This window comes from Enterococcus sp. DIV1279b (assembly GCF_050531515.1).
Lineage (GTDB): Bacteria > Bacillota > Bacilli > Lactobacillales > Enterococcaceae > Enterococcus_D > Enterococcus_D casseliflavus.
On record NZ_CP172891.1, the window covers coordinates 57,672 to 288,357 of the forward strand.

Genomic DNA, 230,686 nt, shown 5'->3' on the forward strand with positions numbered 1-230,686 from the left:
ATTGCCGTTTAGTGTGGCAGTATTGCTGATCAGTGCTAAGGAATTATAAAAGAAATGCGGATTGATCTGGGCTTGCAGAGCCCGCAATTCGTATTCTTTTTGTTTCAATTCGGCTTCATATACTTCATTGATCAGCTCAGCGATTTTATCTAGCATTTTTTGAAAATTGGTGTATAACTGTCCGACTTCATCTTTTGAAGAATATGTGTGCTGGATTTTGAATTGATCCATTGATAAAGAAGCCATTTGCTGGGCCAAAGAATTGATCGGCTGTACCACGGTTTTTGCTAGCCACCAGCTGGATAAAACCAATATCACTAATACAAAACCAAAGATAATGAGTGCCGCACCAACTAGATACAGTAGACTGCTGAAAAATGACTGTGCGGTTTTAACAAAAACGATTTGCCAATGATTATCCAGCAGTACAGGGGCTTCTTCAATAACTGCGCTTCCAACCAACCACTGTTTTTGAGTACGCTGCTGCTTCGTCAAATAATCAATGCGGTAAAGCGTCTGCCCGGTCTCTGACTGGATCGTCAAATCGTAAGGTTCCTCAGTGACTGCATCAAGATTCGTGAACAATGCTGCTCGATCGATGGTTAAAACGATGTAGTTTAAGGAATCTGCGGTATGGCCTTTTAAAAAAAGGTTGGTATAAAAAGAAAGTTCCTCCCGTTCTTTGTCAAAATACGTTCGAATCTCGGTCGAAGGTTTTTCTTTTAGAAAAGGCAGTGCTGTATCAGCCGTGATTTTTTTGACGTATTGCCCATGATCATAAAGATCGATCGTGGTGTATAGCGTGATGCCTTTAATATCTGCTTGCGGAAAACGAACACTGTGAAACAAAGGCACGATCGTATTTTGAAAGAGATTGTATTGATCAAAGTTTGAGAAGCGTTGACTAGAAAGCTCTTGCGTCAAGGCGGTATTGTTGGCTAAAAAGAGCAGGCTGTCCCGATAGGTGTGGATCTTGCTTTCTAACTGATAGCTGATACTTTTGAGATTATCGGAGTAAGCACTTTTTTCCTGCTGTTGGATAAAGGCTCGGATGATAGATACCCCGACAAAGGTCAAAACGATCAGAGGAACAATGCTTGAAAGAATTGAAATAAGGACGATCTTTTTTTGAAAACGAAAATTTTTAAAACAATCGTGGACTTTTCTTAACAAGAGGGACCTCTCTTTCTATACGCATCCGGCGTCATTCCGACAATTTCTCGGAACGTTTTGCAAAAATAGGAATAATGATTAAAGCCAACTTGTTTGGAGATAGTTCGAATGCTGCAGTTCGAGTTCTTTAAACGCTTCTGAGCCTGTTTGATACGGTAAGACTTGATGTATTTGGTGATACCCATGCCTTCAGAAGTACTGAATAATTCGCTTAGGTAGTTAGGATTGATATTGACTTCCTTTGCTAAGCGCTCCAAGCTCAACTCTTGGTGAAAATGAGCGAATATATAGGATTTTACTTGGCGCACATAGTCATTTGACTGACTCCCGTTGATTTGAAGCAGTGCATCATGGATATAACGGAAGAGGGCATCAAAAATATCCGCAATTAATTGTAGACTTGACGCTTCCAGTATTTTTCCGATCTGATTAGCGCCATGCTCCGCATCAAAGGCGATCGTGCACTGATCGATGATGGTTTGATAAAAGGTCGCAAAATAAAATTTGGTATTGGTTGGTTCCTCACGTCCATTTGTTTCAAAGCAGTCGAAAACTGTTTTCACAAGCGCGTGTGCTTTTTTACTTTCGTATTGATTCACATACGAAACGGTTTTTTCAAAAAGAGCTTTCTTGACGATGTAGTGATCTCCCGGAAGCAGCTGGCAGATTTTCCCTTTGTTTTGCTGATAAAAAGACCGCTGACTGGTCTTCAGTAAGTCATGATAGGTGCCGTACACCCCGGAATGATGGGGAACTGGTCCGCTGTCAAAAAGTGTTATTTTTTGCTGAAACTGCTCGGAAAAATAGGTAGTCAAGTTGTTTTTTCGCTCCTCGATTTCCCTTTTTGGCAAAGGTTCGTTAAAAAAGAGCAGTTGTGCTGGAGCTAAAAACAAACTGAACATTTCAGGAAATGCAGCAGACAGTGAAGGGACGAAATCCGGCGCATTCCAAGAATCCAGCGGCCAAGTAACGAGAAAAAAAGAGGGATGAGTCTTAAAAAAATCTTGTGCAACCGATTGCTCTTCCTTCGGCAGTGAATGCCAAGGATAGCCATAAAAAAGTTTACTCAAAATCTCTTTCAAATAATGGGTTTGTGCGATTGTTTTTGTGTAAGAGCGCTGCTTTTGTTGATCGATAAAAAGAATGATTTTATTTATTTGTTCATAAAAATCATCAGGGTCGATTGGTTTTAAGAGGTAGTCAACCGCTTGTAACTGTATGGCTTTTTTTACATAATGAAAATCTTCAAAGCCGCTGATAAACATCACAGGAATTTCAGGAGCTGCTTCTTTGATTCTCGCTACGAGGGCATGTCCATCCATAAAGGGCATCTTTACGTCGGTAATTATCAAGTCAAAGGGCTGTTTCTGAAAAAGTTGCCAGGCTTCGCGGCCATTTTTGGCTTCTTCGATCAGCCATTCTTTTTCATGCTGACTCAAGAAGTATTTGATCACTTCTCTTTGATCGTAGCTGTCATCAGCAATCAGCAGTCGGTACATGGTTTTCGCCGTCCTTTCGTATAGAGAAAATTACACAGTCGCTTCTTCTTTCTATAGTAAGCGATAAACAAAAAAAGCAACAGAACAAATTTGTAAACGTTTTATTTTCTGGAAATCGTGCTATAAATCTGAAAAAAGTGCTATATTTTCTATGGAAGCGATTGCGTATAATAAGGATATCAAAAAAGTTTGAGGAGGAAAACAATGAAATTCAGGCGGGGAACAGCAATTTTAACAGCCATGGCTTCAGCACTTATTATGACAGGATGCAGTTCAGAAGAAGCAAAGACCAATGAAAATGGGGATACCGTGATTACGATCGGACGCCAAACCGCACCGAACTCAAAACTGCCGGAGGGGGACTCTTACAGCAACAACGCGTATACTCGATTGATTCAAGAACGTTTGGGCATCGAACTGGAGAGTGCCTTTGAAGCCCACGGGGAAGATTACGATCGGCAAGTATCGCTAGCGATCGCTTCAGGGGAACTACCGGATACAATGATCGTCGGATCAAGAGATGAATTGGAAGAATTAGTTAACAATGATTTAGTGGAAGACTTGACCGAAGTATTTGAGGAGCATGCCGACGATTTTCTAAAAGACATCTATGATTCGTTTGATGGGATTCAGTTAGAAGCAGCTACGTTTGATGATCGCTTGATGGCGATCCCATCTACTAGCGATGACTTCGGGCCCAATCTTGTCTGGTTGCGCCAGGACTGGCTAGATGAGCTAGGTATTGAACTGGATAAAGATGGCAACCGCTCAATTACATTGGATGAGTTGAAGGAAACAGCGATTGCTTTTCAAGAAAATGATTTAGCCAATACCGGCAAAGCAGTTGGTTTGCCATTGGCCTTCTGGTTGTCTTCGCCAAATCATGGCGGCACGGCATATACCGGAACAGCCATCATGAATGCGTTTGGAGCCTACCCAAAATCGTATCTCCAAGATGAGAATGGGCAGATGTTTTATGGATCCAATACGCCAGAAATGAAAGAAGCACTAACGCTACTGAAGGACTGGCAAGATGAAGGGTTCATGGATCCGCAATTTGGTACCCGCACGTATGACGATATCCATGCCATGATGGTTAATGGAGAAACGGGCATCGCTTTTGGTCCTTGGCACATGCCTGACTGGGGCTTAGTACAAGCCAAACAAAATGATCCAAATGCTGAATTTGTTCCTTATGCCCTTGAAAATGCTAACGGCGATGGAGGGGTCAATGCCGTGGCTAACCGTGGCACTGGGCAATACATCGTGGTGCGCAAAGGTTTTTCTGAGCCGGAAAAAATCATGGAGATGATCAATCTGATTTATGGTGAAGTTGCCAACTCGGAAGATATTGAAGCCGAGTTTCCGGAAATTTATGACTATGCGAAAGTGGATGTCGATGGGACGGTTCGTCCATGGAATGTTGTTTTCTTAAAAGCCTATAGTGAGATTGATGATGCAGTAGAAGCTTCCAAGGCGGCGGTTGGCGAAACATCTATCGAGGATATCTCCAACTTCTTCATCAAAGAAAACGCCGAAAAAATCAAGCAATATCTGGATAGCCCTGAAGAAACTGATCCGGTGGACTGGACCCGCTATGCCTCCCGCTATTTAGCCGTCAATAATGTGATGGGCGGTATCAGAGAGCAAGGACGCTTGAATGAAGTGAAACCACCGCGTTTTGATTCGATCAAAGCCAATGAACGAAACGGCGCACAAGTAGGGAAACTGGAGGAAGAGACCTTCATTAAGTTTATCACTGGAGAAGAACCCCTGGAAAACTTCGACAACTATGTTGAAACCTGGAATAGCCAAGGTGGGACAGCCATACTTGAAGAAATGCAAGAAGTAGTAGATCAGCGAGCAGATAATTAAGCGGCCACTCCAGCGGTTCTGACACTCGTCTTTCGAACAAAGAAAAGCAAGGTTGTATGCAGGAAAACCGACTGCAGGTGCCTTTTCTTTGTTCGAATTTTTTCATCAAGCGGCTGGTGAGGCAAAAAATTTATGGAGGAGTAAGTAAATGGAACTTTCTGTTGAAAAAGAAAGCAAAAAAGAAAAGAAAAAGTGGTTTTCTCGAGATCAGCTTTTCTTTCTAGGGATGATTTTACCAGGCATCATTTTTATTTTGATTTTTTCTTATGGTCCTATGTTTGGGTTGTTGATGGCATTTCAAGATTATGTGCCAGCGAAAGGTGTATTTGGTTCTGAATTCGTGGGATTCGAGCACTTTCGCTACCTGTTCAGTTTACCGGATATTTTCTTAGTAACTAAAAACACGATTTTCATCGCTTTCTGGAAAATTGTCTTTAATACGATCGTACCGATTCTTTTTGCGATTCTATTAAATGAAGTACGTGTAAAGTGGATGAAACGCTCCATTCAGACCATCGTATATTTGCCCCATTTTCTTTCATGGGTCATATTGGCTTCAGTAGTGGTCAATTTATTCAGTCTTGATGGAACGGTGAATCAGATTTTACAAAACTTTGGTGTAGAACCATTAAACTTTTTGGGTAGTAATCAGCTGTTTCCTCGTTTGCTGATCGGGACCGATGTTTGGAAAAGTTTCGGTTACAGTTCAATCGTGTACCTTGCTGCCATTACCTCGATTGATCCGGGATTATATGAAGCAGCAACGATGGATGGTGCTTCTTGGTCAAAAAAAGTCTGGCACGTAACCCTGCCGGGGATGCTGCCTTTTATTTTGCTGATGACGATTTTGTCGCTGCCTAATATCTTGAATGCCGGCTTCGACCAAATTTATAACCTGTATTCTCCGGTTGTGTATCAAAGCGGCGATATTATCGATACCTATGTCTACCGAATCGGTCTGATCGGTAGAGACTATAGCTTAGGAACCGCCGTTGGTCTGGTCAAATCGGTGATCGGTCTATTCTTGATTTGGTCTTCCAACAAAATTGCGGAGAAGAAGACTGACAGAGTGATGTTTTAAGGAAAGGAAAAAAGAGATGAAAGAAAAATTTAGTATACGGCATGCAGTAATTTATTTGATCGTCATTGTTTTGGCTCTTTCTTGTTTAGTACCGATGTTGAATGTCGTGGCACTTTCTTTAAGCAGCAGCAGTGCGGTCGCTGCAAATGCTGTGGGGCTATGGCCAGTGGATCTGACCTTAGCGGCTTATGAGCGCATCATGAGCGATCAGCAGTTTTGGCGTTCTTTTGGGATCTCGGTCATTCGTGTGATCGTTTCGCTGCTGTTGAACCTCTTGATGATCGTAACGATGGCTTACCCGCTGTCTAAATCAAAAAAAGTATTTCGAACGAGAAAATTATTCATGGGCGTGATGGTTTTTGCTATGCTCTTCAGCGGCGGCATGATCCCAACGTATTTAGTCGTTCGCAATCTAGGGTTATTGAATACGATTTGGTCCCTGATTTTACCTAGTGCAGTCCCTATCGGCAGTGTGATCTTGGTGATGAATTTCTTTCGGGGAATCCCCAAATCATTGGAAGAATCTGCTCGGATCGATGGTGCCAACCCACTGCAGATTTTGGGACGAATCTATATCCCAATGTCATTGCCTTGTTTGGCAACAGTTTCTCTATTCAGTATTGTCGGCAGTTGGAATGATTTTTTCAGTGGACTGATCTATATGACCAAGACTGAAAACTATCCTTTAATGACCTATATCCAAACACTATCAGTCAACATTGCTGAAACAATGCAACAAGCTGGGAATTTGACTTCCGAGCAGCTACAAAGTCTGCTAGCGGTCTCTGATCGAAACTTGAATGCAGCGAAGATCGTGGTGGCAGTGGTGCCGTTATTGATTATTTATCCGCTTCTACAAAAATATTTCGTTCAAGGAATCGTTGTCGGATCAGTAAAGGAGTAAACCCACATGATACACTTTTTTCATTCAGAAAACTTCTTCGCACGAATCGCTTGGAAATTCAGCCAGTTGCTCTTATTGAATGTACTACTCTTGTTTTTTAGTTTGCCGATCTTTACGATCGGCGCAGCCATCACTGCGGGCTCAAAAGTGGCGACTGACCTGATAGAAGGAAAAGCACCGGCTGTTGTTCAGCAGTTTTGGTCGACCTTTTGTCAAAGCTTTCGAAAGAGCACTCTCATCTGGCTTAGTCTACTTTTTTCTTTGTGGCTTTTGACTGCTGATTGGTTGTATTATTTCCAACTAAAAGGGACGCCTGATCTTTTTACCGTAGGCTTAGTAATTTGTACGTTCATGTGGCTTCAGTTTTTCCAAGTTTCGTTTTTCTTACTCGCCCGTTACGATAGCGGAATCAAAACGATCCTTTTGAACAGCATCAAAGTCGCCGCAAAGCACCCTTTTAAAATACTTTATCTTCATATTCTGACTGCAGCCCCTATTTTCATCATGCTTCTTTCACCCTATGCGCTGGTTTTCAGCATGTACATTGCCTGCTTTTTTGGTCTTAGCAGTTTTTTGTATGCACGTTGTCAGTTATTGTTGGCAATTTTCAAGAAATATGAGAAGGTAGAAATAGCAGAAAAGTAACTGGCTTTTATAGTTAGAAACGTTGAATGGAGGAATTTTGATGGGACAAAACACGCAGTATGGAGAAAAAAAGATTGCGATCGATCGCAGGATCGGTTTTTTAGAAGAACATACGTATCACGGGAATGATCTTGGTGTGACTTTTCAAGGACAGCAAACCACGTTCAAATGCTGGTCACCAGAAGCAGAGGCCGTTTCAGTATTGATTTATCAAAGCGGTGTCGCTGGGGCTGATGATCGCCTGCTGACACTGCCAATGGTCCAAGAAGACAACTGTTGGCAAGTCACGACGGAAGAAACCGTCAAAGAGCTGTTTTATACGTTTGAATTTCAACGAGACGGTCAAAAAGTCGAAGCGGTGGATCTTTATGCCAAGGCAGTAGGGATCAACGGAAACCGTGGGACCATCATTGATTTAAAGGAAACAGATCCTGAAGGTTGGCAGGAGACTCACGGCGTCGGTCAACAATCGATCACCGATGCCTATATTTGGGAATTACATGTCGAAGATTTCAGCGGCGCCGAAAACAGCGGGATTTCACCAGAAAATCGCGGGAAATATTTAGCCTTTACTGAAAAAAAGACCCATCTGGTGGGAGATGAAAGTCAACCAACTGGCATAGCCTATTTAAAAGAGCTGGGGATCAATTATGTTCATCTGCTGCCGATCTTCGATTTTGACAATGATGAAACTTCGTCTGCCTACAACTGGGGCTATGATCCGAAAAATTACAATGTCCCTGAAGGACGATACGCTTCTGATCCTAGTGATCCCAAGGCGCGGATTCGTGAATGCAAGCAAATGATCCAATCGCTGCATGAAGAAGCCATCGGCGTTGTAATGGATGTGGTCTTCAATCACACTGCGATCACAGAAGAATCGTGGTTTAATTTGACGGTGCCTGATTATTACTACCGCCAAGATGATGTGGGGAATTTTGCGGACGGTTCTGCTTGCGGCAATGAAGTGGCTTCTGAACGGAAAATGATGCGTAAATTTATCATTGATTCAGTTTTATATTGGGCGCAAGAATACAAAATCGACGGCTTTCGTTTTGATTTGATGGGCTTGATCGATGTGGAAACCATGAACCAGTTGCGGCAACGCCTAGATGCTGCCGGCTTCAGCCATGTGATTTTATACGGTGAGCCATGGGATGCCGGTAGCAATCAAATCATTCAGCCGAATATCCCAGCCAATAAAAGCAATGTTTGGGCACTGTCAGAAGGCGTTGCGGTTTTTAGCAATGATTTAAGAGACAGTATCAAAGGCGATGTCTTTGAAGAAACAGACGGCGCGTTTATTCAAGGAATGAATGGTCAACCGCAAGTCAAGCAAACCTTTTATGCGGCAAATTTGGCAACGGCGATTCAAGGAAATACGAAAGTTGCTGGGCAAGAAGGCGCCGAGCGCTGGGCAAAATCGCCCCGTCAAGTGATCGCCTATGCGTCAGTCCATGATAATTTGACCTTATGGGACAAACTGGTGGCAACCATGCAGGCTTCAGCGAAGGAAAGAAATTATGATTTTGATCCTGAGCTTTTAGCTCGTAACAAACTAGCAGCAGCCATTTTGTTTACTAGCCAAGGAGCCGTGCTGACCCAAGCTGGGGAAGAATTTGGACGTACCAAAGAAGGCGATGAAAATTCCTTCCGTTCGCCACTGGCAGTCAATCAGCTGGATTGGGCACGTGCCAAAACCTTCAAAGAATTGCGCGAGCTGTATCGGGGCTTGTGGGCATTGCGGCAGTCCTATGCACCATTGAGAGATGCCACGACCCAAACGGCTGAAAGCATGGTCTTTTATGAGACAAAGGATGAAAATCGCTTGGCGTATCAAGTACCCAATCGTGACGAACAGCATCCATGGCGTTCCTTGTTCGTTTTACTCAACAGCACGGAAGAAAGCTGGTCCTTTGACTTACCGACGGCAACAGAAAATACTTCTTGGCACCTCGTTGCTGACCCCAAAGGAGCTGGGATCGCTTCTCGCGGCGTAGCAGCGTCAAGGATAACCATCGCCCCATTGTCCTTCTGCATTTTGGCGGAACAAAGTAACTAATTAAAGTAGAAGCTAAAACAAACTAAAAATTTTAGTTTGTTTTAGCTTTTTTGGTAGTAAAAAAACAATTCTTTTGCTATACTTTTAACAGAATGAGAAGCAGAAAGCGGTGAGCAAATGAAAGTTGTGATCTCTGATATTGCCCGAAAAGCTGGCGTTTCCAGCGGAACAGTCTCTAATGCGATCAACAATCGTAAGGGGATCAGTGAACAAAAACGGCAAGCGATCTTGAAGATCGCTCGTGAGATGGGGTATTTTGATCAGCGAGAAATTAAAAAAACGGAAAGCCAAAAAATCAAATTTGTCGTAATGAACAAACAAGGAAATGTCGTAGGGGATACGCCTTTCTTTTCTGAATTGATCCGAGGAATCGAAATGGAGTGCAGTGCGTTAGGCTATGAACTGGTCATTTCCCATATCACACTGGCACCAGAAGAAGACCCGATTGAAAAGATCCGTCCAGAATTAGCAGATGGTTTGCTATTGTTAGGAACGGAATTGGAAAAACAAGATTTAGCAGTCTTTCGCCATTTGGAAGTACCGTTAGTGATTTTAGATACGGTGTTTAATTCGCAGGACTTTGATTTTGTCGCCATCAATAATCGTGACAGTGCCTATGAGATCGTTGAAAAGATGATCGAAAAAGGCCACCGTGACATCGGCATTATCAATTCTACCTTTCAAATCAACAACTTCCGTGAACGCAAGCAAGGGTTCATCCAAGCGATCCAAGAGCATGATCTGATCCATTATGAAGAGACGGAAGCCTTAGTAGAACCCACCTTGGAAGGCTCCTATCAAGATATGAAGGTCTATTTGGAATCCTTGCGTGCCGATCAGCGACCGTTGCCAAGCGCTTTTTTTGCGGTCAATGACAATATCGCCATCGGTGCAATGAAAGCCATTCGCGAAGTGTTTCCCGATCATCCGTTGACCATCGTTGGGTTCGATGATATTCCTTTGGCGGAATTTTGCAACCCACCGCTGACCACCGTCAAAGTAGATAAAGTGTATCTTGGTCGCCAAGCCGTGCGACGCTTGATCGAGAAAATCACGAGTGAAGATGAAAACCATCTGAAAATGCTGGTCGCCACGACGATCGTCGAACGCGAAAGCATCAATTAAGAAGAAAAATATGAAAAAGGACAAAACGTTTAGCAAGCGTTTTGTCTTTTTTTTAGTTATTAAACAAAAATATTTATCTAAAACTATTGCAAAATATTTAGCTTGTGCTATATTTAAGGTGTAAAAAGTAAGGGATTACATTTTGAGGAAGTGAATAGATGACACAGATCGGTCTCTTTTGTGCAACTGGGCTCTCCAGCGCACTGCTCGTCAAAGCGCTCAAAGAGCAACTAGCGGATGATCAGCATTACCAAGTGAATTCCGCGCCTTTTTCAGAAATATTTATGGTGGGAAATGACTATGATTTTTTGATTTTAGCTCCTCAAACCCGCTTCAATCAAGCGAAAGTCGCCGCAGCCTTTCCTGATAAAAAAATCGTTTTACTGACGGATGAGGAATTTCTGAGCAGAAATGTAGTACGAATCGCCGAAGAAATAAAAATTTAGCTAAATATACTAAAACGCAAAGGGTGGTTTTATGGATAAAGTAACCATCGGGTTCGCCCCGACTAGAAGAAATTTATTTAGTGCAGAAGCAGCCATTGAGTACGCCAATCTGACACGACAAAAAATGGACGAACTGGCCATTGATTATGTAGATATTTTAGATATCAACGAAGACGGCTTGCTATACGATGATGAAGGGGTTGAAAAAATCGCCGAAAAATTCAAAGCAGCGAAGATCGACGGTCTTTTTCTAGCCAATGAAAACTTTGGTACGGAATATGCCTGTGCTCGTCTAGCCAAAAAACTAGATGTTCCCGTCTTACTATGGGGACCCAAAGACGAGACACCAGCCGCCGATGGTTCACGTTTGCGGGATACGCAATGCGGTCTTTTCGCTATTGGGAAAGTCTTGCGCCGTTTCAAGGTACCTTTCACCTATGTCAAAAATTCTGATATTGATTCACCAGAATTTGCCCGCGGCTTGCAAGACTTTATCAAAGTCTGCAATGTCGTCAAGACCTTCAAACAAACACGAATCTTGCAAGTAGGTCCACGTCCCTTTGATTTTTGGACCGTGATCTGCAACGAAGGCGAACTATTGGAGCGTTTCAATATTTCGCTATCACCAGTACCGATCCAAGAAGTGGTGCAAGAAATCAAGAAAGTCAAAGAACAGCAGCCAGATAAATTGCAAGCAGTCATTGATTATTTCGAAACCAATACGGAAGTCCAAATTTCGGCGAGAGATTTGGAGATGGTGGCAGCCCTTAAAGTGGCTTTGCAAAACTTATGTGAAAGCTACGGCTGCAATGCAGGAGTCATCCAGTGTTGGACGGCCTTACAAGACGAAATCGGTATTTTACCGTATGCCTCCCTGTCGCTGTTACAAGAAGAAGGCTTGCCTTTTGTCTGTGAGACGGATGTCCATGGGGCGATCTCGGAACTGTTAGTCGAAGCCGCTTCGTTGGGGGAACACCGAGCAATCTTTGCGGATGTCAACTGCCGCCATCCAGAAAATGAGAATGGCGAATTGCTGCAGCACTTAGGAGTTTTTGCTTATTCCACCGCAGAGACCAAACCGATCTTGCCGCAACGACATTTTGTTTTTGACTATCCAGGATCAGTCGCTTTTCGGGCAATCAAAGACGAGTATACGCTGTGTCGCTTTGATGGGGACAACGGCGAGTACTCACTGCTGATGGGTACTGGTAAAGGGATCGATGGACCATACAATCAAGGAACCTATCTCTATCTGGAATTTGCGAATTTGAATCGCTTGGAATTCAAACTCGTTGAGGGCCCTTATATTCATCACGTTGCGGCGGTCAGAAAAAATGTGGTGCCGATCTTGTACGAAGCGTGCAAATACATCGGCGTGCAGCCAGATTTTTATGATCCAATCGAAGAAGACGTCAAAGCATACTTGAGAGGGGATCAATCATGGAAATAAACGAGCTGGAGATGAAGGCTTTAACGATTCGAAAATCCGTGTTAGAGCTGATCTATCAAGCAAAAACGGGACATACTGGTTCGGATCTTTCTTGTACCGATATTTTAGTGGCTCTGTATTATCGGATAATGAATGTCGATGCGAAAGATCCCCAAAAGCAAGATCGTGACCAGTATATCCAAAGTAAAGGACATGCTGCAGAAGTATTATGGGCCGTTTTAGCGGACAAAGGTTTTTTGCCGAAAGAAGAATTAGCCACCTTTTCGCAATTTGGTTCAAGACTGATCGGTCATCCAAACAATAAAGTAGCTGGTGTTGAGATGAATACTGGTTCGCTAGGTCACGGCTTACCCGTCGCAGTAGGGATCGCCTTGGCAGGCAAACTGGATCACCGCACGTATCAAACCTATACGTTGTTGGGAGATGGCGAATTAGCAGAAGGCTCGGTATGGGAAGGAGCCATGGCGGCTGCCAACTATCAGCTGGACAATTTGACCGCCATCATTGATCGCAACGGCTTGCAGATCACTGGCGCCTCGGAAGATGTGATGGCAGTGGAGCCGCTAGATGAAAAATGGCGTGCCTTTGGTTGGGATGTGCATATCGTTGATGGCAATGATATGGCTGCCTTGGTGGCTGCATTAGAAAAACCGCATCAGCCCAATCAGCCGAAGCTGATCATTGCTAAAACCATCAAAGGCAAAGGCTATTCTGTAGCCGAAAATCAAGCGCAATGGCATCATAAAGTGCCAACTGCAGAAGAGCTTGCACAAGCCATTGCCGAACTTGATCAGCAAATGGAGGTTTTGACTCATGGGAAAAAATAATATTGCCAATCGCCAAGCGATGTGCGACGTATTGATTGAAGAAGGAAAAAAGAATCCTGCGATCACGGTGTTGACCAGTGATTCTCGTGGTTCCGCTTCGTTAGCAGCTTTTGCCAAGGAATTACCGACACAATTGGTGGAAGTAGGGATCGCAGAGCAAAACATCGTCAGTATTGCGGCCGGCTTAGCCCATATGGGCAAACGCCCTTTCGTTGCCTCTCCTGCTTGTTTTCTCAGCATGCGCAGTATCGAGCAGATCAAAGTCGATGTCGCGTATTCGAATAAAAATGTCAAACTCGTAGGCATCAGCGGCGGTGTCAGCTATGGGGCATTAGGCATGAGTCATCATTCCTTGCAAGACATCGCAGTGGCACGAGCGATCCCTAATTTGCAAGTGCTGTTGCCAGCAGATCGCTTTGAAACGATCCAAATGTTTAAAGCCTTAGCGGCATCAAATGAACCAGCCTATATCCGTCTCGGTCGTAATCCTGTTGAAGATTGTTATGATTCTGCAGATTATCCTTTTGAGATCGGCAAAGCCATTGAGCTGAGAAGCGGTCAAGATGTCGCATTGCTCGCCACTGGCGAAACCGTGCGCCAAGCGTTGGATGCTGCTGAGCTATTGGAAAAACAAGGTATCACTGCTACCGTTTTAAATGTTCATTCCTTGAAGCCCTTTGATTCAGAAACGGTCAAACGAGTGGCGAAAGAAACAGGCACCGTGATCACTGTGGAAGAACACAGCCGATACAACGGCTTAGGAGCTGCCGTGGCGGAAACGCTGGCAGAAGAAACGGACATTCGACAAAAAATCATTGCTTTTCCGGATGAAGCCTTGATTACTGGTTCTTCGTCAGAACTGTTTGCCCATTATGGATTAGACGGTGCCTCCATAGCGAAAACAGCGGTTGCGTTTCTAGGAGCTTAAGATGGACAAGACCTATCAGCTGGTTTTAGATCAGAGTACATCCGGTACCAAGCTCTTACTGTTTCAAGAAGGGAAAATCCTGCAGCGTTACGATAAAAAACACCGCCAAATTTATCCAAAAGTCGGGTGGGTCGAACATGATCCCCTCGAGATTTGGCAAAATGTCCAAGAATTGCTGGCACAAGTGTTTCAAGAACAAGCGATCACTGCAGATCAAATCATTTCCTTGTCATTGACCAATCAGCGAGAAACGATCGTTGCTTGGGACCGATTGACTGGCAATCCCCTGTACAATGCGATCGTGTGGCAATGCAACCGCAGCGCCGCGATTTGTGAAGAATTGACGGCACAAGGCTGGGAAAGGACGATCAATCAAAAGACCGGTTTACGCTTAGACCCGTATTTTTCTGGCACCAAAGTGAAATGGCTGGCACAAGAATTATCGGCTATCAAGGAAAAGTCGGGAACTGGCGAGTTGGCGATCGGTACGATGGACAGCTGGCTGTTGTGGAATTTAACGCAAGGGACAGTATTTGCGACAGAAGCCAGCAACGCGTGCCGAACATTGTTTTACAATATTGAAGAGGGCTGTTGGGATGCAGAGCTCGTCAAACTTTTTGGCATCCATTTAGCAGACTTACCAGCGATCAAACCTGCTGATACGGTTTTCGGTAACTATCACGGAATCCCTATCAAAGGAATCTTAGCCGATTCACAAGCGGCATTATTCGGGGAAGGTTGTCAAAGCCTTGGGGATGTAAAAATCACGATGGGTACCGGTTGTTCGATCATGATGCAAGTGCAGCAGGAGCAGACGTTGCGGGATCGCCGCATTTTGACGACGGTCGGCTGGCAAACTAGCCAGGAAACAGCGTTTGCGCTAGAAGGCATCATCCGTTCCTGTGGTGACGCCATCAACTGGTTCAGTGAGCAAGTGGCTCCGCTGCCAGATGTAGCTGAGATTTGTCAAGAAGTGCTGACCAATGACAGTCAAGAAGACATCTATTTTATCCCAGCATTGCAAGGAATGGGTGCCCCTTTTTGGGATAATACGATGACTGCCAGCTTTGTCGGCATGAAACGCACGACGACGACTCATGAGCTGTTGAAAGCCGTTTTAGAAAGCATCATTTTTCAAATCAAAGCAGTGATCGATGTGATGGAAGAAGTCGCTGAACGACTGATCAATCAGGTAATGATCGATGGCGGTGTTTCGAAAAACCGCGCCTTGATGAGCTTATTGGCGACTTTGATCAATAAACCCGTCATCGTCAGCGAAGTCGAAGAATTTTCAGCCATCGGCACGATGCTTGTTGCCAATCCAACCATGAATGAACCAGCTATTCAGCAAACCACGATCGTTCCGCAAGCCGAACAGGCCGTGATCCGTTTGAAATATGAAAAATGGAAACGGTTCATTGAGAAATCAGCTGCTTTTAGTGAAGGATAAAGGAGGAACTATATGGAGACCCAACGAATCCAATTGAATCAAACGGCTTACGTGGATACCTATTTATTGCACCAATCCAAAGAGTACAATGTCGGTAAGAAACGACCGCTAGTGATCGTCTGTCCAGGCGGCGGCTACGCATTTACCAGTGATCGAGAGGCGGAAGTCATTGCCTTGAAATTCAATAGTATCGGGCTAAATAGTGTTGTTTTATGGTACACCACCGGTGACCAAGTGAAAAACGTTCCCCACAATGCCTTGATGGAAGCCGCCCAAACCGTCAAAACCATTCGTGCGCATGCTCAAGAATGGTTGGTGGATGAGGAGCAAATCATCGTTTGCGGTTTTTCAGCAGGCGGACATCTAGCGTTGCAGTTAGCGACGCGCTGGCACGATGCTGAGCTGGCAGAAGCGTTGGGCGTTAGCAGTGACTTACTGAAAGTGAATTTGGCGATCGCCGGCTACCCATTGGTTTATCAAGAGCATGCCTTCCCAATCGATGAGCTAGGCTTTGCTGCTAGTCTGATCGAAACACCTTTAACTGCCAACGAACGCTTTTTTGGGAGTAAACAACCGACGGAAGAAGCCATTCAATCCATGAACATTTTGCATCATGTCGATCAGTGGACACCTCCGATGTTTCTCTGGCATACGACGGAAGACGTCTTAGTCGATGTGGCGCACTCGTTGAAGCTGGCGGTCAAATTAAGAGAAGCCGAGATTCCATTCGAACTGCATATTTTTGAAAAAGGCGAACACGGACTGGCATTAGCGGATCGAACAACGGCACGCAAGCCAAGTCACCACAATGCCCATGTCGCCAAATGGTTTGAGCTGTGCGAAGGCTGGCTCAGTAGTTATATTGATTAAAAAACCGTCGGTGCACAACTTGTGCCGATGAAAGGAGAGCACCACTGTGAAAATCACCGTAAGCCAAAACAAACGCACCTTATTGCGAGACGGACAGCATTTCTTTTATTTAGCCGATACTTGCTGGAGTGCCTTTACTAGTATTCAAGAAAATGACTGGATCACTTACTTAGACAAACGCAAAGAGCAGGGCTTCAATACCCTTCAAATCAATGTGTTACCGCAATGGGATCGCAGCCGTGGTCAATTTGACTGCTTGCCGTTTCCTCTTGATGCGGGCGTCTTTGATTTTACTGTTTGGGAGGATGCCTATTTCGAACGGGCTCAGCGTCTTTGTAAAATTGCCGACGAGAAAGGCTTTACTTTAGCGTTGGTCGTCTTGTGGTCAAACTATGTCGCAGGCACGTGGGCTAGCCAGTTGGACAAAGAACGCAACGTGTTGCCGGAGGATTGCCGCCAGGCCTACTATCAAAAAGTGATTGCGACTTTTGATGCCTTCCATCCGATCTACTTTATTGGTGGCGATACGGATTTCCCAACACAGCCAACCATCGATACGTATCTAGAAGCCTTTGCTTTCTTTGAAAAGCATTCGCCCAATACTCTGAAAACGATTCATATCAAGGGACGTTTTGAAGAGATTTCCGCAACGATCGTCGAACATTTGGACTTATTTTTATACCAATCAGGTCATAACAGCGCCTTTTTGAATATGCCTTATTATTTGGCAGAGCGTTTTTATCAAAGACAACCGCAGCTGCCGATCATCAACTCAGAACCTTGCTATGAACAAATGGGCTATGCCCGTCACGTATACGGCCGATTTGGTCAAAAGGATGTCCGCAAAGCGGCATGGCAATCACTGTTAGCCGGCGGCGCGGCTGGGATCACGTACGGTGCCCACGGCATCTGGAGTTGGCAAACCCCGACGGCGACTTTTGCGGAAGAAATCGGGGAAGCGTTTGATCGTCCGATGGTTTGGCCAGAAGCTTTATCTTTTCCTGGGGCAGATGACTATGGCTTTATCAAGCAATTATTCGAATTATTAAATATTCAGGAGCTTGTGCCTTGCCAAGAGCGCTTGATCGATGCAGATGAACAGATTCGTATGGCAGCCATCGCAGGAACGAAGGATGCGTTGCTTTACTTGCCAAGCAATACAACAGTTCGTCTGCAAGGAGATCTTTCTACAGCGACCGTCACATTGATCGATTTGAATACCAATCGTTTCTTGAAACCAAAACTGACAGTTACCGATGGTATCACTGTTTTCCATCCCCACAATTGTCATGAAGATGTATTGTTTGTCATCCAAATAAAGGAGTGAAAAGAAAATGGATAAGTATATGGATAAGGTGTTAGTATTTGCAGATAAAATCTCCAACAATCGGTATTTAAAGGCAATTTCAAACGGGTTGATGGCGACGCTGCCAATCAACATTATTGGTTCGATCGCCTTATTGTTAGCAGTTTTGCCGATTCAAGGATGGACAGACTTTATCAATTCGATCAATATTGGCGGCTATTTTTCCGTCGGTTACAGTATGACCGTCGGGGTTATCTCCGTGTACGCTTCCTTTCTGGTCGGTCACCGTTTAGCGACAGAATTTAAGCAATCGGCGGTTCCTGCCGGCATCGTTTCACTGTTTGCCTTTTTGATGATGACGCCAATGGTTACCTTAGAGGAAACAACGACCCTCGACATGAGCAAACTCGGCGCTCAAGGCTTGTTTACCGCTATGATCTGTGGCTTAGTCTTTGCTCGTTTGTACTGCTTTATTTTAGAAAAAAATATCGCCATCAAAATGCCAGCAGGCGTGCCGCAATTTGTGACGGATACCTTCGCCGGTTTGATTCCAGCAATTATTTCTGGGTTTACCGCGATCGTCATTAGCTGGGCATTCAGTTTTACTTCTTATGGCTCATTCTCAGATTTCATCTATCAAATCTTGGCAATGCCGCTGCAAAGCTTGTCTTCTAGTGTAGGTTCGTTGTTATTTATTGTACTGATCCAAATGGTGCTATGGTTCTTCGGTATCCATGGTTCGTTGGTGGTGGGTAGCTTTGTCACCGCTTTGTACTTACCAATGGATGTGGAAAATATGGATGCTTTGGCTAGCGGCGTTGCTCGTTCCGAGTTGCCGAATATTTTGAGTAAGTCGTTTTATGATTTGTTTGCTGGTATTGGTGGGGCTGGGGGAACATTGTCATTGATTATCGTTATTTTGCTGTTGGCGAAATCAAAACAATCACGGACAGTCGCTAACCTGAGTGCCGTTCCTGGATTGTTCACCATTAATGAGCCGGTGATTTTTGGCTTACCGCTGATTTTGAATCCAATCATGGCGATTCCGTTCATATTAACACCATTGGTTCAAGTGCTTGTGGCGTACCTAGCGATCTGGAGTGGGATCGTCCCACGACTTAGTGGCGTACAAGTTCCCTTTGGCACACCGATTTTTCTAAATGGGTTTCTAGCTGGAGGCTGGCAGGTCGCAGTTCTACAAGTCGTTTGCGTTTTGGCAGGCTGCTTGCTGTACATTCCTTTTGTCAAAATATTAGATAAAGGAAAATTAAAAACAGAAGCAGAAGCAGCGCAAGCGGAGGGTCAAACTGAAAGTATCGATGCAACGGGGGAAACGGTTTAAAAGAAACCGATTTTATGATGACAAGCCAACGAGTTAGTGCTATAGTTAAAGAAAGAAAACCCACGTGGATTGTTACTGACTTGATCAGGCAAGACCTAAATAAGAAAGCGCTCTTCTCGTTTTAGCAGCGGCTCTTATTTAGGTTTTTTGTTTTTTATCGGGGATTTTTCAGTAATCAGCTAGGTAGGTTTATCAAAAGAAAACAAAAGGAGAACGAGCAAATGGCAAAATTTCCAGAAAATTTCTTATGGGGCGGCGCGACCGCAGCGAATCAATTAGAAGGGGCGTTCGATCGCGATGGCAAAGGATTGTCAGTGGCGGATGCAATGCCTGGCGGCAAACAGCGTTTAGCGATTTTAGGCAGTGATACGTTTGATTGGACGATCGATGAGGACAAATACACCTACCCAAATCATCGCGGGATCGACCATTATGACCGTTTCAAAGAAGACATTGCGTTGTTTGCAGAAATGGGCTTCAAGAGCTATCGTTTTTCTATCGCATGGACACGTATTTTTCCAAAAGGCGATGAAACGACACCAAACGAAGCTGGGCTAGCATTTTACGATGCGCTGATCGATGAATGTTTGAAATACGGGATCGAGCCAGTGGTTACGATCTCTCACTATGAAATGCCCTTGCATTTAGCCAAAGAATACGGTGGCTGGAAAAATCGAGCATTGATCGATTTCTATGAACGTTTTGCAAAAGTTGTCTTGGAACGGTTCCACAGCAAAGTCAAATACTGGATGACCTTCAATGAGATCAACTCTGCTTTCCATTTCTCCGCATTGAGTCAAGGAATGGTCAACAGCACGGGTGCCAGCGACTTTACAAACGTGATCCAAGCGTGGCACAACCAATTTGTTGCCAGCAGTAAAGTAGTCAAAATCGGCCATGAATTAAACCCAGAGTTACAGATCGGTTGTATGATCATTTATGCAACGACTTACAGCATTGATGCGAACCCAGTCAACCAAGTGGCGACGATGATCCATAATCAAGCCTTCAACTACTACTGTGCCGACGTGCAAGTACGTGGAAAATACCCATCCTTTACGGATCGTTTGTACAAAGAACATGGCGTCAATAAAGAGGATCTTGAGATTACCGAAGAAGACTTAGCCTTGATCGCTGAACATACTGTTGACTATGTTGGCTTCAGCTACTACATGTCTTCTGCCGTGGATATCACCACAGAAGAAGCCGATGAAGTGCAAGGAAACTTGTTGGGCGGCGTCCGCAATCCATTCTTAGAAGCAAGTGAATGGGGCTGGCAAATCGACCCAGAAGGGCTTCGCATCGCGTTGAATGAACTGTATGATCGTTACCAAAAACCGTTGTTTATCGTGGAAAACGGCTTAGGAGCCATTGATACCTTTAACGAAGAAGGAAAGATCGAAGATGATTATCGTATCGATTACTTGCGCCGCCACATTGAAGCAATGGGCGAAGCGATCGCTGATGGCGTAGACTTGATCGGTTACACCCCATGGGGCTGTATCGACCTTGTCAGTGCTTCAACAGGCGAAATGAGCAAACGCTATGGCTTTATCTATGTTGACTTTGATGACGAAGGCAACGGCACGATGGATCGTTCCAAGAAAAAATCCTTCGATTGGTACAAACAAGTCATTGCAACAAACGGAGAAGAGTTGGCCTAAGTGTTTCGTTAGACTCACGGATGACACAGGATCCGTTATAAAAGAAAACCGATCAACGGTGCTCCTATACAGGCGCATCGTTGATCGTTTTTTTTTGATATTTGGTTTTAACGGGTACGTTCATAGCTGTCTCGTAACAAAGATTGGAGTTGTTTTTCTGATACAGAGCCATCTAGTAATGCGGTGAGCCAATGGTTTTTATTCATGTGATAAGCGGGTAAATAGCCGCGGCTTTGATTGATGATCGAAACCATTTCGGGCGCTGCTTTGACATCTAAAATTCCGATCATTTCCGTTCCTTCCAAGCCTAATTTTTGCTTTTCTACAGTCATCAGCAAGCCAAACCATTTGCCGCTTTTACGGTGCCGCAAGACTTGGTACTCGGGAAACTTTGCAAATGGATGGTCGACCTGAACATCATTGAAGGTCTGAGCGAAGGCGATCAGACGGTTTTTAAGATCCATGGGTATCCCTGCCTTTTTATAATAGAAAACTACTTATATTATACCACTGATTCCTTTTACCTAGCGTAACCGTTTCTGATAAAGCATTCGTGCCAAGAACCAGCTCACCACTACGATACCGCCGCACCAGCTAAAGGCACTGATCAAGGTGGTATCTTTTAAGTTTAACAAAAGCCCTCGCAAAGAATGGATGATCGGCGACATTGGTTGGTATTCAGCAAAAATGGCTAATGGGCGCGGCATGGTTTCCGTAGGGACGAAACCAGAGCTTAAGTAGGGCAACAGGGTGATCAAGACAGTAAACAAGGTCGCTGTCTCGGGGCTTTTGGCGATGAGACCAACCAGAACGGAGACCCAAGTAAAGGCGAAGGTGAAGCAAAAGATCAATAGGAAGGCGAGTCCCCAGCCAGTAACTGTGGCTTGGGGGCGAAAACCGATGATCATGGCGACGATCAACACGACCAAGGTGCTGATCAAGCTCCGAAGGGTCGCGGCGAAGACATGCCCGTTTAAAAAGGCTGAGTTAGAGATGTTCAAGGTCATCAGCCGTTCCACCATGCCGGATTTCAAATCTTCCGTCACCGTTACCCCAACGGAGGAGGCGCTTTGGGCGATACATTGGACGAGAACACCAGGAACGACAAAATCGACATAAGAGGTATCGCCGACGTTCATGGCTCCCCCAAAAACATAGACGAAGAGGATCATTAAAATCGCTGGGGTCAAAATCCCACTTAGCAAAGTCTCCATACTGCGAATCGATAGCAAGAGATTGCGGTTGAATAAGGTGTTGGTTTCTATAATTGCTTTCATTGGTTTCCTCCTTGGACAAGTGTTAGAAAAATATCTTCTAACGAAGCATTCTTTTGATTAAAACTGGTTATAGTGATCGGTAGTTGATTGAGTTCCTGCAACAGCGTGAAGGAATGCTGGAAGTCTTGACTGACGGGAAATGCCAGAGAGAGACTGGACTCATTGACTTGCAGCGGAAAGTCAGACAGATGCTGTCGCACGGTCTGCAAGTGTTCTTTCGTCAATACGCTGATTTCCATCGTTTGTGAAGGATGCAGTGCTTTGACTTCCGTTGGTGTTCCTTGCAAGATGATTTTCCCTTCATGCAAGATGGCGACTTGGTCTGCTAAAAATTCAGCTTCTTCGAGGTATTGAGTCGTCAGGAAAATCGTTCGTCCTTGAGCGGCGATCTCTTTGATCATGTGCCATGTGGCTAAGCGGTTTTGCGGGTCTAACCCGGTCGTTGGTTCATCCAAAAAGAGCAGGTCAGGTTCGCCGATAAAACTCATGGCGATGTCTAAGCGTCGTCGCATGCCACCAGAATAATTTTTGACTAGTCGGTTGCTGGCATCCACCAAATCAAAACGCTCTAACAAATGTTGGACGATAAACTGTTTGTTTTTGACATGGCGCAAGGCAGCAATCATCAGCAAGTTTTCTCGTCCGGTCAGTTCTTGATCGACGGCGGAAAATTGCCCTGTCAGACTGATTTTTTCGCGAATCGCTGCTGGATCTTTGGTCAAGTCGATCCCATCGATCAGCGCGGTTCCTTGGTCAAAAGGTAGGATAGTGGACAAAATTTTGACTAAAGTGGTTTTTCCAGCGCCGTTTGATCCTAGTAAGACAAATACTTCGCCAGGAGTGACGTCAAAAGTGACCTCTTTCAAAACAGTTTTGTCTTTGAAGCTTTTTTGTAAATGTTTCACGTGAAGCATTTTCTTTTTTATATGGGTATCCATAGCTTTTCCCTCGTTTCTATAAGATAATTCAACTATAAAGGCTCTTTGCGAAAAGCAACTGCTTATTTCAATATATTGAAAAAGAAGGTGAAAAAATGAACAATTATGGTGCGACAGTGAAAGAGCTTCGCAAAAGCAAAGGCTTGCTGTTGAAGGAATTGGTGGATGAACAATTGTCGATGTCTTTGTTATCGCAATTTGAAAATGGCAAAACGACGATTTCCTGCGAACGATTTCATCGTTTGCTAGATAAACTAGAAGTTAGTTTTGCCGAATTTCAGCTGCTACATACGGGGGAGCATCATTCGGAGGCTCAAAAGCTAATGGTTGACTATGTCCGTTCGATGGGGATCGAATCCATTGATGAAGTACCTAAATTAAAAAAGAAATATCAAAAGCTGACCACGTACTTTCAACAGCATTACTCCTTGGAGCTGGACCACTTCTTACAACTGATCCGTTTTGACTACTTGATGAAAGAGGAGCTTTTTAAAGGGGTGCCCATCGAGGAGGCTTACTTGAAACACAATTACTGTTTGGACTCTGCCAAGCATTACTTGCTGAATACCGATACATGGGGTGTTTATGAGCTGCGGCTGTTTGCCCGCGTAGCAATTTCGATGGAGCCGGCTTTGCTTTGGCGCTGCTTGACGATCGCCATCAAAAAGAGTCAGCGCTTTGCAAAAATTCCTGGCAATGAAGATATTTTGTACAACACGTTTGAGACGGTATTTTCTGTCTTTGCTGTTTTCGACGAGGCGAATTATGCGGAAAAGACCTTTCATTTATGGCGAGATCATGTTTATGAAAAAGAGCACATTGAACAAGCGATCTTTATGCCGTTTTTTGAAGGCTGGACATGTCTATTAAAACAAAATAAGGCACAAGCAGCGGACTTGATGCAGCAAACGTTAGATCAGCTGGAAAGATTAGGGATGAAGAACACGTTTGCTATGTATCAATTATTAAGCACATCTGTATTGAAAGAAGAGTTCCCAGGGATTTTATTGAGTGATCCATTGCTTTCTGAAGGAACCCGCTTTGGCTGGGAGTAGCTAGAAAAAGCTGTTTCCCGCCGATGAAAGCGCCTTATGTTTAAGAATCGGAGAGGAAGTGATTAAAAATCAGTAAATGCAAGCAATTTGCTTCTTTTTTACTGATTAGAGGAGTATATTCGAAGTTGGAATTTTTCTTTATTTAGAATTATTTTAATGTACTTTTTATGAAATAGGAGGATGTAGGATGGATATTGTGACACTAGCGCGAATCCAGTTTGCGATGACGACGATTTTTCACTTTTTCTTTGTACCGTTTTCGATCGGAACTGGTGTCGTCGTTGCAATTATGGAGACACTTTATGTGATCAAAAAAGATGAAAAATATCGCCGGATGACGAAGTTTTGGGGAAATATTTTTCTATTGAGTTTTGCTGTCGGGGTCGTGACAGGGATCATTCAAGAATTTCAATTTGGGATGAACTGGTCAGACTATTCTCGTTTTGTCGGGGATATTTTTGGTGCGCCCTTGGCTTTAGAAGCTTTGTTGGCGTTCTTCTTAGAATCGACGTTCTTAGGACTGTGGATCTTTACATGGGATCGGGTCAGTCCCAAGCTGCACGCCACCTTTTTCTGGTTGGTGACGCTGGGTTCGATGCTATCGGCGTTTTGGATCTTAGCTGCCAATAGTTTTATGCAGCATCCAGTGGGGTATACCTTGAACAATGGCCGGGCAGAAATGACTGACTTCGGTGCATTATTGGCAAATCCACAGGTGTGGTATGAGTTTTTACACGTGATCACAGCAGCCATCACGATGGGTGGAATCATTGTTGCTGGTTTATCAGCCTTTCGTCTATTGAAGAAAGACAAAGACATTGAACGTGATTTCTTCAAAAAATCAATGCGGATCGGTTTTGCGGTGGCATTGTTCGGTTCATTCACCGTCTTGCTAGCTGGGGATGAACAAATGAAATACTTGGTTGAAGAACAACCAATGAAATTTGCCGCAATGGAAGGGGCCTATGAAGATACTGGGAGTCCTGCGGCTTGGACCGTCGTTGCTTGGGCGAATGAAGCAGAACATCACCAAGTCTTCGGTGTTTCGATTCCATATATGTTGAGTATCTTAGCCTTCAATGAACCCTTCGGCTCCATCGACGGGATGGATACGGTCAATCAGCAATTGATTGAAACCTACGGCGACCGTAATTACTACCCGCCGGTCAACACACTCTTTTGGAGCTTCCGGATCATGGCTGGTTTTGGTGCCTTGATGCTGTTGGTTTCTGGTCTGGGGTTGTACTTTACGCGTAAGAAGAAACCGTGGCTCTTTGAAAAACGCTGGCTGCTTTGGGTAGTGGCGATCACTTTGTTCACCCCATTTATTGCCAATACAGCTGGTTGGCTGATCACGGAGTTAGGACGTTACCCATGGACGGTTTACGGCTTGTTTACGATCGAAGATAGTGTGTCACCAAACGTTTCCGTGACCTCACTCTTGATCTCAAACATCGTTTACTTCCTCTTGTTCTCTGGCTTGGGCGGAACGATGGTCTATCTGGTGAAACGGGAAATGGATCATGGACCTGAAAAAGAAGCCTTCGGCGAAATCAGCCAAGGAGACAAGCAAGAAGGGTACGAAGACCCATTTGATAAGGAGGCGTTTGAAGGATGACCGGTCTGCAATTACTATGGTTCACGTTGATTGGGCTTTTATTTTCTGGCTTCTTCTTCTTAGAAGGGTTTGACTTTGGTGTGGGGATGTCTGTGCAGACATTGGCCCACAATGAAGAGGAAAAAGACCAGATCGTTAAAACGATCGGGCCTGTCTGGGATGGCAATGAAGTGTGGCTATTGACCGCTGGCGGAGCGATGTTCGCCTCGTTTCCATACTGGTATGCTTCTTTGTTCAGCGGTTTTTATTTGATTTTGTTATTGATCTTAGTCGGGTTGATCATTCGCGGTGTTTCCTTTGAGTTTCGAGCAAACTTCCCGAAAGAACACAAAAACATTTGGAACTGGACGTTGACGATCGGCAGTACGATCGTACCGTTTTTCTTCGGTCTGATGTTTGTCAGCATGATCCAAGGAATGCCTTTGGGTGAAGATGGCAACATGACGGCAACCTTTACGGATTACGTCAATCCCTTTTCAATCGTTGGCGGGATCGCGTTGACCTTGTTGTGCTACTTGCACGGATTAAACTATATCGCTTTGAAAACGGAAGGTCCGATTCGGGCACGGGCACGCAACTATGCAAGTATTTTTTATGGCATCTTATATGCAGGCTTAGTCGTCTTTGCTGTGATGCTTTACTTCCAAACGGATTTCTTCGAGAATCATTTTGCGACAACGCTTGGTTTGTTGCTCGTGATCGTTGTCCTGACACTGATTGCAAATATCGGCGTCTTTAAAGGCAAAGAAATGATGGCTTTCATTGCGAGCGGCTTGACGTTGATCGCTTTGGTGGCATTGATCTTCACAGGGTTATTCCCAAGAGTCTTGATCAGTTCGATCGATTCAAGCTATGACCTGTTGATCGCTGATGCGTCTTCAAGCCGCTACACATTGAAGATCATGAGTTATCTTTCACTGACGATCTTGCCTTTCGTCTTGGCCTATACGGCTTGGAGTTACTATATCTTCCGTAAACGGATCAGTCATACGGAGGCGTTGGAGGGGTATAAATGATTGATAAACAAATCATGAAGCTCCCAGGAATGAAACAACTTTTAGGGCTGCTTGCGGGACTTTCGTTCCTGCAGGCGCTCTTCATTATTGGGCAGGCGTATGGATTGGCACGTGCCATCACTGGCTTATGGGAAGGACGACCATTAGAGGAACAGTGGGGCTGGATTCTGCTGTTCTTTTGTTCGTTTATCGCCCGACAAGCCGTTATCTATTTCCGTTCCAAAAGACTTGATGATTACAGTTACCAGCAAGCCGCCGATCTGCGGGATCAATTGTTGGAGAAATTGTTTCGGGTCGGTCCTCAGATCGCACAACAGCAAGGGACGGGGAATGTAACAACGATGGTCTTGGAAGGGATCAACCAAGTCGAAAACTACTTGAAATTGATTCTTGCCAAAATCATGAATATGTCGATCATTCCTTGGATCATTTTGGCACTCGTTTTTTATCTGGATTGGGAGTCGGGCTTGGTCTTGCTGTTGGTGTTCCCCTTGATCATCATTTTTATGATCATCTTGGGCTATGCCGCGCAAAGCAAAGCGGAAAAACAATACCGAACGTTTCAATTACTGTCCAATCATTTCATCGACTCCCTGCGAGGGATCGACACGCTGAAATTGTTTGGGGTCAGTAAAAAATACGGTAAAAGTATCTTTGCTTCCAGCGAACGGTTTCGCAAAGCGACGATGGCTTCATTAAAAGTCGGTATTTTATCGACCTTCGCCTTAGACTTTTTCACGACCTTATCGATTGCCGTCGTGGCAGTCTTGCTAGGCTTGCGGCTGATCAATGAAGGAATCTTGCTGTTTCCAGCGTTAACCATCTTGATTTTAGCACCAGAATACTTCTTGCCGATCCGCGACTTTTCCAGTGATTACCATGCAACCTTAGACGGAAAAAATGCGATGACTGCGGTGACGGAGATCTTGCATCAGCCCGAAGCCCAAGTACCGGCAGTAACGGTGCCTCGTTGGCAGGAAGACGCCCAGTTAACGATCGATCAGCTGGCGTTTTCCTACGAGGAAAAAGCGGCTTTGACGGATATCAACTTGAACGTGACTGGCTTCAAAAAGATCGGGATCATCGGTTTGAGCGGTTCTGGCAAGTCTACCTTGATCAATACCTTGAGTGGCTTTCTCGTGCCAGACAGTGGCGAGATCACTCTCGGAGGGGCGAAGACCACGGCCTTTCGCCAAGCAAGCTGGCAAGAACAGCTGATCTATATTCCGCAAAATCCTTATATCTATCGGTTGACCTTGCAGGAAAATGTCGCGTTTTATCAGCCGACAGCTACCAAAGAAGCCGTACTGAAGGCCATTGAAGTGGCAGGCTTGACTGAGCTTTTGGCGGAGCTGCCGCAAGGGTTGGACACGATGTTAGGAGAAGGGGAACGGCATCTAAGTGGCGGACAAGCCCAACGGATCGCTCTAGCCCGTGCCTTTTTAGACCAGCAACGAAAGATTCTTTTGTTTGATGAACCAACGGCTCATTTGGATATTGAAACCGAAGTTGCCTTAAAGGAACGGATGCTGCCGCTGATGGAAAACCGTTTAGTCTTTTTTGCAACCCATCGCTTGCACTGGATGGAAGAAATGGATGAAATCATCGTGATGGATCAAGGAAGAATCGTGGAACAAGGAACCTTGGCACAACTGCAGCAAAAGCAAGGTGCTTTTACAGAACTAGTCAATGGAATGAGGAGGGAACAGCTTGAATAAAATCGGCTTATTGCGCTCATTGAAAACTGATACGTGGGTCAAGCCTTTCTTGTCAAAATACAAAAACGTTTTGGCGCTGGCCTTATTCCTAGGCTTCTTGACCTTTTTCTGTGGTGGGGCACTGATGTTTAATTCTGGGTACCTGATCAGCCGCTCGGCATCGATCCCAGAAAACATTCTATTGGTTTACATCCCCATCGTACTGACCCGAGCGTTTGGGATCGGCCGTCCAGTCTTTCGCTATTTGGAACGGTTGACCAGTCATAGCTGGGTCTTGCGCATGACCTCTAATTTACGATTGAAATTGTACAACGTAGTAGAAAAAGATGCGATCTTCTTTAAGCAAGCGCATCGCACGGGGGATATCTTGGGCTTATTGGCAGAAGATATCAACCATATTCAAAACCTGTATTTGCGGACGATCTTTCCTACCGTGATCGCTTGGATCTTGTATGCGTTCTTGATCATTGGACTCGGCTATTTTTCTTGGTGGTTTGCTTTGGTGATGCTGCTGCTATTAGGAACCATCGTCTTTGTCTTGCCACTTTGGTCGGTGATCATCAACGGCGCGCGGCAAGAAAAGCAAAAACATATGAAAAACAACTTGTATACGACACTGACGGATAATGTATTAGGGGTTTCTGATTGGGTCTTCTCTCAAAGAGGGAGCGAGTACGTGGCTGCCCATAAGGAACTGGAAACGCAGTTGCGGGCGGTGGATGAACAGATGCTGTCCTTTGATCGCCGGCGTGATTTTCTTTTACAAAGCATCTTTGGGGTGATCGCTGTCGCATTGCTGCTTTGGACCAGCATTCGCTTTCCAGGTAACCACGGAGGAGCAGCCAACTGGATCGCTGCCTTTGTCCTGTGTGTCTTTCCTTTAGTTGATGCATTTGCGCCATTACCGTCAGCTGCTCAAGAAACCAATCGGTACAAAGACTCCATCGATCGCTTCAATGCATTGCCAGAAGAAAATCGCCAAGAGGTCTCCATGGAGCAACCGTTAGTACCTGAAGTGACGGGCCTCGTGTCGATCACAGTCAAGGACTTGCATTTTCAGTATCCTGAAGGCAAAGAAGTGCTTCATGGGCTGGATCTAACGATTCCTGCACATCAAAAACTAGCGATCCTTGGCCGCAGCGGTTCTGGGAAAAGTACATTTGCCTCCTTGTTGCGAGGCGATCTGCAACCGACGCAAGGGGCGATCACCTTAAATGACGTGCCAGTGACGGCATTGAGTGAGTCAATCAGTGACTTGATCGGTGTCATCAATCAAAGTCCCTATCTTTTCCATACGACCGTCTTGAATAATATTCGGCTAGGCAATGAGTCGGCTTCGGAAGAAGAAGTCTGGCGCGTACTGGAGCAAGTCGGGTTGAAAGAAATGGTGGCAGCTTTGCCTAATGGTTTGGCGACGATGGTGGATGAAGCCGGCTTGCGTTTTTCTGGTGGAGAACGGCATCGTTTGGCATTGGCGCGAATCTTGCTAAAAGACACCCCAATCATCTTATTGGATGAGCCAACCGTCGGCTTAGACCCAATCACGGAGCAAGGCGTACTTGAAACCTTTTTCCAAGTGCTGGAGAACAAAACGATCATTTGGATCACCCACCACTTGCAAGGAATTTCGATGATGGATCGTGTGCTTTTTATTGAAGATGGTCAGTTGACCATGAGCGGAACACCTGCCGAATTGGCCGCAGAAAATAAACATTTTCAACACTTATTGGCCATTGACCAAGGACGACGATAAAAAAGAGCGTCCATCAATCAGTGATGGACGCTTTTCTTCTCATTGCTCTATGGCTCAGTAATTGCGCTGCAAGAGCAGTTCAGTTAATGAACGAATTTTGGCCTTGCTAGGTGCTTCTGGCAGCAGATCGATGTCGTCTAAGGCTTTTTGCGTGTAGGTGACCGCGAAAGCGCGCGCTTTTTCGACACCGCCGTAACGGACGACAAGATCCGCAACTTCTTGGGCTTCTGCCAAGGAGAGTGCTGCTTTTTTATTCAAATAAGGAGCGAATGCTGCAGGTGCCTGTTCTTTGGCAAATAGCAGCGGCAAGGTATAGACCCCTTGCGCCAAATCTTCTAGAATCGGTTTTTTCAAGGTGCCGCTATCAGAGGTGTAGTCGAGAATATCGTCGAATACTTGAAAGGCGATCCCGATGTTGCGACCGATCTCACCAGCTCGTTCTTGGTTTTCTGTGTCGAGGCCGCCAAAATGAGCGCCTTCGAGACAAGCGAGCCAAAACAGTTCAGCGGTTTTGCCGTTGATGCTTTGCAGATAGTCGTCAATCGATTCATGGATGTTGTAGCGAGTGTGCATTTGATCAAGTTCACCTAAAAGGAGTCGTTTCATGGCTTGTGCGTTGGTTTTTAAAAACGGGGAGCCATTCATACTTTCGATCAAAAGCTCAAAAAATTGGGTGAACAAAAGATCACCCGTGTAGACCGCGATATCCTTGCCGTATTTGGCTTGAACAGTGATTTGACTGCGCCGCAGCGGCGAATCGTCAATAATGTCGTCATGGATCAAAGTGGCCATGTGTAAAATTTCTAGAGAAGCAGCAATTTTTGTTAATTGGTCGGTTTTTTTATAATGGGGATCGCCTAAGTCAGCAAATAAAAAAAAGAGCGCTGGCCGCAGCATTTTTCCACCTGAATAAGTAAAGTCGATCAAAACATCTTGTATCTCTTTGTTACGAACAGTAACGTGTTCTTCAATGATGGAACATACGGTTTTCAATCGTTGTTCGATCGTCGGATAATCGATCCAAAAGTCAAACATAGTATAACCCTTTCTAACAGTCATTCAGCCCTTATTCTAGCGTAAAGGGGCGTGATTGACTAGTTTAATGCACTCACTAAAGGAGGTGAAGTTGTGACGCTACCTGTATTTTTAGAACTTGTCGAATTTAAAGCAAAAACCGCCAGTATTTTGCCATTTTTTATTGGTGTCTGCTACAGCTGGTACAATTATCAAACGATTCATCTTGGCTATGTCTTGTTGTATTTCATTGCCATGCTGATCTTCAATATGGCGGTGGATATTTTAGATAACTACAACGATTACCATCATGCCACAGAAGGGCATGATTACAAAGAAAAAACCAATATCATTGGTCGGGAACAATTGTCTGTCAAATTGGTTTTTTGGTTGATGGTCTCCATGATCATCCTTTCCGCTGCCATGGGGATCGCCTTGGCAATGGTGGTTGGCTGGCCGCTCTTTTGGATGGGGCTGTATTGTTACCTAGTCGGGATCTTTTATTCCTCTGGTCCACGGCCGCTTTCTAGTTTGCCTTTAGGCGAGTTCTTTTCCGGCTTTACGATGGGCTTTATGATCTCATTGATCTGTGTCTATCTTAATGCCTATCAAACCTTTGAATGGAACATTGCCACGATTGGCAGTATTTTCTTGATCTCATTACCCAACACATTATGGATCGCCAACTTGATGCTGGCAAACAACATTTGTGATCTGGAAGAGGATGAAAAAAATGAGCGCTATACGCTGGTGCATTACCTTGGTAAAGCCCGTGCGTTGAAATTATTTATCGCGATGAACGTCTTGGCATTTGTTGCGATCATTGCCTCAGTTGCTCTCAACATTGCGCCTTGGTCACTGGTTCTGACCTTTTTCGCGGCGCCCTTTGTCTGGCAACAGACAAAACGATTTATGCAAAAACAAATCAAAAGAGAGACCTTCATTTGTGCCGTTCGGATCCTTGCGGTCGGAGCATGCGTACAAGTGCTGAGTTTTGCGATTGGTTTGATTTTATAATTTTTACAGCAAAGAAAGGAAGTAAGGAAACATGAAGGAAGTTGTCATTTTAGGAGCAGGGTATGCTGGATTGCGAGCATTGCACGTACTGCAAGGAGCAAAAGAAGCGTTTCACATCACATTGATCGACAAAAACGATTATCATTATGAGGCAACCGATCTTCATGAAGTTGCGGCTGGTACGCAACCAAGAGACCGCATTTGCTATCCCATCAATGATGTCGTTCGTCCCCAAAAGACGAGCTTTGTTCAAAAGGAAGTTGCGTCGATCGATCGTAACCAGCAAGTGATCGTTTTTAAAGATCAATCCACGTGCACGTATGATTATTTGATCGTGGCGTTAGGCTTTGAATCAGAATCATTTGGGATCCCTGGTGTCGAGGAGCATGCGTTGGAAATGGTGGATGTCGACTCCGCAGAAAACATCTATCATCATTTGTTGAAACAAATGAAGGCATACAAAGAAACACAAAATCCTGACTACCTAAAAATCGTTGTCTGCGGTGCTGGTTTTACCGGAATCGAATTGCTAGGTTCATTGGTGGAAAACCGTAAAACCTTTGCGAAAGCAGCAGGCGTCAAGCCAGAAGATATCAAACTGTATTGTGTCGAAGCAGTGACTCGTTTATTACCGATGTTTGATGAAAAACTATCGGATTATGGGATCAAAAATCTCGTTAAATGGGGCGTGAACTTCCTGACTGGTAAACCCATCAAATCAATCAAACCGGGTGTCGTTGTCTATCAAGATGATGCCGATACAGGAGCAACAGCTGAATTATCAGCCAAAACCATCGTTTGGACCACAGGCGTCAGCGGCAGCCATGTGATGGCTGAATCAGACTTTTCTGCTCGTCGGGGTCGCGTGATGGTCAATCAAGACCTAACAGACCCTGATCATAGTAACGTCTATGTTGTCGGTGATGTTTCAGCAGTCATGGACCCAGCGACCAATCGCCCGTATCCAACAACGGCTCAAATCGCTTTGAAGATGGGGCAGCATGCGGGTAAAAATATCTTACGTCAAATGAACGGGGAAAAACCAACAGATTTCTACTTTGAATCATTAGGTTCAGTGGCGTCTATCGGCAATACCCATGCCTTTGGCTTAGTAGGGAAAATGGGCATCAAAGGCTATCCCGCTTCCGTGGTGAAAAAAGCCATTATGGACCGTTCCTTGTACCAAACCGGTGGGGTCAAAGAAGTATTGGCGAAAGGCCGCTTCGACTTTTATCATTGAGTAATAGAGACAGCAGACTGCGAGGGTGACCTCGCAGTTTTTTTTTCAAAAAAAGCAGTGGCGGCATCCCGCAGACTACTTTTTTCTCCCAGAAACTGCTATGATAGCCAAAAGAAGAGGACAAAGGAGCAAGGACAATGGCAGAAGGTCAACGAGTGTTACAGGGAATGGGAACGGTGATCACGATTTGGGTGCAGCATGAAACCCCAGAAGTGATCTTAGAGGAAGCAGCGAAAAGAGCCGTGGCCTTTGAACAGCGTTTTAGTGCCAATGACCCTACGTCGGAGTTGATGCAGATCAATCAGCAGGCAGGACAAGGAGCGATCGCCGCCACACCGGAATTGGTTGAATTGATCGCACTAGGGAAAACCCATAGCTTGCCAAAAGATAGCTACTTAAATATTGCCATCGGTCCTTTAGTGCAGGAATGGCGAATCGGGTTTCAAGATGCCCATCTACCAACGCCTGAGAAAATCGCTGAACTGCTGCCAAAGACTGATCCCGCCAAGATCGTTTTGGATGAAACGCTGCAGACCGTTGGGTTAGCTGCCGGCATGAAGCTTGATCTAGGGGCCGTTGCGAAAGGGTATTTTGCTGATTTGTTGATGGCGTATTTCAAGCAGGTCGGTGTCACAGCCGCTTTGATCGATCTTGGGGGCAATGTGGTGACTTACGGCGATGCCCCGAGCCATGCTGATGGCTATTGGCGGATCGGGATCCAAAATCCTTTCTTGCCAAGAGGGAATTTTGTCGCCGCGTTGAAGGTACACAATCAGTCAGTCGTTACATCAGGGATCTATGAACGAACCTATCAGGTAGCGGGCAAGACCTATCATCATATCTTTGATCGAGAAACGGGCTATCCGTTAGAGTCAGCCATTGCCAGTGTCACGATTCTATCCGACAAATCGGTTGATGGAGAGATTTGGACGACCCGCTTATTCGGCAAAGAGCCACCAGCCATCTTGCAGGAGCTGGCGCCGTTAGAAGGGATCACTGGATTAGTCATTACCAAACAAGGTGAATTGATCTATCCGCAAGAATTAGCACGTTTGATCGAAACGCCAACAGCAGAATGAAAGCAAGCAGCGATCACCTAGGAATATAGGTGATCGCTGCTTGTTTTTTTTGTAAAAAAGGAAAGCTAGACGTGGTGCAAAAAGGCCTCGATCAAGGCGGCTTCGCTGTTTGACAATGCCCGTTCGGCTTGGTGGGCAATAAAATAGGTGAGGGACAAGAGTTCCTCTGGCATTGGATAAAGATTAAAAGGGGTCGCGGTCGCTGCTTGTAGCACGCTTTCTGGTACGATCGCAATCCCAAGGTTGTTTTCTGCCAATGCCGCTGCTGTATAAATATTGCTGCTTTCTATGAGAACCGTCGCCTCTACTTTGTATTTTTGCAGCAATTGATCGATTTGGCGCCGAATCGCCGAGCCGCTGGCGGTCAAAATCAATGGACTTTGCAGCAAGTCTTTGACGGCCAATGAATCAGGCGCTAAATACCGCCTCCCTGGTTGATACAGGGAAGAACAAGGCGGAATGATCGCTAGATACCGTTCTTGATTGGTACTGTGGACCGTTAGATTCGGTGCGATCGTCTCAGGATTTTGTCCGATAAAAAAGTCCAGCTGCCCATTCAGCAGGCGTTTTTCATTGTGCTTCGGCAGGTCTTCCCGCAAGAAAAAGTGCACGTTGGGATAGTGTTCATAATACGCAGGCAAAAAGAGCGGCAGCAGGTAAGAACCAAGGCTTGGCAAGATGCCTAAGCGCAAAGAACGCTTCTCGGTCGCGGTATACCAAGACAGCCGACTTTTCAATTTGGCAGACTCTGTTTCCAAGGTTTCCAGATATTGATAATAGATTTTACCAGCTTCCGTCAGTTGAAAATGACCCGGCTGCCGATTGATGATGGGGGTCCCTAGCTCTTGTTCGGCACGTTTCACGGTTTGTGTCAAGTAAGGCTGTGAGATGTAGAGGTCTTTGGCGGCTTTGGTATAGTTGCTATGTTTTAGCAAGGTATCGAGGTATTGCAGCATCAGATGGGAATCTTTAAGTGCCATTGCGTGGTCCTCCTAGTCATTTTTCTTATTATAACAAATTTGTTATCGATGAATAATTAAATAAATATTTCACAAATAAAGAATTCAGCCGTACACTTAATGGGTACTTGGGGAAGATTTTTTTGTTTAGGAAGAAGCCTTTCATCTCAGTAGGTCGTAAAAATCAACTTGAGAAACGATTGAAAAAAGAAATCAAAGCCAATGGTCAAAAACTTTTTATTTTTTGTTAAATGTTAAATTATTCACAATTAGGAGAGATGATAATGAAATTGATTGGAATCGTAGGAACCAACTCGACGCGTTCGACCAACCGTCGCTTACTGCAATTTATTCAAAGCCATTTTAGTGACCAAGCGGAGATCGAACTTTGCGAAATCAGTGATCTGCCGGCATTTAATGAACCAGAAGATCGGACGGCACCAGCGGCAGTCCAAGCCTTGTCAGAGAAGATCGAAGCAGCAGATGGGGTAATCATCAGTACACCAGAATACGACCACTCGATCCCAGCGGTGTTAAAAAGCATGATCGAATGGCTTTCTTATACGACGCGGCCTTTGATCGATAAACCAGTGATGATCACGGGTGCTTCTCTTGGTGCATTAGGTTCATCGAGAGCCCAAGCCCACTTGCGTCAGATCTTAGATGCGCCTGAAGTAAAAGCCCGAATCATGCCGAGTGCGGAATTTTTGTTAGGGCATTCCATGCAAGCCTTCGATGAACAAGGAAACTTGATCGATAACGAAAAAGTTGCCGAACTAGAAGACTGTTTCAATGAATTTGTCTTGTTCGTCGAAATCACGAACCGTCTGGTCAGTGAATATTCAACGGCTAAAGAACGAGCAAAGAAATTTTCGTGGGAACAAGCATAAGAAAGAGAGGAACTAGTCATGAAATTTGTCGGCCTAATCGGAACGAACGCCAAAAAATCGACCAATCGCCAATTAGTAGCGTTTATGCAGCGAGAATTTGCTGCCCTAGCAGAAATTGAACTGCTGGAAATCAAGGATGTTCCAATGTTCAATGAAACACAAGATCAAACCAATAGCGAAGTGATCCAACGGTTAAATAGCAAGATTTTAGCAGCCGATGGAGTGATTATCGCAACACCAGAGCATAACCATTCGATTCCTTCCGCATTGAAAAGCGTCTTGGAATGGCTCTCCTTCAATCTCCATCCCTTTGATGGCAAACCAGTGATGATCGTCGGCGCATCCTACGATGTGCAAGGCTCCTCCCGAGCACAGCTTCATTTGCGCCAAATCCTTGACGCTCCAGGTGTCAATGCGACAGTCATGCCAGGAAATGAGTTCTTGTTGGGACGTGCGCATCAAGCCTTTGATGAACAAGGCAATTTAAAAGATCAACGAACGATCGACTTTTTGGAAAGCTGTTTCCGCAAGTTCGTTCGGTTTACGGAAGTCGCTAATTTGTTGAACGTACCAGAAGAAGTCGTTTATGAGCCTGGCGAATACACCGTCACAGCACCAGGACATAACGGGGATCTACCAATGGTCGTCAAATTGAGCGAAGAACGGATCGAAGCCATCGATATCGATACGTCTGGTGAATCAGAAGGGATCGCTGATGTCGTTTTCGTACGGATCCCTCAAGAGATCATTGAAGGGCAAACCTTAAATGTCGATGCGATCTCTGGTGCTTCGGTTACTAGTAACGGTGTCGTCGATGGGGTAGCAAAAGCCGTGAAAATGGCTGGTGCGAACCCAGATGTCTTGCGCAAACGTCCAAAAGCCGCCAGTGCTTTACAAACAGAAGATGAAACGTATACTACCGATGTCGTTGTCGTAGGTGGCGGCGGCGCAGGTCTGAGTGCAGCTGCCAGTGTGCTGCAAGCCAATAAAGACGTGATCTTAGTAGAAAAATTCCCAGCGATCGGCGGCAATACCGTACGTACTGGCGGACCGATGAATGCTGCGGATCCAAAATGGCAAAACGGCTTCTCCGCATTGCCTGGCGAACGCAGTGCTTTAGAAGAAGTGCTGACGATCGATGAACAAGACATCGATGCAGAATACTTGCCAGACTTCAAAGCTTTGAAGGCACAAATCACTGCGTATCTTTCAGAAACGACGCCAGAAAAAGAATACTTGTTTGATTCTGCTTTGTGGCATCGAATCCAAACTTATCTAGGCGGAAAACGAAAAGATTTGAATGGGCAACCGATCTATGGGAAGTACGAGCTAGTGAAAATCTTGACGGATCAAGCATTGGCCTCAGTGAAATGGTTAGAAGAAATCGGCGTAGAATTTGATATGAACAATGTCGATATGCCAGTAGGAGCGAAATGGCGCCGTGGGCATAAACCAGTCAAAAACGAAGGGTATGCCTTTGTATCGGCTTTGCATCAATTCGTGAAAGAACATGGCGGAACGATCTTAACCGATACGCCTGTCAAAGAATTATTGATCGAAGATGGTAAGGTTACTGGAATCATCGGGGAAGGCCGTAACGGTCAAAAAATCACAATCCATGCCAAAGCAGTGATTTTGGCTTCCGGCGGGTTCGGAGCGAACACCAAAATGTTGAAACAATACAATACCTATTGGACAGAGATCGAAGACGATATCAAAACGTCAAATTCACCAGCGATCACTGGTGACGGGATCAAACTAGGGGAAAGTGCTGGCGCGGACCTTGTTGGCATGGGCTTTTCACAAATGATGCCCGTATCTGATCCGAACACAGGGGCTTTATTCAGTGGGCTGCAAGTGCCGCCAGCTAACTTTGTGATGGTCAATCAAAAGGGTGAGCGCTTTGTCAATGAGTACGAAAGCCGCGATGTATTGACCCAAGCGGCGATCGATAATGGCGGATTGTTCTATTTGATCGCGGATGAAGAGATCAAGAAAACCGCTTATAACACGAGCCAAGAAAAAATCGATAAGCAAGTAGCTGCTGGTACGCTGTTCCGTAGTGAGACCTTGGCTGGCCTGGCAGAGCAGATCAATGTCGATCCAACCGTCTTAGAAGCGACCGTTGCGAAATACAACAGCTATGTGGATGCTGGGAAAGACCCAGAGTTTGGCAAAGATGTTTTCGACTTGAAAGTGGAAAAAGCGCCTTTCTATGCCACACCAAGAAAACCAGCGGTTCACCACACGATGGGAGGATTGAAGATCGATCCGCAAACCCATGTGTTGACGAAGGAAGATCAAATCATTGAAGGACTGTATGCAGCAGGAGAAGTTGCTGGGGGGATCCATGCCGGCAATCGCTTAGGCGGCAATTCGTTGACAGACATCTTCACTTTTGGCCGGATTGCTGGAAAGACAGCAGTCGCAGAACATCTCGAATAAAAAGCCTTGCGCGTTGTGACTCGTCACGCGCGCTAGCTTTTGAAAAAACATGTGAATAAAGTAACATGCTTAAAACAAAGGAGAAAAAAATGGAAACAAAAATCAATCGCTGGCTGATTCTGATCGCTTCGACCGCAGTGTTACTGTGTACGGGCGCTGTTTACGCCTTTAGTGTCTTTGCAGGACCTCTTAGTCAATTAAAAGGTTGGTCCATGGAAGAGATCATGCTAGCCTTTACCATCAATGCCGCAGTTGGCCCGATTACCATGATTTTGGGTGGTTTGCTGACAGACCGAGGAGCCGCTAGATGGGTCATCGCTGGTGGAGGCGTGTTGTTCGGAGCGGGTTTCTTCCTGACGGGTTTGGTCAACTCACCCGCTATGCTGTACCTGACTTATGGAGTCTTTGCTGGTTTAGGGCAAGGCTTTGCCTATTCGGCTTGTTTAAGCAATACGATTCGGTTATTCCCGGATAAACGGGGACTGGCTTCGGGCTTGATCACAGCAGGTATGGGTGGGGCAGCGATTATTGCCGCACCGATTGCGAATCGTTTGATCGAATCACAAGATGTCTTAGCGGCGTTTCGGATTTTAGGAATTGCCTATATCGTGATCGTCTTGGTGGCTAGTCTATTTATTCGTAAAGCACCAGAAAATTACCGTCCAGCAGGTTGGCAACCGGCAGATCAAGGAAAAAATGGTCCTCAAATCAATCTAAATTGGTTGGACATGCTGAAGACACCAACTTTTTACTTGATTATTGTTATGTTAGGGGTAGGGGCTTTCTCAGGTTTGATGATTGCTTCCAACGCCTCAGTGATCGGGCAAAGTATGTTTGGTTTGACGGCAGCGGCCGCTGCCTTTTATGTCAGCTTGTACTCATTGAGCAACTGTTTTGGTCGTGTCCTTTGGGGCACCGTTTCTGATAAAATTGGTCGGACGAATACGTTGATGATCATCTATGGCGTGGTGGCATTGTCCTTATTCTTATTGACGCTTGGTCAAACAACTGTGATCTTCACTGTCGGGATCATCGGTTTAGGACTGTGCTTCGGGGGCGTGATGGGGGTATTCCCATCGATCGTTATGGAAAATTACGGACCGATCAATCAAGGGGTCAACTATGGAATCGTCTTTATTGGTTATTCTACGGCGGCATTCTTTGGCCCCAGAGTGGCAGCAGCAATCGCAGAAAGTAACCAAGGAGATTATACAAAAGCCTTCTATACGGCAATTTTCTTGGCCGTTTTTGGGCTTGTTCTCAACATAGGCTATGCGATGCTAAAAAAAGCCAAAAAGCCCGCACCTGTTATTAAATAACAATTCACCAAAAGTAGTCTTTTTGATAAAGGCTGCTTTTTTGGTGCTAAAACAACTCTTTTTTCTTTTTTTAGAACAGAGTATTGGCTGATGAAGCAAAAGAGAAAACTGTTTCATAGCAAGAATTTATCTCGTTGATTTCACTGTTTTTTCATCTTAACCCCCCATTTTTTAATAAATCGTGTTACAATAAAAAAAGGCTAATACGACGGAGGGATTAAATGACAATTCGTAAAGAACGACGCCGCTTAGAAAAGCGCTTGAAGCGCACGCAATATACCCAAAAAAGTATTACGATGGCTACTACTTTAATAGCGGGATCAACGTTTATCCCGACCTTAGGGCATGCGGCTGAAACGGCAACGACAGAAACCAGCAATGACCTTAAGGTCGTTGAACAAACAACAAACACTACACCAGAAACCGACAGCACGCCGGTTGAGGAAACGACAGAATCGACGACAGCACCTGTTGTGACCGAAGAAACTTCGGAAATAACGGAGGAGTCAGGAGCTGAAGCAGTTACTGAGGGATCAGAAACAGCGACGACAGAAAGCACAACAGTCGCTAGTGATGAAGTCTTAGAAGCAGATGAAGTACCATCAGCCCTTTCTGATTTGACTAGTCGGGCATTATTTTCACGGGCAACGATCGATCCGGCTGCCTTTATCAGTCAGATTTGCGGCTATGCAACGGAAGTGGCGGCAGCAAACGATCTGTATGCCTCTGTTATGATGGCACAAGCGATTTTGGAATCAGGTTGGGGCGCCTCGACTTTGACGACCACAGCCAACAATATGTTTGGGATCAAAGGCAGCTACAACGGCCAATACGTGACGATGGATACCTATGAAGATGATGGTTCTGGCAATTATTATTTGATCAGCGCTAAGTTTCGGAAATACCCATCATTAAAAGAGTCTTTTGAAGACAATGCATATGTGTTGCGCAACACGAGTTTTTCTAGCGGCAACTACTATTACAGCGGTGCATGGAAAAGCAATACGACCTCTTACACGCAAGCAACCGCTTGGCTACAAGGGCGGTATGCAACCGATACTTCTTATGCCAGCAAATTAAACAATTTGATCAGTACGTATAATTTAACGCAATATGATACTGGCAGCTCAAACACAGGTGGCGGCAATAGCAATGAAACGATCGTCAGTGATGAAACAGCGATCAATCAGCAGATGAAAACCACGTCATCTATGAATATTCGTTCCGATGCTTCCACCAGTGCCTCTATTACTGGTTCGTTAGCAGCTAATACGACGTTTACGGCAACGGCGACCAAAACCGGCACCAGCGTCAATGGCAACACCACGTGGTATAAGATTTCTGGCAAAGGTTGGGTCAGCGGCGCGTATTTGACGAAGGTTTCGACCGACTCTTCAAACAACAATAGCGGATCAGGCAACACCGGTTCTGACAATGGCAATTCCGGTACGACGATCAACAAGCAAATGAAGACGACGGAAGCGATGAATATTCGTTCTAGCGCGTCCACTAGCGGATCAGTGGTAGGGTCACTTAGCAAAGGCACGACCTTTACTGCCACTTCCATGAAAACCGGCACATCAGTCAATGGCAACAAAAATTGGTATTATGTCTCTGGCAAAGGTTGGGTCAGCGGTGCCTACCTTACTGAAGTGACCAACAATAATGCTTCTGAAGCGGAAAAAGAAGACAATGGTTCAAGTATCAATCAACAAATGAAAACGACGGCCGCATTGAATGTCCGCTCCGATGCTTCTACCAGCAGCCGTGTCGTGACAACGCTTGGTCAAGGGGTGACCGTTACCGTGACAGCGAAAAAGAACGGCACTTCAGTGGAAGGCAATAAAACGTGGTACTACGTTTCTGGCAAAGGTTGGGTCAGTGGTGCCTACTTGACAACAACCAGCAGCTCTTCCAATAATAACGGTTCAACAACCACAAATCAGCAAATGAAAACCACCGAGATTTTAAATGTTCGTTCCGATGCTTCTACCAGCAGTAGTATTACTGGTTCTTTAAGTAAAGGAGCAACCGTCACGGTTACCGCAACAAAAACCGGGACGACCGTCAATGGCACGAACAAATGGTATTATGTTTCTGGCAAAGGCTGGGTCAGTGGTGCCTACTTGATGTCTGCTAGCAGTGGGTCTTCTAATACGAATACCAGCAGCAGTTCAACGAAGACGCACACGGTGAAATCAGGGGACAGCTTATGGTCACTGGCACAAAAATATAACACCAGCATCAGCCAACTCGCATCATGGAACAACATCAACAGCAGCTATACGATCTTTGTCGGTCAAAAACTGATCGTTTCCAAGTAACAAGCAAAAAAACCGCGTGCAAGCCATTGGCTCACGCGGTTTTTTTATGATGGATCCGCTTCTTCCGGAGCAGCTAGTTTTTTTTTCAAGAAACCGCTTGTTTTCCGTAAGCGCAATCAAACTATTTGGTCAATCATAGAACCCTGCGTTAGAATGAAAGAAGCAATAGAAATTGCTAGTTTTAAAGGAATTGCTTCAGAACCAGAACGATCGAAGCGTACACAAAATAAGGAGGATTTCACATGCACAACAGAAACCTAACGATTATTGGCAGTTACGACACTCGAACAGAAGTATTACCGGTTATTGAGCAATTGACAAACGAAGGCTATGGCAAAGAGGATATCATGCTGTTTGCGAATCAAACAGTCATCGATCAATTTGGGTTAGAATCCATCGACGATGTGGAAGTGGAGCAGGCAGCTAGTGAGGATGAAGATCGTTCGCTTTGGGAAAAAATCAAAGATGCTTTTTCTTTCGGCGATTCCGATCATAGGCATGATGAGCATGATCCGTTATATGGTTATCGTGATGACCTTGAACGAGACAAACTCGTTGTCGGCGTCTACGATTATCAGCCGATGGACAAAATAACGGATCGTGCTGCAGATACTGGGCCAATCATCGATCAACCGTTACCAGGTGAAACAGCGATGCCCGATGAGTCCGTTCATCCAACACCGCGCATGGGAGACAGTGATATTGAAGCACCGATCCATGACCCGAATCATCTGCGAAACTTATAAGTAAAAGAATTTCTTAAGTAAAGGAACCATTAAAGCCAGAGGAACGAGCATCCGTCGCACCTGCCAACCCTTAGTGAAGGGATGGGCCCGCAGGTGATCGACCGTCGCCCTCGGGCTTTTTTTGTTGCGCAACGGGCATTCATGTCTTTGTCATCTTTGAAAATAAAACTTAATTTGTTGACGATTGCTTTTTTTTGTATAATATAAGAATGAGATAGATCATTGACGGAAGGTCCAACCATATTTTTGGGAAAGGATGGGGAGTGCGATGAAATTCAAGTTCAATATGCAGTCGGCATTAGTCAGTTGTTTTGTTGCGGTTTTTTTGAGTGTGGCGATCAATCAAGATGCCAATGCCTTTGTTGCCGCGCCCTTTGTTCGAGATTCTTCCAGTAGTTCCTCCGAGCCACCTTACCAGACCGCAAGCAGCAGTATCGAAGAAACCTCTGATTCCAGTCAGATTTTTTATGAAGCCAGTGTTAGTTCGTATACACCGTCTTCAACGACTAGTCGCTCGATCGAAGCGTCGACAAATGAAGGCACGTCTGTTTCTGTAAGCGAAGTAGAGACAGAGCCTAGCGTCAGTACTTCTGCAAGTAGCGAAAGCAGTTCGAGTACCGCGCCGAGTGGCGGCTCAACGACCACCAGCGATACCTCCAGCAGTAGCGCTAGCAGCAGTTCTTCAAGCTCTTCGTCTACGAGTTCGACCAGTACTACAACAAGCAGCTCCAGCAGTGAAACGACTGAACCGTCTTCGGAAACCTCCAATAGCGATGACGAAGCTGCGGAAGATACGAGTGAAAACGTTGATCTAACAGTCGAAGGGGTCAACTGATCCCAGTTTATAAGGAAAACCAGTCCAATCCAAAGGCACCATTTCAGCTAGGCTTTATGCCTAGCTTTTTTATTTGCTTGTGTGAAGGAGTCACGCCCGGCCATTGCCATAAACAGGCTTTTTCGTGGCTGCGTCCCCATAAAGCAGCTATCCCTTTTGACTAGTGAAAAAAGCGACTACCCTCAGTCCTGCGTGTTTATTCCTTCCTTCCTAAAAAAAGCTGCACTTGCAAGCATATCGTAAAGTGATTTTGAACAGTTTCGCTATAATAAGTGCGAGGAGGGGTGTTATGGGAAAGTATTTTAAGCACTTCGAAAAAATGATTAGTGTGATTGTTGATATTATGTTAGGACTGTTGGTTCTGTTGGTTTTGGTGGTGATGGCGGAAGCGATCTACAAAATCGTTGTCCATGTGATCCCGCTGCATGAAGTCAGTGATCTTTCCTTATTGATCGAAGAGATCGCGACATTGTTTATTTTACTGGAAATTATTTTGATGTTATTGCGTTACGTAAAAGAAGGTCACCATATTCCGGTGCGTTACTTGATTTTGATCAGTATTACAGCAATTTTAAGAGAGCTGCTTTTGGCACAAGGAAAAGGGTTAGAAACGCTCTTTTTGGCCTTAGCGATCTTGGTCTTGATCATTGTGCTGCAGGCGTTGGAAAAACTCAAAGCCTTTCATAGTTCTAAAGGACTGTAAAAAAAATCATCCGATTGGTTGACGAATGACTCGTCAAGGGATCGGATGATTTTTTAATTCTTCAAAAAGCACTCGGCTTTCTTGCTGCAGCCGCTTGCCGATATCTGTTTGCCCTACCGTTGTTCTTTCCGTTTGCCGCACGACGATTTTTTTCTGAGTGACGATGTCACGTCGCTGCTGGATGGCTTGCTGGCGATCTGTAAAGGGTTGATGGGCTGCTAAGGTCATGCCGAAGGAATTTGACAACAGCGTGTAACCAGCAATGCCTGTGACGGATTGATAGGAGCGAGAGAGTCCCCCATCGATTACCAATAAACGACCATTTGCCTTGATGGGCGTCTCACCTTTACGCACTTTCACAGGGGTGTGGCCATTGATGATGTGGCCTGTCGGCGGCAGACCGAAGGCAGCTAGGACACGGCAGCAGAAGTCTTCGTTTTCCCTTAAAGAATAATAGGCATTTTTTTGTTCCGTATGGGTGTTGCGATCTGCTATAAAGTAGCGCTCAAAGGTTTTCATGGCTTTTTTGCCGAAGAGGGAAGAGCCTTCGCCGCACCAAAGATACCAGATCATATCGGTGGCAAGGTCTGTTTGCTTTTCTGGTTGGGCAAAGCTTTCCTGCAAACATTGCTGAAAAAAGTCCATCAACGCTTTGCCTGCTAAGGGCTGCTGCTGGAAAGTAAAGGCCAGGAAATCGCCGTTTTCCTGACAAGGCAGGCAGCCGTGATACAGCAGGTTGTCGTTGAAGCGCTGGTACAATGTACCATGCTCAACTAAAAAGCGCATATGCGCAGCTAAACGGAGCGAGCGTTGAAATTGGCTCAGCAAATCTTGCAGTACCTCATGTTCTTCTGCTGTCAAACGGTAAGGATCATCGGGATCTACTAGTTGAAAACAGCCGTTGATCAAAGGATAGGTCTGGTCTAGCTGGATTTGTTGCCGATCTTGAGACAAGCGATGCAACAAGCAGCGCTCTGCCATCGCAAATGCTGGACGCCGCTGGATCACGGCTGCTTCGACTTTGAATTGGATGATGGCAAACGCCTGTTGCAAAAGCATGGCTGCTTTTTTTTGCTGGCTTGATAAAGGGTCCACTGTTTTTTGCGGATAAAAGCCTTCATTTTCTGTGTAATATTTTTGACTAAAAGCCAGTGCTTTTGATAGATCGATCCCATAACCATCTTGTAATAATGCCAGATTGCCGTAGCGAGCAGCGATGCGGATCGTATTGGCCAAACAGGGCAGCGAGCCGCAAAAGCTGCCGATCCACAAAATATCATGGTTGCCTAGCTGAATATCCAGTGAGGGCAAAGTCATCAAGCGATCGACGATTTTGTCTGGCGCTGGTCCGCGATCATAAATATCGCCTAAGACGTGGAGATGATCCACTACGAAGCGCTGAATCAAGTACGCCAGTTCTTGGCAAAAAAGCGGGGCTGCCTCTAATTCAATGATCTTATCAAAAATCGCCCGATAGTAAGCTTCTTTATTGAAGTCAGCATCATATTGGTACAACAGTTCTTCTAAGATATAAGCAAAAGAAGACGGCAGTGCTTTGCGTACCTTGGAGCGTGTGTATTTACTGGAAGTAAAGCGGGCAACTTTTACTAGCTGTGCCATCTTTAAGCGCCAATCGGCAGGGGTCCATGCCTGTTCTTGTAATAGCTCCTCTGGATAATAAATGACAAAACAAAGTTCGGTCTGTTCTTCTTTCGTCAAGACGCCAGTAAACAAAATCTCGACTTTTTCTCGGATACTGCCAGAACCATTCCGCAAAATATGGTCAAAGGCATCGTATTCGCCATGCAGATCGCTGACAAAGTGCTCGGTGGCTTTCGGCAGCTGCTGGATGGCTTCCAAGTTGATGATCTCGGTCAGGTTTGCCAAGGTGTCTTTATTGAACATGGGCCTGTTCTTTGGCTTGTTCTTCAATCAGCATCGCGCTTTCTTCAATGGAGCGTTTGCTGACATCGATCACCGGAATGTTCAGCTTTTTGAACCATTCATTCGCGTAAGCTAATTCTGCTTCGATTCGTTCACAATTGGTGTAATGGGTCTCTTCTTTTAAGCCCAATGAATGCATTCGGGATCGCCGAATCTCGGTCAGAGATTCTGGATTCGTGGTCAAACCGACCATTTTTCGCGGGTCGACTTGGTGCACTTCGGCTGGCAAAGCAACTTCAGGAATCAAAGGCAGATTTGCCACTTTGTAGCCGCGGTTTGCCATGTATAAACTCAATGGTGTCTTCGAGGTTCGCGAAACCCCTAAGAGGACAAAGTCAGCATCGAGAAATCCCCGTGGGTCTTTGCCGTCGTCGTATTTCACCGCAAATTCCATCGCTGCCACCCGGCTGAAATATGCTTGGTTCAAGCGATGCAAGGCACCAGGCTCTTGGACGGCTTCTACACCGAATGTTTTTTCCAGCATCGTGGTCAAGGGCGACATAAAGTCGACATACTGCAAACCAGTCCGCTTGGCAAAGGCATCAACAAAGGCGACTAACTCTTTATTGACTAAGGTGGTAACGACGATCGATTTGTCTAGCAAGGCATCTTTGAGGATCTCGCCTAAGCTCTCTTCATCATTAGTAAAGGGAAAGAGCTGGATGTCTGAAAGGTCGATCGTGGGAAACTGCGCGGAAACGGCTGCGATCAGCTTTTGTGCCGTTTCGCCTACGGAATCTGAAATCAAATATATTCGAACGTTCTTCATTGTTTTTGCCCCCTAAAAGTGTGTGTTGTCACTGTCATTGCCTGCTTGAATAAAGTAATTCATCAGCCGTGTCTTCGTGATTTTGCCGATGACTTTTTTTGGTTCCTGCGGATCGACCACAGGCAAGGTATCAACTTCATGTCGTCCTAACAACGTACCAGCCGTCAAGATCGTTTCTTCCGGTGTGATGGTCACGATGTTTGGCATGCGAGTCATGATCATCGCTACGGGTGTTTTTTCCAGTGCGGCATTGCTGATCGCAAAGCGCAGCAGATCTTTGCGGGAGAGTACCCCAATCAGTTCGTCTTGGTCATTTTTGACATAGAGGGAACCGACATCGTACATAAACAAAGTCGTGACTGCTTCATAAACGGAGACCGTTTGTGAGATCAGCAACGGTGGGATCATGACTTCTGCAACTTTGGTATGGTAGAGTTTTTCGAAAAGCAAAGGCTCAACGGTTTGTCCTGTGTAGAAATAGCCGACTTTCGGTCGGGCGTCTAATAAACCGGTCATGGTCAAAATCGATAAGTCATTCCGCAAGGTTGCGCGGCTCAAACCCAACTGCTTCGCAATGGTCTCCCCACTGATCGGCTGATGTTCTTTGACGATCTCAATGATTTTCATTTGTCTTTGGCTTAATTCCAATGTGTCACCTTCTTTCTTTTATGTGCTATGCTATTGATTATATGATTTTCCGAATGAAAAGGCAATCCTTCTCTTTTAAAAAGGATAAATCCCTTAAAAGTTTTCTTTTTTTGGCTTGACGATTAAATGTGTCATACTATATACTGCTAATTAATCGAAATAGTATACAACATTTAAAAGGAGGAACATGATGGAAAAAGCAGTCGTATGGTTTTCAGAAGGCACGAAAGAGCAAAAAGCATTATTAGGCGGGAAAGGGGCAAATCTTGCGGAGATGACCAATTTGGGTTTGCCTGTTCCTCAAGGATTTATCGTCCCGGCCACCATTTGCCTGACCTATTTAGAAGAACAGGTTCTTCCTGAGGCGATCATCAAGCAAGTCAAAGCTGCCATCGAAGAATTGGCAGTCCGCAGGAACAAAACATTTGGCGGACTGCAGTCGCCGTTATTGGTTTCTGTCCGCAGTGGTGCCAAGTTTTCCATGCCAGGGATGATGGATACGATCTTAAACCTTGGGTTGAATGATGAAACCGTCCAAGGGTTGGCTCAGCAGACGGGGGACCCCGTCTTTGCTTATGATTGTTACCGCCGTTTGATCCAGATGTATGGGGATGTGGTGAAAGGTGTAGCAAAAGAACACTTTGAAGCCTATTTGACAGATTATAAGAAACGGCAGAATTATGTGTCAGACCAAATGATGACCGGCAATGACTGGCAAACGATCTGCCGCGTGTTTCAAAGTATTTATATGGAACATACCCAAGAAGCGTTTCCCCAAGACCCGTTTCAGCAATTATTGGCAGCCATCACGGCAGTTTTTCGCTCATGGAACAACCCACGGGCTAAGACCTACCGTTCCCTCCATCGGATCCCTGACGATCTAGGGACTGCCGTAACGATTCAAGAAATGGTTTTTGGCAACAGCGGGATAAATAGTGGGACGGGTGTCGCCTTCACCCGCAATCCAGCAACCGGGGAACCGGGACTTTTCGGCGAATTTCTAGTGTGTGCTCAAGGGGAAGATGTGGTTGCTGGCATTCGTACACCACAACCGATCCAAGCGTTGGCGCAACAACATCCTGTGATTTATCAGGAACTAAAGCAACTGGCTGAGGGTTTGGAGGATCACTATCAAGACATGCAAGACATTGAATTTACCATCGATGACGGCCAGTTGTTTGTCTTGCAAACAAGAAACGGCAAACGAACCGCCGCTGCGGCAGCGCAAATTGCAACGGATATGGTCGCAGAAGGTCGGATCACCATCAGGCAAGCCTTAGACCGAATCACACCAGAAATGATCGATCAATTGTTGCACCCGTTATTTGCCCCCGAAGCCTTGCAGCAAGCCGAAGCCTTTGCGCAGGGCTTGCCGGCTAGTCCAGGGGCAGCTTCAGGACATGTCTATTTCACTGCAGAGGCGGCGGAAAAAGCCAGCCGCACAGGAGAAAAAGTCCTGCTGCTGCGGCAGGAAACCTCACCTGAAGATATTGAAGGCATGGTGGTGAGTGAAGCGATCATTACCGCTCGTGGGGGGATGACTTCTCATGCGGCGGTGGTCGCCCGTGGTCTGGGGGTCTGCTGTGTGGTAGGGTGCGAGGCACTAAATGTCGATGCATTTTTGAAACAGGCCCGCTGCGGCGAGCTGCTGATTGAAGAAGGTGACGTACTTTCCGTAGACGGCAGCACTGGCAAACTGTATCAAGGGCAGCTGCCTATGACCAGTGTACAGGAGCGGGTTTTGCTGGATCAGCTTTTGACGTGGGCACAAGCCCAGGCAGATCTAAAGGTTTACGCAAATGCGGAAACGAAAAATGACATTGAGGCTGCGCTGGCCTTTGGGGCAGCGGGCATCGGTCTGGCACGGACGGAGCATATGTTTTTTGGGGAAGCGCGTTTGTGGAAAATGCGGGAAGTCATTTTGGCAGAAACGAAGGCGGAACGATTGAAGGCGTTGGCTGAGATCAAGGCTTATCAAAAAGCCGATTTCCAAGAAATGCTGCAGGCCGCGCAAGGAAAGAAGTGCACGATTCGGTTATTAGATCCACCACTCCATGAATTCTTGCCCCATGAGCATGAACGCCTTGAGATGGCCCGCCGCAGTAAAAAATCATTGGCAGTGATCGAGCGGCGAATTGACGAACTGCAAGAGGTCAATCCTATGATGGGGCATCGCGGCAGCCGTTTAGGACTGAGCTATCCAGAAATTTATGAAATGCAAACAGCGGCGATTTGTGAAGCGGCTGTGGAATTGCGGCAGCAAGGAGTCGAGGTAGAGGCGGCGATCTTATTGCCCCTGATCAGTTTGCCCGCAGAGCTGCAGGTGTTGAAAGCGACGTTGACACAGGTGATCGCTCAAGCAGAAGCAACCCTGCAGCAACCATTGCACATCGAGATCGGCATGATGATCGAGACACCTAGAGCGTGCTTGATCGCTGGGGAGTGTGCTGAAGATGCTGCGTTCTTTAGTTTTGGTACCAATGACTTGACCCAAATGACGTTTGGCTTTTCGCGGGATGATGCAGGCAGCTTTATTCAAGCCTATTTGCAGTCGGGGATCTTACAAGAAGATCCTTACCAGCACTTAGATCAGGCGGGTGTTGGCACGTTGATGCGCCAAGCGATCACTGGCGTAAGAGATCGTCGGCCAGAGCACTCGATCGGTATTTGTGGCGAAGTCGGCAGCGATCCCTATTCAATTGCTTTTTTGCGAGAGATCGGCATCGACTATGTTTCTTGCTCCCCATACCGAATCCCTGCTGCCTGGTTAGCGATCGCCCAATCAGCCCCCATCATCGAAGAGGCGTCAGTGGGCTCCCGTTAAAATAGGAGAAAAAATACACCGCAGTCCACCAGCAAGGCTCGCCTGCTTGGTGGATTACGGTGTGTTCGTGCAGCGTCGTTCTTACAGGGGCTGATCCGTTTTTTGAATCGCGGGTTTGCGTCCTTTTAAATACCAAGTGATCCCAATGACATGGGCGAGGTAGATGGCAGCGAGGACGAAACGTACCAGCAGATTAGGGATCAATAGTGCAGGAATTGCAAAGACTACCAGCATCATGGCAAACATCCGAACCATTCCCTTGGTGCTCAGCTGTTTTTGTACGAGTGGTTTTTCAATGTATTTTTGATAATTTTCTGATTGAATCAAGCGTTGATAATAGGTATCGGAACTCCGCAGCCAGAAATAAGCCGTCAGCAAGTAAAAGACCGTTGTGGGTAAGAAAGGCAAGAAGATTCCTAAAGTACCTAGACCGAATGTCAGTGATCCACAAAGAAAAAATAGTGTTTTTTTCAAAAGTAACCCTCCTTATTTGGGTGTTTCGTGTCTTACCCTCAGTATAACGGAGGAGGGGCAGCTTGAACATGCGTTTTGTGTTTTTCCCCGTTTTTTAGCGGCAATAAGAGTTTTTCTTCCCCATACTCCTGCTTTTTTGATAGACTAGAAACAACACAAAGGGGGAAGCAGCATGGAAACGATTGAATTGAATACCGGCATTCAGATTCCAGTGATCGGCAGTGGGACGAATACATTTGGGAAAGAAAACCGAGAATACCAAGGTGCGATCAATGATGATACGACAGAGCTGTTGACTGCCATCAAGCTTGGGTATCGGCATTTTGATACGGCGATTTCTTACCGCAACGAAGCCGTGGTAGGCAAAGCCATCAAGGAAAGCGGGATCGACCGCAGCGAATTTTTCCTGACTTCTAAGATTCCTGGCAAACCAGAGCATACGCAAGATGCAGCTGCCGTGAAAGCGTCTGTCGAAGCGAGTTTAGCAGCCTTGCAGACGGAATCGATCGATCTTTATTTGATCCATCATCCGTGGGACAACTTGGCAGAGATCGCCGCTGTCTGGGCGGTTCTTGAGGCTTATGTCGATAAAGGAGTCTTAAAAGCGATCGGGGTGTCCAATTTCCAAGAAGAAGAACTTAGCTATTTATTGGCAAACAGTCGGATCAAACCAGCGGTCAATCAAATCGAATCGCATCCAGGCAAGTGGAACGATGCGATCATCGCCTATTCCTTAGCCAATCAGGTAGTTCCAGAAGCCTGGGGGCCACTTTCACGGATTTCAGAAGCGGCTCGGGAAACCTTGACCCAAATCGGTGAAGCGTATCAAAAAACCTGGAGCCAAGTGGTCTTGCGTTACCAAATCGAGCGTGGGGTGATCGTGATTCCGAAATCCCATTCAGAAAAACATCAAGCCGAAAATTTAGCGCTCTTTGATTTCGCTTTGACGACGGAAGAAAAAGCCGTCATCAAAGAATTATAGGCAATAAAAAGCAGTCCATTAAAGGGGCCCCTACAGCCAGTGCGGAAACTTCCGTGCTGGCTATTTTTATGCAGTCGCAACGCTCCTTCATGACTGAGGAGCTTTTCTATTCGTTAGATCAGCAACCGTAAGCCTTAGCAAAAAAGAAAATGCGCTTGCAGCCGTTTCTGCCAATGAACCCTCTTAATCATTCAAAGAAATAACCGATTATCCTTACTAAGGGTCGTCTACGGACGAGTCTTCATTGGATCGTGTGAAATTGGAAATGAAGGAGTGGCACAGTTGTGAAAAAAAGAAAAAAGACGATAGGAATTTATGTGATGATCACCTTGATGCTGGTTGCGGGGATCCCGATCATTGTCATGCTGACAAGTTCCTATTTAACCACCAAGAACTTATTGATTGAACGAAATGATTTGAACAAAGAAAGTGCCGTCAATTTGATCTTGGCGGAAGAAAAGAGTTTGCGCCGATCGACGGAAAGCAAATTGAAGTCAATGGCTGAACTGCCAGCGATGAAAACAGAATTCAGCATGGGGCGCATCCGTTCAGATCTTTCTTTAGCGATTGCTGGGAGCAACAGCTTCTTAGCGGTGACTTTTGGGACAGAAGATGATGAGTATGTGACCTTCAATCCCTTACCAGATGATTATAAGCCTACGATTCGGCCATGGTACAAAGGAGCCGTAAAAGCCGAAGGAGAAGTGTATTGGACAGCACCTTATTTAGATACAGTGTCGAATCAATTTGTGACGTCGGCTTCGATCAGGGTCAAAAACTCCCATAATCAAGTGGGGGTTTTAAGCGTCGATGTTTCCTATGAAAGCATTCAAAACATCTTGTCTTCCTTTACCGTAGGGCGGACTGGGAATGTCACCTTAGTTTCAGAATCTGGGGTCATCGTGACCTCAAAAAACACCAAACAAATCGGTAAGAATATCAAAGAAGAAGAAGTATTCCAAAAAATCAAAGAAGCTAAAAACCCGACAGGCATGGTTGGTTTAGGCGACTCGAATAAAGTCAACGATGTGTTGTATGACAAGTCTGCTGATTCCAATGTTTGGGCGTACTCCGAAGTCAAAGCTAGTGATCTAGACAAAGAGCTAGGAGCGTTAGTCCGCACCACCATTATCGTTACGATCTTGATGCTGCTCTTTGTAGGACTGGTTTCTTATGCCGCGATCAAAGTAGTCGCAGCGATCATCGATTGCTTCAATCGTTACTTTAGAAAAGTCGGTGAAGGCAAACTAGAGAAGATGAGCAAAACCAAAAGAGCCAAAGGCGAAAAATGGACATGGGATCAATTGGCACGCCGAGTTGTATATCCAGACAAAGCAGGCAATGAGATCCAGCAAATGGCGGACAATTACAATGTGATGATCGAAGGCACGGGTGCATTGATCCAAAAAGTACAAAAAGAAAGCAACAGTGTCGCAGGAATGTCGGATTCTTTATTAGAATTGTCAAAACAAACCAATATTGCGACAGAAGAAGTCTCTCAAACCATTACGGGGATTGCTGAAGTGACCGGTGCTCAAGCCCAAGAAACAGAATACAGCGTGTCACAAATGCAAAACCTCTCGCAGGTCGTGAAAGAATTACGAGAAAATGTTGGCGGCATGAGCAGCAAGTCGCAAGAATCTACGAAGATCAATCAAGAAAACTTAACGATCATGGATCAAGTCGATGACAGCTGGCGACAAGAGTTGGCACAGATGGAGCGCTTGATGTCGAACATGACGGGAATGAATGATAGTATCCAAAATATCAACTCGATCATTGGGGTCATCAACGATATTTCTTACCAAACCAACTTGCTAGCCTTGAATGCATCGATCGAAGCCGCAAGTGCAGGTGAGTCGGGCAAAGGCTTTGCCGTCGTGGCTGCTGAGATCCGTAAATTGGCGGAACAAAGCAAAGCTTCTACCAAAGAAATCGAAGCGATCATTGAAGAAATTCGTGAGCAGTCTAGTCAAATGGTCAAACAAACGTCGGCGTCTGTCAAAGGCGGCGTTCGCCAAACCAACTTGATCAAAGAAGCGATCTCATCTTCAAAAGAAGTTTTCCAACGCAGCAGCTATATGATCGAAGGCATCCATCATATTGAAGCAGCCAGTGCCCGTATCGAAAATATTCAAAACAGTGTACTGGAAAACTTAGAAAACATTTCCGCATCAACGGAAGAAAATGCCGCTGGCACACAAGAAGTTTCCGCAAATGCAGAAGAAGTCTTGGCAACCATGGATGAATTTACCAACCATGTGGCAGACCTCAGAGACATTGCAGAAGAGTTGAAGCGATTGACCAATCGTTTTGAAGTGGAAAAATAAATGATTGTCTAGCGAAAGCTGATTATACCCCCCATTACCAATAAATTCGTTGGTAATGGGGGGTTTTTGATGTGTATGGTTAAATCAGAAATGTCCAACTGCAAAAAAAGAAGGTCAGTTAGGAAACCGTGGGGTGAGGCATGCAGCATCTGTTATAATGAGAAGAAGCAACCAATGGCTGTCGACTTTTGCCAAGCAGCAACATCAGACAGGTCAACTGTGATTGCTCATTAACAAAGCGTACACTTTAAGTTGAGAAAAGGAGGGGGACGGTTGCTGAAGATTTTTGGAAAAGAATACCAATTGATTCGTCTCGCCTCTTGGCTGATGCTAGTTATGGGTATCATCATTTTAGGCTTAAAAGGGTTGCTTTTTATGGTTTTTGAGATTCCTTTTATTGACCGTTCCACATTGGTGGGCATTGTCATCATTTGTTACGGCTACTACAATTTATTTATAGATAAAAAAAACGATCGCCTTTGAAAGGGGATCGTTTTTTTAATTGGAAAAGGTTATTTATTGAGCAACTGCCGTTTCAGTCCGCTGAATGATCATCTCCACGCGGCGGTTTTCCGAGCGGCCTTGGGGGGTGTTATTATCGGCTTTCGGTTCGGTATCGGCAAAGGCTTGGATGGCAGCATTTTTTTCTAAAACGGCGCCTTTGCTGATGAAGTACTCCATAACGGTAATGGCCCGAGCGGAACTAAGATCCCAGTTAGATTGGTAGCGGCCATTGCCTTTTTCAGGTACGTTATCGGTATGCCCAGCGATCACGATTTTGTTGGCTTTTAGTTTTTTCAGTGAGTCCGATAGTAGATCCAGTGACTGACGAGTGGTGTCCGTGATTTCAGCGCTGCCAGAGGCAAACAAGATACTGCTGGCAAGCGTGATATGCAAGCCATCGGATTCCAAGCGGACTTCTGTCTGCTCTTTTAAGCCAGAAGCTGCCAGCTCTTGTGACAGCTGGTCGCTGATTTTTTCTAGTTGCTGATTTTCTAGTTGGGTCCGAACCGCTGCTTCTTGCGCTTGTGCTTCGGCAGAAGTGGCGGCTTTTTTTCGCGGCGTGGTCTCGCCCATATCGATCACTGACCCAATCACAGATGAATTGCTGTGGTGGCTGGAAAGGATGGTGCCGAATTCGCTTCGGATTTCTTGGAACTTCTCATCATCGACTTTCGCCATGGCAAACATGACGATGAACAAAGCCAGCAGCAAGGTCAACATATCCGAGTAAGGCAAAAGCCACGCTTCGTCTACATGTTCTTCATGTTTCTTTTTTCGCTTCATGTCGCTTCACCCTTTATAGTTGTTCTTGCCGTTTTTTCGGATCGATCAAGCTGTATAATTTTTTCTCAATGCTTTTCGGCGATTGTCCGGCTTGGATCGCTAAGACCCCTTCCACGATGATCGACATCATTTGGACCTCTTGCTCCGATTTCAAGGTCAGGCGTGAGCTAAAGGGAATGAACAGGACATAGCCGAAGAAAATACCATAAAGGGTCGCCACGAAGGCCGCCGAGATCATGTGCCCCAGTGCCTCTACATCCTCTAAATTACCTAGCGCCCCAATCAGCCCGATCACGGCTCCTAACACCCCTAAGGTCGGGGAACTCGTGCCGGCGGTTTTAAAAATAGCCGAGCCGATGCGATGCCGTTCTTCGATCCCATAGATTTCATTCTCCATGATTTCTTGGATCTGTTCGGCAGCGATGCCATCAACCACCATTTCCAAGCCCTTTTTTAAAAAAGGATCTTCTAAGTTTTGGATGGCACCTTCAAGAGATAACAAACCGTCGCGCCGGGCTTGGTTGGCTAATTCAACGATGGTATTGATGGTTGTTTTTAAGTCGTATTCTTTATTTTTCAGCAGAACGCCGAAGATCTTCGGGATTTTTTTGATATCACTGCTGGGAAATGAATTGATAACGGCTGCGATCACACCAACGAAAATGATGATCGCGGCTGCCGGATTGATCAAAACGGCCACATTGGCACCTTTTACAATCATCCCAACCACCACAGATATCAATCCTAAAATAATACCGATCAGCAAGAAAAAATCCATTTGTTGCGTCCTCCTAAATTCTATTTCCAGGTTTTAAACCCTCATTTATTTTATCGGTGAATTAAAATCATTCTTAATAGCAAAAAAAAATAATCCTAAAAATAACTAAAATAAATTTTCAGCTTCTTCTTTTTTTGTTGTTTTTTGGGCAAGTTGCGGCAAATTTTTGAAATGGTACAGCTTGCAATTTTTGTGAATATTTATAGATGGTACCGTTTTTTTTCGTGAAGCGTTTCTCAGGGTTTGTCATGTCATTCAGCACAAATGAAAATGTTTTAATCAATTTTTCGAATAATGCTTGTTTTTTTATCAAAAAACTGATTTTGATCAAAAGGCATAGATATGCTTGTAAAACGCTTTATATCGATCGTTTGCTTTTTATAACTGGGGACGAAATTGCGATGAAACAGTGTTTAACAAATAACATAACATGCTTGTAACTTAAATGTCATATCCGTAAAGTTGCAAAAATCAAATTGTAAAATAAAAATAATTCTACTATAATGACATCACGTCTTCTTGTTTTTTTAATCTATAACAAAAAAATAAATAAATATATTTGTTTCTGTTCCATCGCTGAAAAAAACGTTTGGTACAGAAGGTGGAAGGAGCAATTATTGTTGGATACCTATGATTTATTAAAAACAGCCATGAACGTTTCTGCCCAACGCGCAGAATTGATCTCGTCTAATATCGCTAATGTCAACACGGATGGGTACAAAGCAAAACGCATTGTGTTTGAAAGCGAATTAAAGCAGGCACTCGCTTCATCAGGGACGGACGCTGCAACCGAAGCGTCAGTTTCTCAAGTAAAACCGAAAATCACTGAAAATGCAACTACCAGCATCAAAGACAACGGCAATAACGTGGATCTTGAAGTGGAGATGTTGGATCAAGCAGCCAATGGGTTATATTACAGTGCATTGACCGCACAAGTCAACGGTCGCTTGCAAATGATGAACCTTGTATTGAGTAATTGATAGAAAGCGCAGGAAAAACAAATGGGTATGTTTAATGGACTAACGATCAACGCGAGCGGTCTAGCATTGGAACGGTTAAAACTAGATACGATCTCCAGCAATATCGCAAATGTAAATACGAATCAAACACAAACAACCGCTGCTTATCAAAAAAAGAGTATTCTTTTTTCAGAAAATTTAAAAAATAGTCGCGAAGGAACACCGGCTACATATGGTGTCAAAGTGACGGGGATCGCTGCCGATGAGACGGAAAAACTGACCTATGATCCTACGAATCCCGCTGCCAACGATGAGGGATATGTCGGTCAATCAAATGTGGATATTGCCGATGAAATGGTGGCAATGTTGCAAGCGGTTCGAACGTACGAAGCCAATGTTTCTGCTTCAGAAATGAATAAAACGATCTTGAAAAAAGCATTAGAAATATCAAAGGGGTAACGAGAAAATGGATGGACTTTTAACGACAGGATTAACGGACTACCAAAACGTTTTGCGGACACTAGGCACGGGGGCTGCTTCAAACGAGACCAGTGCTGCAGGCGCCGAGGAAAATCAGTTTTCTTCTTACTTGACCAATGCGGTCGATCAGTTGAATCAAAAAACGGCGGTCATGGATCAAGATACTGTAAATTTGATCACCGGCGATGAAAGCGATCTAGGGAATGTGATGATTCGCATGACGGAGGCGCAACTGGCGCTACAAACAGCCGTTCAAGTACGAAACAAGTGTTTAGAAGCTTACAATGACGTGAAAAATATGCAGTTTTAGCAGTGGGTGAGGGAATAAGGATAAATGATGGATAAAGTGAAAGAATGGACAGAACAACTCAAAGACCGTTGGCAAATGCAAAGCTCTTTAAAGAAAATGATCGTTGTTCTTTCCGTTATCAGCGTTCTCGGAATCACAGCAGCTGTTTATTATTTAAATACGCGAATTGAATACGGTATCTTGTTTACGGATCTAAGCGATGCCGATGCGGGAACGATCAGCAAGGATTTGGAGGAACAGCAGATCGCCTACAAATTAGCCGACAATGGGACGACGATTTTGATCGATAAAGACCAAGTCGATGAATACCGCATCAATCTTGCCGTGGACAATAAATTACCAAATACCAGTACGGGCTTTGAATTATTTGATGATGCCAACATGATGACAACCGACGAAGACCGCAAGATCATGTATCAGCGGGCAGTAACGGGCGAACTGCAACGAGCGATCGAGTCGATCGATGCGGTCAAATCCGCCAAAGTTTTACTCGTAATGCCAGAAGAAAGTGTCTTTTCTTCTGAGGAAAGTGCGCCAACTGCTTCTATCGTGTTGACCTTGAAAAATCAGCAGATTGCAGACGAGTCCGTGCAAGGGATCGTTACCTTGACTTCAGGGGCAGTGGAAAAGCTGAAGCCAGAAAATGTAAAAGTCGTTGATAGCGCGGGCAATACCTTGACGAGAACCGAAGATGAAGCTAGTCAATTAAGTGGCCTGAACATTAAATACATTGCCATCAAAGATTCCTATGAAAAAACACTAGAAGAAAAAGTAGCGAAGTTGCTGACACCGATCTATGGTGCAGACAAATTCCAAGTGTCGATCAATTTAGACTTGAATTTTGACTCGATCGAGCGGAAGAAAGTTACTTATGATGACCCAGAGATCAAGAGTGAGACAGTGCAGGCTGCTGGTTCGCAAGGGACCGTCCAAGAAGCCCAAACAGGGACGGTGGATGACAATGTCTCCAATGTGACGGGCACGGATGGAGAGGGAAACAATTCCTACAGCCGTTCGGTGGAAAACGAATTGGATACCGAGACCACCACGACCATTACGGCCCCTGGCATGATCGAACGAATGACCAGCTCGATCGTGATCAATGCGAACCTTTCGCAAGCGGATCAAGCAGAATTGCAGCAGTTGATTGCTAGTGCCGTCGGCTATGACAATGACCGTGGTGATCAAATCGCGATCCAAGGATTTGACTTTGCCCAAGCAGAGGTTGATCCAGCCGTTGATCCGCAAGGGAATGAACCGATTGCAGCTGCCAAAGGTTATCTCAAGTATGCCATCATCGGCGGCATCGTGTTGACCTTGTTCTTAGTGATTTTAATGATCGTTGGCGTGATCCGACGTCGTCGTAAAGAAGACGAGCTGGAAGTCGATGTGACGGAGGAAATGGTCACTTTTGCACAACCGTCAGCAGTTAGCACTGGAGCAAGTCCGTCAGTTGCACAAGAAGTCGTTTTTGGCGGTGTCGGCAATCGGTCTGCTGAAACGAAACCAGCGGTGCCAGAAGCATCCACACAAGAAGCCGCAGCAGAACATTCAGGAGAACCAACATTGGATCAAACGGCTAGAAATTATGCCGAAAGCAATCCTGAAGTAGCGGCGGAATTGATCAAAGCTTGGATGAAAGAAAAATAAGGGGGCAGCCATGGATACAATAGACGGGGTAAAAAAAGCAGCGATTCTTCTGATCTCTCTAGGATCAGATACCTCTGCAAAGATCATGAAGCTGCTGCCAGAATCATTTATACAAAAGGTGAGCTATGAGATCGCCAATATCGACTTTGTCAGTCCCGAAGAGCGGGATCAAGTGTTGGAGGAATTTTCTCATACCGCAACGGCCCGCAAATATGTCTTAGACGGCGGGATCGATTATGCCAAAAATTTGCTGAACCAAGCATTAGGCCCTCAAAAAGCCAAAGAAGTCATTGACGTATTGACTCAGATTCAGCTGCGGGAACGGCCCTTTAATATCGCTCGCAAAGCCGATGTTCAACAGTTGACCAATCTGTTGATCGGTGAACATCCGCAAACGGTAGCGTTGATTTTGTGCTACATGCAGCCGGACAAAGCGGCCAGCGTCTTGTCGCAGTTTCCCGATCATTTGCAAGTGGAGATCGCTGAACGGATCGGGACGATCTCCAGTACGTCGCCTTTGGTGATCGAACGGATCGAAAAAGTGATCGAGAACAAATTCTCGAATTACATTGAGAACGATACGGAAAATGTCGGTGGTGTGCATACTCTGGTTGAGATCTTGAACTCAGTCAGCCGCAGCACCGAAAAGAACATTTTGAACGACTTAGAAAAGCGGCAACCAGAACTCTCCAACGAAGTGAAATCCAGCTTGTTTACTTTCGAGGATATCGTGACCCTCGATCGCTTGGATGTTCAAAAAGTCTTACGAGATGTTCAAAACGATGTGTTAGTCTTAGCGCTTAAAGGCACGACCGATGACATCAAGAACTTTATTTTCTCCAACCTCTCATCACGGGCGGTGGAAAATCTGCAAGAAGAAATTCAATTTATGGGTCCTACCCGCTTGTCTGCTGTAGAAGAAGCCCAACAAAGTGTGGTGGCTGTGATTCGACGGCTAGATGAAACCGGTGAGATCTACATCGGAAGGGGCGACCAAGATGCAGTGGTCAAATAGCAGTTTATTGAAGCAGCAGGCGGTCAAAACGACCGAAGCTGCGCGCAGTATTTTGACGGATACGACCATCAAAGCGCCGATTGAGAAACCAAGCTTAGACCCAGAACTGCAAGCGGCTAGACGTGCACGCCAGTTGGAGCAGGAACGGCATCTGCAGCAAATGGAAGCCTTGAAGCAGCAGATTTTGACCGATGCACAAGAACAAGCAACGCAAATTCTAGCAGAAGCGAGAACGGAAGGCTTTCAAGCAGGACAAGCAGACGGCTTTCAACAAGGCTATCAAGAAGGACTCAATGCCAGCAAAGAAGCCGCGCAAGCATTGATGGCACAAGCCCAAGCCAATGTCGCTGAAGCCGTTTCTGAGATCAATACCTTTCGCTCAGAGAAAAAGCAAGAAATGATCGCTTATGGCACGACAATCGCTGAAGCCTTGATCAATCAACGTTTTACAGATGAGCAAGCAGGCTTCTTGCCTTTTGTGGAGTCTGTGCTATGGCAATTTGAACAACCCGATCAATTTGTGACTGTTCGCAGCCAAGAGCAGCATCTTGCAGGATTGCGAGAATTGTTGGAAACCAAAAAGCAGACGATCAGCGGGTTTCGCTATTTACTCATGGCAGATGACAGCTTGGCGGAACACGATTTTTGTATCGAATCTGAAAATGCCTTGGTGGTTTTTGAACTGAGGAAAGAAATCGCTCGCTTTTTGAGCCAATTTCTAGAAAGCAGTGTGAAGGAATGACGTTTGAATTACCGATCACAGCGCTGCGCAAAACGGCGCAAGCACAGCCGTTTTTTACCACCTACGGCAAAGTCAGCGAAGTCGTAGGTCTGCTGATCAAAGTCGAAGGGCTGGCGGTTTTCATAGGGGAAATCTGTGAAGTCGCATTGCAAAACAAGACACATACAGCCTTAGCTGAAGTCGTAGGCTTTGTGAAAAAAACCGTGCTCCTGATGCCCCTTGATCAGCTAGAAGGCATCGGACCGGGCTGTTTGGTGCGGCCAACTGGCAAATCATTGACGGTAAAAATCGATGATACGCTGCTAGGGCACACCTTAGATGGACTAGGGCGACCGTTAGATATGGCGCTGGAGCTGGAAAGTGCGCCAGAATATCCAGTTAGTCAAGATTCTCCTGACCCCTTTCGCCGTCAAAAAATCGCTGAGATCATGCCGACAGGTGTCCGGGCGATCGATGGTCTTTTGACCGTCGGCCTTGGCCAACGGATCGGCATTTTTGCCGGCAGCGGGGTCGGTAAGAGTACTTTATTGGGGATGTTGGCTCGTTATTGCGAAGCCGATGTCATCGTGATCGGCTTGATCGGCGAGCGGGGACGAGAAGTCAAAGAATTTATTGAAAATGATCTAGGCCCAGAAGGTTACCGCAAGTCGGTCGTTGTCTGTGCTACCTCCGATATGCCGCCCCTCGTACGATTAAAAGGGGCTCATGTGGCAACAGCGATCGCTGAGTATTACCGCGATCAAGGGAAGAAAGTCGTATTGATGATGGATTCGGTGACCCGTTTTGCGATGGCGCAGCGGGAGATCGGTCTATCGACAGGCGAGCCGCCGACGACCAAAGGTTATACCCCTTCTGTGTTTACAGCTTTACCGAAGTTGTTAGAGCGCAGTGGGATGTCGGACAAAGGCTCGATCACGGCCTTTTATACCGTCTTGGTAGAAGGTGATGACATGAATGAACCGATCGCTGATGCGGTGCGTGGGATTCTTGACGGTCATATTCTGTTGTCACGGAAAATCGCCGCTCAAAACCATTATCCTGCCATCGATATTCAAAACAGCCTCAGCCGTTTGATGAAGACCCTCGTTTCTGAGGAACAGCATGAACATGCGGGGGAACTAAAAGAAAACATGGCCGTTTATGCAGAGGCCAAGGATTTGATCGATATCGGTGCTTACAAAAGCGGCAGTAATGCGTTGACCGACCAAGCGATCGCGCTGCATCACCCCATCCTGCGGTTTTTACAGCAAAAAGTGGATGAGCGGATCCCATTTGAACAAACGATTTTTGAACTGGCGCATTTGTTCAGTGAAGAAGCGCTGATCGAGCGCCAGCGTTCGACCATGTAAAACAGATCATAAAGGAGCAGCTATGCAAGCATTTCACTTTTCCTTAGAAAAAGTATTGGATCACCGAAAAACCATTGAGCAAGAAGCCAAACGCGCTTACGCCCAAAAACAACAATTGTTGATTCAGCAAGAACAGCACCTGAATACGCTGACACAGGAAAAAGCCCAGCTTTTTGATGTCAATGAGATGACCATTGGGCGGATGCAAGTGCAACAACGCTATTTGCTTGCGTTGAATGCCACCATCGATGAGGTTCAGAACAAAATGTTTCACGTGAAGCAAGAATTGGCAGAGTCTTTATCGGTGGTGGTAGAAGCGCAGCAGGAACGCAAGATCGTGGAAAAGCTGCGAGAAAAACAATTTGCTGAATACACCTATGAACAGCAATTGGAAGAGCAAAAACAATTGGATGAGTTCGGCAATCGCGCCTTATTTTCTTAAAGCACTAATGGTTTTAGTGATGAGACGACCTTGGTTTCAAAGCATCAGCTGAGAGGAGGTGAACAATGAAAGAGATCACAACAAGTGCCGCAACCGCTGTACCTATCGGTAGCAAATCAAAAAAGACGGAGGCGTCACCAGAAGTCTTCAGTTTGCTGATGCAACAGCTGACAGAACAGACAGCAAGCAATCTGCCAGCATCCTTCGAACCATCAGGTATGACGGAGCAAACCGCCACCGCACCAGAAATGGGGATTGCCAGCAGTATGGAACATCTGCCGCAGGAGCCAGAAATCACTCCAGCAGTCGAACAACCTGCAACGACACAAGCGCCAGGAATGAGCCAGATCAGCCAGGCACCTTTTGCAGGCTTGGTTCAAGAAGCGCCACAGGCATCAATGGCAACGACGGAGCAGAACCAAACGAGCGCCACAGCAGCTTTAGCACCAATAGACGTAGCCACCACAGTCATCGACCCCTCCGAGTCTACGCTTGAAGGTCTGGATTTGATGACAAATGACAGAAGTGAAGCCGCAGCACCAACGCTTGAAACGCCTTTGCCAGAAGACTTAGTAGGCGAAGAGCAGTCCAGGGCAAAAGGGATCGCGACTTTCAAGGAAATCGATTCAGTAACAAAAGCCGCGATTGCGCAGACGACAGAAGCACAGCTGAAACAGTCCACCGAAGGGACCGCGCAATTGGGCCAAACGGGACCATTGGATCAAGTGTCGCCAGTGACCAACCAAGCGACGGATACGACTAGCACCTTGCAACGCACGAAGGAAACAGTCGCCAAAAATACGGAAGCTGTTTCTGCACAAGCCATTGCTTTTTCGGCAGTAACCGACAATGAAATGGCGACACCAGCACTGCAACTGCTTGATGTTTCTCCCCTTTTGAGCAAGCAAGGACCAACGCCAACAAAAGTGAGTATGGAGCAAGCGGCTCTGCCCTTAGCAAAAGCGACTGCCCAACTCGTCCAAACGAGCAGCACGGCAAGCGAGAAAAAAATCACGCTGCAATTCGTTCCCGAAAAATTAGGCACGATCCAGCTTTCCCTAGAAACGAATGCCCAAGGCAGCCGCTTAGAACTGACCGTTCAGCAGCCGCAAGCCAAAGAATTATTGCTGTCCATCAAGCATGAGCTAGAGCAAGTTTTGCAAAAGCAAGAGCAGCCGATCCTAGCAATCAAAGAACCTACGTTAGCTTCTGTCCAGCAGGCTGGTCCGCTGTCAAATCAATCCTTTGCCGGCAGTATGATGGCAAGTGACAGTCAGTTAAACCAACAGCGGTTTTTACAGGCTCAAAAAGGACAAAGCAAAAAGCCATTTCATCAAAGCAATACGGTTGAAGAAGAGCAGCAATTAGCACCGATCGATCATGCGATCAGTATTTTAGTGTAAAGGAGGAGACCTATGGCAGATGAAATTACAGCAGCTGCGGCCGGTATTGCCAATACATCGGCATTAACGCAAACAAAAAAATCTTCAGATATCTCCATGGATGATTTTTTGAAGATCTTAGCCGCATCTATGAGCAACCCATCGATGGGAGGCAGCGATTCTTCTGGTGGTGGTAGCACCGACTATATCTCGCAACTGGTTCAATTTACGACCTTAGAGAGCTTGAATGAATTGAGCGAAACGTTGACGACCTCGGTGATTTTACAGCAACAGCAGCAAGCCTTTAGCTTGATCAATAAACAAGTCACTCTGATGGACGGCACAGAAATATTGTCAGGAACCATCGAAAAAGTCCGCTTTGCCAATGGCTACGCCACGATCGTCGTAAATGGCAAAGAATACAGTATGAGTGCGATCCAAGAGATTGGCGGCGAAGCAAAATGAGTTTGAGGATTCAACAGGGGCTGCAAAAAGTTGCCGGGGAGCCTTATCAACATCCCCGCAAAGGCGTGGACAAACAAGCCTTTTCTGCAATGCTTGAACAAAAACAAAGCGACATTAAAGTCTCGCATCATGCGCAAAAGCGTTTGACCGCAAGGGAATTGACCTTACAAGACGATGATTATCAATCCCTTTCAACGGCGCTTAGTGAGCTCGCGGAAAAAGGCAGCAAAGAATCACTGCTCGTGTACAAAGATATGGGCTTGATCGCCGATGTCCATTCACGAACCATCATTACGGCGATGGGGATGAATGAGCTTCACACCGTCACCAATATTGACAGCGCCACATTTATCAAATAGCAGCTGGACTGAAAAGGGGCTGCAAGTATTTTCTGAATGACAGAGGAAAATACGCCAACCATAAGGAGGAAAATAAGCATGTTACGATCATTATATTCAGGTGTCAGTGGAATGAAAAATCTTCAAACGAAAATGGACGTGGTTTCAAATAATATCGCCAACGTCAATACGGTTGGGTTCAAATCAAGTCGAGTCCTTTTCCAAGACATGATGAGCCAAACGATGTCTAACGCAACTGCACCAGGCAACGGCTTAGGCGGGATCAATGCAACGCAGATCGGTTTAGGGGTTCAGACGGGCTCCATCGATACCATCAATACAGTCGGTGCCCCGCAATCGACTGGCCGCAGCATGGATTTTTATATCAGCGGACAGGGCTACTTTATGGTACAAGGACCAGGAGCAAATGGCGAAACCTATTACACACGAGATGGCGCATTCGTGCGCGACAGCAACGGAACCTTGACCAATAGTGATGGGATGCAAGTCCTAGGTCGTTCAGTCAATGGCGGTCAACCAGTTGTCTATGATGACAACTTTGATGAAAACACGGCATTGAGCGGACAAGATGCGGTATCTCCCTTGTCGATCCCAAGCACACTGACCGTCAATGGGGAAACCTTGACCTATAACTCCATGGCGATCGATGCCAATGGCTTAGTGTTGGCAAAATACGGCAATCAAACCTTTGTGATGGGAAAAGTCGGTGTCGCAACCTTCAATAACCCAGAAGGCTTAGAAAAAATCGGCGGCAACAACTATATCCAAACCAGCAACTCAGGGAATCCGATCGTTGCAGGACCTGGCAACAATGGCGCAGGAACGCTGCAAGCAGGTGCCTTGGAAATGTCCAATGTCGATCTTTCGACAGAATTTACCGAAATGATCATTGCGAGCCGTGCCTATCAAGCAAATTCAAGAAGTATTACGACTTCTGATGAAATGCTGCAAGAATTATTGAATCTAAAACGTTAAGAACGTGACGCTTCATCATTGAGAGGAGTTTGACCATGATTCTAGTGACAGCATTGAATGGCAAGCCATTCTATTTAAATCCAACATTGATTTATCGGATCGAAGAAATGCCGGATACATTGATCACACTGACAGACGGCAAAACATTAGTGGTGACGGAAGCTGCGCAAGAAGTTGCGCAGCGGGTGATCGAGTATCATACGGTGATCCATTCGAACCAAGTGAAAACGTAAGGGTGGGAAAGATGGCAAAAGAAGAAAAAGCACCAAAAGCAGAAAAAGAGAAAAAAGGCTTGAGTATGGTTGTTTTACTGCCGATCCTCTTGATCGTGGTAGTCGGCGGCAGTATCGGCGGGACCTTAGTGACGAATCACTTTTTGACGGGGGAAAAAACAGCAGCTGCTGAAACAGCAAAAGACAGCAGCAAAATCTCCTCAGACGAAGCGATCGTGGCATTGGATGAATTTTTAGTCAATCTGGCCAAAGAAGACAACCAAGAGCAGCAATACATGAAGGTCAATTTATCGATTTTAGTGGCAGATGAGGAAAAAAGCGCGGAAGCCACGAAAAATGTGGCCGTCATTCGTGACAGCGTTGTAAATTTATTGCGCCAACAAAAGGCCAGCGGTATTTTGAGCTCCGCCGAAAGTGTACCGAATTTAAAAAAAGCATTGAAAGAAACAATTAATCAGGAATACGGATCAGAAATCGCCAAGGATGTTTATGTGACGGATTTAGTGATCCAATAGAAAGAGGCATGTTGATGGAAACATTTTTATCGCTGGTCAAAATGATTGGGTTTTTGCTGCTTATTCTTTATTTGATCAACATCAGTTTGAAATATTTGAATCGTTACACGAACCAGCACAATCACCAGCTGCGTATTTTGCAAAAAATCGCCGTCAGCAAGTCGTCTTCGATCGGGATCGTCCAAATCATGGACAAATGTTATGTCATGAGCTTTTCTGAACAGCAAAACCAAATCATCAAAGAGTTGACGCCAGAAGAAACGGCCGCTTTTTTACAGCAAAGCCTAGAAAGCACCCAAGTGCAAGCTGGCAAAGACTTTTCTGAATGGCTCAACAAAGCCAAGGCGGAAATTGCTGGAAAACGAGGCAAGCAAAAATGAAGATCAAAGGCAGAGATATCAAGATCATGGCTGCGGTCCTTTTCAGCAGTCTGATGCTTCCGCAGACGGCATTTGCGCTAGACACGGAAGACGTCAGTTCCACCATCAACAATTTATTGTCGAATGGGAATGGCTCAAGTGATACGATCAATACCTTCTTGTTGCTGACGCTGCTTTCCCTTTTACCAGTCTTGCTGATCATGATGACTTCTTTTACTCGTATCATCATGGTCTTGTCCTTTGTGCGCAGTTCGTTAGGTACACAGCAAAACCCGCCCAATCAAGTGTTGATCGGGTTGGCCTTATTCTTGACATTTTTTATTATGAAACCTGTGTATACCGACGTCTATCAGCAAGCGATCGAACCGTTTGATCGACAAGAGATCAGCCAAGCCGAAGCCTTTGACCGCTCAGAAAAACGGATCAAGGCCTTTATGATGGTACAGACACGGGAAAAAGACATTGCCTTGTTTGCGGAAGCTGATGGGGAGACCGAAAAGTATCATTCTTCTGACGATGTTCCTCTGACCGTTATGGTACCGGCGTTTATTATCAGTGAGTTACGAACGGCTTTCAGTATCGGCTTTTTGATTTTTATCCCCTTTTTGATCATTGATCTGGTCGTCTCCAGTATCTTGATGTCGATGGGGATGATGATGCTGTCGCCGATCATGATCTCACTGCCCTTCAAGATCTTACTATTTGTTTTAGTGGATGGCTGGTATCTGATCGTGGAGTCGCTGATCAAGAGCTTTCAATAGCCGCTAAGAAAGGAGCCAAGAGGAAATGACAGTAGAAATGGTACTTGATGTGCTAAGGGAAGCCTTTCTTCGAATTTTAGCGATATCTGGCCCTGCCTTATTGGTTGGCATGCTCGTTGGATTGGTGATCAGTATTTTTCAAGCCACTACCCAAATCCAAGAACAAACGTTGAGCTTTGTGCCGAAACTATTAGCGATTTTTTTGACCTTGATCTTGGCGGGGAATTTTATGCTGAATCTCTTGTTGAATTTTACCAAAATGATTTTCAAGATGATTGCGGCAATGTAAGGAGGAAACCTGATGGCGCCGATTCAAGCGACGGTGTTGATTTTTTGTCGAATATTGGCGTTTGTCGTCCTTTGTCCGATCTTCTCACAGCAAAATTTTCCGTCACTGGCAAAAATCGTGATCGGCATGGCCTTGACGGTCCTATGCCTGCCGACGGCACCTGCGATTCCCGAGCTTTCCCTCTTTATGCTGACGGTTTTCGTCATCAAGGAAGTACTGTTTGGGATGGCGATGGGCTATTTGAGTCAGCTGGTCTTTACTGGTGTGGAAATTGCGGGTCAACTGATCGACTTTCAAGTAGGCTTTTCGATGGCGCAAGCCTATGATCCGACGTTGCAAATTGCCTCTTCCCAGTATGGCAAAACGTACTATTGGCTGACGATCGCTGTGTTTTTTGGACTTGATCTGCATCATCGACTGATCACAGCATTGCTGTTGTCATTTCGGATCGTGCCCTTAGGCTCTGTGGTGATCCAAGGCACGACGGTTGAAGGAATCGTCAAACTTTTCAGCCAAATGATGGTGATGGCAGTCAATCTTGCGGCACCAATGATCATTGCGCTGCTATTGGTGGACCTGGTGCTAGGTGTGATTTCTCGGTCGATTCCCCAGATCAATATTTTGATGATGAGTCTTTCGATGAAAACCGCCATCAGTTTTGTGGTGTTTCTCTTGCTACTACCCAACGTCCTTTCGTACTTAGGCAAACACTTGCCAGATACGGTCCGCTACTTGCAGGAGTTTATCGAGTCCTTTCAATAAAGTAACAGGTAGCCAGCAGGAGGTGAGAAGATGGCAGAAAAAGATGGCAAAACCGAACTACCTAGTGCCAAGCGTTTGCGGGATGCCCGCAAACGCGGGGAGGTCCCTAAGACCCAGGAATTAGCAGCAGCTGTTTCGCTATTGGTCTTCTCGTTTTTGATCCTGTCTTTATGGCAGTTTTTCGCCGCTTCTTTTTTGCCTTATTTTTCCCAAAGTTTGGCGCAGCTGGCTGATTATCAAACCAGTTTGGCGGATCTGCCGAAACTGGGGGTGCAGAGTATCTTGCTGCTGCTTTTGTTGTGTGCGCCCGTCTTTCTGGTCGCGCTCGGAGTCGGGCTTATCACGAATTATGCCCAAGTTGGTCTGTTGTTTTCTGGCAAGGCCGTCAAACCAGACTTTAAAAAGCTGAACCCCATCAGCGGGATCAAGCAGCAATTCAGTTTGCGCTCGTTGATGAATTTAGGCAAAACATTGGCGAAATTCGGCGTGATCGTCTACTTGTGCTACCAACAATTTTTAGCCGCCGTCCCTGTTTTACTGGGTTTGAGTGAAGTGGGGTTGGAAAAAACGATCCTGTTCATGCTGCTGCGGGCCAAAGAATTGTTTTTACAGATCTCGATTTTCTTGATCATTTTGGCCGTAGTCGACTACGGCTACCAACGCTATAGCCATCGTAAGAACTTGATGATGAGCAAGCAGGAAGTCAAAGAAGAGTTCAAGCAAATGGAAGGTGATCCGCAAGTCAAAGCACAGCGCAAAGCGAAGTACCGTGCGATGACCCAAAATGCCATCGCCAACGTCAAAGAAGCGACGGTTTTGATCACCAATCCGACCCATTTCGCCATTGCGATTCGTTACGATGCCAGTAGTGAAGGGGTGCCGCGGGTCCTGGCCAAAGGGGCAGATCAGCTGGCGCAGCGGATGAAAGCAGAAGCACTGAAAGAAAATATTCCACAGATCGAAAACCGTGAAGTGGCACGAGCCCTTTATCGCCAAGTAGAACCCGGGGATCTGATCCCGGTTGAGATGTATGAAGCCATTGCCGAAATCATCGCTTTGGTCTATCAGTTAGAAGAAAGCCAACGCGGCAAGATTTAAGGAAACAGGAGGAACAAAAATGAATGAGGCTGCCTCAAAACCGAAAAAAGGCATTGGTCTGGCGGATATCTTAATCTCGGTGATCGTCCTAGCTATTATTGGTTTGATTATTATTCCATTACCGAGTGCACTATTAGATATTCTGATCATTATCAATTTGACGATCGCGATCAACATTTTACTGATCACCCTGTTTACCAAATCAGTGTTGGAATTCACTACGTTTCCAACCTTGCTGCTGATCACAACGATGTTTCGTTTAGGTTTGAACCTATCTTCCACACGGTTGATCTTGACCCAAGGAAATGGTGGACACGTGATCGATGCCTTCGCCAATGTCGTTGCCGGCAGCAATTACATCGTGGGGATCATTTTGTTCGTGATCATCATGGTGGTTCAGCTAGTCGTCGTGACCAATGGTGCAGGGCGTGTCTCAGAAGTGACTGCTCGCTTCACATTGGATGCGATGCCCGGCAAGCAAATGGCGATCGATTCCGACCTAAATGCCGGTTTGATCACGGAAGCGGATGCCCGCAAACGACGAAAAGATCTGCAGCGAGAAGCTGATTTCTTTGGTTCGATGGATGGTGCCAGCAAGTTTGTCAAAGGGGATGCGATCGCAGGGATCTTGATCACTGTTATCAATTTAGTCGGCGGGGCGATCATTTTCTCCATGGGGGGACAAATGACCGTCATGGAAGCCTTCGCCCAATTCGGGAAACTGGCGATCGGGGATGGCTTGGTCAGCTCGATTCCCTCTTTATTGATTTCGATTGCTTCTGGGGTGATCGTGACTCGTTCTGATAACGATAGTTCCTTTGGTTTGGATATTGCGGCAGATGTGATGCGTAATCCCCAACTGTTTCGGATCGTGGGGGCGATTCTCTTCGTCTTAGCCTTAGTTCCTGGGTTTCCTTTTGTGCCTTTTGTGTTGATTGGCTTAGGCCTTTTCGCAGCCAGCTTTCTGGTGACGCAAAAAGAAGAAAAGCAGCGAGTGGAACAAAAACAATGGGAACAAAAATTGGCACTGGAACGCAAAAAAGAAGCACAGGAAGAAGACGATTCCGTGGCTTCCTTCCAAGTGGAACCAATCTCAGTGGAAATCGGTTATGGTCTGATCCCTATCGTGGATAGTTCGATCGACAACAGCTTGATGAACCGCATCGTGGCGATCCGTAAACAGAGTGCTAGAGAATTAGGGATCTTAGTCAGTCCCGTTCGTATTCGCGACAATCTCTATTTGGATGCCAATGATTACGTGATCAAGATCCGCGGCAACGAAGTCGGCCGCGGCGATATTTACCCGAATAAAGTCATGGTGATCAGTCCGAATGAAGAGCCGTTTCCTTTTCAAGGAATCGCAACAAAAGAACCAGCCTTTCATCTGGATGCTATGTGGATTGATGAATCCGATAAGGAGATGGCGGATCTGCAAGGGTTTACGATTATCGAGCCGTTGACCGTGATCGCAACACACTTAAAAGAAATCATCTATGCCCATGCACCAGAGCTGTTAGGTCGCCAAGAAGTCAAGAAATTATTGGAGGGCATCAAAGAGCAGTACAATGTCGTGATCGATGAATTGATCCCCGATATCTTGCGGCTCGGCGAGGTCCAAAAAGTTTTACAAAATTTATTGGATGAGCAAATTCCCATCAATGACTTAGCAACGATCTTAGAAACGTTAGCCGATTACGGCGTTGTCACGAAAGACGTAGAAGTTTTGACAGAATATGTCCGCCAAGCATTGAAACGGACGATCGCTGCCAAGTATGCCAATGAGAACCACGAGCTGCAAGTGGCGGTGATCCAGCCGAAACTAGAAGAAATCATCGCTCAAAGTATCCAAAAAACCGCAACTGGCTCGTACCCGGTCTTAAAACCAGATACCGTGACCAAGCTGTTGGATTCCATCAGTGGGATCCAACATGCGGCGATCGCTCAAAATATCAATTTCGTGATTCTGGCATCGCCTAAGATCCGGTTAGCATTCAAAAAAATGATCGTTTTTAATTTTCCAGATATCGCCGTTCTTTCTCTAAATGAGATTCCCAATGAAATTGCGATCGAAACGGTGGGCAGTATTGACATTTAAGCAGAATTTTCTTAGGAAGGGGCATCGCCGATGTATGAAGTCGATCGAGAAGCGGAGATCATCAAGTATCTGCCGCTAGTGGAACGGGTGGTTCAGCGCCTGTCTATCAAAACCGCCGATTATGAATCAGGCGATCTCTACAATATTGGGGTGATTGGGCTGATGGATGCCTTGCGGAAATTCGATCCCTCAAAAAAAGTTCCTTTTGAAAGCTATGCAGCGATTCGCATCAAAGGGGCAATTATTGATGAAGTACGCAAGCACGCCAAAATCTCCCGATACAAAATGGCGGCAGTCAATCAGTTTTATCAAGCACGGCAAGAGTTGGAGCAAAGCCTCAAAAGAGAAGCGACCGACACCGAGATCTGCAAACAGCTGGGAATCAACCAAAGTCAACTAGCGGATATTTATGAGAGTCTGCACTACTTAGCCAGCGTCTCTTTGGAAGATACCTTGTTTGCTTACCAAGAAGAAGGCATGACCTTAAAAGATATGGTTCGGGATCCAGCCGAAAATGTCGAAGAGACCTTGGTCGCTGAAGAAAAACGCACCGCCTTGGTGGCGTGCATCAAAAAATTAGGGGAACGGGAACAATTGATTTTAAGTTTGTACTATACCGAAGAACTGACGTTAAAAGAAATCGCTGAAATCTTAGAAGTCTCGATTCCGCGAGTTTCACAAATTCATGGCAAAACGATTGCCAAATTGCGCACATTGATTGAGGAGGAACTGGCATGATTCGAGGATTGGATGTCTTATCACGGAACATTTCATTATTACAAAAGCGACAAGAGACGACGAGCGGCAATATTGCCAATGTCAATACAACAGGGTATCAAGCAAAAACTTTGTTCCAGTCGGCGCTAGATGAAGTCGCATTGCATAATTACCAAAGCGGGCCCAATGCGGATACCCGCCGTGATATCGGTGGATTGTCTTTAGGGACCCAATTGGCAGGCAGTACCATCAGTCAAGACCAAGGCGCCGTCAAACAGACGGGACAAGCCAGCGATTTTGCACTGCTTTCCGAAGGCTACTTTGTCGTTCAAAACAATGCGGGGCAGCGGTTGTATACGAGAAATGGCGACTTTACCGTCAATCAGCAGAATCAATACGTGACACAAGAAGGCTATCTTGTCTTGGGTGCCAATGGACAAGCAGTCAGCGCCTTGGGACCAGCGAACTTTCAGATCCAAACATTCCCCCCAGAAGCATTGACTACAGCTGGTCAAAACTATGTGACTAGCAACGCAGCAGGAACCACGGTGAATGCACCCGTGATCCAGCAAGGTGCCTTAGAACAAGCCAATGTAGCGGTTGCCGATGAAATGGTGGCGATGATCCAGACTTCTCGCGAATTTGAAGCCAATCAGAAAGCCTTGAGTTCAACGAATCAGACATTGCAAAAAGCGGTCAACGAATTAGGAAAGATTTGAGGATGAGTCAATGAATATCAGTGGATTATTAGGAATCAGCCGTTCTGGGTTGAATCATTTGCAAACAAACTTAGATACGACAGCCAACAACATCGCCAACGTCAATACCAATGGCTACCAAGCACAAACGACCCATTTTCAAGCATTGATGGAAAATGCCATCGGTGCAGAAGAAACGCTATTTAATGGCAACGCCGCCCAATATGGTGCGTCAATGGGGGCAAAAGCGACTACGACTACCAGTTTTGCCCAAGGCAATCTGGCGGGCACTGCTCAGCCATTAGATCTCGCGATCCAAGGCAACGGCTTTTTCGGGGTCCGGGACCAAACTGGTCAATTGCTGCTGAGTCGAGCAGGCAATTTTCATTTAAGTGAGAACAAGCAATTAGTCAATAGTGAAGGGTACCCTGTGGCAATGACCACAAACGTACCAACCCCTCAGTGGCCAGATGCGCAGCAAATCGCAATAGATGCCAGCGGTCAGCTGACGACGGAAGAAAATGGCCAGACTCGCGTGTTGGGACAGCTGACCCTTTATCAGCCGACGAATACAGAAAACATCACACCAGTGGGCAACCAACTGTACCGTGCCGGTGATCAAGCGTTGCTTACTTCGCAAACCAATCCAGCAGCCTTTGGCAGCGTCTTGCAAGGACAGTTAGAACAGTCGACGGTGGATCTAGCGACGTCCATGGCAGACTTGTTAACGACCCAGCGTGCGTATGGATTGAATACGAAAGCCATGCAGACAGCCGATGAGATGTGGTCCGTGATCAATCGTTTTACAGATTAGAGGAGAAAGAACATGATTCGCTTAACCAAGGTCAGTAAAAAATTCAGCAATGGCACGTTGGCATTGGCCGATATTTCTGTTGCGATCCCTCAAGGAGAATTTATCTATGTGGTGGGTCCCAGCGGTGCGGGCAAATCGACCTTATTCAAATTGCTCTTGAAAGAAGAAGAGCTTTCGGCTGGTTCTATCCAAGTCGGCAATGTCTTGTTGGAACAACTCAAAGACCGTCATCTCTATATGGTTCGACGACAAGTCGGTATCGTCGGACAAGAAGATCTTTTGCTTCCTTATCTGACGGTTGCCAAAAACGTCGATTATGCGCTGCAAGTACTAGGCACTCCCCGCAAGCTGCGTCAGGAAAAAACCGCCAAAGCGCTGCAACTGGTGGGCATGTTTCCTCAAAAGGATCACTATCCTGAGGAGCTTTCCGTGGGACAGCGCAAAAAAGTAGCGATCGCGCGGGCGATCGTCACAGAGCCAGCAGTCTTGATCGCCGATGAGCCCACCGCCAATCTGGATGCCAAATCAGCCGTCGAAGTCATGAAACTACTCTTGCGGATCAATCAAGTCGGTGCCACGATCCTCTTGGCGACCCACGACAGTACGATGGTCAATACGGTCCGTAATCGGGTGGTCGAGCTGCAAAACGGTCGCTTGGTTCGTGATGAATATCAAGGCGGCTATACGCGCTTTGCTGATCCAAAAGATACATATGTCTGGTGAAGATGCTTAACTTTTCTAGCAAAAGATCCGATTAAAGAACTAGAAGATTGTTTTCATAATCGGATAAAGAAGGAGTGACCCAACGATTATCAAGTGAAGAGCGAATCTTGATAAACAGCACGACTGATCATTTTGCATAGGAAAGGATACTGTTATGAAGAAGAAGGTACAAGCTATCATCAAAAAAATCCGCTTGGCGGCGTTGATTCCGCTAGGATTTACCCTGATCGTATTATTAGGATGCTATTTCTTCGTGATCCGCACCCACGGAGACGGACAAGCAGCAAAAAGTTTTTTTATTTTTTCAGTAATCGTACTGCTGCTAGAAATCGCAGTGTTAGTAGGAATGACCTATTTGGTAAAAAAAGAGACCCACTCGGGCATGGATACGTTATTGACAGAACTAGAAGCAGTCGGTTCTGGCGATCTGTCGCATATCGATGAGATCGGCAGCAGCGACCAGACTTCTCTTTTTGGGCAAGTTCAAAATCGTTTTCAAGGGGTTTTAAACACCTTCAAAGCGGTGATCGTTGGCATGCACGAAGAAAGCAGCCGAATGGAGAAAATGGTAGGCGGCCTAACGACAACCTCAAAAAATGCCAAAAATTCAATTGAAAATGTGCGTCAGACGATGAATGCCATCGCAGATGCCACTAGTTCACAAGCCTCCGAAGCGGAACAAACCTCCTTTGATATGGACGAGCTAGCCTTAAGTATCGAAGAGATCCACAAAGAGATCGAATTGATGAACGGCTATGTCGGTCAATCCCAAAGCAGCAATGTCCACAATTCAGAAATGATGTTCCATGTGTTTGAAAGCTGGGAGATCGAACGGCAAAACCAAGCAGAATTAGTAGAAAGCATGAACGACATGAACGAAGATGTCCAAAGCATCGGTAAGATCGTTCAGCTGATCAATGACATTTCTGATCAGACCAACTTACTGGCATTGAATGCATCCATTGAAGCAGCTCGAGCTGGAGAAGCGGGCCGAGGGTTTGCCATCGTTGCGGAAGAAGTCCGCAGCTTGGCGGAACAAAGCAGTCAATCAACGAAAAGCATTCGTTCGATCATTGAAACGATCCGCAAAAAATCGGAAAAAGTGGTCTCTGCAGTGACGGATTCCTTTGAAAGCGGCGAAAAACAAACCAACAATATCAACAAAGCGATCGAGTCAGCCAATGAGATCTCTGATATTGTCGAAAAATTGGTTTCAAGTATTCAAGCCGTGGAAGCCCATATTACTGGGATCGTTGAGAAAAAAGACATGGTTCAAGTTTCCGTCAGCAACATTTCGGCTGCTGTTTCGGAAACCTCTGCCGGCACCCAAGAAGTAACGGCAAACTTAGAAGACTTCTACTTAGTCATCGAAGACTTTGAACGGAATGTGCAAGAGATCGAAACGATCGCCACTATCCTTAAATTCCAAGTGGATAGTTTCAAATTCTAAAAAGGAGCAGTGACGCCAATGGAACAATACGTTGTATTTAAAAGTCATCAACAACTCTTTGCCTTGCGTATCGACTATGTGGTACGGGTCATTGAGGCTGCTTCTTTTACACAGCTGCCGGAAGTGGCGGATTTCGTGCTGGGGATCCAGCCTTTTGAAGAGGCAATGGTGCCGATCATTGACATCCGCAAAAAGCTGTTTGATGAATTTACACCGGAAACTGGGCAAAATGTGGTCTTGTTGTGTCACTGGCAAGAGCAGGCGATCGGCCTTTACGTGGAAGAGATCGTCGGCATTTTACCGCTAGTTGAAAGTCCTAGCAATGCGGAACTAAATACATCAGGACTCAAGCAAAACTATATCGAAGCCTTTCTGAAAAAAGACGATGAACTTGTGCTGGCATTGGAGCTGCCGTTTCTCTTCAGCTATGAACAAGCCGCTGAGATGACGGCGGAGTTAGACGCCTATCAGACAGAGGAATTGGCAGCCGTCAATGACCATGACAATGATGACCGTGAATGAGGAACTGCATGTGGGGATCTCGGAGTATAAGATCGCCCAAGCGCCGACGCGTTTGATCACGGTGGGTTTAGGTTCTTGCATCGGCACGATCATTTACGATGAAGCCAGTCATATCGGCGGCTTGAGTCATATTATGCTGCCAGATAGTCAGCCTTTTTTGCACAAGCGGGAAATCAAGCCCGAGAAGTTTGCGGACTTGGCATTGCCAGCGATGGTGGCTGAGCTGGAACAAAAGATCCGTCGGCCTCGCTTTCAAGCGAAAATCGTTGGCGGCGCCAATATGTTTCAGTTCCAGACGCTTAACGCTGCCAGCAATATTGGTCAGCGCAATATTGAAGCCGTCGAGGAAGTCTTGGCTCGGCTAAACATTCCGATCGTAGCCAAACATGTTGGCGGCAGCGCTGGTCGAACGATGATCGTGGATCTTCAGGATTTCAAGACCATGGTTCGGCAAGTCAAACAAGAAATCGTTTATTTGTAAAAGGAGTACAGGGACATGAAAAAAGTAATGATCGTCGATGATTCGGCATTCATGCGGAAAGTAGTGACAGATTTATTGAATCAGCTGCCTGAAATCGAGGTGACCGTCGCTGCCCGCAATGGCAAACAAGCATTGGACTATCTGACCAAAGAAGCGATCGATTTGGTAGTAATGGATGTGGAGATGCCAGTGATGAACGGATTAGAGACCTTGCGGAGGATGAAACAGCAATCAGCCATTCCCGTCATCATGCTTAGTTCATTAACCAATCAAGAAACCACGATTGAGGCTTTGGCGCTTGGCGCCCGAGATTTTGTGGAAAAACCCGTCAGTCTATCGATGATCGAAAAAGAATGGATCGCTGAATTTCATCAAAAGATTTTGGCGATGGATCATGAAGTCGGTACGGTTCACCCGCCAGTACCAACGATTGCCCAGCCCACTAAGCTGACACAAAACAGCTTGCCGGTATCACTTGATGCGCTAGTCATTGGTGCTTCAACAGGCGGACCCCGTGCTTTGCTGGGAATTATTCGCCGTCTGCCTGCACGTTTGCGTTGCCCGATTTTGATCGTTCAGCATATGCCAGCGGGCTTCACGGCTTCCTTTGCAAAACGCTTAGACACAGAGACAACCGTTCGAGTACAAGAAGCAGTCGACGGCATGCGGATCGAAAATCAAGTGTATCTTTGTCCAGGGGATTACCACATGACCGTCCAACAAGGGCACCTGCAGCTGGACCAGCGAGAAAAACGGCATGGGACGCGGCCAACCGTCGATTATCTTTTTTCCTCAGCAGCTGACTACTATGGCCCGCAACTAGCGGCAGTGGTTTTGACGGGGATGGGAAAAGACGGCACCGCTGGCTTACGACAGATCCAAGCGGCTGGGGGCTATACGATCGTTCAAGACAAAGAAACGTGTACAGTCTTTGGGATGCCGCGGTATGCCATTGAACAAGGAGTCGTAGATGAAGTCCTGCCATTGCAGGGCATTGAAGCAAAAATTGCACAGATGGTCAGGTGAAGAAGATGGAAGAAGAATTTGCCTTATTTAATGCGTGGGTGGATCGCCGATTAGGGATTCCCTTAGCCGCATACAAAGAAAATCAAATGCAGCGCCGCATCCTTACGATCATGGAAAACAGCGGGGCAAAAACGTTGAGGGAATACCAGCAATTGATCGAAGGCGATGACGGGGTGCGGGCGGCTTTTTTAGCCCATATCACCATTAACGTAACGGAATTTTATCGCAACAAAGAACTGTTTGACGCCTTTGAACGCGTCTTGAAAACCATTGTTCTCCCGAAAACCACGCTGCCCAAAATTTGGAGTGCCGCATGTTCGATTGGGGCAGAACCCTATACGATCGCGATGCTGTTAGAAAAAAACCAAATTGCCGCAGCCAATGTCTTGGCTACCGATATCGATACGCAAATTTTGGCAAAAGCCAAGCAAGGACTCTATCGAGACCACGAATTGCGGAATGTCTCAGCGGCAGAACGTACCCGTTTTTTTGATGCAAAAGAAAAGAACCAATTTCAGATCAAACCAGAAATCAAACGGCGGGTTCATTTTAAGCAACACGATCTTTTGAAAGACCCGTACAATGGGCCTTTTGATGTGATCGTTTGCCGCAATGTGACGATTTATTTCAAAAGTGATGCTCGGGATGCCGTCTATCAAAAATTCAGCGATGCATTGGTCCCAGGGGGCATTTTGTTTACGGGAGCGACAGAAACGATCAATTTTGCGGAACAATTCGGCCTCAAGAAAATCGATTCGTTTATCTATCAAAAAGTATAATTTTGTAAAGGAGGGACCCATTTGGATGACAATAGTGTCTATCGTACCCTTTTCTTTGAAGAAACAGACGATCATTTAGCACAGTTGAATGATCATGTCTTGCAATTGGAAAACGATCCAAAAGATAGCGCCTTGCTGAATGATATTTTCCGTTCTGCCCATACCCTTAAAGGGATGGCGGCAACGATGGGCTATGACGTCATGACGCAGCTGACCCATAAAATGGAAAATATTTTTGAGTTATTTAAAACTGGGACCTTGCAAGTGACCCAGCAATCGATCTCATTGATTTTCAAATGTCTGGATCGCCTGTCAGAACTTGTGGAGGACTTGCGGGAAGAACGCGACCTGCAGCCAGCTCAAATTGCCGATTTATTGGCCGAACTTGACCAAACGGAACATTCTGGCGGTATATCAACCGAGACAGAAGCAAGCCAAAACCCCACCGCAGTGGGCGCGTTAACCCCACAGCTTCAACAGATCGATCCTTCTGATCTGTATGTGATCGAGCAAGCGGCTGGAGATGGCTATCAAGCGGTCCAAATTGCTGTTCGCTTAGATGCCCAATCCATGTTAAAAGGTGCTCGTGCCTTCTTGATCATGGAAAAGCTTGGCCAAGCAGGGGATGTTCTCTATACAGAACCAGATGCCCAAACACTTGAAGAAGGCACCTTTGAATCAGATTTTTCACTGCTGTATTTGACGCAGCAAACACTGGCTGATGTCGAGCAAAACATCGCCAGCAACAGTGAGATCGAAGCCTTCGTGGTGGCACCGTTTGATCCTTCAGCTGCTGTGTTGGAGGAGGCAGAAGAGCTGCTTCAACCAGTGCCGACCCCAGAGTCAGAGACTTCTGCTCTTCAGCAAGCGACAACAGAAACGAAAGAAAAATCGCCGGCGCCCGCGCATCATGCGTCCGCCCAAAATCAATCGATCCGAGTCGACTTGAATCGCTTAGATTCATTCTTGGATCTCGTGTCCGAATTGGTGGTCTATCGCAATCAATTAGAAGATGTCAGTGAGCGGGAAAACATCGAAGCAGTCAAAGACCCCTTAGAGCAAGTTTCACGATTGACCTCTGAGCTGCAAGATTTGGTCTTGCGGATCCGCATGCAGCAAGTCAATGTCGTCTTCAGTCGCTTTCCGCGAATGGTTCGGGACTTATCCAATGAACTGCAAAAGGAAATGGAACTTGTCATTTTTGGGGAAGAAACGGAATTGGATAAAACAGTGGTTTCTGAGTTGAGTGAACCTCTGGTCCATCTATTGCGTAATTCTGTCGATCACGGCATCGAAGCACCCGATGTTCGGGAAAAACTGGGCAAACCGCGCAAGGGCACGATTCGTTTGGCGGCCTACCAAGAAGGCAATCGCGTAATCATTACTTTAGAGGATGATGGCAAAGGCCTTGATCCGCAAGTAATCAAAGCAAGTGCTGAAAAGAAAGGGTTAGCAACGGAAGGCCTTTCCGATGAAGCGTTGCAGCAGTTGATTTTCCATCCTGGTTTTTCAACGGCACAAGAAGTGACTAACATTTCTGGGCGCGGTGTCGGGATGGATGCCGTGCAATCCAAGATCACCCAACTAGGGGGCACGATCGAAATGAAGAGCCAGCCAAATAAAGGCACGCAGTTTGTGATCAAATTGCCATTGACTCTGTCGATCATTCAAGCGTTGATGGTTCGCGTCGGAGCAGAAACCTTTGCGATCCCACTAAATCTCGTCGAACGCGTGGTGATGGTCAAAGAAGAAGAGATCATCCAGACGGTCTCGGATGAGGTCTATCGTTTTCAAGAGGAGTTGATTCCCTTGGTTCGGACCGATCAACTCTTAGCGATCGAAGGCGATCCATCTGAGAAAAAATTCGCCATCATCGTCAACAATGACCAGCAGTTTCACGGCATTTTGGCAGATGAGCTGATCGGCCAGCAAGAAATCGTCATCAAGAAAATCGATCCATTGCTGCAAAAGCTGAATCGCTATCAAGGAGCAACGATTATGGGCAACGGCTCGATCGCATTGATCCTAGACATTCATGCCATCTGTCAGGAAAAAAAGGATGACCGCTTATGAGCTATACAGCGCTGCAGATCGATGGTCTAAAAGAACTGATCAATATCGGCGGTGGTCACGCTGCGACTAGTTTATCAAAGCTCGTCCAACAACCGATCGATATGCGGGTACCGGAAGTCGAGATTCTAGCGTATGAGGACCTGTATCAGCAGATCATGGCGGAAGACAAAGAAGTTCATGTGGTGATGAGCCAGATCGAAGGGGCATTTCGAGGGATCTTCTTGTTTGTCTTAACGGATGAATCCGCCGCAAAATTGCGTCAGTTGATGATCCAAGAAAGCGATCCGTCTGAAGAATTGAAGCAATCGGTCATCAACGAGTTGACCAACATCCTTACCAATTCTTTTTTGATCGCGATCGGGCAACTGTTGGAAACCCAGCTGAGTGCGTCTTTACCAAGCGCCAGCTATGATTTCTTTGGCGCAGCGATCAGCTCCATCTATTTGGCGATGGCCCAGTATGATGAGCAGGTGATGGTAATCCGTAATGAGTTCGTCTACGCCAAAGAAACATTAGAGGCATCGTTATTTTTGATTCCAGAAATCGGTGTACTAGAAAACATATTTGATTCATTAGGAATTTGAAAGGGGCAAATACAATGTCAAAAAAAGTATTGATCGTGGATGATGCGGTATTTATGCGCATGAAATTAAAGGATATTTTAGAAAAAAACGGCTATGAAGTCGTGGGGGAAGCCCAAAATGGCCAAGAGGCTTTTGAAAAATACCAAGCAACGACACCAGACTTAGTGACCATGGATATCACGATGCCAGAAGTGGATGGCTTAGAGGCATTAAAAATGATCCGCACGTTTGATACGCAGGCCAAAGTCGTAATGTGCAGTGCCATGGGACAACAAGGAATGGTGATGGATGCGATTCGCGCCGGTGCGGTGGACTTTATCGTGAAGCCCTTTGACACGGACCGCGTAATCACTGCCATCGACAAAGCCTTTGCCTAATGCCTAGGAGGATAGCGACATGCAGATGATTCTTTTCAAAATGGCTCAGCAGTACTATTTGATCTCGGCGGACTCGGTGGACGAGGTCATTGATGCCCCTTCTTTTACGAAGGTGCCCTTAGCACCAGAGTGGGTGGAAGGGTTGATCAATCTGCGGGGGTCTGTCTTAACGGTGATTCGTTTGGCAAAATTGATTCCCATCATGGAACCAGCCTACGAAAAAAACATATTGATCATGAAGAAGCAAGAGGAGACCAAAGGGGTCCTCGTAGAAGAAGTAATTGAAGTTCTTGATATCACCGAAGACGATATCCAACTAAGCAATCAAGAGACAGAACATGCCGTTGGGGTCGTGACGATCGGTGAAAAAGTAGCCAGTGTGATTCAAATCGATCACATGATTTTTTAAAAAAATGGGGGATTAGTGTGGATCAGGTATTGACGCAGCAAGAGATTGATTTATTGTTGAATGCGATGAGCAGCGGAGAGATCGATCAAGAAATTATTGAGATAGAAGACAAACAAGCCAAAGTGAAAGCCTACGATTTTCGCCGACCAACAAAGCTGTCGAAAGAATACGTCAATACCCTGCACATGATCTTCGAGGATTTCTCGAAGATGAGCAGTAGCATGCTTTCTACCCAACTGCGGACCAATGTTTCTTTGCAGTTGGCAGCTATCGAACAAGTCAGTTATGACGAATTTATCCATTCGATACCAAAATTTACTTTGTTGGGGCTCTTTCATTCGCAGCCTTTGAGCGGGATTCAAATGATCGAGATGAACCCACAACTGTGTATGATGTTGGTGGAGTTGTTGTGCGGCGGCTTGGATGTCTATCAAAACAAGCCGATCGAAATGGATTTTAGCGAGAAAAAAAGTTTTACTGATATTGAAACAGCAATCTTGGAAGAAGTGGTGGAACAATTTGTACGGGTCTACCAAAATGTTTGGAAGGACATCGTTGCCTTGGATTCGGTTTTGGATGGAATCGATACGAATCCGCAATTGATGCAAAACATGTCGCCCAACGAACCCGTCGTGTTAGTGACCTTTACTATCAAAATTTTTGAAGTGAAACATTTTATCAATCTATGTATCCCTTATGTCTTCTTTGAAGGGATCATTGATAAATTAAGTTTCCGCAATTGGTTTGATAGCAATCAGCCAGTCAACCAAGACGATAGCCGCGAGTTGCAAAAAAGTTTGAATGGCGTCGGTTTGAATTTAGAAGTTCTGCTGGGCCATGCTCAAATGAGTCTTTCTGAGTTTCTCCACTTAGAAGAAGGCGATGTCATCAAACTAGACAAAAAAATTACTGAACCATTGGAGACTTTCATCGATGGAAAACCTTACTTCCGAGCAAAACCTGGGAAGCAAGAGGACCGTTTAGCCATTGAATTATTAGACAAGTTAGAAGAGGAGCAAGAACTATGAGTGAACGTTTATCCCAAGCAGAAATCGATGCATTGTTGAATCAAAGTGCCCCAGCCCAGCCACAAGGATTAGAAGAGCAAGTCAAAGTCGACATTATCGGCGAAGTTGGCAATATCTCCATGTCGCAAGCGGCGACGACGTTATCTTCCATTCTTGATCGTCGGGTCAGCATCACGACTCCCCGGGTGTCTAAAATCAAATTTGGTGAGATCTTAAACGACCTCGTTGCACCAAAAGTAGCGACGACAGTTGAATTTAAAGAAGGCCTTTTAGGCAGTAATTTGATGCTATTAGAAGTCAAAGATGCCATCGTGATCGCCGATTTGATGATGGGTGGAACTGGTGAAACCAGCAACACTCAATTTACGGAATTAGAGCTAAGTGCTGTGGCAGAAGCTATGAACCAAATGATTGGGACTGCCTCGACTTCGATGGCAACGATGATCAGCCGCAAAGTGGATATCTTGCCGCCGATCGTCAAACTATGGGAGACACCAGAAAACATTGAGTATAGCGGGATCGAGGCAGAGGAAGAGATTTACTGTATCTCATTTTCTTTGCGCGTCGAAGGTTTGATCGAAAGCAAAATCATGCAGATCTTTACGGATCTTGTGGTCAACGATATCGCCAGTGCGATGCTCTCAGACGAAGCGACTGTCGTTACTCGGGAAACACCAACACCGCAGCCAACGGCACCCGTTGCTGCACCTACGCCAGAACCAGCGGCTGCATCAAAGCCCGTGGAAGTCAGCAAACCTGCGTTTCAAACATTGGCCTCCAGCGGAGTGAGCGATGGGGATAATTTGGACTTGATTCTTGATGTGCCATTGGATCTAAGTGTCGTGTTAGGCCGCAGCAAAAAAACCATTAAAGACATTTTATCTTTCAATACGGGGTCCGTCATCGAGCTGGAAAAACTGACGGATGAACCGCTAGAGATTTTGTTGAACGGCAAACTGATCGCCACTGGGGAAGTCGTGGTCATCAATGAAAACTTTGGTGTGCGGATCACCAACATTCTTTCGCAAAAACAACGCATCCACAATTTGCATTAATTTGAAGAAATCGCAAAAAGTTAAACATATGGGTTTAACTTTTTTGTGATTTGACCGATAGTAGAGGGTAGAAGAATGAGAACGGAGGAGAACCTATGAAAATCGAAAGAGGTTACGCAGAATACAGCGACAAGACCATCAAACGTGAAGCGGTCAAACAAGAAAAGCCATCTGCTGCTCAGACAGAAAAAACCGTCGATGTTCAATTGTCCGAAACAGCTCAAGCCATTCAAAAGAGTGCCAATCAAACAGCCAGTCGCAGTGAGCGAGTGGCAGAATTGAAACGAGCGATCAAAGAAGGCACCTACCAAGTTTCTGCCGAAACGATCGCAGATAAAATGCTGCAACAAGATGAAAAGCAGGTCGACTAGATGACAGAACGGGAATTTGAGCGTCAGCTTCAGCAGTTCTTGCGGTTGCTGCAAAAAGAAAAGACCTGCTTGATCAAAAATCAAGCAGAAAAATTACCAGAACTCGTCGAGAAAAAAACCGCCTTCGTACCCGTTTTTTCCACGTATGAAGGAACTCTTTCAGTGACGATCAAAGAACTCATCCGCCAGATCCAAGTGCAGCAAGCCGAAAATCTCCTGCTGACGGAGCAAGCCATTAGTTTCCAAACTGTTTTGATGGATGCAGTCAAAGAAAATATCAAGACACCGGCAAATACGTATTCGAAATACCAAGAAAAACAAGCTGTCTCAACAGCGATCATCGATCAAAAAATGTAAGGAGTACTTCTATGACAGGACTATTTGGTTCATTAGGCACCGCAACCCGGGGCATGACCGCCAATCAAGCAGCGTTGCAAACCAGCAGCCATAACATTGCAAATACCAATACAGACGGCTACTCAAGACAACGAGTCAACTTGCAAGCCGAAGCGTCTTATCATTTAGCGGGTGTCGGCAGCATCGGTATGGGTGTGAAAGTCGGCAGTGTCGAACGGATCGTCGATGATTTTGTCATTGGACAAGTACGCAATGCCAATTCTACCTATACATATTATGAACAAAAAGCAGACATATTAGGACAGCTGGAAAGTTTAATGAATGAGCCTTCTGACAACGGACTGTCCAAACAGCTGGCAACGATGTTTGATTCTTGGACCGCATTAGCCAACAATCCTGAACTGGATACGTCTAAGACCCTTGTGCTGGAAAACAGCAGTACGTTTGCCGATACCATCAACCAAATGGGCAAACAAATGACGCAGCTGCAAAGCGATACGCTGGATACCATCGAAAAATCCGCGCTGGACTTCAATGAGAAGGTCAAACAGCTGCAATCCTTGAATGAACAGATCTATGGGTTGACGACGAGTGGTGAGACACCCAATGATCTTTTAGATCGTCGAGACAGTCTGTTGAAAGATCTCTCGGGTCTAGCAGGGATCGAAACCAAGACCGATCAGTATGGCCGTGGGTTTGTATCCATGAGCGGACAGACGATCTTAAGTGCGGAGGAACGCAATACCCTTAGTGTGGTGGTGGGACAAAGCGAGACAGGCGCCTTGGTTTCCAAAGACGGCAACGCCTTGAATCCTGCCGAAACCATCACAGGGTCTTATCCAGCTGGAACCGTCTTGTTGACGAAAACCACCGACAATGGCGAAACCGCCTATACAGAATTGCCGATCAAAGAAGGCGCGATCGGAGGCCTGCAAGCATCATCTGGGGAGATCGGCAGCCGCTTGACGGAATTGAACAACTTTACATCGACGATCGCGCAAGCCATGAACATGGTCTTTACCGGCGGCGCTTCTCGCACAAGCGGACTATTTGAGATCGGCCAAGATGATACCGGCACAGCGACGACGATTCGGGTCAGCCAAGCACTGTTAGATAACCCAAGTCTGGTGACCGGCGGAACGAGCAATGCAGCAGGAGATGGTTCAAGAGCTGCTGCAATGGCGAAACTCAGCAGTGCCAAATTGGATTTCCCGTTGTCAGAAAAGACGATCGCTTCTTTTGATTCTGAGACATTGACGTTTGCTAATGCAGCATCGGGCATGAGTGTCAGCAGTTATTTTAACAGCATCGTCACCAAAAACGGAATCTCAAAACAGCAAGCCGACAATACGGTCAGTGCCCAATTGTCGCTGCTGAATCAACTAGAATACAAAAATCAATCGGTGTCTGGGGTTTCATTAAATGAAGAAATGTCAGATGTGATTCGTTTCCAACAAGGATTTCAGGCCAATGCCCGCATATTATCGGTCGTTTCTGAAATGTTAGACACATTGATCAATCGAACAGGAGTGTAGACCATGCGTATTTCCAATTCAATCACCTACAATGATTTTTTACGAAATCTAGGAACCAACGCCTCCAAAGTCCAATCCACGTTGAATCAGCTATCGAGCTTAAAAGAAGTCAGCAAGTCCTCGGATAATCCACTGCTGGTTTCAAAAATCATGGATCTCAATGTGTCGTTAAATCAAAACAAAACTTACAACAATACGATCAAAGACAGTATTTCTTGGACAAAAGCCCAAGATTCTGCTTTAGAAAGCGTCAGTACTTCGATGCTGCGGATTCGCTCGTTGGTTCAATCTTCTGCCAATGCGACAGCTGGCAGTGAGGAATTAGGGGCAAATCGTTCAGAGATCGAGCAAGAGATCGAAGGCATCGTTGAATCATTAAACACCAACTTTGATGGCCGCTATCTATTTAGCGGAACGAATACGACGACGGCGCCTTTTGAGATCGTCAAAGAAAATGACGCCATCGTCGGTATCAAATACAATGGCACCAGCGAAGACTTGCCGCGAGAAATCGCAAATGGGGTCTCAGTGGATCTGTTAGCCAGCGGTGATCGACTGATGAACGAGACGGGCACCGCTACGGATCCCCAAAATTTAAGCACCTACTTCAATGATTTGTTGTCTGCGTTGCGCAGTGATGATAAAGATGCCTTAGGGGGCGAGCTTTTAACTGCTCATGACCAGCATGCCACCAATGTAGTGAATGTACGGGCGCAGATCGGCACCCTCTACAATCGCTTGGAGGCGGCAGCTGATCGAAATGAGACGGAAAAGCTGAACTTGACCGAAACACTGTCCAACAAACAAGACGTCGATATTGCGGAAAAGTATATGGAATATCAAAATCAAATGACTGCCTACCGCTCAACATTAGCAATGGGAACAAAGATCATGCAGATGTCCATTCTAGATTATTTAAATTAACCCAAAAAACTTTTGTTCTTTGACGGGAGCAAAAGTTTTTTATTTTTTTTAGAAAAAAGGCTTAACCCTGAACGGTTTCTTCCGATAAATAGTAGCAGAGGGAAACCTTAGCGAATAAAAATTAGGAGGAACTACACATGAGAATCAATACAAACGTTTCAGCATTGAATACTTACTCACGCCTAACGGCAGCAAATGCTTCTAAAAGCAATTCTTTGTCTAAATTATCTTCAGGCTTACGCATCAACAAAGCTGGGGACGACGCAGCTGGCTTAGCAATTTCTGAAAAAATGAAAGGCCAAATCGGCGGTTTGTCACAAGCAAAAAGCAATGCACAAGATGGTATCTCATTGATCCAAACAGCAGAAGGTGCATTAAATGAAACCCACAGCATCTTAGGCCGTATGCGTGACCTTGCGGTTCAAAGTTCAAACGGTACGTTAAGTGATGACGACCGCAGTGCGATCAACAAAGAATACACTGCATTGTCTGATGAAATCGACCGTATCAGCAATACCACTGAATTCAATACAAAAAGCTTGTTAACTGGTGAAGGCGATGATGCGAAATCATTCACTTTCCAAATCGGTGCCAACGCAAACCAAACAATGAGCGTTTCAATCAACAACATGAGCTCATCTGCCTTGAAAGTAAAAGGCTTAGATTTAACACAAGCCATTGACACAAGCGATGCCAAAGCTGTTGCTGCAGCAAAAGATAAAGCAGTAGCGACTGCCTTCAAAGCAGATGCTACAACAAAATATGCAGCGGACGGCACAGTTGATGCGGCAGCTGGTAAAACAGTTGCTGAATTACAAACAGCCATCGATACAGCAGCGGATGATACAGCAAAAGCAACAGCTCAAAAAACATACGATGATGCTTTAGCAACATTTACCGCTTCTGATGAAGGCAAAGCAGCAGCGGCAACTGTTAGCGTTGAAAACAACCCAATCACAAAAATCGATGAAGCGATCAAAGCAGTTTCTGCACAACGTGCGGATCTTGGTGCGGCGCAAAACCGTCTAGAACACACAATCAACAACTTAGGTACAACGCAAGAAAATCTATCTGAAGCAAACTCACGTATCCGTGACGTTGATATGGCGCAAGAAATGATGAGCTTTACGAAGAGCAACATCCTTTCTCAAGCAGCAACTTCAATGTTGGCACAAGCAAACTCAATGCCTAACAGCGTATTGAGCTTGTTACAAGGATAATTTTTGATCAAGTGAACCACTAACACAAGGACTGCCTAGGGGAAGCGCAGTTCTTGTGTTTTACATAGCAGCACAAAAACGCTTAGAAATGAGGAAGCTCTGATGGATATTCAGCCAATGTCAGGAATACACCCGATCGAAGCCGTTGCGTCGGTCGCTAAAGCACGTCCGATCGAATCCCTAGATCAAGAGAACGCCAACCTTCAGCCGCAACACCAAGAGGGGAAACTGGCGGAGAAAAAGGAACAGACAGTGGTCACTGAACCGCCGATCCACTATTTTTCAGTAGCCGATCAGCACAAGATCGCAGCCTCCGTGGAGGAAGTGAATCAGCGACTACTTGGCAAAGATATGAAATTGGCTTATGAAGTACATGAGCGCACAGGGCGTACGATGGTGCGTTTAGTGGATATGCAGACCAACGAAGTGATCAAAGAGATCCCGCCCGCCAACATGCTAGATGTGATTGGGAAAATATGGGATGACATGGGCATCGCGGTCGATCGAAAGGGATGAAAACATGGCAAGTGTAACCAGCAGTTCAGGAATCAGTACAACGCTAGGGAGTTATTCTGGCGTGACTTCAGAAGATATTGAAAAATTATTGGCGGCAGATGCGATCAACAAGACCCGCGCTGAGAATAAAATCACGTCGCTTAAAGCACAAAAAACGGCATGGAGTGATATCAGCACTCGCTTGACTAACTTTTTGTCAAAAGTCGATGTATTACAAAAAGATGATGCTTATCAAACGAAAAAAGCGACGACCACCAATAGCAGCATCGCTTCAATTGCAGGAACAACGGAAGCTCCAGAAGGCACCTATGATCTAAAAATCAACCAACTAGCAACAGCCACGAAGGTGACGGGAAGTCAAGTAGCTCAAAGCAGCAAAACGGCCCTAAACGTCAGTGGTCAGCTGTCATTGACCAGTTCGGAAGTCGATGAAGATGGCAAACCGATCACCGCTTCGATCGAGATCACGGCCGAAGACAGCTTAAAAGATGTGGCAGCCAAGATCAATAGCCAAAGCAAGACGACCTTCGTCGCGGCGAGCATCGTGGATAACCGTTTGATTTTAACGAACACCAAAATGGGCGACAAAAATTTCTTGATCGACGGCAATGCTGCCGAAGGGTTAGGGATCGGTTCAACTGCGACAACGACGCAAGGCCAACCGGCTATTTTTGAGCTAGACGGCATGAAGATCACTCGCGACAGCAACAGTGTGACGGATGTTATCGATGGTGTCACGCTGACGTTAGCGAAAAAAAGCGAGGAGCATGTGACGCTTTCTTTAGCCAATGATACCTCGAAAGTCGTTGATGCAGTGCAAGGATTAGTGGATCAATACAATAGCTTGATGAGTTTTATCGGCGACAATTTGACCGTGGGAGATCCTAGTAGTGAAAACAACAAGACGGGGACCTTGGTGGGAGACAGTGCGTTGACCCGTCTACAGACCCAATTGCGAAATTTGATTACCATTCCAGCCGTCAGCGGCTCAAAGCTGACCGCCAATAAGCTAGGCATCTCCACCGTCGATAATGATGGTACATTGGGATTGGATACGACAAAGCTAAAAGAAGCCTTAGCGGAAGATCCCGCTGCTGTGAAGTCTTTCTTTTATGCAAGTACGAAAACCAAAGAAGCTGATGGCACTGCGAGCACGAAAGAGACTGGCTATACACTAGCCCTAAAAGAATTAGCCAACAGCTATGTCGTCAATACTTCAGCCAATAAAGGGATCATTGCCACCAAATCTGCGACCTATGACAGTACCATCAAGGATTTAAACAAGCAGATCACACGGTTTGATGATATTTTAGCAATGAAAAAAGAGCGTTACATCACAATGTTTACCAAGTTAGACTCCGTGATGATGGAGGCTGAAAATCAGCTGAGCTACCTAAGCAATCAGTTTGCCAATACGTCAAACTAGGCAGGATAGCCGATTAAAGCAGTCATTTTTTCATTCGCATAAGAAACCCTCGTCAACATGAAAGGAAACAACCTATGGAGCCACACGTATCATTAGATGAACGTTTGAATCAGATTTTAACTGGTTTTGCCCAATGGCGCGGCGACAGCGAAGAAGCCAGTCGTTTGATGGCAGCCAATGCAGCGGTCATAGCAGCCATGCAAGCAGAAGCACAGAGCCATAGTCCACAAACCAGTGCGTTGGCGCAACAAGTGATCCAAGCGTATCAAGCGTTCTTAGACCAGGTCAAAGCCCAGCAGCAAGAGATCAAACAAGAACTGGGGCGTTTGAACCGCAAAAATAATCTTGTCAAAACGTATTTGCAGCAAGAAGACAGTGCCGCCTTCGTCGAATTTGATTTATAGTGAGGAAAAAAAGATGAATTATCAAAAAATGCAAAACAACTATTTGCAGAACCAAGTAATGAGTGCCTCCCCCAACAAACTGATTGAAATGCTGTTGCAAGCAGCGATCAAAAATATCAAATTAGCAGTGATCGCATTGGAAAAAGAAGATTTGAGCCAAGCTCATCAGCAATTTGTCAAGGCGCAGAATATTTTATTGGAATTACGGGTCTCTTTAGACCGTGAGCAAGGCGGCGCTATTGCTGAAGATCTCGATCAGCTGTATGGCTATATGTACGATCAGCTAGTCAGTGCCAATGTCCAAAAAGAGGCAGCCCCTGCAGAAACGGTCGTCCCACTTTTAAGCGAACTACTGGAAAGTTGGCAAACGATCACCCAATAAATTTGAGAAAAAGCAAAGAAATGACCACCTAAAACCTAGAAAAGTTTAGTATTTGGTTAAATTTTTACCATGTATCCCTTTTCACTAAGCTTTCTTTTTCCCCTCCTCGTCCCTATCTGGTACTCTTTTTATGAGCGTACCGAAAAGGTGCAAGGAGGTTTTTTTTTGAAACAAAAAATAGTACAAAAGCCGCTTTTCTGGCAAGTGGTGACTCTGATTGCAATGAGTGGTGTTTTTTTATTGCCGCAGATTTTAGGCCAAGGCATGATTTTGGGCTCTGATGTGGTCTTTCACTTCAATCGTTTTTATGAGACCAGCCAGCAGATCAAAGAGGGCAATTTTCAATATTTTCTTTCTATCTACGGGTTTCAGCAATCTGCTCGTATCGTCAATGCATTATACGGGCCCTTTTTTGCCTATTTCCAAGGACTGCTGGTCTTGCTGAGTCCTTCGTGGTTTTCCTACCAGCTGCTCGCCAACGGGCTGCTCTATTTGTTAGCAGGGTTTTCGATGTTTGGCTTATTAAAGAAATTACGAGTCAATGGTTGGCTGTCAGTGGGGATGAGCGTCCTGTTTATGGCGACCTATTCTGTCCAGTATTGGATTGAGCGACAGGGCTTTTCTGCTTGGGGGGCGGCTGTGCTGCCGCTGTGCCTGATTCCACTGATCGCACTAGGGGAACATAAACGGTTACGGCCTTTTGCGGTAGGGGTTTCCGTGGCGGTCTTATTTCAAATCCATGTGTTTTCAAGCATCTTGTTAGTGTTCTTATACGTGCCCTTTTTCTTACGCGCCTTTTTTGTTGGGACTTCTGGCGAAGAAAAACGACAATTGGTGCTGCGCTTAGCAGGAGCGATCGGGATCTTCTTGCTACTGACCGCCAATATTTGGTTAGGGATGTTGGATCTTTATACGAGTAACACGTTGATCGCGCCTTTTGTGAATCGCAACATGCAGAACAATACCATTACTGGAACCAGCAGCTATTGGTGGACGACTCCGTACCTGCTGCCCATCTTATGTGCCTTGTTCTTTTGCGGTGCGATCCGTGTATGGCCACGTCTATCTGGCGGCTTCAAATTAATGACGGCAGCTGCAGCAGTCTTTTTCGTTTTATCATCGAACGCTGTTCCTTGGCAATGGCTAGGCAGTCTGGACAATGGTGTAATCAATTTACTGCAATTTCCTTTTCGGTTCTTTGTTCCTGCCACGATTTTGATCTTAGTCGGTTTGTGCCTGCTAGTTCCTTATTATCGGGGCAAGCCATTGGCAAATCCGCGTTGGTTTGTCCTCGTTTTAGTCTTGAGTGTTGGTCAAATCCTGATCCAAAACACGGTCAAAATGCAGGACTGGCACTCCGATGAAGCTGCGGTTTCACTGCGAAACCACACCTATCTGTCGGCGGAATCTGAAGCGCAATTGAAGGAAGCCTATTTTAGTAAAGACAAGTCCTTAGCATTAGCGCTGTATCAACGTTCTACGCCAGATTATCTGCCCCTCTATCAAGAAACCAAGAAGAACAAGTACAATTTGTACGGGGAAGAAATCATTGAAAAGAATGATACCGTGGCAAAAACCGTAGAAAACGGGAAGCTTACTTTACGTTGGCAAGGTGATAAAGAGACGTGGAAGGCGTTACCGATCATCAATTACCGATATACTGAATTGACCCTCAATCAGCAGCCACTAACTGAAAAAGATGTCTCTTTGAGTGCCATTGGTGCCGTTTCTGTCCAACAGCAAGCAGGGGAGAATGTCTTAGTCGTTGATTACGACGCGCCTTGGTTTTTCGACGGAGCTTTATGGCTGACGATCATTTCTTGGCTCGCTTTACTCATCGGCTTTATCAGCTGGAAAACAAGACAGCTGTACCGTCGTCGTAAGGTCGTACAAGCTTTATTGAAAGAATCTGAATAAAATGAATCAGAAAAGAACTTCAGCGAGAGGGCTGAAGTTCTTTTTTTGCTGATCAACAACAGTGGACCTGTTGCTTTTCGTCAGAAACAATAATCGTTGCGCACGCAACGATTATTCCTTATAATAGATTAGACACTTTGAAGAACGAAGAAAGGCAGGAGTGCTCATGGAAGCCATTATCCGCTCAATCAATCATATTGCCCGTCTCGCCACCCTTTATCGGGAAAAAGAATTGAAAAAATTTGGTTTAGGTGGGATGCATCATACCTATATCTTAAACATTTGCCGCCAACCGGGGATCAGTCAAGAAGCCTTAGCCAAGAAGATTTTTGTGAATAAAAGCAATGTTGCCCGTCAACTAGCAATCCTAGAAGAACGAGGATTTGTCACTAGAACCAGCAGTCCCACCGACAAACGACAATTACTGGTTTATCCAACCGAAAAAGCACTCGCCGTCCAACCAGCGATCCAACAGCTGCTTCAAAGCTGGAATGAACAAGTCGTAGCAGGTTTTTCTGCTGCCCAACAGCAGCAGTTGATCGCCGATCTGGAAATCGTCAAAGAAAATTCCCAGCGGCTTTTAGCGAAAGATGAGGCGATGGAATGAATCTTTTGACTCAATATTTAAAACCCTATATCGGCCGCATCTCCCTCGGCGTCAGTATCAAATTCTTCGGCTCCCTGATGGACTTGCTATTGCCTTGGATTTTGGCGTACATCATCGATTCTGTGATCCCCACGAAGCAGGTATCTGCGATTTTTGCTTGGGGTGGGGCGATGGTGGTCTGCTCCATCATCGCAGTCGTCACCAATATCATCGCCAACCGGATGGCCTCCAGTGTTGCTCGCGATACCACCGGTAGTATACGCCATGATTTATTTGAAAAAGTTTCCTATCTGTCGATTCCGCAAGTCGAAGAAGTCGGGATCCCTTCTTTGGTGTCTCGCTTAACGACAGACACTTACAACATCCATCAAACGGTAGGCATGATCCAACGGATGGGGATTCGTGCCCCGATTCTGTTATTAGGGGGGATCATGATCACTGCCACATTAGATCCCGTGTTGACGCTGGTCTTAGTAGGCGTCTTGCCCTTCACTTTAGTGGCGGCAGTCACGATCTCGAAACGGGGGATCCCCTTGTTTGCTTCATTACAAAAGCAAGTGGATGTGTTGGTGCGAACTGTCCGTGAAAATGTGACTGGGGCTCGGGTGATCAAGGCCTTGTCCAAAGCAGATTACGAGAAAAAGCGCTTTGACCACGTCAACCAAGACGTAGTAGCTGCGGAAACCACCGCTAATCGAACGATGGCTGCAACACCGCCCCTGATGGACCTATTTTTGAATATCGGACTGACGCTAGTGATCGTCGTCAGTGCCTTTCGCGTCAATCAAGGATTGACGCAACCAGGCGTCATCATCGCCTTTTTGACCTATTTTACGATCATTTTGAATGCCATGCTCAGTATCACGCGCATCTTTGTGATCGTGTCGAAGGGGCTGGCTTCTGCCGATCGGATCCAATCCGTCTTGCGCCTGCCGCAAAATATGCAAGTCATTGAGGCGCCTGTCAAAGAAGAGTCTGCGCATATCGTTTTTGAAAAAGTTTCCTTCACCTATCCTAACGGTACCCATGTGCTGAAAGACATCGATTTTTCCTTGCAGCCGGGAGAAACTTTAGGGATCATCGGTGCGACTGGTAGTGGAAAATCAACGATCGTCAAACTACTGCTGCGGCTCTATGACCCAACGAAGGGCATGATTCGCATCGCTGGTCGCGACATTCGCTCCATCGATCCGACGGAGCTGCATCAGTTATTCGGTGTCGTCTTACAAAAAGACGTGCTTTTTGCGGAAACGATCGAAGAAAATATCGCCTTTGGCCGGCGGTTTTCCAAAGAGCAGATCGAAGAAGCGGCGGCTCGCGCCCAAGCCAAGGAGTTTATCAATCAACTACCCAAGCGCTTAGCTCATCCACTGCATGCTAAAGGCAGCAATTTAAGCGGAGGTCAAAAGCAACGGGTCTTGTTATCGCGGGCATTGGCGGGGGATCCAGAGATTTTGATTTTGGATGATTCTGCCAGTGCGCTGGATTATCGGACCGACGCTCAGTTGCGCAAGGTCCTGAGACAGCAGTTTCAACAGACGACGACGGTCTTGATCGCGCAGCGGATCAGCTCGATCCAGCATGCCGACAAAATTTTGGTACTGGAAAACGGGCAAATGAACGGCTTTGGCAGTCACCAAGAATTACTAGCAGAAAATGCGATCTACCAAGCCATTTATCAAGGTCAGACAGGAGGTGCCGACGATGCCGAAGAAAAAAACGGAAAAACCGCAGGATAGTAAGAAAACACTACGGCGTTTGTGGGGCTATCTTTACGAGTACAAAGGTCTCCTGCTGGCAGCCGCTGTATTGATGATGGCCAGCAACATTTTCGCCTTGGTGGGACCGTTGCTTTCAGGGTACGCCATTGATGCCATTCAACCGGGTCCCGGCAAGGTCATTTTTGACCGAGTCTTCTTTTATTGTGGGCTGATGCTGCTGTTTTATCTTGCGTCTTCCCTTCTTAGTTATCTGATTTCGCTCATGATGATTCGCTTGAGTCAGCGGGTGGTGGCAGCGATGCGCAAGGCGATTTTTGATAAAATCACCGAACTGCCGGTGGGGTATTTTGACCGAGTCGCCACTGGGGATATCATCAGCCGCATCAGTTATGATGTCGATACCATCAATACGTCATTGGCCAGCGATGCCATTCAAGTCCTCAGCAGTCTTGTGACGATCATTGGTTCGTTTGTGATGATGGTTTTGATTTCGCCGCTGCTGGTGCTGATTTTTGTCGTAACGGTTCCCGCTTCGATCTTTTTGACCCGCTTTTTGATGAGCAAATTTCAACCATTGTTTCGTCGTCGTTCTCGCAAATTAGGCGAACTGAACGGCTTTGTGGAAGAGATTATTTCTGGTCAGCAAACGATCAAGCTGTATAACCAAGAAGAAGCGATCATCAGCCGTTTTGACGAAAAAAACCAAGAAGCGGTGGATGCCTATTACAATGCCGAGTACTACGGCAGTATGACTGGTCCTTCCATCAACTTTATCAACAATCTGTCGTTGTCCTTGATCAGTATGTTTGGCGCCTTGCTGTTTTTGTTCGGTCATCTGACATTAGGGAATGTTTCTTCCTTTGTTCTTTACTCCAGAAAATTCTCAGGACCAATCAATGAGTTAGCCAACATCTTCAGCGATTTGCAATCAGCATTGGCGGCGGCAGAACGGATCTTCCGTTTGCTGGATGAAGAACCTGAAGTTTCTGATGTTCCTGGAGCCTACGAATACCACGAGGTGTCTGGTGATGTCGCCTTTGACCATGTGACCTTCGGCTATCAAGCACAGCAGCCCATCATCAAAGATCTTTCGCTACAAGTACCAGCTGGCAGCTTGGTCGCGATCGTCGGACCGACCGGAGCCGGGAAAACCACCATCGTGAACCTCTTGATGCGGTTTTATGACCCTGACCAAGGAGCGATTCGGTTAGACGGTAAAAATATCCGCCAAGCGACACGTCGCAGCCTACGGCAAAGCTATGCGATGGTGCTGCAAGATACCTGGTTGTTCACGGGAACGGTTTTCGACAATTTGGCCTACGGCAAGGCGAATGCGACGTTGGCAGAAGTCCAAGCTGCTGCACAAGCCGCCCATATCCATGACTTTATTATGAGCCTGCCAAAAGGCTATGATACTTTGATCTCAGAAGACGGAACCGGTATCTCACAAGGGCAAAAACAGCTGTTGACGATTGCACGAGCAATGCTGTTGGATGCCGATCTGTTGATTCTTGATGAAGCCACATCGAATGTCGACACGCAAACAGAGCTGCTGATCCAAGCAGCGATGACCAAATTGATGAAAGGCAAAACCTCCTTTGTGATCGCCCATCGCTTGTCCACGATTCGACATGCTGATACGATCCTCGTGGTGGAACAGGGGAATATCGTAGAGCAAGGGACCCACGAAGAGTTATTAGCCAAAGAGGGGCGTTACGCCGCACTCTATCAGGCACAATTTGATGCATGATCCATAGCTAGTCCACATCCTTGCAAGGAGAACGCCACTGCTTGCAAGGATGTTTTTGCGTGCCATCGACTTTCTTGGCATAGGTACAAAATCTTCTTATGACAAATCAGGCAATTATCGGTATACTTAAGAAAGGGGTATCATCAAACAGAAAGAAGGGAAACAATTGGATCATAAACAACTAAAAGAATTCCCCAATGATTTTTTATGGGGTTCAGCATCAGCAGCCTATCAAGTAGAAGGCGCATGGCAAGAAGACGGCAAAGGCGCTTCGGTTTGGGACGATTTTGTCCGCATTCCCGGAAAAACCTTTAAAGCAACTAACGGAGATGTCGCGGTCGACCATTACCACCGCTTCAAAGAAGATGTTGCCTTGATGAAAGAACAAGGATTGAAAACCTATCGTTTTTCCATTGCTTGGACACGGATTTTTCCAGAAGGACGAGGAGAAGTCAATCAAGCAGGGTTAGACTTTTATTTAGCATTGATCGATGAACTGATAAAAGCAGGGATCGAACCGATGGTGACCTTGTACCATTGGGATCTGCCACGAGCTTTGCAAGAAGAATACGGTGGCTGGGAATCTCGCAAAATCATTGAAGATTTCACCAACTATGCAGCTGTATTGTTTGAAGCCTTTCGCGGCAAAGTCCACTATTGGGTCAGCTTGAATGAACAAAATATCTTTACTTCGTTAGGCTATCTTTTAGCTGCCCATCCACCAGGAGTGACCGATCCTAAACGGATGTATGAAGTCAATCATATCGCTAACTTGGCGAATGCCTCGGTGATCAACAAGTTCCATGAGATGAAAATCCCAGGGAAAATCGGACCAAGTTTCGCCTACTCACCAAACTACCCAATCAACAGCGACCCGAAAAATATTTTGGCAGCTGAAAACGCGGAAGACTTGATGGCGCATTATTGGTTAGACGTCTATCTATGGGGCGAATACCCGATTGCGGCAATGAATTACTTGAAAGAGCAAGGGATCGCACCAACGATTGAACCAGGAGATATGGACTTGCTGCGTTCAGCAAAACCAGATTTCTTAGGGATCAATTATTACCAAACAGCAACAAATGCCTACAATCCATTAGATGGTGTCGGTGCGGGGAAAATGAACACCACTGGGAAAAAAGGCAGCTCCGAAGAAACCGGGACACCAGGAATGTTCAAAAAAGCCGAAAATCCATTTGTGGAACGGACGAATTGGGATTGGGAGATCGATCCTCAAGGTCTGCGGATCGCTTTACGACGAATCACTAGCCGTTATCGGGTGCCTGTGATCATTACGGAAAACGGACTTGGTGAGTACGACAAACTAACCGACGATCATCAAATCCATGACCAATACCGCATCGATTATTTAGCAGGGCATGTCCATGCCATCAAAGAAGCGATCAGCGACGGCGCGGAAGTTCTTGGCTATTGCACCTGGTCCTTCACTGATTTGCTAAGCTGGTTGAACGGCTACCAAAAACGCTATGGCTTTGTCTATGTCGACCAAGATGAAACGCAAGAAGGATCTTTGGCACGCTACAAGAAAGACAGCTTCTACTGGTACCAAGAGCTGATCAAAACCAACGGGCAAGAGTGCTAGCCTCCTAAAACCAATACCTGAATAAGCGAAACGACCCCTGCAACGGCAGTGATCGTTTCTTAGAAAAAAGTACGTTCCACCTGTAGCGACCGCCCAAAGGTAGACCAAAAGTCTCGCGTTTTGGGCCGCTTCAAAGGAGAACGTCCTTTTTTTGAGTATTATCGTTGACAAGTGTAAACGATAATTGTAAAGTAGAAGAAGATTACAACTGTAAACATAAAAGGTTAATGGGTTTGCATAGCAAGCAAGGAGGAAGGAAACAATGATCGAAAAGAATTATGGGGTAAAAGGGATGACCTGTGCGTCTTGTTCCCAGACCGTCGAAAAAACAGTCAGCAAGCTGGCGGGGGTCGATCAAGCAGCTGTCAATTTGGCTACTGAAAAATTACATATTCGTTATGACGAGCAGCAGCTCACCGAAGAAACACTCGCTGCGGCCATCAAAGCAGCGGGCTATCAACTGATCGGCTCCCAAAGACAAGAGACCTTTGCCATCTCGGGCATGACCTGTGCGTCTTGTGCCCAAACAGTAGAAAAAGCTGTCCAAAAATTAGCGGGTGTGGAGCAAGCCTCCGTCAATCTGGCAACAGAAAAACTGACGGTCAGCTATCAACAAGATCAAGTGACCGCCGCGAAGATCGCAGCTGCCGTGAAAGAGGCGGGCTATGATGCACAGCTGCCGACCGCTTCTGCCGACAAGGCGGATTCAAAACAGGCAGAGATTCGTGCTTTATGGCAACGGTTTTGGCTTTCAGCGCTCTTTACGATCCCCTTGTTCTATTTGACGATGGGGGAAATGATCGGTTTGCCGATCCCTGGCTTTTTAGATCCGATGGCCTATCCAGTCAATTTCGTTACCACTCAATTGCTTTTGGTCTTACCGGTGATGGTCCTCGGTCGCGCCTTTTACATTGCTGGTTTCAAAGCGCTTTGGAAAGGCCATCCCAACATGGATTCCCTTGTCGCATTGGGAACCAGTGCTGCCTTCTTTTATAGTATTTATGGAACCGTGATGGTCTACCTGGGCACGACCCACTATGCGATGCACTTGTACTATGAAACGGCCGCCGTTATTTTGGCATTAGTTACTTTAGGAAAATACCTTGAGTCGGTCTCGAAGGGCAAAACCTCCGAAGCCATCAAGAAGTTGTTGGATCTCGCACCGAAAAAAGCCCGCGTGCTTCGTGGCAGCGGGAATCAAGCCGAAGAAGTCGAAGTGGGTATTGAAGAAGTCGCAGCTGGCGATATCTTAGTCGTACGACCTGGTGAGAAGATTCCTGTGGATGGGATCGTTACCCAAGGGCGCTCTGCCATCGATGAATCAATGATCACTGGAGAAAGCTTACCTATCGAAAAACAAGTCGGTGATCGGGTGATCGGCGCCAGCATCAACAAAAACGGCTCCTTTCAATATGAAGCCACCAATGTGGGAGAAGATTCAACGTTAGCGCAAATCATTCAGTTAGTAGAAAATGCCCAAGGCTCCAAAGCGCCGATTGCCCGCATGGCTGACAAAGTTTCAGGTGTGTTTGTCCCGATCGTCATGGTCTTGGCGGTTTTTGCAGGACTTGCCTGGTTTTTCTTAGGACAAGAAACCTGGATCTTCTCATTGACCATTACGATCTCTGTATTAGTGATTGCCTGTCCGTGTGCCTTAGGATTAGCGACACCGACCGCCATCATGGTGGGTGCGGGCAAAGGGGCAGAAAATGGCGTCTTGATCAAAAGCGGCGATGCGTTAGAAACAGCTAGAAACGTGACGACGATCGTTTTTGATAAAACCGGCACGATCACAGAAGGCAAACCAGTCGTAACCGATCTCCTACCTGCAGGTAATCACACGCCGACGGAATTGCTGCAGCTGGCGGCTTCTGTTGAAAAAGGCTCAGAACATCCATTAGGCGAAGCCATTGTGATCGAAGCCCGCACGCAAGCTCTCGCCCTACAAGAAGTTGACGGGTTTGAAGCGATCCCAGGGCATGGGATTCAAGGAACGATCGCTGGCAGTCCAGTCCTATTAGGCAACCAGAAATGGTTGGAAAAACAAAACGTTGCCATCGATGGCCTGATCGAGCAAGCCCAACAATTGGCTCACGAAGGGAAAACACCGATGTATGTTGCCAAAGACGGCGAAGCGATCGGGATCATCGCTGTGGCAGATACTATCAAAGAAAGCAGTCGAAAAGCCATTGAACGGTTGCATCAAATGGGCTTGTACGTAGCAATGATCACGGGCGACAATGCCCGAACGGCCCAAGCCATCGCCAAACAAGTCGGTATCGATGAAGTGATCAGTGACGTCTTGCCAGAAGATAAAGCCGCCAAAGTAGCTGGCCTGCAAGCCAAAGGCCAAAAGGTTGCGATGGTAGGTGACGGGATCAATGATGCGCCCGCGTTAGCCCAAGCCGATGTAGGGATCGCGATCGGCTCTGGTACCGATGTCGCCATCGAATCGGCAGACATCGTACTGATGCGCAGCGATCTGATGGACGTCCCATCAGCGATCGAGTTAAGTCGGGCAACCATCAAAAACATCAAAGAAAATCTTTTCTGGGCTTTTGCTTATAACGTCTTAGGCATCCCTGTCGCAATGGGTGTGCTGCATCTTTTCGGTGGCCCCTTGCTCAATCCAATGATCGCTGGGGCGGCCATGAGCTTCAGCTCGGTATCCGTTTTATTAAATGCCTTGCGACTGAAACGATTCCAACCCTCAGCGAAAAAATAAGCGAAGCAACGAATGCACCAACAAAAAGACCTGCCCACGGTTTTCTTCCATAAGAAATCGTGGGTAGGTCTTTTTAGTGCTGGACATCTAAATAAGAGTAGGCCCGCACGTCATAACGGTTGCGACTACGGGAAAATTCGATGGGTGAGCCATTTTTCTGATAGACGATCTGTTCGATCTCTAAGACCGGATCATCGGCTTTACAGTCCAAATACTGTTGATCGTATGCGGTACTTTTATCAGCGGCGATAGTGCGGTAGGCGCCAGCAAACTGGACCCCTAGTTCCTCTTTGACATAACGGTAGATAGAACTTTCTAAATGGCCACGAGTTAAATTGGGCACTAAATGGACGGGCATATAGGTATATTCTAAAATAAACGGTTGGTCTTCAAGAATCCGCAAGCGGACAATACTATAGATCGGCTGTTCTTCCGTTAACATCAACTTTTCTTGGATCGTTTGGTCAGGAAATTCGACTTGAAAATCGATGACCTGACTGACTAGCTTGCGGCCAGCTTTGCCCATTTCCGTTGACAAGCCTTCATAGACCGTTAAAGCAGTGGTGTCTTTTTTTAAGAATGGATGGTTCAATATTTTTGTTCCAGCGCCCCGCTGAGAATAAACCAGTCCTTCCATGGCTAAAATACCGATGGCTTTTTTGACGGTCATCCGGCTGACTCCGAATTCCTCGACTAAATCAGTTTGATTCGGCAGTAAGCTGTCAGGCGGATACGTTTTGTTTTTGATACGTGTGCGTAAAATATTGGCAATTTCTTGGTATTTTGGCATCTGATCACCTCGCAAGAAGTATAGCTGAAAAAAGCGGTTTCGACAATCAAACCTTGGTTTTTTTATAAAAAGAACGGCTGACTGAAAAAATTCAGCCAGCCGTTGCGCTTAATCGATTGATGGTTCTGCTTGACGATCTAACACACGTAAGAATGGATACCAGATCAAGCCGACGATCACCACGTCAATGACTTGCAGCAAACCACCTAACCAAGAGTTGGTTGCTAAGACACCACTGAAGACCACTGGAACGGTCCAAGGAACAGAAACACCAGTTGGTGCAGGAACAAGTCCAGCCGCCATCACTAAGTAGTTGAAGGTCGTTACCACAAGAGGTGCTACGACCCAAGGAATCAGGATCGTCGCATTCAAGACGATCGGCATACCGAAGATGGCTGGTTCGTTAACGTTAAAGATCCCTGGTGCTAAAGCCAAACGACCCACATCGCGGTATTGTTTTTTCTTCAATACGAAAGCCATCAAGATAACAACGGCTAACGTCATACCAGAACCGCCTAATCCAACAGTAAAGGTTTCCATAAATGGTTTTGTGACGATATGCGGCAGTGCATCCCCATTTTGATACGCTTCTAAGTTGTCTAACATCAATGTATTCCAAATCGGGTCCATCACAGAGTTGACGATGATTTGACCATGTAGACCGAAGAACCAAAGGAATTGAACAAAGAACAAAGCCAATAGAGTTGCTGGCAAGCTGCTGCCTAGTCCAGTCAATGGTTTTTGGATCAATTCATAAACCAGGTCATGCAAGTTGGCATTGAAGACACCCGTCATGATGGCATTGATCACTAGGAATACCGTTAAGGTGATAATTGCTGGAATCAAAGCGGCAAAAGATTTAGAAACTGCTGGTGGTACCCCATCAGGCATTTTGATCTGCCAGCCGCGTTTTGTGATGCGGCAATAGATTTCAGCTGCCAAAAATGCTGCGATCATCCCGATAAACATCCCTTTTGCGCCAAGACGATCAAGAGACAGCACACCGGAGATCGTTTCGCCAGATTCAGTAGTCATAAAGAAAGGAGTCAAGATCAAAAAGCTGGCAAACGAAACGGCACCACCAAAAATCCCTTCCACATCATATGATTTTGATAAATAATAGCCAATACCGAAAGTAACGAAAACAGTCATGATACTCATTGTTGCATTTTGCCCATTGCCAAACAGTGTTCCTAATGTTCCTTTAGTGGCATCACTGAAGAAGGGCAGGTTGTTTAAAACGACCACGATCGATCCAAACATAGTGATTGGGAACGAAAGCATAAACGCGTCCCGCAAGACGGTCAGGTAGCGATTTTGTCCTAAGGCATTCGCCAAGGGCAAAATCTTTTCAGATAACTTGTCCATAAAACCATTCATTATTATTTCACTCCTTAAATTTCTTTTTGCAATCGATTACATTGATAATGTATCATGTTTTATTTTAAATGTCTATACATTTATTTTAAAAAAGATTGATTTTTGTAACTGCTTCCTTTATGATTAGGGCAGCAAAGAAAAAAATGAGGAGTGAATGAAGATGGATTATCAATTTCCAGCAGGCTTTTGGTGGGGGTCAGCCGCTAGTGGCCCACAAACAGAAGGTGTATTTGAAGGCGATGGCAAAGGGGCAAGCATCTGGGATTACTGGTATCAGCAAGAACCAGAGAAATTTTTCAATAAGGTAGGTCCTGAAAAAACCTCGCAAGTCTACACACGCTATCAAGAAGATATTCAACTAATGAAAGAAACCGGCCATACGACGTTTCGGACGTCGATCCAATGGAGTCGTCTCTTCCCGCAAGGCAAAGGAGAAGTCAATCAAAAAGCCGTTGATTTTTACAACGCCTACATTGATGAGCTGATCGCCAATGGGATCGAACCTTTCATGAACCTTTACCACTTCGATATGCCGATGGCGCTGCAAGAAAAAGGCGGCTGGTTGAACCGAGAGACCGTGGATGCCTATGTCGCATTTGCGCAAACCTGCTTTACATTATTTGGTGATCGTGTCAAGAAATGGTTCACTCATAATGAACCGATCGTCCCTGTTGAAGGCGGCTATCTTTACCAATTCCATTATCCGAATGAGATCAACATGAAACATGCAGTCCAAGTTGGGTTCCACGAAACGTTGGCGAGTGCTAAAGCCATCAAAGTCTATCATGAGATGAACCTTGATGGGGAGATCGGCATCATCTTGAACTTGACGCCAAGCTATCCAAGAGATGAGAACGATCCAGAGGATGTCAAAGCAGCGCAAATCGCGGATGCCTTCTTTAATCGTTCTTTCTTAGACCCTGCGGTCAAAGGCACGTTCCCAGAAGAATTAGTGACCATCGTCAAGGAATTGGATATGGTACCAGCGATGGAAGCCGATGATTTACAAACGATTCGCGAAAATACGATCGACTTGTTGGGGATCAATTATTACCAACCTCGTCGTATCATGAAGAAAGAATCACCGATCGATGAAGCGAAAAGTCCAATGCCTGATGATTACTTTGATAACTATGATATGCCGAACAAGAAAATGAACCCGTATCGTGGATGGGAAATCTATGAAAAAGGGATCTATGATATTTTGACGAACACGCGAGAAAACTATGGCAATATCAAGTGCTACATTTCTGAAAATGGCATGGGTGTCGAAGGAGAAGAACGTTTCGTCAATGCTGATGGCGTGATCGAAGATGATTACCGCATCGAATTTGTCTCTGACCACTTGAAGTACGTCCACCAAGCGATCCAAGAAGGAACCAATTGTGTTGGCTACCATATGTGGACCTGCATGGACAACTGGTCATGGACCAATGCTTACAAGAACCGTTACGGATTTATCTCCGTTGACTTAGCAAATGATGCTAAACGAACGGTGAAAAAATCAGGTCGTTGGTTTAAAGAAGTTTCAGATAATAACGGCTTTTAATAACAATGAAAAAAGCAATGCTGTAGGAATCAGCATTGCTTTTTTTGTGTAAAATCGCGGATTTTTTCTGGCTAATTTCAAAGGGGGGGTTCTATTAAAAAACCACCTGTTTTTGCAAATGATAAGCTGGGTTAAATAAAAGAACAGTTTTGATAAAGAAAAGACTAGACATGGAAACGTTCTCGTGGTATTCTTTAGTAGAAATCGGTTTCATTATTTTGTTTAGGGTTTGAAAGGAGAAAAAACAATGGATAAATTTATTGGATTTATGGAGAAGCACTTTATTCCGATCGCTTCTAAAATAGGCTCTCAAAGACATCTAGTGGCCATTCGTGACGGATTTATCGTAACGATGCCGTTGATGATCTTAGGCTCTTTTGGGGTATTGATCAACAACTTACCAATCCCTGCCTATATTGATTTTATGAATGGCATTTTTGGTGAAGGAACATGGCAAGCCTTTGGGAACAACTTGTCAGCAGGTACTTTTTCAATACTTGGTCTGTTAATCGCTTTCACAGTAGCGTATAATTTAGCTAAAAGCTACAATCAAGACGCATTAGGTGCTGGGGCGATCTCAGTTGCAAGTTTCTTCGCATTAGGTGCAATGGCGACAGGCCCAGATGGTTTGTTAACAGCTGCCGGACTTGGTTCTCAAGGATTATTTTTAGCATTAATCGTATCGATCATTTCTACTGAGATCTTCCGTCGTCTAGCTGGCAACCCACGCTTAGTCATCAACATGCCTGATGGCGTACCACCAGCAGTTTCACGTTCATTTGCTGCATTATTCCCAGCAATGATCACCGTATCGATCTTTGCTTTGTTTACAGCAATTTTCCAAGCATTTGGTGTGACAAGTATCGTATTGTCCTTCTATGAATTGGTGCAACAACCATTCATGGGCTTGGCAAACTCTTACCCAGCTGCTTTGCTATTAGGTTTTATCTCTGCATTCTTATGGTTCTTTGGTTTACATGGTGCCAACATCATCGACCCGTTCATGCAAACGATCAATGTGCCTGCGATCGAAGCAAACGCACGAGCATTAGAAGCAGGAACAGATTTGCCTTATATCGTGAACAAACCATTCTTTGATTCTTTCGTGAACATCGGCGGAACAGGTGCGACACTAGGTCTTTTGATTGCGATCTTTTTAGTTGCTCGTCATCATAAAGCGTATATGACTGTCGCAAAACTATCCGTTGCACCAGGTGTGTTTATGATCAATGAACCAGTGATGTTTGGGTTGCCAGTTGTCTTAAACCCAATCTTGTTCATCCCATATGTGTTGACCCCACTTGTTTTAGTAACGACTGCTTATTTTGCAACCGCAACTGGCTTAGTTCCTGCAAGTACCGTCATCGCACCATGGACGACGCCACCAATCATCGGCGGTATTTTGTCGACACAAAGTATTGCTGGCGGAATCTTGGCAGCTGTTAACTTGATCTTGTCAATCGTTATCTACTTGCCGTTCGTGAAAATGGCGCAAATTCAAGAAACACGCCGTTTAAAAAATGCGTAATGTCTGATCGAGTCGATTAGAAACAAGCGCCAAACGTAATAGACCTTATCCGGCCGCGATCAGAGTGCAATACCCCTTATCACACTGCTTCATTGGAAGGTGCAGTGGTGTGATGACACTCTTTTCGTTTGGCCGGTTCTTTTATCGTTTTTCAATCAATACAATACAACACACGTTTTGGAGGTGGCAAAATGCCCAAATATATGGAGATCGCAGATGTTCTGCGTAAAAGAATCAAGGACGGAACTTATCCGAAAGACAGTCTTTTACCTTATCAAACAGAGTTAGTGGAAGAGTTTGGCGTCAGCCGAATGACGATTAAAAATGCGGTGAATATCCTGATTATGGAAGGCTTGCTGCTGACAAAGCGCGGCTTAGGGACCAAAGTTTTGAATCATTCCTTTTGGGGCAAAGATACCTCATCGGTGACAGAATACAAAGGCCTGAGCTATCAGATGAAACAAGAAAAACGGACATTGACTAGCCAAGTCATCACCTTTGAAGTCTGTTTTCCTACAACAAGAATTCAAGAGATGCTTCAGATCACTGCCGAACAACCAATCTATCATGTGATCCGTTTGCGGATCTTAGAAGGCAATCCATACATACTCGAGCATTCCTATATGCCGTTGGATCTGGTCAGCGGTTTGACGAAAGAGATCTTGGAAGAATCCGTCTATGACTATCTACTGCAAGATTTAGGCTACAAATTTGCTGGTGCTTATCGGACCTTTCAGGCTGCCAAAAGCGATGAATACGATCAAACCTATTTAGCGTGCCAAGCAGATGACCCAGTATTGGAATTAGAACAGATCATCTATTTAGAATCGGGACGTCCAGTGGACTATTCCTGCAGCCGCAATCGGTATGATGTTCGTGGCTATTCCATGTTAGACATGAAGCCTGATCTGTTACAGCACCGCAAAAAGTAACGGCTTACAAAATGCTTCTTCAATGAAAAAACGCTTCATAGCTACTGTTGGCTATGAAGCGTTTTTGTTTTGACTTAAGAAGTGGGTTGATTTTGATCGCCTAGTTTGGCTAAGATAGTTTCCGCAACGGCTTTGGGGATGCCAGCTTGCTGGATTTCTTCCACGGAAGCTGCTTGGATGTTTTTTAACGACTTGAAGGTTTTCATCAGCTGTTGCTTGCGTTTTGGTCCTAAGCCAGGAATTTCATCCAGTTTGGAAGAAAAGCTGTTTTTACTGCGCAATTGGCGATGGAAGGTGATCGCAAAACGATGGACCTCATCTTGGATCCGTTGCAGCAAAAAGAATTCCACAGAATTGCGTTCCAGCTGGATCGGATCTAAAAACTCCCCGAAAATCAACTCGCTGGTTTTGTGTTTGTTGTTCTTCACTAAACCGGCAACGGGAATATCTAAACCTAGCTGGTTATACAGCACTTCTTGGGCAGCACCGACTTGGGCTTTCCCACCATCGATGATGATCAGATCAGGAAAAGGCAGGTTTTCTTTTAGGACACGAGAGTATCGGCGATAGATGACTTCTTGCATAGAGCCATAATCGTCGCCGCCTTGTGCAGTACGAATCTTATATTTCCGATAATCATCTTTAAACGGCTTCCCGTCGACAAAAACCACCATTGCAGAAACCGGATCGGTCCCCATGATGTGAGAGTTATCGAAGGCTTCGATTCGATAAGGTGTCGCGATCCCCATGGCTTCGCCTAGACGATCCACTGCACCGATCGTCCGTTCTTCAGTACGCTCGATCAACGCAAATTTTTGGGCTAAGGCAATGCGGGCATTTTTATTGGCCAAATCGACCAATTTCTTTTTGTCGCCTCGTTGGGGCTGCAGGACTTTGGTTTCCAGCAGCGCTTCTAATGGGGCAGCATCGACATTTTGCGGAACAAAGACTTCTTTGGGAATGAAGTGTTCATTCTTTTGGTAAAACTGGCCGACGAAGGTCAAGAAATCCTCATCCGCTTCATTGTAGAAAGGAAACAAAGAGACTTCTCGTTCGATCAGCTTTCCTTGACGGATAAAGAAGACTTGGACACACATCCAGCCTTTGTCGACACTGTAGCCAAAGACATCACGGTCCATCAGATCTGTCAGAGTCATTTTTTGTCGCGTCATGACGGTATCGATTGCTTGGATCTGATCCCGCAGCTCAGCCGCTCGTTCAAACTCTAACGTTTCAATAGCTTCGCCCATCTTCTCTTTCAGGTCTTTCAAAATATCGACGTGACCGCCGTGGAAAAAGTGTTTGACTTGATCAACGATCTTCTGATAATCCTTGGGATCTACATTATTGACATAAGGACAGACACATTGACCCAAATGATAATAAAGACAAGGCCGCTTTTGAGAAGGACCGCATTTTCGCAAAGGAAAGAGGCGATCCAGCACCCGTTTGGTTTCGTTGGCTGCTCGTGCATCAGGATAAGGGCCAAAATATAAAGCTCCGTCTTTTAAAACTTTACGAGTGATGATCAGACGCGGATAGCGCTCTTTGGTCACTTTAATAAAAGGATACGACTTGTCGTCCTTTAGCATGATATTGTATTTCGGTTTGTTTTTTTGAATCAAATTGATTTCCAGCAATAAGGCTTCCGTATTTGATTCGGTAACGACGTACTCAAAATCATTGATTTCTTGAACGAGCCGTTCGGTTTTCGTATCGTGACTGCCGGTAAAATACGAACGGACACGATTTTTTAAAATTTTGGCTTTCCCAACATAGATGATTTTGTTATTTTTATCTTTCATTAAATAACAACCGGGTTGATCGGGAAGCAGCGCTAATTTGTTCTTGATTTGTTCGTTCATTTCAAGATCCTTTCTTACTGGGTTGCTCACGAACTGCAAAAGTAGTCAAAAGGCGGTCTAAGCTCTCCTCAGAAAGGGGAACATTAGAGCCCATAGCCAGTACTCTTCATTTTAGCACAAATTTCTTAAGAAACAATCAAACGGACCAGATCGGCAGCGAGGAAGCGTAATCGTAAGAAAAGGTTAAGAAATCCCACGAGGCGGTGGTTTCCTCCCTTAAAAACAAGTGAATTTATTTGCTTTCTGCTTGCAAGGAATCCTCTTGCGACCACTCCTGAATGAAGGTCCGCAATCCCTCGATGGCTGGTTCTGTGACGGCTTTGCGCTGGATGAGGTAAAATTGCCGCTCAAAATTTTTATCCAGCAGTTGATAGCCAATGCCGTGGGCGGCTCGCTTGGAAAGGATCGAACAGCCGAAGCCTTGTTTCAGTAAAGCGACGATCAATTCATTGCTGGCGATCTCAATGATCGGTCCTTGAATATTTTGTTCCTCCAGATAGCGTTTAGTGTAATAATAGACACCAGAACTCGCTTCTCGGACGAGCCAAGGACCGACTTGGGGATCACCAGCTAAGACGAGCTGATCTTTCAAAATCGGAAAACGCAAAATACTTGGTGCAGATAAGGGTTTTTCAATGATCCCTAAATCTAGTTGATGTTGTTCAAGGGCTGTTAAGACTTCAGCGGAGTTCATCATCGACACCCGAAAACGCACCGTGGGAAAGGCGTTGTATAAAGCAATCATCAAGTCAGGCATCAAGGCCATCGCATAGGTATGAGAGATGCCTAGGACACAGTGGCTTTGATGCTGCGTGTTGGTATGGATCTCGCTGGCGATCGTCGACCACTCATCCAATAAATTCAGTGCCTTTTCGTAAAGGTACTCTGCTTGGGGCGTGGCGATCACGTTTTTGCGGCCACTGCGTAAAAAAAGCGGTGTATCCAGGTCTTGTTCCAACTGCTTGATCTGAGCAGAAACCGTGGGCTGCGAAATAAACAGTAATTCGGCAGCTTTCGAAAAATTTTTCGTTTCATAGACCATCTTGAAGGTCTCCAGTAATTTTAACATTGCAATCCCTTCCATTAGAAAATTCAATCATAACTATTATACCAATAAATCCTACCGATCGGTCAATCTGTGTATAATGGATGTTATATGAAAGGATGAAAGCAATGAAGCAACGACAAACAGCTTTGATACTTCCCGGTTTGTTCCTATCCTTTTCGGTAGCCGTCATCGCCCGAATCATGGCTTTGGCTGTACCAAAATTAGGGGGAGCAACCCTTGCTATTTTATTAGGAATCATTTTAGGAAATACACTGTTCAAGCAAGAACGCTATCAAGTCGGAACGAAGGTTGCGGAAAGTCGACTCTTGGAATATTCGGTGGTTTTGCTGGGCTTTACCGTCACTTTCCAGACCATCAGTGAAATGGGCCTTCGGGGCTTTCTTTTTATTTTGCTGATGATGAGCTTGGTCATTACCGCTGCTTATTTGATAGGGAAAAAAATGGGCTTTAATCAAAAGATGAGCCTGATGATGGCAGGCGGCAATGCTGTCTGCGGATCCTCTGCGATTGCGGCGATCGCACCAGCCATTGATGCCGATGATGAAGAAAAAGGGCAGATCATCACCTTGGTCAATCTTTTAGGCACAGTGATGATGCTGACGCTGCCGTTTTTAGGCTTGGCCTTATACGGCGATGATCTGTTGCAAAAAAGCGCCTTACTTGGTGGCACGCTGCAATCCGTCGGACAAGTCGTGGCGGGGGCTAGTTTGATTGATGCCGACACCGTCAAATACGCGATGCTCTTTAAAATCGCGCGCATCATCATGTTGGCAGTCGTCGTCATTGTTTTTGAGCGAATGACGACAAAGACCCCCACCAAAACTAAAGCCAAAGGCAAGCTGCGGCTGCCGATCCCTTGGTATGTGTTGGGCTTCTTGACCATCTGTATCTTGAACAGCTTCTTGCCGCTGCCTAGCTGGTTGAATGAGGGCGCTCATTTTATCAGTACGTGGTTTGAAACGACGGCGTTGGCAGCCATCGGTTTGCGCTTGGATTTCCGCAAGTTTTTAAAAGAAGGCCCGCGCTTTTTATTCTATGGTCTTTCCGTTGGCGTCGTCCAAACCGTGGGTGCTGTTGCATTGATTTGGTTGCTGCGGCTCTAATGTTTTCACATAAAAGCGATCCATCGTGGTATGCTGTGCCGCCAATAGTGGCTGGGACAATGCGCGATAGCCGGCTTTTTGATAGACATGCAAGGCAGCTTCTAAAGAATGATGGGATTCTAAATAGAGTTGCCGATAGCCTAGTTCAAAAGCTTTGACCTCGATCTTTGCCAGCAGGGGATAGCTGAGACGCTGCCCTTTGGCAGCATCACTGAGATAAAATTTTTGCAGCTCGGCGATTTGCCCTTCTGAATCATAAGCGGCAAGACCACCGCCGCCTAAAAGGGTACCCGATTCATCGGTGACGACAAAATAATGGCGGCTAGCAGGATCTGCAGTATAAAATTCACTTAAGTGGTCTAACTCGGGATCAAAATAGGCAGTTCCTGGAACCGCCAATTGGTGGTCGGTCAAGCTTTTGCGAATGATAGCGGCTAAGGGCGCATCATCTTGAGATTGGATCGAACGAAATATCGGCTTCATGCAGCTCCTCCTTAAAGTGAAAGTAAATGAATAGCTATAGTGTACCACAGCATTGAGGTAGTGTTTAGTGATGATAAGAAAAGCCAACCTCGCAATGGCGCACCTCTTTAATAAGAAAACCGCCCCTCGTTGCCAGGCTCCTAATGTAAAAAGGAGGATGGCGAAACGAGGGGGCGGTTTTTGTGTTAGTCATGGAAGCAGTAATTAGAGCGTTTCACCATTAGAGGCGATCACTTGCTGGTACCACGCAAAGGAATCTTTTTTCAAACGATTCAAGGTTCCTTTCCCGGTATTATCTTTGTCGACATAGATCATGCCATAGCGTTTCTCCATTTCGCCGCTGCCGAAGCTGACGATATCAATGATCCCCCAAGGCGTATAGCCTAATAACGGTACACCATCTTCAACTACCGCTTTTTCCATCTGTTCGATGTGCTCTTTCAGATAAGTGATGCGGTAGTCATCATGGACTTGCTGCTCATCAGTTAATTGATCGTAAGCACCGAAGCCATTTTCCACGATAAATAGCGGCAAGTCATAGCGTTGGTAGATGGTATTTAACACATAACGCAACCCGACTGGGTCAATAGGCCAGCCCCAATCAGAAGCACTGATATAAGGATTACTCACGATTTTTGCTCCTGGGATATCCTCAGTTGGTGTGCCAGCCACTTCATCAAGGGTTGAGATCGTTCCTGACATGTAATAGCTGAACCCAATATAATCAACGGTTCCCGCTTTTAATAGCGCTTGTTCCTCGGGCGTGATCTCAATCGTGATGCCTTTTTTCGCCCAATATTTTTGCACATAGGTTGGGATCTTGCCTCGTACGTGGACGTCGCTATAAAAATAGCGCCGTTCATTGGCTTTGACGGATGCCATCAAATCAGCTGGTGCGCAAGAGTAGGGGTAGACTGGGACATAGGCCATCATACAGCCAATCTGAAAATCTGGATTGATTTTTTTGCCTTCGATCACCGCTGCCGCACTGGCAATCAACTCATTGACGCCCGCTTGAAAGACGAGTGCTTCTTTTTGACTGTCATCCTCGATGATCATGGCAGAATTGGTCCAAACGTGCAGCGGCTCTTGCCCATCTGCTTGATTATTGATCTCATTGAAGGTCATCCAATACGTTACTTTGTCACGATACCGTTGAAAAACAGTCTTGGCGAATTTGACAAAGAGGGGAATCACTTCTTTGTTAGCAAACCCACCAAATTCTTCATAGAGGGCATAAGGCATTTCAAAGTGGGACAAAGTGATCACGGGTTCGATGCCGTTTGCCTGCAATTCGTCGAAAAGATCATCGTAGTATTGGAGACCGGCTTCATTTGGTTCTTCTTCTGTTCCAGTTGGATAGATCCGACTCCAAGAAATCGATGTCCGTAGACATTTCAAGCCCAGCTCTTTGAATAACTGGATATCTTCTTTGTAACGGTGATAAAAGTCAATGGCTTCATGGTTCGGGTAATACTCTCCTTCAATGACGCCTTTGGTGATTTTACGGGGAACACCGTTGCCGCCGGCCGTCATAACATCAGCGGTACTCATTCCACGGTCAGCAACATTCCAAGCGCCTTCTGCTTGATGGGCAGCGATCGCGCCGCCCCATAAAAAATCTTTTGGCATTTTTGCGGACATAAATTTCATTCCTCCTCGACTCATTCGTTTGCTTATAATTCCACTTTTTGGGAACGGTTAGAGGCGATTACGAATGGCAAATAGATCAAGACCGAAATCGCAAGACAAACGACACCGACAACTGCAGCGATCGCATTTCCTCCAGTTCCTAAAAAGAGATTAATGATTCCTGGGGTCGTCCATGGTACCCCAATCGCTGGGGTCGGCATGATCGGCCAGACAACAGTGACAAAATAACCCACCAAAATATTGACCATTGGCGTCAAAATAAACGGAATGATCATGATTGGGTTCAAGACGATCGGTAGACCGAAGATCATCGGCTCATTGATTTGGAAAATTCCTGGAACTAAGGACATTTTAGCGATCTCACGTTGTTCTGGACGTTTTGAAGCGATGAAGATCGCAATGATCAAGCCCAATGTCATACCAGTTCCGCCCATATTTGCGAACATATCATTTAAAACGCCCCAGGTTTCTTTGTAAGGAACGTCCCACAAGGAGCCGCCTTGGTTGATAAAGTCTAGGTTAGCTAGGTCCTGTTCGGTAAAAATCGCTGAACGAACCGCATTCAAAGTATTTGGTCCATGAATCCCGATCGCAAACAACGTAGTTTGCAAGAACGCCAAGATCAAGACACCGACGACATTGCCCCCCAGATCCCGCAATGGACTTTGGATCCCATTATAAATCAGTTCATTGATGCCTTCTGGTGCGATCATCAAAACTAAGAAATTGATCAAAGCAGTGACTGCCACGATGATCACGATCGGAATCATGCCAGAAAAGGAGCGAGAAACTGCTGGTGGTACCATTTCAGGCATTTTGATCTGCAATCGTTTGACCTTGAAAAGCTTCGGTAAGAATTCACCGACCAAACAAGCCACGATCATAGCTACGAACAACCCTTGGGCGCCTAAATATTGTGTGGAGATCACATTGACATCATCTACTGCAAACGAGGTCGGGTACAAGATCATAAAGGCAGCGACACTTGTCAAACCAACTAGCGTAGCATCTGCTTGGAAATGTTTGGCTAAAAGTTGGGCAACAAGAAACGCAATGAATAAACTCATGATGTTGATGGTCCCGTTCGCCACGGAAGCTAGGACTTGCTGGGCACTTTCCAGATTCGGGAAAAGCCGATTCAGTTGAAATAATTGCACGATGAAACTTTCATTGGAAAATAAAATATTGTTGACCAAAATAACGAGAGAAGAAGCGATGGTCAGTGGGAAAATCAGCATGAACGCATCCCGGATCGCTGCTACGTGGCGTTGATTGTTCAGCTTTGTTGCGATTGGTACCAACGAGCGGTCTAACAGGTCATTGAATTTTTGCATAATAATAACACCTTTCATTAATTGATGCCATCATTATAGCGAATGAAAACGACTAAAAGTAAGCGGATACGGATTCCGTACATATCTCTCAAGAAATGAAAAAAATTCCGCAGCTGGAACACAGTGTTACAAAAAAAGATGGTTCAGTAAACTGAACCATCAAGAATGGGCACGATAATCTTGCAAATAGCCGATCAGCGTTTCTAAAATCGCTACTGAAGGCAGTTGACTAGTCAAATCAAGAAAGATGTCTTTGCGTTCCTCTTTGATCGCATACTCGATCGAATAATCGCACAGGCGTGCCAACGTACTTTCCCGATTTGGGGTAATGCAGTACTTCTGCACGATCGCCTGATTGTCTAAACCGGTAATGACTTCGATCAGTTCTTTGGTTTCACCAGAGACACTCAAAAAAACCAAAACATTCTTTTGATCTTTTCGCAAAAAGCTTTTGATTGGGTAGGTCAGTTCATCAATGCTGATGCTAAAGTAACCGAGACTGGCTAGTTTGCGGGCAACGTATTGCGCGATCGCACCGGATGCCCCCATCCCCATAAATAAGATCAAATCGGCATCCCGCATCGCTTCGGCGAGTTTTCGTATTTGGTATTCCGCATCAGGGTGGAAGATCTGCATATTCAAGCCTTTGATGCGCGCTTCTAAACCTAAGTGTTCAGGGTGCGCATCAAAATGGGCTTTTTCTAAATGATTTTTGATATAGAAGCGAAATTCTGGAAACGACTGAAAGCCGACTTTTTGAATAAAACGAAAGACCGAAGTCGAAGAGACATGAGCATCATCGGCAATGTCGCGCACACGCATATACGGGATCTTTTCTAAGTGATTGACGATAAAACGGTAGATTTCTTGTTCTACCGCAGAGAGCTTGTTCAAGTTTAATTGTTCAAAAAGCGCCATGCTGGTTCCTCGCTGTCCTAGATAATCAATTTACACCAGTATAGCATATCCGAACTTTTAACGGTGCAGCTGTTGATGGATCTGATAGACTGCGCCGATCAAGCCGGCGTCGTTTTTCAGCTTCGCTGGACGAACAGGTGCGATGGTTTGTCCGCGCAAATAATTGATCGCTTCATGCCGTGTTTCCGTGATCGTCAAGCGAGCCTGCAGTCGTTCCCAGAAATAAGGATTGGCACTGATGCCGCCGCCGATCAATACCAATTCTGGGTCAAAGCAGCTGATCAAATTGATCAGCCCTACAGACAGATCCGTCAGAAATTGGTCCGTCAGCTTCAGCGCCAACGCTTCGCCTTGCTGCGCGCGGTCAAAAATCTCTTTGGCGTCTTGGGTGGGTTCAAAGCCAGGAACTGCTGCCCCCGCTAAATTGTAGAGGCGAATCAAGCCGCCCACGACGGCAGTTTTTTTATTGATGGAACTTTCCTCGATATTGCCTTCTTCTGGCAGCTGATCGATCACCATCCAGCCAAATTCACCAGCCATGCCATGAGCACCTCGGTAGACTTGGTTATTGAGCACGATCCCACCGCCTACACCAGTGCCTAGGACAAGACACAAATAGTTAGCAGCCTCTTGTGCATTCCCGATCCATTTTTCAGCAATCGCTGCCGCATTGGCATCATTTTCCACCGCCACAGGCAATCCTGTACGCGCTTCCAAGACTGCTTTAAAATTTTCACCATATAACGATTTGATAGCGCCAGCCGTTAACATAAACCCGTCTTTTTGAACGATCCCTGGGGCACTGATCCCAATGCCATCAATCGTGTGGCGGCTCTGGGCATCTTCGATGATCGTGAGTAGATCCTGATAAAACTGGGCTGGTTCATAGCTAGTAGGGATCGCTGATTTTTCAAGGATCACTCCGCTTTCATCTAAAACACCATATTTAATACTTGTTCCGCCAATATCAAATCCTACGTACATTCTTCTTCCTCACCTTCTAAAACATTGTTGCCTTAAGTGTACCATCTGGCAGGAGGAATTTTTTTCTTTTTTCAGCTATTTTTTGCCTGCCGTTTCCGCTGCATCCAAATAAAACAAAATATCACTTTTGCCTTCCTGATTGGTTCCTTTGTACACCTCCGTATCCAGGCCTCCGATACGAAAGCCTGCTCGCAAGTAAAACAGACAGGCAGAAGGATTGTTGTCCTGCGCTTGTGTATAGATGCCGCGATAGCCTTTGGCAAGGGCCGCTTTCAGTGCCTGTTGGATCAACAGTTGACCGATTCCTTGCTGGCGGTAGTCTGTGTTGACCTTTAAGTCATAGAGGTACAGATACTTGAAAAAAGCGTCTTGAACGATCGCTAAGCCGATACATTTTCCATCATCATAAGCACCGATAAACAGACTGTTTCGGCTCATTTCGTCATAGGAATAATTTTCATCTGGGAAACGCATCGTCTGAATGTCTTCAGGTGCAAATTTACAGATCGTGTACTGCCAGTTGCCCTCATTATAAGTCGGCAGCATTTTCCCCCATAAGGAGAAGGGTTCGTTTTTCAAGCGAATGTCAGCTTGGTGTTCTTGATCGATCAGTTTGATTTCTAGCATGGGACACCTCGGTTTTCTATAGATTCTCTTAGTTATTAGTGACTGGATAAGCACCATTGTTTTTTTCTAGTTTCCTACGATGTGTTGAACTCGATGCATTTGCGTCATCACAATAATGGATTTTTATTGGTCATCTCATGGTATTCTTCACGAGAAGACCAGCGAATGTTTTTGGCTTCCTAAAAAACGCGGATCAATGCGCAACATTCTATTCAAAATCATTAACATCTAATTCTTTGATTTGGTTAGTATTTTTTCTTTCATAGGTCATTGGAGCGCGACATGAAATAGGGTTTAATGGTGTTGTTAGCGTTATCATAAAAAGGAGGATGTAACATGAATGGATTTACAGAACGAATAGAGAAAATCGTTTCCCCCGCTGCTTCTTGGCTAAACAACAACAAAGTGATCCAAGCCATCTCAAAAGGGTTAATGATGTCTATGCCTATCATCATGGTAGGCGCAATTGCTTCGATTTTTCAAAATTTTCCCTTGGCAGCGTATCAATCTTTTCTTTCCGATTCTTACTTTGGTCAATTATTGACAACGATCGTCAATGTGACCACGAATATGTTAGCGGTTTATGTGGTGGCAGCGATCAGTTATACCTATTGTAAAATTTTAGGAAATTCTGATGGATTTATTTGTTCCTTATTAGCTTTGATGAACTTTTTCTTATTGACACCCATGATCGTTATTGGTGAAGGATTTGCTGCAGCTACGAATCTACCGATTGAATGGTTAGGGGCAAAGGGACTGTTTACGGCAATGATGGTTGCCATTTTGACAACCAGATTATTTGATCTCAGTGTCAAGAAAAATTGGACGATCAGACTACCTGAGTCAGTACCTCCCTTTGTATCAAAAGCATTTGCAGCTATTGTTCCTGGTTTTTTGATGGTGATTCTTTTTGGATTGATTGCATTTCTATTTTCATTGACACCATACAATGATGTCCATCATACCATTTATTCACTGATTCAAGAACCGCTAGGCAATATCGGAAATAATGTTTGGACAGCGGCGCTTATTTATTTTCTCTCTGGTTTGTGTTGGTTCTTTGGTATCCATGGAATTGCAGTTATTGGCGTAGTGATGCCAATCTGGATCGCAGCCGATGCAGCGAATATTTCTGCGCTGGCTGCAGGAGAGGCAGCGCCTAATATTATTACCTTCTCATGGATCAACATTGTTTCTTCACCAGGAGGCGGGGGCGCAACGATTGGGTTAATTGTATTAGCGACCTTTTTCAGCAAAAGTCAGCGTTATCGATCCATGGGAAAGATTGCGTTTGTCCCCTCTTTATTTAATATAAACGAGCCAGTCATTTTTGGTTTTCCAATGGTATTGAATGGCTTGATGGCGATTCCGTTTATTTTTACCCCGGTAATCAATATTTTGTTAGGTTATGCCCTAACAGTCATGGAGATTCTCCCACCGTCAAACGGTGCTGGTTCCATGGGGATGCCTATTTTCTTAAATGCACTTCTTAATGGCGGTTGGCGTCTATTGGCCTTTCAGATCGTAGCGACCCTGTTATCGATTGCGATCTATTATCCGTTCTTTAGAATATTGGATCAAAAAGAATACCAACTAGAAAATTCCGATCCAAAATAGTTCATAAGATACCCACAATCCACTTTCATGGGTTGAGGGTATCTTATTGATCGCTATGAGGGGACATCGTTTCTAGCCGTTGCTGACTTGCCAAGCGATAATCCCGAGGTGTCATCTGCGTTTGAGCATAAAATTTTTTATAAAAAAAACTGAGATTATGGTAGCCAACCTCTTCAGCGATGTTCTGAATCGTTTCATCTGTATAGGACAATAGATACTTGGCTTTTTTGATCTTTTGCGCCACGACCAACTCTTGGTAGCTACTGCCCGTGTGATCTTTTAGCAATTTAGAGATGTAATTTGGATGATAGCCAAAAAGATCTGCAATGCGTTGCAGCGTACAGTCCGCAGCATGATCGGCGATATATTTTAAGATCGGTAAGATGATCGTATGATCGGATCGGTCAAAACGTTCATTCGTAGTCACGTGATCTAATCGGCGAATCAAGGTAGTTAAGAATAAAAAGAGGTACGATTTCAACATTTCCGCAGTATAGCTATCATTTCGAAAATATTCGATCAACATTTGTTCCATCAAGCCGTGAAGCTCTTGCGGAACGATGGAGCGAAAGAGCAAAAAATTTTCCTGTTGGTTTTCTGATAGAGCTTGAATGATGAATTGTGACAAGATACTATGCTCCGATAAGCGATTTAAAAAAGAATCAGTGAAGAACTGTTTTTGCAAAACGATATTGATGATGATGTCTTCTTCTTCGACCTCATAAAGCGTGTGGACGATGTTGGAGTCTAAAAGACAAAAATCTCCTTCCGTTAATTCATACGTTTTATCCGTAAAGACTTGTTTACAACTTCCACGATAAACATAAGTCATTTCAAGATGATCATGCTTATGTAGGGGAGGATTACTAAAACGCGTATGTTGAACAAACTCGATCGTACTATTTTTAAAAAGGCTGCGCTTGTCATTCGCAAAAAATTTATTGTTATGACCGGCATTCATCAAGTTAAACGTAGGGATCTCTTCATCAAAGCGTTGGAAAAACGGGGCACTCTTTTTCGGCTGTTGCTGATAATTCAATTCACTTTCCGTCATGGAAAAAAGCAATTCGCGCAACTGCTGTTTATTCATATACACAACTCCAATTTTTAGTAAAAGGCGATGATAACATGGAAATCAATCAAATGACAATCAATTATTACACTGAACCGCTCGGCTATGATCTAAGCGATCCTGTCTTTCGGTATCAAGTAACGGACCAATCGAAAGTAGTCTTTCATGCCTTAGAAGTGGCGCTAGATGCTGATTTTCAAGCAATCGTTAGCCAAGTACCGAAACAAAAGCTCGCTGCGTATCGCTTTTCCTGCACCTTCCCAATGCAACCTCGACAGCGCTATTTCTGGCGTGTCACGGTTTGGGATGCAGCAGGTGATCGCTATCAAAAGACGAGCTGGTTTGAAACAGGGAAGCTGCAAGAAGCGTGGCAAGGGAAGTGGATCACGCCTGTGACAACGCCACTTGAATCAGCGATCTTTTCTTATCAAGGAGACTTCGCTAAACCGATTAAGCAAGCCCGTTTGTATATTTGTGGGCTAGGTTTGTACGAAGCATACTTGAATGAGCAAAAAATTGGAGACGAGTTTTTTACTCCCGGTTACACCAATTATCACGAATGGCTCCAATATCAAACCTATGATGTGACTGATGATCTAGTTGATTCACAGTATACAATAAAGGTTCTCGTGGGAAAAGGCTGGTATCAAGGAAATTTTGGGTTTCATGGCGGAAAAGAAAACATCTATGGCGATGCCTTTTTATTAAGGGCAGAGCTGCATCTAGAATACGTGGATGGCACACAAGAGATCCATGGAACCAATCAGGAATGGCAGGTTCGCACCGGTTCGATTGGGAAAAACAGCATCTATTATGGCGAAGATATCGATGAAACGATTCCTCACCAGTCTATTCAAGCGGTGAAGGAACACCAAGGCCCACAAGGGAAGCTAACTGAACGATTTAGCTTGCCTGTAAAAATAAAAGAAGAGCGCCCAGCGATTGCTTGTTGGCAAGAAGAGGGGGATTGGGTGTTGGACTTTGGTCAAAATATGGTCGGTTGGGTCACGTTTTATGATCAGTTACCACCCGACGCTCAAATCAAACTCGAGCATGCCGAGCTATTGGTCAATGGCAAGTTTTATCGGGAAAATTTGCGAGCCGCCCGAGCAGCATTCACGTATCGTTCCAATGGCAACCGACAGTGGGTTCGTCCGCACTTCTCATTCTTTGGGTTTCGCTATGTTCGGATCAGTGGCTGGCCGTTAGAGTGTCCCTTTGCTAAAGACGCCTTTATCGGACAGGTGATCTATACGGATCTAGAAACGACAGGGGATTTTCGCACGAGTAATGAAAAAGTGAATCGATTGTACCAGAATATTTTGTGGTCACAAAAAGGCAACTTCTTTGATGTGCCGATGGATTGTCCTCAACGCGATGAGCGCATGGGGTGGACAGGAGACGCACAGCTCTTTTCCCAGACAGCGATGTATACGATGGACACGTATGCGTTCTTTCGCAAATATTTACATGATTTGGCTAGCGAACAACCACATTTTGATGGTGCGCCACCAATGACTGTGCCGCATGTTCCGACAGATATCCAGCAGTCTGGGGCAGCAGTGGGCGTTTGGGGGGATGCCGCCACGATCATACCTTGGCATTTATACCGCTATTATGGTGAACCACAAATTCTCAAACAACAATTTTCTAGTATGCAAGCGTGGGTCGAACACATTGCCCGTAAGACGCATATCAACGGTTTATGGGACAAACAATTTCAATTTGGGGACTGGTTAGCTTTAGATGGTGATGATCCAGCTTCTCCGATTGGAGGAACCGAAGCAAAGTTTGTTGCGAATATATTTTACTGGCATTCCTTGAAAATCGTGGCGCAGGCTGCAGCTATTTTGGGCTATACTTCTGAAGCTAAGCAATATGATCAGCGTCAAAGAATGCTCAAACAAGCCTTGCGAGCAGAATATTTCACGCCGAATGGGCGCCTTGCACTCGATACGCAAACGGCTTATGTGTTAACACTGGCATTTGATTTGGCCGCAGATCATGAAGTTGCGGGGATTGTGCAGAAGTTAAAGGAGAGACTAAAACGAGATGACTATCATTTGAAAACAGGTTTTGTTGGAACGCCTTTTTTAAATTTAGTTCTTAGTAATTATGGATTAAACGAGATAGCCTACACGCTCCTGTTAAATAATGATTATCCCAGCTGGCTTTATGCGATCGATTTAGGCGCAACGACGATTTGGGAACGCTGGAATTCGCTGTTACCAGATGGATCGATCAATCCTCAAGGCATGAACTCGTTCAATCATTATGCTTATGGAGCAATTGGCCAGTGGTTCTTTGAAGGTGTTTTAGGCATTCAACAAGCATCATCCAGCAGCGGGTTTCGGCGCGTCCACATACAGCCCCAGATCCATTGGAGTATCAATCATGCCTCCGGCGGCATCGCCACACCGAATGGACGGATTGAGGTCGCTTGGGCTTACGTTGCCAAAGATATCGTGAAATTAGACGTTACCTTACCGACACTTACGCAGGCAATCCTTCATCTACCGGAAGTGGAGATTTACACCGATGAAGTGCTGACTGACCGCTGGTCTGAAGAAACACCCTTAAAAGCAGGGCAAAATCATTTTTATTTAAAAGCCGCAGCCTATCAAAAACCAATCATTTCTGCTGAAACTACGTTAGGGGAGATCCAACAAACCCCCTTGATGTATGTGCGCGCAAAGCAACGATTTGCTGAGTCAAAATTATTTTCCAGCAGCAACGTAAGGGACCATAAAAAGCGATCACTAGCTTATTTTGTCAATCAAGAAGTGATTTCTCAGACACAGTTGGCTGGTTTTATCGATGAAATGACGGCATTGATCAGAGGAGACAAGAACTGAGCCCGCTATACGAAGAACTGACTGGTCACAAGTCAAAGCGGTATCTATCGCTGAAGAAAAAAGCAGACGGATAATCTTCCTTCAACGGCTGGTTGATGGGATGAACAAGGGGGATAAAACGTCTGTTATCACGACAAATATTCCAATGAGTAAAACTATTTCAAGTAAAAATGAAAAATAGGAAGCGCCTCTTATGAGAAAAAAACCTCTCATATGGCTGCTGATGAAAAAAGGACCTCACGATCATCTATTATTGATGGCGAGGTCCTTTTGCATCTTTAATGCAGATTGAGATGGTATTTCATTGGTTACAAATACCCATAATAAAGAATCTGATGATTGGCATATTGCTGGTAGTCTTTTAGGCAGCGAATCGCTTGGCTATAATCTTCTGCTCGGAGATGGTCGATGTAGGCTTGGAAAAATTGAACCGTTGACAGTGTTTTTTTAGGTGAATTTTTAGGATTCGCCATTTTTTTATAGATTGAGGCACTAATGACACGGCTGCTCAACCATTGGTAGGTGCTGACCAGCAGATCATTGGGGCTGGCTGCCATGATCGCCATGTAGACTTCTGGCATCTTGTTCATATAATTGACGTAATCCATCTGCTGTCGGTACGTTTTGGCTTCATTCAGCAGCTGTTGAATGTCGTCAATCGCAAAACTCCCCAAGCCATCAGCAACCTGCTCAGTAGTTAAAATCAGCCAATTGACACAGATTTGCGTGATATCGGCCAGTTCTTTGATTGAAGCTTCCCGCAAAACGACCCCGCGGTTTTTCTTATAAGTGACCAATTTTTCGTGTTCCAGCTGTTTTAAAGCAGAGCGGATCGGGCTGCGGCTATAGCCGGTCGATTTGGACAAAGAAGCTTCCGAAAATGCTTCGCCGACTTTGATATTTCCTGTGAGGATCTCACTTTTTATTTTTTTATAGACAATGGTTTCGATGGTTTCTTCCAACGTCGTTTCCTCCATTTGTGGGTTTACAAGACCTTTACGTAGTTTTTACCCGTTCTTGATGACGCCTTTGTTTCAATCAAAGTATACTACATATTGTTAGTAGTATACTACTAAACAAAACGAAAAGTGAGGATTTTTTATTATGAATAAAAAACAGTGGGCTTTGGTTGGTCTCATTCACATTTTTGCACTAGGTATGCTGGCAGGCTGCGGGAAATCAGCAGCATCGGCGGATGCTAAGGATGGACAGTCAGTTGATAAACTGACGATCGTTCAAATACAAGATGAAACAAATCCAGACTCTGGTCAGAAAAATGAGCAGTTCCGTTCAGACATGTCAGAGGCGTTAGGAATTGAAGTGGAAGAATTAGAAGGTGCTGACTATTCAGTCGGGATCGAAGCGTTGAAAGCAGGGAAGCTGGATGTTTTACTGGTTAGTCCAATGAGTTATTATCAAGCCAAAAAAATCGCAGGTGCAGAACCACTAGTGACAACGACTTCAATGGGCCAAGAAGAATACAAAACGCTTTTCGTTGTTGGAAAAGACGATACCACGACGCAGTCATTGGCTGATTTAAAAGGAAAAAGCTTTGCCTTTGTTGATCCTGCTTCTTCTTCTGGCTATATGTACCCCAAGGCGAAATTAGTCAAAGAGTTGTCATTGGACCCCAATCAATTAGAAAATCCCGGCTATTTTTTTGATACTGTTGCCTATTCAGGCAAGCACGATTCCAGTTTGATGGGGGTAGCCAAAGGAGATTACGATGCCGCAGCAGTGGCTGGACAAGTCATCACCTCACTCGTAGATGCTGGGATGATCCAAGAAGACGATATCCGAGTGATTGGAGAAACAGAGACGATCCCGAATGCCCTCTTCGTCGTTCGCTCCGATTTGCCAGCAGAAACCAAAGCGGCATTGAAAGACTTTTACCTTACCTATGAAAACGAAGAGTATTTTGAGACCTTCTATGGCAGCAAAGAGGTTCGTTTTACCGAAGCAAAAGATGAAGATTATGAAGTGGTACAAGAAATGGTCGAGATCCTTAACTTAGAGGAGGAATAGTCATGGCGAATAACTTATTAGAAATCAAGCAGTTGAGCAAAACTTATGATGGGAAAAAATATGCGTTGTCGCAAATTGATCTGACGGTGGCAGAAGGGGAATTTATCGTCGTGATCGGTCCATCGGGTGCTGGGAAATCGACCTTTATCCGCTCAATCAACCACATGATCGACCCTTCTGAGGGGCAAGTGATCTTTGCGGGAACAGACATCACCCGTGCGAAGAAAAAGCAGCTGAGGCAGATTCGTTCAGAAATCGGCATGATTTTTCAACATTACAATCTGATTGGCCGTACCAATGTGCTTAAGAATGTCCTGCATGGGCGCTTAGGGAAAATTCCTTTTCGCAAAACGGCTTTCGGGCTGTATCCTGAAAAATACAAACAAGAGGCGGTCCAACTGTTAGAAAAAGTCGGTCTACAAGAGCAGATGTACCAGCGAGCCAATGCTTTGTCTGGGGGACAGATGCAACGAGTTGGTATATGCCGCGCCATCATGCAGCAGCCGAAGCTGATCTTGGCGGATGAACCGATCGCTTCTTTAGACCCTAACGCTGCGAAAGTCGTCATGAAACAGTTGCAAGAGATCACCCAAGAACGCCAGATCACCTGCATCGTCAATTTGCATCAAGTTGATTTTGCCAAGGCATATGCCACTCGGATCATCGGCGTCAAAGAAGGGAAGATCGTCTTTGACGGAAAGCCCCAAGAATTGACAGAAGCGATGATCGCACATATCTATCAAGGAAAAGAAGAACAGCAGAGGTTAACGCAAGCAACGATTCCCGTAGGAAAGGAGCAGTTGACCTATGGAGAAGCCTAGATTCGTGATTCCGTTGAGGGTTGAATCAAACAAAGGACGAATCTTGAACGGCTTGTTGGTAGTAGTAGCTGTTCTATTGTCGTTTGCCTATTTGCAAATCAATCTGGTGGAAGCCTTTCGGTCACTTCCAGCATTTGTGGGATTTTTTGTGCAAAACTTTTTCCCAGCAAATTTTACAAACATCCGTAGTTACTTGCCCTTGGTGGCAGAGACCGTCTTGTTTGCGATCGTTGGCACTTATCTCTCGGCTTTTTTGGCTTTTGTCTGCGGGGTGCTGATGTCAGAGCAGACGAATCCGTATCCGCTAGTGCGGACGAGTGTCCGCATGGTGATCTCTTTTCTGAGAAATATCCCGGTACTGGTTTGGGCATCGCTTTTCGTTTATATTTTCGGCATCGGGAATATGGTGGGGCTATTGGCATTGACCGTTGCGACCTTAGGTTTTCTGGCTCGTTCTTATGCGGATTCGATCGATGAAATCGGCAGCAGTAAATTAGAAGCGCTGCGAGCAGCAGGCGCCTCTTATTGGCAGATTCTTTTTCATGGATTGATTCCTGAATTTATTCCTTCTTGGATCAATTGGACTTTGTTTTCTTTCGAAATCAATATTCGTGCGTCTTCCATTTTAGGAATGGTAGGGGCAGGAGGAATGGGGATCATGATTCAGACCAATATTCGTTTATTTAAATACCGCGAAGCGTTTGCCCTAATTATTCTTTTAGTTTTGCTGGTGCTATTGACTGAATTTGCAGTCAATCAGCTTAGAAAACGAATTGCCTGATTGAAGGAGGAAGCGATGACAACAAAAATTGCATTATCTACGAAAAAAGAACGACTGCTGACTTTAGGCACGATTTGTGGCCTCATCTTGTTGCTGATCACAAGTGTGGCTTTGCTGGACTTGGAGGTCACGCGCTTTTTAAGCCGTTGGCAAGATGCTGGGACGATTTTGGCAAAATTTATGACCCTCGACTTTTCAAAAATCATTCCAGCGTTGGGCCAATTGTTTGTGTCCTTGTGTATGGCGATCTGCGGCTTATTCATCGGGTGGCTCATTGCACTGGTATTAAGCTTTCTTGGAGCAGCCAACACCACACCGCATCTTTTCCTTTCAATGCTTATCAAGGGCAGTGTAGCGGTAGTACGGGCCGTTCCAGCCTTAGTGTGGATCTTGATCGTGGTGGCTAGTTTAGGATTTGGGAATACCTCGGGGGTTTTGGGACTGGTTTTCCCGACGGTGGGGTATTTAACAAAATCCTTTATCAGTTCGATCGAAGAACAAGACGCGGCAATCATTGAAACGATGCAAGCCACCGGTGCCGGCTGGCTGCAAATGATCACAGAAGGCCTGCTGCCTAACTTGAGCAGCCGCTTTCTAGCCTGGACGTCGATTCGTCTGGAAGGCAACATTGCTGAGTCGATCTCACTTGGAATGGTAGGCGCCGGCGGGATCGGCATGCTCTTGACGCGGGCGATCGGTCAATACAATTATGGTGAAATTTCGATGCTGATTTTGCTGATCTTTTTCACGATGATCAGTGTCGAATTAGGGATCGGACAAGTCAAAAAACGAATGAGATAAGGAGACGATCAAGAATGTACACACGATTGCCATTAAAAGGAACCTATAATACAAGAGATTTAGGCGGTTATGCCGCAAAAGACGGAGCAACTGCTTGGAAGCGTTTCTTAAGAAGCGACAGTCTAGCCAATCTACATCCAGAAGATATCGCTTTTTTACAAAAGTATCAGCTGACGACCATCATTGATCTGCGGACGACCTTAGAGATCGAAAAGGAGCCAACCCCTGTGATCGACGGGGTGGAGAACTGGCCGATCTCCTTGATTTCAGAAACGATGGGGGACGTGACGCAACTGGAGCAGCCGCTGATTTTCAATATGGCGGAGCTGTATATCCAGATGATCGAAGACCGTAAAGAGCAAATCAAGCAGATCATGGAAACGATGGCGGCTGCCGAAGGTTGTGTGCTGTTTCATTGTGCGGCGGGCAAAGATCGGACGGGTGTGATCGCTATGCTGCTGCTTCAACTGGCAGATGTAGCAAAAGCTGATATTATTGCCAACTATCAAACGACGCACACCTATTTAGCTGCTAACCCGCTGGTAGCTCAGCAAGTCCAAACGATCACGAATGAGATGTGGTTGTCAGCACCTGAGTACCTGTTGCCCGTCTTAACGCATCTGGAAGCAACCTATACTGATGCGTATCATTATTTGCGGACGATTGGTGTCGCACAAGAGACCCTCGTTCATTTGCAAAGCAAGTTGATTGATGTGGCAGTGACGGTTTAAGGGTCACGAACAAACGGAACATCTAAGTGAGGGACTACTGCTTCTTTTGAAAAAGTAGTCCCTTTTTGTCTTAGTCACAATGACCGACGGAAAAATACGTCTTAAGTTTGATTATATTTATCGCTTGTTTTTTTATACTGAAGGTAGATAGAAAAAACGGAGGACAATCACTTGAAAAAAGCAATTAGTATGATCCTGCTCGTGTTAACGATCGGGACCGTCACATTGGTTACATGGTCTTATTTTACGAAAGATGATTCCAGCGAACTGGTTCAGCTGGTGGATCGTTTCAATCCGTTCGTACCGGAGAAAAAGGTCTATGTCAAAACATCCGACGAGTATGGCGTGTTGCAAGAACACGATTCCTACGAATATACACAAGAAGGAGTCAATGAAGATGGGCAAAAGATAAAAATCACGTTTTGGGCACCACAAAAGCTAAAAGAAAATGCCTACCTAGAGCTTGATGCAAAGGGCAAACATGTGGAGTCGTATCAAGAGGTGATCGAGCAAGATCTCCCTGACGCCGTCAAAGACGAGTTGGTTACGACTCATTGATCATCAAGCCTGCTTGAAAAAAGGACAGGAAGTCATTTCCCGCAAGTTGGGAGATGGCTTTTTTCGTGCATTCACTTAGATAAAAGCTCGCCAAGATTTGATTTAGGTGAAAAAGATTAGAGGATGATAGAATTTTCAGAAAAAATAGATAATTTTTTCAATTCTTAGTTGCAATAGCAGAAGCGTCTGGTATTCTCTATGAGGTAGTTAAAAAAAATATTCATATAATTAAAAATAGCAACAGTGAGAGAATCACCTTTTATGGAGGATCAACGGTTTTCAAGGAGGAACCTATGACAGAAAAAAATCAATTAAAAAAGCAGATGAAAACCAGACATATCACTATGTTGGCACTAGGTGGCGCCATCGGTGCTGGCCTATTCAAAGGCAGCGGTGAAGCGATCCAGTTAGCGGGGCCTGCGGTCTTGCTGGCGTTTATTTTTTGCGGGCTGATCTTATTTGTCGTCATGACAGGACTGGGACAGTTGGTCTTATCTGACCAAAAACAACATGGTCTTTCGGGCTTAGTCCAGCCATATCTTGGCGTGCATACAGCCGATTTCATTGACTGGATCTACTGGTCAATGTGGATGATCAACATCATCGCCGAAGCAGTTGCTGCCGCAAGCTTTTTGCAGTTGTGGTTTCCCAATATTCCAGCTTGGATCTTTGTGTTGATTTTGGCACTGCTCACGACCATCATCAATTTGTTTTCGGTTCGCTTGTTTGCGGAAACGGAATATTGGCTTTCCTGGGCCAAAATCAGTGTGGTGATCGCGTTGATCTTGGTGGGTCTCTATCTGGTTGCCACGCAAGTCTTTGATTTGGGCTTTTTCCCGACGATGAGGCAAATGACAGACTATGGTGGTTTTGCCCCCCATGGTCTCAAAGGATTTATCAATTCGTTATTGGTCGTAATCTATTCGTACGGCGGTTCTGAATTAGTAGCCATTACGATCAGTGAAGCGGAAAATCCCAAAAAAGCGATCCCGCAAGCAATCAAAGGAGTGATGACTCGGATTGCCGCTTTTTACATCATTCCCTTGTTTCTTTTACTGATCATTTATCCGTGGAATCAATTAGCCGATCCAAATGTCAGTCCTTTTGTGATGGTGTTTCAAAAAATCCATGTCCCATTTGCCTCCGACATCGTCAATTTAGTGATTATTTTGGCTTTGTTTTCGTCGATCAATTCTGGGGTCTATGCTTCTTCAAGAACGTTGTTTTTCCGATTAAGCAACAATGGCCAGAAAAAAAGCCGCTTTACGATGCTGAATAAAAACAGCGTGCCCCAACGAGCGATCATGTTTTGCAGCGGTACTTTATATCTTGGGGTCGTTCTTTCTTACTTTTTAGGCGACAAACTCTTCAATTATCTAGCAGGCTCCCTGTCTTATACTGTATTGCTGATCTGGTTGTTGATTAGTGCGGCGGCGTTTGTTTTGGTACGCAAGCAGAAGAAAATGGGCTATACGATTTTCTTGAGTGGGGCGATCCTTGCTCTGATTTTGCTGTTTGTCGGTATTTTGATCACTAACCCATTGGCGGTCACTGGCTTCACCGCACTATTGTATACGATCATTTTTCTTAGTTTTTATTGGAACCATCGAAAAATTGAGAAAACCAGTGAAAAAAGTTGAAGAAACGTCCCTTAAGACATAAACTGATGGGGAAGGAACCCCGCGTTCGGTTGTTTCTTCGGTTCTCAGGAATGTGACGATAAAATAAAGTGTAGGAGAAGACGAAAATGGTTAATTTTTGGACATTGATTTTCGGCACCCTCAGCTGGGTCGTGGTGGAAAGTCTGCTTTACAATCCGATGCATAAGTGGGGCAAGTTTTGGGCGAAAGAATCAGGAATGGCAGAGAAGATGGCTGATCAGCAGATGACGACCGGTGACATGCTCTTTACCTTTGGCGGCACGATCGTTGGTGGGATTCTCTTATCAGCAGCGACCTATCAAGTCGTCTATTGGTTTGCAACATTCGATCATGATGGTTGGCTGATGACCTCCTTGCAAGTCGCTTGCTTATTGTGGCTAGGGGTTTATGGGGTCGCCACCTTCGTGATGGCTGTTTACTCGGGACAGTCCCGCAAATTAGTCGGGCTGCACCTTGTGAACGGGTTTCTAGGAGTGATCGTTTTAGGACTTGTTGTCGGCTTGATTGGACAGTAAGCAACGATCATACCCCAGCGAGAGCGTTCAAAGGTCTCAACGAATCAATCCTAAAGAAAGCCGATCTTGTTTCAACAAGGTTGGTTTTTTTGTGCGTAAAATTATCCTTACTATAAAAAAAGGCTATAAAAGCAAATAATTTGTGCTATACTAAAAGCACTTTAATCTGTAGAAAACCAAATCCGCGGATTGCGGAAAAATCATCAAAGAAACAAAATTAGGGGCAACGAGGAGGAAAAAATGAAAACGAAAAGCATGTTAGGTAGAGGAATATTTGCTGCCGTTTGTTTAGTGACACTATTTTTCTTGACAAGCTGTAGCAGCTCAGGGGTTGACTCTGCAGCTGCGAATCAAGTATTGACCAATAGCAACAGTCATCAACAAAATGCCTTGTACGTTTTGGAAGATGGAAAGCTCACCGTCAATAAAACGCTGAGTTTTTTGGTCGATCCGAATCAGGAACCTGCGGACTTGGTAAAAGAACAAGAGACGCAATTAGTGCAGATCAACGAAACACTGCAAGCAGAGTTTCCCAAAAGCAAAGCACTGACTGCGGCAGACATCGGTCCTATGCACACCTTTGAAGTGACAAATGCCCAAGTGATCATTGATCAAGAGAAAAGGGAAGTGCGCATGACTGGCGATGATTTTGAGAAAGTATTCAAAATGGCGGACAACAATGACGAGCGTCTGATCGATGACGAACAAAACGAGTACGAGTTTTCGTATGAGGAAAACTAGCAAGTGACAAAAAAACGGCTGCCTCCGACGAGACAACCGCTTCAGACAGTAGACAAACCTTAGACAAAAATGAGGTTTGTCTTTTTTTCGTTGCAAAATTTAGTGGCTATTACGGAAAACATTTTGCGCAAGGAGTAAGTCCGCGACTTTGCGCTTCTGCTAAAGTGGCAGGCGTGTAGGTACCGTTGCCGCATTTTCTCGTATGATATTTCGAACCTGTTGGTGTAACGAGGACCGACGTTTGGGCTTGATTGCTAGCAGCGGCTGGCTGACTTTGTTCTGGCACAGCGGCGGCTGCCTGCCGTTCTTCCTCCGCCTTGGCTTGAGCGGCTGCTTGTTCGTTGGCAGCGATCGTTTGCGCCACTGTTTTTGTTCGAGCAGCTAATTCCTCATCGGGGGTCTTGAGACGAGCGACAGCATCTTCTGCACGAGCAAGGGTATCTTTTGTCGGCTCCGCCTCTGCCTCTGCCGCTTCCACCGCTTGGACAGCTTCTGCAACGAGTGCTTCTGCTTCTTTCTCAGAAATCTTAGTTTCTACAGTGGATAACCGACTTTCAAACGTTTCCTTGTTCAAAACCGCTTGTGCGACCAATTCTTTTGCCTGATCGAAATCCCTGCGCTCAAGAGAAGCTTCAGCGGTATCAAGGGCTTTGCCGATGGCAAGGTGTTCTTCAACTACCGCGAGCCGAGTAGCGAGATCTCCGTAGGTTTTACTCAAAGCATGAATCATCGTCACGGCTTCGTCGTAATTCTTTTGGTTTGGCTGGGTTTCGGCAAGCGCCAGTGCCGTCTCGGCTTTTTCCAGTGCTGCTTGTTCTTGTTTTTCAGCTTGCAAACTCGCTAGAAATGCACGAGAAGGTTTGACGGTGACGACTTCTTCTTTGGTGTTTCCACCCATTGAGGCTTGGAGGGTAAATTCCTGTTCCTCTTCATCTTCAAGTTGCACGGTGTAAGAAAATGTTTCGTCCGCCAGCGAAACCTCCACCCCGTTGATCGTCAGTTGCGCTTCTGGGTTGGTTCGCCCAGTAATCGCCGCTTCGCCTTGTTCGTTGGTAACCAGTTCTGCTTCATCTACGTGAAGCTCCGGTGTTGTTGCAGGAGTCAATAATACCCCGCCGATCAATAAGAGAAAACCACCCATAAAAATAACGATTTTGTTGCGAAGTGGTTTTTTCTTGATCAAACTAAGAACAAAAAAGATTCCGCTTACAACCATTGTCAAAAAACCAACAACAAAAATAAATATCCCCATACTTTTTTCATTTCCTTTCTTGTGAATATTTTAATTATAACATTTTTATTAACGTATCCGCCATCAATAACCGACTAGTAAGGGTTGCTGAGCGTACGGAGGGAGTTTAATTAGTAAATCATCAGATATTTTTATCAATAATAAATAGATTTAAGGTATTTTTTATTATAAAATGATATATAAAAGAGTTTTTTCGTTTGCGGTTGTTTTTTTGGTTAAACAACTCTTGGTACAAATCCACTTGTTTGCTTCATCACTGTAAAAAAATGTTTCGAACAAACGGTTGAGAGCGAGCAACTACTTGCAAACCAGCAGCTTTCCTTCGCTGCTTCCCCCAAATAACACCATAAAAAAGAGATTCCCCCTCACTTGCAACCAAGCCATTTCATTGATAAGAAAATCAGTATGCGCAAAAGGAGAAGCAATGAAAATCACACAAATCCAATGTCCCAGCTGCTTGGGTCAGTTAACCGTTGACTGGGAGAAAGGAAAAGCAGTTTGCCAGTATTGCTTAACGAAGTCAGTCCTACATTCGCCGCCAAAACAAACGCAAGCAGCTTCGAATGAACAGGTTCCCGTAGTTTTTCAAGAAGTCAAAGAAGGGTTTTATTCGTTTACCTTTAATGAAGACGAGGTAGCAAATGCCTTGAAAAAATGGCTGATCCAACAGGAATCAGTTCCTGAGGACATTGTCGTTCATCTTGAAGTCAGCGAGGTAAAACGATATTTTATTCCGATTTATGAATTTCAGGTGACCTATACGATGCACTGGGAGGGGGCATTTGGCTACGATACCCATTCCATTGCATGGGAAGGCTCGCATACGACCACATGGGAAAAGAAGCGCGGCGACCATCCAGATGAGACGGTCATACTCTATCAATGCGGCAGTTCGGAGGTGATCGAGCAAGAAATTCCTCAAAGCTTCGAGGTCAATGATGAAATGAAAAGAAAACCGCACTTTAGTACCGATCAAAAGGAATTTCAACAGCTAGTCTCAGCACATGCTATTCATGCTTTTCCCTTTGATATTGAGCAAGAGCAGGCGCTCTTTGGTTCTGAAAAACAAGCGGAATTGAGAGCCCATGCGAATGCGGTGATCCAGAAGAAAGAATCTGCCGATCATCTAAAAGAGCTGCACCTAGATCTTTCCCTGATCAGCTGTGCTACAGAAAAGCTCTACTTTCCCCTGTATATGGGCACCTTCAAGTACCAAGAGCAATCCTTTGAATTTGCGATCGACGGCAAAGATCCTGACCGAATGAAGCTGCCGATTATCCCACAGTGCCAAGAAACCTTACAAACGGTTGCGAATTTTTCAAAAGCTCGTAAGGTTTTTGGCTGGTCCTCCGTACTCTTTTTTACGTTAGGTGTGATCCTGATGATCTTGGCGCTATTCATTTCTGAATGGATCCCTCTAGGAAGAGTATTTAGGGCTGTCATAGGGGGGATTGTCATGAGTTCTCTGCCAACTGCAATCTATTGGGTAGTATCGGGGATATTGTTGCACTTTCTAAAAGAACAGTACCTCAAAACAGTCCAAAAATTTAGAGATGAGCTCCAAAGAGAATTATTAGGTAAGAAAACAGTTGGGACCGCTTTGTTAGCAAACTACGAGAAGTGTGGAAAGAAGCTTGCAAGAATGAGGAAATTTTATGAATGGCTCGATACGATCGCTTATGTGGTCGTGGTCGTTACCCTTATTTGGAACATTCTTCGGTTTCTTTGATAAACCATCTTGTTGAAAAGAAAAAACGATTCATAAAAAGGAGAAAAAATGAAAATCACACAAATCCAATGCCCCAGTTGCTTAGGGCGTCTAGAAGTTGATTGGGACTCAGGAAAAGCAGTCTGTCAGTATTGCTTGAATGAGCTGTTGATCAAACCAGAACAAAAAAACCAGGAACAAACAAACCAGGAACAAACAAACCAAGTCGTCTCGCTGAAAGAGTTGCCATGCATTCAAGGGACCGTCAAAGAAGGGTTTTATCCGTTTGCCTATGATGAAAAGGCATGTGAAGCGGCGTTGAAAAATAAACTAGCTTGGCAAGAGACCATCTCGGAAAGTATCTTTTTTGAGCTAGAGATGGTTTATCTCAAACGTGTATTTATCCCGATGTATTATTTTCAAATTGCTTATGATGCGCAAGTGAGAGGAAGCTATGTCCACGAGGAACAGCAGAGGGGGCGTGGGCGCATTACTGCCGACATTTCTTTACATAACAGCGGGAACACAACGGTTTTCAATGAATATTTCCCTACGGATACCCAAAAAGAAGCGGATTACAGTATCAATGGTAAGCTGCCGCTGCATCTTCAAAAAGGAGCCGCCTATTGCACGGATATGCAGCAGTTTTCGGCACTTAGTCAAGGCGCTCAGGTGCTGCCCTTTGATATTTCCAGAGAAGCGGCACTCTCTGATACCCATCTAATGGAAGTCTTTGAAGCAAAAGCCAAAGACCATTTGGTGGGAGCAGAGGTTGCCAATGAGGTTCAACTGACTCTTTTTCCGAAACAATGTGATACGGAAAAACTGTATTTTCCTTATTACATTGGCGAATTCAAGTATGGAAACCAAACCTATTCTTTCGTGGCTGATGGCACCGATGCTGAACGTCTTTTTCCAACCCAGCTTCCTGAATGTGAACAGCTGGTGCAAGTGAAGAAAAGTTTTTCGAAGACCAGTAGTGTCCTTTGGCAGTTCTGCTATACCTTCTTTTTTGTCGGATTATTTTCTGGAATTGCTTCGAGTTTTCTATTTGATGGCTTTTTATTACCGGCTGTTGCCTTTAGTCTGCTTGCTTCAGCGGTCATCTTGCTGATTGCTTGTCTTGCGACTTGGTACTTCTTGCTCGTACCAGAGGTCAAGTTTTTCTCAGAGTACGGCAAATTCAAAGCAGAACTTTCCCAGGCATTGAGTCAGTCGGATGCATCAACGGCTGCAGCGAAGAAAGCTTTTGAAACGCGGAGGAAGAAACTCGTTCGAAAAACAGTATTTTACAGCAGTCTGGAAAACATGGCGTATGAATTTGCCTTGATCCTTTTTTTAGCAATCCTGACTTGGTATTTCAGTTTTTATGGCTTATCGTTTCTAGTGCTGCTGGCGTTTGTCACCTGGAATACGATCCGTATTTTTACAACAAAAAGCTCCGATACCTGTATCGAAACGAAAGGATGATTCAATGGATATTATTCCGATTCAATGCCCCCACTGCCTAGGAGAACTAGAAGTCAATTGGGACGCTGGCACGGCGATTTGTCTGTATTGTCGTGGGAAAATGGTCATTAAACAATCTTTCGATCATACCAAAAGCCCGCATGCCAATCCTATGACAGAAAAACAGCTTGCGCTGACGCACCTTGCTGCTTTGTTGAAGAAAATCAGTCAGTCAGCTGCTGCCAACCAAACGATTGATCCTCTTCCCCTGGGAAACTCGCCAGCAGCTGGGGGTTCAAGTGATCACAAGCAGTCAGAGCAATCGGCAACGAATCAGACGTCTTTGATTCAATGGGCGCCACTCGATCCGGACAACGAGCGACAAACTCGTTTGAATGCTTTTTTGCAAGAGCAATATTTTTTGTTCTATTTCTTTGGAGAAAAACAAGTGTTGCCGCAGCAATTGCAAAGACAAGTCCTTACCAGTTTTCAAGTGCCTGAAACGGAGACGCCTCTGGCACTGCTAACGGCACAGATGACTGGCAAGAAAGCGGATGCGGGTCTACTTTTTGGTGTCGAACGAGTGTATTTGTGCACGTATAAAAGGAAAGAAAAACGAACAGCCAGTTTTTCCTGGAGTACTTGGAAAAATCTTTCCTTTGAGATTCGACATAAAATCTTTGGTAGTATTTTGGTGATTCAAAAGGAATACCGTATTCCTATTCAAACATTGGGCTATGCAACCAAACCGTTTTTGCAAGAGTTGCAGAAATTGCTACAAGAGTGGGGGGCTGACTAGTGCTGAGGCGGAGGATCAATGGGCAGTCAAATCAGGAATCAACTGTTTAGTTAGAAAACCAAAAAGAGCGTCGCAAACAGCGGCGCTCTTTTTCACTTCATGTGGTTTCCAACTCAGCATCGTTGGTTTCTGATAAATACTCGGCTTCATCGTTTAAAAGACTGGCCGTCGTTCGCAGCGTGTCGTAAGAATGCAAAACGGCAGCGAGGCTTTTTTGCGAATCACTGATTTTCATGGTCGTCGAATCGGCACTATCTAACACGACTAAGGCTTGTTGATTGATGGCTTGCATGGTTGCGGCAATGGTTTGGGTCAACTGCTTGGTCTGTTCAGCTAATTTTTGCATTTCATCGGCAACTACCCGAAAGCCAGCTGCCTGTTCGCCGATCCGTGCCGTTTCGATGGAAGCATTGAAGGACAGTAGCTTGGTTTGTTGTGCAATGCGGTCGATGTCATGCAGCACCGCTGACACCTGTTGGCTATCCATTTCTAAGGCATGGGTCGTTGCTTGATTTTGATCAGACAGCTGTTTGACTTGCGCCAAGTTCTCTGACAAATGATCGACTTGCTGGTGTCCGTTGGCCGAAAGTCGTGTCAGGGAAGCCGCACTGTCTTGTACTTTTTTGATAGTGACCGCTAAGGCTTGTTCTCTTTGGGTAATGTCAAAAGCGATTTTGACGACATTGACGACTTCTTGCTGCTCATCGAGGACGGGGAAGTAGATCCCTTCTAAAATCAGTTTTTCTCCTTGTTTGTTTTTCCGAATGATTTTGTCTTGAAACCGTTGCTTTGAGTAAAGCAGTTGATTCCAGAAAGCTTGGTAATCCGTACTGGCAGCATAATGGTCAAAACAAAAGGTCCGATGCGGCAAGCCAATGATTTCTTCTTGGCTATAACCTAGGATATCCGTCATGTTGGCATTGGCGAAAACAACTTCTTTTTGCGGATCAAAGACTATGACAGCGAGTTCTTGAAAAATAGCAGCGAGCAGACGGTTATTTTGTGTTTCATCTAATGTGAATTTCATACGTACTTACCTACGCCTTTCAGTTTTTTGGGAAGTTTACACAGCGAGTGTCTTACAGTTATCGGTGATGAAGGCAAGGCAGTTAAGAGTGCAAAAACCACCTTTTTTGTCGAACAAAATGCCTGGAAGCAGAAGGAAGCAAGATTCTTTGCATCAGAATGACTTGGTGGTACCCTTAAGGTCAACACGAACGATTTCAAACAAAAGGAGAGAATCGTATGACAGATAGAATTTCGTTGGAAAAAGCAGCCGTTGAATTTAGTGAGGCAAATGCACCGCACCCACGGATCTATGAATTACCGCCAGAAGAAGGGCGCGCACTATTGGAACAAGTCCAAGAGTCACCCGTCAATAAATTGGCGGTTGAGATAGAAGATCAGACCGTAGATACAGGCGAATGGGGGACCATCAATGTTCGTTTTGTTCGTCCTGAAGGAAATCATGCGATTCTCCCTGTCATTTATTATCTCCATGGCGCGGGCTGGGTCTTCGGCAGTGCCGCGACTCATGATAAATTGATCCGTGAATTGGCGGTACGAACCAACTCGATCGTCATTTTTCCTGAATATAGTCGTTCACCAGAAGCAAAATACCCAACGGCGATCGAACAAAATTATGCGGTCTTGCAGCAATTACCGGGATTTGTCGATGTCAAAGGCTTAGACCTTAGCCGTTTGACCGTGGCTGGCGATTCCGTAGGTGGGAACATGGCGACGGTTATGACCTTGTTAACGAAAGCCCGTGGCGGCATTCCGATCGCACAGCAATTATTGTTCTATCCTGTGACAGATGCCCGCTTTGATACGCCTTCGTATGAAGCATTCGGTGAAAATTATTTTCTGACCAAAGAAGGGATACAATGGTTCTGGGATCAATACACGACGGATGAAACACAGCGGGATCAAATGACCGCTTCTCCACTACGCGCGACCAAAGAGGAGTTAGCCGATCTGCCGCCAGCGTTGATCATTACAGGCGAAGCAGATGTCTTGCGGGATGAAGGGGAAGCCTATGCGCAGCATTTACGAGCAGCTGGCGTGGAAGTCACCCAAGCACGGATGCAAGGGATCATCCATGATTTTGTGATGGTCAATGCGATGGATCAGACCCAAGCCGCACGAGCGGCCATGACACTGGCTGTCGGTTGGCTGACGGAAAAAAATGTCCCCGCAGAATAAGAAACCGACGAAAGCAGCTTCTTTTTATGCGGTGTTCTGATACAGAAAAGGATGTATGGAGTGGAGCGATCCACTCCTTTTTTTGTCGGAAAAATTGAAAGACGTACCCCTGCAGTCTGAAGCAGATGCAAACGTTCTCTAAAAAAACTCGCTTTTATAATACAGATTTTAATAAGTGTTTTTCGTTGATAAATAAATAAAAAGTGCTATTATATGTATTGTGATTAATACAGTTTTTGAAAAGAGGTAATACAGTGAGTGCAAAAGGATCAGAAATCATTGTTGAAAGTTTAGAAAATCATCGGGTGCCTTATATCTTTGGGATTCCCGGTGCAAAAATCGATGGCGTGTTTGACGTGTTGAGTGATCGGGGACCAGAGTTGATCTTGGCACGACATGAACAAAACGCGGCCTTTATGGCACAAGCAATCGGTCGCCTGACAGGAGAGCCAGGAGTCGTCATTGCAACAAGTGGACCAGGAGCCAGTAATTTAGCGACTGGGTTGGTCACGGCAACTGCCGAAGGTGATCCCGTCTTGGCACTAGCAGGCCAAGTGAAGCGTTCTGACCTTTCAAAATTGACCCATCAAAGCATGAATAACGCGGCGTTGTTTGCGCCGATCACGAAATTCAGCAGTGAAGTCCAAGATCCTGAAACCCTTTCTGAAAATATTGCCAACGCCTTTCGCATCGCAAAAACAGCGAAAAAAGGGGCGAGCTTTTTATCCATTCCTCAAGATGTGACAGATGGAACCGTTCAAGGGGCAGCGATCAAACCACTATCTTCGCCTAAATTAGGCAGTGCCGATGCAGAAGATATCCAGGCACTCGTCGATCGGATCAAAGAAGCCAAATTGCCTGTCTTACTCTTAGGGATGCGGGCTTCAGGCGTGAAAGAAACACAAGCGATTCGTCAGTTAGTTGCAAAAATTGGGTTGCCTGTCGTAGAGACCTTCCAAGGTGCTGGAATCATTTCTCGTGAATTAGAAGAGCATTTCTTTGGCCGCGTCGGCTTATTCCGCAATCAGCCTGGTGATATGTTGTTGAAACGCAGCGACTTAGTGATTGCTGTAGGGTACGACCCGATCGAATACGAAGCCCGCAACTGGAATGCGGAAAAAGATGCCCGCGTGATCGTTATCGATGAAGTACCGATGGAGATCGATCCATTTATGCAGCCAGAAGTTGAACTGATGGGCAGTATCGCGAAAATTATTGAACAACTATCAAAAGCCATCGATCAGTATCACTTGAGCGAAGACGCCCAAAACTATTTAACGACGCTGCAAACCAAACTCAATGAAAAACCAGCGGATGTCGAAGGCAGCAACAATACCTTGCATCCCTTGGAAATCATTGATGCTTTGCAACAAGAAGTGACCGATGACATGACGGTGACGGTGGATGTCGGCAGCCACTACATTTGGATGGCCCGTCATTTCCGCAGTTATGAGCCACGGCATCTGCTCTTTAGTAATGGCATGCAGACTTTAGGGGTCGCTTTGCCATGGGCGATCGCGGCAGCGCTCGTGCGACCAAATACTCAAGTGATCTCTGTATCTGGCGATGGTGGCTTCTTGTTTTCTGCCCAAGAGTTAGAAACAGCCGTCCGTTTGAAACAAAACATCATTCACTTGATTTGGAATGACGGTACCTACAATATGGTGAAATTCCAAGAAGAAATGAAATATGATCGTGCTTCTGGGGTTGATTTTGGACCAGTTGATTTCGTGAAATATGCCGAAGCGTTTGGTGCCAAAGGCTTACGGGCAACCACCAAACAAGAATTGATGGCAGCCATCGAAGAAGGCTTTGCAACGGATGGTCCAGTGATCATTGATATCCCTGTGGATTATTCAGACAATGCCGATCTTGGCAAAACGATCCTACCTGATCAATTTTATTAAGACCAAAGGAGCATCAAGATGAAAGTGAAAAACAAAAGTTATTTATATCAGCATGGCACCCTAGGTGGGTTGATGCAGGATTTAATGGATGGCACGGAGCAAATCGGAAAAATGCTTGAATATGGCAATTTTGGGATTGGTACTTTGGCTGGTTCCAATGGTGAAGTGATTATTTTAGATGGTGAAATCTACCATGTAGACGAGTCGGGCAAGGTACAAGTGCTCCAAGGAAATGAAGGAACCCCCTATGCGGCAGTCGTTGATTTTTCTGCGGCGAAGCACCTGCAGGTCAGCCAAGAAATGACCGATGAAGAAGTGAAAAACCAAGTCCTGACAGAAGTCAGCCCGAATTTGTTTTCCGCTGTCAAGATTCATGGGGTATTTACCAAGATGCACGTCCGCGTTGCCCCAAAGCAAGAAAAACCGTACCCAAAATTCATTGAGATCATCCAGCATCAGCCGGAATTTCAAGCAGAAGATATCAGCGGAACGATCGTCGGGTTCTTTACCCCGTTGTTGTTCCACGGTGCTGCGGCCGCCGGTTTCCATTTGCATTTTATTAGTGATGATCGCACATTTGCTGGTCATGTCTTAGACTTTGAAGTGGCAGCTGGTGAAGTCGAATTGATGGAACTAGCCGAATTTCGTCAGCATTTTCCTATCGACAACCAAGACTACTTGCAGCGGGAGATCGATGTCGCAAAAATCGCCAAGGATATTGAAGCTGCCGAATAAGCAGCAGGCAGCAAAAAATAATTGATCGCCAGTAGAGTGGTCTCGGATCGAATTGAGCGCAAAAGTAGCAGTGAAGCCAACGCTTCACTGCTTTTTTTGTGCTTCCTTCTAATCGTGAGGGTTGCTGCAAAAACCTGGATACTTCGATAAAAAAGCTGGGAAATAGTCAAAAATCTGAAATAATTCTTATTTATGAGCAAATAAATTGATATATTTGAAGAATAATGATAATTTTTGTACTAATTAGAAGTATTTTGTTGAGAGTAATTACACTTGACTGATTTTATAGAGAAAAGAGGAAGGATATGAAAAAAGAGTTGACGACTGCGCAAGGAGCCAGTGTAGCGGATAACCAGAATTCTTTGACGGCGGGGCGCCGTGGACCAGTGTTGATCCAAGATGTCCATTTGCTAGAAAAACTGGCACATTTTAATCGTGAGCGGATTCCCGAACGAGTCGTTCATGCGAAAGGTGCGGGGGCTCATGGTGTCTTCCGAGTAACAAACGACGTAACGATGTACACGAAAGCGGCTTTTCTTTCAGCCATCGGGAAAGAAACAGACCTGTTTATTCGCTTTTCAACGGTTGCCGGAGAACTGGGGTCTGCGGATACGTTGCGCGATCCTCGGGGGTTTGCGGTTAAATTTTACACGGAAGCGGGGAATTATGACCTCGTGGGCAATAATACCCCGATTTTCTTTATTCGTGATCCGTTGAAATTTCCTGATTTTATCCATACCCAAAAAAGAGACCCGCGAACGCACTTGAAAAATCCAGAAGCGGTGTGGGATTTTTGGTCCCATTCACCGGAATCCCTCCATCAAGTCAGCCTGTTGATGGGGGATCGGGGGTTACCGGCAACCTTTCGCCATATGCATGGGTATGGGAGCCATACATTTGCTTGGATTAACGCAGAGGGGGAACGCTTTTGGGTGAAATATCATTTTCGGACGGATCAAGGCATTATGAACATGAGTGCAGCGCTCGCAGCAGAACTTGCGGGAAGCAATCCTGATTATCATATTGAAGATCTATACAAAGCAATCGAGGCAAAGGAGTATCCTTCTTGGACACTCTATGTTCAAATCATTCCCTTTGAAGAAGGCTGGTCAGCTGCCGTCAATCTTTTTGATGTGACCAAAACAGTCTCACAAAAAGACTATCCGCTGATTGAAGTGGGACGCATGACCTTGAATCGCAATCCAGAGAACTATTTCAACGAAGTCGAGCAAGTCACTTTTTCACCGGGCAATATCGTTCCAGGGATCGATTTTTCACCGGACAAACTATTGCAAGGTCGGCTGTTTGCTTATGGTGATGCGCATCGCTATCGAGTTGGACCCAATAGCAGCCAGTTGCCGATCAATGCGCCGAAAGCGCCCGTCCACAATCACCAACAAGATGGCTTCATGAATACCAAAACGAATTCTTCAGGGATCAATTATGAACCGAACAGTTTTGATGGCGTCAAGGAAAACCCGCATGCCAAGGGCATCCACTATTCGTTAGAAGGAGAGATCGGTTCCTTTGATTACGATGAAGACTATTATAGCCAAGCAGGTGATTTTTATCGTTTGCTCTCAGAAGAAGAACGAACACGCTTGATTCAAACGATTGCGGGAAGTTTGGGACAGGTTCAAAATCAACAGATCAAAGAACGGCAAGTCATGCATTTTTACCGTGCGGACCCAGAATACGGCAGACGAATCGCTGAAGCAATCGATGTGAACATTTAAGAATGGAGGAAAAAGAATGTTACTTTTACATGTAGTTTTTGGCCTTTTATCTTTTGTCGGAGCAATGATGCTGGGGGTGGCCTTCAAAGGGCAGCTGCGAGAGCTTTCAAGGCTTCAGCAATGGGCAGTCGGTTTGAGTTATACGGGCACGCTGTTGACGGCGATTTTGGGGATCTTGTCTGCATCTTCTCATCCAATCATCGTACTCATGACCCTCGTAGGCGCACTGGCTTTTACGAAACGGACATTTTTAAGTGCAGATCAATCCAAAGAGCAATGATTGCTGATAGTAGCGGCGTAGAAGGAAAAAGCGTACTTGATTAACTGGAAAATTCCCATATAAAGCTGCTTCCACTAAAAAAGAACAGCTTTATATGGGAGGATTAGTCAGGCGTTCGTTTAAAGGCGACAAGGAAATATCAATTCTCTTTCTTTGGAGAAGCGGCGTGAATGATTGGAATTACTACGTATTATCAAGAACGACCAACCGCAAAATTCTCGGATTGATTCGATTCAAAAGATAATTCCAATCGGCAGCGTCGGGTATTGATTTTAATAAGACACTTTCAACATCCAGTAAGTATTCAGTGGCGTATTCGGAGTAGTTAGTAATGAGAAAATTAATGTTTTTTTCTTTTAAATACTCGTGGGAGAGTTCGTTTGAATCAGGGTAGTACATTTCATGATAAACGCCAAGATATTTTCGGATAATACTTTCGGAGTACTCACAAACATATTCATTGCCTTCAAAAATAACAGCTATAGTTCTCCGCGTGCCCCAATTCTCTTCAATGATGGCTTCCATGTGGAAGGTGAGGCTGGCACAAAAATCATCCAAATGGTCGAAAGAATAGAGTGTTTTCACAAGAGGATGTGAGAGCAAAAACTGGCGATTTTTTTTATATTCAGCCGCATATTTCTCTTTGACGAAAGCATTCAAATCATCGATGTTGACGTTCATCGTTGGCGATAACAACTCACGAAGCTTGAAAATAGTGAAGAATGACTCTAACCAAAGCAAATCTTTTTGTTCATCAAAGCTGTTGCCGCGATTTTGGACATAAAAATCAGCAGTGATCTGTTTGATCGCGGGCCAGTGGTTATAGTTAAGACAAAACGCTTTGCTTGTTTCTAGATCGGTGTTGAGTTTGCGACGACAAATGATGCAAGTCAAAAGATAGATTGCTTCTTCTTGAGGAAACTCAAAGGTAAAATAACGCTGGATAATCATTTTAAGGTCCTCATAATTTGAAAGTAAACCATTTTTTTTAACTAACTCGCTTAGTTCTGGAGAGGGGGCAGCAAGTAAACCGCGTTTGCTGCGCTCCACGCTAATATAAAGGATATAAGCAAAATAAGAAAACGAAGAGCTCTGTAAGGCCTTCGTTTCCAAAAGGTCAGTGATTTCCATCACCGCATCTTGTACATGGATCGAGGGAAATAACGTGTGGACATTAATGTCAGACTCGTAGTAAAAAAGACAGAAAAATTTTCGTATATCGATCTCCGAACCTGCCAAAGAGACGGGATCCGTTTTGATTTTTAAACAGAAAGGGGATAAAAATGGCTGTATTTTCCGGAAGTAGCTGATCAGCGCTTGTTCAGAAATATTAAGCGTTAAGCTCCAATCAAAGAGGGTTTGCTGCTCATCATAAAAAATACTTTCTAAAATCTGGAAAATCGGTTCATCTTTTATCAATTCTTGCTTTTGCTTTCGATACCTATCATGATCGATTTCTTCAAAAAGATACCCGATTTTTGCTGTATGGATCGCCATAGCCCCTTTAAAATACTCTCGCAAGCTAGCAATGTCAGTAATCAACGTACGCGTACTGCTCTCGGTCACTTCAGCGAGTTCTCCCAGTGTACGGGAGGGACTTTTCTCAAATTCATTCAACAATTGCAGCCAGCGAATCAACGTGCGGTTTCGCATGAATTTTAATTGAAATGTTTTCATGTCAGCCTCCAACAAAATAAGTTTAAATAATTATAGCATAATCATTTACACAGAGAATGAAACGTTCAACTGTTAGGCGTTCTTGCCACAGTGCCTTGAAGGCTCTGACTACCAGCAAAACATTTCCGGGAATATCAATCGTTCACGGTAAGTATAGCAAGGACCTGAGAAACCAATTGCCAAAAATCATACATAAAGGAGGAAAAAGAAATGGACCGTCGAATTATTTTTTTAGCAAGTACCTATGTTGTATTGGGGATGGTGAAGGTTCTACTGGCTTTTCCTCATACAGAACATTCTTTTGGTTCCCAAGTCAATATAGTAAAAAACATGTCCGATTTTGCTGATCGATCCGCCGATGCTGCTTCTTTGATTGATGAAAAACATCCCGAACACGAAAATGACTTCTCCGCAGAAAGAGCGAGACCATCTGTCGAGTCCTTCCAGCGAATCATGCTAGAGGAGGTTTTTGAGAAGGGAAAGATGGCACCAGCTTCCCAAAAGATGACCGATCAGATGATGCGAAGCAACTACCCGATGACCTATCATGGTCAGCTCAGCATGGTGTTATCCGGAATCACCCTTTATGGACAACGAGGCGAGGAGGCTTCCATTTGTGTTTACAACGTTTTTGAATAAAAAAGATCAGCGTAAGTTGAGTATTTACAAAGAACTGGAGCATGCGCCCTTCATGACACGATCGAGGGAGCAAATGATGGATCGTTTAGGCATGTCTCCATTTTTAGTAGGCAAAACGGTAGAAGAATTAGCTGCTGATTTCGTTCAGTCTGGCTTACAAAAAGAAGTAGCACTCAGCTGGGATGGTGAGACAATAGAACTGCACACAAATGGGCGATTTACTTCTGAGCTCCTCTTTTCTTACTATGCTGAGAAATCTATCAAATTTTCACTGTTTACGGCCATTTTTTGTGAACGCCTCCATTCCATCAACAGCTTTGCTTTGGATCACTTTTTAAGTCATACAACCGTTTATAATGAATTTAAGGAGCTGAAAAAAGCGCTGCAGGCATTGGCGATTGACATCAATAAAGAGTTTAAGTTAGTAGGGGATGAATGGCGCATCCGAGAAGTTGCCTTGCTTTTTTTTAGTATGATGAAGCGCTTAGACCCATTACGGACCCTTCAGAGCGCGAAAGAAATCAATCATTTTGCGCAACTCTTTTTCGGGTCAGCTTTTTCCGATAACTATTCTTCGTCTCTGGCTTTACGATTGAAGATATATTTAGGGATTGTGACGGTTCGAATTCGAAATCAGCATTATTTAGCGAAACTTTCAAACACTTCTTTAGCAAATCAAGTGGCGAGCCAGAAACTTCCAACGATACAAACATGGTTGCGCAGTAGAAAGACCATGGAGGAAGATTTCATCAAACAAGAAAGTCTCGGATTGTTAAACTATTTGATTGTGGAAGGTTGGCTTGAGGAGGAACGGTTCATGCAAGACTCTTGCCCAGAGATTCTTCGCTTCAATCAGCTGTTTATGGATTTTTTGACGCCACGATTGAAAGAAAACAGTCGCCAATATGAGGTTCGCCTAAAAGATCAGCTAATGAAGATCCACTATGAGTTGGTTCATTTTCCTTTGTACGTGAAATACAAGTATACGATGACAGAGGTGACGTACTTTTTCGAAGCGTATCCTGAATATGTGGAATGGTGTCGGACATTTTTGGAAAAAAATAAAAAGGAGCAGGTTCTATGGGAAGCAAAGGAATTTTTATTTTATCGTTACTTGCTCTTACTAGTTACCACGATTCCGATGAATGAAATTATTGAACCATTGTATGTCTGCGTCGACTTTTCATTCGGGGAAGCCTACAATCACTTTATTAAAGAATCGATTTCCCGTATCGTCAATCTGAATATTTTATTCCAACGTAGTCCCACGTTGCAAACCGATTTGATACTTTCGGATATTGTTTTGGCAGAAAACAGCAGCATCGATCAAGTTTGCTGGTTAACACCACCAAGGCCGACAGATTGGGCGATTCTCACAGAAAAAATCCTCGATTTGCGAAAAATGAAGTACGAATAGGGAGGCACTCAGTACAAGATTGAAAGCAAAGGACACAAAAAAACGATTGAAACACAGTTGTTCAACTGGCAGCCACCCATTTGAACAACTGTGTTTTTTTCTGATGACGCCAGAGGATCTTAGGCAACAGAAAAAAACTGCTGAAGCCGAGGATCGACAATGCGTTGGATGCAAAACGTGATCTTTTATCAGTAGACCCATTCTCCAAAAGCTCGTTCTCTTTCGCTAGGGCGGGAGTCATTTGCTTGAGTCGAAAAAACGAAGCGTAGTATAATAAAAGAGAATTGATATTTATTTACTAATTGGATGGCAAGATGTTTTTTCAATAGAGGTTGTTAAGAGGAAAAAGAAAGAGAAAGGATTTCGCCTATGAAGCATTCGCAAAAAGGGGTAGCGCTTCTTTTGGTTTGCGGACAACTTTTAGCTGGTGTGCCAGTTTCAGCTGCGGTTGTTGCATCAGAAAGTACGACCGTTACCCAAACATCAGAAACAGCTGCACAAGCAAGTGACAGCAGCACAGCAGGGACGATCGAAGAAGCCGCTCCAGCAGTGGAAGGACAAGTGCCCGATTCTGAGCAAGGATCGGTACCTGTAGAAAGTGTACCAGAAGGATCTGAGACAGCGCCGGAGGGAACAGAGCAAACCGAAGAACCGACCCCAGTTCCCCAACCGACCCCAGAGCCAGAGCCAGAACCAGAACCAGAGCTACCGAGTAAGCCAGAGCCTTCTCAGCCAGAAGAACCAACGCCAGCACCCAAACCAGAAGAACCCACACAGCCTGTAGCGCCCAAACCTGAAACGCAGCCAGAGAAGCCCAAACCGTCAAAACCTGTAGAAACGAAACCGACACCAGAAGCAAACAGTGAAGCAAGTCAAGCAACACCGGCGGCTGTGTCACCGATCATGCCACCAAGTACCCAAGCACCAAGCGCGCCAAGTCAATCCGATCCGACACCGCAGCAAGGCAGCGAAACGACCTTGACGGTCACACCAGTAAAAGAAGTGTGGGATTTTATCCAAGAAATTGGTGAAGATGCCCGAGAAATCGGCTTGAAAAATGACTTGTACGCTTCTGTCATGATTGCACAGGCTATTTTAGAGTCAGGTGGCGGGCAAAGCAGACTGAGTCAGGCGCCGTACTTCAATCTTTTTGGTATCAAAGGAACCTATCAAGGACAGGGTGTCGCTTTTCGGACACAAGAAGATGATGGTTCGGGAAATCATTATACAATCACAGCAACTTTCCGCCAATATACTGGCTACAAAGAGTCATTGATGGACTATGCTCGCTTGTTGAAAGAAGGGATCGGGCAGCAGTCTGATTTTTATAAAGGCGTATGGAAATCAGAAGCGGCTTCTTATCAAGAGGCTGCCAGCTATTTGACTGGTCGGTATGCCACAGATACGACGTATGATCAAAAGCTGAAAGCATTGATCGAAGCCTATGCGTTGACCCGTTATGATCAGAAAAAACCTGATGTGACCGCAAGTGAGACGTATCTTTTTCCTGTTGAAAAAGCCGTTGTCACTTCTACTTTTGGTCCACGTTGGGGAAGCTTTCATCGAGGTGTTGACTTTGCCGCAGCGTTTGGGACCCCAATCCTGGCGAGTCAATCTGGAACGGTCATCCGTTCAGAGGTACATCCTTCTTGGGGGAATTATGTAGCGATTCTCCATGAGGACGGGATGACGACACTCTATGCCCACAATCAACAGAACCTTGTAAAGGTTGGCCAACAAGTGAAACAAGGAGAAACGATTGCCCTCATGGGCAGTACAGGCAATAGCACAGGAGCACATCTGCACTTTGAAGTCAGTGCATCGCCTAGCTTGAGCCAAGCGCAATTGGTCGATCCAATCGCTTTTTTAACAAAATAAGAATAGTCAAAAAAGAGAGTATCAGAGATGCTTTCTTTTTTTTTGCCTTTTTTTTGAAAGTATTGGAACAGCAAGTTTTTAAATTTTTTTTCAAGAAAATAAAAAAAAGTTTAAAAAAAGCGTAAGAGGATTTTATATAATTTTCACATAACAATAACAGTTGCTATTCCAAGCTAGTTTAGATGGAACGTGGTTGTGATTGTTATCAAAGAAGTGAGAGAGGAGGATGAGCTATTGCTTCAAAGAAATTAAAGAAGAGCATTGTTTTTAGTTTGTGCCTGTCTGCACTACTGCATCCCTTATTGACGACGTCAACTCTCCAAGCTTATGAAGGAGAAACGGAAGTTTTAAGTGAGCAGGTCGATCCGCAAGCAACAGGAACACCCGATTCGGAAAATTGGCTGCCTAGCAGTGAGACTGATGATACCGCCAGTGATGATCAGTCAGAGCAAGTGTTGCAGCCAGAGACACAGGAAAGCAACTCAAACAATGATAAAAGCAGTCAAGAAGCACCAGAAAATGAAACGGATGAGTTTTCTCAGCTGCCGTCAGAACCAGAAAATGATGACCTTGAAACGGTAGAATCAACCGATTCGTGGGAAGAACCAGAAGATTCGGAAGAACCAGAACTTTTTTCTGAAAATGAAGCTGTTCTGCATATTACGATTGAAAACCAGCAGCATCTCCGAGCAGTTTTATTAGGAGAAACTTACACGTTAGGGAGCGGCAGCAGTCAAAATTACAGCTCAATTGATGATGAGACCCATCTTGTACTGACGTTCCTCCAAAGTCTGCAATTGACCGAGCCGATTAGCGGAATCGCCAGAAAAGCCATCACATTTGCTGGCGGCAATGAAGGAGTCACCATTTCCCAAGCAGCTGCGCAAAACAATACTGAAAACACGATGGTCTTTCTTGGTGCACAACGACTAGAATTTGAGAATCTGACCTTCTCAAATATTACGAGCGCCGGCGGACTTGTTCAAACGCAAGGATCGGTAAACCTGTTGTTTACGAACGTGAATTTTGTGAGCAGCAATGCGACTGGTCGATTCAGTAGCAACAATCAAGCGACGATCACCTTCACGGGGAATAATCGCTTAACGACTAGTACAACAGCGATTCCCGTATTCTTTTCTGCCAATCGGATCATGGTCAATGATCATTTTCACGCAACGATCGCCGGCAGCGGATCGAATCCATTTTTCGAAGCGAATCAAATTGTTTTTGCAGAAGAAGCCGATTTTCGCTTGGAAAAGAACAACAATGCCAACAATGGCGCAGTCGTTCGGCTAACAGGCAGTGCGCCTGTGATGACGCTGGGACAAGACAGTCACGTCTACGTCCGACAAACAGGAATGTTTGTGACGGTAACGAACACAACACAAGACAGCATCGTTCATCTGGAAAACGGTGCGCACTTCGACGGTGGGTTAGGCCAAGGATTTTCGGGAAACACTACATCAACAATTGGCGAACTGCACTTAGCCAGTCGTAGTAAACTAACTTTTAGTGAATTTGGCTCTGTGTCTGCTTTTCCAGCAATCAATATCGGACGAGTATTTAAAACTGAAGCAGCCTCATCAGAAGCTCAAGCAGTCACTCTTGAGGGGAATCGCTCCGGAGGAACAACTGGGGCATTTGTTCACTTGCGAAGTGCCAATTCAATTGCTGAATTAGGCAGTTACACGAAAACGACGATTCAACAACAAGGCCCCATGTTTACAGGGGTCGCCACCAGTACGATCACCATCGGCGACCATGCCGTGATCGATAATACCCATAGTTTTGGCTTCAACGGGAGTGTCAATGTCAATGCGATCGATATTGGGAATCACGTTTCATTGAACATTCAAGAACCGACAAATGCAACGACAGGTTCCGCCTACAATACCTTTTTTGCTAGAAGCCGTTTTACGGTCGGCGAGCACAGCAGCATTAGTGTTCCACGACGAAGAACGGTTAGTACCTTAACAACGAATGCTGTGATCCGCTTAAACCTTGCTGGCGGCAGGATCGTCTTTGGCAAATACAGTACACTGGAAGCAAACCATCGCGGCGCTTTGCTTCATGCGCAGCAAGCCGAAGTTGTTTTTGAGGAAAATAGTCGTGTCGAAGCGGCCCTGAGCAGAGGGGTCACCAACGGCACTGCAGTCAGAAACTTCACCTTGAAGCAAGGGGCGGAAATGGTGCTTTCAGAGCACACGGCCAATCAACAAGCTGTAGCAAGATTCAATGTGCAAAGTAGTTTTCTGATGGAGCGAGGAGCCAAACTGACATCCACCCGCAGTTCTACAGGAACTCAGGGCATGGTGCAGTTTTCCTCGGCTAATGCCCGTTTTGTGACAGAAGAAGAGGCGCAGATCCATCTAACGCAAAGAGGACCATTGGTCATTGGAAATACCTCCTCGGATGCCTTCATAGGGGCACGATCAGAAGTGACGCTCAATACAACAAGCGGGTTTACTGGAAATACAACGATGCGTCGTTTAGACGTAGGACCAGGTGCGAAGATCAACGTGACTGAACCGTCTACTAGTGCACTGAATCTGCAATATTTTACCTTTACCACAGAAATTTTGATTCGAGAAGAAGCGGAAGTGACTGTCACACGAACCAGCAATGTGAATGGTCCAGCCTTTCGCTTAACCGGATCAAGTTCACGCTTTACGACATTAGAGGGAAGTAAATTGACAGTCAGTCAATTAGGAATGGCGTTGCGTGGGGTAACAACGACCGATGTATCTCTTGGGAAGCGTTCCATCAATACGATCCAAACGGGTTGGGGGTTTACCGCCAATTATACAATTCGTTCGTTCGTCTTAGAAGATCAAGGAACGTATCGTTACACACAGCCAACGAGTGGTAGTACCGCGCCGGCTGTAGGAACCAATTACGCTTCTATTCGAGTCGCACAACGCTTTGTACTTGGAGAAGAGGCAGATTTTCAAGCAACGAGAGCGAGGACGACTGCGGATTCACGTTTTATTCTATTGAATTCAGCGAATTCTACGGTCTTCCTTGGCAAAAATTCTACATTCGACATTAGCCAATCGGGTGGCGTTTTCCAAGTACAGGCCACCTCAACCTTGACTTTAGACGAGGGCGCTAAGCTCAATGTATTGACGGAACGTGGGTTGAATACAGCGACTGGTGGTGCTGGTGGTTTCAATCTAACCAATGCTTTTGGGACGATCAACGTTGGGAAAAATGCGGAGTTTATTGTCAGAGATGGCTACCAAAACCAACGAACGACAGCAGAATTTACGAATCGGCCCTTAGTAAATGTTGGTCGTACCTTTAATGTTGGAGAAGATGCAACGGTGTTGATTGAAACGACGATCAATAAATCCCTGTCAAGTGCGGTGCTGTTTTTCCGACAAGCGAATGCCCAGTTGAATCTATCGAATGTAAAATCTTTCGAATTAGCGCATCCAAGTGCAGTGTCGGGGGGAAGCAACGGCAATCTGCAACGGTTGATTCGTTCCCAAACAAACTTCTTAGCAAATGGACTACGCATCAATGTGATGCATCAAAAACTCACGCTATGGCAAGGGGCGAATCAGACAGCCGCTTCGTCACCAGCTGAAGAGTTTATTAATCTGTCTGGTGTGTTCCGTATCAACAGAAATAATGGGACAAATGCGAATGGGTTGCCAGCAGGCGTCTGGTCAGGCGCAATGAATGCTGTTTCGCAGGCTTTTCTGATGACCGCTGAATCAGTAACGGGGTCAGTGACCTCCACTGGCAATAATACACCGATTGAAACGGCGATCGCCCGCAACAATTTTAGTCGGTTACGCTTTTCTGAACCGGAAGGCTTGATGGCTCGGATCGATCCCTTGAGTGACCAATCCACGGAAATCACCGGGTTCATGTATGAGGATGCTCAAGCACGAATCACTTATCAGAATACTGAGGGAGAAACGGTGATCATCACCAATGAGACGGTTTCTGAAAGTGGCGAACGCATGATCCAATGGGGAGATTATCGTGATGAAAATCAGTTTTATCGCTACTTTACGATCAAACTAGCAGAAAATGAACGGTTAGAAACGGGCAGCAAGCTGAATGTTTTTCTTACAAAACCGGACCACGATTTTTACATTGATATTGATGTAGAAGTAACCGTCATCCAAGGGGTAGAATACCAGGCATTTAACATCACCCTCGATCGGCAGACGATCAACCAATTGGGCACGGAAGAAGAATTGCATAAATTGATTGTCGAAGAAAGTGAAGCTTCGGCACGCGATGTACTAAGCGATGCAGATTTGTCTGAAGAGATTCGTCTGGCGAAAACCAATCTAACAACAGACGTGACGGAAGATGGTACGTATTTTGCCGTATTAGAAGTCGGTAGAAAAACCTATGAGTTTACGGTTGGGATCGATATTACAAGTAGTTTAGAGCAACTGTCCGTGCGGATACCGACTCGCATGCTCTTTGAATCAATGTATGACAGTCAAGAAAGCAATCGTGTCTTCACGAGCCCTGAATACGAAATCCGCAACAACTCGTATGTAGGGGTAGATGTCAAAGTCAACCGACTAATTCTTGAAGATTCTGCTGGGATCGTACTGTTGAAAGAGGAAGAAGATCCATTGGATTATGCTGAGCCAGATCCAGACTCGGAAGAAGAACACCCAATCTTGACAGAACAAGATATTTCGCAACCGTTGTTGGCGTTGAATTTAATGACAGAGCAAGCGACGGTTCGCCTATACGATCAGATGCCTGAAGCGGACTTGCTTTCCATGCCTGCCCGCAATCAATCAGCGATGACCTTAGGCGGAACTTTTTACGGCAATTACCCGCTTTGGATCGTTGATTCAGAATACGAAGAAGGCGGGTACTACGAGGACAATCTACGCCCTCAATATCGCTTTGTTTTAAGATTCGTTCCTAAATAATACAAAGGAGTGGTTGTAATGACAATGGAAAATCCAAAGAGAAATAAGCTGTTTTTCCTTTTGTTACTGCTCTCCTTTCTGGGCGGTATCGGTTTTTATTACTTGAATCAGCAACAAGTGAATGTTCCTGTGATCAGCGCCGATCTTTTACCGGAAATCGGCGATGCTTCCGATCGTGAAGTAGCTGAAAGAGCGCAAGAGGTAGCAGATGCGAATTATTTTACGCTGACTATCAATCCTTCTGCGGTTTTTGAAGCAGGCGATCGCGAAGGATCCATTGAGATCATCAATCCGGCAACTAATGTCTATCCGATCGCAGTGGATATTCATTTAAATGAAACCGGAGAAATGATTTATTCTTCGGGTGCAATTTATCCAAATCAGCAGATTTTGACTGCTAAGCTTGCTCAACCCTTAGAAAAAGGCGAATATGCAGCCACAGCAACAGTCAACATTTATGACCCAGAAACACATGAAAAACAAGGAGTCACAGAAGCAGCAATAACGATAAAAATTCAGAATTAATTGAAATCAAAAGGAGAATGAAAAATGAAAAAAATCAACGCAATTGTATCAGGAAGCATCGCAGTATTGACTTTATTAGCTGGAGGTGTAACCGCGGCAGCGACGACACAATCCATCAATGCGGAAACCAGCGGGGATGTTCAAATCAACGGGATCATCGGCAGCTTTGACAACACAACCCCTGGACCAAACCCTGGTGACCTTAATGAGTGGATCAATGTAACGATTCCAACGACCGCTTTGTTCTATACGACGCAAGAATCAGGACATCAAGAAATCGTGTCTCCGACCTATACGATCACCAATAATTCTGCAAAAGGAGTGATCGCTACAGTGGCGGATGTCATTGACCCGGTAACAATCGAGCCAATCAAGCAATTAGCAGTCAATGAGATTGACTTGATTACCGATGGAGTCGTGGATGTGTTAGAAACCGACCTATTTGAATTAGGATCAAATCAAACATCTGGAAATGTAGGTGAGTTTACTTTTTCTGGAACGGCGACGCCTCAACAAGATGAAAAAGAGGTCAATCCAAGTTTTAAATTGGTTCTAAACTTTGCCCCAGTGGTTGAGTAAGACAAACGGAAACGCGAGGAGGGAACTGTGTGAAACATGGTCATTGGAAATATGTACTAATCGTCCTCCTGTTTGTTTTGTTTGTGATACCTAGCCAAAGCTTTGCACAGACTGCGAGTGGCAATGCAGGCACTCGTTCTGTGCAAGTCCAAGGGCGTATCGGAGAAACTGACGACAAGCTGGATGAAGAACAGCTAGATTCGGATGCCGTTGGAGACGATGGGAGAACCAAAATCGTCGCAGATGTTTCGGCTATTAACAAAGGCTCATTACCTAAAACGGGAAGTGAGCAAGCAAAAATAGCATCAATCGTGGGTTTATTTTTATTAATCATTTCTTTTTACTTGTTTAGTAGTAGGCAATTAAGAAGGAACTAAAAAGAGATGACTGTCCGAAATCAAAAAAGAAGCAGTAGCAACAACCAAACTGCTTCTTTTTTTTTCGGTCAAAACGAATCCAAGATGACAAGTGTTGATGGAAAAATGAAAGAGGAGAACAACGGATGAGAATAAATAAAACGGATTTTGAAACAGTGATGGCTAATAGTGAATTTTTAGACTATTACTGTCAATTATTTGAACGAAACGGTGAACGATCCGTCACGGATACGCAATTAGAAAAATTACACTATTTGATTCAAAAGCAGGTGGCACTAACGATTCAAAAGAATGCGAGTTATTCCTTTTTTACACAAACATATAAATTACCTGAAACACTCGTAAAGGATTACCAACTGTTAGCGGAGTGTACCGAGCGACTTTCAAAAATAGAAATGGATCAGTTGATACCCAAACAATTTATTGAGCAAGACTTTAACGTACGGGTGAAAAAAGCAAGTCAAGAATCTCAATATGAGCAGCTTTTAAACATCATGTCAGACACATTTAGACAAATAAAGAAAACATAGTCGATTTTTCACGCAGCAACTTTTTCAAGCATGAAGCAAGATGCGTATCAGCCCTAGGGGGTCTCTGAGGAAAGCAAAAGCGAAATCCTTGCACTATTTTCAATAGCCGATAAAATAATTGTTATACAACAGTAGTCTGGAATCCACGCTTTTTTTCATCAGGCTATGAAAAAACCGATTTTTTATGTAGGATGAAAACCGATATAATGAGACTGCTTAGGCGCCTTTCATGCGTAAATTAGCCGCAAAAAAGAAATTCTTAGTAAGGAGCTTATGTTTGAAAAATTTTCAATTGAGTTTTGTCACAAGCAAATCGACCGTCCGATGGCTGCAGATTCTAAGTGAATTTGAAAAAAATGAAATTTGCAGTGCCAGCCATTTGGCTGAAGTAACAAGTAGTACCACAAGGACGATTGGCAAAGACATCAGTCAGATTAATGATTATTTCTGTGGGTTGATCCTGATCACTTCCACCAATCAAGGCTATTCGTTTGAACTATTTGATTATTCACAGTATGAAAAGAAAAAAGCTTCGCTTTTAGCGAATGAACCGCTCTTTATTTTATTGGAAAATATTTTTATTGGAGAGTTAAAGACGATCGATGAGTGGGCGGACTGCTTGTTTTTATCCAAGAGTACCTTATCAAAATACTTGCAGCGCATTCATGAACAACTGGCACGTTTTGATCTCCAACTAGCACTAGATCCCCTGAATATCGTTGGACAAGAAGCAGATATCCGCAATTTCTTCTGTACCTTTTTCTATGAAACGGATAGCACCCCCCATACTGTCTTTCCGCCAGCTGCGGTCCAACAGGCAGTAACGGAAATCGGCAGGATGTTTGACAAAAATAGTTATCATACTGTTTCGTTTTCACAATATACGTATCTACTCTATATTTCGCTTGAGCGATTTATGCAAGGCAAAACTGTGCAAATCAACGACGAATTGTACCACGCCTTGCGACACAGTATTCAGCTGATGCACTTTCAGCGAATCAATGGCATTATTGAAAAGTACTTTCAATGTCGATTGACGAACGATGAACTTATCTTTTTGTTTGTTAGTATTATCACAAAGAAAAAACTGCAAAATGTGATCGTCGAACAAAAGTTTTGTCTTTCTTATAATCATTGGACCGAGATTCGCACGTTGACCAACGAGTTTTATCAGATGTTGAATGTATCGTCGAAAAAGCCTAAAGAAGATCAGATTCTGATCGAATCCTTTTTTACTTCTGCCAAATTGAAGGAGTGCTTATCCACTTCGGCCAATCGTAATATTTATGATGTGAATGCGTTTATTAAGAAAACTTTTTCTAAGGAGTTTGCTGCTTACCGAGAGTTTTTAGAAAGTAGTTTCGAGTACCACACCCTTTATTCTGTGGAGTATCTGACGGATTTTTGTGCAAACTTAGTGATTTTTATTGAATCTGTTCGAGAACGTCATTGGTTTCCCCGAAAAAATATCGCCTTTATCTTCGAAGGAAATAACAATATCGTTCAGTACATTGAGGGCTGGTCCAACCGCTATTTTAGCCGATCCCATCAAGTCTTTTATCCTGACTCAGGGGAAGTCAATGCTCAGTATTTAGAACAAAATACCATTGATCTGCTAGTGACGAACTATGCCGAGCATGCGACCGAATTTCGAGATATCGTTGAATGTATCGTCTTCAAAACGATCCCTTCTTCTTCTGACTGGAATCGGCTGCTTGAACGGATCAATCCTAACGTCACCCGCCAATTTGCCCTAAAAGACCTCTTCTAGTTTCCCATTCTGTTTTGACCTAAAGAGTTGCTAGAAAGGGCCTTTTACATGAAAAGAAAGCATTTTTCCTTCACTGCTTAGACAGTGAGAAGGAAAGATGCTTTCTTTTTTAATGGCTTGACTCTCCGCAGCTGTGCAGGAGTGTGGGGAGGGGAAGTGGGGAGTGTATCAGGTACGGATGCAAGCCTTTGGAACCAGCGGTTTTCAATTCAATCGATCAATGTGGGCGAAATCATTGGGCTTCACTTAAGTAAATCAAACTCCAAGGCGCCTTTTGGTTTAGCTGAAGACCGGTCAATTCCCGATAGAAACAGGTTTTGTCTTTGACCGTCAGCTGAATGATCTCTTCTTCCGTATACTCGTTTAGAGAAGAAATTTTTAAAACATAAAGTTCTTTTAGTATTTGCAGCTGTGCGTCGATATCTAATAGCAACGACATTTTTTCGAAAAAAGTACCCTCGTCTTGTTCATAGATCGCCAAGAATCGTTGGCGCAAAGAGAGATAAAAATTAAAGATTTTTGGGTGTGTATAAGAACAGGGCGAGTGGATAAATTCTACGTCAAAAAAGTTTACATATTCTTCGGCTGATTGGATCGTTTTTAAGTTCATATCAATACTCCTTATAAGTGTTAGGAAAGGGCGACAATACGTGTCATTATCAAAAAGAGTCACTGTTAAGCAATGTCTTACTGAGAAGGCCCTTTTGTTTTTTTTAATGATTGGGGGAAGGACTTTCGCTACATTCAATGTACAGGATATTCCAAATTGGCTCAAACGCGTTTTTTCGTAACCATACGAAGATTTGTTTTTCGCTGGTATTAACGTCAAAAATGTTCAACTATTCTGATAATTGTTGTTATAAAAAGAATATTTTCGGAATGGGCGAAATGACTGGGTTTCCTTTCTTTTCCAGCAGGTTGTTTTTTCATTCGCTGAAATCATGGTTGAGAAAAAACAGCATCAGTTGACCGGTAGGCTCATCCCCGTCATTTTTTCAAAGGTGTGATACTATAGAATTATCTAGAAAAACGATCCTTTGATTCAAGTTGCCAATGCCAAAATAGTGCGAAGACACGCAGTTGCAGTGAGACGCAACCGTCTGTTTCGGTGAAAAGAATTGGCTAAATAGGGACGTTTATTAAAGCAAACGAGGAGCAATTCAATGAATGAGAAAAAAACAGTTGTAGTGATCGGCGGCGGACTTGGTGGTCTATCAGCGGCGGTCTCATTAGCCCAAAATGGCTTTGATGTATCATTATATGAAAAAAATCACCATTTAGGTGGCAAATTGAACCGACTGGAAACAAACGGCTTCGGCTTTGACTTAGGTCCTTCGATTTTGACGATGCCGCAGATTTTTGAAAAATTATTTACTGGCAGCAATCGCGATATGGCGGATTATGTTGCGATTCGCCGATTGCCATTGGAATGGCGCTCCTTTTTCCCCGATGGCACCAAGATTGATCTCTATGGCGATCTTGCCCGCATGGCAAAGGAAAACCCCCACTTGTCGGAAAAAGACATGGCAGAGTATCAAGACTTTTTGGACTATGCGCAAAAGATTTATGATATCACGGAAAAAGGCTATTTCGAGAAAGGCTTAGATACCACGAAAGAAATCTTGAAGTATCACGGCGTGATCAAAGCGCTGAAAGGCTTTGATTATTTCTCTTCCATGCATGATGCCATTCAAAAACGTGTCAGCAATCCGCAGCTGCAAGACATGCTGAGCTATTTTATCAAGTATGTCGGCTCGTCTCCTTATGACGCCCCAGCTGTCTTGAATATGATGATCTATATGCAGCATGCCCAAGGTGTCTGGTACGTACCAGGTGGGATGCATCGTTTAGCCGAAGGCATCGTTCGCTTAGCAAAAGAGATCGGTGTGACCTTCCATACGGGACATAAAGTGGAAAAATTGATCGTTGAACAAGAACAAATCCGTGCCGCTCGTTTGGATGATGGTACGTTGATCGAAGCCGACTATTTTGTTTCCAACATGGAAGTGATCCCGGCTTATGAAGAGCTGTTAGAAGAAGCGCCGACCTTTACTCGAAAACTGGAAGAAAAATTTGAACCAGCAAGTTCTGGCTTTGTCTTGCACTTAGGGGTCAAAACCTCCTATCCGCAACTGGCGCACCACAACTTTTTCTTTTCCAATGCCTCAAAAGAAAACTTTGATCAAAATTTCCATCAGCATCAGCTGCCGGAAGACCCAACGATCTATTTGGTCAATGCCAACAAAACCGATCCTTCGCAAACAGTGGCAGGGCATGAGAACATCAAAATCCTGCCCCATATCCCTTATTTGCAGGATAAACCCTTTACGGAAGCGGAATACGATGCCTTTCGTGAACGGATCTTGATCAAGCTGGAAAACATGGGCTTAACGGATCTACGCAAGCACATCGTGTATGAAGACCGCTGGACACCCGAAGACATCCAAAAGAATTATTTGTCACATCGCGGCGCCATCTACGGCACGGTCTCTAATCGCAAGAAAAATCATGGCTTTAAACACCCGAAACACAGCGAACGCTACGAAAATCTATACTTCGTTGGCGGTACGGTCAATCCCGGTGCCGGCATGCCGATGGTGACCCTTAGTGGCCAGCAAGTCAGTGAGATGATCACCAAAAGAGAACACTAAGACAAGAAAGGATGATGACTGTGTACCTGCTGCTCGCTGGTATTTGCGCTGCTTGGCTGGCAGGCTGGCTGATTTTTTTCCGCCTGCCGACGATACCCACCCGCAAGGAGACAGCCGCATCCAAAGACTTGAAGGAGAGGGCAGAATTGTCGATCATCATCCCCGCCCGCAATGAAGCAGAAAATTTGCCGCAATTGTTGGCATCCTTGCAGCAGCAAACCCTTCATCCTGTGGAGATTTTGGTGGTTGATGACGGATCGGAAGACGAGACGATCGCCTGTGCCAAGGGCTTCGGTGCGACGGTCTTGCAAACCACTGCTGATTCTGCTGGGAAAGCGGCGGCTTGCTGGTTAGGCGCCTCACAAGCGGTGGGCAAGTATCTATTATTTTTGGATGCCGATACCTTCTTTCTAGCAGAAGATGGCTTAGAGCGTCTTTTCGCTGTGTATGAGGAGCGATCGGGACAAGGACTGCTCTCGGTGCAGCCCTACCATCAAACGAAGCGCCTGTATGAACAACTGTCTGCCGTCTTTAATGTCGTCTTACCTGTCGGGTTGAACCGCTTTTCTATCGTAGGCGAAAAACTCTCAGCTGGCGGTGCCTTTGGTCCGTGTATTTTGTGCAGCAAAACTGGGTACCTTCAAGCCAATGGACATCAGGACATGCCACAAGGAATCTTAGATGATCTAGCATTAGCGAGACGCTTTAAGAAAAAACGCTTGCCGATCGCCTTGTATGGTGGAAAAGACTTGGTGGCCTTTCGGATGTATCCAGCTGGTGTTCGTCAACTTGTTCAAGGCTGGACGAAGGACTTTGCCACTGCTTCGCAATCCACTCACCCTTTGATTATGGCGGGCGTCATCTTGTGGATCAGCGGCGGCATTGGGGTACTGGCGGCACCATTTCTGATGGAACCGCTTTGGCTAGGACTGCTTTTTTATGCTGCTTATTTTGGACAAACTCTGTGCTTTGCCCGCCGTGTCGGCAACTTCAACCGAATCCTGTTGCTTTTTTTCCCATGTTACTTTCTTTTTTTCCTAGGCTTATTTGGTTGGTCGTGGATCCAAACCCATTTGTTGAAATCCGTGACCTGGAAAGGACGCAAAATCAATTTATAGGAGGCGATGCACATGCCGCTGATCACCTTATCCCCACTGCTCTTGCTCATTACAGACAGCTTGGCTTGGCTGCTGTTACATCTAGGCATCTCCTTTGGCTTGCGCAAAGTCAGTGATGCCTTTTTTGAACGTCATGCCAACTGGTTCCGTTCTTTTGCCTTTGAAAAAGGCGGTAGGATCTGGGCGGAGGTGTTTCGTATTCGTCAGTGGAAAGACAAATTGCCCGACGGCACTGTGATTGCCAAAAAAGGCTTTGACAAATCCCGCTTGGCTCAACAGCAAAAGGACTATCTGGAAAAATTCGTCATCGAGACACGCCGAGCAGAGCTGACCCATTGGCTGCTGATGGTTCCAGCACCGTTCTTTTTCCTATGGAATCCTGCGTGGGCGGGCTGGGTGATGATCGTCTATGCGTTATTGGCTAACTGCCCATTTATCATGATCCAACGCTACAATCGCCCCCGTCTGGAGCGAGTCTTGCGGAAAAAAAGTGCCCTGCAAGTCAAGCAGAAGGCGACGGTCTAGGTTCCTGTAGGTGCCGCTTTAAGATTCGCTGAAAAATAGGCAAACTGGAAATCAAAAGGATCGGAGGGCAACTGCCTTCGATCCTTTTTAAAAAATTGGTGTTAATTTTTATGGGATGTGCCAAGTCCATTTTTTGTACACTAAGGTCATTCAAAGGAAAGGGTGATCGTATGTCATCAGAAGGATGTGGGCAAATTTTCGAACTGCCATTGCAGACTGCTGCATTGGTTGATCGTGTGTTTGGACAGGCACGAAGTATTTTTGTAAGTGTAGAAAAGAGGGAGGGATACGCAAGGTGATTGAAGATAGCCGACAACGGGACCACTATTACGACATGTTGATTGAAAAAAATTCCCAATATGAAGGGATTTTTTACGTTGGGGTAAAAACCACCGGCGTCTTTTGCCGTCCCACCTGCCCAGCGAAAAAACCGCTCAAAAAAAATTGCGAGTTTTTTCAGACGGCACAAGAAGCGCTGCTGGCGGCGTATCGTCCCTGCAAACGATGTCGCCCGCTCAGCTCGCCTAGCCACTTATCCCCTGACGTGAAAAGCCTGGTGGAAGCCGTGGAGAGTAACCCAGAGAAAAAGTGGACCGACAAAGATTTTGAAGCACTAGCGATCCATCCCAATACCGCACGCCGACAATTCAAAAAATATTTTGGCATGACCTTTATCGAATACTCCCGTGCACGCCGCTTAGGATTAGCGTTTAAGCAGATTCGTGAAGGAGAACCGCTGATCCAAGCGCAATTAGAAGCCGGTTTCGATTCTGGCAACGGCTTTCGAGATGCGTTTTCTCGGATTATGGGGGAGTTGCCTTCCAACAGCCGCGAAAAAACGATTCTTTCTTCTGCTTGGCTTGAGACCAAGCTGGGATCGATGTTGGCGATCAGCGACCAGCAGCAGCTTTACTTGTTAGAATTCGTGGATCGCAGAGGGCTAGAAACGGAGATTGCTGTTTTGAGAAGCCGCTTGAATGCAGTGATCATTCCGCAGCAAACAGCAATCATTCAGCAACTCAAACAAGAACTGACGGAATATTTTGCAGGGAATCGAACTGCCTTCACGGTACCCATCGCATTGATCGGCTCTGATTTTCAAAAAGCCGTCTGGCAGCAGCTGTTGGCGATGAAGATCGGAGAAACATACTCTTACAAACAATTGGCACAGCGAATCGGCAATGAAAAAGCTACCCGAGCTGTTGCCAATGCCAACGGAAAAAATCAATTGGCGTTGATCGTTCCATGCCACCGCGTCATCAATAGCGATGGCAGTATCGGCGGCTATGGTGGCGGGATCGAACGCAAAAAGTGGCTGCTGGCTTTGGAAAAGCAGGTGCAGCCGACCACAATGATCTAAAAAGGACAAGTATGCGTCGGAATCAGCGCTTCATTGATCGGTACATGGAATGGATCGAATCCTTTTCATTGAAATATATATTTAGCGGAACTTATGGAACCTTTCATAAGTTCCGCTTTTTTTCTTAGATTTGGCGGGTTCATAGAGAAAAGGCGAGGACCGTCGTTAGTGTCTAAGTGTTCTTTATCTCTACAAAAATAAGCATTGAATGATTTTCTTAAATAACCAAAGCATATCCTTTTACAACTTACAAAAAGTAAGTTATGATTATCTCGAATTCGAAATAAAGAGGTGAGGAAAATGGCGCATCAAGAAGAAGCGCTCAAAGCGTACATCGGTTTGCTGCGTACGGCGAGTCGTTTGGAACAAGTGGCAAAAAAAGATGTCCGTTGTTATGGCTTAAATATCACAGAGTTTTCCGTACTGGAATTGCTTTACCATAAAGGCACCCATACGACGCAAGCCATCAAGGAAAAAATCTTGATCGCCAGCAGCTCCACAACCTACGTGGTCGATCAATTAGTCAAAAAAGGCTGCGTGCAACGGGAACCTAGCCAAGAAGATCAACGGGTAACATACGTCAGTATTACGGAAGCAGGCAGGGCGTTGATGGAGAAAATTTTTCCCAGTCATGCACAAAAGATTGCGGCGAGTTTTTCCGAACTCAGCAGTGAAGAATTGCAACAATTAAAAACAATTTTACGAAAAATAACTTACGATCAGAAATGAGGAAAAGAAAATGAGAAAACAAAACCAATTATTAGGGGTACACCATGTGACGGCTATGACAAGTGATGTGGAACGGAATTACCATTTCTTTACAGATGTGTTAGGGATGCGTTTAGTGAAAAAAACCGTCAATCAAGATGACATCTATACGTACCATACTTACTTTGCGGATGATTTAGGGACACCGGGAACGACCATGACGTTCTTTGATTTTCCCAATACCGCTCGTGGTAGCAAAGGAACCAATTCAATCACCCGTACCAGTTTCCGAGTGCCCAGTGACGCAGCCCTTGATTATTATGCCGCACGCTTTGATGAATTTGAGGTAAAACACGAGGCAATCACCACCGAATTTGGGAAAAAAGTGTTGCGCTTTTGGGATTTTGATACGCAAGCCTATCAACTGATCTCTGATGAACACAATACTGGCGTGAAAGCTGGTACTCCTTGGAAAAAAGGACCCGTTCCTACTGAGTTTGCGATTTATGGCTTAGGTCCTGTTGAAATGTCTGTTTCTTATTTGGCAGATTTCAAAGGGCTGCTGGAATCCGTTTTTGATTTCAAAACCATTGATCAAGTAGATAATCGCTATTTGCTAGAAGTCGGTGAAGGTGGCAATGGCGCTCAAGTCGTTTTAGTGGAAGATACCACGAGCCCACAAGCACAACAAGGGGACGGCGAAGTGCATCATGTGGCTTTTCGCTTAGCTCACCATGACTCATTAGCAGTTTGGCAAGAAGTCTTTGATAACTTGGGATTGGCCAACTCTGGCTATGTCGATCGCTACTATTTTGAGTCGTTGTATGTGCGCATCGGCCATATTCTTTTTGAACTAGCGACAGATGAACCAGGGTTTATGGGGGATGAGCCGTACGAAACATTGGGTGAATCCTTATCATTGGCACCATTTTTAGAAAATCGCCGTGAATACATCGAAGGAGTCATCAAACCCTTCAATACAAAACGCGCCTAAGGAGGCACATAGTATGCAACCCATTCAACAGATCCACCATATTTCAGCCATCGTAGGCGATCCGCAAACGAACGTTGCCTTTTACCGTGACGTGTTGGGGTTGCGCCTCGTCAAACAAACCGTCAATTTTGATGATCCTTACACGTATCATCTTTATTACAGCAATCAAGCGTTAGAAAATGGGACCATCATCACTTTCTTCCCTTGGGAAAATGCCCATCCTGGACGAGTAGGAAGCGGACAAGTCGGCACGATCGCCTTTCGTATTCCTAAAGGCAGCAGTGCCTATTGGCAAGAACATTTGGCGAAACATCAAGTAACTGTCCAAGAAAGTACATTGTTTGACCGGCCAACTTTAGAACTTCATGATCAGCATGACCTGTCTTTGGCGCTAGTCGAAGCCGAAGAATCGGCGGAAACACCAGCGATTGTAGGCTTTCATGGGGCCGTCTTGCTTTCGGCACAACCAGAAGCGACCATTCAAACGTTGGCAGATGATCTAGGACTGAACATTTTTAACAAAACAGAGAAAAGCACCCATCTTCATACCGCAGGCATCCTCGCTCATGAGATCGTCGTGCCCCATGAAGCAATGCCAGCAGGGCGCTGGGGTGTCGGCACCGTCCATCACATCGCGTGGTCTGTGCCAACGGAAGCAGTGCAAAAAGAGTGGCAAGAGTACTTGTACGATCAAAGATACGGCGTCACTGAAATCAAAGACCGCAACTATTTCAAAGCCGTCTATTTCCAAGAGCGGGGCAACATCGTCTTTGAGATCGCAACAGAAACCCCAGGCTTTTTAGTTGATGAACCATTAGAAACGTTAGGACAGCAGTTGATGCTGCCAGCCCAATTTGAAAGCCGCCGTGCAGAGATCGAGGATCGCTTGCCAGATTTATCGGTTTAGAAAAGGAGACGCTGTATGCACTATTTAGATCCCAAGGATTTGACCCAACGAGAAAATTATAAACTACTGATTGGCTCCATCATTCCACGGCCAGTGGCAGTGGTCAGTACGCAATCAGCCGATGGTATCGTCAACATCGCCCCATTCAGTTTTTTTAACATCGTCAGCTCAGAACCCGTGATCCTCTCGTTGGCTATCCAGCGCAAAGAAGGGGAACTGAAAGACACTGCCCGCAATCTGTTGGCGACGAAAGAAGCCGTCGTGCATATTTTGGATCAAACAAATGTCCAAGAGGCCAATAAAACCGCGGCATTATTGCCCGCAGACCAAAGCGAGTTGACGGTTTCTGGATTTACCACAACGACATCGAAAACAATTGCCGTTCCTGGCTTGAAAGAAGCCAATGTACGCTTAGAAACGATTCTGCATCAACACGTACCCATCAAAAAAGACCAGCAGACCACTGCCGATCTCTTATTGTTGGAAGTTGTCGGCTACCAGATTGCAGAAGATGTCTATCAAGATGGCAAGATCGATCCCCGTGCCTTACAAGCAGTCAGCCGGCTAGCGGGAAATTCTTACGCAACGATTGGGGAGATTTTCGATATCAAACGACCAAGTTAAAGGAGGAACTTCGATGAAAGCAATCTACCAACAAGGAGCAGCTGACGCACCAGTTTTGGTGCTGCTCCACGGCACCGGTGGCGACGAACAGTCGCTGCTAGAAGTAGGAAAAGCCCTTGATCCCCAAGCGTCACTATTAGGTATTCGCGGCAATGTCTTAGAAAACGGCATGCCCCGTTACTTCAAACGCCTAGCTGAAGGGGTGTACGATGAAGCCGACTTAGCACTTCGCGGCGACGAATTAGCCGATTTCATTCGGCAAGCCGCCAAAGAATACAACTTTTCATTAGCCCAAGTGGTACTGGTGGGTTATTCCAATGGCGCCAACATTGCCATTCGCTTATTACTAAATGATAGCGACCACTTCAAAAAAGCGATCCTCTACCACGCCATGTATCCAGTCGAGAATTTACCGACGAATTCCTTGCCTGACACTCATGTGTTTCTGAGTTTTGGCAGAAACGACCCGATCGTTTCCCTAGCTGACAGTGCTTACGTCCAAGAGATCTTCACCTCACGGGGTGCAGTCCTTTCAACCGTTTGGACCCCAAGTCATCAGTTAACGTATGAAGAAGTCGAACACTCGCGCACGTGGTTGACCGAACAATAAAGCAGTGCCTCTTTCCTAATCAAACAGCGATCCTGCTGGTTGGTTAGGTTTTTTTGTTTCACGTGAAAACATTGAACAGAGAGTAGATCAGCTCCACCAAGATATGCTTTACATTAGTTCTGTTAGTATGGGTGGTTTTTATATTCTTAAAGCTTCTAGATTATAAGGTAGCTTGTTATCTCTAACCTGTTTAAGTTAATAACATGAATTATTCCTAAAAAAAATGGTAATACAATTTAATAAAACGCATAATGGAAAATGAGTTTGGTGATGATCAAAACCAGTTAGGGATTATACCTAGCTGGTTTTTTTATTAAGGCAGCAAATTTGCTGATAGTTCCTTTATTTAACAACGTTTATTGTTGTATCGATGAATGGTGGAGTGACTCCTGGTTCTTTAGATACCAGGGCACAAAAACCAGTGGATTTATTAGTTAAAAATAACATTATTGTAGTGCTGTTGATGAACTTAAATACCTTTATCAAGTAATTTATTGTTTTATAATCATTGTTTTGGCGCTATTTTTCGTATTTAAAGATAACAAAGACATTTTTATATAAAAACAAAATTTTTGTTGACAGACAAAATGAAAGCGTTTATATTGGATATGTGGTTACTACCAGTTGAGGGTAAGGGGAGGACATAAGATGCTTGGTTTGGTTTTAACAGGTCATGGAGGATTTGCGCAAGGGATGGAAAATGCGCTTGCGATGATTGCAGGGCCGCAAGAACAGTTTCTAGCAGTGCCGTTTTTAGAGGAAAATCCGTTAGCTGACTTTGAAAAAGAGTTGCAAGGAGCAATCGATCAATTAAAGGAAACCTGTGATGGGGTCGTGATTTGTGCAGACCTTGTAGGCGGGACCCCTTTTAATGTTGCGATGACCGCTGCCAATGAGGACCCGCAAGTCGAGGTCATCGGCGGCAGCAATCTACTGATGCTAGTGGAAGGTTCGTTGACTAGATATACGGCAACTGATCCAGAGCGTTTTTGTCAAGAACTGGCAGAGATTGGCAAGAGCGGTATTTTTCACGGAAAGATCAAAGGCCATGAGGAAATCAATGAGGAAGAAGGGATTTAACGATGTGGGAAATGATCTTAGCAGCCTCAATCGTGGTGCTTGTTTTTCTCTTTCTCTTTTTGGCGGTCTCATCTTTCTTGAATGGGAAACATCTGAAAAAGCAAAAAGGCTATTTCGCTGAATTGCAGCAGTCCTTGAAAAAGGGACAGAAAATCAAATTGTACGGCGGCATTATTGGGGAGATTCAAGCACTTGGGAAAGAGACAGTGGATCTAAGGGTGAAATCGGGAACGGTGATCGAAGTAGAACGTAGTGCGGTTGCAGAAATCATGCAGTAAATAGAAGGAGGACATATTTATGGGAGAACCAAATATTTTATTGACGCGAATCGACAATCGGTTGATTCATGGGCAAGTTGCCACCCAATGGAACGGTACGTTGGGGGCAAATCTAATTTTAGTGGCAAACGATAAGGTCGCCAAAGACAAAGTCAGACAAGGGTTGATGGATATGGCGGCGCCAGCTGGCGTCCAAACGAGGTATTTCTCGCTTCAAAAAACCATCGAGATCATTCATAAAGCATCGCCAAAACAAAAGATTTTCATGGTGGTTGAAAATCCGCAAGATGCGTTGAAATTAGCTGAAGGTGGGGTGCCGATCAAGAAACTGAACATTGGGAATATGCATATGTCAGAAGGGAAAAGACAGGTTGCTACGACAGTTGCCGTCGATGAAGCAGATGTCGATGCCTTTAAAAAACTGAAGGGAATGGGGGTGCAATTAGTGATCCAGCGGGTTCCAACGACACCTGTTGAAGATGAAAAGAAATTGTTTCAGTAATGCAGAGGTAAGGAAGGAGAAAGAAAATGGATTACACGATTTTTCAAATCATTTTAGTCTTCATAGTCACATTCATTGCCGCGATCGATCAATTTAGTTTTTTAGAATCATTGTATCAACCCATTGTTACTGGGATTGTTATCGGACTTATTCTTGGAGATCTTCAAACCGGCTTGATCGTTGGCGGAACGTATCAGTTAATGACGATCGGCAATATGCCGGTGGGCGGCGCGCAACCGCCAAATGCGGTGATTGGCGGAATTATGGCAGCAATCTTAGCAATCACGCTGCAGCTAGAACCAACAGTAGCGGTTGCTACGGCGATTCCGTTTTCTTTGCTGGGGCAATATGGGGTGACGATTATCTTCTCACTAATGTCACCAGTAATGTCAAAAGCCGACAGCTACGCCCATGATGCCAATACGAAGGGCATTGATCGAATCAATTATTTAGCGATGGCGGGTCTTGGAACGATCTTTGGCTTGATCGTGGTCTTATTCTTTATCGGCGGTGCTGCCTTCGGGAATCAGGCGGTCGCAGCGATCCCTCAATGGTTGATGGGTGGGCTCGGCGCAGCTGGGGGCATGATGCGGTATGTCGGTTTTGCGATTTTACTAAAAGTGATGGTTTCCAAAGAAATGTGGGGCTTCTTCTTTATGGGGTTTGGTTTAGCCACGATCGTAATGGCGGCACCTTCTTTACAAGGACCAGCCTTGATCATTCTAGCCTTTATCGGTTTTGCATTAGCCTTTTGGGATTATCAAATCCAGTCCAAATTTAAAGTAGCAGCAGCCAATACCTATGATTTCGGAGGCGACGAAGATGGCATATAATATTCCCGATTCTTATAGCGAACAAGCGCCCGCAGAACAACTGGATAAAAAGACCTTGAACAATATGGTCTGGCGTTCCTTATTTCTACAAGCCTCTTTCAACTATGAGCGAATGCAGGCAGGAGGCTGGTTATTCAGTATTTTACCGGGATTGAAAAAGATCCACAAAAATGAAAAGGACTTGGCTGCTTCAATGAGCCATAACCTAGAGTTTTTCAATACTCATCCATTCCTCGTGAACTTTGTGATGGGGATCATTCTATCGATGGAACAAAATAAAGCCGACATTCCCATGATTCGGGCAGTGCGAGTCGCCGCGATGGGACCGTTAGGCGGGATCGGTGATGCGTTGTTCTGGTTTACCTTGGTACCAATCACGGCGGGTATCACAGCCAATATGGCGATCAGCGGCAATATCGCTGCACCGTTTATATTCTTACTAGTATTCAATGCGGCCCAATTTGGTTTGCGGTACTTCTTGATGCACTGGTCCTATCGTTTAGGGACAGATGCAATTGGCATCTTAACGGAAAATGCCAAAGAGTTTACCCGAGCAGCCAGTATTTTAGGGATTTTTGTTGTCGGCTCCTTGACCTGCGTGTATGGAGCTACGTCTTTGGATATTCAGATCCCTAACGGCACTACCAATGAAGTGACGCAAGCGACGACGATCGTGGATGATCAAGCAGCCATTGCCGCTTACGAAGACATGTTGTATACCACGGATGAGAATGGTCATTTGACTGACACACTGCAAGAAAATGCGGCGGTCAACGAACTGGCTAACGGCAAATATGAATTGACGTTTAACAAAGTCAACGAAGTGCCTGTGACGATCGATATTCAAAAAATCCTCGATGGGATCTTGCCGCAAGTGATTCCATTGACCATCACATTGATGCTGTATTTCTTCTTATCAAAACGCGGCTGGACGCCGTTGAAATGTATCGCTTTGCTGCTAGTGATCGGCTTGATCGGTTCTGGCTTTGGCCTGTATCCATCCATTTGGCCGCAATAAGCAAGCTAGCAGAAGAAACGGCGCAACACGTAGGAGGAGTTTTGCTAAGCAAGCAACAGCTGACTTTTTTAGCTTAGCTCGTGCTGGCAATTGGTTCATTTTCCTGCGTGAAAGGACGCAAATTCAGGAAACAGAGCCCCTGTAGACGATTGTTTGACACGCCTATCGGGAAATAGTACACTCGTTATGTGGTAGTAACCAGTTTGGAGGGGCTTATGAATATCAATAAAAATCGACAACCATTATACGATCAATTGTTAAATTTACTGATTGAAAAAATCGAAAATGAAATGGAAGCAGACACAATGCTTCCCTCAGAAAGAGAGCTGTCAAAGCGCTACGGATTAAGTCGGACCACCGTTCGCTTGGCTCTACAGGAGTTAGAAAAATTAGGCTATATTTATCGCCAACATGGCAAAGGCACCTTTGTCTCGGATATCCGCAAGCAGGCAACCAATTTATCAGGTTCGTATAGTTTTACCGAACAGATGAAAGCACTAGGGAAACAACCAGAAACTAGAGTATTGGCATTCAAAAAAATGGAAGCGACAAAATATTTTGCCACTCAGTTGCAAGTTTCCATCGGCGAGCCGATCTACAAGTTAAAACGATTGCGTCTTGCTGATGGCCAACCGATGATGATCGAGCGTTCTTATCTGCCGGTCAAACGCTTCATGCATTTAACGAGTGAGATGATCGAGCAAAAACCATTGTACGACATCTTCCATGAAGACTTTCATCAAGTGATCCGCCTCGCGGACGAAGAATTTTTTGCCAGTATTGCCAGTGCAAAAGATGCGGCATTGCTGAAAATCCACGAAGGTGCGCCAGTGTTGAACCTGGTACGCAGCACGTTCAATATTGAAAATGAAGTGATCGAATACACCTTGAGTGTTGCTCGAGCAGACCAATTTAGATACAAAGTCCGCCACTTGCGTAACGACGAGTAGCGCATTTCCTAGACAGTCTGAAATGATCCACTCGAGCAAAGAAAAGGCATGTATTCAAAACCAGTGAGGTCGGGGAAGTTTGCCCTTTGGGTGATCGCTAAGCATTCATCCAAGACAAGCGCTCCTCGCACCGTCACTGGGAATACATACTGGAAAAACAGTAGCTAGGAGGAAGAAAGATGTTTCAACTGTCAACAAAGGAATTAGCAGAATTAGGTGCGGAGATTACAACAAGAGAAATCAAACAACAGCCAGAACTTTGGCAAGAAACCTTGACGATCTATCAAGAAAAGCAAGAGGCGATCGCGGCTTTCTTACGTACCATCAAGCAAAAGACGGACAAACGCATTCGGGTAGTCTTCACAGGAGCGGGGACGTCGCAATATGTTGGAGATACGATCGTTCCTTACTTGAATAAGACCGGCGCAACTGCGGATTATCTTTTTGAAAGTATTGCTACGACGGATATTGTCGCAGCTCCAGAACAAGTTTTATTTGCGGATGAACCAACACTGCTCGTTTCTTTTGCTAGAAGCGGCAATTCACCAGAAAGTTTAGCAGCGGTCAAAATCGTCGATCAATTCGTTGCCGACAGTTATCATTTGACGATCACTTGTGCAGCCGACGGATCTTTGGCACAACAAGCTGCCGCTGGTGAAACGAGCTATCTGTTATTGATGCCTGAGAGGTCAAATGATGCTGGCTTTGCAATGACGGGAAGTTTTTCTTGCATGGCTCTTTCCGCACTGCTGATTTTTGACCAGACGCCTCTGACAGAAAAGGTGCATTATGTTGAAACCCTTAGCCGATTGGGGCAAGAAGTGATCGACAGAGAAACAGAACTCCAAGTACTGACGGACCGTTCCTTTAAGCGGATCGTTTACCTGGGCTCAGGCACGTTGTCGGGGTTGACCAGGGAAGCACAGCTAAAAGTATTGGAACTGACTGCGGGAAAAATCGCCACCGTGTTCGATTCTTCGATGGGCTTCCGTCATGGACCGAAATCATTCGTAGATGATCAAACCCTCGTCTTTGTCTTTGTCAGCAATACGTCCTACACGCGGAAGTATGATCTTGATATGTTGGAGGAATTAAAGAGTGACGGCATCGCCGCCGCAGTGACTGCTATCGGACAGCCAACCGCTGTGAATTTTTCAGGAACAAACTTTTTCTTTCCAGATGACACATCATTGCCAGACGGTTATCTAGCCTTAGCAGACATTGTCTTTGCACAAACGATCGCACTGCTGGCATCGATCAAAGTCGGGAATACACCCGACACCCCTTCGCCAACGCGTACCGTCAATCGGGTGGTCAAAGGCGTGACGATTCATCCGTATAACAACTAACGATGACTGAGAAAGCCCACCACGAGCACGTATCTTTTAGTGTACGAAGTCGATACGTGCGGTGGCCAATCAGTCGAACGTCTTCATCAATAGACATTTTTATACGTGCTGACAACCGTTTCGCCAACGCTGAAAAAAGTGAAAGCGGTTGATTCTTTGGCATGGACAAAAAAGGAGGAATTTTAATGAAAGCAACCGTAACGAAAGCCAAAAAAGCAGCGATGGATCGCCTGTCAACGAAAGAAGGAGTGATCGCAGCTTTAGCGATCGACCAACGAGGTGCCTTGAAAAAAATGATGGCAGCACTGGGCGTGGAGGCTGACGCAGAGAAAATCAGCCAGTTTAAAACGCTAGTCTCACAAGAATTGACCCCTTACGCGTCTTCAATTTTATTAGATCCAGAATATGGGTTGGCAGCTGCGCAAAGCCGTGATCCAGAGGCGGGGCTTTTGCTGGCGTATGAAAAAACCGGCTATGATGCGACTACACCGGGACGCTTGCCTGATTTATTAGGGGAATGGTCAGTTGAGCGATTAAAAGCAGCTGGCGCCGATGCCATCAAATTTTTGCTTTATTATGATGTAGATGAAGCTACCCAGATCAATCAGTTGAAACACGTCTTTGTGGAACGACTCGGCAGCGAATGCCAAGCCGCTGATCTGCCCTTCTTTTTAGAAGTTCTTTCCTATGATGCTAAGTTACCTGAAGTCGACTCAAAAGCATATGCGCAACGCAAACCAGAAAAAGTCATCGGATTGATGAAGGAATTTTCAAAACCACAGTACAAAGTCGATGTGTTAAAGGTGGAAGTACCAGTCAACATGAATTATGTGGCAGGTTTTGCTAAGGAAGAAGCCGTGTATACCAAGGAAGAAGCTGCCGCGTATTTCAAAGCGCAAAGCGACGCGACGCATCTGCCGTTTATTTTTCTCAGTGCAGGGGTATCGGCCAGCTTATTCCAAGAAACGCTGGTTTTTGCCAAAGAAGCTGGCTCCACCTTCAATGGCGTCTTGTGCGGCCGGGCAACGTGGAAAGATGGTGTTGAACCCTTTGTAAAACAAGGAACAGAAGCAGCCAAAGAATGGCTAGCAAGTACTGGAAAACAGCACATCGAAGACTTGAATGAAGTGATCCAAAAGACCGCCACTTCTTGGTGGGACAAAGTCGCGGTCGAAGAATAGTTTTTTCGCTGTTTGACAAGAGAAATGGCCAGTAATCAGACATCTTAAGGGCTTTTGAGAAGAAGTGGCAGGCTTCTGACTTAAGGCTTTAGGGTGTCTTTTTCTAGTGAAAAAAGGTTGATAGTATAACGGATGCTGACCTCATTTAGACAAAAAAAGGTTAGCAAAAAAATTATGAAAAAAAAGTCATGGCACTATGGATGATTTATCATAATTTTTTCATATAGACTAAGTTAACTTTGCTAGTTGAAAGAAAATGAAGGCAAGAAAATCAATCCCAAAAGATTTGTTAACAGGTTAAGTCAAAAATCCCTCAAAATCTTTTCTCATTTTTCAGCAGTATTGCCAGTAGAAGATCGCTTGATAAAAAAGCCGTGGCTTGCTATTCTGTTCTGTAAATTGACAGAAGGAGATGGCGTATGAAGAAAATGGCAATCAAAGAGAATCCGTTTTTGACGCGTCTGGATTATCAGAGGGCATTGGAAGACATGATCACTCCTTTGCAAGCAGCGATCTTGGCAGATGACTATCCAAGATTGAATCTAGGTAGCAGTGGGGCCGTGTATGACCGAACACGGGCTGAGATGGAAGCGCTTGTGCGTCCTTTGTGGGGGCTGGCGCCTTATTGGAGGGTTTGCCCAGATGATCCGTTACGAGCAGCTTACGTAGAAAAAGTGATAGCAGGGACAGATCCTGAACGCGCGTTTTACTGGGGAAGGATCACGGATTATGATCAATACATCGTGGAAGCAGCCGCATTGTCATTGACCCTATTGTTGCAAAAGGACGCTTTTTGGACAGCGTTGCCGCAGAAGAACCAGCGAAAGCTAGTGGCTTGGCTTTCCCAAGCACTTGAGTGCAAGATTCCTAAGAACAACTGGACATTCTTCAAAGTGTTGATACGCGTTGCCTTGTTTCACTGTGGGGAACCGTTGGCAAAAGAAGCATTGTCCCAAGAGTTGGCATTGATCGATTCCATGTACGTTGGCGATGGTTGGTACGTAGACGGGAAAACGACGCAGCGAGATTACTACATTCCTTTCGCGTTTCATTATTACGGCTTGATTTACGCTACATTTATGCAAGACGAAGATCCAGAATGGGCGCAGCGTTTTAAAGAGCGAGCCACGCTATTTGCGCAAGACTTCGTCTATTATTTTGATGAAGATGGCGAAGCCTTGCCCTATGGCCGCAGCCTGACTTATCGGTTTGCGCAAGGGGCGTTTTTCTCGGCGCTGGTTTTCGCAGACGTCGAAGCGATCCCATGGGGACAGGTGCGAGGACTACTGGCGAAGCACTTGCGCAATTGGATGGCACAAGAAATTTTCACTTTCGATGGTCGCTTGTCCATCGGGTACCACTATGAAAATCATGTAATGGCAGAAGGGTACAATGCACCAGGCTCACCTTATTGGGGGCTGAAGACCTTTTTGCTTTTAGCGGTCGCAGAAACGCATCCTTTTTGGCGGGCTGAACCTGAGCCAATCAAAAGAGAGCCGCAAAAACGGATTGAAAAAGGCAATATGTTGCTGGTGCACAATGAAAAAAGCCATCATCTATTGGGGTATCCTGCAGGCTTGATGCTGGAACAGCAAGCCCATGCTCAAGCAAAATACAGCAAATTCGTCTATTCGAGCAAATTTGGCTTCAGTGTGCCGAAAGCCGGCGTCACGTATGCCGAAGGCGCCTTCGATAGCACATTAGCTATTGCTCGAGATGGCAGCTATTTTCGCACGAAGGGCGCAGTCATGGATTATCGAGTGACGGAAAAAGGCGTCTTTTTCCAATGGGCACCCTTTGAGGAGGTAGTGATTGAAACTGAGATTTATCCATTTGGTCAGTGGCATCTGCGCGTACACGAGTTGACGACGACGATTTCGTTGGACCTTCGTGAGGGCGGGTTTAGTGTACCGCTGATCGGACGGTTGCCTCAGGCCCAAACAGGACCGACCTGGAGTCGAGTCAGTGAAGGGGGATTTTGTTCTCAAATCATCAACATCGAAGGCTATCAACAAGCCAGTATTGTTCAGCCAGAAGCCAATACCTCCGTCTTTTTTCCAAGAACTAGTTTTCCATACTTAGCACAACATATTCCGCCAGGGAAGCACCGTTTGATTTGTTTAGTCGGTGGTATCGTAGAAAAAGAAAGGAGCGATCCAAATGATTACGCTAGCAATAAAAAATAAGCAGGACCAGGTGATCGTCGGTCGCATCGACCATGAAAAAGAACCCGCGCCGTTTCAAGTTTCTGGTGATGAGTTGGCCGTATTAGCCATTAAAAACTATCCCTATGAGGAAGGGGATATGATCGTCGTTGAGGTGACGGGGGAAAATCCGTATTATGTCCTTCAGCTTGATGAAACCTTAGCACCATCACTGATCTATCTTTCCCAATCCACTTGGGAATATCAGATCCCTTGGACGGAATCTCATCGAAAGTCCTCGGTGGAAACGGCCTTTGCCTCGCAGCGCCATCACCTGATGGTGCGTAAAGCCCATGCGTTTGAGATCACGAATTATCAAAATTTATCTTTCAATGCCCATGATCAAAAGTCAGCGACAGGGGCGTATCCTCATGCTTCAGCGAATGTGGAGACGCGAGATGATTCCGTCTTTTTTGCCAAGAATGCGATCGATGGAAAATATGGCAACCGATCCCACGGTTCGTATCCGTTTGCTTCTTGGGGCATCAATCAGCAAGCCGATGCTGCATTGACCATTGATTTTGGTCGTCCTGTCTTGATCGATCGGGTTCGCTTCCTATTACGGGCAGATTATCCCCATGATAGCTATTGGACCAAAGGGACCTTGGTCTTTGCTGATGGAGAAGAGCTGGTGGTGGAAACGACAAATACGGCGTCATTTCAAGAAGTTCGTTTTCCGAAAAAAGAAACGACTAAGCTAACCTATAAAGAGCTGCAAAAAGCAGAGGATGATTCCCTATTTCCAGCTCTTACACAAATCGAAGTATTTGGTTGGAACTGTTAAAAAAAAGAGGACAAGAGCATGACAGGTCTGCATTTGTGGGCAGCTGTCATGCTCTTTTTTTAGGAATCAATGAAGGAAGGTCGCTTTTTTTATGCGTTTACGTTATAATGATTTCAGTTAATATGTTAACAAGTTAAGGAGAGGGTAAACATGCGTCTGCAAGAGAACAAACAACGCTTGATCCTGTTAGGAGAAAAAGTGACCGATGTGTGGTTAGCGGATAAAATCACCGCGTGCATCCAACAGATCGAAAAAAATAGTCAGCGCTTTGGCACACAGTTTCCTTCAGCCTGTGCCACCAATGGCAAATATCGGCTGAAAGGCAACGATGATTGGACCAATGGCTTTTGGACGGGGATGTTGTGGCTCGCCTATGAGTGGACCAAAGAAAAGAACTTTTTGACTCGAGCTATGGAGAATATTGACAGTTTTCAAACGCGCTTAGACGACCATTTTGTATTAGATCATCATGATATCGGGTTTTTATATAGCTTATCCGCCGGTGCTGGCTACAAGATCACTGGCGATGAACACTGCAAGCAAGAAGTCATTCAAGCAGCAGATGTTTTGCTGGCACGGTTTCAAGAAAAGGGGGAATTTATTCAAGCTTGGGGCACTTATGGCGACCCACAAGAATACCGCTTGATTATTGATTCGCTACTGAACTTGCCGCTTTTATTTGCAGCAACCCAATTGTCGGGAGAGACTCGCTATGCAGAGGCCGCGAGTAAGCATTATCAGACAGTCCGAAAGACTGTCATCAAAAATGACGCCACCACCTTTCATACGTACTATTTCGATCCAGAAACGGGGCAGCCAAGTCACGGGGCGACGCATCAAGGAAACAGCGACCAATCGATTTGGGCACGAGGGCAAAGCTGGGCGATTTTAGGGCTTCCTTTGAATGAAAGCTACTTGCATAGCCAGCCTTTTCCAGAAAATTATCCGCAGATCGTGGAGGTGTTTTTGGCTCATTTACCCGCAGATCTCGTGCCGTATTGGGACTTTGATTTTAACGACCAACATCCTGCTGAAAAAGACAGCTCAGCTTTAGCGATCGCGGCTTGTGGCTTGTTGGAAGCAGAGAAAATGGAGGCATATCCTGATGCCCAAAAAATCGCTAAAGGGATGCTTTACCAATTAGGCGAGCAGTATGCAGCGAGCCAAGTGCCAGAAAATGAAGGCTTATTGCTGCATGGTGTGTATGCTCATGCGGAAGGCAAAGGCATCGATGAACCCAATCTTTGGGGAGACTATTTCTATTTAGAAGGATTGATCCGATTGGCATTGCCTAATTGGCAAAGATACTGGTAAAGGGGAAGACGACATGCGAACGTTTGAGATAAAAGAAGATTTTTTGTTAGATGGAAAACCAATCAAATTGATCAGCGGAGCGATCCATTATTTCCGCATGACACCGGCGCAATGGACAGATAGCCTCTACAATCTAAAAGCACTGGGAGCCAACACAGTTGAGACCTACATTCCTTGGAATCTCCACGAACCTCGTGAAGGAGTCTACGACTTTGAAGGAATGAAAGACATCTGTGCTTTTGTAAAGCAAGCCCAAGCGCTAGGCTTGATGGTCATTTTGCGGCCTTCCGTCTACATTTGTGCTGAATGGGAATTTGGCGGGCTGCCAGCTTGGCTGTTAAACGAACCGATGCGGTTGCGCTCAACCGACCCACGCTTCATGGCAAAGGTGCGTAACTATTTTCAGGTCTTGCTCCCAAAACTTGTGCCGTTGCAGATCACCCATGGGGGACCAGTGATCATGATGCAGGTGGAAAATGAGTACGGCTCTTATGGAATGGAAAAAGCGTATTTGCGCCAGACCGAGGAGTTGATGGAAGAATACGGCATCGATGTACCCTTGTTTACTTCAGATGGGGCATGGGAAGAAGTCTTGGACGCTGGGACATTGATTGAAGACGACGTCTTTGTCACAGGCAATTTCGGCAGCCGTTCCAAGGAAAATGCGGCTGTGATGAAAGAGTTTATGGCAAAACATGGCAAAAACTGGCCCATCATGTGCATGGAATATTGGGATGGCTGGTTCAACCGCTGGGGCGAGCCGATCATCAAGCGAGACGGTCAAGACTTAGCCAATGAAGTCAAAGAGATGTTAGCAGTCGGCTCCTTGAATCTTTACATGTTCCATGGAGGCACGAACTTTGGCTTTTACAATGGCTGTTCCGCTCGGGGAGCGCTGGATCTACCACAAGTGTCCAGCTATGATTACGATGCTTTACTGACAGAAGCAGGAGAACCTACCGACAAATACTATCATGTACAAAAAGCCATAAAAGAAGCCTGTCCCGAAGTGTGGCAAGCCAAACCACGGACCAAGCAATTAGCGGCATTAGGAACCTTTCCCATCGAAAACAGTGTCTCATTATTGGCTATCAAAGATCAGCTGATGGCACCGCAAGAAAACATGTATCCACTAACAATGGAAACTGTCAGCACAGGCTACGGCTATTTGCTCTATTCGGTTCAGTTAAAAAACTATCATCGAGAAAACAAATTAAAAGTGGTAGAAGCTAGCGATCGGTTGCATATTTTTACCGACGGCCAATTACAGGCGATTCAATACCAAGAAACGCTAGGCGAGGAGCTGTTGATCCAAGGGGCACCAGATAAAGAAACCATCGAGCTAGATGTCTTAGTGGAAAACTTAGGGCGCGTGAATTACGGGTTTAAATTGAACGGGCCTACACAAGCCAAAGGTATCCGTGGAGGCATCATGCAAGATATTCATTTTCATCAAGGCTATCGTCATTACCCATTGACGCTTTCAGCAGAGCAGCTACAAGCCATCGATTATCAAGCAGGAAAAAATCCGACACACCCCTCCTTTTATCAAACGACCTTCAGGCTGACAGAGGTAGGAGATACGTTTATCGATTGCCGTGGGTATGGGAAAGGCGTCGTTATCGTCAACGGCATCAATCTTGGTCGCTATTGGCAACGTGGCCCCGTGCATTCCTTATACTGTCCGAAAGAATTTTTGAAAAAAGGCAGCAACGAAGTCGTGGTATTTGAAACCGATGGCGTGGAGATCAAGGAACTCGTTTTCTGTGATCAACCTGTCGTAGAATAAAAAAATAGAAGTAGAGACCCAAATTTACGCGGGCTCTACTTCTATTTTTGTTTTGAAATATTTCCAGTGCTTGTAGCTGACGATGTATTCAGCGACACTTCCATCTGCTAAATAGGAGTGCTTGATTTGTTTAACCGCAGGCTCTCGGAAGCTCAGTTGCAATAAGTTCAACAATTCAGCGTCATCAGGAAAGACGATTTCGTTGGTTTCAACAGAAGCCAATGAGAAAAGGTCGATCGCAAAGTCTTTTCGGACCCGCTCATAAACACTAGCATATTGGTTGAGGTTTTTGGCGATCGGTTCTTTCATCAGCTTCTTCGGCAAATGAGTGATGTGAACCAAGAAAGGAATGTCGCCAAAATAGCGGACTCGTTTGATTCGGTAGTAGGAAGCACTGGCAGCCAATCCTAATTCTTTCAAAATCTCTGGGTCATTTCCTTCTTCCACCGCAAGGACCTTGACCTTTTCTTGGTCCAGTGAATGCAGCTCAATGTCGGAAAACTTCACACTCTGAGATACTTTTGCTTTTGAAACAAAGGTCCCTTTGCCTTGGATGCGATACAGATAGCCAGCACTCGTCAATTCATTCAACGCTTTGACTGCCGTGATCGAACTAACAGAATACATCCGCTTGATATCCGCCTCTGAATAAAACTTATCGCCGGGAATGAATTTATGGTCTTTGATTTCTTGTAAAAGATCTTGCTTGATCTGCTCATACTTTGGCAGCACAGTGGTTTCCCTCCATTCCATATGAATACATCAAGCATAACATGTTAAATCCTTTCCTGCCACTTAATTAGTGTAGAAAATTCGTTGTTTTCCAGTCTATACAGGCCTGAAAAATAAAATTCAATATGTTAAGATATTAGGTTTACGAATGGCTTGCCATGTGGTATAGTATGCTTACAAGGAACATAACATGTTAAGTGGGGCGACCTGCGGAGTAGGAGGGAAATTAGTGGAAAACATTGTATTGATCAGTCATGGCGGCATGGCAGAAGGGGTCAAAAGCAGTCTGGAGATGATCGTAGGCCAGCAAGCAAACGTTCACACCGTTTCATTACGACCAGATAGTGACAATCTACAATTTGAGAAAGAATTGAACGAGAAAATGAAAGCCCTTAACGGTCCAACATTGATTATTGCGGATTTATTAGGAGGAACCCCGTGCAACGTTGCAGTCAAGAATTATTTAGAGGATGACGAAGTGGCGATCTTCGCTGGAATGACATTGTCCGTAGTGATCGAGGCAGTCGTCAATCAACGAGCGACGATCAAAGAGCTGCTTTGCTTAGCCAAAGAAAACATCGTTGATGTCAAAGCAGGGATGAACCAAGCAGAACAAGAGATGTTAGAAGAAAAGCAAGAAGAATTAGGGGATTACAGTGCGTATGCTGGGCAAGAAAATATCGTCAATAGTCGGATCGATGAGCGCTTGATCCATGGACAAGTTGCGGGTATCTGGTCCACGAGTTTAAACACGCACCGGATCATCGTGGCCAATGATGAAGCCGCCGCAGACCCATTACAAAAATCTTCTTTACGAATGGCAGCGCCAACTTCGATGCGACTTTCCGTCCTTCCAGTGGCAACGGCAGCCAAAAATATTCGTGCCGGTCGTTATGGAAAACAACGGTTGTTTTTGCTTTTCAAAAATCCCCAAGATGTTTTGCGTTATATTGAAGCAGATGGACCGATCAAAGCGATCAACGTCGGCAACATGAGCTACAAAGATGGTGCACGGGAAGTAACCAAAAGTATTCAAGTGATGCCAGAAGAAGAACCAATCTTTGAAGCGATCGCCGCAAAAGGCATCACCGTCACGGCACAGCTTGTTCCCAATGAACCATCGATCGACTTTATGAAGAAATTACGAGGATAAACCAGGCAGGGATTGAATCGAGGAGAATATGTAGCGGAAGATTTGTCAAAAAACGAGTGTTTTTCACGATTTATCTGAGGCGACATAACGATCGATAACTAGCCAGTTAAGACTCGTTCATACAATTAGGAGGAAAATTCATGCATTTAGCAGCGTATCAAATCATTCTTATTACTGTTTATGCTTTTATTGCTATTAATGATTCACTTATTTCCAATACGTTGACCCAACCAGCGATCGCCGGAATGATTTCTGGAATGATCATGGGGGACTTAAAGACCGGTTTGATGGTCGGTGGGACCTTACAGTTGATGCGTTTGGGGATCGCCGCATTTGGTGGTGCATCCGTCCCGGATTATTTTACCGGCGCAGTACTGGGAACCGCGTTTGCCGTGATCTCAGGAAACGGCGCGGAATATGGCATCGGCTTAGCAGTTCCAGTGTCCTTGCTGATGCTGCAACTGGATGTCGTGGCTCGTTTTTGTAACGTATTTCTACTACACCGGATCGATAGAGCCATCGACAACATGCAAGTCAAACGAATCCCACGGTTAGTTTTATCGGGTTCTTTCTTATGGGGATTGTCACGGGCGATTCCGATTTTATTGATGCTTTTAGCTGGAGATGCAGTCGTTACGACGATTACCGATAACACGCCAGAATGGCTGATGACCGGACTAAAAACCGCTGGTGGCGTCTTGCCAGTCGTCGGGGTAGCGATCTTATTGCGCTACTTGCCAACAAAGCACTACATTCCTTATTTGTTATTAGGCTTCTTTTTAGCTGCGTATCTGCAAGTACCAATGCTCGGCGTTTCCATCATTGGGCTCGTAGCAGCAATGTTAGTCTTTAAACGTGATAGCGAAAAAGGCACCGTTGCAACGGCAGCTGCCGGAGATTTTGAAGGAGGATATGATGGCGATGAGTGATCAAAAACTGACAAAAAAAGAGTTGAATACCATTAGCTGGCGTTATATTTTGGCAAGCCAATTAAACTGGAACTATGAGCGAATGATGAGTTCGGGCTACCTTTACGGCATCCTGCCCGTCTTGAAAAAATTCTATGGCCATGATGAAACCCAGCTGCAAGATATGCTGCGGACCCACAATCAATTTTTCAATACCAATGCGATCTTTGGGAACTTGATCATGGGGATCGATGTCGCTATCGAAGAACAAGACGGACACAAAGCCAAAGAAACGATTATCGCCTTGAAAACGGCCTTGATGGGTTCCTTGGCCGGTGTCGGTGACTCCTTATTCCACGTGATTTGGGGAACGATCTTTGGCTCTGTTGCTGGCACATTGGCGCAAAATGGTTCCGTCGTTGGTTGTGTCATCTGGATCATCGCCAACATCGCGTTACTTTTCGGTCGGGCAGCGTTGCTTCCCCTAGGTTACAAACAAGGGGTCAAATTAGTGACGACCTTGAAAGACAAATTATCGGCCTTCACCAATGCCGCAACCGTTTTAGGGGTCACAGTGATTGGTGCCTTGATTCCCTCTGTGGTCAAAGCAACTGTTCCTTTTGTCTATAAAAAAGACGGTGTCGAATTGGTGATCCAAGACACGTTAGATGCCATCTTGCCATCCCTTGTACCTATCTTGCTCGTCTTGCTGACCTACTGGATGTTAGGCCAAAAGAAACTAAATTCCACTCGAGTGATTTGGATCATCTTGATCTTGTCGATCGTTTTGAGTGCGTTTGGTATTTTGGGTTAAAATTAGCAGTAACAACTGATAGATAAGAATATGTAAATAAAAAAAGAGTGTGGAATATTTTTCCGCACTCTTTTTTTATAAAATAATTTTCTTATTTATACTCATAAATAATTTGGTTTTAAAAAAACCGTTATATTTACTCCTATAAATCAAATATTTTAATTATTTTTATTATATAATGATTAAAAAGCTGTTTTTTGTTTGGGCAGTGGACTAGAAAAATGAGGATCTTTGGCTTGGTAACTAATTGACCAATTCACAAGGGTCTTACGGTGATTACGGTGATAATCTACTATTAGTGATAAAGCTGCCACCAAGCAATTCATAAAACAGCTAAAGGAGTGGGTAGGATTTGCTTGCAGTCAGATATGATGAACTATCATTAGAGTTTGAAACAAATGAAAGCGTATTTTCCCCAAAAGGGTTAGATGTAGGAACGAAAGCGATGTTAAAGCAGCAGTTACAATGACAGACATTTCAGCAAATGCCATCGACTTGACTACGAAAAATGCGCAACGAAATGAAGTAGCACCAGAGATCGTCTTAAGTTAAGCCTTTAAAGAAATCAGCGACAAAACGTTTGATGTTATTCTGTCTAATCCGCCGTACCATGTAGATTTTTCTATACCAAAGGAATTTATCGAGAAAGCCTATCGTCAACTGGCACTCAACGGAAAGCTCTACATGGTGACCAAACGCCGAAAATGGTATGAGAACAAGATTCGCTCCGTTTTCGGTTACGTGAAAGTCACGGAAATTGAGGGCTATTACGTATTTTACGCAGAAAAGCGGGCTAAAAAGCCGTTAGTAAAAAAGAAAGAAAAAAAGTTGTCAAAGAAGCTACAACGGAAATATGGGAAGAGATAAAGGTGCCTTCAGCTGAAGGGCATCTGATATCGGGTATTTCACTAAAGTGTTAAATCCTCTCGTTTATTTTCTCCCATACAGCTGGATCATCGTAATAACATTACTAGCTACGATCGTAATCAAAATAATATTTTGGATGCCGCTATTGGCAATAATGACTGCAGCCAGGCTACCACCAACAGCTCTACCAAATTGATTGGCAGCACTATTCAGGCTGATTATCACATTTGATTTGTTCTGAGTTACATGAGTAATACCGGTATTTAACTGCAGCTCGAGAAGGAAATATCACGAATGCCGCTAATTTTTTACATGTGACCCAAATGATGATTTCAAGACAATTGAAAAATTCAGAAGAGTTGGAGAAAAAACTATCGGTACAAAAAAGAGGATTGATAATTGAGAGCGCCGATAAAATCGGTTGGAGTTGAATCTTAATTCATCATTATAAATATTTTTTCCGAAACATTAGAGAGTATCCCAACTTATATACTCTATCTTTTTTATACCTAATTGATTAGCAGCTTCAGCAAAATAATCAATATCATTAGTATTGTAGTAGGTAATATGCCAAAATACATTTTCGCTCGTTAGCTCAAAAATTTTTTGGAAATATGGTCTGTCTATTACATTCATTGAGTGTCCTAATACATAAATATCTGTAACTTCTTCTAAGTTTTGCCTTTCAAAGAAGTTGTGATTTCTATTAATAATACTAAAAGTTTTTTTTGCAGTTCTCTTAAAATATTTTTTCACATATTTTTCATTCACTAAGTTAACGCCAAAATCGTTTCCTTGCACGTTATATTCTTCATCATGACCCATAATCAATTTTTTCGGGGGTGAGCCGTGTATATGGAGAACATTGGGTATTCCATAAAGCGTTTCCAAAGTTGACGTGTAATTGAAAGATAGAAATTTATCTTTTTTACAAATAAGCTTGTCTATCTTCTCTATTTTTTCCATACTTTTAAGATTATGGCTAACTTCTTTTATCCACGAAGACAGATAGATGCTCGTTTTCATGCCAAATTCTAACATTGTTTCAATTTCTTTATTGGGACCTCCAGTATAATCATCTGGTGAGTTCCAATCCCTGTGTTCCTCAACAAGCTCTAAAGGTTCTAGGCTACCTATTATATTTTCCAATTCTGCCCAGTTATAATCTTCATTTGTTACATCTATCGTAAAATAAGTGACAGAATAATTTCTTATAACTTTGATTAGACCATCATACACTTCTCTATAGTTTTGTTTTAAAAATAAAACAAATTGACTATAATTCGTAGGGAGACTATGATGTAGATCAAAACCATTTCCAATTATAAATAGCTTCACTAATTACACACCTTCCCATCATCTTTTTCATTAAATGGATTAGATATAATATTTTATCTACTCCTTCAAATAATACAGATCGACTATTTTTTTATAAAAACGTATATGCTGTTATATTACCATGAGGATAATACACATTGTTACATTTTTCTATATAAAAAGGAAATAGAAAATTTACAGGCATAATTCTTTTTCTATGATATATTGTTTAAAACGAGAAATTTTCAAACTCAAGGAGCTATTAATTATGAAAAAAGTAATAGGTGCAGTTAATTGTGAATGTTTTATGTGCAAAAATAATAATAGTTTTGATATGCCTAATGAAATTATTGAATCAGTTAAAAAGAAAGAATTAGTGTTATTTTGTGGAGCAGGGATAAGTACAGAATCAAAAGCGGTTTTACCTACATCTTTTTACATGGATACATTGACTTTCTTAAATAGCGAACATAACTTAAATTTAGATACAGATGTTGCTTTTTCAGAATTGATGAGTAAATTTTGTAGTATCGTTCCTAATGGTAGGAAACAGTTAATAAGAAAAATAAATGAACGCTTTGATAGGGTTCAGTCATTTCCAGAACTATATAATTCTGCTACCAGATTTCATAAAGAGGTTTCGAAAATTCCTCAGATCAAAACTATTGTAACTACTAATTGGGATGATTACTTTGAAAAAGAATGTTTAGCCACTTCTATTGTAGATAATAAGGATGTAGCATTATGGAATGCTTTTGACCGAAGAGTATTTAAGGTTCATGGATCAATAAATAATATTGGATCGATTGTGGCTACAACTAATGACTATGATAAATGCTATGAAAGATTATCAAGTGAGCCAATAGGCGATCGTTTAAAGACTCTACTAGGAAGTAATTGTGTAGTTTTTATAGGTTTTTCTTTTGGTGATGAAGACTTAAATAAAATTATTGATATACTTTCTGAAAGATTGGATGATTTTGCTAATCAGTTTTATTTAGTGACAGTTGACAAATCATGGGAAAAGAATAGAGACTCTCGCATTATTCCAATAATAACTGATGGACAGTTTTTTATTCATTCATTACGAAATATCCTCATAGAAGAAGGACACCTTGTAGCAAATGACATCTATGATTTTGCAAGATACGCAAGCCAAGTTGCTTCAGATTTTCATACAGATTGGCTTAATGAAATTGATAATTTTAATGAAAAACTTGCTTCTTTTCCAGAGATAATACTATCGATAGCGTATCAAGATGGAGTGATACATGCGTATCAAAGATGTTATGCAAATAGAAAAAAAGGTGATTACTTGATTCCAGGTTATTTAAGTAAAATAGTAGCTTCATATCACAGTTTAGTAGGCCAACATGAAAAGAATAAAAATTATTTGCAAATGTATTACGATTTAGGTTATCAGGATGGATTGATTAATTTAGAAATATTTTTGGAAACAAATAATCACTTGATGCCACCTTTGTTTATATATGAAAGTGAAAATTTTGCTACAGAAAAAGAATTATTGGATTTTATAGTAGCTAATAGAAACTCTGAAATGTACCAGTTTTTGAAAGAGATAAGAGTACCTAATGATACAATTCCTCATTTTTATCCTTGGTATTGTTAAGGTTGGCTGCAAAATGGTAGCACTAACAAAAAAAACGTGAATCCCTTGATATTCAAAGGATTCACGGTTTTTTTATTATTCCCACTCAATATGTGTAGCTTCATAGAAATGTTTATATAGCAACATTCTTTTATTGTAATCTACATTTGAGTAGGAAAATGGTAGGGTTAGATCTTTACTGCTTGATTTCCATTAAAGTTTGCAACACTTGATTCTGTGGCATAGGTGAAATTAATATTACCAGTCATCTGTTTAGCAATATTTTCATCATTACGACTCCAAAGATGAGCGTAGTGTCTCAATGTAATTTCAGGGCTAGAGTGTCCTAATCGTTGTGATACAACAAGAATATCAGCATTAAACTCATTGATTAAGTAACTAACATGAGAATGGCGCAAACCCTTTCCTTGAATCAATGGCACATTCGCTAACTTGGCATATCGCTGTATAATTCTTTGAACAGTTGAACGATAGAGGGGAAGATCAGTGTAACTAAGAATAAATTGTTTTACTCCATGATTTTTTTGAACTTTTTCCCACTCTTGAAGAACTTGAATTGTATCATCATCCAAAGAAATGATTCTTAGACCACTTTCGGTTTTTGTATAGGGTTTTCTAATAAAATCCTTTTGATTGATCATTTCTAAGGTATGATGAACCTTGAGTTTTTTTCTCTTGAAGTCTATATCATTCCAATTTAATGCCAGTCCTTCACTTACTCGAATTCCAGTCATATAGTACAACCAAATTAGAACAAAACACATATGTTCATAGAAATCTTTTTTATAGATTTTTGATAAGACCCTTTCAAAATCTTCTTTCGTCCAGTATGGAACAATTGCTTTTCCTTTGGGAATTGCTTTTGTCCGCTTGGAGATGTTTTCATTAAGGAATTGAAGGGTAACAGCATAATCAAGTGATTTGCGAAACATACCGTATAAAAGGGAACTGTATGCTTGGGAATACCCACTTTCGTTTAACAGCCAGATTCGATAATTCTCACAATCGAGTACCCTGATATCGCGTAGTTTTTTATCACCAAAGTATTTAATAATTTGAGTGAGTCCACATTCACGAGAACTCCAAGTGCTTTTTTGAACACAAGCTCTGTAGTGAGGGACATAAGACTGCTCCATAAATTCTTTGTAGGTTAAATCATAATTTGCAAATCCATTTGCTATCATATACTCATTTTTAATGCGCATAACTTCTTTATGGGCTTCACGAACAGATGAAAATCGTTTTCCTAAAGAATCTTTTGTTCCTTTTTTTTGGATTCTTTTTCCAGTTATTTGGTCTGTACCTAATTCTACAAGATAATATATACGACCGTTTTTGTCTTGGTAGACACATGGATATTTTGTTTTCATAACTATTCCTCCTGCACAAGAGGAATGCCTATAATTTCTTCAATTACTTGTCGGGGTACAACCCCGACTCTTTTATTATTATAATATGGGTATCCCTGGTTTACCATTCTTATTTTTGCCTGACGAATTATGGTAGCTGCTTGATGTGTTTTAAATCCAAGTTGTTCTAAATCTTTTCGACAAATCATATTTTTCATTTTTTTCAACTCACTTTCATAGAAAACACACAATTGATTGCAGTGTTATTTCTTTATTTTGGTATAGTGAACAATGCTTTCTTGAAAATCCATCATTTGTTCAGGATTTCCACCTTCATTTATATCCCTGTAAAATATCGGGCGTCTTACGAGATACTCATGGGTATAAAGCACATCTTGATTGGTGGGATCATAGGGTTGATCCACGAGTTTTTTTGTAACAGTAGGTACTTTGAGATTGCGCGATCTGAAGAACGCTTTTTTCTTATGTTCTTTCATATTCAAGTCCTTATCGAAATATTTGCTGATATAGCGTCCGCGATTTTCGATACGATCCACATCGATCCTATTTATTTTGACAAATCCATGTCCCCAGATCGTGGTAAGACGATCGACAGAAAGAAAAGGGAAGTCAAATAAGATGATGTGATAATGGATCGCACCTCGTTTTTGTTTTTCCCACGTGGCGAGATATTTTAGGTTTGCTTTTTTTGTATGATAGAGTTCGTAGTTTAGTCGCTTGATAAATTTTTTGAATTCATTATTTGCATAGGCAATGTTTTGTATGTTTTCTCTAAAAGTGAGGGTTAAAAATTTTGTCTGATCATCAAAGTTCATATCCACGAGTCGGGCGATTTCAAAACGCATATTTTTGTAGTATTTTTGTTTTCGTTTTAAGCTATCGTATTGTTCTTGAGCAGAGAGTTCGTCATAAGTTCTTCTTGTTTCCGTGGGAATATCCTCTGTATAAAGCCAAGCTAATTCTTTTTTTCGGTTTGGATTTGGTTCTGTTTCTTCATTTCTTTTTTTAGGAGTAATGATGGTTTCATAATCATAAATTTCAAGGTACGTGGGAGTTTCAATGATCTTCTGATTATATGCTTTCAATAATCCCCACTCCTTGGTACGTATTCAATTGTCAAAGAACCAGTCATTTTCTCCTGATGTTGTTCTATAAATCAAGTAAAGGAGCAGAACTGCTACGCAGCTCTGCTAGCCTGCTTATTTATTGTGCGGTTTTTTCGTTGCGGTCGGCTTTGAGCTTGATGCCCATCCGGCCTCAACGAAACCACCCAACAAATAAGCAGGAATATTAGTTTCGTGAATCTTTTGAATGATTGCTAAGAGTATCTGTTTATTGCTTTGTCAGTAAAACTGCTGAGTCTGCAGTTGCGGATAACCCATAGCTGACAAACTGACCATTTGCACGTCCCCAAGGTTTGATCACAAGATTATTAAAAGTAACTGTCGCGATCCCGTTTTTATCAAGTTCATCCTCTGTTACAACTGGTTCAGCGCTTCCAATTTTTACGCTCATCTTTTCAAAGCGAAGTTTGGGTAAGACGCACTCGTAGCTCCATCCTAAAATTTCTCCATCCTTTTGCCACCGTGAGACATTAACGACTTGGTATTCCTTTTCTAGTTTTTCTTTTGGTAAAGTTAAATCACTGATTTTGATTGGCATAATGTTCTCTCCTTTTCTGATATACGTTTTGATATACGTTTGGTATAAAAATGTAAGGTACCTCTACATTTTTATCATATACGATTTTAAATACGTTGTCAATAGTTTTTGTAAAATGTATATACGGAATAATATACGTGTGGTATGCTGTATATGAAATCATATAGGAGGGATCACAAATGTTTGGATTATTGCAACCGAATAAAGAAAAAGTTGGAAGAAGATTAAAACAAATCAAAGACGAAATGAATATCTCTTTTACAGAGTTTGGTAGCCGCCTTGGATTAAAGAAGCCGACGATAAGTTCGTATGTTCAAGGATATAACTTGGCACCGATTGATGTGATTGAAAAAGTGGCTAAGATCAGCGGAAGGTCTGTTGGTTGGTTTTACTTTGGGGAGATAGAGGAATATATCGCGGATTATCTAACTCTCACGGGACAAGGCGAGTTAGTTAAGGAATATCCGAACGTGGTAAAGCAGATCAAAGAAGAATTCTTTAGTGGTGATTTTAAAAATCCTAGTTGGGAAAATGAAGTCGGTTATCCAATGGAAGAATTCATCGATGATTGTTTCGCGGATTTTTCTCCAAGTATTTTAGATAGGTATATTGGCAAAATCGTTACGCAGCAGATCGATAAATCGGAGAAATTGAAAAACTTTTCAGATAAGGAAAAGGGTGAAGCACTGGCATTTGTCTATCATGAAGTGATGGACTTTGTTGAAATGAGTGGTGAGGTTAAGTACGGTGAAGAGGAGAAGGTTATCGGATTAGTCGAAGATTCGATCAGTAATCTGGTGAAAAGAGGAAAAATAGAATTCTCAGAAGAATATTTGGTAGGAAGGTTAGTGAATATTCTTGATGATGATGTCGAGACAGCAAAAATCATTTCGACTTTATCATTGAATCTGACAGGAAAAGCTTTTTCACCGCTTTTTGGTGGAAAAGAGTTGATTGAGATTTTTCAGGCAATGCGTCCGGCTTTGATGAAGTTGTATTCGGAAAAGAGCAGAGATGAGCTGTATGATTGGTTTGAGAAATAAAGACAAGTTACTAAAGATACTTTGAAGTTTTTTTAGACGGCAAAGGAGGGAAAACATATTATGTCTAAGTTAAATAGGATTCAAAATGAAATCAAACAATTAGAAGGAGGACGCTTCCAAAATTTATGTGATGTTTACCTTTATCGTAAAAGAAATTGGGAGAATATTGTATCTCTCGGTTCTATGGATGGAACAGATAAGACTACTAAAGGAATACCTGACACTTATTATTTTGATAACCATTCTAATACATACATTTTGGTTATGTATGGTACTAGAAAGGATGCAACTGCAAAATTAGAGACAGATGTTCGAGAAGCTATCGAGAAATCCAAAGTTGATAAAAAAGATATTGAAGAAATAATCTGCTGTCACACTTCTTCAAATTTAACTGTTGAGAAAGATAAGGAACTAAGAAGTTTATCAGGCTCAATAAAGCTGACTCTCATAGGAATAGATACATTATCTAATGACCTCCTTAAGTTTGAGTATCAAGATATTGTAAAAGACTTTTTAGGTATATTAGAATCAACTGAACAGGTTTGGAGTTTAGAGAAATTTATATCTATACATGATAAAAGTAGAACCAATGCGCCCTTGGATACAAAATATATAGATGAAAAACATATAGTTGATAGGATGAAGGATGAAGTAAATAGTCATCAGATTATTCTGCTATCTGGAGTACCTGGAACTGGAAAAACTAGGTTAGCCATCGAGATATGTAAGAAATTACCTATGGATAGCAACATAATTTGTGTTAAGAGCAATAGCATGCCTGTTTATCAAGATATTAAAGATGCATTAGATATAAGAAGAATAAATTATTTGTTTTTAGATGATGCTAATACGGTCACAAATTTTGATGCAGTTGTCAGCCTCCTGAGTTTAGAGGACTTTGAACAAAAACTGAAAATTATTATGACTGTTCGAGACTATGCACTTTCAGGAGTCATTAATCAAATAACACCGTTTAAAGTCAAAGTGCAAAAACTCTCTTTAATGAGCGATGATCAGATTGAAACGCTGATTAACAGTATAGAAGATATTTCTCCTTTTTATCTTAGGAAGATTATGAAATTATCTCATAATAATCCGAGAATAGCTGTAATTGCAGCAATTATGGTTAAAGAGAAAAACTTTGATTTTATTGAAAATGGAAAGGAGATATTGGATAGTTATTATAGTCAAATCATTGAAGAGAATTCCCTCTCTTCAAATGAAAAAATTAGTATGTTCATTTTAAGCTTCAAACACAAGCTGAATTTATCAAATAAAGAATCATTAGAGGACATCTTAAAATATTTTAAAATTGATTCTGATAGCTTTTTATCTGCATTAAATGAATTACATGATAAAGAACTTTGTGATATATTTCAGGATGAAGCTGTTAAAGTCAGAGATCAAAGTTTATCAGATTTTGTAATAGTAGATTTTGTTGCAAATAAGAAAATTTTCAAGATAAAAGATTTTTTTGTTAATCTTTATCCTATTCATGAAAAAGAGATTGTTGAAATGTTTGTACTTGTTAATAATTTTAATTCTTCCAAGGACTGGATAGAGTATCTAACCAATGAAATAAAGTTTGTTTACAATAATATTATTGCAGATATTGATAAAGAACTTTTTTTAACACAATACGGGGTAATAATTCCCGTCGAATCTCTTGCGTATGTTCATGAGAAGGTACAAGATGCTGATAACACTGAATTTCAAACATCTCAAAAAGAATTTGAAGAAAAAAAGAGAAATCAAGGAGTTAATGATCCGATTATAAGTATTCTTTGTTCATTATCAAATAGTGAAAGATTTAAGGATGCAGGTATACTTCTTATGTATTATTTCAGAAAAAGGCAGGATAAAATCTTTGAAATTTTCTCTGCAATTAAAAATAATTTTGATATTGAAGCTAGATGGAATCTTTATTTAGAAAAAAGATTCAGTATTATTGAAACTTTTTCAGTTCAAGAAAATATTAATGAAACAACAGCTCTGCTTATTGCCAATATTGCTGATGAGTTTTTAAAGTTTTCAGGAGAAAAATATACTTTTAACGGCAAGAATGGGGTTATTAATCGTTATACACTAGTTGATGGAGACTATCTAATTAATCTCCATAAAAAAATTTTTGATATACTCTCTAAAGTCTATAGTTATGGTAACGTAGAAGTGAATAATTATATAGATAAACTATTAATCAATTATCCAGTCTATGAAGTTGAAAATGGATTCTTAGAAACTGTTAGTTCAGATTTAACTTGTATAGAAAATCTTTTTTTTAAAGATTTAGATAGTTTAAATTTTAGACAAGAAGCTATAGTATTTGAATTGTTTTCAAAATCAAAAAAGCTAAAAATAAAATCACAGCCTTTTTTTGAATATGAACCGTCAAGCAGTCAAAAAATTTATAAAGATTTTTCAACTAGTATATGGGCTTATCACATGGGAAAATTTGATTATGAAAAGATTCAAAAGTTAAGAAAGGTAAGTCTTCGTGAGATTTTTGAGAAGCATTCTAATGACTTAGTTTGGCTGTTCAATATCCTCGGAATATTTCAATCAGATGTATTGTTAAATAAGTATGAAATAGAAGATTCTTTACTTCTATTGTATTCTGACCTAGATTTAGAGGATCAAATAAAGTTTTTACCAGCATTGCTAAAAAGTAATTTTGTTGTTTCTCCTAATAATTATGTAAATTATATAGACAAGTTGTCTTTTGAAGAAGGCAAAAATATTCTAAACTCAGTTGAAAAGGAAATAGATGAAGGATGGTATCTTTCAAACTTTTTGATATGTAGAAACATTCGTGATAGCGAGACAGAAGGACTTATATCCTTTTTAGAGAATCTTAAAAACTTTGAAGTGATGAATTATTTTAATGTCTTGTCATTCGAAAAATATATCAAGTATGACGGAAATATTTTAGGTATCTTAAAAAATATGTATTCAGAAAATAAGGTATTAAGTAGTTTTTTTGTACCAAACTATGTGCCAGAGGATGGTGCTGAAAAAATTTTAAATATAATTGGATATAAAGAATTAAAAGAAATCTATTTAAGTCTTCTTGGTAGCAGAGATGTTGATGGATCAGGAGAAATTTTTAAGTGTCTATTAAAAGAAAATGATATCAATTTTATATACTTATTCCTTGTTAAGCTTAACACTCAAAGATTAAATTTTAATTATAGTGAATATGATGTTCAACTAAAATGTATATGGAAATCAGCATTCGCAGAGGAAGGGATTAGAAAATATCTAAATTTTTTAATTCAAGAGAATCGTGTGATTTATGTAGGAGTAGACCCATTTTTGGAAAAAATTTTCAAAGCCAACATTGAGCGTTCTATTGAATTTATAAAAGCAGAAGTAATAAATACTGAGGACGAGGATAGGTTAGTTAATTTATACAACTTGTCTCTTGAAATATTCGATGATGATATATTGCTACATATCTTCGAATTACTCAAAGATAAAGAAATTACTACAAATTTTTTTGAAAAGCTATATCTAACTATGCGCACTAATAGATGGTCTGGAAGTTTAGTACCTCTTTTAGATAAAGAAATTAGTTTTTTAAATAAGTTACTTGATATTTTCGAAGGAATAAAATTTATTTCCCATTCATTAATTATCACTACATGTATAGACTCACTTAAAAAGCAAAAAGATAAAGAGTTGCTATCAGATTATTTGGAATAAAATTTCTGGACGAGATTTTTCAATATCATAAATATTAAAAAAACAAACCCTGCTAAGAAATTTCTTGGCAGGGTTTGTTTTTTAGTGTTTTTAATCCGTTCTACATGCTAAGAAACGCTGGAAAGTAGGCTTTCTCACTTCAATTTATAGGGACTCTTTATTCCAACTTTATAATTGAAAGGAAAAATACCGTAAACAAGAATAGCTGAGTTTTTAATACTTTGTAAACTATTCAGGGAATAATAAAGGGGGCAGAAACTTAATAATTTTTGACATTTGTTAATATGAGATATCCTTATACATTTCCTTAACTTGATGGATATGTCCACTTGCTCTTCTACAGACGTACTTTGCACGTCCGTTTTTTTAACCTCCTAAGTGTTGGATGCGATTCAAGTAGAACGGAAAAATCTAATAGTTCAACCAGGATGAATATTAATGTGGCTAACGAAAGCTGAGTGATCATATATGAAAAAATTTTTAAATGAATGATTTTACATCGGATTTTTTTGATTCGATAATTACTTTATTGGTAATATCGATATAATTTCACTTTTATTAATTGACATGAGGAATATGAATGATATCATTATATTAAGGTAGCAATAAAAAGGAGGATAAATCATGTCAAAAATTGAGTTAAAGAAAGTCACGCTAGATTCAGTAAAAGATTTAAACAGAGCTGGGTTATCAAAAGCACAGTGTGCTATTACTTGGGCCTCTTGTTTACATGATGCCGCTTTAGGCGGGTTAGGTACTTCTGATCCAGGTGGTAATGCCTGCACAATCTATCAAAAGTATTGCATGAAATAGCAAATGAAATGCAAAAGTATTTTTAATAGCATTTATGATACCGCTTACTATGAAGGTTATACAGTAAGGTTTGATCAAGTTCGTGATGTTCGAGATTACCCTGACCTACTTTCAATAGGAACGTGGACCGTAAAGAAAGGAGAACATTGGACAGTAGTATTGAAGAAAGAATCGAATCTCAATACTATAAAAAATTTTGTGCAGTTACTTTCTTTTAAGCTACCGAAAGATTGTTATTTTGCAGTAGAAAAAATCACTGCTCCGATGGGACCTTTAAGTTCAAATATAATGCTATAAAATATTTGTTGGAACAAACGAATAGTACGTATTCTATTCGTTTGTTTCTTTTGTTGAAAAACTCGGATATATGCCTTCAAATCATCCATATCCTTACAGAAAGTGAATACTATCTTTTTTACCTAAAAACAAATATTAAGTTATTTCATTAATAAGCAATTCTATGAGTATTAAAACAAATAAATCAAAATCAATTTCTATACTATTTAGTTTTGATAAAATAGCATTCGGAGAAAATGCACGAGGAACTGTATTTGAAATTATTAACTGTTGAAGTGATTTATCTTCTATATATTTTAGGAATTGCCAGTTTACTCTATCTGCTGTACCTATTGTCAAGATTAAACTGTCACTTTCGTTCGAAAGATCCTCTAACTTTTCCTCACTAAGAAATACAACAGGAATGTTATTTTCAAACATAAATCTCTGAATTTTTTTTCCAATGGTAATATTATCAGACTTGATATATATTAGTATTCTTTTTGCGGCAAGAATTTGATCTTGGAATATTTTAATTTCTTGTAAATTAATCTTATCTATTATTAATTGTAAAGTTGTTATCACGCTTGAATTTAACTCTTTATGCATATCCGTAAAAACTTTTTCTGTGTTGCTTTCTAAAATACGTAGTTTAAACTCAGAAAAGGAGTTAATTCCCATTCTCTTTACAAGTCTGGATACAGTGGGAGAAGACACTCCAGCTTTACATGCTAGTTCGTGTATTGTTTGCCTAGGAATAAGTTGATAATTATTTAATATATATTGAGCAACTTTTTTTTCTTGGGAAGGTAAATCATTAACTAACAAATTTGTTCTTGATAAAATATCCATTTATACATACCTCATTTCAGTTTGGAGTTGAAAATATTGTTTAAAAGCGAAAATTTGGATCTTCTTTTTAATAAAAACTATCTTTGTAAAATATTGGATAAAACTGATTGTACTAATAGAGATATTATTTATAACCGTATTGAATTATTGGAGAAGTATAACATAGATGACTCTGAAAATAAGAGTTTTGACGTTTGTAATGATGCTATTTTAAATATAAGAAAATTGTTGGATGTTCCAAAAACTATAAAAAAATTAACCACCTGCATCATGATTAAAGATAATGAAGAGACAATTTTAAAAACAGTTAAGTCTGCCTTGTCAATAAGTGAGGTAGTTTTAATTGTAGATACTGGATCAAAAGATTCCTCAAAAAAGATAATAAAAAATATAAATTCAGAAAAAATAGTTCTTATAGATAAGGATTGGGATAATGATTTTAGTTCTATAAGAAATTTTCTTATACAAAATTGTACTACAAATTGGATAATGATGTTAGACTCTGATGAAGTTTTATTAGAAGGACAAGAGCAGACAATTAGGGATTATATAGATTTATATACGGTTAATTTTAAAGGCTATACTGCAGCTTTTTATCCCACAATTATTAGTAGTGACGAAGAAACCAATTTGATGCCAAGAATATTTAATAAGTCGAATGTTTATTACTTTGGTAATTGCCATGAAGAATTAAGAACTAGAAATTTTCTGAGATTTAATATATCTTTGCCAATAAAAATTATACACACAGGATATGATGAGCCAGAAGTACTTATAGAAAAAAAAATGAGAAACACATTTCTTTTAAAAAAATGTCTGGAAATTGAGCCTGAAAATTTTAGGTGGCTGTATTTCTATACACGAGATGCTTTGTTAGTTGAGGATTCTGAAAAGTTGAAAAAATTAATCGAACTTAAATTGTTAGATACAAATAATTCTATAAAATCTGGAAAAAATTTGTATACTGAAGGGATAATTTTAAACTATATAAAAATATTATTTTCAATTCAAGAATTTGATAAAATAAAGGTATTTTTAAATAGCTTATCCTTTGAATGGAAAAAGAACTCAGATCTATTCTATTATTATTCACTATCTACAATATTAAAGGCAAAAAGTGAGTTCATAGATCTGTTATATGAGTTAAATATTGAAAAAAATTATAATTTTCTTAATTCAATGGATAAGGAGGGGCGACATTTAGAGCTAATTAAAGGTATTTTGTCTTATGAAACAATGGATTATGAAGAAGCAAATAGGCTCTGGAAAGAATTAATGAACCAAAAATACGATAGCCAATTGTTTTTAAGTTATATCAATTTTTTAAATGGCTATGTGTGGAAATTAGGTGATGAGAATAATGAAAATTAAACCTTTTCACTTAATGCAGGAAGATAGAAATGATTGTGGACCAACAGTTATTTACTCATTATTACGTTCATTAGGATATTATCAAAAAAAAAAGAGCATTGAATCGGAACTAGATATGAACGATCGAGGAGTAACGATAGAAAGCTTTATAGGTTATTTAGAAACTTTAGGAATATCCACACAATTATTTCAGACCAAATTTAAAGAAGATTTAGAAGAGAATAGTGGTTTTGAAAATATCAACTGTCCATGTATTGCTCTTTTAGAAGAGACTTCAGAAGTAAATCACTTTATTATTATTTATAAAATAAGTCGATATTCAATTTTAATATCTGATCCAGCTCAGCAAACCTTATCGGAGGAAAGTATTGATGTATTCAAAAAAGTGAGATTGATTTTGAGTTTAGATTTTAAAAAAAATATAAATGCAGAGAAGTTTAGTAGTAAGAGATTCTATCTAGACAGTCCCTTTTTTAAGAATATTTGGATGTTCAAATCTAGCTTAATCAGTCTATTAATGTTAACCTTTGTGATTTCGAGCTTTTCAATCTTTAATGCCGGAATGATTGGTATGCTAACCAATGAAATTGCAGCTAATTTGTCAGATCTTGAGAATCTCAAGTATTTAATTCCTAAATACCTGTTCATATTTGTATTTATAGATTTTGGGTACTTAATTACAAATTATATATCACAGAAAAAATCGTTTGTTTTATCACAAAAAATAAAAAAAGAAATTAATTCAGACTACGTTATCAGTATCTTAAATGCTCGAAATCTGAAATTTCAATCTGGTGATGTATCGTCGAGACTTACTGATATTTTAAATTCTATTGATGGCTTTGTTTCACTAGTATTATCACTCTTGGCAAGTATAATCACATTAATCGGAGTTACTATGATTATGATTTCTTTTAATGCATCCATTTTTCCAGTTCTTATTATTTCCTCGGTTTTGATATATGGATTAACTATAATGAATAAAGACAAACTTTTATTCCAATCATTTAATGTTTTAAAATCTTATAGCGAGTTTAATACCTATTTAATTGATACTCAAGAAAGTAAAGAAAATATTGTTAATTTTTCAGATAGTAATAATGTAGGAGAAAGAATGAACTCGATGTTCAAGAATTATTTGAATCTCTCTAAATATAATTTTCAATTTTTCTTATCGCTAAGTAGTACACAGCAGTTAGTCTCAGTTTTATCTACAGGAGTTTTATATTATATATGCTTGAATATGGTTTTTAACAGTGAACTTGAAATAGGGTTCTTTACAATGGGGCTCACACTTTGTAGTTTATTTGTCAGTACAATTTTGAGCATCAGCAGTAATCAAATACAATTATTTAAATTCAAATCTATTTTTGATCGAGTAATTGAGTTACAAATACAAGAACCTTTAGAAACCTTACAATTAAACAAAGATTTATTTGAAGAAGCGCATCACATTGAGCAGATCACTTTTAAAAAATTCACTCAAAATTTTGATAACAAAGCTGTCTTTAATAATTTGGATCTAGTAATTGATTTTAAAGAATCAAACATAGTTTTTCTTAATGGTGATAGCGGTATTGGAAAAACAACCTTAGTTCGAAACTTATTTATACCAAGTAAAAAATACAAAGGGGAAATTAAAATAAATTCCCATAATATAATAGATTATAGTGAAGTATTTTTGCGGGAAGAAATCTTATACTTATCTAACAAGGACAAATTTCCCCAGTCTACGGTTTATGATTATTTAGTAGGTGGAAGAAATTATGAAAAACTAAAAATAAGAAAGATACTGGAAATAGTTGAATTAGATAATGTATTATTGTGCAATCCTTATATTTTTAATGAGAATATTTCCAATAACGAAGTTATATTTTCCCATGGCGAACTGCAGAGACTAACTTTAGCAAAAGCTTTATTAAAAGAGCCCAAATTAATCATTATAGATGAAGCCTTATCGAATGTTCAAAAAAAATTATTTAGTTCAATTATGCAAAACTTAAATGGCTTAACAACAAAATTCATAGTTATTAACCACGGAATTAATTCAACAAATTATCCTGGGGTAGATCTAAATTTCATTAGAGAAGTTAATGAGGAGAAGTTAAATTAATGAAAAAAAACAAAAAAATATTTGGACAATATACGGTAATGATAGCAGCACCATGTTTATTTTTCATAATATATTATAATTTCATTTTTTTATTTGACTATTCTATTTATTTTAACTTGGAAATATCTTTACTTGTAAACTGGTTGATTATAACAATAGGAACTATTATGTTACTATGCTTTTTTTTCTTCAAACTAAAAAACAAAACTTTATATAATGTTAGAGAAAAAATTTATTTAGAAATACTTTTTTTTTCTCCGATAATTTTTATAGTAATGAATCAAAGTTTCTATCTATTTACGCTTATATCACTTGAATTTATTGCAAGTACTTATTTATTTTTGAGAATTCAATTTGAAAAATCAGATTATCAGAAATATGTGATTCCTAGAATACGCAATGAAAAAAAAGATATATTACTAAAGATTTCAAAGTTTAATGATTATAGAGAAATATCTTTTTTCGATAATCATATAATGAAAAAAGTAGATAAAATAGTTTCTAAGAATTTTTATTTAGTAGTTCTTCTTTTTCTCACTACTATTACTACAGTACTCTTTTACGTGCTTTTGAGTTCTTATTTGATAATAAATGATGAACTGACCCTAAGTACATCATTAAGCATGTTTGTTTTTACACTAATTACACCTTACATTTTTTTCCCAACTATAAATTTTGATGAAAGCCAAGATGTAGAGAGAACGTCGGAAAGAAAAAAAATAAATAGTTTTTTCTACGCTTTGAGTATTGTTAGTAATGAAGGTCAAAATATATTATACGCAAAAAATCCGTCATATCATATTATTAATCAAAACCAAGAATTAAAAAAAAGCTTAAGATATCTAGTGAACGAAAATTATTTTGATTCATTTCTATTTTTAGATAAATGGAATGAGCCAATAGCTAAAGAAATCGACTGGATTGTTATTGAGGATGGGCCCAACTTGATATCAGGGGTGTCCATCAAGATTAATGTGACATTAGGAAAAGATATTGATAGTAATTATTTTGAACGCATAAGTTCTAAAATAAGACTTGAGGAGACATTGAGTAAATATTCTTACAATTATGACACGCTTATAGGTGAGGAAGATAAAGATAAGTTTGATTTAAGAGATAAGATTTTATTATTAAGATATATTTTATTTGAGAAAGATTTAATGATTATAAAACATGAGTTATCAATTGATGAATCAATAATTAGTGATGTTTTTTTGGACAGCTACGGTGTAAAGTTATTATTTAAATAGGAGACTATTATATGAAAAAAAAAATTGATATTACTTTTTTTACTGTTGTGATCGCTCTGATGATTATTACTATAGCCTTTGCCTCAAAAAATAGTCAAAACTATTTAACTGAATCCGATAAATTTATAGAAGAAAAAATAATGGATAAACAAAGTATTTATGTTTATTTTTATTACCCGGAATGTCCTGCTTGTAAAAAAATGGCTCCCGCACTGAATCAAGTGATTGATGATAATGATTTGAACGTCTATGCTATAAATATTAAGGACGCTTCAAATAATTACGATAAAATAATAGAATCTTATGGTATCCAGGTAACTCCAACAATATTAGAATTTAACAGAGGAAAAATTGTAGCGAGAATAGAGGGACAGAAAAGCTCAAGTGAATTAAAGGATTTTTTCACTAATAAAAATTAAATATATTTACACAAAAACTAATTTATTTTGATAAAAGGAGGAAAGTGAAGATTGAAATGGAATATTCAATAATCTTCACTAAATGTATAATGAAAAAAATAATAATTGTAATTGTTTTTTGTTTAACATTCCTAGTTGGTTGTAAAAATTCACAAGAATCAAGCATTACAGAACAATCAGGAGATATTGATCTAACAAATATACAAAAACTATCTCCACAGGAATTTAAACAAAAATCTAGTGAAAAAAAACAAAACTTCATAGCTTATATAAGAAGACCAGATTGCTCAGATTGTAATGCTTTTGAGCCAGATCTACTTAAATATATGGATGAAAATAAAGATTTTAAAAACAAAGTATACTTTGTAGATATAACTTCTATTTTTGATGATAAAAATGAATGGGAAAACTTTAAATTAGAAAATAAGATTAATGGAACGCCTTCCTTTGTTTATATTAAAGATGGAACGATTTCATCTAGTAGTAGTTGGACTGTTGAAAAGGGTTATTCAGTAACGATTTTAGATAATTGGGTAAGAAGTTTAGAAAACTAAGAAATAGCTAAATATTTATAATGCAAACTATTCAAGATATGCACCAGAAAAATTGTAAAATCTAATAACCATAAAGATACGTATTTTATAATAAAATCAGCGTAATTTAAATTGGAATCAAAAGGGGCAGAAACTAAAAATTTTTGCCCCTTTTATAAAATACTTTAATTAATAGGCATTAAAAACTTATGTCCGGAAAGAGAGGGGGAATTTGATAGAATGTTTGCTATCTATCTTTATCAGTAAATAATAGATACGAAAATAGATTTGAATATTTAGTTCCGAGGAAGTGATTAGTTATAATGTTGAAAAACATGAAAGTATACAATCTACTCATATCCTGTCCAAGCGATGTTCAGAATTACGAAAGTGTAATTCAAGGTTGTGTTTGGATATTCAACCGAAATTATGGAGAAATTAATAACACTCTAATTTTGATTAAACACTGGAAGAATAATAGTTTCCCTGAATCAGGAGATAAACCACAACTTATTAAAACATTTAAATATGTGGTCTAGAATCAACCAAAAAGTTTTTGATTTTTATCTTGAATTAAAAAAATGGGTTTAAGGATAAGTATAGGGTAATTAACCTCCAAAGCTTATCTGTTTCCATATTTAAAGCAACCCAAAGGATGGCAAAAATTTTTCTTTGTTATCTAAGTGTACTAACTCAAAAAATCTTGCAAAGTAATCACTAGATATATTTGGGCTGAATATTTAGAGACCTACAAAGAGATACGCCATCAAAGTTGGCTTAAAGAACTTTATAAAAAGAAAAGGGAAACCATTGAACGAATTTTTGGGACAGCAAAAGAATTTTATGGATTACGCTATACTAATTAAATAGAAATTGAAAAAATGCACATGGAAATTGGGTTTAATTTTGCGTGTCTTAATAAGAAAATGTTAACAAAAATAAAAAAGATCAGAACAGAAAAAAAGTGTTTTCCTGAAGGCAAAGAGCCTAACCTATCGTTTGTTTAAAGAATATTACATAGAAAAAAGACAAACCTCACTTTTATATAAGGTTTATCTACAGTTTGTAGGTTTTTAATACGTGAGATTCTTTTATAAGAAAAATGCAACTAATTTTATTTTTCATTCATGGGATAAAGAAAATAGTTCACCTTTTTATTATCAATTTCCGTCTAAATCTTTTTAAATTATTACAACTGAAAAATTTATTTTGTATTTTAAAATAATGACATCCAAAAACTTTATTCTTATTTCAAAATCTCCCACTCTTCGGAGTGGGTAGTTTTTTTATATAGAAATAGCCCGCTTCTGCGGGCTTATACATAATATATACGAGTATTCTCTTTACTTGCTTATAAAAAGCTTCTAATATAAAATTTTTATGGCGATATTATATCGTCAATGAAGAGTATCAGGCGGGGGGAAGCTTGGGGAAGTGTACCTGATACTCTTCCTATTTATTGTATCATCATTTTTATTCACTAGATATTATTGATTAGAAAATCGTCATAATCGGTTGGGTTTGGTTAATAAAAAGTGCAGTGTAGGTTCATACCCGATCAATATTTTTTGTTTCATACTTATTTTTTTGTTTTATCCTATTAAAAGTAGGGTGGCTTTTTGTTGAATTAATAAAAGATATTTTGTAGAATATAAGTATAGCCTTGACCGGGGCTATTTCATTTTATATCTTTTTTTCAGGCTCACCCTCCTTGAGGGTGGTTTATTTTTGAGCAAATGATTTGAACGATTTCAAATAGTTAATACAATTAAACTACCTTATAAAAACTTTTTCATTTAACTATGCCACTCCTCTCCGGGAGTGGTTGTTTTATTTGTTTGAAATAAATTCTTCAAGATTGCTTGTGCTGTCATATTTTATAGCTGCTTTCTTGTCTTTTTCTAAGATTACTGCTGCTAAATCTATGTTACTAACACTTGCAATAGCGATAGTGTAGTGAACAACATCAGCAAGTTCTTTCTCGAGAGATGTATTATTTCCATTTTTTCTTCCATTTAACTGATTTAGTGCTTCAGCTACTTCTCCAATCTCTTCGACTAATTTCATGAATAAACTCTCGGGTGACACTTTATCTTTATATTTATTGAATAGATAATCTTGAATATCTTCTATTGCCAAATTCACCATAAAAGTCTCCTCTTTAAATTTTTAGTTCAAATTAATACGTATTTTATCAGGTATCGTTACAACTTCTGCAGCCAAGTCAATTGGTTTATATGATGAATCTTATACATTCATCCCAATACTCTAAATGTTTTTTATCAATCCAATTTTCTGAATTCTCAACACGATTTCCGCCATTTCCTTGAACTGAATACCAGTAAAGATATTCTATGCCATCAAATTGCTCTCTAAAGATAGTTTCAATAAACATTTTTTCATTCTCTAAGGTTAACAGAGTTTCTTTAATATGATCATTTAAAAAAGTCATCTATTCATCAACTGTAGCAGTTTTTCCTGTTTTTACTTTGAATCTTGTAAGTTTGGTTTGGATCATTATATCACTTTTCTTTCATCATTTTAGGATATAGTTAAATTCCTAAAATTTCTTTTTTCTTTGATTCAAATTCTTCTTGTGTAATAATCCTTAAATCAAGTAATTCTTTCAGTTCTTTTAATTGTTGTGTAGAAGAATGTTCATTTGATTTTCCGACATTAGTATCTTTTCTGTAATCTACATTTACAATAAAGCGTTCTAGATTGCTTGCTTGTGAAGAATAAAGAAAAACTTTTACTTCTTTTATAGAGTTATCTTCTAAATTTTGTAAAAATATTGTTCCCTCGCTGCCGATTTCTTTTATCTTTGTGATTGATTTAGTTTTAACTTTACTTTTCCGTTTTCCAGAACTGCTAATAATTCCTCCTGTAGACCCTAATATTGCCGTACCGGCAATAGTTTGTCCTGTTTGACCTTTTTTATTTTATATTCCCTGTATTTGTTGTTTCTTGGGCAATTGTACTACCACTCCATTCGAATCGTTCGAATTTGTATTTGATGGTATTTGGATCATATTTTTTGGAAACATAAAAATAATCATTGACATCTCGTTTTAAGGTGATTGATTCTAATTGTTTTGTAAAAGGTTTCTTCATAGGCAGGATTATCTTTTGTTTTTAGGTTGTCAAATTGTTCAGATACAACCTGTGTAGCTTTGTCTTTTACGTCTTCAATTACTTTTCTGTTTTTTCTTTTACATAAGAAGCAACTTCTTTAACTTTACCAATGGCTTGATTTAAAAGTCCTTCTACTTTTGTTTCTTTGTCATTGGTTACATCACCAGCAACTTCTTTCGCTTTGCCTTTCATTTTATCTGTTGTTCATTTATCTTTCATTCAAATCACCTCTTAAAAATAAGTGATATTAATCCAAATGAGCCGCCTATAGTGTATGTCAATATTAGAAAATGCAATGTTATGTTTTGCGTTAAGATGGTCAGTATATGGCTATTCTGCTAATTTAGAAAGTAACGATGAACTATAGAAGTGATGATTATTGAGAGATGATACACTGGCGAGTATTTTTTTGACCATACTTTTGACCTTCTCGAACAAGTTTTATTAACAATTATCAGCTTTTTAACAAACTCAAAAATACTGATGTAAAGCGTTTTGTGTTAAATCAGATACCATCAAATTTCCAAGAACTACTCAATGTTGGCTTATAGAAATTCTCCATCCATAATATGTTAGCTCTTTATTCCCAGCCAATGCTTTATGTGTATGCATTCAACAGTGTCGGTTTGGCTTGCAAGTAATTGACAATATTGCTTTCAAACAAATTGAAAGTCATTAAAGTTTTTCATGTTTAAAACTCTTTAAATTGTTACTAGTAAAGCATTTTGAACTGATTGAAAAAATAGTTGGGCTAACCAGGTCTCAAAAAGGCTCGTAAAGGTTCTTTGTTCAACCGTTAATATTTCTTATATATCAATGTTTCGGACGTTTCACAACACTGTTTGTGAAGCGTCTTTTTTTGTTGATACCATTTTGGTCTGCATCTTATTATATGTATGGTGGTATATTTGAAAAAAATGTAAAATGATCCACATTATGAAGAATTTTGAAAACGGATTGATTAGTAAATATGGAATTAGCAGATGTACTTACTGGAAGATGAATTAGAAAAAAGGTACGTTGAAAGGTATGGAAAAGTATTCGAATAAATTTGTGGAGTACAGAATCCCTTTAAGAAAAGTAGTGAAAAAAGAAAAATCTCTTGTCAAACGTTAGTCTGACAAGGGATTTTTGGTAGGGGAAATGGCAGGAAATCATATCATTTTTAATGAAAATCAAGCTCTTCAACAACTGAATAATGTTGATTTATAGACATTCCCCATACATATTATGGTGGCTCTTTATTCCTATTTAAGAATAGTCATATACTAGAAATAGCCGATATCAATGACGTCATCTTCAACAAGATCAATGTTAGCAATTTCTTTTAAAATATAGTTAACGAAACGCAACATTAGTTCTGTGTCATAGGGATGATCGTATAAATATTTTTCATAAAAATCTCTGTTGTACATCCTTCCCTCATACGTTGCAAATGAACTTCGTTTATTTGATGGGAGTCTTTTAGCTTTTCTGAAAATGATAATTTCATCAATATAGGTTGTTGATGAACTTATGGGTGTCATATCCAAAAAATCACAAAGTAGAAAGTATCGTGCGCCAGTAACTGCCATTTTAACATCTCTAGCTGTTGCAGATGCTTCTTGGAACATTGTTTTATCCAAATTTGTTTTTATTTCAGCTAAAATATATCCCAAGTTTGTTGATAAAATATCACTTTCAGAATCTGGAAAATTATTACTATAAGAAGCTTTTAAATAAAGTTTCCGACTCATGGAAAAATCTTGATCTTTAGATTTTATTTCCATTCCACCGGCTAACTTGGGAGTATTTAAAGAAGAAGAAAAATGAACGGACGAATATACTTTGGCTTGAGAAGAGATTTGAATCTCATTATTTATGCCATCTCTACTTTCTAAACATTTCGAAACCAATATGGGTAAGAATTCTTCAATTACAGTATTATCAATCTTTAATTGACCTTTCTGTCTATAAAGAAAATTTTCGGGAGAATCGTAAATTATATTTAAATCTAAGAAGTTCTTGTATTTATTTAGCAAATCTACCATCAATTCAACAATTTCACCAATGTCGCCTGAAGAAATCAGGTTCATAGATTCAATCCAAGAATCATAATTTTTGATAGCTAACAATATCCTGTCTTTGTCTACCTCGGGTAATTTTTTACTATTCAGAACTGCAATCAATTTCTCCCCATGTACTCCTCTAACCATGGTTATTCAACTCCGATTCATTTATATTATTAGATTTTTCTATAGCATCCATTATCAAATCTCTTTTAGGATCATTATCAGAAAGTGCTTTTTTTAATTCTTGTACTCCAATTTTTCTAGCCATTGTTACTATTTCTTCTTTGCTCAAAGTAACATCTACTTTTTTTGCAAAGTGTAAAATATCTTCTTTTATTATTATGCCATATCTATTCTTAAAAACTCTTTGTTGTCTCAATAATAGTGGACAATTGAATATGCTGTTAAATATATCGAAAATAATTTGACTATTACAAAATTTGTGACCTAGCACCGTTGACTCGATTCCAACTATAAAAATGAGTCTTGCATCCATCTTACTAATTCTTAGAGATTCTAAAATTGACAATGCCATGTCTATAGAGTACTGAATAACAGTATAGAATCTATTTCCTCTATGTTTTCTGTTTGAACCAAATTCTGATTTTGCAATATTGAGTACATCATATCCCAAAAATTCGGTAGATTTTCTATAGTTTTGGTGATAATTGAACACATTAATATAAGGAGGGGAAGTTAGGACTATAGTGGCATAGTTACTTTTGAATTTTGTTCTTCTTGAATCCCCTAAAAGTACATCTATTTTCTTTTTTGAGTAGGGTAAACGTTTAATTAATTCCTTCAATTTACCCCATTTGTTAGACAATATAGTTATATTCAATTCGTTTTTATTAAGATCACTTAGGATTAACAGCAATTTAGCAATGTTATTGTAAGTTGTTTCAAGATTAGGATGTTTGCAAAAGTCAATAAATTCTGTAAAGTCTTTCTCTGTCATTATATTATTTAGTCTTTTATCATAATAATTTATTAACTCATTTCTATAACGAGTTGAACAGTTACCTAGTTCGTAAAATTTTGCCATATGGTAAGCTGCTGGATTTAATTCAATTCCACAGACCTCTAGGTCTCTGTTTAAACTTTCAGATACTACAGTTCCAGATCCTAAAAACGGATCGTATAGTACACTGTTGTTGTCAGTATATTTTTCTAGTATAGCTTCAATGAATTCTGGAGAAAACTGCCCTTTCCATGAAAAATTGCTTGTTCTAGATTTATCTGATATATCTAGCAGACTTTGATTAATATCGGTTTTATCAATTGGTACATTAGATAGGTTCATTTTTTTCACCTCAAAAATCTATGTGAATTTTTAAATAATCAATCTTTATATGATAGGTAAATAGACTTGGTTTATAAGAATAAATCCCTACCAATTTTTGGTAGGGAAAATGGTAGGGAATCATATCATTTTTAATGAAAATCAAGCTCTTTTAAAACTGAAGAATGTTGATTTATAGGCATTCCCCATCCTTATTATATTGGCTCTTTATTCCCACTCCACAGTAGCAGGTGGTTTGCTCGTAATATCGTACACGATCCGGTTGACGTGTGCGACTTCGTTGACGATGCGGACGCTGATTTTTTGTAGGACTTCCCATGGGATGCGGGCAAAGTCAGCGGTCATGCCATCGATCGAAGTGACTGCACGGATGCCGACGGTATAATCGTAGGTCCGGCCATCACCCATGACACCGACGGAGCGGATGCCTGGTAAGACGGTGAAGTATTGCCAAATGTCGCGGTCTAAGCCGGCATTTGCGATTTCTTCCCGCAAGATTGCGTCCGAGTCGCGGACGATCGTTAGTTTTTCTTCTGTTAATTCGCCAAGGACACGAATGCCTAGACCTGGTCCAGGGAATGGTTGGCGCCATACGATGCTGTCTGGCATGCCAAGTTGAGTCCCTAATTCACGGACTTCGTCTTTGAACAAGGTGTTCAATGGTTCGATCAATTTGAATTGCATGTCTTCAGGTAAACCACCCACATTGTGGTGTGATTTGATGGTTTGAGCAGTTTCGGTTCCTGATTCGATGACGTCGGTATAAAGGGTTCCTTGGGCAAGGAAAGAAACGCCTTCTTCGCCAGCTAGTTTGGTTGCTTCATCATCGAAGACGTACACGAATTCATTTCCGATGATCTTGCGTTTTTCTTCAGGATCAGAAACCCCCGCAAGTTTTGATAGGAAACGTTCTTTGGCATCAACTTTGATGATGTTCAAGCCGAATTTGCCGCCTAGGCTTTCCATTACTTGCTCGGCTTCGCCTTTACGCAAGAGGCCGTGGTCAACAAAAATACAAGTCAGTTGATCGCCGATCGCTTTTTGTAAAAGAACACCAACGACAGAAGAATCGACCCCGCCGGAAAGACCAAGCAAGACTTTTTTGTCGCCCACTTGTTCGCGGATTTTTGCGATTTCCATATCGATGAAGTTGTCCATTGTCCAATCACCTGTACATTGACAAACGTCAATGGCAAAGTGACGTAATAAGTCGTTGCCGTATTCTGAATGGCGAACTTCTGCGTGGAATTGGATACCGTACATTTTGCGCTCGGCATCTTGGATAGAAGCGATCGGGCAATCTTTGCTCGTCGCCACAACATCAAAGCCTGCAGGTGCTTGAGTGACCAAGTCTCCGTGGCTCATCCACACGGTTTGTGTTGCGGGCGTGTTTTGGAAAAGGGCCGCTGCATCAGAAGTGACTTCCAATTCTGCTTTGCCGTATTCACGGTTTTTGGCAGGTTCAACTTTTCCGCCTAATTTATAAGTAATCAACTGCATGCCGTAACAGATCCCTAAAACTGGGATGCCTAACTCAAAAATTTTCTCGTCGATGCCGAAAGAGTTCTCGTCGTAGACGCTGTTTGGTCCGCCAGATAAGATGATCCCTTTTGGGTTCATCGCTTTTACTTCTTCAGCGGTAATGCGGTGGCTCAATAATTCTGAGAAAACACCGAACTCACGAATACGGCGTGTAATCAGCTGGTTGTACTGACTACCGTAATCAAGTACGATAATTTTTTCGACGTTTGGCAAAGTGTCAACGTTTGTCACAATAAATTACCTCAATTCTTTTAGTTTTTATTGAAAAAAGGCTGGGCCTTTTCAACAGCATAATCATAAAAATGAAGCGGTCAATACTTGCGCAAGAACACTTCATCGATCAAATGGTGCTTTGTTTTATGAAGAATTATATCGGCTCTGCTGCGTGTAGGCAAGATATACTCGTGTAAATTCTTTAAATTCACATTTTTCCATACTTCTTTTGCCATTTTAATCGCTTCCTTGCGATCCCCGATCGCATATTGGTAATAATAATTGCTGGGATCTTGAAAGGCAGTGTCTAGTAATGATTCAAATCGTTCCAAATACCATTTTTCGATCAGTGCTGGTTGGGCATCCACGAAAATTGAAAAATCAAAAAAGTCGCTGATATAGATTTGTTGGTTGGCAGGCAGTTGTAGGGTATTGATGCCTTCCACGATCAAGATATCTGGTTGACTGATCGTTTCATACGTATCAGGAATAATATTGTAGACTTCATGGGAGTAGACGGGGATCTGAATGTCTGGTTCTCCTGATTTGACCGCATTCAAAAAGTTGATCAAGGCTTCCATGTCATAACTTTCTGGAAATCCTTTGCGATTCAAGCTGCCGCGTTCTTCCAAGACTTCGTTCGGGTACAAAAAGCCGTCAGTGGTGATCAGTTGGACGGTTCTACGGGGAAACAAACGGGCCAACAAATTTTGGACGAGCCGTGCGGTGGTGCTTTTGCCGACGGCGACACTTCCAGCGATGCCGATGATAAAAGGCGGCATTTTGACGTAGCGGTGTAAAAAGAGTCCCTTGCTGAGGGTCAATGATTCAAACTCTTTCATATAAAGATGGATCAGATGGCACAAAGGCACGTAAACATCTTCCACATCTTGGACCGAGATCCGGTCGTTCAAACTTTTGATATTATCCAATTCTTCTTGAGTGAAAGGCATCATGCCGTTCGTATAAAACCCTTGCCATTGCTCACGAGGAATTTGATAAAAATTCATGGTTTCTTGCATAGTAGGCTCCTTTTTTGCGGCATCATCGGTTTCTATTAGAAGCGACGGGCCACTGTTCGAAAGTATTTTACCATAGAAACTTGCGGAACTTGGAAAAAAGACATGATTTCCTTTGCAGAAACAACAAAAAACTGTTTTTTCGTTGTTTTTTTTGCTGGGCGTTTACTTCTGGCTGTTTTTCGGTATGATTAGAAAGAAGCAGCAGACAAATCTTGCAGGGCTTTTTTACTGGTGATTTCACTATGTTCACTTGTTCGAATAGAAGAAACAAGGAAAAACTAGTAGAAACCAGTAGAAAAAATAAGCGAAGAGGAAATAGAAGAAAGGAGCATAACCATGAGTAATCATTACTATACAGAAAATCCTGATACGGCCCATGATTTTGAGCAGTGGTCGTTTGAATTAAGAGGAAAGAACTTTCATTTTGTGACAGATAGCGGGGTGTTTTCCCGTGACACGGTGGACTATGGCTCGCGGGTGCTGATCGATGCGTTTGAGTGGGGGGAGCTGCCAGAAGGAAGTCTGCTGGACGTTGGGTGCGGCTATGGACCTGTTGGCTTAGCGTTAGCTTATGCGAGTCAACGACCTGTCGAGATGATCGATATCAATCAGCGGGCAGTGGATTTGGCAAAAGGCAATGCCCAGCGTAACGGCATTGAACAGGTAGATATCCATCAATCCAATATCTATGCCCAATTAAATCAACCTGCTTATGCGGCGATCCTCAGCAATCCGCCGATTCGGGCAGGAAAAGAAGTCGTTCATGAGATTTTGACGGGGGCGTTTCCTTTGCTTAAAGCAGGCGGGACTTTAACGATCGTGATCCAAAAGAAACAAGGGGCGCCGAGTGCTCAAAAGAAAATGCAAGAGACCTTTGGTAATGCCGAAATCATCAAAAAAGACAAAGGCTATTACATCATTCAAAGCGTAAAAGAAGCGTAGCTGCTCCTTGATTCTCAACAGATCAAAGGCATCGCCAAGACAAGCACTGGTTAGCGGCAACTGGACCAGTTGGTTTTTCAAAAAGCCTGTTGTTATCAGCCTTTGGAGCAATCGCAGCTCCGCTAAAAGAGCTGTCTGTATCATCGGGCCATTTTTGATCAACGAAAAAGAAAGTCGCACACTTGTTGAAAGTGTGCTATTTTTTTTGAGAAAAATTTGCTACACTTTAGGCAAGAGAGGAGAGAAGCAGATGAAATTGACGATTAAACAGATTGCTGAAATGGCTGGCGTCTCTGTCACGACCGTGTCGCAGATCCTAAACAATAAAGGCAGCCGTTTTAGTGAAGAAACCCGAAAGCGGGTCTTAGATATCGTAAATAAATATCACTATAAGCCGGATTTTTTTGCTTCGAATCTTATCAACCGCCATTCAAAAACGATCGGAATGATCGTGCCTGATGTGACGGATTTCTTTTTCTCTAAAGTCATTGAAGGGGCGGAAAGTTATTTCAATCCACTAGGTTACATGTTAGTGTTATGCAATTCGCGCCACAGCCAAGAAAAAGAGGTTCAATATTTGAATGAACTGTCTCATCGTTCGGTAGATGGCATCTTATTAGCGACGCCGCATTTGCTGCCAGAGGATTATTCCTTGAAGAGCGGGTTCTTTGATGACCGACCAATTATTTTAGTCGATCGTGGGATCAATCAGCGGGACAATGGTCGTTTGATCGTGAAAGAATACGAAGGCGCCTACCAAGCTGTTAGCTATTTGATCAAAAATGGTCACCGCAACATTGCGATGCTCAAAGAAATCACCGGCTACTATCAATTAGAGGAACGGTTCAATGGCTATCGCCATGCCTTAAAGGATCATCAGATCCCTTTTAAAGGCCGATATGTAGAAAATGCTGAATTAACGGTTACCGGCGGGTACGAAGCAACGAAGGAATTATTGAAGTACAAAGAGATCACAGCGTTCTTCTGTGGCAACGATGCCATGGCGATCGGCTGTTATCAAGCGATTTATGAGGCGGGCAAAAAAGTACCAGAAGACTACTCGGTGATCGGCTTTGATGCCTTGAAATTATCGGAATACATCACACCACCGCTTACCACGGTCATGCAGCCGACTTTTGAGATCGGGTTTACCGCAGCGAAGTTTTTAGTAGACGCCATTGAGTTTCCGACACGGCGAATTCCAAATAAGATTTTTGATACAAAATTAATTATTCGTGAGAGCGTGAAGACATTGACAAGCGAGAAATAATGCGGTATATTTCTTCTTGTAAGTGTTTTCATAGTTTTGCGATATTTAGTAAACTGTTTTACTAAAGTGGTTTACCCTACGAAAAATTATTGTATAATGTTAAAGGAAGCGAGGGTCATTTCGATGCGAATGGTGGATTTAATTGAAAAGAAACGTGACGGCAAGTCATTGACGAAGGAAGAAATTGACTACATTGTAACTGCGTATACTGAAGGAAGTATTCCAGATTATCAAATGAGTGCCTTGTTGATGGCTATTTTTTATGTAGATATGACAGATGAAGAGATCACGAACTTAACGCTAGCAATGGCAAATTCTGGTGAAGTGATCGACCTATCCTCAATTGAAGGAATCAAAGTCGATAAGCATTCGACTGGCGGTGTTGGTGATACGACCACATTGATCTTAGCGCCCTTAGTGGCTAGTGTTGGCGTACCAGTTGCGAAAATGTCTGGGCGCGGCTTAGGCTATACTGGTGGGACGTTAGACAAGCTTGAAGCGATCCCTGGATTTAAAATCGAGCTTTCTGAAGCCGACTTTATCCGATTAGTCAACAAAAGCAAAGTGGCCGTGATCGGTCAATCAGGAGATTTAGCTCCTGCAGACAAAAAACTGTATGCCTTACGAGATGTGACGGCAACGGTTAGTTCGATCCCATTGATCGCCAGCTCGATCATGAGTAAAAAAATCGCGGCAGGTGCCGATGCGATCGTGTTAGATGTAACCACAGGCGATGGTGCCTTTATGAAAAACTTGGAGGATGCCAAACGCTTAGCCCAAACGATGGTCCGCATCGGAAAATTGGCAAATCGCCAAACGATGGCAGTCATTTCTGATATGTCACAGCCTTTAGGGGAAGCGATCGGCAACAGTTTGGAAGTGGTGGAAGCCATTGAGACACTGCAAGGAAAAGGACCGAAAGACTTGGAAGAAATGTGCTATGCACTGGGCAGCCAAATGGTCGTTTTAGCGAAAAAAGCTGATTCATTGGAAGAAGCACGCCAACTGTTGGAAGAAGCCCTGCATTCAGGCAAAGCGTTAGAAAAATTCAGACAGATGATCACAGACCAAGGCGGAGACGCTACAGTGATCGATGACCCGAGCAAGATTTTGACAGCGAAATATGAAGTGGAAGTCCCAGCGAAAACGAGCGGCGTGGTGACGAAATTAGTTGCCAATGAGCTAGGGATCGCGGCGATGATGTTAGGGGCAGGTCGTAAGACCAAAGACGAAGACATCGACCATGCCGTGGGCATCAAATTGCATAAGAAAGTTGGCGAATCCGTAAGCAAAGGGGAATCGTTATTGACGATCTATAGCAATACCGAAGCAATCGAGGATGTCAAAGCATTGATCGACCAAAATATTGAAATTGGGGAAGATGGCGCAGAACCGCCATTGATCCATGACATTATTACAGAATAAGGAGCGAATAAAAATGGAATTGAATCGCATGATCGACCACACGATTTTGAAAGCAGACGCAACGGAGGAAGATGTTTTACGAATCATCGAAGAGGCAAAAACCTATCACTTCTATTCTGTCTGCATCAATCCAACGTGGGTTTCATTAGCAGCAGAAAAATTACAAGGCGAACCAACGGCTGTTTGTACCGTGATCGGTTTTCCTTTAGGGGCAAACACATCTGAGGTCAAAGCTTATGAAACAACAGATGCGATCAAAAACGGCGCAGATGAAGTCGATATGGTGATCAACGTAGGTGCCTTGAAGTCAAAACAATACAAAAAAGTTCAAGCAGACATCGAAGCAGTCGTTGAAGCGGCCAAAGACAAAGCGCTTGTCAAAGTAATCATTGAAACAGCGTTATTAGACAACGAAGAAATCGTCAAAGCCTGTGAATTAGCCAAAGCAGCCGGTGCAGATTTCGTGAAAACCTCAACTGGCTTTTCAACTGGTGGGGCAGTCGTTGAAGATGTTCGCTTGATGCGTGAAACAGTAGGACCAGAAATGGGTGTCAAAGCTTCCGGTGGTATCCACAACGAAGCAGAAGCTGCAGCTATGGTCGAAGCGGGCGCAAACCGCTTAGGAACAAGCGCAAGTGTTGCCATCGTGACTGGCTCAACAGGTGCTGGCTACTAGGCCTAGCATCAAGTAGCAAAAAATAAAAAAAAGAGCGGGGAAGACAATGACAATAGCGAAAAAAGAGTGGATCGACACCGCCGTTTCCGCCTTAGATAAAGCGTATGTGCCGTACTCTAAGTTTCCGGTCGGTGCTTGTCTCGTTGCCAAAAATGGTACGATATATCAAGGGATCAACATTGAAAATGCCTCATATGGCTTAACAAATTGCGCAGAACGAACCGCTTTTTTCAAAGCCGTTTCTGAAGGCGAAAAAGAGTTTCAACATTTGGTTGTGGCGGGTCATACGCCAGAACCGATCTCTCCTTGCGGTGCTTGCCGCCAGGTCATGGTGGAATTTTGTGCGCCAGATATGCCGGTGACCTTAGTCGGCGATGATGGTGTCATCAAAGAAACCACGGTAGAAGGCCTATTGCCTTATTACTTCACGAACAAAGATTTATAAACCATGTTCATTCAGTCGATGCGGCTGTTGAAAAAAACTATATTTTTAGGGGGCTTTACAGCAATGAAAAAAGCAAAATTATTTAGTTTAGGTATTGTTGCAGTAGCTGGGTTGACTTTACTTGGTGCTTGTGGCGGAGGAAATTCAGGTTCAACTGATTCAACTGGCGGCGGTTCTGCAGACGGTACGACTGATGCAGCGCATAGTGTCGCAATCGTTACCGATATCGGTGGGGTGGATGACCGTTCATTCAACCAATCAGCGTGGGAAGGCTTAGAAGCATGGGGTGAGGAACACGGGATCGCTCGCGGTGCTGGTGGTTATGACTACGTGCAATCAAATGAAGCTTCAGAATACACAACCAACGTAAATGGTGCCGTTCAAAATGGTTTCAAAACGATTTTCGGTGTGGGTTACTTATTGAAAGATTCAATCGCAGCAGCAGCTGACCAAAACCCTGATACACAATTCGGGATCATTGATGATGTGATCGAAGGCAAAGACAACGTTGTTTCAGCAACATTTAAAGATAACGAAGCAGCTTACTTAGCTGGTTATGCTGCAGCGTATACAACCAAAACAAACAAAGTCGGCTTCATCGGTGGTGAAGAAGGCGTCGTTATCGACCGTTTCGAAGCTGGTTTCACGAAGGGTGTTCAAGACGCAGCTGAAAAATTAGGCAAAGAAATTACAATTGATTCTCAATATGCAGCATCATTTGGTGATCCTGCCAAAGGGAAAGCATTGGCAGCTTCAATGTATCAAGGCGGCGCTGACGTAATCTTCCACGCATCTGGTGGTACTGGTGCAGGTGTCTTCCAAGAAGCAAAAGCAATCAATGAACAATTGAACGAAGCAGACCTAGAAGACAAAAAAGTTTGGGTCATCGGTGTAGATAGCGATCAACAAGACGAAGGAAAATACACAACTGCTGATGGCAAAGAAGATAACTTCACATTGGCTTCAACATTGAAAGGTGTTGGCGCAGCGGTTCAAGATATCTCAACTCGTGCGTTAGAAGACAACTTCCCTGGCGGCGAACACATTGTTTACGGCTTGAAAGATGGCGGTGTAGACATTACTGAAGGGTTCCTTTCAGATGATGCCAAAGCAGCGATCGAAACAGCGAAACAAGACGTGATCGACGGCAAAGTAGAAGTACCAGAAACACCTGAAAAATAAAGTTGTTTTTTCGGTTATCTTGCCCTAGTTTAGGGCAAGATGATCGTTGTTGGATTACTATGTTGATGAAAGCTACGGGTTTTCATGAGGATAGTAATCATCCTAAGCAATAGCAATTATTTTTTTGACATGACGAATGGTTTGTATAAGCGAATTAGAAAGTAAGGATGTGAGTAATTTGGCTGAGGAAAAATATGTTGTAGAAATGCGTCATATCACCAAAGAGTTTGGAACGTTCAAAGCCAATGACGATGTCAACTTGCAAGTAAGGCCAGGAGAAATCCACGCATTGCTTGGTGAAAATGGAGCGGGTAAGTCGACCTTGATGAATATGCTGTCAGGATTATTGGAACCAACATCTGGTGAAATCTGGATGAATGGTGAAAAAGTGAATATCACGAGTCCGACCGCAGCAAACAAATTGGGGATCGGTATGGTGCATCAGCATTTCATGCTGGTAGACGCCTTTACTGTAACAGAAAATATCATTTTGGGGAGCGAACCCCATCATCTCGGTGTGTTAGATCGCAAGAAAGCCCGCAAAGAAATCAAAAAAGTTTCTGAGCAATATGGTTTATCGGTTGATCCAGATGCCTATGTGCGTGACATCTCTGTCGGGATGGAACAACGGGTAGAGATCTTGAAGACTCTTTACCGCGGCGCAGATGTACTGATTTTTGATGAACCAACGGCAGTTTTGACACCGCAAGAAATCGAAGAGCTGATCGAGATCATGCGCGGATTGGTGCGTGAAGGCAAATCGATCATCTTGATCACCCACAAACTGGATGAGATCAAAGCGGTGGCAGACCGTTGTACAGTTATCCGTCGGGGACAAGGGATCGGCACCGTCAATGTCAAAGACGTCAGCTCGCAACAGTTGGCCGATATGATGGTTGGTCGTTCTGTGTCCTTCAAGACACCGAAGAAAGAAGCGTCACCAAAAGAAGTCGTGCTTTCTGTTGAAAACTTAGTTGTAAAAGAAAACCGTGGCTTAGAAGCAGTCAAAAACTTAAGCTTAGAAGTACGTGCAGGTGAAGTATTGGGGATTGCTGGGATCGATGGCAATGGGCAATCAGAGCTGTTACAAGCCATCACTGGTTTACGGAAAGTCGAAAGCGGCAAGGTCTTGCTGAATGGTGATGACATCACTAACTTCAAGCCTCGGAAAGTCACCGAAGCCGGCGTTGGTCATGTGCCAGAAGACCGCCATAAATACGGACTTGTCTTGGATATGATGTTATCAGAAAACATCGCCTTGCAAACCTACTACAAAAAACCTTTGAGTAATGCAGGTGTCTTGGATTACGGAGAGATCAACGAGTTTGCTCGTGATTTGATTCAAGAATTTGACGTACGAACAGTCAACGAGATCGTACCAGCACGGGCATTGTCCGGCGGGAATCAACAAAAAGCGATCATCGCACGAGAAATCAGCCGCGATCCTGATCTATTGATCGTTGCCAATCCGACCCGTGGGTTGGATGTTGGAGCGATCGAATTTATCCACAAACGCTTGATTGAACAGCGGGATAAGTTCAAAGCGGTATTGTTAGTCAGCTTTGAATTAGATGAAATTTTGAATGTATCAGACCGCATTGCTGTTATTCATGCTGGTGAGATCGTTGGGGTCGTTGATCCGAAAGAAACATCAGAGAAAGAGCTTGGCTTGTTGATGGCAGGGTACTCCTTGGAGGAAGCAAGACGAGAGCTGCAAATGGAGGAAGTAGGTGGTTCGGTTGAATAACCGCAAAGAAAAGATCCGCAATATATTAGTGCCGATCATCGCTGTCTTGTTGGGATTCGTCCTTGGCGGGATCATCATGGCGGCCTTCGGCTACAGCCCAATCACAGGGTATACACAAATGTTTCGGACCGTTTTTATCAACGGACAAACAGGTGGGTTAAATGCCCGCAACATTGGTGAGATTTTTGTTACAGCAGGACCATTGATCTTTACCGCTCTGGGGTTTGCCGTTGCAAACTCAGCCGGATTCTTCAATATCGGTCTTTCTGGTCAAGCGCTAGCAGGTTGGGTTGCCAGTATCTGGGTCGCACTAGCGATGCCAGATGCGCCTCGGTTGGTGGTCTTGCCATTAGCCGTGATCGTAGGGGCTTTATGCGGGGCGATCGCAGCTGCGATTCCTGGTTTCCTACGGGCATTCTTTGGAACAAGTGAAGTCATCGTGACGATCATGATGAACTATATCTTGCTTTATACGGGGAACCATTTAGTCAATAATGTGATGAGCGAATCCATGATCACGACAAAAGGGGTCACAAAAATGGTGGGGGAAAATGCCTCCATGCAGACGCCGTTTCTAGCAAGCATCACGAGCAACTCTCGCTTGAACTTAGGGATCTTCTTAGCCTTGATCTTCTTAGTTTTGGTTTGGTTCTTGATGAAAAAAACCACTCTTGGTTATGAAATCCGCGCGGTGGGCTTGAACCCAAGCGCTTCTGAATATGCGGGGATGAGCAGCAAACGGACGATCATTATCTCCATGATCATCTCTGGAACGCTTGCTGGATTAGGTGGAGTCGTTCAAGGACTAGGAACGTTTGAAAACTTCTTCGTTCAAGGGTCATCATTGAGCATCGGGTTTGACGGTATGGCTGTATCCTTGTTAGGAAGCGGCTCATCGATCGGAATCTTACTTTCAGCCCTCTTGTTCAGTATTTTGAAATTAGGTGGACAAGGCATGCAGTTTGCAGGTATTCCATCTGAATTAGTCGATGTCAATATCGCAATTATTATTTTCTTCGTAGCGATCAGCTTTGTGATTCGTTTCTTGTTGGCAAAAATCTTTGACGGCAAAAAAGAAGCGCTGGTCGTACAGGAGATTGAAGCCCAACCAAACGATCAAGATCAGGAAGGAGGAACCATCTAATGGATATTAGTTTAATTTCTTCGATCGTCACTCAAACATTGATTTATGCGTCTCCTCTGATTTTGACGGCGCTAGGTGGCGTGTTCTCAGAGCGCAGCGGGATCGTTAACGTGGGTCTTGAAGGAATCATGGTTATGGGTGCTTTTAGCTCGATTGTTTTCAATATTGAATTTGCGTCACAATTTGGTGCGTGGACACCATGGTTAGGGATGCTCGTCGGCGGACTTGTCGGTGTGGTTTTCTCCTTGCTGCATGCGGTGGCAACCATCAACTTCCGTGCCGACCACATCATCAGTGGTACGGTGATGAACTTGATGGCACCAGCTTTGGCTGTGTTCTTAGTCAAAGCGATCTACAACAAAGGGCAAACGGATAACATCCAACGGACATTGGGGTATTTCAATTTCCCGATTCTTAAAGATATTCCTATCATTGGCCCGATTTTCTTTAATCAAACATTCTTACCTGCGTACTTCGCTATTTTGATCTCAGTGATCGCGTGGTTCGTGATTTTCAAAACACGCTTTGGGTTGCGTCTTCGTTCTGTCGGTGAGCATCCACAAGCAGCGGATACCTTAGGGATCAATGTTTACGTGATGCGCTACTCAGGTGTCTTGATCTCTGGTTTCCTTGGCGGGATGGGCGGTGCCTTGTTTGCTCAATCGATCGCGGGTCGCTTTGCCGTGACAACGATCGCCGGTCAAGGGTTTATCTCGATGGCTGCGATGATCTTTGGTAAATGGAATCCACTTGGTGCTATGGGAGCTGCGATTTTCTTCGGTTTTGCGCAAAACATCAGTATCGTAGGTGGCCAACTGCCAATCATCTCTTCCATTCCAGCGGTTTACTTACAAGCTGCGCCTTATGCCTTGACGATCATCGTGCTCGTTCTTTTCCTTGGAAAAGCCGCTGGTCCGAAAGCTAACGGGAAGAACTACATTAAATCTAAATAATTTTTCAGTATGAAAGGGTGGGGCTATGGGACATGAATGTGTTGCTGTGTCCTGCCCTTTTTCTATCCTCTGGGTGAAAGGAACGCATCAGGAAATTTCCAAAGCAACCCAGCGCAATTTTTGCTTAAGTTTAGTATGATAGAGGTAGTAGATCCGCTTGTAAAAGCATAAAATAAAGAAAGTAGGGAATAGAATGTTTAAACGTGTACACTTGATCGTGATGGATTCAGTCGGAATTGGTGAAGCACCTGATGCGGCAGCTTTTGGTGATGTCGGTTCAGATACGTTAGGCCATATTGCAAAAGAAGCAGGCTTGACGATCCCTCACTTGGAACAATTAGGCCTAGGGACGATCCGTCCTTTAGAAGGCGTGAAGGCGGTAGCTGACCATGATGGGTATGCAACCAAATTGGAAGAAGTTTCCGTTGGGAAAGATACGATGACGGGGCACTGGGAGATCATGGGCTTGAATATCCAAAAACCTTTCCGCGTATTTCCCGATGGGTTTCCCGATGAATTGTTGCAACAGATCGAAGCGTTCTCTGGACGTAAAATCGTCTGCAATGCGCCGTACTCAGGGACAGCAGTCATTGATGACTTCGGCGAACATCAAATGAAGACAGGCGATTTGATCGTTTACACCTCGGCTGACCCAGTGTTGCAGATCGCTGCGCATGAGGAAATCATTCCATTAGAAGAATTGTATCGTATTTGTCAGTACGTTCGGGATATCACGAAAGATGAGCCATATATGATCGGCCGCATCATCGCGCGTCCGTATGTCGGTGAGCCTGGAAACTTTACTCGTACGAGCAATCGTCATGACTACGCACTGGATCCATTTGGCCATACAGTATTAGATTCCTTGAAAGAAGCTGGAAAAGACGTGATCGCCGTTGGGAAGATCAATGATATCTTCAACGGACAAGGAATCACCGATTCTGTACGGACGAAGAGCAATATGGACGGTGTGGATCAGTTACTGAAGGTGATGAAACAAGACTTTACGGGTCTAAGCTTTACGAACTTGGTCGACTTCGATGCGCTTTATGGTCACCGTCGCGATGTCGTAGGGTATGCCCATGCCATTGAAGATTTTGATTTACGTATTCCAGAACTTTTAGAAGCAATGGGAGACGAGGATCTGTTGTTGATCACAGCTGACCACGGCAATGACCCAACCTTTACGGGAACGGATCACACGAGAGAATATGTGCCATTATTAGCGTACAGCAAGAAATTCCAAGGCCAAGGCAAATTGCCACAAGGCTACTATGCGGATATTTCCGCAACGATCGCTGAAAACTTTGGTGTTTCAGCTACAGAAAACGGAACAAGCTTTTTACAACATTTAAACTAGAGGTGATGAAATGACAACGTTACATGAGAAATTACAAGAAACAACGGCATTTATCCAAGAAAGCGGCGTCGGTGAAGTGGAATTTGGGTTGATTTTAGGATCTGGCTTAGGTGAATTAGCCGATGAGATCGAAAACCCAATCGTGTTGCCTTACAACGATATCCCGCATTTTCCTGTTTCGACAGTGGTCGGTCATGCAGGACAATTGGTCTATGGAACATTAGCTGGGAAAAAAGTCTTAGCGATGCAAGGACGATTCCATTATTATGAAGGCCATTCGATGCAGACGGTCACTTACCCCGTCCGTGTGATGGCGGCATTGAAAGCTCACTCTTTAGTCGTGACCAATGCCTGTGGCGGCGTAAACGAAAGCTTCCAGCCGGGAGACTTGATGTTGATCACCGATCAAATCAACTTTATGGGGGACAACCCACTGATTGGTGAAAACGAAGAAGAAATGGGTCCGCGTTTCCCAGATATGAGCCAAGCCTACCATTTGCCTTATCGGGAAGCGGCACAAAAAGTTGGTGCATCAAAAGGATTGCACTTAAAAGAAGGCGTCTATATGGGCTTCTCAGGTCCTACGTATGAAACGCCAGCAGAGATCCGCTTTGCTCGGACGATCGGTGCCGATGCTGTCGGTATGTCGACTGTCCCAGAAGTGATCGTTGCTGTTCACAGTGGCTTGAAAGTCTTAGGTGTTTCTTGTATCACAAACTTGGCTGCTGGTATGCAAGCGAGCTTGAATCATGAAGAAGTCGTGGAAACGACGGAACGGGTCAAGGCAGAATTTAAAGCGTTGATCAAAGAAACGTTAGCAGTACTATAAAAAGCAGACCAAAGGAGAAAAACGAATGAGCGTTCATATCGAAGCAAAAGCAGGCGAGATCGCAGACAAAATCTTGTTACCAGGTGATCCACTGCGGGCAAAATATATTGCTGAAACATTTTTAGAAGACCCGATCTGTTACAACAACGTTCGGGGGATGTTGGGCTATACAGGCGTTTATAAGGGCGAGCGGGTCTCTGTCCAAGGAACCGGCATGGGCATGCCTTCAGCGAGTATCTATGCCCATGAATTGATCAACTCTTACGGCGTGAAGAAATTGATTCGGGTCGGTACGTGTGGTGCCATCTCAAAAGATGTCCACGTGCGTGATCTTGTGATTGCCCAAGCGGCAGCAACAAGTTCATCGATGGTAGCAAAAAACTTCCAAAGTTTCCATTTCCCACCAATCGCTGACTTTGCACTGTTGCGTAAAGCCTATGATACAGCGATTGAATCAGGATTTACGACTCACGTCGGTAACATCTTATCTGAAGATACCTTCTACAAAGATGACATGACGGAAACGTTACAGTTGGCAGACCTTGGGGTGATGGGTGTTGAGATGGAAGCCGCAGCCTTATACTATTTAGGGGCGAAATTCCACGTTCAAACTTTAGCGATCTGTACCGTCAGCGACCACATCATCACTGGAGAAGAAACAACGCCAGAAGAAAGACAAACGACATTTAACGACATGATCAAAGTTGGCTTAGAAACAGCGATCGCGTAAAAAAGATACCGCAGGATCGGTGCATGAACGATGCGAAGGCTGCTTGCTTTTGATAGAGCAAGCAGCCAAATCGTATTGGTTTGCATGCAACCGAGAATGTGTTATCTTTTTTTGTTGGCAAAAAGCCACGAAGAAGCGTTGCACTTTTGCCAGAAAATGGTTTAATGAAAAGAAAAGGTGTAAAAAGGAGACGAGACAATGAATAATTTTACGTTTCATGTAACGACGGACATTCGTTTTGGGAAAGACCGTCTGAACGAGCTGCCAGAAGTACTGAATACATTTGGAAAAAACGTCTTGCTAGTCTATGGTGGCGGCAGTATCAAGAAAAACGGTTTGTACGATGCAGTCATGGCGCAATTGACTGCCAACGACAATCAAGTCACTGAATTGACTGGTGTCGATCCAAATCCACGAATCGAAACCGTTCGTCAAGGAGCCGCTCTTTGTCGTTCAGAAAAGATCGACGTCATTTTAGCTGTTGGCGGCGGTTCTGTAATTGATTGCAGCAAAGTGATCGCTGGGGCGGCTTGCAGTGAGCAAGAGCCTTGGGACTTAGTTCTTTCCAGAAGCTATCAAGGACCAGCGATTCCATTAGTAACGATCTTGACCCTTGCGGCTACTGGCAGTGAAATGAATCGCGGCGCCGTGATCTCTAATCTAGAAACGAAACAAAAACTTGGTGTTCACGGACCCGAATTTTTACCGAAAGTATCTTTTTTAGATCCAACAACGACCTTTAGTGTCAGTCGCTATCAAACGGCTGCCGGTTCAGCGGATATCATGAGCCATCTGATTGAAAATTATTTCAGTAAAACAGAAGGAACAGATGTCCAAGACGGTGTAGCAGAAGGATTGCTAAAAGCAGTCATTAAAAATCTGCCCATCGCATTAAATGACCCCACAGACTATGATGCACGGGCGAATTTGATGTGGGCGAGCACCTTAGCCTTAAATGGTTTGACTGGAAGCGGCAAGGGTGGTGCTTGGTCTTGTCATGCGATGGAGCATGAGTTGAGTGCGTTTTATGACATTACCCATGGTATCGGCTTAGCGATCCTGACCCCACGCTGGATGCTTCATGTGTTGAATGAAGAAACGGCGCCGAAATTTGCGCGGTTTGCTAGAGAAGTATTTGGAGTCCAAGAAGCAGTGCCAGAATTAGCTGCCCGAATGGGGATTCAAAAACTGTATGACTTTTTTGCTTCTTGCGATATTCCGATGACTTTGCCAGAAGTAGGGATCGCCGATGACACCCATTTTGCTGAAATGGCGGCTCAAGCAGTTCAATTCAGCTCTATTGCAACAAATGCGTATGTACCGCTGCAAGAAGAAGACGTGATTGCAATCTACCAAGATTCCTTGACTCCTTCAACCTATCTTTAATCATATAAAAGACCGTTCCTGCGACTTGGTTGTCGCGGAGCGGTCTGTTTATTTATCCTTCAGAAGAAAAAGCCAAACGGGCCATTAGCTGATCTGCAATCAAGGCGTGTCCTGCAGGAGTGGGGTGCACCCCGTCATCGCCTGTCAGTGCCTGCGGGGAGCTAGCAACGGCTGCTTCGGCAAACAAGCCATCCAGCGGCAGCAACTGACAATGAAAGGCGGCAGCTAAGTGACGAACGATTTGGATTTTCGGATCAAGATCGATCCGCCAAGTTTGGCGATCCTCAGGATATGGCAAAACAAAAGGTTCCAGCAAGAAAATGCGCGTGATCCCCTGTAGGGTCACTTGTTCCAGAATTTGACGGTAGGTTGCCTCAAAGGACGTTGCCGCAGCTTCTGAACCAAAATCGGGACCACCGGCATTGTGCCACGTGTCGTTGATCCCAATCATAAAGACCAAGACGTCAGGTGCTAATTGAAGGCAATCTTCTTGGAGACGGGCTAAGACGTCGGCAGCTTTGTTGCCGCCGATCCCCCGATTATAAAAGGTAAATCCTGCAGTGGGGAATGTTTCTGCCAGCTGATCGGCAACGAGACGGGCAAACCCATGTCCTAAATCGTGGGGATCTTGGCGATCACGATCGCAATCTGTGATGCTGTCACCTAAAAATAAAACGGTATCATTTTTGACTAGTTTCATAGTAAGCTCCTTTCGAGTACGCCCTCAATTATAAAAGAGGGGGGAGGAAATGCCAATAAAAAAACTGCCCTTTTTTAAAAAAGGGCAGCGATAAGCGAGGCTTATAAGTAGTATTTTTTCGCAACAGTCAAATCATCGTTCAATTCATAAACAAGTGGTTGACCAGTTGGGATCTCAAGATCCATGATATCTTCGTCAGAAATACCTTCGATATGTTTTGCTAATGCACGTAGAGAGTTTCCGTGAGCCGCAACTAAGACAGTTTTGTCGTCTTTTAATGCTGGGGCGATTTCATCTTGCCAGAAAGGCAATGCACGTTCTAAAGTAACTTTTAAGTTTTCTCCACCAGGTACGTCGCGAGGGTCAAGCATTGCATAACGACGGTCGTTTGCAGCAGAACCTTCATCTGAAGCTTCCATCAATGGAGGTAAAACATCGTAAGAACGACGCCAGATGTGTACTTGTTCGTCACCGTATTTTTCAGCAGTTTCTTTTTTATTTAAACCTTGTAATTTACCGTAATGACGTTCGTTTAAGCGCCATGATTTGATCGTTGGTACCCAAAGTTGATCAGAATATTCTAAAATATAATTACAAGTTTTGATGGCACGAGTTAAAACAGATGTGTAAGCAACGTCAAATTCGATGCCTGCTTCTTTGATTTTACGTCCGCCTTCGATTGCTTCTTCGACACCTTCTGGCGCTAGATCAACATCAGCCCAACCGGTAAACTGGTTTAATTTGTTCCATTCGCTTAGTCCATGACGAGAAAATACTAATTTTGGCATGTAAAACTCTCCTTTAGATATTCGATATTTTTCTGAAATTTTCAATTCCGTATTTATTGTACACTCTTTCTCAAAGAATTTCCATGGTTTTGGAGGAAAAGCTGGGGGAAAACGCCATTCTTAAGGAAAACAAAAGGGGATCATTAAAAAGAGGACCGCTTTTGTTTCATGCTGTTCTAGGGGGAGTCGACAACTATGAACGTAACTTGTTCCATTCTTCTTCGGATAATTTTATGTATTTATAGCATGTACCTACAGAAACACCGCATTTTTCAGAAATATATTGAATCGTTTCTTTTTTCTCGTAGTACAATTGACGGATTTTTTTGATCGTTTTCGGATCGATTTTTGGACGACCGCCAATTTTGCCTTTTTTGCGGGCTTT

The 230,686-nt window shown here is 43.5% G+C and carries 208 protein-coding genes and 4 pseudogenes (2 of these 212 only partly in view); 165 read left to right on the top strand and 47 right to left on the bottom strand.

Features of this window, described 5'->3' with window-relative positions; translation table 11 throughout:
* Both IGI71_RS00270 and IGI71_RS00275 read right to left on the bottom strand, forming a co-directional pair.
* Positions 1-1,173, bottom strand: the 5' portion of a protein-coding gene (locus tag IGI71_RS00270) for a sensor histidine kinase (protein ID WP_430616028.1). 543 nt of this gene lie to the left of the window's left edge; 1,173 of the gene's 1,716 nt are visible here — the first part of the coding sequence; it begins with the start codon at positions 1,171-1,173; its stop codon lies off the left edge, out of view.
* Entirely contained in the window at positions 1,167-2,672 is a 1,506-nt protein-coding gene (locus tag IGI71_RS00275; protein WP_231472740.1) for a response regulator transcription factor, read from the bottom strand. Before IGI71_RS00275 ends, IGI71_RS00270 begins: the two co-directional genes overlap by 7 nt.
* A gap of 204 nt (positions 2,673-2,876) precedes the next feature.
* Between IGI71_RS00275 and IGI71_RS00280 the strand changes: the two genes are divergently transcribed.
* The 15 genes from IGI71_RS00280 to IGI71_RS00350 all read left to right on the top strand — a co-directional run bounded on the left by IGI71_RS00280 (position 2,877) and on the right by IGI71_RS00350 (position 20,647).
* Complete coding sequence (locus IGI71_RS00280; RefSeq protein WP_430616029.1) at positions 2,877-4,547, top strand: extracellular solute-binding protein; 1,671 nt, start codon at positions 2,877-2,879, stop codon at positions 4,545-4,547.
* A gap of 148 nt (positions 4,548-4,695) precedes the next feature.
* Positions 4,696-5,628 carry an ABC transporter permease gene (locus IGI71_RS00285; RefSeq protein ID WP_096742014.1) on the top strand — a complete coding sequence of 311 codons (933 nt, stop codon included), beginning with the start codon at positions 4,696-4,698 and terminating at the stop codon, positions 5,626-5,628.
* 16 nt (positions 5,629-5,644) lie between these two features.
* A complete protein-coding gene (locus tag IGI71_RS00290) occupies positions 5,645-6,532 on the top strand; it encodes a carbohydrate ABC transporter permease (protein ID WP_015508704.1) in 888 nt (295 codons plus the stop codon).
* A 6-nt stretch (positions 6,533-6,538) separates the two neighbouring features.
* On the top strand, positions 6,539-7,177 hold the full coding sequence (locus IGI71_RS00295; RefSeq protein ID WP_430616030.1) for a DUF624 domain-containing protein: 639 nt from the start codon (positions 6,539-6,541) through the stop codon (positions 7,175-7,177).
* Positions 7,178-7,217: 40 nt separating this feature from the next.
* Positions 7,218-9,239, top strand: coding sequence for a type I pullulanase (pulA, locus tag IGI71_RS00300; protein WP_430616031.1), 2,022 nt, complete (start codon positions 7,218-7,220; stop codon positions 9,237-9,239).
* A 117-nt stretch (positions 9,240-9,356) separates the two neighbouring features.
* On the top strand, positions 9,357-10,364 hold the full coding sequence (locus IGI71_RS00305) for a LacI family DNA-binding transcriptional regulator (RefSeq protein ID WP_016608965.1): 1,008 nt from the start codon (positions 9,357-9,359) through the stop codon (positions 10,362-10,364).
* A 158-nt stretch (positions 10,365-10,522) separates the two neighbouring features.
* Positions 10,523-10,810: a PTS cellbiose transporter subunit IIB gene (locus IGI71_RS00310; RefSeq protein ID WP_221692645.1), complete on the top strand. Its 288-nt coding sequence runs from the start codon at positions 10,523-10,525 to the stop codon at positions 10,808-10,810.
* Between the two features lie 31 nt (positions 10,811-10,841).
* A complete protein-coding gene (locus IGI71_RS00315; RefSeq protein WP_060791682.1) occupies positions 10,842-12,260 on the top strand; it encodes an L-fucose/L-arabinose isomerase family protein in 1,419 nt (472 codons plus the stop codon).
* Positions 12,251-13,087 carry a transketolase gene (locus IGI71_RS00320; protein WP_333718848.1) on the top strand — a complete coding sequence of 279 codons (837 nt, stop codon included), beginning with the start codon at positions 12,251-12,253 and terminating at the stop codon, positions 13,085-13,087. The genes IGI71_RS00315 and IGI71_RS00320 overlap by 10 nt, the downstream gene beginning before the upstream one ends.
* A complete protein-coding gene (locus IGI71_RS00325; protein WP_194193658.1) occupies positions 13,074-14,015 on the top strand; it encodes a transketolase family protein in 942 nt (313 codons plus the stop codon). Before IGI71_RS00320 ends, IGI71_RS00325 begins: the two co-directional genes overlap by 14 nt.
* A gap of 1 nt (position 14,016) precedes the next feature.
* The gene (locus tag IGI71_RS00330; protein WP_430616032.1) at positions 14,017-15,465 is read left to right on the top strand and encodes an FGGY-family carbohydrate kinase; all 1,449 of its coding nucleotides are present in this window, start codon (positions 14,017-14,019) and stop codon (positions 15,463-15,465) included.
* Positions 15,466-15,477: 12 nt separating this feature from the next.
* A complete protein-coding gene (locus IGI71_RS00335) occupies positions 15,478-16,335 on the top strand; it encodes an alpha/beta hydrolase (protein ID WP_275853410.1) in 858 nt (285 codons plus the stop codon).
* A 46-nt stretch (positions 16,336-16,381) separates the two neighbouring features.
* Positions 16,382-17,662: a DUF4038 domain-containing protein gene (locus IGI71_RS00340; RefSeq protein ID WP_430616034.1), complete on the top strand. Its 1,281-nt coding sequence runs from the start codon at positions 16,382-16,384 to the stop codon at positions 17,660-17,662.
* Between the two features lie 7 nt (positions 17,663-17,669).
* Positions 17,670-18,983: a PTS sugar transporter subunit IIC gene (locus IGI71_RS00345; protein ID WP_430616036.1), complete on the top strand. Its 1,314-nt coding sequence runs from the start codon at positions 17,670-17,672 to the stop codon at positions 18,981-18,983.
* Positions 18,984-19,204: 221 nt separating this feature from the next.
* Positions 19,205-20,647, top strand: a complete 1,443-nt coding sequence (locus tag IGI71_RS00350; RefSeq protein WP_430616037.1) for a glycoside hydrolase family 1 protein — start codon at positions 19,205-19,207, stop codon at positions 20,645-20,647.
* Between the two features lie 107 nt (positions 20,648-20,754).
* Here the strand turns inward: IGI71_RS00350 and IGI71_RS00355 are convergent, their stop codons facing one another.
* The 3 genes from IGI71_RS00355 to IGI71_RS00365 are packed head-to-tail and all read right to left on the bottom strand — an operon-like array spanning position 20,755 to position 22,862.
* Positions 20,755-21,111, bottom strand: a complete 357-nt coding sequence (locus IGI71_RS00355; RefSeq protein WP_115231505.1) for an MmcQ/YjbR family DNA-binding protein — start codon at positions 21,109-21,111, stop codon at positions 20,755-20,757.
* Between the two features lie 60 nt (positions 21,112-21,171).
* Complete coding sequence (locus IGI71_RS00360) at positions 21,172-21,924, bottom strand: ABC transporter permease (protein ID WP_430616038.1); 753 nt, start codon at positions 21,922-21,924, stop codon at positions 21,172-21,174.
* Positions 21,921-22,862, bottom strand: coding sequence for an ABC transporter ATP-binding protein (locus IGI71_RS00365; protein WP_015508713.1), 942 nt, complete (start codon positions 22,860-22,862; stop codon positions 21,921-21,923). Before IGI71_RS00365 ends, IGI71_RS00360 begins: the two co-directional genes overlap by 4 nt.
* Positions 22,863-22,957: 95 nt before the next feature.
* Between IGI71_RS00365 and IGI71_RS00370 the strand changes: the two genes are divergently transcribed.
* From IGI71_RS00370 to cydC, 5 genes are all read left to right on the top strand, one after another.
* On the top strand, positions 22,958-23,917 hold the full coding sequence (locus tag IGI71_RS00370) for a helix-turn-helix domain-containing protein (RefSeq protein WP_086294331.1): 960 nt from the start codon (positions 22,958-22,960) through the stop codon (positions 23,915-23,917).
* Positions 23,918-24,104: 187 nt separating this feature from the next.
* Positions 24,105-25,535 (top strand): cytochrome ubiquinol oxidase subunit I, encoded by a 1,431-nt coding sequence (locus IGI71_RS00375; RefSeq protein WP_430616040.1) that lies wholly within the window; start codon positions 24,105-24,107, stop codon positions 25,533-25,535.
* Positions 25,532-26,551, top strand: a complete 1,020-nt coding sequence (gene cydB, locus IGI71_RS00380) for a cytochrome d ubiquinol oxidase subunit II (protein ID WP_005226530.1) — start codon at positions 25,532-25,534, stop codon at positions 26,549-26,551. Before IGI71_RS00375 ends, cydB begins: the two co-directional genes overlap by 4 nt.
* Positions 26,548-28,269, top strand: coding sequence for a thiol reductant ABC exporter subunit CydD (gene cydD, locus IGI71_RS00385; protein ID WP_430616041.1), 1,722 nt, complete (start codon positions 26,548-26,550; stop codon positions 28,267-28,269). Before cydB ends, cydD begins: the two co-directional genes overlap by 4 nt.
* Positions 28,262-30,022 (top strand): thiol reductant ABC exporter subunit CydC, encoded by a 1,761-nt coding sequence (gene cydC, locus IGI71_RS00390; protein WP_005232834.1) that lies wholly within the window; start codon positions 28,262-28,264, stop codon positions 30,020-30,022. Before cydD ends, cydC begins: the two co-directional genes overlap by 8 nt.
* Positions 30,023-30,076: 54 nt before the next feature.
* On the opposite strand, the gene IGI71_RS00395 is transcribed toward cydC, so the two are convergent.
* Entirely contained in the window at positions 30,077-31,057 is a 981-nt protein-coding gene (locus tag IGI71_RS00395; RefSeq protein WP_429967570.1) for a polyprenyl synthetase family protein, read from the bottom strand.
* Between the two features lie 93 nt (positions 31,058-31,150).
* Here IGI71_RS00395 and IGI71_RS00400 point away from each other — a divergent pair, with 93 nt between their 5' ends.
* From IGI71_RS00400 to IGI71_RS00410, 3 genes are all read left to right on the top strand, one after another.
* Positions 31,151-32,053 (top strand): prenyltransferase, encoded by a 903-nt coding sequence (locus IGI71_RS00400; RefSeq protein WP_008376658.1) that lies wholly within the window; start codon positions 31,151-31,153, stop codon positions 32,051-32,053.
* A 31-nt stretch (positions 32,054-32,084) separates the two neighbouring features.
* On the top strand, positions 32,085-33,293 hold the full coding sequence (locus IGI71_RS00405; RefSeq protein WP_430616043.1) for an NAD(P)/FAD-dependent oxidoreductase: 1,209 nt from the start codon (positions 32,085-32,087) through the stop codon (positions 33,291-33,293).
* 137 nt (positions 33,294-33,430) lie between these two features.
* Complete coding sequence (locus IGI71_RS00410) at positions 33,431-34,372, top strand: FAD:protein FMN transferase (protein ID WP_218193005.1); 942 nt, start codon at positions 33,431-33,433, stop codon at positions 34,370-34,372.
* Between the two features lie 65 nt (positions 34,373-34,437).
* On the opposite strand, the gene IGI71_RS00415 is transcribed toward IGI71_RS00410, so the two are convergent.
* Positions 34,438-35,352, bottom strand: coding sequence for a LysR family transcriptional regulator (locus IGI71_RS00415; protein WP_016611628.1), 915 nt, complete (start codon positions 35,350-35,352; stop codon positions 34,438-34,440).
* A 263-nt stretch (positions 35,353-35,615) separates the two neighbouring features.
* On the opposite strand from IGI71_RS00415, the gene IGI71_RS00420 reads away from it, so the two are divergent.
* The 7 genes from IGI71_RS00420 to IGI71_RS00450 all read left to right on the top strand — a co-directional run bounded on the left by IGI71_RS00420 (position 35,616) and on the right by IGI71_RS00450 (position 44,593).
* Positions 35,616-36,221, top strand: coding sequence for an NADPH-dependent FMN reductase (locus IGI71_RS00420; RefSeq protein ID WP_008376652.1), 606 nt, complete (start codon positions 35,616-35,618; stop codon positions 36,219-36,221).
* Between the two features lie 18 nt (positions 36,222-36,239).
* A complete protein-coding gene (locus tag IGI71_RS00425) occupies positions 36,240-38,666 on the top strand; it encodes a flavocytochrome c (protein ID WP_194199388.1) in 2,427 nt (808 codons plus the stop codon).
* An 89-nt stretch (positions 38,667-38,755) separates the two neighbouring features.
* Positions 38,756-39,985 carry an L-lactate MFS transporter gene (locus tag IGI71_RS00430; RefSeq protein ID WP_061053544.1) on the top strand — a complete coding sequence of 410 codons (1,230 nt, stop codon included), beginning with the start codon at positions 38,756-38,758 and terminating at the stop codon, positions 39,983-39,985.
* 221 nt (positions 39,986-40,206) lie between these two features.
* Positions 40,207-42,309 (top strand): SH3 domain-containing protein, encoded by a 2,103-nt coding sequence (locus IGI71_RS00435; protein WP_430616046.1) that lies wholly within the window; start codon positions 40,207-40,209, stop codon positions 42,307-42,309.
* 242 nt (positions 42,310-42,551) lie between these two features.
* Positions 42,552-43,055 (top strand): general stress protein, encoded by a 504-nt coding sequence (locus tag IGI71_RS00440; protein WP_221692631.1) that lies wholly within the window; start codon positions 42,552-42,554, stop codon positions 43,053-43,055.
* A 268-nt stretch (positions 43,056-43,323) separates the two neighbouring features.
* A complete protein-coding gene (locus IGI71_RS00445) occupies positions 43,324-43,890 on the top strand; it encodes a hypothetical protein (RefSeq protein ID WP_015508723.1) in 567 nt (188 codons plus the stop codon).
* 289 nt (positions 43,891-44,179) lie between these two features.
* Positions 44,180-44,593: a phosphate-starvation-inducible PsiE family protein gene (locus tag IGI71_RS00450; protein ID WP_010748527.1), complete on the top strand. Its 414-nt coding sequence runs from the start codon at positions 44,180-44,182 to the stop codon at positions 44,591-44,593.
* A 33-nt stretch (positions 44,594-44,626) separates the two neighbouring features.
* Here the strand turns inward: IGI71_RS00450 and IGI71_RS00455 are convergent, their stop codons facing one another.
* From IGI71_RS00455 to IGI71_RS00465, 3 genes are read right to left on the bottom strand one after another with little or no spacing between them, the layout of a single operon-like run.
* Positions 44,627-46,498 carry a fructose-1,6-bisphosphatase gene (locus IGI71_RS00455; protein ID WP_430616047.1) on the bottom strand — a complete coding sequence of 624 codons (1,872 nt, stop codon included), beginning with the start codon at positions 46,496-46,498 and terminating at the stop codon, positions 44,627-44,629.
* A complete protein-coding gene (locus tag IGI71_RS00460; protein ID WP_005226564.1) occupies positions 46,488-47,306 on the bottom strand; it encodes a pyruvate, water dikinase regulatory protein in 819 nt (272 codons plus the stop codon). The genes IGI71_RS00455 and IGI71_RS00460 overlap by 11 nt, the downstream gene beginning before the upstream one ends.
* A gap of 12 nt (positions 47,307-47,318) precedes the next feature.
* Positions 47,319-47,954, bottom strand: a complete 636-nt coding sequence (locus tag IGI71_RS00465; protein WP_430616048.1) for a helix-turn-helix transcriptional regulator — start codon at positions 47,952-47,954, stop codon at positions 47,319-47,321.
* Between the two features lie 190 nt (positions 47,955-48,144).
* On the opposite strand from IGI71_RS00465, the gene ppdK reads away from it, so the two are divergent.
* Positions 48,145-50,778 carry a pyruvate, phosphate dikinase gene (ppdK, locus tag IGI71_RS00470; RefSeq protein WP_430616049.1) on the top strand — a complete coding sequence of 878 codons (2,634 nt, stop codon included), beginning with the start codon at positions 48,145-48,147 and terminating at the stop codon, positions 50,776-50,778.
* 81 nt (positions 50,779-50,859) lie between these two features.
* Here ppdK and IGI71_RS00475 read toward each other — a convergent pair whose 3' ends face one another.
* Complete coding sequence (locus IGI71_RS00475; protein ID WP_034859125.1) at positions 50,860-51,252, bottom strand: YbaN family protein; 393 nt, start codon at positions 51,250-51,252, stop codon at positions 50,860-50,862.
* Between the two features lie 172 nt (positions 51,253-51,424).
* Here IGI71_RS00475 and IGI71_RS00480 point away from each other — a divergent pair, with 172 nt between their 5' ends.
* From IGI71_RS00480 to IGI71_RS00490, 3 genes are all read left to right on the top strand, one after another.
* Positions 51,425-52,234: an aldo/keto reductase family protein gene (locus IGI71_RS00480; protein WP_142973425.1), complete on the top strand. Its 810-nt coding sequence runs from the start codon at positions 51,425-51,427 to the stop codon at positions 52,232-52,234.
* Positions 52,235-52,518: 284 nt separating this feature from the next.
* Positions 52,519-54,564 carry a methyl-accepting chemotaxis protein gene (locus IGI71_RS00485; protein ID WP_005226571.1) on the top strand — a complete coding sequence of 682 codons (2,046 nt, stop codon included), beginning with the start codon at positions 52,519-52,521 and terminating at the stop codon, positions 54,562-54,564.
* Between the two features lie 273 nt (positions 54,565-54,837).
* The gene (locus IGI71_RS00490) at positions 54,838-55,047 is read left to right on the top strand and encodes a hypothetical protein (RefSeq protein WP_005226572.1); all 210 of its coding nucleotides are present in this window, start codon (positions 54,838-54,840) and stop codon (positions 55,045-55,047) included.
* A gap of 33 nt (positions 55,048-55,080) precedes the next feature.
* Here IGI71_RS00490 and IGI71_RS00495 read toward each other — a convergent pair whose 3' ends face one another.
* Together IGI71_RS00495 and motA are read right to left on the bottom strand one after the other, a co-directional pair.
* The gene (locus tag IGI71_RS00495) at positions 55,081-55,851 is read right to left on the bottom strand and encodes an OmpA/MotB family protein (RefSeq protein ID WP_086294344.1); all 771 of its coding nucleotides are present in this window, start codon (positions 55,849-55,851) and stop codon (positions 55,081-55,083) included.
* A 13-nt stretch (positions 55,852-55,864) separates the two neighbouring features.
* Positions 55,865-56,629, bottom strand: a complete 765-nt coding sequence (gene motA / locus IGI71_RS00500) for a flagellar motor stator protein MotA (RefSeq protein ID WP_005232810.1) — start codon at positions 56,627-56,629, stop codon at positions 55,865-55,867.
* Between the two features lie 620 nt (positions 56,630-57,249).
* On the opposite strand from motA, the gene flgB reads away from it, so the two are divergent.
* The 50 genes from flgB (at position 57,250) to IGI71_RS00750 (ending at position 103,084) form a co-directional block, all read left to right on the top strand.
* A complete protein-coding gene (gene flgB, locus IGI71_RS00505; RefSeq protein WP_017144455.1) occupies positions 57,250-57,609 on the top strand; it encodes a flagellar basal body rod protein FlgB in 360 nt (119 codons plus the stop codon).
* 21 nt (positions 57,610-57,630) lie between these two features.
* Positions 57,631-58,047 carry a flagellar basal body rod protein FlgC gene (flgC, locus tag IGI71_RS00510; RefSeq protein WP_003129038.1) on the top strand — a complete coding sequence of 139 codons (417 nt, stop codon included), beginning with the start codon at positions 57,631-57,633 and terminating at the stop codon, positions 58,045-58,047.
* A gap of 7 nt (positions 58,048-58,054) precedes the next feature.
* Positions 58,055-58,378 carry a flagellar hook-basal body complex protein FliE gene (gene fliE, locus IGI71_RS00515; RefSeq protein WP_074535600.1) on the top strand — a complete coding sequence of 108 codons (324 nt, stop codon included), beginning with the start codon at positions 58,055-58,057 and terminating at the stop codon, positions 58,376-58,378.
* Positions 58,379-58,405: 27 nt separating this feature from the next.
* Entirely contained in the window at positions 58,406-60,028 is a 1,623-nt protein-coding gene (fliF, locus tag IGI71_RS00520; protein WP_175445281.1) for a flagellar basal-body MS-ring/collar protein FliF, read from the top strand.
* A 10-nt stretch (positions 60,029-60,038) separates the two neighbouring features.
* A complete protein-coding gene (fliG, locus tag IGI71_RS00525) occupies positions 60,039-61,043 on the top strand; it encodes a flagellar motor switch protein FliG (protein ID WP_005226586.1) in 1,005 nt (334 codons plus the stop codon).
* Positions 61,027-61,785 carry a hypothetical protein gene (locus tag IGI71_RS00530; protein ID WP_074535602.1) on the top strand — a complete coding sequence of 253 codons (759 nt, stop codon included), beginning with the start codon at positions 61,027-61,029 and terminating at the stop codon, positions 61,783-61,785. The genes fliG and IGI71_RS00530 overlap by 17 nt, the downstream gene beginning before the upstream one ends.
* Complete coding sequence (gene fliI, locus IGI71_RS00535; protein WP_077453131.1) at positions 61,782-63,134, top strand: flagellar protein export ATPase FliI; 1,353 nt, start codon at positions 61,782-61,784, stop codon at positions 63,132-63,134. Before IGI71_RS00530 ends, fliI begins: the two co-directional genes overlap by 4 nt.
* A 22-nt stretch (positions 63,135-63,156) precedes the next feature.
* Positions 63,157-63,576: a flagellar export protein FliJ gene (fliJ, locus tag IGI71_RS00540; protein WP_005226592.1), complete on the top strand. Its 420-nt coding sequence runs from the start codon at positions 63,157-63,159 to the stop codon at positions 63,574-63,576.
* A gap of 65 nt (positions 63,577-63,641) precedes the next feature.
* Positions 63,642-64,979: a flagellar hook-length control protein FliK gene (locus tag IGI71_RS00545; protein ID WP_430616051.1), complete on the top strand. Its 1,338-nt coding sequence runs from the start codon at positions 63,642-63,644 to the stop codon at positions 64,977-64,979.
* Positions 64,980-64,991: 12 nt separating this feature from the next.
* On the top strand, positions 64,992-65,423 hold the full coding sequence (locus IGI71_RS00550) for a flagellar hook capping FlgD N-terminal domain-containing protein (protein ID WP_430616052.1): 432 nt from the start codon (positions 64,992-64,994) through the stop codon (positions 65,421-65,423).
* On the top strand, positions 65,420-65,782 hold the full coding sequence (locus IGI71_RS00555; protein WP_153883938.1) for a flagellar protein: 363 nt from the start codon (positions 65,420-65,422) through the stop codon (positions 65,780-65,782). The genes IGI71_RS00550 and IGI71_RS00555 overlap by 4 nt, the downstream gene beginning before the upstream one ends.
* A 78-nt stretch (positions 65,783-65,860) precedes the next feature.
* Positions 65,861-66,757, top strand: a complete 897-nt coding sequence (locus tag IGI71_RS00560) for a flagellar hook-basal body complex protein (protein WP_430616053.1) — start codon at positions 65,861-65,863, stop codon at positions 66,755-66,757.
* A 35-nt stretch (positions 66,758-66,792) separates the two neighbouring features.
* On the top strand, positions 66,793-66,990 hold the full coding sequence (locus tag IGI71_RS00565; protein ID WP_005226609.1) for a flagellar FlbD family protein: 198 nt from the start codon (positions 66,793-66,795) through the stop codon (positions 66,988-66,990).
* An 11-nt stretch (positions 66,991-67,001) separates the two neighbouring features.
* Entirely contained in the window at positions 67,002-67,505 is a 504-nt protein-coding gene (locus tag IGI71_RS00570) for a flagellar basal body-associated FliL family protein (RefSeq protein WP_005472968.1), read from the top strand.
* A 14-nt stretch (positions 67,506-67,519) separates the two neighbouring features.
* Complete coding sequence (locus IGI71_RS00575) at positions 67,520-67,885, top strand: flagellar biosynthetic protein FliO (RefSeq protein ID WP_005231716.1); 366 nt, start codon at positions 67,520-67,522, stop codon at positions 67,883-67,885.
* Positions 67,882-68,646, top strand: a complete 765-nt coding sequence (fliP, locus tag IGI71_RS00580) for a flagellar type III secretion system pore protein FliP (RefSeq protein ID WP_005232783.1) — start codon at positions 67,882-67,884, stop codon at positions 68,644-68,646. Before IGI71_RS00575 ends, fliP begins: the two co-directional genes overlap by 4 nt.
* Before the next feature lie 25 nt (positions 68,647-68,671).
* On the top strand, positions 68,672-68,935 hold the full coding sequence (fliQ, locus tag IGI71_RS00585; protein WP_005226613.1) for a flagellar biosynthesis protein FliQ: 264 nt from the start codon (positions 68,672-68,674) through the stop codon (positions 68,933-68,935).
* Between the two features lie 12 nt (positions 68,936-68,947).
* Complete coding sequence (gene fliR / locus IGI71_RS00590) at positions 68,948-69,697, top strand: flagellar biosynthetic protein FliR (protein ID WP_005232781.1); 750 nt, start codon at positions 68,948-68,950, stop codon at positions 69,695-69,697.
* Between the two features lie 30 nt (positions 69,698-69,727).
* Complete coding sequence (locus tag IGI71_RS00595; protein WP_074535608.1) at positions 69,728-70,795, top strand: EscU/YscU/HrcU family type III secretion system export apparatus switch protein; 1,068 nt, start codon at positions 69,728-69,730, stop codon at positions 70,793-70,795.
* 19 nt (positions 70,796-70,814) lie between these two features.
* Positions 70,815-72,890, top strand: coding sequence for a flagellar biosynthesis protein FlhA (gene flhA / locus IGI71_RS00600; protein WP_005232779.1), 2,076 nt, complete (start codon positions 70,815-70,817; stop codon positions 72,888-72,890).
* Positions 72,891-72,920: 30 nt separating this feature from the next.
* Positions 72,921-73,628, top strand: coding sequence for a sigma-70 family RNA polymerase sigma factor (locus IGI71_RS00605; RefSeq protein WP_005226623.1), 708 nt, complete (start codon positions 72,921-72,923; stop codon positions 73,626-73,628).
* Positions 73,625-74,326, top strand: coding sequence for a flagellar hook-basal body protein (locus tag IGI71_RS00610; RefSeq protein WP_061053556.1), 702 nt, complete (start codon positions 73,625-73,627; stop codon positions 74,324-74,326). Before IGI71_RS00605 ends, IGI71_RS00610 begins: the two co-directional genes overlap by 4 nt.
* 10 nt (positions 74,327-74,336) lie before the next feature.
* Complete coding sequence (locus IGI71_RS00615) at positions 74,337-75,119, top strand: flagellar hook-basal body protein (RefSeq protein ID WP_430616054.1); 783 nt, start codon at positions 74,337-74,339, stop codon at positions 75,117-75,119.
* A gap of 12 nt (positions 75,120-75,131) precedes the next feature.
* Positions 75,132-75,842: a cell division ATP-binding protein FtsE gene (locus tag IGI71_RS00620; RefSeq protein ID WP_005226626.1), complete on the top strand. Its 711-nt coding sequence runs from the start codon at positions 75,132-75,134 to the stop codon at positions 75,840-75,842.
* A gap of 154 nt (positions 75,843-75,996) precedes the next feature.
* On the top strand, positions 75,997-77,292 hold the full coding sequence (locus IGI71_RS00625; RefSeq protein ID WP_005226627.1) for a methyl-accepting chemotaxis protein: 1,296 nt from the start codon (positions 75,997-75,999) through the stop codon (positions 77,290-77,292).
* 18 nt (positions 77,293-77,310) lie between these two features.
* On the top strand, positions 77,311-77,814 hold the full coding sequence (locus tag IGI71_RS00630) for a chemotaxis protein CheW (protein ID WP_074535612.1): 504 nt from the start codon (positions 77,311-77,313) through the stop codon (positions 77,812-77,814).
* Positions 77,786-78,295 carry a chemotaxis protein CheD gene (locus IGI71_RS00635; RefSeq protein ID WP_005226629.1) on the top strand — a complete coding sequence of 170 codons (510 nt, stop codon included), beginning with the start codon at positions 77,786-77,788 and terminating at the stop codon, positions 78,293-78,295. Before IGI71_RS00630 ends, IGI71_RS00635 begins: the two co-directional genes overlap by 29 nt.
* A 15-nt stretch (positions 78,296-78,310) precedes the next feature.
* Positions 78,311-79,321: a chemotaxis-specific protein-glutamate methyltransferase CheB gene (gene cheB / locus IGI71_RS00640; protein ID WP_430616056.1), complete on the top strand. Its 1,011-nt coding sequence runs from the start codon at positions 78,311-78,313 to the stop codon at positions 79,319-79,321.
* Between the two features lie 5 nt (positions 79,322-79,326).
* The gene (locus IGI71_RS00645) at positions 79,327-80,100 is read left to right on the top strand and encodes a CheR family methyltransferase (RefSeq protein ID WP_005226631.1); all 774 of its coding nucleotides are present in this window, start codon (positions 79,327-79,329) and stop codon (positions 80,098-80,100) included.
* A 21-nt stretch (positions 80,101-80,121) separates the two neighbouring features.
* Positions 80,122-82,173, top strand: coding sequence for a chemotaxis protein CheA (locus IGI71_RS00650; RefSeq protein ID WP_010748546.1), 2,052 nt, complete (start codon positions 80,122-80,124; stop codon positions 82,171-82,173).
* On the top strand, positions 82,170-82,757 hold the full coding sequence (locus tag IGI71_RS00655) for a chemotaxis protein CheC (RefSeq protein ID WP_005226634.1): 588 nt from the start codon (positions 82,170-82,172) through the stop codon (positions 82,755-82,757). The genes IGI71_RS00650 and IGI71_RS00655 overlap by 4 nt, the downstream gene beginning before the upstream one ends.
* Before the next feature lie 14 nt (positions 82,758-82,771).
* Complete coding sequence (locus tag IGI71_RS00660; RefSeq protein WP_159161151.1) at positions 82,772-83,134, top strand: response regulator; 363 nt, start codon at positions 82,772-82,774, stop codon at positions 83,132-83,134.
* Positions 83,135-83,153: 19 nt separating this feature from the next.
* The gene (locus IGI71_RS00665; RefSeq protein ID WP_430616059.1) at positions 83,154-83,543 is read left to right on the top strand and encodes a chemotaxis protein CheW; all 390 of its coding nucleotides are present in this window, start codon (positions 83,154-83,156) and stop codon (positions 83,541-83,543) included.
* A 17-nt stretch (positions 83,544-83,560) separates the two neighbouring features.
* Positions 83,561-84,571 (top strand): flagellar motor switch protein FliM, encoded by a 1,011-nt coding sequence (fliM, locus tag IGI71_RS00670; RefSeq protein WP_430616060.1) that lies wholly within the window; start codon positions 83,561-83,563, stop codon positions 84,569-84,571.
* Positions 84,568-85,626 (top strand): flagellar motor switch phosphatase FliY, encoded by a 1,059-nt coding sequence (gene fliY, locus IGI71_RS00675; RefSeq protein WP_430616062.1) that lies wholly within the window; start codon positions 84,568-84,570, stop codon positions 85,624-85,626. The genes fliM and fliY overlap by 4 nt, the downstream gene beginning before the upstream one ends.
* Before the next feature lie 95 nt (positions 85,627-85,721).
* Positions 85,722-85,997 (top strand): flagellar biosynthesis anti-sigma factor FlgM, encoded by a 276-nt coding sequence (gene flgM, locus IGI71_RS00680; RefSeq protein WP_430616063.1) that lies wholly within the window; start codon positions 85,722-85,724, stop codon positions 85,995-85,997.
* Positions 85,998-86,354 (top strand): hypothetical protein, encoded by a 357-nt coding sequence (locus IGI71_RS00685; RefSeq protein ID WP_005232752.1) that lies wholly within the window; start codon positions 85,998-86,000, stop codon positions 86,352-86,354.
* A gap of 11 nt (positions 86,355-86,365) precedes the next feature.
* Positions 86,366-87,889 (top strand): flagellar hook-associated protein FlgK, encoded by a 1,524-nt coding sequence (gene flgK, locus IGI71_RS00690; protein WP_086294352.1) that lies wholly within the window; start codon positions 86,366-86,368, stop codon positions 87,887-87,889.
* Between the two features lie 3 nt (positions 87,890-87,892).
* Positions 87,893-88,813 (top strand): flagellar hook-associated protein FlgL, encoded by a 921-nt coding sequence (gene flgL, locus IGI71_RS00695; protein WP_016619541.1) that lies wholly within the window; start codon positions 87,893-87,895, stop codon positions 88,811-88,813.
* 137 nt (positions 88,814-88,950) lie between these two features.
* A complete protein-coding gene (locus IGI71_RS00700; protein ID WP_005226642.1) occupies positions 88,951-90,033 on the top strand; it encodes a flagellin in 1,083 nt (360 codons plus the stop codon).
* Positions 90,034-90,135: 102 nt separating this feature from the next.
* A complete protein-coding gene (locus tag IGI71_RS00705) occupies positions 90,136-90,549 on the top strand; it encodes a flagellar protein FlaG (protein WP_086294353.1) in 414 nt (137 codons plus the stop codon).
* A gap of 4 nt (positions 90,550-90,553) precedes the next feature.
* Complete coding sequence (gene fliD, locus IGI71_RS00710) at positions 90,554-91,975, top strand: flagellar filament capping protein FliD (RefSeq protein WP_430616065.1); 1,422 nt, start codon at positions 90,554-90,556, stop codon at positions 91,973-91,975.
* A gap of 74 nt (positions 91,976-92,049) precedes the next feature.
* Complete coding sequence (locus IGI71_RS00715; protein WP_005232745.1) at positions 92,050-92,379, top strand: hypothetical protein; 330 nt, start codon at positions 92,050-92,052, stop codon at positions 92,377-92,379.
* Positions 92,380-92,392: 13 nt separating this feature from the next.
* Positions 92,393-92,761, top strand: coding sequence for a flagellar export chaperone FliS (gene fliS, locus IGI71_RS00720; protein ID WP_010748550.1), 369 nt, complete (start codon positions 92,393-92,395; stop codon positions 92,759-92,761).
* A gap of 165 nt (positions 92,762-92,926) precedes the next feature.
* A complete protein-coding gene (locus IGI71_RS00725; RefSeq protein WP_167822602.1) occupies positions 92,927-94,678 on the top strand; it encodes a hypothetical protein in 1,752 nt (583 codons plus the stop codon).
* A 166-nt stretch (positions 94,679-94,844) separates the two neighbouring features.
* The gene (locus IGI71_RS00730) at positions 94,845-95,285 is read left to right on the top strand and encodes a MarR family winged helix-turn-helix transcriptional regulator (RefSeq protein WP_010748552.1); all 441 of its coding nucleotides are present in this window, start codon (positions 94,845-94,847) and stop codon (positions 95,283-95,285) included.
* Complete coding sequence (locus IGI71_RS00735) at positions 95,282-97,024, top strand: ABC transporter ATP-binding protein (RefSeq protein ID WP_430616068.1); 1,743 nt, start codon at positions 95,282-95,284, stop codon at positions 97,022-97,024. The genes IGI71_RS00730 and IGI71_RS00735 overlap by 4 nt, the downstream gene beginning before the upstream one ends.
* Positions 96,990-98,756 carry an ABC transporter ATP-binding protein gene (locus tag IGI71_RS00740; protein WP_074934300.1) on the top strand — a complete coding sequence of 589 codons (1,767 nt, stop codon included), beginning with the start codon at positions 96,990-96,992 and terminating at the stop codon, positions 98,754-98,756. Before IGI71_RS00735 ends, IGI71_RS00740 begins: the two co-directional genes overlap by 35 nt.
* 166 nt (positions 98,757-98,922) lie before the next feature.
* Positions 98,923-100,359 carry a glycoside hydrolase family 1 protein gene (locus IGI71_RS00745; protein WP_005226667.1) on the top strand — a complete coding sequence of 479 codons (1,437 nt, stop codon included), beginning with the start codon at positions 98,923-98,925 and terminating at the stop codon, positions 100,357-100,359.
* A 262-nt stretch (positions 100,360-100,621) separates the two neighbouring features.
* A complete protein-coding gene (locus IGI71_RS00750) occupies positions 100,622-103,084 on the top strand; it encodes a heavy metal translocating P-type ATPase (protein WP_194193620.1) in 2,463 nt (820 codons plus the stop codon).
* Between the two features lie 73 nt (positions 103,085-103,157).
* Here the strand turns inward: IGI71_RS00750 and IGI71_RS00755 are convergent, their stop codons facing one another.
* Both IGI71_RS00755 and celB read right to left on the bottom strand, forming a co-directional pair.
* Complete coding sequence (locus tag IGI71_RS00755) at positions 103,158-103,874, bottom strand: GntR family transcriptional regulator (protein ID WP_005226669.1); 717 nt, start codon at positions 103,872-103,874, stop codon at positions 103,158-103,160.
* A 108-nt stretch (positions 103,875-103,982) separates the two neighbouring features.
* Positions 103,983-105,254, bottom strand: coding sequence for a PTS cellobiose transporter subunit IIC (gene celB / locus IGI71_RS00760; protein WP_005226670.1), 1,272 nt, complete (start codon positions 105,252-105,254; stop codon positions 103,983-103,985).
* Between the two features lie 160 nt (positions 105,255-105,414).
* Between celB and IGI71_RS00765 the strand changes: the two genes are divergently transcribed.
* The 3 genes from IGI71_RS00765 (at position 105,415) to IGI71_RS00775 (ending at position 109,263) form a co-directional block, all read left to right on the top strand.
* Positions 105,415-106,803, top strand: coding sequence for a glycoside hydrolase family 1 protein (locus IGI71_RS00765; protein WP_375847458.1), 1,389 nt, complete (start codon positions 105,415-105,417; stop codon positions 106,801-106,803).
* Between the two features lie 247 nt (positions 106,804-107,050).
* Positions 107,051-108,331, top strand: coding sequence for a PTS sugar transporter subunit IIC (locus IGI71_RS00770; protein WP_005232725.1), 1,281 nt, complete (start codon positions 107,051-107,053; stop codon positions 108,329-108,331).
* Between the two features lie 191 nt (positions 108,332-108,522).
* Positions 108,523-109,263 carry a GntR family transcriptional regulator gene (locus tag IGI71_RS00775; RefSeq protein ID WP_008376546.1) on the top strand — a complete coding sequence of 247 codons (741 nt, stop codon included), beginning with the start codon at positions 108,523-108,525 and terminating at the stop codon, positions 109,261-109,263.
* Between the two features lie 74 nt (positions 109,264-109,337).
* Here IGI71_RS00775 and uvrC read toward each other — a convergent pair whose 3' ends face one another.
* Together uvrC and IGI71_RS00785 are read right to left on the bottom strand one after the other, a co-directional pair.
* Positions 109,338-111,128 carry an excinuclease ABC subunit UvrC gene (uvrC, locus tag IGI71_RS00780; RefSeq protein WP_005226686.1) on the bottom strand — a complete coding sequence of 597 codons (1,791 nt, stop codon included), beginning with the start codon at positions 111,126-111,128 and terminating at the stop codon, positions 109,338-109,340.
* A gap of 232 nt (positions 111,129-111,360) precedes the next feature.
* Entirely contained in the window at positions 111,361-112,212 is an 852-nt protein-coding gene (locus IGI71_RS00785; protein WP_430616070.1) for a LysR substrate-binding domain-containing protein, read from the bottom strand.
* 65 nt (positions 112,213-112,277) lie between these two features.
* Between IGI71_RS00785 and IGI71_RS00790 the strand changes: the two genes are divergently transcribed.
* Complete coding sequence (locus tag IGI71_RS00790) at positions 112,278-113,300, top strand: YeiH family protein (protein WP_289230234.1); 1,023 nt, start codon at positions 112,278-112,280, stop codon at positions 113,298-113,300.
* On the opposite strand, the gene IGI71_RS00795 is transcribed toward IGI71_RS00790, so the two are convergent.
* The 6 genes from IGI71_RS00795 to IGI71_RS00820 all read right to left on the bottom strand — a co-directional run bounded on the left by IGI71_RS00795 (position 113,226) and on the right by IGI71_RS00820 (position 119,299).
* On the bottom strand, positions 113,226-113,783 hold the full coding sequence (locus IGI71_RS00795; protein ID WP_430616071.1) for a GNAT family N-acetyltransferase: 558 nt from the start codon (positions 113,781-113,783) through the stop codon (positions 113,226-113,228). The two genes, IGI71_RS00790 and IGI71_RS00795, sit on opposite strands and share 75 nt — an antisense overlap.
* Positions 113,784-113,987: 204 nt before the next feature.
* Positions 113,988-115,427, bottom strand: coding sequence for a 6-phospho-beta-glucosidase (locus IGI71_RS00800; RefSeq protein WP_430616073.1), 1,440 nt, complete (start codon positions 115,425-115,427; stop codon positions 113,988-113,990).
* Between the two features lie 32 nt (positions 115,428-115,459).
* Entirely contained in the window at positions 115,460-116,770 is a 1,311-nt protein-coding gene (locus tag IGI71_RS00805) for a PTS sugar transporter subunit IIC (RefSeq protein ID WP_008376519.1), read from the bottom strand.
* A 159-nt stretch (positions 116,771-116,929) separates the two neighbouring features.
* Positions 116,930-117,688 carry a MurR/RpiR family transcriptional regulator gene (locus IGI71_RS00810; RefSeq protein ID WP_060791639.1) on the bottom strand — a complete coding sequence of 253 codons (759 nt, stop codon included), beginning with the start codon at positions 117,686-117,688 and terminating at the stop codon, positions 116,930-116,932.
* Positions 117,689-117,745: 57 nt separating this feature from the next.
* Positions 117,746-118,672: an ROK family protein gene (locus IGI71_RS00815; protein ID WP_430616075.1), complete on the bottom strand. Its 927-nt coding sequence runs from the start codon at positions 118,670-118,672 to the stop codon at positions 117,746-117,748.
* Between the two features lie 75 nt (positions 118,673-118,747).
* Positions 118,748-119,299, bottom strand: coding sequence for a GNAT family N-acetyltransferase (locus tag IGI71_RS00820; RefSeq protein ID WP_430616076.1), 552 nt, complete (start codon positions 119,297-119,299; stop codon positions 118,748-118,750).
* A 336-nt stretch (positions 119,300-119,635) separates the two neighbouring features.
* On the opposite strand from IGI71_RS00820, the gene IGI71_RS00825 reads away from it, so the two are divergent.
* A complete protein-coding gene (locus tag IGI71_RS00825) occupies positions 119,636-120,916 on the top strand; it encodes a PTS sugar transporter subunit IIC (RefSeq protein WP_430616078.1) in 1,281 nt (426 codons plus the stop codon).
* Positions 120,917-120,959: 43 nt separating this feature from the next.
* Here the strand turns inward: IGI71_RS00825 and IGI71_RS00830 are convergent, their stop codons facing one another.
* Positions 120,960-122,006: an AraC family transcriptional regulator gene (locus IGI71_RS00830; RefSeq protein WP_430616079.1), complete on the bottom strand. Its 1,047-nt coding sequence runs from the start codon at positions 122,004-122,006 to the stop codon at positions 120,960-120,962.
* A gap of 38 nt (positions 122,007-122,044) precedes the next feature.
* Here IGI71_RS00830 and IGI71_RS00835 point away from each other — a divergent pair, with 38 nt between their 5' ends.
* On the top strand, positions 122,045-124,843 hold the full coding sequence (locus IGI71_RS00835) for a family 78 glycoside hydrolase catalytic domain (protein ID WP_430616081.1): 2,799 nt from the start codon (positions 122,045-122,047) through the stop codon (positions 124,841-124,843).
* Positions 124,844-125,151: 308 nt separating this feature from the next.
* Here IGI71_RS00835 and IGI71_RS00840 read toward each other — a convergent pair whose 3' ends face one another.
* Positions 125,152-125,805 (bottom strand): GntR family transcriptional regulator, encoded by a 654-nt coding sequence (locus tag IGI71_RS00840; RefSeq protein WP_430616082.1) that lies wholly within the window; start codon positions 125,803-125,805, stop codon positions 125,152-125,154.
* Positions 125,806-125,947: 142 nt separating this feature from the next.
* Between IGI71_RS00840 and IGI71_RS00845 the strand changes: the two genes are divergently transcribed.
* From IGI71_RS00845 to IGI71_RS00885, 9 genes are all read left to right on the top strand, one after another.
* Complete coding sequence (locus tag IGI71_RS00845; protein ID WP_015508762.1) at positions 125,948-126,868, top strand: phosphate/phosphite/phosphonate ABC transporter substrate-binding protein; 921 nt, start codon at positions 125,948-125,950, stop codon at positions 126,866-126,868.
* 2 nt (positions 126,869-126,870) lie between these two features.
* Positions 126,871-127,689, top strand: a complete 819-nt coding sequence (gene phnC / locus IGI71_RS00850) for a phosphonate ABC transporter ATP-binding protein (RefSeq protein WP_430616083.1) — start codon at positions 126,871-126,873, stop codon at positions 127,687-127,689.
* Positions 127,676-128,470, top strand: a complete 795-nt coding sequence (phnE, locus tag IGI71_RS00855; protein ID WP_430616084.1) for a phosphonate ABC transporter, permease protein PhnE — start codon at positions 127,676-127,678, stop codon at positions 128,468-128,470. Before phnC ends, phnE begins: the two co-directional genes overlap by 14 nt.
* 15 nt (positions 128,471-128,485) lie before the next feature.
* Positions 128,486-129,271 carry a PhnE/PtxC family ABC transporter permease gene (locus IGI71_RS00860; RefSeq protein ID WP_201705604.1) on the top strand — a complete coding sequence of 262 codons (786 nt, stop codon included), beginning with the start codon at positions 128,486-128,488 and terminating at the stop codon, positions 129,269-129,271.
* A gap of 14 nt (positions 129,272-129,285) precedes the next feature.
* Entirely contained in the window at positions 129,286-130,002 is a 717-nt protein-coding gene (locus tag IGI71_RS00865; RefSeq protein ID WP_430616086.1) for a tyrosine-protein phosphatase, read from the top strand.
* A gap of 189 nt (positions 130,003-130,191) precedes the next feature.
* The gene (locus IGI71_RS00870; protein WP_430616344.1) at positions 130,192-130,560 is read left to right on the top strand and encodes a YxeA family protein; all 369 of its coding nucleotides are present in this window, start codon (positions 130,192-130,194) and stop codon (positions 130,558-130,560) included.
* A 293-nt stretch (positions 130,561-130,853) separates the two neighbouring features.
* Complete coding sequence (locus IGI71_RS00875) at positions 130,854-132,200, top strand: amino acid permease (RefSeq protein WP_015508768.1); 1,347 nt, start codon at positions 130,854-130,856, stop codon at positions 132,198-132,200.
* A gap of 107 nt (positions 132,201-132,307) precedes the next feature.
* Positions 132,308-132,736 carry a DUF1761 domain-containing protein gene (locus tag IGI71_RS00880; protein WP_005226702.1) on the top strand — a complete coding sequence of 143 codons (429 nt, stop codon included), beginning with the start codon at positions 132,308-132,310 and terminating at the stop codon, positions 132,734-132,736.
* Positions 132,737-132,976: 240 nt separating this feature from the next.
* Positions 132,977-133,477 carry a hypothetical protein gene (locus IGI71_RS00885; protein ID WP_167826601.1) on the top strand — a complete coding sequence of 167 codons (501 nt, stop codon included), beginning with the start codon at positions 132,977-132,979 and terminating at the stop codon, positions 133,475-133,477.
* 109 nt (positions 133,478-133,586) lie between these two features.
* On the opposite strand, the gene IGI71_RS00890 is transcribed toward IGI71_RS00885, so the two are convergent.
* A complete protein-coding gene (locus IGI71_RS00890; RefSeq protein WP_430616088.1) occupies positions 133,587-134,729 on the bottom strand; it encodes a serine protease in 1,143 nt (380 codons plus the stop codon).
* Between the two features lie 424 nt (positions 134,730-135,153).
* Here IGI71_RS00890 and IGI71_RS00895 point away from each other — a divergent pair, with 424 nt between their 5' ends.
* From IGI71_RS00895 to IGI71_RS00905, 3 genes are read left to right on the top strand one after another with little or no spacing between them, the layout of a single operon-like run.
* On the top strand, positions 135,154-136,458 hold the full coding sequence (locus IGI71_RS00895; protein WP_167826603.1) for a hypothetical protein: 1,305 nt from the start codon (positions 135,154-135,156) through the stop codon (positions 136,456-136,458).
* Between the two features lie 48 nt (positions 136,459-136,506).
* A complete protein-coding gene (locus IGI71_RS00900; RefSeq protein ID WP_413130240.1) occupies positions 136,507-137,907 on the top strand; it encodes a hypothetical protein in 1,401 nt (466 codons plus the stop codon).
* 4 nt (positions 137,908-137,911) lie between these two features.
* Positions 137,912-138,685, top strand: a complete 774-nt coding sequence (locus IGI71_RS00905; protein ID WP_430616089.1) for a hypothetical protein — start codon at positions 137,912-137,914, stop codon at positions 138,683-138,685.
* A gap of 97 nt (positions 138,686-138,782) precedes the next feature.
* On the opposite strand, the gene IGI71_RS00910 is transcribed toward IGI71_RS00905, so the two are convergent.
* Positions 138,783-139,712: a methyl-accepting chemotaxis protein gene (locus tag IGI71_RS00910; RefSeq protein WP_074536619.1), complete on the bottom strand. Its 930-nt coding sequence runs from the start codon at positions 139,710-139,712 to the stop codon at positions 138,783-138,785.
* A 218-nt stretch (positions 139,713-139,930) separates the two neighbouring features.
* Here IGI71_RS00910 and IGI71_RS00915 point away from each other — a divergent pair, with 218 nt between their 5' ends.
* The 5 genes from IGI71_RS00915 to IGI71_RS00935 all read left to right on the top strand — a co-directional run bounded on the left by IGI71_RS00915 (position 139,931) and on the right by IGI71_RS00935 (position 145,548).
* Positions 139,931-140,890, top strand: coding sequence for an alpha/beta hydrolase (locus IGI71_RS00915; RefSeq protein WP_430616091.1), 960 nt, complete (start codon positions 139,931-139,933; stop codon positions 140,888-140,890).
* A 254-nt stretch (positions 140,891-141,144) separates the two neighbouring features.
* Positions 141,145-142,797, top strand: a complete 1,653-nt coding sequence (gene alsS, locus IGI71_RS00920; protein ID WP_430616093.1) for an acetolactate synthase AlsS — start codon at positions 141,145-141,147, stop codon at positions 142,795-142,797.
* A gap of 18 nt (positions 142,798-142,815) precedes the next feature.
* A complete protein-coding gene (gene budA / locus IGI71_RS00925; protein WP_167826608.1) occupies positions 142,816-143,532 on the top strand; it encodes an acetolactate decarboxylase in 717 nt (238 codons plus the stop codon).
* 305 nt (positions 143,533-143,837) lie between these two features.
* The gene (locus IGI71_RS00930) at positions 143,838-145,268 is read left to right on the top strand and encodes a catalase (RefSeq protein ID WP_430616095.1); all 1,431 of its coding nucleotides are present in this window, start codon (positions 143,838-143,840) and stop codon (positions 145,266-145,268) included.
* A gap of 16 nt (positions 145,269-145,284) precedes the next feature.
* On the top strand, positions 145,285-145,548 hold the full coding sequence (locus tag IGI71_RS00935; RefSeq protein WP_005232670.1) for a hypothetical protein: 264 nt from the start codon (positions 145,285-145,287) through the stop codon (positions 145,546-145,548).
* A 183-nt stretch (positions 145,549-145,731) separates the two neighbouring features.
* Here IGI71_RS00935 and IGI71_RS00940 read toward each other — a convergent pair whose 3' ends face one another.
* Complete coding sequence (locus tag IGI71_RS00940; RefSeq protein ID WP_430616096.1) at positions 145,732-147,225, bottom strand: helix-turn-helix domain-containing protein; 1,494 nt, start codon at positions 147,223-147,225, stop codon at positions 145,732-145,734.
* Between the two features lie 210 nt (positions 147,226-147,435).
* On the opposite strand from IGI71_RS00940, the gene IGI71_RS00945 reads away from it, so the two are divergent.
* The 9 genes from IGI71_RS00945 (at position 147,436) to IGI71_RS00985 (ending at position 159,854) form a co-directional block, all read left to right on the top strand.
* A complete protein-coding gene (locus IGI71_RS00945) occupies positions 147,436-147,864 on the top strand; it encodes a hypothetical protein (RefSeq protein WP_430616098.1) in 429 nt (142 codons plus the stop codon).
* Positions 147,842-149,281, top strand: a complete 1,440-nt coding sequence (locus IGI71_RS00950; protein ID WP_201705616.1) for a helix-turn-helix domain-containing protein — start codon at positions 147,842-147,844, stop codon at positions 149,279-149,281. The genes IGI71_RS00945 and IGI71_RS00950 overlap by 23 nt, the downstream gene beginning before the upstream one ends.
* Positions 149,282-149,650: 369 nt before the next feature.
* The gene (locus IGI71_RS00955; RefSeq protein WP_430616100.1) at positions 149,651-151,159 is read left to right on the top strand and encodes a peptidoglycan DD-metalloendopeptidase family protein; all 1,509 of its coding nucleotides are present in this window, start codon (positions 149,651-149,653) and stop codon (positions 151,157-151,159) included.
* A gap of 302 nt (positions 151,160-151,461) precedes the next feature.
* The gene (locus tag IGI71_RS00960; protein WP_430616101.1) at positions 151,462-156,072 is read left to right on the top strand and encodes a hypothetical protein; all 4,611 of its coding nucleotides are present in this window, start codon (positions 151,462-151,464) and stop codon (positions 156,070-156,072) included.
* A gap of 18 nt (positions 156,073-156,090) precedes the next feature.
* Entirely contained in the window at positions 156,091-156,597 is a 507-nt protein-coding gene (locus tag IGI71_RS00965) for a hypothetical protein (RefSeq protein WP_074536629.1), read from the top strand.
* Positions 156,598-156,621: 24 nt separating this feature from the next.
* A complete protein-coding gene (locus IGI71_RS00970; RefSeq protein ID WP_074536630.1) occupies positions 156,622-157,176 on the top strand; it encodes a hypothetical protein in 555 nt (184 codons plus the stop codon).
* A 29-nt stretch (positions 157,177-157,205) separates the two neighbouring features.
* A complete protein-coding gene (locus tag IGI71_RS00975; RefSeq protein WP_074536631.1) occupies positions 157,206-157,553 on the top strand; it encodes an LPXTG cell wall anchor domain-containing protein in 348 nt (115 codons plus the stop codon).
* A 125-nt stretch (positions 157,554-157,678) separates the two neighbouring features.
* Positions 157,679-158,083, top strand: a complete 405-nt coding sequence (locus tag IGI71_RS00980) for a hypothetical protein (RefSeq protein ID WP_074536632.1) — start codon at positions 157,679-157,681, stop codon at positions 158,081-158,083.
* A 277-nt stretch (positions 158,084-158,360) separates the two neighbouring features.
* Positions 158,361-159,854, top strand: a complete 1,494-nt coding sequence (locus IGI71_RS00985) for a helix-turn-helix domain-containing protein (protein ID WP_225869336.1) — start codon at positions 158,361-158,363, stop codon at positions 159,852-159,854.
* Positions 159,855-160,086: 232 nt separating this feature from the next.
* Here IGI71_RS00985 and IGI71_RS00990 read toward each other — a convergent pair whose 3' ends face one another.
* The gene (locus tag IGI71_RS00990) at positions 160,087-160,464 is read right to left on the bottom strand and encodes a DUF7006 family protein (RefSeq protein WP_005232663.1); all 378 of its coding nucleotides are present in this window, start codon (positions 160,462-160,464) and stop codon (positions 160,087-160,089) included.
* Positions 160,465-161,017: 553 nt separating this feature from the next.
* Between IGI71_RS00990 and IGI71_RS00995 the strand changes: the two genes are divergently transcribed.
* From IGI71_RS00995 to IGI71_RS01095, 21 genes are all read left to right on the top strand, one after another.
* A complete protein-coding gene (locus IGI71_RS00995) occupies positions 161,018-162,505 on the top strand; it encodes a phytoene desaturase family protein (RefSeq protein WP_194199362.1) in 1,488 nt (495 codons plus the stop codon).
* An 11-nt stretch (positions 162,506-162,516) separates the two neighbouring features.
* Entirely contained in the window at positions 162,517-163,623 is a 1,107-nt protein-coding gene (locus tag IGI71_RS01000; protein ID WP_430616103.1) for a glycosyltransferase family 2 protein, read from the top strand.
* 12 nt (positions 163,624-163,635) lie between these two features.
* Positions 163,636-164,148 carry a glycosyl-4,4'-diaponeurosporenoate acyltransferase gene (locus tag IGI71_RS01005; protein WP_244323189.1) on the top strand — a complete coding sequence of 171 codons (513 nt, stop codon included), beginning with the start codon at positions 163,636-163,638 and terminating at the stop codon, positions 164,146-164,148.
* A 295-nt stretch (positions 164,149-164,443) separates the two neighbouring features.
* Entirely contained in the window at positions 164,444-165,508 is a 1,065-nt protein-coding gene (locus IGI71_RS01010; RefSeq protein ID WP_074934350.1) for a bifunctional transcriptional activator/DNA repair enzyme AdaA, read from the top strand.
* A gap of 300 nt (positions 165,509-165,808) precedes the next feature.
* Positions 165,809-166,237, top strand: coding sequence for a MarR family winged helix-turn-helix transcriptional regulator (locus tag IGI71_RS01015; RefSeq protein ID WP_010748593.1), 429 nt, complete (start codon positions 165,809-165,811; stop codon positions 166,235-166,237).
* 10 nt (positions 166,238-166,247) lie between these two features.
* The gene (locus IGI71_RS01020; protein ID WP_430616105.1) at positions 166,248-167,210 is read left to right on the top strand and encodes a ring-cleaving dioxygenase; all 963 of its coding nucleotides are present in this window, start codon (positions 166,248-166,250) and stop codon (positions 167,208-167,210) included.
* Between the two features lie 13 nt (positions 167,211-167,223).
* The gene (locus IGI71_RS01025) at positions 167,224-168,117 is read left to right on the top strand and encodes a VOC family protein (RefSeq protein ID WP_430616107.1); all 894 of its coding nucleotides are present in this window, start codon (positions 167,224-167,226) and stop codon (positions 168,115-168,117) included.
* Positions 168,118-168,132: 15 nt separating this feature from the next.
* A complete protein-coding gene (locus IGI71_RS01030; protein WP_430616109.1) occupies positions 168,133-168,741 on the top strand; it encodes a flavin reductase family protein in 609 nt (202 codons plus the stop codon).
* A gap of 13 nt (positions 168,742-168,754) precedes the next feature.
* A complete protein-coding gene (locus tag IGI71_RS01035) occupies positions 168,755-169,351 on the top strand; it encodes an alpha/beta hydrolase (protein WP_121260322.1) in 597 nt (198 codons plus the stop codon).
* A 648-nt stretch (positions 169,352-169,999) separates the two neighbouring features.
* A complete protein-coding gene (locus IGI71_RS01040) occupies positions 170,000-170,431 on the top strand; it encodes a PTS sugar transporter subunit IIA (protein WP_422704999.1) in 432 nt (143 codons plus the stop codon).
* Positions 170,432-170,433: 2 nt separating this feature from the next.
* Positions 170,434-170,709: a preprotein translocase subunit YajC gene (gene yajC, locus IGI71_RS01045; RefSeq protein ID WP_008376459.1), complete on the top strand. Its 276-nt coding sequence runs from the start codon at positions 170,434-170,436 to the stop codon at positions 170,707-170,709.
* Between the two features lie 19 nt (positions 170,710-170,728).
* A complete protein-coding gene (gene agaV, locus IGI71_RS01050) occupies positions 170,729-171,211 on the top strand; it encodes a PTS N-acetylgalactosamine transporter subunit IIB (protein ID WP_430616110.1) in 483 nt (160 codons plus the stop codon).
* 26 nt (positions 171,212-171,237) lie between these two features.
* Complete coding sequence (locus IGI71_RS01055) at positions 171,238-172,044, top strand: PTS mannose/fructose/sorbose/N-acetylgalactosamine transporter subunit IIC (protein ID WP_430616111.1); 807 nt, start codon at positions 171,238-171,240, stop codon at positions 172,042-172,044.
* A complete protein-coding gene (locus IGI71_RS01060; protein WP_123833537.1) occupies positions 172,034-173,062 on the top strand; it encodes a PTS system mannose/fructose/sorbose family transporter subunit IID in 1,029 nt (342 codons plus the stop codon). Before IGI71_RS01055 ends, IGI71_RS01060 begins: the two co-directional genes overlap by 11 nt.
* Positions 173,063-173,277: 215 nt before the next feature.
* A complete protein-coding gene (locus IGI71_RS01065) occupies positions 173,278-174,012 on the top strand; it encodes a GntR family transcriptional regulator (RefSeq protein WP_005226773.1) in 735 nt (244 codons plus the stop codon).
* A gap of 179 nt (positions 174,013-174,191) precedes the next feature.
* Complete coding sequence (locus tag IGI71_RS01070) at positions 174,192-175,361, top strand: SIS domain-containing protein (protein ID WP_430616114.1); 1,170 nt, start codon at positions 174,192-174,194, stop codon at positions 175,359-175,361.
* 185 nt (positions 175,362-175,546) lie between these two features.
* Complete coding sequence (gene lacD, locus IGI71_RS01075) at positions 175,547-176,542, top strand: tagatose-bisphosphate aldolase (protein WP_430616115.1); 996 nt, start codon at positions 175,547-175,549, stop codon at positions 176,540-176,542.
* A 419-nt stretch (positions 176,543-176,961) separates the two neighbouring features.
* On the top strand, positions 176,962-178,728 hold the full coding sequence (locus IGI71_RS01080) for a DUF2264 domain-containing protein (RefSeq protein WP_430616116.1): 1,767 nt from the start codon (positions 176,962-176,964) through the stop codon (positions 178,726-178,728).
* Positions 178,703-179,530, top strand: coding sequence for a DUF7402 domain-containing protein (locus IGI71_RS01085; RefSeq protein WP_430616118.1), 828 nt, complete (start codon positions 178,703-178,705; stop codon positions 179,528-179,530). Before IGI71_RS01080 ends, IGI71_RS01085 begins: the two co-directional genes overlap by 26 nt.
* A 150-nt stretch (positions 179,531-179,680) precedes the next feature.
* On the top strand, positions 179,681-180,844 hold the full coding sequence (locus IGI71_RS01090; RefSeq protein WP_086294411.1) for a glycoside hydrolase family 88 protein: 1,164 nt from the start codon (positions 179,681-179,683) through the stop codon (positions 180,842-180,844).
* Positions 180,845-180,857: 13 nt separating this feature from the next.
* Positions 180,858-182,633: a glycoside hydrolase family 35 protein gene (locus tag IGI71_RS01095; RefSeq protein WP_430616120.1), complete on the top strand. Its 1,776-nt coding sequence runs from the start codon at positions 180,858-180,860 to the stop codon at positions 182,631-182,633.
* 24 nt (positions 182,634-182,657) lie between these two features.
* On the opposite strand, the gene IGI71_RS01100 is transcribed toward IGI71_RS01095, so the two are convergent.
* Positions 182,658-183,365, bottom strand: coding sequence for a GntR family transcriptional regulator (locus IGI71_RS01100; RefSeq protein ID WP_430616121.1), 708 nt, complete (start codon positions 183,363-183,365; stop codon positions 182,658-182,660).
* A gap of 190 nt (positions 183,366-183,555) precedes the next feature.
* Here IGI71_RS01100 and IGI71_RS01105 point away from each other — a divergent pair, with 190 nt between their 5' ends.
* From IGI71_RS01105 to IGI71_RS01120, 4 genes are all read left to right on the top strand, one after another.
* Positions 183,556-184,518, top strand: a complete 963-nt coding sequence (locus tag IGI71_RS01105) for a PTS mannose/fructose/sorbose transporter subunit IIAB (protein WP_430616123.1) — start codon at positions 183,556-183,558, stop codon at positions 184,516-184,518.
* A gap of 140 nt (positions 184,519-184,658) precedes the next feature.
* Positions 184,659-185,447 (top strand): PTS mannose/fructose/sorbose/N-acetylgalactosamine transporter subunit IIC, encoded by a 789-nt coding sequence (locus IGI71_RS01110; protein WP_005226797.1) that lies wholly within the window; start codon positions 184,659-184,661, stop codon positions 185,445-185,447.
* Complete coding sequence (locus IGI71_RS01115) at positions 185,431-186,240, top strand: PTS system mannose/fructose/sorbose family transporter subunit IID (protein ID WP_005226799.1); 810 nt, start codon at positions 185,431-185,433, stop codon at positions 186,238-186,240. The genes IGI71_RS01110 and IGI71_RS01115 overlap by 17 nt, the downstream gene beginning before the upstream one ends.
* Positions 186,241-186,831: 591 nt before the next feature.
* Entirely contained in the window at positions 186,832-187,107 is a 276-nt protein-coding gene (locus IGI71_RS01120) for a methyltransferase (RefSeq protein ID WP_241655665.1), read from the top strand.
* A 63-nt stretch (positions 187,108-187,170) separates the two neighbouring features.
* On the opposite strand, the gene IGI71_RS01125 is transcribed toward IGI71_RS01120, so the two are convergent.
* The gene (locus IGI71_RS01125; protein WP_164888603.1) at positions 187,171-187,332 is read right to left on the bottom strand and encodes a hypothetical protein; all 162 of its coding nucleotides are present in this window, start codon (positions 187,330-187,332) and stop codon (positions 187,171-187,173) included.
* A gap of 53 nt (positions 187,333-187,385) precedes the next feature.
* On the opposite strand from IGI71_RS01125, the pseudogene IGI71_RS01130 reads away from it, so the two are divergent.
* Positions 187,386-187,538 (top strand): annotated as a pseudogene (locus tag IGI71_RS01130) (helix-turn-helix domain-containing protein); the annotation flags it as partial.
* Positions 187,539-187,575: 37 nt separating this feature from the next.
* Here the strand turns inward: IGI71_RS01130 and IGI71_RS01135 are convergent.
* On the bottom strand, positions 187,576-188,445 hold the full coding sequence (locus IGI71_RS01135; protein WP_128432037.1) for a bacteriophage abortive infection AbiH family protein: 870 nt from the start codon (positions 188,443-188,445) through the stop codon (positions 187,576-187,578).
* Between the two features lie 247 nt (positions 188,446-188,692).
* Here IGI71_RS01135 and IGI71_RS01140 point away from each other — a divergent pair, with 247 nt between their 5' ends.
* Complete coding sequence (locus IGI71_RS01140) at positions 188,693-190,054, top strand: SIR2 family protein (RefSeq protein WP_430616124.1); 1,362 nt, start codon at positions 188,693-188,695, stop codon at positions 190,052-190,054.
* A gap of 167 nt (positions 190,055-190,221) precedes the next feature.
* Here the strand turns inward: IGI71_RS01140 and IGI71_RS01145 are convergent, their stop codons facing one another.
* From IGI71_RS01145 to IGI71_RS01160, 4 genes are all read right to left on the bottom strand, one after another.
* Positions 190,222-191,424 carry a tyrosine-type recombinase/integrase gene (locus tag IGI71_RS01145; protein WP_252704851.1) on the bottom strand — a complete coding sequence of 401 codons (1,203 nt, stop codon included), beginning with the start codon at positions 191,422-191,424 and terminating at the stop codon, positions 190,222-190,224.
* Between the two features lie 2 nt (positions 191,425-191,426).
* Positions 191,427-191,621, bottom strand: coding sequence for a DUF3173 domain-containing protein (locus IGI71_RS01150; RefSeq protein WP_252704852.1), 195 nt, complete (start codon positions 191,619-191,621; stop codon positions 191,427-191,429).
* 45 nt (positions 191,622-191,666) lie between these two features.
* Positions 191,667-192,509 carry a rolling circle replication-associated protein gene (locus IGI71_RS01155; protein WP_252704853.1) on the bottom strand — a complete coding sequence of 281 codons (843 nt, stop codon included), beginning with the start codon at positions 192,507-192,509 and terminating at the stop codon, positions 191,667-191,669.
* A gap of 247 nt (positions 192,510-192,756) precedes the next feature.
* Positions 192,757-193,086: a hypothetical protein gene (locus IGI71_RS01160; protein ID WP_252704854.1), complete on the bottom strand. Its 330-nt coding sequence runs from the start codon at positions 193,084-193,086 to the stop codon at positions 192,757-192,759.
* Between the two features lie 179 nt (positions 193,087-193,265).
* On the opposite strand from IGI71_RS01160, the gene IGI71_RS01165 reads away from it, so the two are divergent.
* From IGI71_RS01165 to IGI71_RS01175, 3 genes are all read left to right on the top strand, one after another.
* A complete protein-coding gene (locus tag IGI71_RS01165) occupies positions 193,266-194,129 on the top strand; it encodes a helix-turn-helix domain-containing protein (protein ID WP_429946954.1) in 864 nt (287 codons plus the stop codon).
* Between the two features lie 60 nt (positions 194,130-194,189).
* Entirely contained in the window at positions 194,190-197,831 is a 3,642-nt protein-coding gene (locus tag IGI71_RS01170; RefSeq protein ID WP_252704768.1) for a hypothetical protein, read from the top strand.
* Between the two features lie 624 nt (positions 197,832-198,455).
* On the top strand, positions 198,456-198,644 hold the full coding sequence (locus IGI71_RS01175) for a sublancin family glycopeptide (protein ID WP_194193859.1): 189 nt from the start codon (positions 198,456-198,458) through the stop codon (positions 198,642-198,644).
* A gap of 432 nt (positions 198,645-199,076) precedes the next feature.
* On the opposite strand, the gene IGI71_RS01180 is transcribed toward IGI71_RS01175, so the two are convergent.
* Positions 199,077-199,772 (bottom strand): MurR/RpiR family transcriptional regulator, encoded by a 696-nt coding sequence (locus tag IGI71_RS01180; RefSeq protein WP_252704769.1) that lies wholly within the window; start codon positions 199,770-199,772, stop codon positions 199,077-199,079.
* 36 nt (positions 199,773-199,808) lie between these two features.
* Here IGI71_RS01180 and IGI71_RS01185 point away from each other — a divergent pair, with 36 nt between their 5' ends.
* From IGI71_RS01185 to IGI71_RS01210, 6 genes and pseudogenes are all read left to right on the top strand, one after another.
* Positions 199,809-201,143: a glycosyltransferase gene (locus tag IGI71_RS01185; RefSeq protein WP_252704770.1), complete on the top strand. Its 1,335-nt coding sequence runs from the start codon at positions 199,809-199,811 to the stop codon at positions 201,141-201,143.
* The gene (locus IGI71_RS01190; RefSeq protein ID WP_429946958.1) at positions 201,133-203,256 is read left to right on the top strand and encodes an ATP-binding cassette domain-containing protein; all 2,124 of its coding nucleotides are present in this window, start codon (positions 201,133-201,135) and stop codon (positions 203,254-203,256) included. Before IGI71_RS01185 ends, IGI71_RS01190 begins: the two co-directional genes overlap by 11 nt.
* Positions 203,256-204,506, top strand: coding sequence for a hypothetical protein (locus IGI71_RS01195; RefSeq protein WP_252704491.1), 1,251 nt, complete (start codon positions 203,256-203,258; stop codon positions 204,504-204,506). The genes IGI71_RS01190 and IGI71_RS01195 overlap by 1 nt, the downstream gene beginning before the upstream one ends.
* A gap of 11 nt (positions 204,507-204,517) precedes the next feature.
* On the top strand, positions 204,518-204,925 hold the full coding sequence (locus tag IGI71_RS01200) for a thioredoxin family protein (protein ID WP_252704492.1): 408 nt from the start codon (positions 204,518-204,520) through the stop codon (positions 204,923-204,925).
* A 44-nt stretch (positions 204,926-204,969) separates the two neighbouring features.
* The gene (locus tag IGI71_RS01205) at positions 204,970-205,479 is read left to right on the top strand and encodes a thioredoxin family protein (protein WP_252704493.1); all 510 of its coding nucleotides are present in this window, start codon (positions 204,970-204,972) and stop codon (positions 205,477-205,479) included.
* Positions 205,480-206,100: 621 nt separating this feature from the next.
* Positions 206,101-206,465, top strand: a pseudogene (locus IGI71_RS01210) (transposase); the annotation flags it as partial.
* An 823-nt stretch (positions 206,466-207,288) separates the two neighbouring features.
* Here the strand turns inward: IGI71_RS01210 and IGI71_RS01215 are convergent.
* The 7 genes and pseudogenes from IGI71_RS01215 to coaA form a co-directional block, all read right to left on the bottom strand.
* Entirely contained in the window at positions 207,289-207,606 is a 318-nt protein-coding gene (locus IGI71_RS01215; protein ID WP_252704494.1) for a MazG nucleotide pyrophosphohydrolase domain-containing protein, read from the bottom strand.
* A 21-nt stretch (positions 207,607-207,627) separates the two neighbouring features.
* Positions 207,628-207,976, bottom strand: a pseudogene (locus IGI71_RS01220) (DUF6176 family protein).
* A gap of 680 nt (positions 207,977-208,656) precedes the next feature.
* Positions 208,657-208,785 (bottom strand): annotated as a pseudogene (locus IGI71_RS01225) (CsbD family protein); the annotation flags it as partial.
* Between the two features lie 1,076 nt (positions 208,786-209,861).
* Complete coding sequence (locus IGI71_RS01230; RefSeq protein WP_252704497.1) at positions 209,862-210,788, bottom strand: Bpu10I family restriction endonuclease; 927 nt, start codon at positions 210,786-210,788, stop codon at positions 209,862-209,864.
* Positions 210,781-211,947: a DNA methyltransferase gene (locus IGI71_RS01235; protein WP_252704498.1), complete on the bottom strand. Its 1,167-nt coding sequence runs from the start codon at positions 211,945-211,947 to the stop codon at positions 210,781-210,783. Before IGI71_RS01235 ends, IGI71_RS01230 begins: the two co-directional genes overlap by 8 nt.
* 207 nt (positions 211,948-212,154) lie before the next feature.
* Complete coding sequence (guaA, locus tag IGI71_RS01240; protein WP_008376418.1) at positions 212,155-213,720, bottom strand: glutamine-hydrolyzing GMP synthase; 1,566 nt, start codon at positions 213,718-213,720, stop codon at positions 212,155-212,157.
* Between the two features lie 80 nt (positions 213,721-213,800).
* On the bottom strand, positions 213,801-214,724 hold the full coding sequence (gene coaA, locus IGI71_RS01245; protein ID WP_005226828.1) for a type I pantothenate kinase: 924 nt from the start codon (positions 214,722-214,724) through the stop codon (positions 213,801-213,803).
* A gap of 336 nt (positions 214,725-215,060) precedes the next feature.
* Here coaA and IGI71_RS01250 point away from each other — a divergent pair, with 336 nt between their 5' ends.
* The 13 genes from IGI71_RS01250 (at position 215,061) to IGI71_RS01310 (ending at position 228,813) form a co-directional block, all read left to right on the top strand.
* Positions 215,061-215,666 carry a class I SAM-dependent methyltransferase gene (locus IGI71_RS01250; protein ID WP_005226831.1) on the top strand — a complete coding sequence of 202 codons (606 nt, stop codon included), beginning with the start codon at positions 215,061-215,063 and terminating at the stop codon, positions 215,664-215,666.
* 250 nt (positions 215,667-215,916) lie between these two features.
* Positions 215,917-216,936 (top strand): LacI family DNA-binding transcriptional regulator, encoded by a 1,020-nt coding sequence (locus tag IGI71_RS01255; RefSeq protein WP_005226832.1) that lies wholly within the window; start codon positions 215,917-215,919, stop codon positions 216,934-216,936.
* Between the two features lie 123 nt (positions 216,937-217,059).
* Positions 217,060-218,361, top strand: coding sequence for a pyrimidine-nucleoside phosphorylase (locus tag IGI71_RS01260; protein ID WP_430616129.1), 1,302 nt, complete (start codon positions 217,060-217,062; stop codon positions 218,359-218,361).
* A 13-nt stretch (positions 218,362-218,374) separates the two neighbouring features.
* Positions 218,375-219,037: a deoxyribose-phosphate aldolase gene (gene deoC / locus IGI71_RS01265; RefSeq protein ID WP_005226835.1), complete on the top strand. Its 663-nt coding sequence runs from the start codon at positions 218,375-218,377 to the stop codon at positions 219,035-219,037.
* Between the two features lie 46 nt (positions 219,038-219,083).
* On the top strand, positions 219,084-219,482 hold the full coding sequence (locus IGI71_RS01270; RefSeq protein ID WP_005226837.1) for a cytidine deaminase: 399 nt from the start codon (positions 219,084-219,086) through the stop codon (positions 219,480-219,482).
* Between the two features lie 63 nt (positions 219,483-219,545).
* The gene (locus IGI71_RS01275) at positions 219,546-220,664 is read left to right on the top strand and encodes a BMP family lipoprotein (RefSeq protein WP_010748607.1); all 1,119 of its coding nucleotides are present in this window, start codon (positions 219,546-219,548) and stop codon (positions 220,662-220,664) included.
* Positions 220,665-220,800: 136 nt separating this feature from the next.
* Complete coding sequence (locus tag IGI71_RS01280; protein ID WP_005232559.1) at positions 220,801-222,411, top strand: ABC transporter ATP-binding protein; 1,611 nt, start codon at positions 220,801-220,803, stop codon at positions 222,409-222,411.
* Positions 222,404-223,555, top strand: coding sequence for an ABC transporter permease (locus IGI71_RS01285; RefSeq protein ID WP_005226844.1), 1,152 nt, complete (start codon positions 222,404-222,406; stop codon positions 223,553-223,555). Before IGI71_RS01280 ends, IGI71_RS01285 begins: the two co-directional genes overlap by 8 nt.
* Positions 223,555-224,508, top strand: a complete 954-nt coding sequence (locus IGI71_RS01290; RefSeq protein WP_005232556.1) for an ABC transporter permease — start codon at positions 223,555-223,557, stop codon at positions 224,506-224,508. The genes IGI71_RS01285 and IGI71_RS01290 overlap by 1 nt, the downstream gene beginning before the upstream one ends.
* A 193-nt stretch (positions 224,509-224,701) precedes the next feature.
* Positions 224,702-225,868 carry a phosphopentomutase gene (deoB, locus tag IGI71_RS01295; RefSeq protein ID WP_015508806.1) on the top strand — a complete coding sequence of 389 codons (1,167 nt, stop codon included), beginning with the start codon at positions 224,702-224,704 and terminating at the stop codon, positions 225,866-225,868.
* A 10-nt stretch (positions 225,869-225,878) separates the two neighbouring features.
* Positions 225,879-226,697, top strand: coding sequence for a purine-nucleoside phosphorylase (locus IGI71_RS01300; RefSeq protein ID WP_005226849.1), 819 nt, complete (start codon positions 225,879-225,881; stop codon positions 226,695-226,697).
* 25 nt (positions 226,698-226,722) lie between these two features.
* Positions 226,723-227,427 (top strand): purine-nucleoside phosphorylase, encoded by a 705-nt coding sequence (gene deoD / locus IGI71_RS01305; RefSeq protein WP_005226852.1) that lies wholly within the window; start codon positions 226,723-226,725, stop codon positions 227,425-227,427.
* 198 nt (positions 227,428-227,625) lie between these two features.
* A complete protein-coding gene (locus tag IGI71_RS01310; protein WP_430616131.1) occupies positions 227,626-228,813 on the top strand; it encodes an iron-containing alcohol dehydrogenase in 1,188 nt (395 codons plus the stop codon).
* Positions 228,814-228,865: 52 nt separating this feature from the next.
* Here IGI71_RS01310 and IGI71_RS01315 read toward each other — a convergent pair whose 3' ends face one another.
* The 3 genes from IGI71_RS01315 to IGI71_RS01325 all read right to left on the bottom strand — a co-directional run.
* Entirely contained in the window at positions 228,866-229,513 is a 648-nt protein-coding gene (locus IGI71_RS01315) for an SGNH/GDSL hydrolase family protein (RefSeq protein WP_430616132.1), read from the bottom strand.
* A gap of 101 nt (positions 229,514-229,614) precedes the next feature.
* Positions 229,615-230,301 (bottom strand): 2,3-diphosphoglycerate-dependent phosphoglycerate mutase, encoded by a 687-nt coding sequence (gpmA, locus tag IGI71_RS01320; protein ID WP_005226871.1) that lies wholly within the window; start codon positions 230,299-230,301, stop codon positions 229,615-229,617.
* 193 nt (positions 230,302-230,494) lie between these two features.
* Positions 230,495-230,686, bottom strand: the 3' portion of a protein-coding gene (locus IGI71_RS01325; RefSeq protein WP_005226873.1) for a recombinase family protein. 390 nt of this gene lie beyond the right edge of the window; 192 of the gene's 582 nt are visible here — the last part of the coding sequence; its start codon lies off the right edge, out of view; the stop codon is at positions 230,495-230,497.

Coding starts and splice junctions, on each gene's coding strand:
- IGI71_RS00275 (WP_231472740.1), bottom strand. CDS start 2,672: ATGTACCGACTGCTGATTGCTGATGACAGCTACGATCAAAGAGAAGTG.
- IGI71_RS00280 (WP_430616029.1), top strand. CDS start 2,877: ATGAAATTCAGGCGGGGAACAGCAATTTTAACAGCCATGGCTTCAGCA.
- IGI71_RS00285 (WP_096742014.1), top strand. CDS start 4,696: ATGGAACTTTCTGTTGAAAAAGAAAGCAAAAAAGAAAAGAAAAAGTGG.
- IGI71_RS00290 (WP_015508704.1), top strand. CDS start 5,645: ATGAAAGAAAAATTTAGTATACGGCATGCAGTAATTTATTTGATCGTC.
- IGI71_RS00295 (WP_430616030.1), top strand. CDS start 6,539: ATGATACACTTTTTTCATTCAGAAAACTTCTTCGCACGAATCGCTTGG.
- pulA (WP_430616031.1), top strand. CDS start 7,218: ATGGGACAAAACACGCAGTATGGAGAAAAAAAGATTGCGATCGATCGC.
- IGI71_RS00305 (WP_016608965.1), top strand. CDS start 9,357: ATGAAAGTTGTGATCTCTGATATTGCCCGAAAAGCTGGCGTTTCCAGC.
- IGI71_RS00310 (WP_221692645.1), top strand. CDS start 10,523: ATGACACAGATCGGTCTCTTTTGTGCAACTGGGCTCTCCAGCGCACTG.
- IGI71_RS00315 (WP_060791682.1), top strand. CDS start 10,842: ATGGATAAAGTAACCATCGGGTTCGCCCCGACTAGAAGAAATTTATTT.
- IGI71_RS00320 (WP_333718848.1), top strand. CDS start 12,251: ATGGAAATAAACGAGCTGGAGATGAAGGCTTTAACGATTCGAAAATCC.
- IGI71_RS00325 (WP_194193658.1), top strand. CDS start 13,074: ATGGGAAAAAATAATATTGCCAATCGCCAAGCGATGTGCGACGTATTG.
- IGI71_RS00330 (WP_430616032.1), top strand. CDS start 14,017: ATGGACAAGACCTATCAGCTGGTTTTAGATCAGAGTACATCCGGTACC.
- IGI71_RS00335 (WP_275853410.1), top strand. CDS start 15,478: ATGGAGACCCAACGAATCCAATTGAATCAAACGGCTTACGTGGATACC.
- IGI71_RS00345 (WP_430616036.1), top strand. CDS start 17,670: ATGGATAAGTATATGGATAAGGTGTTAGTATTTGCAGATAAAATCTCC.
- IGI71_RS00350 (WP_430616037.1), top strand. CDS start 19,205: ATGGCAAAATTTCCAGAAAATTTCTTATGGGGCGGCGCGACCGCAGCG.
- IGI71_RS00355 (WP_115231505.1), bottom strand. CDS start 21,111: ATGGATCTTAAAAACCGTCTGATCGCCTTCGCTCAGACCTTCAATGAT.
- IGI71_RS00360 (WP_430616038.1), bottom strand. CDS start 21,924: ATGAAAGCAATTATAGAAACCAACACCTTATTCAACCGCAATCTCTTG.
- IGI71_RS00365 (WP_015508713.1), bottom strand. CDS start 22,862: ATGGATACCCATATAAAAAAGAAAATGCTTCACGTGAAACATTTACAA.
- IGI71_RS00370 (WP_086294331.1), top strand. CDS start 22,958: ATGAACAATTATGGTGCGACAGTGAAAGAGCTTCGCAAAAGCAAAGGC.
- IGI71_RS00375 (WP_430616040.1), top strand. CDS start 24,105: ATGGATATTGTGACACTAGCGCGAATCCAGTTTGCGATGACGACGATT.
- cydB (WP_005226530.1), top strand. CDS start 25,532: ATGACCGGTCTGCAATTACTATGGTTCACGTTGATTGGGCTTTTATTT.
- cydD (WP_430616041.1), top strand. CDS start 26,548: ATGATTGATAAACAAATCATGAAGCTCCCAGGAATGAAACAACTTTTA.
- IGI71_RS00395 (WP_429967570.1), bottom strand. CDS start 31,057: ATGTTTGACTTTTGGATCGATTATCCGACGATCGAACAACGATTGAAA.
- IGI71_RS00405 (WP_430616043.1), top strand. CDS start 32,085: ATGAAGGAAGTTGTCATTTTAGGAGCAGGGTATGCTGGATTGCGAGCA.
- IGI71_RS00410 (WP_218193005.1), top strand. CDS start 33,431: ATGGCAGAAGGTCAACGAGTGTTACAGGGAATGGGAACGGTGATCACG.
- IGI71_RS00415 (WP_016611628.1), bottom strand. CDS start 35,352: ATGGCACTTAAAGATTCCCATCTGATGCTGCAATACCTCGATACCTTG.
- IGI71_RS00420 (WP_008376652.1), top strand. CDS start 35,616: ATGAAATTGATTGGAATCGTAGGAACCAACTCGACGCGTTCGACCAAC.
- IGI71_RS00425 (WP_194199388.1), top strand. CDS start 36,240: ATGAAATTTGTCGGCCTAATCGGAACGAACGCCAAAAAATCGACCAAT.
- IGI71_RS00430 (WP_061053544.1), top strand. CDS start 38,756: ATGGAAACAAAAATCAATCGCTGGCTGATTCTGATCGCTTCGACCGCA.
- IGI71_RS00435 (WP_430616046.1), top strand. CDS start 40,207: ATGACAATTCGTAAAGAACGACGCCGCTTAGAAAAGCGCTTGAAGCGC.
- IGI71_RS00440 (WP_221692631.1), top strand. CDS start 42,552: ATGCACAACAGAAACCTAACGATTATTGGCAGTTACGACACTCGAACA.
- IGI71_RS00445 (WP_015508723.1), top strand. CDS start 43,324: ATGAAATTCAAGTTCAATATGCAGTCGGCATTAGTCAGTTGTTTTGTT.
- IGI71_RS00450 (WP_010748527.1), top strand. CDS start 44,180: ATGGGAAAGTATTTTAAGCACTTCGAAAAAATGATTAGTGTGATTGTT.
- IGI71_RS00455 (WP_430616047.1), bottom strand. CDS start 46,498: ATGTTCAATAAAGACACCTTGGCAAACCTGACCGAGATCATCAACTTG.
- IGI71_RS00460 (WP_005226564.1), bottom strand. CDS start 47,306: ATGAAGAACGTTCGAATATATTTGATTTCAGATTCCGTAGGCGAAACG.
- ppdK (WP_430616049.1), top strand. CDS start 48,145: ATGGAAAAAGCAGTCGTATGGTTTTCAGAAGGCACGAAAGAGCAAAAA.
- IGI71_RS00480 (WP_142973425.1), top strand. CDS start 51,425: ATGGAAACGATTGAATTGAATACCGGCATTCAGATTCCAGTGATCGGC.
- IGI71_RS00495 (WP_086294344.1), bottom strand. CDS start 55,851: ATGAAGCGAAAAAAGAAACATGAAGAACATGTAGACGAAGCGTGGCTT.
- motA (WP_005232810.1), bottom strand. CDS start 56,629: ATGGATTTTTTCTTGCTGATCGGTATTATTTTAGGATTGATATCTGTG.
- flgC (WP_003129038.1), top strand. CDS start 57,631: ATGGGTATGTTTAATGGACTAACGATCAACGCGAGCGGTCTAGCATTG.
- fliE (WP_074535600.1), top strand. CDS start 58,055: ATGGATGGACTTTTAACGACAGGATTAACGGACTACCAAAACGTTTTG.
- fliF (WP_175445281.1), top strand. CDS start 58,406: ATGGATAAAGTGAAAGAATGGACAGAACAACTCAAAGACCGTTGGCAA.
- fliG (WP_005226586.1), top strand. CDS start 60,039: ATGGATACAATAGACGGGGTAAAAAAAGCAGCGATTCTTCTGATCTCT.
- IGI71_RS00530 (WP_074535602.1), top strand. CDS start 61,027: ATGCAGTGGTCAAATAGCAGTTTATTGAAGCAGCAGGCGGTCAAAACG.
- fliI (WP_077453131.1), top strand. CDS start 61,782: ATGACGTTTGAATTACCGATCACAGCGCTGCGCAAAACGGCGCAAGCA.
- fliJ (WP_005226592.1), top strand. CDS start 63,157: ATGCAAGCATTTCACTTTTCCTTAGAAAAAGTATTGGATCACCGAAAA.
- IGI71_RS00545 (WP_430616051.1), top strand. CDS start 63,642: ATGAAAGAGATCACAACAAGTGCCGCAACCGCTGTACCTATCGGTAGC.
- IGI71_RS00550 (WP_430616052.1), top strand. CDS start 64,992: ATGGCAGATGAAATTACAGCAGCTGCGGCCGGTATTGCCAATACATCG.
- IGI71_RS00555 (WP_153883938.1), top strand. CDS start 65,420: ATGAGTTTGAGGATTCAACAGGGGCTGCAAAAAGTTGCCGGGGAGCCT.
- IGI71_RS00560 (WP_430616053.1), top strand. CDS start 65,861: ATGTTACGATCATTATATTCAGGTGTCAGTGGAATGAAAAATCTTCAA.
- IGI71_RS00565 (WP_005226609.1), top strand. CDS start 66,793: ATGATTCTAGTGACAGCATTGAATGGCAAGCCATTCTATTTAAATCCA.
- IGI71_RS00570 (WP_005472968.1), top strand. CDS start 67,002: ATGGCAAAAGAAGAAAAAGCACCAAAAGCAGAAAAAGAGAAAAAAGGC.
- IGI71_RS00575 (WP_005231716.1), top strand. CDS start 67,520: ATGGAAACATTTTTATCGCTGGTCAAAATGATTGGGTTTTTGCTGCTT.
- fliP (WP_005232783.1), top strand. CDS start 67,882: ATGAAGATCAAAGGCAGAGATATCAAGATCATGGCTGCGGTCCTTTTC.
- fliQ (WP_005226613.1), top strand. CDS start 68,672: ATGACAGTAGAAATGGTACTTGATGTGCTAAGGGAAGCCTTTCTTCGA.
- fliR (WP_005232781.1), top strand. CDS start 68,948: ATGGCGCCGATTCAAGCGACGGTGTTGATTTTTTGTCGAATATTGGCG.
- IGI71_RS00595 (WP_074535608.1), top strand. CDS start 69,728: ATGGCAGAAAAAGATGGCAAAACCGAACTACCTAGTGCCAAGCGTTTG.
- flhA (WP_005232779.1), top strand. CDS start 70,815: ATGAATGAGGCTGCCTCAAAACCGAAAAAAGGCATTGGTCTGGCGGAT.
- IGI71_RS00605 (WP_005226623.1), top strand. CDS start 72,921: ATGTATGAAGTCGATCGAGAAGCGGAGATCATCAAGTATCTGCCGCTA.
- IGI71_RS00610 (WP_061053556.1), top strand. CDS start 73,625: ATGATTCGAGGATTGGATGTCTTATCACGGAACATTTCATTATTACAA.
- IGI71_RS00615 (WP_430616054.1), top strand. CDS start 74,337: ATGAATATCAGTGGATTATTAGGAATCAGCCGTTCTGGGTTGAATCAT.
- IGI71_RS00620 (WP_005226626.1), top strand. CDS start 75,132: ATGATTCGCTTAACCAAGGTCAGTAAAAAATTCAGCAATGGCACGTTG.
- IGI71_RS00625 (WP_005226627.1), top strand. CDS start 75,997: ATGAAGAAGAAGGTACAAGCTATCATCAAAAAAATCCGCTTGGCGGCG.
- IGI71_RS00630 (WP_074535612.1), top strand. CDS start 77,311: ATGGAACAATACGTTGTATTTAAAAGTCATCAACAACTCTTTGCCTTG.
- IGI71_RS00635 (WP_005226629.1), top strand. CDS start 77,786: ATGACCATGACAATGATGACCGTGAATGAGGAACTGCATGTGGGGATC.
- cheB (WP_430616056.1), top strand. CDS start 78,311: ATGAAAAAAGTAATGATCGTCGATGATTCGGCATTCATGCGGAAAGTA.
- IGI71_RS00645 (WP_005226631.1), top strand. CDS start 79,327: ATGGAAGAAGAATTTGCCTTATTTAATGCGTGGGTGGATCGCCGATTA.
- IGI71_RS00655 (WP_005226634.1), top strand. CDS start 82,170: ATGAGCTATACAGCGCTGCAGATCGATGGTCTAAAAGAACTGATCAAT.
- IGI71_RS00660 (WP_159161151.1), top strand. CDS start 82,772: ATGTCAAAAAAAGTATTGATCGTGGATGATGCGGTATTTATGCGCATG.
- IGI71_RS00665 (WP_430616059.1), top strand. CDS start 83,154: ATGCAGATGATTCTTTTCAAAATGGCTCAGCAGTACTATTTGATCTCG.
- fliY (WP_430616062.1), top strand. CDS start 84,568: ATGAGTGAACGTTTATCCCAAGCAGAAATCGATGCATTGTTGAATCAA.
- flgM (WP_430616063.1), top strand. CDS start 85,722: ATGAAAATCGAAAGAGGTTACGCAGAATACAGCGACAAGACCATCAAA.
- IGI71_RS00685 (WP_005232752.1), top strand. CDS start 85,998: ATGACAGAACGGGAATTTGAGCGTCAGCTTCAGCAGTTCTTGCGGTTG.
- flgK (WP_086294352.1), top strand. CDS start 86,366: ATGACAGGACTATTTGGTTCATTAGGCACCGCAACCCGGGGCATGACC.
- flgL (WP_016619541.1), top strand. CDS start 87,893: ATGCGTATTTCCAATTCAATCACCTACAATGATTTTTTACGAAATCTA.
- IGI71_RS00700 (WP_005226642.1), top strand. CDS start 88,951: ATGAGAATCAATACAAACGTTTCAGCATTGAATACTTACTCACGCCTA.
- IGI71_RS00705 (WP_086294353.1), top strand. CDS start 90,136: ATGGATATTCAGCCAATGTCAGGAATACACCCGATCGAAGCCGTTGCG.
- fliD (WP_430616065.1), top strand. CDS start 90,554: ATGGCAAGTGTAACCAGCAGTTCAGGAATCAGTACAACGCTAGGGAGT.
- IGI71_RS00715 (WP_005232745.1), top strand. CDS start 92,050: ATGGAGCCACACGTATCATTAGATGAACGTTTGAATCAGATTTTAACT.
- fliS (WP_010748550.1), top strand. CDS start 92,393: ATGAATTATCAAAAAATGCAAAACAACTATTTGCAGAACCAAGTAATG.
- IGI71_RS00730 (WP_010748552.1), top strand. CDS start 94,845: ATGGAAGCCATTATCCGCTCAATCAATCATATTGCCCGTCTCGCCACC.
- IGI71_RS00735 (WP_430616068.1), top strand. CDS start 95,282: ATGAATCTTTTGACTCAATATTTAAAACCCTATATCGGCCGCATCTCC.
- IGI71_RS00740 (WP_074934300.1), top strand. CDS start 96,990: ATGCCGAAGAAAAAAACGGAAAAACCGCAGGATAGTAAGAAAACACTA.
- IGI71_RS00750 (WP_194193620.1), top strand. CDS start 100,622: ATGATCGAAAAGAATTATGGGGTAAAAGGGATGACCTGTGCGTCTTGT.
- IGI71_RS00755 (WP_005226669.1), bottom strand. CDS start 103,874: ATGCCAAAATACCAAGAAATTGCCAATATTTTACGCACACGTATCAAA.
- celB (WP_005226670.1), bottom strand. CDS start 105,254: ATGAATGGTTTTATGGACAAGTTATCTGAAAAGATTTTGCCCTTGGCG.
- IGI71_RS00765 (WP_375847458.1), top strand. CDS start 105,415: ATGGATTATCAATTTCCAGCAGGCTTTTGGTGGGGGTCAGCCGCTAGT.
- IGI71_RS00770 (WP_005232725.1), top strand. CDS start 107,051: ATGGATAAATTTATTGGATTTATGGAGAAGCACTTTATTCCGATCGCT.
- IGI71_RS00775 (WP_008376546.1), top strand. CDS start 108,523: ATGCCCAAATATATGGAGATCGCAGATGTTCTGCGTAAAAGAATCAAG.
- uvrC (WP_005226686.1), bottom strand. CDS start 111,128: ATGAACGAACAAATCAAGAACAAATTAGCGCTGCTTCCCGATCAACCC.
- IGI71_RS00785 (WP_430616070.1), bottom strand. CDS start 112,212: ATGGAAGGGATTGCAATGTTAAAATTACTGGAGACCTTCAAGATGGTC.
- IGI71_RS00790 (WP_289230234.1), top strand. CDS start 112,278: ATGTTATATGAAAGGATGAAAGCAATGAAGCAACGACAAACAGCTTTG.
- IGI71_RS00795 (WP_430616071.1), bottom strand. CDS start 113,783: ATGAAGCCGATATTTCGTTCGATCCAATCTCAAGATGATGCGCCCTTA.
- IGI71_RS00800 (WP_430616073.1), bottom strand. CDS start 115,427: ATGTCCGCAAAAATGCCAAAAGATTTTTTATGGGGCGGCGCGATCGCT.
- IGI71_RS00805 (WP_008376519.1), bottom strand. CDS start 116,770: ATGCAAAAATTCAATGACCTGTTAGACCGCTCGTTGGTACCAATCGCA.
- IGI71_RS00810 (WP_060791639.1), bottom strand. CDS start 117,688: ATGGCGCTTTTTGAACAATTAAACTTGAACAAGCTCTCTGCGGTAGAA.
- IGI71_RS00815 (WP_430616075.1), bottom strand. CDS start 118,672: ATGTACGTAGGATTTGATATTGGCGGAACAAGTATTAAATATGGTGTT.
- IGI71_RS00820 (WP_430616076.1), bottom strand. CDS start 119,299: ATGCTAGAAATCAAACTGATCGATCAAGAACACCAAGCTGACATTCGC.
- IGI71_RS00825 (WP_430616078.1), top strand. CDS start 119,636: ATGAATGGATTTACAGAACGAATAGAGAAAATCGTTTCCCCCGCTGCT.
- IGI71_RS00830 (WP_430616079.1), bottom strand. CDS start 122,006: ATGAATAAACAGCAGTTGCGCGAATTGCTTTTTTCCATGACGGAAAGT.
- IGI71_RS00835 (WP_430616081.1), top strand. CDS start 122,045: ATGGAAATCAATCAAATGACAATCAATTATTACACTGAACCGCTCGGC.
- IGI71_RS00845 (WP_015508762.1), top strand. CDS start 125,948: ATGAATAAAAAACAGTGGGCTTTGGTTGGTCTCATTCACATTTTTGCA.
- phnC (WP_430616083.1), top strand. CDS start 126,871: ATGGCGAATAACTTATTAGAAATCAAGCAGTTGAGCAAAACTTATGAT.
- phnE (WP_430616084.1), top strand. CDS start 127,676: ATGGAGAAGCCTAGATTCGTGATTCCGTTGAGGGTTGAATCAAACAAA.
- IGI71_RS00860 (WP_201705604.1), top strand. CDS start 128,486: ATGACAACAAAAATTGCATTATCTACGAAAAAAGAACGACTGCTGACT.
- IGI71_RS00865 (WP_430616086.1), top strand. CDS start 129,286: ATGTACACACGATTGCCATTAAAAGGAACCTATAATACAAGAGATTTA.
- IGI71_RS00870 (WP_430616344.1), top strand. CDS start 130,192: ATGATCCTGCTCGTGTTAACGATCGGGACCGTCACATTGGTTACATGG.
- IGI71_RS00875 (WP_015508768.1), top strand. CDS start 130,854: ATGACAGAAAAAAATCAATTAAAAAAGCAGATGAAAACCAGACATATC.
- IGI71_RS00880 (WP_005226702.1), top strand. CDS start 132,308: ATGGTTAATTTTTGGACATTGATTTTCGGCACCCTCAGCTGGGTCGTG.
- IGI71_RS00885 (WP_167826601.1), top strand. CDS start 132,977: ATGAAAACGAAAAGCATGTTAGGTAGAGGAATATTTGCTGCCGTTTGT.
- IGI71_RS00890 (WP_430616088.1), bottom strand. CDS start 134,729: ATGGGGATATTTATTTTTGTTGTTGGTTTTTTGACAATGGTTGTAAGC.
- IGI71_RS00895 (WP_167826603.1), top strand. CDS start 135,154: ATGAAAATCACACAAATCCAATGTCCCAGCTGCTTGGGTCAGTTAACC.
- IGI71_RS00900 (WP_413130240.1), top strand. CDS start 136,507: ATGAAAATCACACAAATCCAATGCCCCAGTTGCTTAGGGCGTCTAGAA.
- IGI71_RS00905 (WP_430616089.1), top strand. CDS start 137,912: ATGGATATTATTCCGATTCAATGCCCCCACTGCCTAGGAGAACTAGAA.
- IGI71_RS00910 (WP_074536619.1), bottom strand. CDS start 139,712: ATGAAATTCACATTAGATGAAACACAAAATAACCGTCTGCTCGCTGCT.
- IGI71_RS00915 (WP_430616091.1), top strand. CDS start 139,931: ATGACAGATAGAATTTCGTTGGAAAAAGCAGCCGTTGAATTTAGTGAG.
- budA (WP_167826608.1), top strand. CDS start 142,816: ATGAAAGTGAAAAACAAAAGTTATTTATATCAGCATGGCACCCTAGGT.
- IGI71_RS00930 (WP_430616095.1), top strand. CDS start 143,838: ATGAAAAAAGAGTTGACGACTGCGCAAGGAGCCAGTGTAGCGGATAAC.
- IGI71_RS00935 (WP_005232670.1), top strand. CDS start 145,285: ATGTTACTTTTACATGTAGTTTTTGGCCTTTTATCTTTTGTCGGAGCA.
- IGI71_RS00940 (WP_430616096.1), bottom strand. CDS start 147,225: ATGAAAACATTTCAATTAAAATTCATGCGAAACCGCACGTTGATTCGC.
- IGI71_RS00945 (WP_430616098.1), top strand. CDS start 147,436: ATGGACCGTCGAATTATTTTTTTAGCAAGTACCTATGTTGTATTGGGG.
- IGI71_RS00955 (WP_430616100.1), top strand. CDS start 149,651: ATGAAGCATTCGCAAAAAGGGGTAGCGCTTCTTTTGGTTTGCGGACAA.
- IGI71_RS00965 (WP_074536629.1), top strand. CDS start 156,091: ATGACAATGGAAAATCCAAAGAGAAATAAGCTGTTTTTCCTTTTGTTA.
- IGI71_RS00970 (WP_074536630.1), top strand. CDS start 156,622: ATGAAAAAAATCAACGCAATTGTATCAGGAAGCATCGCAGTATTGACT.
- IGI71_RS00980 (WP_074536632.1), top strand. CDS start 157,679: ATGAGAATAAATAAAACGGATTTTGAAACAGTGATGGCTAATAGTGAA.
- IGI71_RS00990 (WP_005232663.1), bottom strand. CDS start 160,464: ATGAACTTAAAAACGATCCAATCAGCCGAAGAATATGTAAACTTTTTT.
- IGI71_RS00995 (WP_194199362.1), top strand. CDS start 161,018: ATGAATGAGAAAAAAACAGTTGTAGTGATCGGCGGCGGACTTGGTGGT.
- IGI71_RS01000 (WP_430616103.1), top strand. CDS start 162,517: ATGATGACTGTGTACCTGCTGCTCGCTGGTATTTGCGCTGCTTGGCTG.
- IGI71_RS01005 (WP_244323189.1), top strand. CDS start 163,636: ATGCCGCTGATCACCTTATCCCCACTGCTCTTGCTCATTACAGACAGC.
- IGI71_RS01015 (WP_010748593.1), top strand. CDS start 165,809: ATGGCGCATCAAGAAGAAGCGCTCAAAGCGTACATCGGTTTGCTGCGT.
- IGI71_RS01020 (WP_430616105.1), top strand. CDS start 166,248: ATGAGAAAACAAAACCAATTATTAGGGGTACACCATGTGACGGCTATG.
- IGI71_RS01025 (WP_430616107.1), top strand. CDS start 167,224: ATGCAACCCATTCAACAGATCCACCATATTTCAGCCATCGTAGGCGAT.
- IGI71_RS01030 (WP_430616109.1), top strand. CDS start 168,133: ATGCACTATTTAGATCCCAAGGATTTGACCCAACGAGAAAATTATAAA.
- IGI71_RS01035 (WP_121260322.1), top strand. CDS start 168,755: ATGAAAGCAATCTACCAACAAGGAGCAGCTGACGCACCAGTTTTGGTG.
- IGI71_RS01040 (WP_422704999.1), top strand. CDS start 170,000: ATGCTTGGTTTGGTTTTAACAGGTCATGGAGGATTTGCGCAAGGGATG.
- yajC (WP_008376459.1), top strand. CDS start 170,434: ATGTGGGAAATGATCTTAGCAGCCTCAATCGTGGTGCTTGTTTTTCTC.
- agaV (WP_430616110.1), top strand. CDS start 170,729: ATGGGAGAACCAAATATTTTATTGACGCGAATCGACAATCGGTTGATT.
- IGI71_RS01055 (WP_430616111.1), top strand. CDS start 171,238: ATGGATTACACGATTTTTCAAATCATTTTAGTCTTCATAGTCACATTC.
- IGI71_RS01060 (WP_123833537.1), top strand. CDS start 172,034: ATGGCATATAATATTCCCGATTCTTATAGCGAACAAGCGCCCGCAGAA.
- IGI71_RS01065 (WP_005226773.1), top strand. CDS start 173,278: ATGAATATCAATAAAAATCGACAACCATTATACGATCAATTGTTAAAT.
- IGI71_RS01070 (WP_430616114.1), top strand. CDS start 174,192: ATGTTTCAACTGTCAACAAAGGAATTAGCAGAATTAGGTGCGGAGATT.
- lacD (WP_430616115.1), top strand. CDS start 175,547: ATGAAAGCAACCGTAACGAAAGCCAAAAAAGCAGCGATGGATCGCCTG.
- IGI71_RS01080 (WP_430616116.1), top strand. CDS start 176,962: ATGAAGAAAATGGCAATCAAAGAGAATCCGTTTTTGACGCGTCTGGAT.
- IGI71_RS01085 (WP_430616118.1), top strand. CDS start 178,703: ATGATTACGCTAGCAATAAAAAATAAGCAGGACCAGGTGATCGTCGGT.
- IGI71_RS01090 (WP_086294411.1), top strand. CDS start 179,681: ATGCGTCTGCAAGAGAACAAACAACGCTTGATCCTGTTAGGAGAAAAA.
- IGI71_RS01095 (WP_430616120.1), top strand. CDS start 180,858: ATGCGAACGTTTGAGATAAAAGAAGATTTTTTGTTAGATGGAAAACCA.
- IGI71_RS01105 (WP_430616123.1), top strand. CDS start 183,556: ATGTTAAGTGGGGCGACCTGCGGAGTAGGAGGGAAATTAGTGGAAAAC.
- IGI71_RS01110 (WP_005226797.1), top strand. CDS start 184,659: ATGCATTTAGCAGCGTATCAAATCATTCTTATTACTGTTTATGCTTTT.
- IGI71_RS01115 (WP_005226799.1), top strand. CDS start 185,431: ATGATGGCGATGAGTGATCAAAAACTGACAAAAAAAGAGTTGAATACC.
- IGI71_RS01140 (WP_430616124.1), top strand. CDS start 188,693: ATGAAAAAAGTAATAGGTGCAGTTAATTGTGAATGTTTTATGTGCAAA.
- IGI71_RS01145 (WP_252704851.1), bottom strand. CDS start 191,424: ATGAAAACAAAATATCCATGTGTCTACCAAGACAAAAACGGTCGTATA.
- IGI71_RS01150 (WP_252704852.1), bottom strand. CDS start 191,621: ATGAAAAATATGATTTGTCGAAAAGATTTAGAACAACTTGGATTTAAA.
- IGI71_RS01160 (WP_252704854.1), bottom strand. CDS start 193,086: ATGCCAATCAAAATCAGTGATTTAACTTTACCAAAAGAAAAACTAGAA.
- IGI71_RS01165 (WP_429946954.1), top strand. CDS start 193,266: ATGTTTGGATTATTGCAACCGAATAAAGAAAAAGTTGGAAGAAGATTA.
- IGI71_RS01170 (WP_252704768.1), top strand. CDS start 194,190: ATGTCTAAGTTAAATAGGATTCAAAATGAAATCAAACAATTAGAAGGA.
- IGI71_RS01175 (WP_194193859.1), top strand. CDS start 198,456: ATGTCAAAAATTGAGTTAAAGAAAGTCACGCTAGATTCAGTAAAAGAT.
- IGI71_RS01180 (WP_252704769.1), bottom strand. CDS start 199,772: ATGGATATTTTATCAAGAACAAATTTGTTAGTTAATGATTTACCTTCC.
- IGI71_RS01190 (WP_429946958.1), top strand. CDS start 201,133: ATGAAAATTAAACCTTTTCACTTAATGCAGGAAGATAGAAATGATTGT.
- IGI71_RS01195 (WP_252704491.1), top strand. CDS start 203,256: ATGAAAAAAAACAAAAAAATATTTGGACAATATACGGTAATGATAGCA.
- IGI71_RS01200 (WP_252704492.1), top strand. CDS start 204,518: ATGAAAAAAAAAATTGATATTACTTTTTTTACTGTTGTGATCGCTCTG.
- IGI71_RS01215 (WP_252704494.1), bottom strand. CDS start 207,606: ATGGTGAATTTGGCAATAGAAGATATTCAAGATTATCTATTCAATAAA.
- IGI71_RS01230 (WP_252704497.1), bottom strand. CDS start 210,788: ATGGTTAGAGGAGTACATGGGGAGAAATTGATTGCAGTTCTGAATAGT.
- IGI71_RS01235 (WP_252704498.1), bottom strand. CDS start 211,947: ATGAACCTATCTAATGTACCAATTGATAAAACCGATATTAATCAAAGT.
- coaA (WP_005226828.1), bottom strand. CDS start 214,724: ATGCAAGAAACCATGAATTTTTATCAAATTCCTCGTGAGCAATGGCAA.
- IGI71_RS01250 (WP_005226831.1), top strand. CDS start 215,061: ATGAGTAATCATTACTATACAGAAAATCCTGATACGGCCCATGATTTT.
- IGI71_RS01255 (WP_005226832.1), top strand. CDS start 215,917: ATGAAATTGACGATTAAACAGATTGCTGAAATGGCTGGCGTCTCTGTC.
- IGI71_RS01260 (WP_430616129.1), top strand. CDS start 217,060: ATGCGAATGGTGGATTTAATTGAAAAGAAACGTGACGGCAAGTCATTG.
- deoC (WP_005226835.1), top strand. CDS start 218,375: ATGGAATTGAATCGCATGATCGACCACACGATTTTGAAAGCAGACGCA.
- IGI71_RS01270 (WP_005226837.1), top strand. CDS start 219,084: ATGACAATAGCGAAAAAAGAGTGGATCGACACCGCCGTTTCCGCCTTA.
- IGI71_RS01275 (WP_010748607.1), top strand. CDS start 219,546: ATGAAAAAAGCAAAATTATTTAGTTTAGGTATTGTTGCAGTAGCTGGG.
- IGI71_RS01280 (WP_005232559.1), top strand. CDS start 220,801: ATGGTTTGTATAAGCGAATTAGAAAGTAAGGATGTGAGTAATTTGGCT.
- IGI71_RS01290 (WP_005232556.1), top strand. CDS start 223,555: ATGGATATTAGTTTAATTTCTTCGATCGTCACTCAAACATTGATTTAT.
- deoB (WP_015508806.1), top strand. CDS start 224,702: ATGTTTAAACGTGTACACTTGATCGTGATGGATTCAGTCGGAATTGGT.
- IGI71_RS01300 (WP_005226849.1), top strand. CDS start 225,879: ATGACAACGTTACATGAGAAATTACAAGAAACAACGGCATTTATCCAA.
- deoD (WP_005226852.1), top strand. CDS start 226,723: ATGAGCGTTCATATCGAAGCAAAAGCAGGCGAGATCGCAGACAAAATC.
- IGI71_RS01310 (WP_430616131.1), top strand. CDS start 227,626: ATGAATAATTTTACGTTTCATGTAACGACGGACATTCGTTTTGGGAAA.
- IGI71_RS01315 (WP_430616132.1), bottom strand. CDS start 229,513: ATGAAACTAGTCAAAAATGATACCGTTTTATTTTTAGGTGACAGCATC.
- gpmA (WP_005226871.1), bottom strand. CDS start 230,301: ATGCCAAAATTAGTATTTTCTCGTCATGGACTAAGCGAATGGAACAAA.